The sequence below is a fragment of the Citrobacter sp. Cpo103 genome (assembly GCF_030332605.1).
Lineage (GTDB): Bacteria > Pseudomonadota > Gammaproteobacteria > Enterobacterales > Enterobacteriaceae > Citrobacter > Citrobacter portucalensis.
The window spans coordinates 261369-492054 of record NZ_JAOWHO010000035.1 but is presented as its reverse complement, the minus strand read 5'-3'; the positions used below and the strand labels follow the sequence as shown (position 1 = coordinate 492054).

Sequence of the window (230686 nt, the reverse complement as noted above, 5' to 3'; positions counted from 1 at the left end):
TTGGTACTCGTGGCTAAAAGAACAGCAGGACATACAATGAACAACAAGATTCATTCACTGGCCTTATTGGTCAATTTAGGGATTTACGGGGTAGCCCTGCCAGCAATGGCAGAAGATCAAACCGATAGCGTCGCTGTCTCTCATGAAGACACCATCGTCGTTACCGCCGCCCAGCAGAACCTGCAGGCGCCGGGTGTTTCAACCATTACCGCTGATGAAATTCGTAAGAACCCTCCCGCTCGCGATGTGTCGGAAATCATCCGTACCATGCCTGGCGTTAACCTGACCGGCAACTCAACCAGCGGTCAGCGCGGCAACAACCGCCAGATCGATATTCGCGGCATGGGGCCAGAAAACACCCTAATTTTGATCGACGGTAAACCGGTTACCAGCCGTAACTCCGTACGCCAGGGCTGGCGCGGCGAGCGTGATACCCGCGGCGATACCGCCTGGGTTGCTCCGGAAATGATTGAACGTATTGAAGTGCTGCGCGGTCCTGCCGCAGCACGCTATGGCAATGGCGCAGCTGGCGGTGTGGTGAATATCATCACCAAGAAAGGCGGCGATGAGTGGCATGGTTCCTGGAATACCTATTTCAACGCCCCGGAACACAAAGAGGAAGGTTCAACCAAGCGTACCAACTTTAGTCTGAATGGACCGCTGGGCGGAGATTTCAGCTTCCGCCTGAACGGTAACCTCGACAAAACCCAGGCCGATGCCTGGGACATTAACGACGGTCACCAGTCAGCACGTACAGGGTCATATGCCGATACGATGCCTGCGGGTCGTGAAGGGGTAAAAAACAAAGATATCAACGGCCTGCTGCGTTGGGATTTTGCCCCAATGCAATCGCTGGAGTTTGAAGCTGGCTACAGCCGTCAGGGCAACCTGTATGCGGGTGACACTCAAAACACCAACAACGATAACAAAACTAACGGGCTGGTAAAAAAATACTACGGTAAAGAAACCAACCGTATGTACCGCCAGAACTATGCGCTGACGTGGAACGGCGGCTGGGACAACGGCATTACCACCAGCAACTGGGCGCAATACGAACACACCCGTAACTCCCGTTTGGGTGAAGGTCTGGCAGGTGGCCTTGAAGGGTTATTTAACAGTAATCAATTTACCGACACTGACCTGGCGGATGTCACCCTGCACAGCGAAATTAGCATTCCATTCGACCTGTTAGTTAACCAGAACCTGACGCTCGGTACCGAATGGAACCAGCAGCGTATGAAAGACATGAGTTCCAATACCCAGACCTTTATGGGCGGGAACATACCTGGTGCCAGCAGCACCGATCGTAGCCCATATTCACAGGCTGAAATTTTCTCCCTGTTTGCTGAAAATAACATGGAGCTGACCGACAGCACCATGTTGACGCCGGGTCTGCGCTTCGACCACCACAGCGTCGTTGGCGACAACTGGAGCCCGTCCCTGAACCTGTCCCAAGGTCTGGGCGACGACTTTACGCTGAAAATGGGTATCGCACGGGCCTATAAAGCACCTAGCCTGTACCAGACTAACCCGAACTATATTCTGTACAGCAAAGGCCAGGGATGCTATGCCACCGGATCTGCGACGGGCATTGGTTGCTACATGATGGGCAACGATGACCTGAAGGCCGAAACCAGTATCAACAAAGAGATTGGTCTGGAGTTCAAACGTGACGGTTGGCTGGCCGGCGTCACCTGGTTCCGCAACGATTACCGTAACAAGATCGAAGCGGGGACTGTACCGCTAAGCAGAACGTCAATTACCCAGAAAAACCCGACTACGGGTAAAGAAACAACAACCTACACCGATATCTATCAGTGGGAAAACGTACCTAAAGCGGTGGTGGAAGGCCTGGAAGGGACGTTGAACGTACCGGTTAGCGAAACCGTTACCTGGACCAACAACATCACTTACATGCTGCAAAGTAAGAATAAAGAGACCGGCGAACGCTTGTCGATTATTCCTGAATACACGCTGAACTCAACGCTGAGCTGGCAGGCGCGTGAGGATTTGTCACTGCAATCCACCTTTACCTGGTACGGCAAACAGCAGCCGAAGAAATATGATTACCAGGGTAAGCCAGTGACCGGCAGTTCAGCCCAGGAAGTGAGTCCGTACAGCATCGTCGGCCTGAGCGCGACCTGGGATGTGACGAAAAACGTCAGCCTGACCGGCGGCGTGGATAACGTCTTCGACAAACGTCTGTGGCGTGAAGGTAATGCCCAAACCACCAGCGATATCAAAACTGGCGACTATATGGCGGGCGCTGGCGCGTACACCTATAACGAACCGGGTCGTACGTGGTATATGAGCGTTAACACCCACTTCTGATAGCGTTGTTCCCTCTCCTCGCGACGGGGAGAGGGAAACGATACACAACCATGCGTACAACACACACATCGCTTCCCTTCGCCGACCACGCGCTGCATTTTGTCGAGTTTGATCCCGCCAGCTGCCATGACCACGATCTGCTCTGGCTCCCCCACCACGCCCAGCTTCTGTCCAGCGGACGCAAGCGTAAAGCTGAACACTTAGCAGGGCGGATCGCCGCAGTACACGCTTTGCGCGAATTTGGCCTTAAAACGGTACCCGGCATCGGTACACAACGCCAACCGGTATGGCCGCAGGGGCTGTTTGGCAGTATCAGCCATAGCGCATCAACTGCGCTGGCGGTGGTATCAAGACAGCCGGTGGGTATTGACATAGAAGCCATTTTTACGCCACAAACGGCAACCGAACTGGCAAGTAGCATTGTCACTCATGCTGAGAAAGAATTGTTGGCAAACAGCGGCTTGTCTATTGAACAGGCGCTCACCCTGGCGTTTTCCGCCAAAGAGAGCGCTTTTAAAGCAACCCGGACATCAAGACAAGCAGACGCCGGGTTTACGCAATATCAAATCGTGGTGTTACAGCATAACCAGATGATCCTCCGCGCGCACCACCAAACGTATCGTGTGCAATGGCGTTTTTCGGACAACGCTGTAATCACACTGGCAACAGTATAGAATTCAAAGCAGTTCGCGGGCCAGAGCCGCGATGGCTGCGGCGTCAAAGCCATGGTGCTGGCGTAACCAGCCTCGATCCGCCGCCGCCGCGTACTCCCCATCCGGGATGCCTAAACGCTTCAAAATTGCCCCCATTCCGGCCTCTGCCAGCACTTCGGCCACCAGGCTTCCCAACCCGCCATTAATATTATGCTCTTCCACGGTAATCACCGCTTTACAGCCTTGTAACGCAGATAACAGGGCTTTGGTATCGCAGGGGCGAATTGAAGGCACACTGACCACCTTCGCCTGAATTCCCGCGTCAGCCAACAGCGCGGCGGCATCAACAATTTCATGAACTGTCGAGCCCGTTGCCACCAGCGCCACATGCTCCCCCTCACGCAGCGTCAACACCGCCCCCGGAACAAAACGGTAACTCTCGTCATGAAGTTCCGGCAGAGCTTTTCCATCAAGACGAATATATACCGGTCCCTGATAGCCAATCGCATAATCGATAATCTGTCGGCACTCTCGTGGCGAAGATGGGGCGAAAATCTGGATATTGCCGAAGCCTCGCATAATGGCAATATCATCGATCGAATGGTGAGTGCTCGCCAGCGGGCCATAGCTGGCACCAGCATTAAGACCGAATAGCTTCACATTGGTATTGTTGTAGCAAACATCGACTTTAATTTGCTCATTGGCACGGGAGATAAGAAATGGCGCAGCGTTACAGGTGACGGCGACCTTACCGCCAAGTGCAAGTCCTGCCGCCGTTCCAACCATGCTTTGTTCGGCAATACCTACGTTGACCAGGCGACCGGGAAACTGCTTTATAAAAGGAGCAATTTTCGCGGTTGATGTCGAGTCCGCTACGACCGGCACCAGGTCAACACCTTGTTCCACTGCATCAATGAACGCCTGAACCATGACGTTCGCGAGGTGTTCTGCATTACTCATCTTTTAATTCCTCCAGAGCCAGTTCGATCTCTTCACCTTTTGGCACCCGATGGTGCCATTCAGGGCGCCCCTGGATAAAAGATATACCCGCGCCTTTCGTGGTATTGGCAATGATGACGTTAGGTTTGCCATCCTGCTTAAGTCCTTCCAGCGTGGCGACAACCGACGCCATATCATTCCCCTGACACTCAGTCACCGTCATACCAAATGCCTGCCATTTTGCGGCAAGCGGATCGGTATTCATGATTTCGCGAGTCGGTCCGGCTAATTGAAGATTGTTCTTGTCATTAATAATGATCAGGTTATCGAGGCCATAATGAGCAGCAGCCAGCGCCGCTTCCCAGTTACTTCCTTCGGCCAGTTCGCCATCGCCTGTGATTAAAAAGATGCGGCGTGAACTGTTACTTTTCTTCGCAGCCAGAGCCAGTCCCACCGCAACAGGTAAACCGTGGCCCAGAGCACCGGTATTCAGCTCAATACCCGGCGTTTTCTGGCGCACCGGGTGTCCGGGAAGATGGGAATTGGCATGTTGATAGGTTTCCAGCCAGTCAACGGGAAAAAAACCCGCCTCCGCCAGAACGCAGTAGTAACAGCCTACCGCGTGACCTTTAGACTGGATGTAGATATCCCGAGCCTCATCAGCGATACGCTCCGGAGCGACATTGAGTATACGAAAATAGAGTGCCGTCAACAGCTCAACTTGAGACAAGTCCGCACCAGTATGCCCACCCGCAGGGCTGTTAGCATTTAATCTAACAATGTGACGGCGAACCGCCCGCGCTTTGCGCTCAAGAGTCTGGATATCATAGTTCCAGGGATTCATTTAGCACCTCTGAATTTATTTTCAATATGGAATATTTATTCTGCATGGGACTAAAAAAACCAGAATTTCCCATACGTCACATCTTCAGGCTTACGCCGTTGTATCATACTCAGGAACATTCTGCCTCCTTACCGCGACCACACTGACGCTGGTAATAATAAGTTGACCTGTAACCACCATGAATATATATTCACAAATGATTCTTTATTCAATTATGCAACCTAATTTTCGTATTTGTCCATAGCTGTTTTGGAGGATTGGTTAAAGTTAGAGCTTTATCACACTTACCTGTCTTCAATTTTCGCGTATGATAAAACGCATTAAGATAATGGCGGTACGTAAATGATTTTCGAGGAAATATATGGCTAAGCAGGACGAACAACGGCTATTGGTTAAAATCGCTACCCTTTACTATCTTGAAGGACGCAAACAGTCCGATATTGCTCAACTTCTCTCGCTTTCTCAGTCGTTTATCTCCCGCGCCATCACCCGCTGTCAGAAAGAAGGAGTGGTGAAAATCAGCGTTGTCCAGCCCTCAAATATCTTCCTGAATCTTGAAAAAGGGATCGAGGAACGTTACGGCATTAAGCAGGCCATTGTGGTTGATACCGAAGAGGATGCCAGCGACCACACCATCAAACGCGCCATCGGTTCTGCCGCAGCCCACTATCTGGAAACCAGGCTGCGCCCCAAAGATCTGGTGGGCGTTTCCTCATGGAGTTCGACTATCCGAGCGATGGTGGATGAAGTCCATACGCAGAACCTGAAGGCCGGCGGCGTAATTCAATTGTTGGGCGGCGTGGGTCCCAACGGCAACGTACAGGCCACAATTCTGACGCAGACGCTGGCACAACATCTGAATTGTGAAGCCTGGCTGCTTCCTTCGCAGAGTATCGAAGGCTCGGTTGAAGAGAAAAACCGTCTCGTTGCCAGCAAAGATGTCGCCGATGTGATTTCACGCTTTGATAATGTAGACATCGCCATTGTTGGCGTCGGGATCCTCGAACCGTCCCAATTGCTGAAAACATCAGGCAACTACTACCACGAAGATATGTTGCAGGTACTGGCAGATCGCGGCGCAGTCGGAGACATTTGCCTGCATTACTACGACAACAAGGGCCAGCCGGTATTGCAAGATGACGAAGATCCAGTGATTGGCATGGCCCTGGACAAGGTAAAAAAATGCCCGAATGTCGTGGCGCTTGCTGGCGGTACAGACAAAGTCGCGGCAATTAAAGGGGCGTTGAACGGAGGTTATATCGACGTGCTCATTACCGACTATCCTACGGCCCGCATGCTGGTCACCTCCTGATCCTCAATTCGCTGATAGCCTTTGCACGAAAGATAAAAAGCAAAGGCTGTGACTAAAATCCATATATTTCAATAGACTGAATGGTTTCACCTCGCCTTAATTTACTCTTCTTTCTGTTATTGTCCCGTCTGTGTAAGTGTGATTCTCAGCACAATTGATGATTTTTTCTGTAGCCCAACGGAAAGATTGTGGCTAAGGTATTAAATAAATAATCACTATCGAATATATATTCAATAATTGAAAAACGATGTCACAGCCAGGCCTGATGTAGTAATGACGCGACAATGAGGGGGCTTTATCCTCCAAACCGGGACGCAATGTGACTCAGGAGATAATCTATGTGTGCAGCGAAGAAAGAGTTCATCATTGCGCTGGATGAAGGCACAACTAACGCCAAAGCGGTTGCGCTTGATGCACAGGGCAATGTGGTGGCAAAGTTTTCTCAGCCACTGGCGATTCAGACCCCTCGGGATGGCTGGGTTGAACAATCTGGCGAGGTGTTGATTGATGCTTCTATTGGTGTCATTGCCAAAGCTGTGAATCATGTTGGTGCTGAAAACGTCGCAGCACTGGCTATCAGTAATCAGCGTGAAACCGCCATAGGCTGGTATCGCCAGACTGGCAGACCGCTAAATTCCGCAATCACCTGGCAATGTACGCGCAGTGCGGCTTACTGCGAGGAACTGCGGCATGAAAATAAAGAACAACTAATAAAATCAACCACTGGTCTGCCAATCGCACCACTTTTCTCCGCATCAAAAATGCGCTGGCTACTGGAATCCGTGACCGATGGCCCACAGCTGGCTGCGCAGGGACAAATTTGCCTGGGAACGATCGACAGTTGGTTGCTATGGAATTTAACCGCTGGTGAAGCCTTCTGCTGTGACTATTCCAATGCCGCCCGCACACAGTTGCTAAACCTGCACTCTGGAGAGTGGGATGAAGCCATGCTGGCACTCTTCCACATTCCGCGCGCCGCCTTACCGGAAATAAAACCCTCCAGTGGATTATTTGGTCATACTCGTGGACTCAATGGCATCCCAGACGGCATTCCTGTGATGTCGATGGTGGGTGACTCACATGCCGCTCTGTTTGGCCATGCTCTTGGCGAAATGGGATGCGTTAAAGCAACTTACGGTACCGGTTCATCGGTGATGGCGCCGGTCAAATCAGCCCAATGCGATATTGACGCACTGGCTACAACCATCGCCTGGCACGATGGAAATAGCATCATATACGGTCTGGAAGGCAATATCCCGCACACGGGTGATGCGGTGGCATGGATGGCGGACAGTACTGGTCTGAGCGAACTTTCGGATGCCGAACTGGCCTACGAACTCAACACCCTTCCCGCCTCCGTTGATTCGACCCTCGGCGTTTATTTTGTGCCAGCACTGACCGGGCTTGGCGCACCATGGTGGGATGATAGTGCCCGTGGAGTCATCTGCGGACTCAGTCGGGGAGTTAAACGAGCACATCTCATTCGTGCCGCACTTGAGTCGATTACCTATCAAATCGCCGATGTTGTAGTTGCCATGCAGCAGCACGATGATTTCAAGTTAACTGCATTAATGGTTGACGGTGGCCCCACCCAAAACGACTGGCTAATGCAATATCAGGCAGACTTGCTTGGTTATCCGGTTATGCGTAGCGATGTGCCAGAACTTTCCGCCATTGGCGCGGCATTACTGGCGCGTAAAGCGCTTTACCCTGGCTCACTGACTGATTTAAAAGCTTTTTTAACCGTACATAGCACATTTCAACCCGACATGGATCGCCACCATCGGTTGCAAAAAAGATGGCAGGAATGGCGCCATGCGGTAAACAGAACATTATGGAAACCGGCCCCGTCCGCCTGATGCCTCACCTGGGAAAACGCGCGACGTTATTTACCACATATACAGGAGGACACCGGACCATAAGAAATTCAAGCTTTACGTTGTTTCACCGTACCCGACAATAACAACACAGAGAGAACATTGTCATGAAATTACGTTTAACGCTGTTAACTGCTGCAACCCTGACTGCTTTGTCTTTTACTGCTCATGCAGCGGAAAAAGGGACAATCATGATTATGGTGAATTCACTGGATAACCCGTATTACGCCTCAGAAGCAAAAGGTGCCAGTGAAAAAGCCAAGGAACTGGGCTACAAAACCACAATTTTGTCGCACAGTGAAGATGTGAAAAAACAGAATGAATTGATTGATACGGCAATCGGCAAAAAAGTCCAGGGTATCGTTCTGGATAATGCAGATTCAACGGCCAGCGTCGCGGCAATTGAAAAAGCGAAAAAAGCTGGAATTCCCGTCATATTAATCAACCGTGAAATTCCCGTTGATGATGTTGCACTGGTGCAAATTACCCACAATAACTTCCAGGCGGGTTCCGAAGTTGCAAATATTTTCGTCGAGAAGATGGGCGAAAAAGGTAAATATGCTGAACTGACGTGTAACCTTGCGGATAATAATTGTGTTACGCGCTCCAAATCCTTCCACCAGGTTATTGATCAGTTCCCGGATATGGTTAGTGTCGCCAGACAGGATGCCAAAGGTACGCTTATCGACGGTAAACGTATTATGGACAGCATCCTACAGGCCCACCCGGACGTGAAAGGTATCATCTGCGGTAACGGTCCTGTTGCACTGGGCGCTATTGCTGCATTAAAAGCGGCGAACCGCAGCGACGTGGTAGTGGTCGGTATCGACGGCAGCAACGACGAACGTGATGCGGTGAAAGCAGGCACTCTACAGGCAACCGTCATGCTCCAGGCTCAGGCTATCGCAGCACAAGGGGTTACCGATCTGGATAACTACCTGCAAAAAGGCATAAAACCCGAAAAGCAACGCGTCATGTTCCGCGGAATTCTTATCACTAAAGAAAACGCAGATAAAGTGCAGGATTTCAATATCAAGTCCTGATCCCGGGTTGTTGCGCCTCTCAGGAGGCGCAGAGGAGAACATTATGTCTAAAAAAGCCTGGCTTGCGCTGGCCTTGTTGACCGTGGGCGGATGCCGCATCGTCTCGCAGCAGGAACTTGCGGACCTCAAGTCGCCACCGAATCCACACATGGCCAATATTGATCAAACGTGGCAAAACAAAATTGTTCCGCAAATTGTCGGGCAGGCTCGTCCGGTGGCCGATTTATTAATGGCCTTGCATGCTGAAAAAGATTTTGATAGCGCCTGTAAAAATCTCGGCTACCGTTCTCAGGAAGAGAATCCCTGCATCTTTTACGTACAAGTAGAAGGAAAAATTAGCAATCTTGATACCGCCTCTCGTAGTGGAAAAATGACTATCGCCGATAAAAGCGGCAACAGCATTATTGTGCAGATTGGTCCGACGCTGCGCGGCACACAATTACGCGATGCCTTTAAAGGCACAAGTTATAGTGATTTCAATGACCAGGTATTATTTGGTGAATATGGTCGAGGAATTAACGAACAAGCAATAAAGATGATCCAATCTGCGCAGCTTAAAACCGGAGAATCAGTACACGTTTATGGTGTTTTTTCTGAGTGGGAGATACCAAAATCCATCCCGGTTATTACACCAGCGAAAATTGAATCTGTAGGAGGACAATAACATGCAGCAGCAAGATATCGTCACTCCTCATTCCGTCGAATCTGAAGTTATTATCGAAACACACGATTTATCGCGTGTTTACCCTGGGGTAGTGGCATTAGATAGCGTCAACTACCGGGTATATCGGAATAAAGTAAACGTGCTGATCGGAGAAAATGGTGCGGGTAAGTCCACCATGATGAAAATGCTTGCTGGTGTCGAAAGTCCCTCTTCCGGACAAATTATTATGGATGGCATACCCGTCACATTAAATTCGACCCATCAGGCCGAAAAACTGGGTATCAGCATTATTTTTCAGGAGTTGAATTTATTCCCAAACATGAATGTCATGGATAATATTTTCATGGCTAACGAGTTCTTTCAAAAAGGGAAAATCAACGAAAAATACCAATACGCACTAGCAAAATCCTTACTGGAAAGACTCGAGCTGGATGTTGATCCGTATACACCTCTGGAGGAACTAGGGATCGGTCATCAGCAACTGGTCGAAATTGCTCGTGCGCTCTCCAAAGATACCCGCGTTTTAATCATGGATGAACCAACCTCCGCACTCAGCCAGTCTGAGGTGAAAGTGTTGTTTAACGTCATCGAGCAACTTAAACGGCGCGGTGTCACCATCATCTATATATCTCACCGTCTGGAAGAGTTGATGGAAATTGGTGATTACATCACGATTTTCCGCGACGGTCGTTTTATCAGCGAACGCCCAGTCAATGATGCCAGTATTCCGTGGATCATTGAACAAATGGTGGGTGACAAGAAAAAACATTTTGATTATCAACCCGCACCAAAAGGTGAAACGGTTCTATCCGTACAGGGTCTCACAGCCCTTCATCCGAGCGGCGGCTATAAGCTTAATGACGTGACGTTTAGCCTCAGTAAAGGCGAAGTCATCGGAATCTATGGTCTGCTGGGCGCTGGACGCACGGAACTGTTCAAAGGTCTGGTGGGACTTATGCCCTGCCAGAGTGGGAGCGTGCAGCTTAACGGCGAATGCATTGATAAAGCCCATTTTCAGTCACGTCTTAAAAAGGGGCTGGCGTTGGTGCCTGAAGACCGTCAGGGCGAAGGCGTTGTTCAGATGATGTCGATTCAGTCCAACATGACGCTGTCTGACTTCAGCCTGCAAGGCTTTCGCCGTGCCTGGAAATGGCTGAACCCGCACAAAGAGCAGTCCAGTGTGAAGGCAATGATCCAGCAACTGGCTATCAAAGTGAGCGATCCCGAACTGCCTATCACCTCATTAAGCGGCGGTAATCAGCAAAAAGTGGTGCTGGGTAAGGCATTGATGACGCAACCGCAGGTGGTTTTCCTTGATGAGCCCACCCGAGGCATTGATGTGGGTGCGAAAACCGACGTGTATCACCTTATTGGCAAAATGGCGCAGCAAGGGCTGGCGGTGATGTTCTCTTCATCAGAGCTGGACGAAGTGATGGCGCTGGCGGACCGCATTCTGGTGATGGCCGATGGCCGAATCACCGCTGATGTCCCCCGTCATGCGGTTACCCGCGAGACATTAATCGCGGCTTCTACACCTCAAGATTAATCAGGCTGGAATCCATCATGAACCAGAAATATATGATTTATATGTACCTCCTGAAGGCCAGAACGTTTATCGCACTGCTGCTGGTTATCGCATTCTTTAGCGTGATGGTACCTAATTTCCTGACCACCTCTAACCTGTTGATCATGACCCAGCACGTCGCCATCACGGGCTTACTGGCAATTGGTATGACGCTGGTGATACTCACTGGCGGTATCGATCTGTCCGTCGGGGCGGTAGCGGGTATTTGCGGCATGGTTGCAGGCGCCTTGCTTACCAACGGTCTGCCCATCTGGGGTGGCAACATCATCTTCTTCAACGTACCAGAGGTCATAATCTGTGTTGCCCTCTTCGGCGTTGTCGTTGGTTTTGTCAACGGTGCCGTCATCACGCGTTTCGGCGTTGCGCCGTTTATCTGTACGCTCGGCATGATGTACGTTGCCAGAGGATCTGCTCTTCTGTTTAACGACGGCAGCACTTACCCAAATCTTAACGGCATGGACGCGCTGGGCAATACCGGTTTTGCCACGCTGGGTTCAGGTACTTTGTTGGGGATTTATCTCCCTATCTGGCTGATGATTGCCTTCCTGCTGCTGGGCTACTGGGTAACCACCAAAACCCCACTTGGCCGCTATATCTACGCGATTGGAGGGAACGAGTCCGCCGCACGTCTGGCGGGTGTCCCTATCGTAAAAGCGAAGATCTTTGTGTACGCCTTTTCCGGCCTGTGTGCCGCTTTTGTTGGGCTGATTGTGGCTTCACAACTGCAAACCGCACATCCGATGACCGGCAATATGTTTGAGATGGATGCCATTGGCGCAACTGTGCTGGGCGGAACTGCGCTCGCGGGAGGACGCGGACGCGTCTCCGGCTCCATTATCGGTGCCTTCGTAATTGTCTTCCTCGCCGATGGCATGGTGATGATGGGCGTCAGCGACTTCTGGCAGATGGTTATCAAAGGTGTGGTTATCGTCACCGCCGTTGTTGTCGATCAGTTTCAGCAAAAGCTGCAGAACAAAGTCATTCTTATGCGTCGCCATGAAGAAAAGTTGGCGGCAGCACCTTCAGTAAATACCGTATCCAGTTAAGTAGCAACATTCCGCCGGGCATCTTTTGCCCGGCCTATACAGGGGATAAAAATATGCAACGTGATTTTCATGGTAAGACAATTGTCATCACTGGTGCTTGTCGAGGGATTGGCGCAGGTATCGCCGAACGTTTTGCCCGCGACGGCGCAAACCTGGTGATGGTATCTAATGCAGAGCGCGTCCACGAAACAGCGGAACAGCTTCGTCAGCGCTATCAGGCAGATATTTTATCTTTGCAGGTGGATGTCACCAATGAGGCGCAGGTGCAATCTCTGTACGAGCAGGCCGCAGCGCGCTTCGGCACCATTGATGTCTCGATTCAAAACGCGGGTGTTATCACCATCGACTATTTCGACCGCATGCCGAAAGCCGATTTCGAAAAAGTCCTCGCCGTAAATACCACTGGCGTATGGCTCTGCTGTCGGGAAGCAGCAAAATATATGGTTAAGCAAAACCAGGGCTGTCTGATTAATACCTCTTCCGGTCAGGGACGCCAGGGTTTCATCTATACCCCACACTACGCCGCCAGCAAGATGGGCGTAATTGGTATTACGCAAAGCCTGGCGCATGAGTTGGCACCGTGGAATATCACCGTCAACGCCTTTTGCCCAGGGATAATCGAAAGCGAAATGTGGGATTACAACGATCGTGTCTGGGGCGAAATTCTCAGCACAGATGAAAAACGCTATGGCAAAGGTGAACTGATGGCGGAATGGGTTAAAGGCATCCCCATGAAACGCGCGGGCAAACCTGAGGATGTCGCCGGACTGGTCGCTTTTCTCGCCTCTGACGATGCGCGTTATCTCACCGGACAAACCATCAATATCGATGGCGGCCTGATTATGTCTTAATGCCCACCAGGGTATCTGTTAAGAGAGTCATCACTATGATTACAAAAGATTTTGCTCAACAACTGTTTAATCTTGAGGGGCGCGTCGCTTTCGTTACTGGCGCAGGTAGCGGCATCGGTCAGACTATCGCCTGCGCACTTGCCAGCGCGGGCGCGCACGTGATCTGTTTTGATTTGCGCGAAGACGGCGGGCTGAACGCGACCGTTGATGCTATCACCGCTATTGGCGCCCAGGCTGCGCTCTATACGGGCGATGTCCGCCAGCTTAGCGACCTTCGCGCCGCGGTAGCCCTGGCGAAGGAACGCTTTGGTCGTCTGGATATTGCGGTCAATGCCGCAGGCATTGCCAACGCCAACCCTGCGCTGGAAATGGAAAGCGAGCAGTGGCAGCGCGTTATCGACATTAACCTCACTGGCGTGTGGAATTCCTGTAAAGCCGAAGCCGAGCTGATGCTGGAATCCGGTGGTGGCTCGATTATTAACATCGCATCCATGTCCGGGATTATTGTTAACCGAGGCCTTGAACAAGCCCATTACAATAGCGCTAAGGCGGGGGTGATTCATCTGTCGAAAAGCCTGGCGATGGAGTGGATTGGAAAAGGAATACGCGTGAACTCCATCAGCCCGGGATATACCGCCACGCCGATGAATACTCGACCGGAAATGGTTCATCAGACGCGGGAGTTTGAAAGCCAGACGCCAATTCAGCGCATGGCAAAAGTGGAAGAGATGGCGGGCCCGGCACTCTTTCTGGCCAGCGATGCCGCTTCATTTTGCACCGGTGTAGACCTGGTTGTAGATGGCGGATTTATCTGTTGGTAAACAGCAATACGCCCGCAGCCATTGTTAGCTGCGGGCGTTAATTTATTCGCGGCTACAGGCAGCCAGCGTTTTTCGTTGCCGCCCGTGTTCATCAAAGTTCTCTGCGGCCAGCCAGCGCTGTAACACGGCGTCACACTGGGGCCATTCGCTATCAATCATTGATAACCAGTCGCTGTCGCGATTACGCCCCTTGCGCACAATCTTCTGGCGAAAGCGACCTTCGAAGATAAACCCAAGGCGTTCCGCTGCCCGTCGAGAAGCGGTGTTCAGAGAATCGCATTTCCACTCCACGCGACGATAGCCCAACGCAAATGCCTGGCGCAGCAGCAGCCAGATGCTTTCGGTGCCAAGAACCGTATTTTTCATACGCGGTGACCAGGTCACATGACCAATTTCGACCGAACCGTGCTCTCGTTCAATCGCCATAAAACACACCAGTCCGACAGCTCGTCCTGAACGCTGTTCAATGACGGCATAGGGAACCAGAGATGCATCAGTAACTTTCCCCTGCACCCAGCAAGCTGCGGCCTCAACGCTTGTGGGGCGAGAGCTTGCAAGCCAGGTCCAGTCGCGATCGTCCAGCGCCTGCGCGTAGGCATCAAACAGATCGGCAGCATGGCTGTCGGCATCCAGGGGAACCAGTCGACAATATTGCCCTATCAGCGTTTCCCGTGGCAGTACGGCAGCGCCATTCCAGTCCGGCACGACATCGCCGACGGTCTGCCCATAAAGATTTATTTCCGGCACGATTCAACCCCAGTAGCGAAGTAAAAAATAGTTATAACACCGGCCATTACACCTTCAAAGCGTCGCAAGGGTGATTTTGACGACGAACAGAAAATCAGCAGTCCTTCTATACTGATTAAAAATCAACGCGGAAGAGAGCCTTATGCCACTACCCGATTTTCATGTTTCCGACCCTTTTACGTTAGGCATTGAACTGGAAATGCAGGTGGTCAATCCGCCAGGTTACGACCTGAGTCAGGACTCCTCCCGGCTGATTGATGCCGTCACACCGCAGCTCTCCGCCGGAGAAGTGAAGCACGATATCACCGAAAGTATGCTGGAGATGGCGACCGGAGTTTGCCGAAATATCGACCATGCTGATGCTGAATTGTCCGCTATGCAGCAGATAATTATGCGAGTTGCTGCAGAGCATCACCTCGCTATTTGTGGCGGTGGCACACATCCATTTCAAAAATGGCAACGTCAGGAAGTCTGCGATAACGAACGCTATCGGCGCAACCTGGAAAATTTTGGCTATCTTATCCAGCAAGCGACGGTATTCGGCCAACATGTGCATATCGGCTGCGCAAACGGCGATGATGCCATTTACCTGCTACACGGCCTGTCGCGATTTGTCCCCCATTTTATTGCGCTCTCGGCCGCCTCACCTTATATGCAGACGTCCGACACGCGGTTTGCCTGCGCGCGCCTGAATATTTTCTCCGGATTTCCCGATAATGGCCCGATGCCATGGGTGAATAACTGGCAGGAATTCGAGGGGCTATTCCGTCGACTGGCTTACACCAGCATGATTGATAGCATTAAAGATTTACACTGGGATATCCGCCCCAGCCCGCACTTTGGCACGGTAGAGGTTCGGGTAATGGATACGCCGCTGACCCTTGATCATGCGGTCAATATGGCGGGACTTATTCAGGCTACCGCCCACTGGTTACTCACCAAACGCCCGTTCAAACACCATGAGCGTGATTACCTGTTGTATAAATTCAATCGTTTTCAGGCCTGTCGCTTTGGTATGGCGGGAATCGTCACCGACGTCAATACCGGCGACGGCTGCCGCCTGTCAGAAGACACATTGCGATTACTGGAGAATATCGCTACCTCTGCGGGTAAAGTGGGCGCAACCAGCGCGATTGAAGCTATACATCTGCAGGTTAAAAATGGTCATGATGAAGCACAAAACATGCGTGACTTTGTCGCCGAAGGCGGGTCACTGAGTGGCCTGGTGAAAAAGCATTGTGAGATTTGGGCGGGGTTGTAAGCGTGGGTATTTGCGTTGCCCGCTGAGATCCCGGACAATAGCTTTTTAACTCAAGTTTAACAATGTCATGAAACACCCGCTTGAATCACTGATGACTGTCGCAGGGATCCTGCTACTGGCTTTTTTGTCTTGCCTGCTGCTGCCCGCCCCCTCGCTTGGCCTGGTGCTGGCGCAAAAACTCGTCGCCATTTTTCATCTGATGGATCTCAATCAGTTTTATACTTTGCTGTTTTGTCTGTGGTTTTTACTGCTGGGCGTGATTGAATATTTGGTGCTGCGCTTCATCTGGCGGCGCTGGTTCTCGCTGGCGGATTAGGCCCGCGAGAACCCCTCTGCTGTTAATGCGTTCGGCTATGATTTTCTTTGCGATAAGCTCCCGGCGGCTGGCTGAACGTACGGGTGAAAATACGCGTAAAGGTCTGCTGCGAATCGAATCCGTATTTCAAACAGATGTCGTACACTTTCTGGTCGGTATCGCGTAGATCGCGCGCCGCCAGCAGCAGCTTGCGCTCGCGGATGTAACGCCCAAGACTTTCGCCTTTGTACTGCATAAAAAGACGCTGCAGGTGCCATTTGGAATATCCCGCATGGCGTGCAATATCATCAATGCGCAATGGCTGATTCAAATTATCATCAATCCATTCAACAATCGTATCAATTACCTGAGCAGAAATCGTCATCATGCTCTCCCCTGTATTCATTGAGTCACCTGTTGCCACCAGGCCGTAAACGGTTGGTCCGGTTCGGACAGTATTACCGGTTCACCCAGCATTGGCGTCAGCAGTCGGTAATCCTGATGACGGCTGGCAAGCGCCAGTCGTTTGTATGGATCATCCCAGGTATGTTTCGCCAGAACGAAACGGCCGGCATGCCCTGGCAACACAGCCTTCGCATGTAGATCTGCCGCAGCCTGCGCCGTCTCTTCCGGCATCATGTGAATAAACTTCCAGTCCTGGTCATACTGACCGTTCTCCATAATCGCCAAATCGACAGAGCCAAACTGCTCGCCGATGGCTTTAAAATGCGGTCCATAGCCGGAATCGCCGCTGTAATAAACGTTCTGCTCCGGCGTTTCGAACATGAAGCTCGCCCATAGCGTTTGGTTGCGTTTGATACCGCGTCCCGAGAAATGACGAGCAGGCAGCACATGAACGATCAGCGAATCCGTCACTCTGACGGACTGATTCCAGTCCCGTTCTTCGATTATCTCGCTGCGCATCCCCCAATAACGCAGATGCGATCCCACGCCAAGCGGCGTAATCACCCGCTTAATTTTCGGCATTAACGCCTTAAGGGTGGCAAGATCCAGATGGTCATAGTGATCGTGCGAGATAATGAGCAGGTCTATCTCCGGCATCGTCTGTGCGGTCCACGGATAATCACCGGCAAAGGCCTTGTTCAGGAACGAGAACGGTGCGGCATAATTACTGAACACCGGATCAATCAGGATTCGTTGACCTGCCAGCTGTAAATACCACGAAGAATGGCCCAGCCAGACCAGGGTATCCTGCTGCGGCGAAAGCCCGGCGAGATCGGTCGCGACCATAGGTAACGGTTGTGCTGGTCGTGCATTTTCACGCTTAGCGACCAGAAACTCCCACCAGGCCGCCAACATGCCTTTGTTGCCGGTATAGCCCGGTGTCGGCACCTGGTTATGAAACTGTCCATCACGATAGTGCGGTGACTGTTCAACCTGACTCAGTTGTGCCCCTTGCGGTGCCTGACCAAACCCGGCATTGAGTACAAACGGTAAACTTGCAGCTGCGGCAATAAGCATAATAACAACCACACAAACTGTGAGACGCTTCATATCCTGACCTTAAACGCGCCCCTTTCCGCTGGTTTGCGCGACTGACTCTTGATTATGAGTGAGTAAGCACTCATTATAGAAATCGAAAGTTCTCCGTCAAGATGATTTTCAATCTTTGACATTCGCCGTTGCGGCGCAGCAAACGCCGTGATTCAATCATGTTTTTTACAGAATTAAGGGTAAAGTGTAGTGGCTCGTCCGAAGAGTGAAGACAAAAAACTGGCATTACTGGAAGCTGCAACCACAGCATTTGCACAATCAGGTGTTGCGGCTTCGACCGCCGTGATAGCCCGTAATGCAGGGGTTGCGGAGGGAACGTTGTTTCGCTATTTCGCGACCAAAGATGATTTGATCAACGAGCTTTACCTCTTTTTGAAGCAAGACCTTTGTCAGTCGATGATGGCAAATCTCGATCGCTCAGTGACCGATGCCAAAACCATGACTCACTACATCTGGAACAGCTACATTAGCTGGGGCCTGAACCACACCTGCGGGCATCGCACGATTCGTCAGTTGGCGGTCAGCGAGAAAATAAGCAAGGAAACCGAACAACAGGTTGACGATATGTTCCCGGAACTGCGCGATCTTTGTCATCGTTCCGTACGACCCGAGTTTATGTCTGACGAATATCGCGCCTTTGGCGACGCGCTGTTTCTTTCTCTGGCAGAAACCACCATGGAGTTCGCCGCCCGCGACGCTGCCCGCGCAAATGACTATATTTCGATGGGATTTGAAGCCATGTGGCGCGCACTGACCCGCGAGGAACAATAATGGACGGCCAGACCCTACCTGCCTGTGCGAAACGCCTTGCGCTTGAACTGCCTTTTACCGAACACTGCTGGCCGTTTGGCCCGGAATACGATGTCTTCAAGGTTGGCGGTAAAATTTTTATGCTGGTCACGGAGCTTCGCGGACGGCCGCTTATTAACCTGAAATCCGATCCGCAAAAATCACTGTTAAACCAGCAGATCTATCCCAGCATTAAGCCCGGCTATCACATGAATAAAAAGCACTGGATCTCGGTCTATCCTGGTGACGATATTACCGAGTCATTACTGGCAGAGCTGGTGAATGATTCCTGGCACCGCGTCGTCGACGGCTTGCCGAAGCGGGATCAAAAACGCCTGCGTCCAGGTTGATTTATCGCTAACCCCGATAAGTGTTTTTGCATTTTCCTGTCTTATCTTTTTCCTGCTAACCCTGTACCCTGCTGAAACAAAACGCACCCGCAGGGTATGGAAAATCACCAGGAGTAGTTATGGATATTGTTTCTGTCGCCTTAAAACGTTACTCCACTAAGGCATTCGATCCGAATAAAAAACTGACCGCTGAGCAGGCCGAAAAATTAAAAACGCTGCTGCAGTTTAGCCCGTCCAGCACCAACTCTCAGCCATGGCACTTTATTGTCGCCAGCACTGACGAAGGTAAGGCGCGTGTGGCTAAATCCGCAGCCGGCGGCTTTGTATTCAACGAACGTAAAATGCTGGATGCTTCCCACGTCGTGGTGTTCTGCGCCAAAACGGCGATGGACGATGCGTGGCTGGAACGCGTGGTGGATCAAGAAGAAAGCGATGGTCGTTTCGCCACGCCTGAAGCGAAAGCCGCAAACCACAAAGGCCGCACTTTCTTTGCCGACATGCATCGCAAAGAACTGAAAGATGACAACCACTGGATGGCAAAACAGGTGTACCTGAACGTCGGTAACTTCCTGCTGGGCGTTGCGGCGATGGGCCTGGATGCTGTGCCGATCGAAGGCTTTGATTCAGCAGTCATGGATGCAGAATTTGGCCTGAAAGAAAAAGGTTTCACCAGCGTAGTGGTGGTTCCGGTGGGTCATCACAGCGTAGAAGATTTCAACGCCGCGCTGCCGAAATCTCGTCTGCCGCTGGAAACGACGCTGACGGAAGTCTAATCCTCCGCATTTGCATAAGCTCCGCACAGCGGTCATCATAGACCGCTGTTTATTAAGGAGACATTATGCAGGAATTGATATCTCAGGTAGAAGAACTCGGCATTGAAATAAATCACACCACCTCGCTGGTGATGATTTTTGGCATTATTTTTATCACCGCCATTATTGTTCACGTTATTTTGCACTGGGTGGTACTACGCGCATTTGAAAAGCGCGCCAACGCCAGCTCCCGCCTGTGGCTACAAATCATCACGCAGAACAAGTTATTTCACCGGCTGGCATTCACCCTGCAGGGTATCATTGTCAATATACAGGCCGCACTCTGGCTACAGAAAGGCAGCGAAGCCGCAGAAATATTAGTAACCTGCGCACAGCTGTGGATCATGATGTACGCCCTGCTGTCACTGTTTTCTCTGCTGGACGTTATTCTCAATCTGTCACAAAAACTCCCTGCTGCGTCGCAACTGCCGCTAAAAGGCATATTCCAGGGCATCAAGCTAATCAGCGCAATCCTCGTCGGAATATTGATGATTTCCCTGCTGATTGGCCAGTCACCGGCAATACTGATAAGCGGTTTGGGTGCAATGGCCGCCGTGCTAATGCTGGTATTTAAAGACCCTATTCTCGGTCTGGTGGCCGGAATACAGCTCTCCGCCAACGATATGTTAAAGCTTGGCGACTGGCTGGAAATGCCGAAATACGGCGCAGACGGTGCTGTTATCGATATTGGCTTAACCACCGTCAAAGTGCGCAACTGGGATAACACCATCACCACGATCCCAACCTGGTCGCTGGTATCAGACTCTTTTAAAAACTGGAGCGGAATGTCGGCTTCGGGTGGTCGGCGAATTAAACGCAGCATCAGCATTGATGCCACCAGTATCCATTTTCTTGATGAGGATGAGCGTCAGCGGTTGCATAAAGCCCACCTGCTGAAACCGTATTTAACCACACGTCACCAGGAAATCAGCGAGTGGAATCAGCAATTAGATGCGCCTGAATCGGTATTGAATCACCGCCGGATGACGAACATTGGCACCTTTCGCGCTTATCTGAACGAGTATTTGCGTCATCATCCGCGTATTCGCAAAGATATGACATTAATGGTGCGCCAGCTTGCGCCAGACGATCATGGTTTACCGATTGAAATTTATGCCTTTACCAATACGGTGGTCTGGCTGGAATATGAAAGTATTCAGGCTGATATCTTCGACCATATATTTGCCGTAGTCGAAGAGTTTGGCTTGCGCATTCATCAGTCGCCTACCGGAAACGATATTCGCGCGCTGTCTGGCGCGTTTCAGCGATAAAGCTCAGGTACTGGCGCGTGAAATATAGCGCCAGTCCATCATCACCCTTTCCGTCTGCGCGTCAGGATTTTCTATTTTATTCAGCAACAATCCTACCGCTTTGCGGCCTATATCCCGTGAGGGCTGCTCAATGGTTGAAAGCTGTGGAGAAACCATTTCTGCCAGTTCCGTACCGTCGAAACCAACAACGGCGATATCCTGCGGGATCAGTAATCCGGCATCGAAAATAGCGCGCATCGCACCAGCGGCTAGCGTGTCCGATACGGCAAACACCGCGTCGGGTTTCACCTTTGCGGCAAGTAGTTTTTTCATCGCCGCAATTCCTGCACTGGAACTTAATTCACTAGCATATTCCACAGCCTGATATTCAAGCGATAATGCATGCAGCGCCGCTTTATAGCCGCGTTCGCGCAAACGAGCATATTTATAACTCAGGTCATGATTGATTAAGGCAATTCGTCGGTAGCCCTTATCCACCAGGTGAGATATCACCGACTGTGCGGCGTCAACATCGTTAATCCCCACGCAGGAAACCGCGCCTTTGTCAGCATATTCCGCGCACTGAACCCAGGGCGCATCGCCAATCAGCGTAGTCAGTTCCGGTAATTTTGAGAATGCATCCATGGTGATAATGCCATCGACGATTTTCCCCGACAGGAGCTTCAACGCCGATTTTGAGCGGGCTGTATCCGAGCCGGAATTACACAGCAAAATGCGATAGCCATTCTTCTCCGCCTCCTCTTCAATGCCTTTAACAACCTCTGCACAAAAAGGGTTGGCAATGTTGGAAACCATCACCAAAATCATCGAACTACGTGCCGTACGCAGCTGACGCGCCAGCAGGTTGGGCTGATAATTGCTTTCTTTAATAGCCTGTAGCACGCGCTCGCGATTTTTGGCTTTGACGGTATCACTGTGATTCAGCACACGGGATACCGTCGCCACCGACACACCGGCAAGCTGGGCGATTTTTTGAATAGACATAACGACGACACATCCTGCGGTTTACGCTTTGCGTTGAGGCTACCATAAAATCGCCGACTGGCGAACCGGATGCGTGTTTAGCGCTGTACTGATATCCAACGCTGCTGCTGATGGCTTTTTATAATTGCATCAATGATATACATCACATCCGCACCATCAGAAAAAGACGCAAATCGACGCTCTGCCGTCGCGGGCATTTTGCCTGCCAACACAGCCTGATAAAACTGCTGCATCATATTCTTGAACGCATCCGGCCAGCCCTCAATATGCCCGCCCGGAAAGTGCGCACTGGCAGCTACATCAGCATTCATCAATCCAGGGTCGTCCGTCAGGATCTGGTTCGCCTGCTGACGGTGCCCGACCCAAAGCTGTTGCGGCGTTTCCTGATCCCAGTGCAGTGAACAGTGGCTACCGTTAATTTCAAAGCTCAGGTGATTCTTGCGCCCTGCACTCACCTGCGAAACGCTAAAGCAGCCTTTGCTGCCATCATCAAAACGTACTAGCACCGATCCACGATCTTCCGTCGTAACCGCTTTATCCTCAAATTGCACATCAGCCGTTTGCTGGCCAAACGTAGCGTTACTGGCAATGCTGGCTTTACGTACCGGCCAGACGATAGCCAAATCGGCCATCACCTCGACAATACGTTTTCCAGTCACGAATTGCACCGTATCACACCAGTGCGAACCGATATCCGCTACCGCCCGCGAATCCCCACCCTGTGCGGCATCGACCCGCCAGTTGTAGTCAGTCTCCAGCAGCATCCAGTCCTGCAAATAGCTCCCCTGAACGGCAAACAGACGGCCCACGCTGCCGCTTCTGACCATACTGGCCGCCTGCTGCACCATTGCAAACTGGCGATAGACAAAGCTCACGCCGTGCACCACTCCCGCCTGCTGTGCCAGCGTTTCCAGTTCACGAGCCTCATCCGGCGTCATACACAGCGGCTTTTCTGAAAACACGTGCAGGCCCGCGCGTAAAATCTGCCGATTGATGTCGGCATGCAGATGATTCGGTGTACAGTTATGCACTACCCGCAGTCCGGGATGCGCCAGCAGCGCCTCAACGCTGCCGTACGCATGAGGAATATGAAGAGCATCTGCGCGTTCCTGGGCAACCGCCAGCGAGCTATCACAGAGCGCCACCACGTTCACACCGCCGAGTCGACGCAATGCCTCAATATGTGCAGGCCCAATAAATCCGCTGCCAATAATGCCAACCTGTATCATTTGCGTACCTCATCGCCAGCGGCGAAATCATCAAATGCGCGTGCAGAAACCGGAATAATATGGCGGCGTATAAAATCGCTCCCTTCACTCGCCCCGGTTTGCGCGTCTTTCAGGCAACACTCCCATTCCAGCACCGCCCAGCCAGGGAAATCATATTGTGTGAGCTTGCTGAAGATCGTTTTAAAATCAACCTGCCCGTCCCCAAGGGAACGGAAACGCCCGGCGCGATCGAGCCACGGCTGATAACCGCCATAGACACCGCTGCGGCTACTGGCGTGGTACTCAGCGTCCTTGACGTGGAAAGCTTTAATACGCGAGTGGTAGACATCGATAAACCCAAGGTAATCCATCTGCTGCAATAACAGATGGCTCGGGTCATAGAGAATGTTGCAGCGAGGATGATTATCAACCAGTGCCAGAAAACGCTCGAACGTCACGCCATCGTGCAGATCTTCGCCGGGATGGATCTCGAAGCAAACATCCACCCCATGATGATCAAAGCGATTGAGAATCGGTCTCCAGCGACGCGCCAGCTCCAGAAAAGCCTCTTCAAAGCGCTGACGATTATGCGGTGGCCACGGGTAAAAGAAAGGCCATGCGAGCGAACCTGAAAACGTGGCATGTGCCGTCAGCCCCAGTCTTTGTGAAGCCGCAGCGGCCTGGTGTAAGGTTTCGATGGCCCACGCCTGTCTGGCCTGCGGATTAGCGCGTACAGACGGCGGAGCAAATCCGTCAAAAGCGTCATCATAAGCCGGATGGACGGCAACCAGTTGACCTTCAAGATGGGTAGATAATTCGCTAATCACTAACCCATGCCCGGCCAGCATTCCGCGAATATCATCACAATAGACCTGACTTACAGCAGCTTGTTCGACATCAAACAGCGACTTGTGATTACACGGGATTTGTAATGCCTTATAGCCCAGCTCCGCCGCCCATTTTGCCACGCCCTCCAGGGTGTTAAATGGCGAGCGATCCCCGATAAATTGCGCCAGAAAAATGCCAGGTCCCTTGATGGTTTTCATAACCCCTCCTGAAAATTACGCCTGCTCTTTGTCGTCATACTTGAAAGAGAAAAGAAAAATCACAGCAATCACTACGGCAGCGACTGCCGGGATCCACCAGAATGTAGTCCACGCCTGAGGCACGGTTTGCCCCGCCACCAGCCGGTTGTAAAGTGCGCCTGAAATTTGCGAGCCAAGCAGCATACCGATCCCATAGGTAAACATGACGATCATGCTTTGCGCCTGACCTTTTACTTTTTCCCCGGCGATACGATCGGTGTAAATAAAGCCGACCACGAAGAAGAAGTCGTAGCACACGCCGTGCAGCAGAATGCCGAGATACAGCAGGAATCGGCCCTCTTCGCTGATGCCGAGGGCAAAGAAGGCATAACGCACGAACCAGGCGCACATCCCGATTAACAGCATGTATTTCACGCCCAAACGTCTGAACAGTAACGGGATCACCAGCATGAAGAATATTTCAGACATCTGACCAAACGACATCGCCGTACTGACGTCGCCGACGCCCGCATCAGCAAGAAACGACGCGGTATACGCGTAATAGGTTCCCAACGGTACAGAGATAAGCGTCGCGCAGAGCGAGAAGACAAAAAAGTGACGGACCTTGAGTAAGGCAAAAGCATCCGCACAAAACAGATCACGAACTTTAACCGGCAGTCCTTTCGCCGGTGCAGGCGTGTTGGGCAGCGTCAGGCTGTAGAGCGCCAGAATCACAGAGATAATCGCCGCCAGCGTAAAGATGCCGGTGGTGTCCGAAATTCCGGTTACACCGATAAAGATCCCCGCGACAATCCAGCCAATGGTGCCAAACACCCGTACCACAGGGAAGGTTTTGTCCTTATCCGACAGGCTATGAAAAGCAATATTGTTGGTAAGCGCCAGCGTTGGCATGTAGCACAACGTGTAGCCAAACAGCAGACCAATCAACAGTGCACCGTTTTGCGCCATCAATGCCTGCGGAACAAACCACAGGATTGCCGCGCCAGCAAGGTGCATCACCGCCATCACCTTTTGCGAGGCAAAAAAGCGGTCTACCAGCATCCCTAAGACGAATGGCGACAGAATAGAGGCAATGGGCCCGGCTGAAAACGCATCGCCAATCAACAGCGACATGTTGTGCTGGCTCATCACCAGCCCCAGCGTGACGGACCAACTTCCCCAGATAAAGAACTGTAAGAACATCATTAGCGACAGCCGGGGCACCAGCAGCCGGTACTGTACGCTCTGTTTTCCACTACTTTCGGTTGTTGACACCATTTTTTGCCCCACCCTTAAAAAGTAATCGATTACAAAATAGATTCAATAGAAAAGTAATCGATTACAAAATAAAGATCCTGTCAGCAGCAACAAAATTGCGAGAACGGTCACGATAAACGTTGAGTGAGGATCCGATCCCATCCTGACGATGGGATCGGTAATAACAAGATCGGTAGAAACTTAGCGGGACTTACGACGCAGCAGTTTGAAGGCAACAAACAGGAACAGGATCCACACTGGCAGCAGGATAGCTGACAGGCGCATCTCATCCATCGTACACATCAGCACCAGAATCATGCCAAGGAAAGCAATACACAGGTAGTTCCCTGCCGGATATAGCAGCGCTTTAAACTGCGTGTCACGTCCCTTACGACGCATCGCCGCGCGGAATCGCAGATGTGCCAGGCAGATCATAATCCAGTTCAGCAGCAGCGTCGCCACCACCAGCGCCATCAGTAGGCTAAAGGCCTTTTGCGGCAGCACATAGTTGATGAGTACCACCAGCGACGTAATAGCACCGGAAAGGATCAGTGAGTTCACCGGTACGCCGCGACGGCTGACGCGGGTTAAGAACTTCGGCGCGTTCCCCTGAACCGAGAGACCAAATAGCATACGGCTGTTAGAGTAGACGCCACTGTTATACACCGACAGCGAAGCCACCAGGATGACAAAGTTCAGCGCAGAAGCCACCACGTTGCTGTCAAGATTATGGAAAATCATCACGAACGGGCTGCTATTGGATTTCACTTCCACCCACGGGTACAGCGCCAACAGCACCACCAGAGAACCGATGTAAAACAGCAGAATACGGTACACCACCTGGTTTACCGCTTTCGGAATGCTTTTTTGCGGATCCTGCGCTTCTGCGGCAGTAATTCCGATAAGCTCCAGCCCGCCAAAGGAGAACATAATCACCGCCAGCGACAGAATTAATCCGTTCCAGCCGGTAGCAAAAAAGCCGTTGTAACGCCACAGGTTATCGATGCTTGCATGTTCCCCGCCGTTACCGGAAAACAGCATCCACACACCAAAACCAATCATGCCGATAATAGCCAGCACTTTAATCAGCGCGAACCAGAATTCCGTTTCGCCATACAGGCGTACGTTGACCAGATTGACGGCGTTGATGATCACGAAGAATGCCGCGGCCCAAATCCAGGTCGGGACATCGGGCAGCCAGTACTGCATATAGATCCCGGCCGCTGTCAGTTCCGCCATGCCGACCAGCACAAACATCACCCAGTAGTTCCAGCCGGAGAGAAAACCCGCGAACGGTCCCCAGTATTTATAGGCAAAATGGGCAAAGGATCCGGAAACGGGTTCTTCCACTACCATTTCGCCCAGTTGACGCATAATCAAAAAAGCGATGATCCCGGCAACACCGTAACCCAGTAACACCGCAGGTCCCGCCATCTGAATCGCCGGGCCAATGCCCAAAAACAGGCCGGTACCAATTGCACCGCCCAGTGCAATTAACTGAATATGGCGGTTTTGCAACCCCCGCTGAAGCGTCGGCTCATTCGTTGACGCGGCATCAGACACGCTGGTGTCAGATGCAGTTGACGCGTTTTTCACGCCCTTCCCCTGTGTCGTTTTTATTGAAGGGGCTTCTTTTAACATTTCAACCTGGTTGTCGCAAGGCGCAATAATCGATTGGATGCGCCGGGCTTCCTTGCCCAACGCACCGAGGCTCGGGAGAAAAATCAGAAGTCGTAACTGACGGAAACCTTCAGCGTGCGCGGCTCCCCCTGGAACAGATAAGTCCCGGTATCATCAATACCTGACCAATAATTCTCGTTGGTGACGTTATCAACCCCTGCACGCAAAATCATCTGATTCTGGTTTTGATTGAGTGACATACGGTAACGCACACCTAAATCCAGTGTGGTAAAACTGTCGAGTTTCTTGGTATTTGCCGCGTTGGCATATTGAGCACCAGAATGGTTCAGCCGCGCCGTCGCGGTGAGTCCTTCAACAGGTTTAATATCATATTCAGCACCCAGCACCGCATAGAAGTCCGGTACGCCGATTGCCGTCTTACCGTCGTTGACACCGTTTTGATTTTTACTGAGTGTCGCATCCAGCCACGTTGCACTGGCATTCAGCCGCAGTCCTAACATCGGCTCACCAAAAACATTCAGCTCCACACCACGGTTACGCTGCTCGCCGTTGATTGCGTAATAGCGGGTCTGGCTATCCAACTGGGCGACCGGCATTTTGATTTCAAACAGCGCCAGTGAACCGCCTACACGTCCAAAGTCTGTTTTGACCCCAACCTCATTCTGTTTTGCATGGATGATTCCGGTGCTTTGACCGTAGTTCACTGCACTGCTTGGCGCGGTGCTGCCTGGCTGTAACGATTCGGTATGGTTCGCGTATAGGGAGAGTTCCTGCCACGGCTTGTATACAACACCGTACGTCGGCATCCAGCGGCTGTCGTCAAAACTGTTCTTAACGTTTTCAGCGCCAGTTTCTTTGTTGTAATCACGCACCACGACCTTTTGGTGGCGCGCGCCGACGGTAAACAGAAGCTGATCATCAAGCACACCCAACGTATCGCTGAGTAGCCACCCCTGACTACGCGTACGCCCGCTGGTTAGCGGATCGCTATAGTTGCCTCCCGTCGCCGTCACCGCCGGTTTTGGTACATTCTGCGTATCGTAGATATTGACGTCCGGGCGCGCGGCACGTGACCCCATGCGCCAGGCGATTTTGTCTTCTTTAGTGACGGCGGAATAACCTACATTAACCTTATGCGACACAAAACCCGTATCAAAATTCCCGCGCAGTCCTGCCATCCCGCTGAACGCATCAATAATACGATTGGTATCTAAGCGTCCGGCTTTCGCATCACCGGCCTGGTTGTATATTTCCGGAGCGCTGTACAAGCCAATCTCATGCGCGTGCTGCGCACCTAAACCGGCATAAGCGGTCCAGTTCTCGGTCAGATCATATTCCGTGCGCGCCATACCGAACTCATTTTCAATATCGCTATAACCCCATCTCTGGCTATAGTTGTGCGTATTTTTCGGCAGATCGGGGACAAATGGCACATAGTAGACATTGATCCCCATGTTGCCACCGTGAAACGTCTTTTTCTGGTACCCGACGTCTAATGAACTGCGGAAACGGTCGCCACGGTAATCCAGTCCCAGTGATGCCAGCGTGGTACGACGTTTATCGTCGTCAACCGCCCCCACCCCTTCACGATGCAACAGGTTCACACGGGCACCGAACTGGTTATTGTCACCAAAACGGCGTCCGGCATCGAGCGACGTTCCCACCTGTGAGTCACTGGTGTAATCCATACCGAGGCGTGTGATCGGCGTATCGTCTGCATGCTTGGGTTCAAGATTAATCATTCCGCCAACGCCGCTACCGGCAGCGCCATTGAGTAATCCATTCGCGCCTTTAAAGATTTCAACACGATCGATCATCTGCGTATCCACCACCTGACGCGGCAGCACACCAGATAATCCACCAAAGGTCATATCATCGCCGTCAAGTTTCAGACCGCGAATACGGTATGTCTCTGCATAGTTACCGTAGCCTTGTACCGCCTGCACGCTCGCGTCATTGGCGACAACATCGGCAACGGTCTTAGCTTGCTGATCTTCGACCAGTTTTGAGGTGTAGCTTATAACGTTAAATGGTACATCCATGGCATTTTGCTGACCAAGCATCCCCAGCCTGCCGCCATTAGCAACCTGACCGTCGAGAAAAGCGGGCAGTAACGTATCTCCACCGGGTTTAAAATCACTTCTCTCTGCGGCCTGCACCACAATGGTCTCTTCCGCTTCCGTGGGGGTCTCAGCAGCATTCACCGTGCCGGAAAGCGCGCCAATAGTTGCGGCCAGCACAGTTTTTCTCATTAAGAGTGCGTATGTTTTAGTGTTGTCCATAGCCATGCCATTAAAAGTCTGACGACGTTGCCGGAGAGCCCCCGGCAACATGTTGTTATTATTTATTCAGATCGATACGCACCACGTTATCTGGCGCAGAGGTGGAGTGGTCTTTATTAAATTTCTGTTTCACGGTAACAAACAGGGTTTGCCCATCCGCCGAGAGCAGCAGGCTGTTAGGGTTAGGCGGTAAGTCCCAGCTTTTCTTCACGCTGTAATCGGTCGCATTCAGGCTGAGTAATTTCCCTGAATCACGCTGGGTAATATAGATTTCGTTGCGTTTTGCGTTGAATTTCACCGCCAGCGAATCACCCACATCCAATTTTTTCAGCAGCTTACCGGTATGGATATCCAGCACCAGGGTGGTCTTCGCTTTCGAGTTGTCGGTGACAAACAGGCGGCCAGTTTGTGCGTCCTCTGCCATATTCAGCAACAGCGCAGGTTGTTCCCCCAGCGGTTGCCAGCGTTTTTCTACGCGCTGATTACGCGGGTTGATAACAAGAATTTCACCGCCGCCGTTAGCTGCATAAATTCGCTGCGTCACCTCGGAATAATGCAGTCCGGTCATCCATTTACCTGTATTTTTAATGCGGGTTTTTAGCTTCAGGGTTTCAGCGTCAACCACCCAAATCACCGCCGGATCCGCCACGGCACCAATATAGAGCAAACCGTTATGCAGCAGCACCTGGCGCGCACCATACGGGAAACCTTCTGGGTTACGTTCCGGGAACAGTACGCGATTTTTCACTTTGCCGTCAGCGGTATTCAGCGCGCTCAGGCCACCATCCAGTGAGTTGGTGACATACACTGTTTTACCGTCAGGCGAGATAGCCATACCAAAGTTTTTCATATCGGTATGACTCAAGCCGAGCGTTTTAAGCGTTTTTGGATCCAGCTTGTAAACCACGCCGCCCTGCACATCTTTAAATCCTTCGGCGCTGGCAACGTACAACGCATCCCCTGCCGGGCTAAGCGCCATTTCATATAACCCATCCGCCAGCGCGCGTTGTTGCACATCACTGACGGCAGGTTGCGCTGTTTTTTCCGTAACGCTAGCGTTGCTGGCTGGCGTGGTATGCGCCGCACAACCGCTTAACGCCGCAGCAATCAGCAATGCCAGCGCGGATGTTGTTTTTTTCATTGTCGGGATCCTTACCAGAAGTAATACAGGGAGTTAATAATAAAAGAGAATGAGAACTATACGCATTATCTTTACTGAATCAAGAATTATTACCCGAGAGTAAAAAACATGAAACAGAGGTTTGAATATGCAGACAGGTGCGCGCGACTTCCGGTTTTTCATAATTACAGTGAATTATTCTGGACGAAAAGGCATCGCAGGCCACAGAATGCGCTTTACTGTTTTTCTAACATTTTCAAACGGGTGAACCTGTTGTACTTCAGCCACTCGTTTTTTAGCCAGGCCAGGCAATGACTGTCATGAATAAGATCATCAAACGACTGGAAATCGTCAAAAGCGCTATTGAACTGGAAGATGAGGAGATTATTTTTCAGCAGGTGGCGCATCTTAAAAATGAGCCTTTGTCAGTCGTACCTGACACTATTGTGCAGGCGATCGAAGAACGACGCTTTAGCGATGCCCTGCGTGAGATCTCGGCCTGGCTGCAATCTCAACGGGCAGTCTCTACGTGGCAGGATCCCGCCATTGCCGCCAGTAAGCTGGAACTCAAAGCGCTCGAAACACAGCTGCGTGACCTGATCGATAAGCGCAACACGCGCATTCAAATCCTCGATGATTTCAACGATCTGTATCACCTTCGTCTTGGACCGCTGATGAGCCGCATTCTCGAACTGCGTAAACAGCTCGCCGCCAGCGCCCAGCGCAAACAGGAAGCAGAGCGAAAACGCCGGGAAAAAGACTATCAATCCTGTCAGCACTATATTTCCCAGGCTGTTGATCAACTGTCCAGGCTCAAGCAGCACTGGATGAACCAGAATTCAGATTCGCGCGAATCGGTGGAAACACGCCAACGTATTCAGCAGCAAACTGAACTGATTACCGCCCTGCTGGCGGAGATTCGTGAGCTGGAAAACGACTTTTCTCGCCAGGACGACAGCGCAACCCGTCGGGCACAGGAAGAGGCCAGCCATGAATATGATGAATATCAGGAGCAGCAGCAGGATGCACAGCATCGTTTTAGCCGTGACCAGCGGCTTTCCTCTGATGAACGTAATGAGTTAAAACGCCTGTGGCGTCAGGCCAGCCGTCTTTGCCACCCGGACGTGGTAGCCGATGATCTGAAAGAGAAGGCGCATCAGATGATGGTGCAGCTTAACCTGGCGCGCCAAAATGCCGATCTTGCCACCGTCCGGGCGCTACTGACTCAATTGCAAAGCGGCCTCGAACCGATGATGGCGAGTGACCGATTGAACGATTTGCAGCATTTACGCAGCAAAATACAGCAGCTCAGAGAACAAATTAACGCGCTGCTCAAAGAGATTACCGAACTGGAAGCCGAGAACGCCTGGCGGCTTGCCACCTCCGTGACAGATAAAGAAGCCTACTTCTCCGATCAACAACGGGCGCTTACGGAAATCCGCAATACGCTGGAACAGCAGGTGCATCAGGTAGAACAGGAACTGTTGGCGGGCTAAGCCCTATCAGCAATAGCAATCAGAAAAAATAACCTCTTCAAGTGAGCTTTTAAAATTAAGCACAAAAAGACAAAAATAGGATAATTCCCCTAAAAAAATCACAACACTAAGAATTATCAACCTGAATACTCGAGTTTCAGGTCGATAACTGCAAATTTAGCGATACTTCTCTCTTCCCCTCGACGCCCCTTCTCTTTGTCCTGGTCTTGATTAAGAATTCTCCTACTCACCAGTCATCCCATTAAGAAAAACGGGTATCCATCTGAAATATAATGTTTTTCATGTAAATCCCATCCCAAATGGATAGGAATACCCTGCCTTTATAGAAATCACTCAATCATTATTCACGCGATTCATAAGCGAAATCTATCAATCATTTACGCAGAGCTGAAATAAACGATTTATCTTAAATTTTAACAAAGTGTAATATCTACTTTAAGAATAGTTAATGATTCTAATAAATACAGAGAATATCTGTTTAATCTGGAATTAATAAGGATACGTTCACAGCACAGAACGTTATACGAGATTTAATTAACATTTCACGCGTCGCAAGAAACTCTTTTTTAACCTACAAAAAGAGGCGGCTGCTTGCACCAAAATTTCAAGGAGATCGTTATGTCAAAGGCTATTTTTTTGGGTGACTCAATTTACCCTTGGCTAGGCATGCGAGAAATCCTACGTGGCTCATCATTATATATTGATATCGCGTATTACTCCTCCCAGACGCTCTCTGCTGTCAAAATGCTTCCTTATGAAACGGATTGCATCATCATTAATCCTGACAAATCAGATTTTTTAAAATATGCCAGGATTATCCGCAACATGGCTTTACGACCTGTCACCAAAATTATTGTTTTGGCAGATGAAGCTACTTTTACTCTTTTTCAAACCGTTTGTGGGAAGAACATGCTGTTTCTTGATCAAGATACCAGTCTTGATCGGCTACACCATACCGTTACACGTATCACAAAGAACAATAACCAACACAATATCAAAGCATTACAAAATAAGATCACAGCAAACGAATTCAACGTAATGATGATGCTTGCCCGAGGATGGTCACTGACACAAATCGCCGGGGCATCACAAAAAAGTGAAAAAACCATCGGGGCGTACAAAAGCAATATTGCCAGAAAACTCGGCAAAAATAACACCCGGCTCAAGTACACCATTTCCCACTATAGCCAGCCGTAACTGACTTATTTAAGGACAATTATCACGGTTATTATTTAAAAAGGTTTTCTTTCGACTCGCTTTTTAATTCCGCATCGCACGGAAGGAAACCCTATTCCCAAAAATCTATTACCGGGTAGCACATCCGCGTGCCAACCATAGCCAACAACTCAATGTATTAACACATGCATAACAGGAATGTAGACGAGGGTTATATATGAACAAAGTTTACAGCATTATTTGGAACGCGGCGCTCGGTATCTGGGTAGTCGTTTCTGAATTAACAAAAGGAAAGAAAAAAAGCAGCTCGCGTAAAACGGTTGCAGTATTGGCAGCAACGGCATTACTCAGCACCTCTCCGCTTGTTATGGCGGATGAAACTGGCGATCATGATATTTCCGTTGATTATAACAATATTGTTATTCAACCGGGCACGAACGACGACATCCACAATGATGGCTTCCTCTACAAGAACGCCACTAACGGTGCAGTGTTAAACGTCACTGGCGCATTGCCGAAAATTGAACAAGGCCAAACCGGGCTGGTCGAATCAGCGACTATTGAGCAGTTGCTAGATCAAAAGAAGATTACGCTCACAGCGAACATTGGGGGCGTTAGCACCCCGATTACCGAAGTTGAAGATCTGAAAAAGTATTACTTCAACCAGCCAACAACGACACCTACGCAAGATAAAGAAATTCCCATTATCGATCCTGCATTAGAAACCCCGGCGGCTATGCAGGTCTACAACACCGATGAACTGGTTCGTTATCTGACCGAAACTCCGTTAGATGGCATAACGTTAAATACCTATGACTCAACCCTTTCTAAAATCTACAACAACTTTGGCATTGCGCAGGCCAGCAACGGTTCGACGGCCAATCTGAACATTGGTAACGATCAGAAAAATGCCCGCGATGCAGAAAACACCATCAAACTCCTTGCCAAAAATAGCGCCTTGCTTGAAGCCAGCGGTACAGGCAGCAAGGTTAACTGGATTTCCGATAACTACATCTCTTTTGGCGCCGCTCCCGTCGTCCCGAACGAAACCTTTAACGGTTCTCAGACAATGGACCAGTTCGGCAAAGTATTGACTATCGATACCTACGGATTCGATAGCAACGGTGATGCAGTGAAAACCGGCACTCAGGAGTTTGATATCACCAATACTCAGGAACTGGGCGATCTTAACGACTGGCTGCTGGGCGAAAGTGATGCAACGGTTTTAAATTCGCAGGGGCAAAAGGTCAGTCAACTTCAGCTGATGCTGGATGCCAATCGCGGCACGATGTCGCTCAAAGACGTTGAAGATTGGTATGCGGATCTGATTAGCAGCGTTTTGCAATCCGATACCGTAACCGGCTCGGTTGACTGGCAATACCAGGTCTGGAAGGATGGTAAAAGCCATACCAATAACGCCACGATCGGTAATACCGAGCTGCACGCCGTTTACGCGCATGGCGCGGGCGCGACCGGCACTGTGACCAAAGATTCTGTGCTGGCGGTAGATGGCAGCATTAATGGCGTGATGAAAGGCGCAGATGGCGCTGTCATTACGAACCAGGGTTCCCTCAACGCACTGCGTACTTCCACAGGCCACAGTCTGGCGATTGGTATGCTGGCGGAAAACGCTACGGCAACCAACACCGGCACCATCAACTCCGGTTTGTTCATCGATAAAGATGGACGACAGTCTGTAAATAGCTACGGCGCTATCGGTATGCAGGGCAAAGGGACCAGTACTGTCACCAACGATGGCATCATAAACCAGGCCGTCACAACAGGTAACTATGGTACCGCCTCTGCGGCCAACCCCTGGGATACCAATACCACGGTAACAACGCCAATTACGCTGGCCATTGGGATGCTGTTGTCAGGAGACTCAACCGGGGTTAACAACAAAACGATCAATGTGGTGGACGGTAACGCCAACGGTGCCTCCTTCGGGAAAGGTACCGCTTATGGCGTTGAAGTGGCTGAAAATGCCAATTTCACTAACAGTACTGACGCCACGATTTATCTCGGTCGTGATGGTTCTAACACCGCACAGGATGTCGAATTGACTGGCGGCGCTAACCTCAGCGCAGGTATCCATGTGCGCGGCGCAGGGACTGTGACTAACGAAGGGAAAATTACCCTCGGAACCGGCGTACGTAACGCAGCTGGCTTACTGGTCGCTGGTGCGAGCGGGAATGTTATCAACTCCGGCGAAATCTCAGTTAATGGTGCGACATCCGGACTGTCAAACTACGGGATGTCGGTGCATAACAGCGGCGCAAATGCTGGTCAAACTATTCGTAATGACGGCCAGATTAATGTTAACGGCAGAAGTAATATTGGCATTCATGTTCGTGCAGACAGCTCGGATGCCAAAGTCACCACCAGCCAGGCCGGTCAAATTACAGTGAACGGTGAAGGTAGTACCAACGAGCGTAACTACGCTATTTGGGTTGAAGGCTCCGCTGGAAAGCAGGCGATTGCGGATATCTCTTCCGGTATTACGCTGAAGGGCACCGGGGACATCGGGGTGCACGTTCGTGGCAGTGCGACGGCGAATATCAATAACGACAGTAGCCCTGTATTTAACAGCACCGACCAGATAGGCTACTTTTTATACGGCTCCAATGCTGTCGCTAACATTGGCAAGACGGAGATGAATGATAATGGTCAGGTTAATACCACTATCTTCCGTGTTGCTGAGGGTGCCAAATTTGCCGGTAACAGTAAGGACCCCGTGAGCGGAGCTTACTCCGATCTTAAACTATCACTCAGCGGTAACAACTCTGTTGGCGTACTGGGTACTGGGAAAGGTACTGACGTTGTCACCGGTGAAGCGACATTCAACATTGGGGGGATGGGCGCAACTGCCATTGTGATTGAAGGCGGTGCAAGCGGTAATATTAGCGATAAAACCATCATCAATTTGACCGGTGTAGGAACCACTGCCGGGATTGTTGACGGCAAGGCGCATAATTTAAACGGCTCAGAACAGGGTGAATCGGTGGAGACAACCCTCACCTCTGATGCCAGCATTACCTCTGAAGCTAGCGGCAACAAGGTTATCGCCTATGTGGCGAGGAATCTGGGTAACCTGATCCTCAACACCAAATCGATTATCGATCTGGACAGCGTAAACAGCATCGGCGTTGATGTGCAAGAAGGCGGGAGCTTAACTAACAACTCTTCCAGAGCCCTGCATGTCAGCAACGGTATTGGCGTACTGGCTTCAGGTGCCAGCGCCCAGATAAAAAGACTGGGCCAGGTAGCCGTTGATGATGGAACCGCAGGGGTTCTGCTGACCAATGGAGCAAGCCTGAGTATTACCGGTACTACCGGCGATGCCATCACGACCAATGGTACGGCCGATGGTATTCGTCTCGATACGGGAGCCGGTAAGCTGTCTGCAAAAGGTGTGACTATCAGCGCGAAAGGGACTGGTGCTGGCATTCAAAACGATGCCAACAACACCGATATCACGCTCAACGACGTGACCATCAATGCCAACGATGGCCCAGGGATCCGCACCAGCGTGGCGCTGAATATGAAAGATGGGCTGAACAATATCCTCAACGTCAACGGGAAAGGTACCGGATTCGCTTTTGAGCAACGCGATGGCGGTTCGGTGACGGGCGATCTGACCATCGGCAAAGGCTATACCATTGAGGTACTAAACAGCGAAGGCAGCGGTATCCGCGCAAATACCAGCGGTCGTATCACCACCAATGCCGACATCAACGTGCATAGCAGCGCAGGCGGTTCGGCGATCATCGCGAAGAACGTCAGCGCGGTCACCAACACCGGCAAGATTATCTCTGCCAGCACCACCTCGCCGGTGATTGACGCCAGCGGCGACCGCAGTAAAACCGTTACCAACAGGGGAACCCTGCAGGCTACCAACGACACGGCCGTAGCCATTCAGTCCGGTAAAGGCAATGACACCATTGATATTAGCGGCGGTGTAACCAGCGGCGTAATCAATACCGGCGAAGGCCGGGACACCTTTATCTGGAGTAGCGGCACCTATGCTGGCGAATTGAATTTCGCCGGTACTGGCGGTAACAATAAAGCTAACATCGGCAATGTGACGCTGGATAAAACACGCCATATCACTACTGAAGCAGGTAGCGGCAACGCCCTCACCTTCACAGATACGAAAGGTGCGAAGATTGGTACGCTGGTGAGCGACAATCTGACCACTGGTACCAACATCGGCACCGGTTGGGATTCGCTGACCATCAGCGGCTCAAACGCAGATGTCCGCGTCGTAGAAAACCTGACGCTGGCAAGCAAAACCATTGCCGTAAACAATGGCGCAACCCTGAGCACCGGCGACCACGTCGAGCCGACCAGTACTGCCGCAAGCATTGGCGATTACAATGTTACGACCCAGGGCACAGGCAGCCGGGTTATCTTCGATACCCAGGGTGATGCTTCAGCGGCGCAAATTTATCGCGGTACCATCAGCGGTGACGGGAAGTTCGAACGTGCGGCGGGCGGTACCACGATCTTCACCGCTAACAATACCTACACCGGCTCTACCACTATCGCTCAAACCGGTACGCTGCAGTTGGGCGACGGCGGAAATACAGGCGAAGTCAGCGCCGTGTCAGACATTATCGACAACGGTATATTGGCGATTAATCGCGCCAACACCGTGCTGCTCAACGGCGTGATCTCCGGTATCGGCGCGCTACAGCAAATCGGCGGCGGCATTACCCGTCTGAACGGTAACAACATCTACACCGGCGACACCACCGTTACCAACGGCACGCTGCTGGTGAATGGCGATCAAAGCGCGGCGCGCGGTGCCACCACCGTTAGCGGCACGTCCACACTTGGCGGTAATGGCACTATCGGCGGCAACGTGCTGATGAACGATGCCACGACCCTCAGCGCCGGTGACGGTGGTGCGGGTACGTTATCCATTAACGGTAATCTGCAGCTTGGTAGCAAAACGACTTCCGCTTTCGAACTGGGTCAGGCCTATACGCCAGGCGGCGCGCTAAACGATCTGATTAACGTCGCAGGCGATCTGCAACTGGACGGGACTCTGGATGTCACCACTTCACAGGGCGGTAACTTCGGACCGGGTGTGTACCGTATCTATAACTACGGCGGCACGCTGGATAACCAGACGCTGGAATTAGGCGCAATACCGGACAGCCAGGATAAGAGCAATATTTTTGTCCAGACCTCTATCGACAAACAGGTCAACCTGGTGAACGCCAACGGCGTTACCCTGCAGTTCTGGGACGGCGCAACCGTCAATCAGAGCCACGGCGCGTCGGGCATTGAAGGCGACAACAAAATTGACGGTGGCGATGGCAAATGGATGGCAATCGGCAGCCAGGGTGATAACAACTGGACCACCGCAACCGGTGAAGGTAACGCCCCTTGGGCACAGAAGTCCTTCGCCGTCTTCACCACCAAAGGCGGTACAGTTACCGTGGACAACGCCGCGGGAGAAGTTAACTTCTCCGGGGCACAGTTTGATGCCGATGGCTATGTCGTTAAAGGCGATGCGCTTAACGCGTATGCCACCACGGAAAACGCGACCCACGCAGGCCAGACGCCGGGAACTGGCGAACTGCTGCTGCGCGTTGGCGCCGGTGGCGCGGGGCAAAACTATACCGCGACCATTGAGTCTGTTATCCGCGAAGCCAGTACTGCTGACAAGCTGACGCTGGTGAAAACCGACCTTGGCCGTCTGATCCTCAGCGGCGATAACGAGTATCGCGGCGGCACACGCATTGATGGCGGCACGTTGCAGATCTCCTCCGACAGCAATCTCGGCCAGAGCGGAACTGACCTGGCAATCAATAACGGTTCAACGCTGCAACTGGGCGCGGACCTGACCAGCAATCGCACCATTGAGCTGGGAGCGAATGAGAACGCAGCGGTGTTCGATCTCAATTCGCACCACTTCACGCCAACAGGTGAGATTACTGGCGACGGTAAACTGAAAGTCACCAGCAGCTCTAGCGATGCGGGCAGCACCTTGTCGCTCGACCGCGCAAACAGCTACAAAGGCGACACAGAAATTGCCGGTACCGGAAACGCCAACAATGTGACGGTCAACGTCAGCAAAACCGGAGCCTTTGGCAGTAACGAAAGCAGCACCGTGAACGTCAATAAGGGCGCGACGCTCAATGTCAGCGGGACAGATACCAGCCTGAAATCCCTGACTATGAACATCGCCGACAGCCTGTTAACGCTGGCAGATAACGTCACCGCAGCGAGCGCAATGCTGAACCTGACGGGTACGGCGAAAGCGGTGTTAACCAACAACACCACCGCGGGCAACGCGACGGTTAACGTGTCAAAAGACAGTACTCTGGCGCTGGAAGAAGACGCCAGCGGCGGCAATGCCACCGTGAACAACAGCGGACTGATGACCTTCGCTGACCAGGCGATGGCAGAAAATACCGTCGTTAAAAACCTGGCGGGCGGTAAGGTCGATATCAGCGCAGTCGACAGCGCAACATCGATCGGCTCGTTGTCCGGCGCAGGTAATGTCGAACTGGGCAATAAAGAGCTGTCGCTGGGTAATCTGCATCTTGATGACACCATCAGCGGCATTATCAGCGGCAACGACGGTAGCCTGGTGAAAATCGGTGACGGTACGTTAACGCTGACCGGCGACAATACTTACACCGGCACCACGGACGTCAATGAAGGCGTGCTGCTGGTCAACGGTAATCAGTCTGCGGCTACCGGCCAGGTGACAGTGAAATCCGGGGCAACGCTCGGCGGTAACGGGATTATTGGCGGCGCGGTTGATGTGCTGGACGACGCGCATATTACTGCGGGTGCAGCTATCAACAGCGTGGGTAAACTGACTACCGGTTCGCTGACGCTCAGTGATAACGCACAGCTGGATTATCAGTTTGGTCAGGCTTACACCCCGGGCGGTGCTTTCAACGACTTGATTGACGTAAATGGCGATCTGACGCTTGACGGTAAGCTCAACATTGAAACCTCACCAGGCGGCAGCTTTGATGTCGGCGTCTATCGCGTCATCAACTACACCGGCACATTGATCAACAATGTGATGGATATTGCTAACGCGCCGGAAGCGGCTGACAGCCTGTACGTGCAGACATCGGTGAAAAATCAGGTCAACCTGGTCAACCACGCAGGACTAACGCTGCGCTTCTGGGACGGCACCGGTGGTGAAAATGGCGAGCTGAAAAACAACGGCGTCATCAACGGCGGCGACGGTATCTGGCAATCCAGCAAGGGTAACGACAACTGGACTACCGATGAATCAACGCCGGAAGGCGCGCTGAACGCACCGTTTACCGATGCCGCGTTTGCCGTCTTCCAGGGTGAAGCAGGCAACGTGACCGTCGATAACAGCAAAGGCGACGTCATCATCAGCGGCGCGCAGTTCGCCACCGATGGTTATCGCGTGGGCGGCGAAGCCATTACCACCGATACGGCCAACACCCTGATTCGCGTTGGCGATGGCACAGTAGACGGCGCCAACTACACCGCGACTATCGACAGCGTTATCCGCGGTACCGGCGGCCTGAATAAAGGCGATCTCGGTACCCTCATCCTCACAGGCGACAACACCTACAGCGGTGGAACGACCATCACCTCCGGGACGCTGCAGGTAGCGGGCGATACCAACCTGGGTGCGGCAGATACGGGAATTACCTTTAATGGCGGTACGCTGAAGTATGGCGAAGCGTTTGATACTGCCCGTCAGGTGACGCTGGAATCCGGAGGCGGGACATTCGACACCAACGGGCATGACGTTTCTCTGCTGACTGAAGTCGAAGGTAACGGTCAACTGACCAAAACCGGTAAAGGCTCCCTCACCCTGACGCTGGATAACACCTACACCGGTGGCACCACCATCGAACAAGGCGTTTTACAGCTGGGTAACGGCGGTGATATCGGCAGCATTCAGGGGGATGTCGTTGATAACGGCGTACTCAACGTCAATCGTGGCGATACCCTGGCGCTGACCGGCAATATCAGTGGTAAAGGCCAGTTGCATCAAACCGGTAGCGGCATTACCGAGCTGCAAGGCGAAAACAGCTACAGCGGCGCGACGTTGATCGCCAACGGCGTGTTGCAAGCGGGTAATGCCAACACCCTGAGTAGCGCATCGCACCACTATGTGGTCGCAGACACCACGTTGAACACTCAGGGTTACAACCAAACGGTAGCGGGCCTGAGCAACGGTGGCGATGTCTCGCTCATCGGTCAGCAGACTGGCACAACCTTAACCGTCAAAGGGGATTACACCGGCGAAAAAGGGACTATCAACATGGCGGCTATCCAGAATGGTAGCGGCGCAGGCATTGCCGACCGTCTGATTATCGATGGCGGTAAAGCCAGCGGTAGCACGCTGCTGGATGTCGATGGTTCTGGTCTCGGCGCGCCGACCATTGGGGATGGTATCGAAGTGGTGACAGCGCTCAATGGCGCAACCACCACCGCACAAACGTCGCGGGATGCCTTCCATCTTGCCGCCGATCGTATGGCTGCAGGTGCGTTTGAGTACCAACTGCATGCGGGTAATGCTCAGGGCCAGGGTGAGAACTGGTATCTGAGAAGTGAATACCGTCCAGAAACCATGCTGTATTCTGGCCTCGCCAGCGTCGTACGTCAGGGTGATCTTAGCCTGTTGGGTAACATGCACCAACGTATGGGTGACGAGGTTAAACCGGGCATTGATGAAGACAATCGCGCGTGGGCAAGAATGATTGGCTACTCCGGTAAAACCAAACTGGATGACGCGGCCGGTACACAAACCAGCTCCCATACCATGGGCATTCAGGTCGGCGTTGATATGTATGCTAACGAAAGCTGGAAAGCCGGGATGTATACCAGCATCCTTGATATCGACAGCAACGTGAAAGGCACGAAGACAGGCAGCGATGGCAAAGGCGGTAACATCGACGACAACGCATTTTACGTCGGCGGCTATGCTACCTGGTTCTCGGGTGACGGTATGTATATTGATAACGTCCTGCAGTACGGTAACCATAAATCCCGCCTGGAGGCGACCGGTAACAACGGCTCGTATACGGTCAGAGGCAACACGCTGACGGCGTCGACAGAGGTAGGTAAATCGTTCCGTTTAGGTGCCAGCGCATGGAGTCTGGAACCTCAGGCTCAGTTGATCTACCAGTACAGCGACTTTGATAACAGCACGCTGGATGGTGTGACCCCAACGAAAGTGAAAATGGATACTGCGGATTCCTTTACCGCGCGTCTGGGCGTGCGTCTGGTCGCTGACTATGACACCAACCATGGCAAATTCCAGCCGTATGGCAGGGTAAACGTCTGGCAGGGTCTGGGTTCAAAAGACAAAACGCACTTTACCAATGCGGTAGCCACCACCACGCTGGAATCTTCACAGCAGTACTCCAGCACTGAAGTTGCAGCCGGCCTGTCATGGTCCATCGACAGAAACCTGCAGGTCTACGGTGAGCTGGGTACGCAATTCAGCAACGGCGGCAGTAAATCGCAGGTAGAAGCGCCGGTCAATGCCTCTATCGGGTTTAAGAAATCGTTCTAAGCTGACATAAACTCACCAGCCCTCTGTTCTGCAGGGGGCTTTTTTTTGCAGTTCAAAGCCGCCTGATGCGCTACGCTTATCAGGCCTACAGACTTAACAGCAACGCGGAACAATCAAGGGGTTGGGAAACGTGAAAAGGAGGGATTAACGATTATATTGTGCTAAGAGTGAAGGGATCTCTTCTGCCAGCACCGGGGGAGAAATGAAAAAGCCTTGAATTTTGTCACAACCAATCTGCATCAACCGCTCCAGCTGGGACTGGGTTTCCACCCCTTCGGCAAGAACTTCAATGCCAAAATTATGCGCCAGTGAAATAATACCCTCAACAATCTTTGTTGATCGGGTGTCGGGCTCAATACCGGTGACAAATTCCTTATCAATTTTTAAGGTGTCAAAGGGATATTTCAACAGGTAATTAAGATTAGCATGGCCGGTTCCAAAATCATCAAGTGCAAGCTTGACCCCTATCGCCTTTAATTCCGTCATATTTTTAGCCGCAATCTGGCTGTCACACAGCGGTGACGTTTCCGTGACCTCTATTTGGCATCGATGGACCGGCAATCCGGAAGTGGCAAGATTTTGTCTGACGCGTTGGGGTAACAGAGGATCGCAGAATTCAAGCGCGGAAATATTGACGGATAATACAATGGGGTCAGGCCAGGAAGTTGCAACATCCCACGGAGAGTGAGTAACCATATCTTCAATGGAAATAATATTGCCGCTATCTTCCAGTAAGGTAATAAAAACATCGGGAGAGATCATACCCATCTGAGGACTATTCCAACGCATTAATGCTTCAAATCCGCTTATACGCTGGGCATGCAAATTGAAAATAGGCTGATAAACCATATAAAGTTGACTGGTATTCAAAGCCTTTTCAAGCGCAGTTAGCACCTCATTGGAATTAAACATTCCCCTCTCCCTCTACAAATCATAAAATTAAAAACCAGTCAAAATCACTCCCGAATTGTATCTACTATTAGGTGTATTACATCAGAAAAGAATGGTCAGGTTAGGGTAAAAAAGACATACGATGGGTAAATCTGACAATTAACTTATTTAAATCAGAGGTATTGGTCAGGCCAAGCTTGGCGACGACTCTCATCTTATGTGCCTGAATCGTTTTATAGTTCAGGCTAACTAACTCAGAAATTTCTTTGGCTGTATAACCACTTACCAGTAAGTTCAGGATCTGCTGTTCTCTTTCGGTTAATCTCTTCTGCGAACGATACAGTCGGGGGTTCCATTTCCCGACTGATAATGTTGCCAATTGACCAAAATCACGCAGTGAAGATTTTTCAGTCAAAACTATTGTTTTTTCGACATATAATAACTCTACGCATAATTTCGCCACCAAACTATCAGCAACAATCACCACGACGTTATTATAAAATTTGAATCGATTTTTATTCAAAAACTGAACAATGTCTGAACACGCTTGTTCATTATCAATGATATTAAAAACCATGGTTTGATGCTGGCATAATGATGACTGATGCAACATATCCTCAAACTGGAATGTTTGTATCGGTACATGTTTGCTGGTCAGGTAGGCAAACATACCATTGCCCACAAAATTATCACTGCCACACATCAACATCCTGTTCACCGTTCCTTATAAGCTTCTAATCTTGTTACTCATTAAAAATTTAATAATGATTTTCTCGACTTCAGTCTCTTCACGACGATTTTTAAAGTCGAACTCACATGAAATCTGATGACAGGAATACAACTGATTATCCTCATCAAATTCATTGATCGGGACGACATCGATCACTTTTAAGTCCAGTTGTAAACTTCCAAAGGTATCGAAATCCAGAGATGCACTTTTAATTACCGCATCTTTATAAAGAAAACGGGCGTTTACATCTTTAACGATTAACGCACAACCACCCTGCGAGATATTTTTAATCTTGAGAGAGTAGTTTTCTCCATTTTTGTAACGACCAAAACAGAAAAAGTCATAACCCTTCAGGAATGAAAAACGCTGATTTTGTCTCTGCTGGGCAAAGAAAATCATATCCGGGATGAAGTAGGATAATCCTGCTTCCGCACCTGCTGACGAGGTTTGTTCGAACCTGGCACTAAATTTTACAATCCCGCTTTCACTGTGCAGGATAAAGTATTGGACCTTTTCAGGAACAATGTCTCCGTGTCCGGAGATGACAAACCGTTCGAAATCAATCTTCTCTAACTGCGTGATAACGCTACTGTCTCCACACAGGATTTCCAGTTTCGTTTTCTTATGAAGCTCTTCACGAAGGATAGCGATGATTTCAAACTTGTCTTCCTTTGCTAAGCCAAAGCTCATTCTAAAACCCTTATTTCCATATTTAAGATATGTCCCGCCTTTGGTTACTCACAAAACGCGAGATCAGCATCCACCCCTGGTGCTTAATTACCATAGTGGATTCCATGTCAAACAGTTGGTTAAAAATTAAGTTTTTAACTATCTTTAGTCAGTTATTGATACGTAAAAACATTTAATCAGGATTAATTCTAGCTCAAGCCAGGCCTAAAACCACGCGAACTTGCGTACTGGCTATAACAAAAGCGAATAACAAAATTTTTAAAATGAGGTTTTGAGATAACAGATAGCAAGAATTGTACAGAAAAAAATAAAGCAATCATGATGGAGGGGCTACGCAACATGCGGGTTGGCGTGCTATCGCGGGGGATAAGAGAAGATGTTTACTGCACTCTATCATTAACTAAAAATATAGCTCTGACTCGTTATGCTTCTAAATTGAATAATTGCAATTTATATATGCTTAATAAATTTACCTTAAGTCAGAAAAAAGCCAGCATCCTGCTGGCCCGGTAAGTACCGAATCGAACTATAGTGGCTTGCTATCTTACAGAGGGCACAACGTTAAAAATTCAATACCGCTGCTTAATTATTGATCGGGATGAATCTGCGATAATCATCACTGCTCCCGCCAACATTAACGTATCTTTTAACACCAACCGCCCGGCGCCTGACAAGTACGGAAATCCGTGGTGTAAATCACCCAGCGGCATTACCCATGCTTCTGGAGTGGTTATTAAAAATGATAAGGTAACAATTGGTGTGGCAAATGCCAGAACGCCGCCAATTAATCCCAACCAACGGCTAACAGGATTAGCCAGCACCAGCAAAGCGATAAGAACTTCGACTACGCCCAGGCCATTTGAGAACGTATACGTGTTATTCGCCGTCTGCCATTCACGAGCCTGCGGTTTGAATTCACCTTCGTGGGTTAAATGTTGTTTGTATTCTTCTGGATGCTCATAAAAAAATGACATTACCGGACTATTGGCGACAAACGGCGTAATGCTGTCGGCTTCGTAAGGTACAAATTTTAATAAACCAATCCAGATAAAAACAATCGCGATACTCAGGCGAATCAAGGTTAATCCAACCCTATCGCCTTTGCCCAATATACGAAGATACTTTTCCATCCCGGCTCTCCTCACTTGTACAAAATTGCCGTTGCGTGAGTGCTGCTATCAATGCGCATTGAGGTAATTTTCCAGGAAGTCGCATTCTTTTCCTGCGCCAGTTTCGTAATGGCATCTTCCACCACGGAAGGAGAGCCAGACACGGCTGATACGCTAATGTGGGCAACCTCTGTTTGCGCTAACGCGGAAAATGTCACCGGAGCAGTCAGTAATGCAGTCATTAGTAACGTAGATTTAAACATGTTCATTTCTATTTCCATTAACGAGTTATTTCAGTGGGAATATAATAAAACATGTCACTTTATTTTATTCCATCCGTAACGCCAGAATAACTGTCAATTAGTATCAGGAATATAAAAAACAAATAAAAAAAAGCCCCACACGGGTGGGGCAAATATGCAGACTACGTTATTATCATTTAATGAGAGAAAAGAGATCGTTTAGTGATTCGCTCATGCTTGGATGGGTAAATATTTGGTCACGCAATGTGGTATAAGGTAACCCTGCATCCATAACCGTCTTGATGATATTAATCATTTCATGAGAATCCACACACAACAGCGATACGCCTAATATTTGTTTCGTTTCACTATCCACCACCGCTTTAAGAACACCACGCGTATCATTCATCACCCGCGCTCGCGGGATAGCCGCTACCGGCAACGTCACGACTTGAACCGCCGCACCGCTGGCGCGAGCCTGTTCTTCAGTCATTCCGACGCGGGAAAGCGGCGGCGTCATAAAGACGGAATACGGTACGTTTTGACGATCGCCCGTGTTACGTAACCCCTCGCCTAGCAGGTTGTCACGCACAATACGGAAGTCATCCAGCGAGATATAGGTAAATTGTAATCCACCAGTGACATCGCCCATTGCCCAAATGTTATCTGCCGATGTACGCAAATATTTATTCACAACAATGGCACCACGATCGTTTACATCCACACCCGCTTTCTGCAATTGCAGGTTTTCTGTCGCCGGTTTGCGACCTGATGCTACCAACAGCGCATCCACCGTCTGGGCCCCCTCCGGCATGTGCAGCTGTACTGCACCATCATGAGAGGAGACCGACTGCACGTTGGCATTGAGGATCAGCTCGACGCCTTTGTCGCGTAAAATGTTGGCGATAGCGTCAGCAATATCCCGGTCTTCACGAGGCAAAAACTGCGGAGCTGCTTCATAAATAGTGACTTTGCTACCAAAGTTGGCAAACATTGATGCGAATTCAACGCCGATATACCCACCGCCCAAAATGCCCAGACGCTCTGGACGTTGCGTCAAATTCAACAGCCCGGTGCTGTCAAATACGCCAGGTGTCGTGGTTAATCCCTCAACGTTTGGAATCGTTGACTGGGCGCCAGTATTAATAAAGATTTTCTCGCCGCTCAGCTCAATCTCGCCTGTTGACTGCACGACTCGCACAGTATGGTTATCAACGAATTCAGCACGACCTTCAATCACATCCACGTTTTCCAGATCGGCAAGATTATGGAAATTTTTATCGCGCAGAAAACTGACAACAGAGGCCTTGCGTTGCATTGCTTCGGTAAAGTCATGCTGAAGTTCAGCATCATGTACCAGGGTTTTGGTTGGGATACAGCCGATATTGATGCATGTCCCGCCATACATGGTGTTTGACTGTTCAATAATCGCTACCCGCCAACCCGTTTTGGCCAGTGTTGCCGCCAGCGTTTTACCCGCTTTGCCAAATCCAATAATAATCGCCTGATACTGATTCATGCTGTCTCTCCGCCAAGTCACTGTTCGTTTGATGAACTGAAATATATCTCTAACTCTGCCTGAACAATGTATCCACAACTCGCCGATAACTGTCAGATCGTCTAAAATAGCCTTAAAGATGACTAACATTTCGAGAATGAATCATTACACTAACACTTTGAAGGTATTAATATAATAATGAAATAAAGAGATAATAGCGTTTCAATAAACGACAACAAAAAAATGTTCAGGAGTCTCCATGGATGCCCTTAGCCGATTACTGATGCTTAACGACCCACAAGGCTCAATTGACCAAAACTGCCTACTGAGCAGGGACTGGCAACTGCCGCACGCAGCAGGTGAATTGTCCATTATCCGCTGGCATACGGTCACACAAGGTGCAGCCCAACTGGACATGCCCGATGGGACATCTTTTACTCTGCGGCCCGGTACTATCGTGATTCTGCCGCAAAACTCCGCACATCGGCTCTGCCAGTCTGGCGATGAACAAACACACATTGTTTGTGGCAGCCTTCGAATGCACGCTTCCTCACGCTATTTTTTAACTGCGTTACCGGAAGTATTGGTTCTGGCACCTGATGAAAATAGCCCTGTCAGCCATTGGCTCAAGGCCATGATTGCTTTGATGCAACAGGAATCCATGAGTACTCTGCCAGGTTCCAGTGTAGTCTGCAGTCAACAATGCGCCACACTGTTCGCCTTAGCCGTTCGCGAATGGTTAACCAAGGCGACCCCCGTTCAAAACGTGTTGAATCTACTGCTTCATCCCAAACTAGGGGCTGTCGTCTTCATGATGCTGGAGTCCCCGGCATTTGCCTGGACCGTCGAAGAACTGGCGAAACGTGCGCATATGTCGCGGGCCAGCTTCGCGCAGCTATTTCGTGAAGTCTCAAACTCCACGCCGCTCGCAGTATTAACCACTTTACGCCTGCAATTCGCTGCCCAGATGCTGTCACGTGGGGCGCAGCCATTGGTTGTGGTGGCCGAGTCGGTGGGCTACGCCAGCGAATCGTCATTCCATAAAGTCTTTTTACGAGAATTTGGCTGTACGCCGGGCGAGTACCGCAAACGCGTGAAGGCACTGGAGGTATAACGCAGCGCCTGCTTCGGCGACCAAACCGACGCAGGCGAGCGTTTCAAAGCATTACTTTTGGCTACGGTGTCTGTGCAGCCACATCAGCTTATACGCAGCCGGAATAATGAATAGCGACAGCAATGGCGCGGTGATCATGCCGCCAATCATCGGCGCGGCGATGCGGCTCATGACTTCTGAGCCTGCTCCCGTCCCCCACAAGATAGGTAACAGACCCGCGATAATCACCGCCACGGTCATCGCTTTTGGCCGCACGCGCAGCACGGCACCGTGATATAACGCTTCATCCAGCTTATCCGCCGTAAAGGTTTGCGGATTTTCCAGCGCGGGTTCGGCTTCAATAGCGTGGCGCAAGTACATCAGCATCACCACGCCAAACTCCGCAGCAACACCTGCCAGGGCGATAAATCCGGTCCCTGTTGCGACCGACATATGGAAACCCATCCAGTAAAGGAACCAGATGCCGCCCACCAGCGCAAAAGGCACACTGGTGATAATCAGCAGCGCTTCGCCAAAGCGACGGAAGGCCAGATAAAGCAAGACGAAGATAATCATCAGCGTCATTGGCACCATCAACTTGAGCTTATGGCTGGCGCGCTCAAGCAGCTCGAATTGCCCCGAAAACGCCACGCTGGTCCCCGGCTTTAACTGGACCTTTTCAGCAATAGCCTTTTTCAGATCGTTCACCACTGAGACCATGTCACGATCTCGGGCGTCGATGTAAATCCAACTGGTTGGTCGCGCATCTTCGGTTTTCAGCATCGAAGGCCCCGAAACCACCGTCACATCGGCGACATCCGCCAGCGTAATTTGCTGTTTCATGGGCGTCAGAATCGGCAGATTACGCAATGCTTCCGGGCTATCACGATAGCTCTGCGCATAGCGCAGGTTGATAGGATAGCGTGCAATCCCTTCCACCGTTTCGCCCACCATTGCCCCTCCTACCGCTGAAGTGACAAACAGCTGCACAGCACCTACAGTCATGCCGTACCGGGCCGCTTTTTCACGATTGATATCTACGTTGAGATAGCGTCCGCCCACCAGACGCTCGGCCAGCGCCGAAGAGACACCCGGCACGGTTCTGGCCACCTCTTCAATTTGCTCCGCCGTGGCGTCGATATCTGCCAGAACATTACCCGACACCTTAATGCCAATTGGGCTTTTGATCCCCGTAGAGAGCATGTCGATACGGTTACGAATCGGCGGAACCCACAGATTCGCCAACCCCGGCAAGCGTACGGTTTTGTCCAGCTCGGCGATGATTTTGTCCATCGTCATCCCCGGACGCCACTGGTCCTGCGGCTTCAGTTGGATCGTCGTTTCAACCATTTCCAGCGGCGCGGAGTCTGTTGCGGTTTCTGCCTTACCGGTTTTACCAAACACGCGTGCCACTTCAGGAACGGTCATGATCAGCTTGTCGGTTTTTTGCAGCATGTCCGCTGCCTGCGCCGCTGAGATCCCCGGCAATGTCGAAGGCATATACAGCAGATCACCTTCGTTAATCTGCGGCAGGAATTCACCACCGACTTTATTCAGCGGGTAGACAACCGTCAGTATTGAAAGCACCGCCACCAGAATGGTGGTCTTGGGCCAGTGCAACACCTTCAGCAACAACGGATGGTAAATACGGATCAGGAAACGGTTAAGCGGGTTGCTGCTTTCGGCCGGTATTTTTCCACGGATCCAGAATCCCATCAGGATCGGAATAACCACAATCGCCAGAAATGCCGCGCCTGCCATGGCATACGTTTTGGTGAACGCCAGCGGGCCAAACAGTCGCCCTTCTTGCCCCTCAAGCGTGAAAATGGGGATAAACGACAACGTGATGATCAACAGGCTGATGAACAATGCCGGGCCGACTTCTACCGAGGCGTCAGTAATAACCTTCCAGCGCGTTGCGTTATCGAGCTTTTCATTCGGATGATGATGCCCCCACTCTTCCAGCCGCTTATGGGCGTTTTCAATCATCACGATTGCGGCATCAACCATCGCCCCGACGGCAATGGCAATTCCCCCTAGCGACATGATGTTGGCGTTCAACCCCTGGAAATGCATCACGATAAACGCGATACACAGCCCCAGCGGCAGGGAAATAATCGCCACCAGCGCCGAACGCAGATGCCACAGGAACAGCGCGCACACCAGCGCCACGACGATAAACTCTTCCAGCAGCTTGTAGCTGAGGTTATCAATCGCACGATCGATGAGCTGACTGCGATCGTATGTTGTAACTACCTCTACGCCTTCCGGCAGGCTGCTTTTCAGCGTATCAAGCTTGGCTTTAACGGCAGAGATCACCTCACGTGCATTTTTACCGGAACGCAGGATAACCACCCCGCCCGCGACTTCGCCTTCGCCATTCAGTTCGGCGATCCCACGGCGCATTTCCGGCCCAATCTGTACGCGCGCCACATCGCGCAGGTAAACAGGTACACCGTCGGCCCCTGTTTTCAGGACGATGTTATTAAAATCATCGAGCGTTTGCAGATATCCACTGGCGCGGACCATATATTCCGCTTCAGCCATCTCAACAGATGAGCCGCCCGCTTCCTGATTCGACGTATCCAGCGCCGATTTCACGTCCGCCAGGCTGATGCCATATTGCGTCAGCTTCATCGGATCGATAACGACCTGATACTGTTTAACCACGCCGCCTACCGAGGCGACCTCCGCCACGTTAGGAATCGTTTTTAACTCATACTTTAAAAACCAGTCCTGAAGAGAGCGTAATTCCGCCAGATCATGTTTCCCACTGCGATCCACCAGCGCGTACTCAAATATCCAGCCGACGCCCGTGGCGTCCGGTCCCATTTCCGCGCTAACGCCAGCCGGTAATTTTCCCTGAACCTGGTTGAGATACTCCAGTACGCGCGAGCGCGCCCAGTAAGGATCGGTACCATCTTCGAAAATGACGTACACGTAGGAATCACCAAACTGCGAGAAACCGCGCACGGTTTTCGCGCCGGGTACCGACAGCATGGTGGTGGTCAGCGGGTAGGTCACCTGATTTTCAACAATTTGCGGCGCCTGCCCCGGATAGCTGGTTTTGACGATCACCTGAACATCAGAGAGATCGGGCAGCGCATCAACCGGCGTATTGATGATGGTCCAGGTTCCCCAGACGCTAAGAAACAGCGCCCCCATCATCACCAGAAAACGGTTTGCCACCGAACGACGGATAATCCATTCAATCATTTATCATGTCCTCAGTGTGAATGGGTCGCCTGGGCTGGCATGGCGGCTGCGTCTTGCGCCTTACTGTTCTGGGCGCGCATACGGTCCAGTGCGCCAGAGATATTCGCTTCAGAATCAATCAGGAACAGGCCACTGGACACCACTTTTTCGCCTTCGGTCAGGCCGGAGCGGATAGCCGTCAGCCCCTGGGATTCATGGAATACCGCAACCTGTTTCGGCACAAATCGGCCTTCGTTATCAACGGTGATGACCCGCTGCTCGGTACCCGTATCAATCAGTGCTTTAGACGGGATCAGCAGCATTGGCTCGCTTTGTGTTTTCAGTTGCAGGTAAGCATTCATCCCAGGCTTGAGCGCCTCATCGGGGTTATCAACCTGCAAACGGATTTGCAACGTCCGCGTGGTCGCATCAACGCTTGGTAAGATACTCCACTTGCTGATGGTGAAAGGCTTATCCGGCCAGGCGGGCACGGTGATGGTAAATTGCGAGGCATCTTTAATCAGCCAGGCGATTGATTCCGGAACCGACGCGCTGACCCATACCGGGTCCATACCCTGAATTTTCGCGACCACATTGTCTTTAGAAATGTTCATACCGGTACGCAAATCGAATGCGGTGATCACCCCATCGATAGGGGCTTTCAGGGTAAAGCGGGTCTGAATTTTACGCGTCGATTTTAAGCGCTGAATATCCGCTTCAGGCATTCCAGCCAGACGTAATCTCTCCAGAATCCCTTCCACCTGCGTCGCGCTACCTCCCGTTTCCCGCAGCAATAAATATTCACTCTGCGCCTCAACCCAATCAGGAATAGTCAGGTCGATCAGCGGCGAACCCTGCTTAATTTTGTCCCCCACTGTCAGCGGGTAAACCTTCTCGATAAAGCCCGCAGAACGTGCCTGAACAATAACAAACTGGTATTCGTTATAACTAACGTTGGCCGGGAAAGTTTGCGCGTAGTGCAGTGGTCCACGACGCACTGGCTCTGTTTTCAGCCCCAGGTTCTGGGTCTGTGTAGGATCGATGCGCACGCCTGGTGATGACGCGTTCGCGGTCTCTTCATCGGCATATTTCGGGATCAGATCCATATCCATAAACGGCGATTTACCCGGTTTATCAAAGCGCGTGTTCGGATACATGGGGTCATACCAGAACAACACTTTTCTGGCTTCTTTTTGCTGAACTGGCCCGGCTACAGACAATATTTTTGCCGATGAATAATAAGTATAAACACCGACAGAAATAATCCCGCCGGCAATCATGCTACCGAGAATAAGTGCGGTATTTTTAATATTTAAAGACGCCATAGTGATTTCCATTGCGCGATAGTCTCGCCCGCGTTCGCAAAAACCCGGGCAAGAATAAAAGAGACCAGCGAGAACGTTATTTACTGATGTGAATATCGCGTAACACAGAGAGATTTCCCTGCTGAACAAACGTAAACGCGACCTTATCGCCAGGCTTAATATCATCAGCCTTCGTATCAGCAACCAGCGTAAAGCGCATCGTCATGGCCGGCCAGTTCACCGCTGGAATAGGGTCATGTTTGATCGTGATTTTTTTACTCTCCATATCAACAGCTTCAATCACCCCGGTAGCACTAATGAGTTGTTCCTGTTGAGCCGCTGGCTGCATATTCATCATCTCGCCATGCTGATTTTCATTGGCCTGGGCGTTAAACATAACCACAGAGAAAAGGCTAAACAGTACGGCTTTGGCGGTAGTATTCATACATCATGCTCCTGAAAAGTTAATATTAAGGATTACTCCACCCAACCGCCGCCTAAGGCAGCAAACAGTTTAATTTCATTAACCTGTTGGGCGTAATTAAGATCGAGCAGCGATTGCCGCGTAGCGAATAAAGAACGTTCTGCGTCTAATACTTCGATATAGCTAACTGCACCATTCTGATAAAGCGCTCTGGCGCGCTGTAGTGTGATTTGCAATGAATCCAGGTAACGCTGCTGCCCGCTAATTTGATCGGCAATGCTTTGGCGCAACACCAGTGCATCCGCCACTTCTTTAAACGCGTTCTGAATTTTTTGTTCGTAATTCACTACTGACTGTTGCTGGCGAATTTCTGCCAGGTCGAGATTGGACTGATTACGTCCGGCGTTGAAGATTGGAAGCTCTATTTTGGGGACAAAATTCCACATGCCGCTGGAGGCATTAAATAAATTGGAAAGATCGCTACTGCTACTGGACACGGAACTGGTCAACGTTATCGACGGAAAAAATGCCGCCCGCGCAGCACCGATATTGGCATTTGCCGCCAATAATCCGTGCTCAGCTTCCATAATATCCGGGCGCTGCAACAGTATTTGCGATGAAAGCGATGGCGGCAGCGTTACCGGTTTAAGATCCCCACGGCTGCGCGCCTGGTCATCGGGTAATTTCCCGTATGTACCCAGCAACAGTTGCAGCGCGTTATTGGCCTGTGCCAACTCACCTTTACGCTTGGCAATTTCGCTACGCGTACTTTCAATCACACCGCGCGCTTGTTCCAACGCCAGTACGTTGGTGCTACCGGTTATCAGTTGCTTCTCTACAAAAGCGTAAGAGCGCTGATAGTTTTGCAGCGTTTCTTCGGCAACTTGCAACTGCGCGTAAGCCAGGCGCTGGTTGAAATAACTTTGCGACACGTTGGAAATTAATAAGATATGCACCGCCCGACGCGCCTCTTCGCTGGCGAAGAAGTTCTGCCGTTCGGCTTCACTCATATTTTTAAGTCGCCCAAAGAAATCCAGGTCGAAACTAAGATTGAGTCCAGCTTCGAATTCACGATCGGTGCTGCTATCACCTTTTAATTTACCGCTGTAGGTACCGCTGGAGCCTGCCGTGATTTGCGGATAACGGTCAGCGTCCGTGACGCCATACTGCGCTCGCGCTTCCTGAACCTTCAGCGTCGCCATGCGTAAATCGCGGTTATTGATCAGCGCCTCACCAATCAACGCCTTCACCTGGTCGTCAACAAAAAAGGTTCGCCACCCCGTGTCCTGGTATTCGCCAGGCGCCGACACCAGGGAATTCTGGCTTAAAGAAAATTGCTGTGGCACCGGCAAAGCCGGGCGCTGATAGTCCGGCGCCAATGAACAACCAGCGAGCACGAATATAGCGCTGAGAGTAAGAAGCTTAAATTTGCTCATAGTTCTTCTCGTCCTGACCGGACTGATGTCCCTAAAATAAGTAGGAATTTATAGTCTTGTACTTTAACGAAGTGACTCTGTTTAACCGGTGACAGGAAAATGACAAAACTGTCATTTTCCTAATAACAGATTGCTATCCGATCCCGCTTCCCTAGAATTGAAAGTCCGCACAACCAGTGCGAGAAGGAGAATGCGATGAAGGTTTTGATAGTCGAAGATGAGAAAAAAACCGGTGAATACCTGACAAAAGGCCTGACGGAAGCGGGTTTTGTCGTGGATTTAGCGGATAACGGCCTGAACGGGTATCACCTGGCGATGACCGGCGATTACGACCTGCTCATACTCGACATCATGCTGCCGGATGTAAACGGCTGGGATATCGTGCGGATGCTGCGTTCCGCCAACAAAGGAATGCCCATTCTTCTCCTCACCGCACTGGGTACCATTGAGCATCGGGTTAAAGGTCTGGAATTGGGTGCTGATGATTACCTGGTTAAACCGTTTGCCTTCGCCGAACTGCTGGCACGGGTCAGAACGCTGCTGCGCCGGGGCGCTGCGGTGATTGTCGAAAGCCAATTTCAGGTCGCGGATTTAATGGTCGATCTGGTCAGCAGGAAAGTCACCCGCAGCGGTACGCGCATCACCCTGACCAGCAAAGAGTTTACGCTGCTTGAGTTTTTCCTGCGCCATCAGGGGGAAGTTTTACCCCGCTCACTGATCGCCTCCCAGGTCTGGGATATGAATTTTGACAGCGATACTAATGCTATCGACGTCGCTGTTAAGCGTCTGCGCGCCAAAATTGATAACGATTTTGAGCCGAAACTGATTCAGACCGTGCGCGGTGTGGGATATATGCTTGAGGTTCCTGATGACCAGTAAACGATGGCGGCGCCCTTTTTCACTGGCGACACGACTGACCTTTTTTATCAGTCTGGCGACAATTGCTTCATTTTTCGCCTTTGCATGGATAATGATCCACTCCGTGAAAGTCCACTTCGCCGAGCAGGACATCAACGATTTACAAGAGATTAGCGCCACGCTGGAGAGGATTATTAACCAACCCAACGAGCCAGAATCACGCCGCCTGGAAACGCTAAAAAATGTGGTGGCGGGTTATTCGAACGTCATTATTTCTCTGGAAGATAGCAACCAGAAGGCCATTTTCCATTCGCCCAATGCGCCGGATCTTCGGCAGTTTATCGCCAGTGCAAGGCCCGATAAAAATGCTCATGCCAGCGATGTTTTTATTATCTCAGGCCCCACACTGCAAACCTCCAAACATATCCACGGACAGAAAACATCGTCTAACTGGCGAATGATTCGCCTGCCGGTAGGACAACTTGCCGATGGAAAACCAGCGTATACGCTGTATCTGGCATTATCGATCGACTTTCATCTGCACTATATTAACGATCTGAAAAACAAGCTGATTATGACAGCATCGCTGATTAGCATGATGATTGTTTTTATCGTGTTGTTCGCCGTATACAAAGGTCATGAACCGATTCGTAACGTCAGTCGTCGCATCCAAAATATCACCTCGAAAGATCTCGATGTACGCCTCGATCCGCAAGCTGTTCCTATTGAACTGGAACAGCTGGTGAGTTCGTTTAATCACATGATCGAACGCATCGAGGACGTATTTAAACGCCAGTCGAACTTCTCGGCGGATATTGCCCATGAGATCCGCACGCCAATAACTAACCTCGTCACTCAAACGGAGATTGCGCTCAGCCAGACCCGCAGCCAAAAAGAGCTGGAAGATGTGCTGTATTCCAATCTCGAAGAGTTTGGCCGTATGTCGAAGATGGTGAGTGATATGCTGTTTCTGGCGCAGGCGGATAACAATCAGCTGATCCCAGAAAAAAAAGCGCTCAATCTGGCTGATGAGGTCGGTAAAGTGTTCGACTTTTTCGAAGCCTGGGCTGAAGAGCGTGAGGTTGGTTTACGGTTTGAAGGACGCGCATGCTGGGTTTCAGGCGACCCATTAATGTTACGCCGGGCAATGAGTAATCTGCTGTCAAATGCCATGCGCTATACGCCAAAAGGCGAGTCGGTAACCGTGCGGGTGAAAGAGGCGGATGGCCAGGTGCAGATAGTCGTTGAGAATCCCGGAAACCCCATTCCCCCGCAACATCTTCCGCGACTCTTTGACCGATTTTATCGGGTAGACCCTTCACGACAGCGTAAGGGCGAAGGCAGCGGCATTGGTCTGGCGATTGTGAAATCAATTGTGACTGCCCATCAAGGAAAAGTCTCGGTGACTTCCGACCCTCATGCCACTCGCTTTATTCTGACGCTGCCCAAGCACGCGATGTAATTTATGGTGATGACGCTTATACCCGTCATCACCTGTTGTCTGACACAACCGTCATAATCCTGTCACGCCACTGACAGCCCCTATTAATTATACTTTCTTCCGTAAACCCAAACAGGAGAAATATGATGAATAAGATGTCCTCTTTTTTAGCTATCGCGTTTTTTATTTCAGCTGGCGTTAATGCGGCAGAAACACCCAAAATGCATCAGCAGGCCGTAATGGCTCATGAAATGATGAATAACAGCGATGCCCCTGCACATCAACAAATGGCACAAGCACATGCCGCGCAAGCAAATAATTCATCGTCAACATCAACCAATGCGAAATCATTTTCACAAATGAATGAACATGAAAAAGCGATGGTTGTTCACCAATCGGTAAACAACGGCCATTCATTTGCTCATGAGGTACAGGCCGAGCAGCACCGCGCGCAGATCTCCACTCAGGGGTAAAGACGAACTATATTGACAACGACATCCATAAATACGCGAAGTTTGAATATTGTGGACTACTCTCCCCACGCGGGCCTGTTTATATACAAGCCCGCGTCCCACTTCATCGTTAATGTCAATATTAATAATTCATTAAATCCTTCTTCTAAAAGTAAATACATCTTAGCTCTCTACCCGGATTGTATAAAATAAGTAAATAAACAGCTTATTATGTTGCGTATTACAGCATTGATCACCCCACCCTAATTATAAATTAGGATTCCCCCTGGTATGCTTCATTAATATTTAATGGGAGACTGCCGTCGTCGTAAACATGACAATCCAAAAGTTCGCATTCCTATAAATAAATTTAATGATGATAGTGAGTAAAAAAATGAATAAACGTCTGTTAACCCTCCTGGTCCTTGGTCTGACAACTGCCACAACAGCATGTGCAATTACCCCGGCAATGCAGAAAAAGTATGAACGTTCAGGTTGTACGCAGATGAGTGAACTCAATGGCTGCGATGTGAATAAATCCTATCAGTGGAACCGCGATCATGGCTTTATTGAGAACAGCAACGGCCAGCAGAATCGTCATCATCATGGTGAAAAACAGCAAAATACCGCAGACCGGGATAACCACGATAATGCCGGTATTGATGGCAAATTCAGCGGAAATTACGTAGCCAAATTTGCCAATGGTCAACGCAGCGTTGATATTCACGTCGAAGATTCCGGCGTTTACGTCAATGGTAATGAAGTGCGTGACGTAAATACCTATAAGGATACGATGACCTTCCGTGTCGGCTATGCCACCTATACGATTAAAACAAATGGTCACGGTAGCTGGAATGACAGCGATGCAGGAAACGCAGGCAAAATTGTGCGTGAATGACGGATAACGTTAAAGAGCGCTGAGATCACAGCGCTCTCAAAACCGATGCATTACAATATGCCGTTTTAATACGGGAGTCAGGCATGGCTTTAACCCTCACGGTGCTGCTTGAAAACCGACATGCTGCTGGCGCTGGAAAAACATTACTGGCCAAGCCTGGATTAAGTCTGTTAGTTCAGGATGAAACAACCACAATATTGTTTGATACCGGGCCGGATGGCAGCTTCATGCATAACGCTGCACAAATGGGCGTAGACCTGACCCAATTAACCGCCGTAGTACTTTCGCACGGTCATTATGATCACTGCGGCGGCGTGCCGTGGCTTGCGGATAACAGCCGTATCATTTGCCATCCTCAACTGGCCTGCGAGCGTTACGCATCGATAACGGTTGCGGGAATACCACGAAAAATTAAAAAACTCTCGCGAGATAACAACTACTCTCGATTCATCATGGAATACACCCGCGAGCCGCTGGCTATCAGCGATCGCTTTTTGTGGTCCGGAGAAATTAGCGTCCGCACACCACAGTCCTATGGCGTGATTAGCGAGAAAACACTCCAGCCAGATTACATCAGTGACGAAGGTGTATTGATCTATAAATCTGCACGCGGGTTAGTCATCATTACTGGTTGCGGGCATCGGGGAATAGAGAACATCGTACGCCATTGCCAGAAAATCACCGGGGTTAACAAAATTTATGCCCTCGTCGGTGGGTTTCATTTACGTGCAGCCTCCCCCGCTAAGCTATGGCGGACCCGACAATTTATTCAGCAACAACACCCCGAAAAACTGCTCGGCTGTCATTGTACCGGTTCGTGGGGGCGATTGTGGCTACCGCGAACTGACGCCCCGGCAACGGGAGATGTGATAGTGCTGGCTGAGTAACAACAGTAAAACGTTGCCCAAACAGCATAAAAAAACGGGAGCCTTACGGCCCCCGTTTATCAGTCATCATTACATGGTGACAATTGCTGGTTCATCAAAGACGGTGAGTTTTGGCGCTTCACCGGTGTATTTTTCTGCATATACCAGGCTGGTATTCCCGGCACAACCATTCGCCAGTCTTGAAGTCGGGATATCCGCCGTCAGCACGTTCGCGCCGCCATTTTTACAGATACCGTTTTCAATATCCGGCCATGCACCTTCATGAATACAGATGATGCCCGGTTTGATGCCGTCGCTGACATGCGCCCCAACCAGAACCTGTCCGCGAGCATTCCATACGCGGACCAGATCGCCCTCGGCAATCCCTCTGGCTTTTGCGTCATCCGGATGAATCGTCACCGGTTCACGATTGGCAATCGCGTATTCTTTACGCAGCGACGCGTAGTTCAGCTGGCTATGCAGACGATGTGCCGGGTGCGCCGTCAGTAGCTGCAGCTGATCTTTATCCGCAGTTCCTTTCCATTCATCCGGTTCAATCCAGGACGCATGCGGCGGACAGTCTTTATACTGATAGCCTTCAATCGTTTTCGAGTAGATTTCTATCTTGCCGCTCGGCGTTCCGAGTGCGTTCATCACCGGATCGCTGCGGAAATCCGCGTAGCGCACATATTTGTTATTCTTTTCATTCTCACGCATTTCGATCAGTTTATTCTGCTGCCAGAACGCGTTGAACTGAGGCATGGCGACACGCTGGGCGCGGGCGGCTTTTTGCGCGACGTCATAGAACTGCTTCAGCCACGCCATTTCGTCTTTGCCTTCGGTGTAGACAGCTTTCCCCCCCGGCTTGAGCATCTCAGCCAGATCGGCAAAGACGTCAAAATCACTACGCGCTTCAAACTGCGGCGCGATGACCTGCTTCATCGGCACCAGGTGTTGGTTACTGTAATCACCGGTCATGGTCAGATCGTTACGCTCAAACGAGGTGGTGATTGGCAGAACAATATCGGCGTGTTTGGCCGCAGCGGTCCAGTAGCATTCAGAGATGACAACCAGTTCAGGCTTCTGCCAGGCTTTGATTAAGCGGTTGGTATCCTGATGATGGGTAAAGTTAGCGCCGCCCGCCCACCAGATCATTTTGATATCCGGGAAGGTTTGCTCTTTACCGTTATGTTGATATTTGCCGCCTGGGTTTTCCAGCGCCTCGACAATTCGCGCTACCGGCAGGCTGGTCACCGCATCGGAAACCGCCCAGTCATTACCTGCCGATGACCCACCCTCAATTTTGGCGGAGATCGCCGGTAAGACCCCACCGGTGCGCGTTGGGTTACCGCCGTTGGAATAGTGATAAGAGAACCCGAAGCCGCCGCCTTCGGTACCAATTTGCCCCAGCATCGCCGCCAGAGTCACCAGCATCCAGTGTTTTTGCTCACCGTATTGCTGGCGCTGAATCCCCCAACCTGCCATGAGCATGGTTTTGTTGCTGGAGAAAATTTCCGCCAGCTTTTCCAGTTGCTCAGCAGGCACGCCACACACGCCAGATGCCCACTCGGCGGTTTTCTCTACTTTATCGCTCTTGCCGAGCAGGTACTCTTCAAACTGCGGATATCCGGTGGTGTATTTTTCCAGGAAGGCTTTGTCGTGAAGGTTTTTCTTCACCAGCGTATGGGCTATCCCTAACATCATTGCCACATCGGTCCCCATATGTGGCGCAATCCAGGTCGCGTTATCACCAAAGAACTCGATAGTTTCAGAACGCATCGGATCGATGGCGATGACGCTTTTCCCTGATTTCTTCAGCAGATTAAAGTATTCAATCCCTTGTTCATCCGTGCTGCTCCAGGCAATCTTAAGGGTGTTGAGCGGATTCATCCCCCACAGCACCACGACCTGACTGTGCTCAAGCACCATCGGCCAGGTGGTTTGCTGCTCATAAACCTCAACCGATCCCACAACGTATGGCATGATCACCTGCGCGGCACCGGTTGAATAATCTCCGGTATGCCCGGCGTAGCCACCGGCCATGCTCATATAGCGTTGCAGTAAGGTTTGCGCCTTATGCAGAACGCCGCTGGATCGCCAGCCATAAGAACCGGCAAATATCGAAGCGGGACCATAGCTGCTGCGGATCCGGCTGTGCTGTTCATGAATGAGCTTCAGCGCTTGCTCCCAGCTAACCCGCACGAAAGGATCGTTACCGCGTTTGCCATCCGCTTTACCCGGGTTTTCCAGATAGCTTTTGCGCACCATCGGATACTTAACGCGGATATTGGTATGAACCTGATCTGGCGCGGTTTGCTGTAATGAGTTCGGCACCGTTTTCGGCAACGCACCTTTTGAGGAAACCACTTTTCCGTCTTTTACTTCCACGTATACCGCACCCCAACGTGCTGCCGTCAGGATTGCCCCGCCATTCTGGCCTTCGGCCCAGGCTGGCATTGGGATCACCGAAGAAATCGCCATTGTCCCGGTTGCCGCGCCAGCCGTCTTAATAAAGTCACGTCTTGTGAGTTTCATGATTTCTCCTGATTGATCGCTTATTTATTCATGTCTTTAGCGTTGTACTGGAAGTAACGGCTCAGGATATCCAGTTCGGTTTCACTGATATTGGTGCGAGCCCCCATCCCTTTGGCTACTGAAGGCCAGGCGTTGAGCGTGAAGTGATTCGCCGGAATTGGCGCATGACAGCCCGCGCAGTAAACATTGTCGAGTTTGCGCGCGTAATCCCACATAGGTTCACGGCTGGCGAGTGCGGAACCGCTCCATTCGCCCTGCAGCACGACATCTCGCCACGCATTGCCGTAGTCATCTTTTTTCCAGTCGGAGAGGATCTTCAGCGACTGTTGACCTTTTTCACTCAGGCTGGCAAGAATCAAACGCTGCCCTGCTGCGTAGTAAATAACCTGTTCACTTCCTTGCATCTGGCTACCGCGAATCTCGACCAGTCGCGCGTTGTCCGTTGTTTTCAGGACCTGCATTTTAGTTGCCGGGTAAACAGTTCCCAGATCGCCCAACGCGGTGTTGCTCACAGCATAAAGTTCAGTTGCTGAAGCTGGGGTGGAGGCTGACTGCGCTTCAAGCCCTTTAAGCGCACTGTCATCCATTTTTATTTCAGGTGGGAAATGGGCGACGCCTTTATGGCAATCAATACAGGTTTGCTTTTCCGCGATGCCCATTTTGTGCATCTTCTGAGCATCCGCGCTTTGTGCGGCAAGATCCATGGCGTCCATACTGTGGCAGCTACGGCAGGTCGCAGAATCATTAGCCTTGAGCTGTGCCCAAACGGTTTGCGCCATCTCCAGACGGTGTTCTTCAAATTTTTCCGGGGTATCGATTTTTTTGGTTATGAACTGATGATAAACATCTTTTGAGGCCCGCAGCTTAGCCACCAGAAAATCCAAACCGCCCTCCGGGATATGACAGTCCGCGCACTCTGCGCGAATGCCTTTCTGATTCTGGAAGTGAACCGAGCCTGTATATTCTTCGTAGGGCGCCTGCATCGTATGGCAAGACAAACAGAATTCTGTACTCGAGGTTTTATGTAATGTCCATTGCCCCGCCAAAACAATAACTGCACCAAGAACAATGCACAGCAGCATCGTCCATAGGATAGTTTTATTTATTTTTCTCATCTTTTAATTCCATCAGACGAATACCCTTTTAGAGGTAGACAATAAATATCCTAAAGCAGCTATTTATTGATATTCATCAAGCGCGGAGAGAAATGAGAATCAGCAAATGGGTAAGTTTGAAGAGGCTCGCATAATTAGTGAGAACGAAATGTAATTATTGTTTTTTCTTTAAAAACAGATTTTTAAACCACTTACCAAGTTTATACATCTGTAAAGCAAGATGATGTCAGAATAAAAAATTACGGAGTTCATGACGCTGTTGAAATTACCCCCTTAACGGCCATCGTTATATAATTAAATATACAATGAAGAATATAAAAAAGCACCCTTTTCTATTTCGAGATGGCAAGCATTAACGAGGGGACATCTCTTTTGGTTTTGCTCAGAAATACATTCAAGATAGGCTTACAGTACATACTGCTTAATGACGCGCACTGATGCACACATCCTTGATCTGGTCACTTATTATACAGAAACAACTTTCGCTACACTCTGGGATAGAGGTAAAACAAACAGGAGGTAGTGAATATGTATCGCTCAATTCTGGTGCCCATTGATATCTCTGAAGCCGATCTTACTCGTCATGTTGTGCCGCAGGTCCAGGCGCATGCCAAAACCGCGAAGGTCCACTTTTTAGCCGTTATTCCTACCGTTCCGTTCTATGCCTCGCTGGGGCTGGCCTACTCTACCGAATTTCCGGACAGAAGTGGTCTGCAGGCCAAGGCCAGCGAAAAACTCGAAGAGATTATTAAGCAGTTCAATATTCCTGCCGGCAGGACTCAGACCCACGTAGTTTACGGCCCACCGAAGGATCAGATCCTCAAGCTGGCGGAGGCGGTGGACGCCGAGCTTATTGTGATTGCCTCACATAAGCCCGGTTTTAGCACGTATTTGCTGGGGTCAACGGCGGCAGCCGTAGTCCGCCACGCGAAATGCCCGGTGCTGGTTGTGCGGTGATAGGGTTAAAACGGGAGCGAATGTGCTCCCGTTTTTCTGTGGCTCAGGCCATCACTCAGTTCTGATGATCCAGCCTGACAAATGCCAGCAGCAGCTGGCTCAACGCACCGTAGAAACCAAAGTCATCATATCTGCGGCATTTAGTGGTGAACTCCGGTAACCAGCGTAACAGCCCCGCCAGCGTTTCTCTGCGCAACGCATCAATACGCTGACGGCTAACCCCTGGCTCACCAAGAGAAAAATGCAGATGGCTCAGCAGTTCGATAAAAATCGCCAGATGATCGGCTGATTCGCTAAACGTATCGCTTACCTGCATGCCCGCATCAGATAACAGTTGTTTAATGATCCCGTAGTTTGGCCCTTCTTCAAGATGAGCCGACGCATAGGGTAACGCGGCGTGTTTATCCGACATCAGGAACAGGCCGCAAAAATCAGCCGCCAGTTCCAGGGTAGCGTCTTCACGTACCTTGAGCGCGGCAATTTTCGCTTCCAGAAAAAGAACATCCGCCTCAAGCAACGGCTCACCTTTGAGCACGGTAAACCACTCAGCCATTTCGCTGGACTGCAATTGCGCTAATCCCTCACCGTCGCGCTCCCGGGAAAACATTTGCGCCAACCATGCATAAACACAGGCCATCTGTTCTGTCGTCAGGGAGGTGTGTTTCATCATGACGTCACCTTCTCCACCGGGACATATTCACACTGCGCCACCATTTTTATCGGGCCGCTGAACGCCGTCACGTTATCCACCTTACCGGCATATTTCTCAATTTCCACCAGCGTAGTATGCGCACTGGTCGCCTGCGCCAGCTGAGACGTGCCGATATCCAGGGTTAACACGTTCGGATTGCCATATTTACACAGCGCTCCGATTTCTCCACCGTTATCAGGATCGTACCAGGCACCTTCATGGATGCGCGCCACGCCCGGCGAGTAGAGATCGGAGACAACCGCGCCGGCCAGCACTTGTCCACGCGCGTTAAATACACGAACTATATCGCCGTTGCGGATCCCCCTGGCGCTGGCATCCTGCGGATTAATAAACACCGGCTCTTTGCCACCTACCGCGTAATGCTTACGCAGCGCTTCGGACTCGCAGAGCTGTGAATGCAGACGGAAATCCGGGTGGACGGATTGCAGATGCAGCGGCCAACGTTGCGATCCAGGCCCACCGTGTGAACGTTCGATTTTCTCAAACCACATTGGATGCCCCTGGCAATCGTCATATTGCATATCGGCAATAGTTTTCGAATAGATCTCGATCAAACCGCTCGGCGTCCCCAGAGGTTCAAGGTCAGGATCTTCGCGGAAGGCCTGATGGCGGACAAACATCTGCGGATGTTCGAATTCAACGTACTCTTGCTGATTCCAGAAAACGTCGAAAGCCGGAAGATGAACACCGCGTCCCTTCCCTTGCTGGCTTCCTTCCTGCCAGATGCGCTTCAACCAGCCCATCTCATCCAGCCCTTCTGTGAACGCTTCTTCACGGTTAAAGCGGCGGCAAAGATCGCGGAAAATATCGAAATCATTACGCGCTTCAAACTGCGGCTGCACCAGCTGCTTCATAGCGATAATGCCGCGGTTGGAGTGGTTGCCATACTGGTCAAGATCGTTACGTTCAAACTGGGTCGTCGCCGGCAATACGATATCGGCGAATCGACAGGTCGACGTCCACTGATTGTCGATGGCGATAACGGTTTCCAGCTTACGCCAGCCCTCAATAATACGGTTGATCTGCTGGTGACGATGGAACGGGTTGGTCCCGGCAAAAACGCACATCTTCAACGGTGGCAGTTTGACGGTTTTACCGTTCCAGTTAATGCTCTTGCCCGGCTCCAGAATCGCATCGATAAAACGCGCGATCGGGATGGTACTGCTGTAGCCCTTATAATCGGTGCTGTCATGTACCGGTGGAACGGTGGTGGAACCAGAAAATCCGCTCAGGATAACGCCTTTACGCCCTGGGGTGCCCGCGCCGTTGTAGTGCCAGCCAAAGCCAAATCCCCCCCCGGGTAAGCCAATTTGCCCGAGCATTGAGGCCAGCACCACGATCATCCACGCCCACTGTTCCCCGTGCTGCATACGCTGCACGCACCAGCCGGCAATAATTTGCGTTCTGCCGCCCGCCATCTGCCGTGCCAGTTCACGGATTGTCTCAGCATCAATCCCGCAGATTTTTTCCGCCCACTGGGCATCTTTAGGCTGTCCGTCACTTTCTCCCAGCAGATAAGGCAGAAATTGCTCAAACCCAACGCAGTAGTTCTCGAGGAAATGCTTATCGTAGAGCTTCTCGGTATACAGCGTGTGTGCCAGCGCCAGCTGTAGCGGTACATCAGCCTGCGGATTCACGGCGATGTGCTTAACCTTGTCGCGGCCCAGGTAGTCATGAGTCGAGGTGACGACCGGGTCAACGCTGATGACCGAAATCTCGCCCCGTGCCACTTTTTCCTTCAGTTGCTCGTAGTATTCGTAGACATCATGATCCGGACACCACCAGTTCGCCTGCTGGTTTTTGATGAGATCAGAACCCCACAGCACAATGGTTTTGCTGTTTTCGAGTACCAGTGGCCAGGAGGTCTGCTGCTCATAGACCTCCATTGATCCCACCACACGCGGCAGAATGACCTGAGCGGCACCGGTGGAATAGTCGCCCCCCGTACTCACGCTGTTGCCATGCAGCGCAATGGCACGCGCCAGCATCCCGGAAGCATTGTGGAACATCCCGGTCGATTGCCAGCCGCTGGCCGTTAGCAGCGCGCTCGGACCATAAGTCTTCTGAATGCGCTCCAGCTCCTGATAGAAGAAATCCAGCGCTTCATCCCACGAAACGCGCACAAAGCGGTTATCTCCACGTTGCGAGGTATCGCTCTGATGGCGTTTACGCAACCAGTCCACGCGGACCATCGGGTAGCGAATACGCGCTCCACCGTGTACGTGATCCGGGAGTCCGGCGATCATTTTTGACGGGTATTTATCGCGCTCGAACGGCCTGGCTTCAATGAAACGACCGTCAACCACGGTGGCACGAATGGCACCCCAGTGAGAACCGGTCAGAATCCCCTCTTTGACGCCTGCCCCCTGCACCTCTGCGGCATTAGCGCTACGCGGCGTGAGCAGCGAAGGCCCTAACATACCTGCTACGGTCAAGCCGCCCAGTTGCAGCAAAAAACGTCGGCGCGATGCCTGAAAGAGATCGTTATTTTTCATTGCTTTCTCCCTTATCGCCATGCGGCTTATCCGTAGTGTCAGAGGCATTCATTTGCAGATATTTCAGCAAGGTACGTTCTTCACGTTTATCCAGACTGGTAAATCCAATCATGCCGTTCAACGTGCCAATCCAACCGTTAGCATCAAAGTGTTCTTTCTCTGGTGCGCCGTGGCATTGGTTACAGGTTCCGTTATAGAGTGAGTCGGCATAAGCCCAGATCGGTTTGATGTCGTTGACCATATCGCCCTTCTGCATCCAGGCAGTGGCCTGCAATTTACTCCATGGCGTATTCGTTTCCGCAACGGTGGTTTGCTCCAGCGTCTTCACGTGCTGCTGGATGTCGCCACGAATGGAAGCCACAAAAATGCGCTTGCCCGGCAGTTGCGCCAACACGCGCTGACGCCCATTACTCTCGGTCCAGCCGACAATTTCAATTTGCAGCCAGTCACCATCACGCTTTAACACTTTCACTTCAGAAGCGGGCAGCAGTGAGCCTGCAGGTTCTTTATCACCTTTGGCGGCATAAATAGGTTTGATGTCCAGAGAGTAGAGCGTCTCACCATCGTCGTTCGCCCTGGCGCGTAACTCATCAAACTGCTTGCGGAAACCGCTGCTCATATCGGGAAGCTGGTGTGCAATACCTTTATGGCAGTCGATACAGGATTGGTTGTCCTTGGCCGCAATCTTCATCTGGCGCGCAGCTTCTGGATGTTGTTTAGCGTGGTCCATCGCATCATAGTCATGACAAGAACGACAGGTCGCGGAGTTGTTCTCCTTCATTCGCGCCCATTCGCGCTCCGCCAGCTCAGCGCGTTTGGCTTCGAATTTCTCTGGAGTATCAATAGAGTGGGCAACAAAGGTTTGGTAAATATCGTTGCTGGCCTCCAGCTTACGTTTCACCATGCCTGGAATATCGGATGGAATGTGGCAGTCATGACATTCTGCGCGTACCCCGGAGGCATTCTGAAAATGTGCAAACTGTTTATATTCTTCGTAAACCGGCTGCATACTGTGGCAGCTCACGCAAAACTCGGTAGAACTGGTTAATTTAATACCAACGTGCGGCAAGACGATCAGCGCAATACCGACCACAATCCCGATAACGACCAGCGCCAACACTGACCAACGTGCGCTCGGTCTGAGCAGCGCCCTCCATAGTTTCCGCATAATAGCCCCTGTAATCTTATGGTTTAGTTACAGAGGATCTTATTTCTCAAATGTGAACAGTAACACTGGTCAGGATGAATGGCTTACGGCACAATGTGAACAGATATGAACAGAAAGAGAACGCCATCAGGATGCCGCATCACATTGTCATTGTTGAAGATGAACCGGTCACCCAGGCACGGTTACAGGCTTATTTTGAACAGGAAGGTTATCATGTCTCTGTTACCGCCAGCGGAGCTGGTCTGCGTGAAATCATGTCACAACATCCTGTCGATCTCATTCTGTTGGATATCAACCTCCCGGACGAAAATGGCTTAATGCTGACCCGCGCCCTGCGCGAACGCTCAACGGTGGGGATCATTCTGGTGACAGGTCGTAGCGATCAAATTGACCGGATCGTTGGCCTGGAAATGGGCGCTGATGATTATGTCACCAAGCCGCTGGAGCTACGTGAACTGGTGGTTCGGGTTAAAAATTTGCTCTGGCGTATCGATCTTGCCCGCCAGGCACAGCCGGAGACCAAAGATAACTGCTATCAGTTTGCCGGATACTGTCTGAATGTCTCCCGGCATACCCTGGAGCTGGGCGATGAGACGATCAAACTCACCCGCGCCGAGTATGAAATGCTGGTCGCCTTTGTCACCAATCCGGGGGAAATTCTCAGCCGCGAACGTTTACTGCGTATGCTTTCGGCACGACGGGTAGACAATCCAGACTTACGCACCGTGGATGTATTGATCCGCCGTTTGCGCCACAAGCTACGGGCTGATTTACTGGTGACACAGCACGGCGAAGGTTATTTTTTAGCGGCCGACGTGTACTGATACAGATAAATCGGACGGAACCCGCCAGGAGACAGCGAGCGCTGAACATGCTGGCTGTCGGCATTTTTCGGGGTGAGCACCAGGATCGGCGGACTGATATTTTCCGGTACCGGTTGCCCTTGTAGCACCCTGATCGCCTGTTGAATCGCCAGTTCACCTTGCCAGACCATCTGATCGCTAGCAGCCATAATGATTCTTTCGCGTTTAAGTCCGCGATATACCTGATGCGACAGGTAAAAAGAGACCACGGTTAGCGGCGTCCCCGGATTCCGCTTCTCTCCCATCGCCGCTTCCGCAGCAATTGCCGTACCGGCAACCACATCGACCTCCGGGTGACGCTCAAGCATCTCCTGCAACAGGTTGCGCTGAACTTCAATATCATTATCCCCCAACGCCACATCCACGATGTGCACCTGACTACCGGCAATCGCCTGACGGAATCCTGCCACCATTTCGCGACTGCCTCCGGCGTCATCAGGTCCTGGCAATAGCAGAACCTTTAACGGTTTGCCGCCGCTCCACTTGACCAGATAGCGGCCCGGCTGATACCCCATCTGGAACCACGGAACGCCAACCCGTGCTTTCACCGTCGGATCGTGTATCGCATTCACTACCTCAATGACCGGCAACGCGCCTACCTGCGCGGAAAGATCCGGGAAGGTCGTCGTGCTACTACCCAGCAATATGGCATCTGCTCCCCATTGCTGGCACTGGGCGATTTGTGTTTTTTGCGTGGAGAACTGACGATACCCTCCCGCCTCTAACACCTTCAGACTTACTCCGTATTTTCTCGCCGCCTCAAGCATGCCGTAATTCACTGAAAGCCAATAGGAGTCTTTCAGGCTGGGATACAGCGCGCACAGTTTCCAGACTTTGTTTGCAGTAACGTCCGATTGCAGTTCCGGGACTGCCTGCTGCGTATCCTGCCAGCGCAGCAATGCGGCTCCAGCCGCATGACTCAAACCGGGAAAAATCGTGATTAACAGGAAAACCAATACGCGCATGATAGCCTCAACATTGATAAGGCTTTATCCTAGTTGCTTTCCTCTTTTGGACTCAACCTTTTTAAACTGTGGCGACCAGACAGTGAATTTATCTCTGACTAAACGACTGTGGATAGGCTTTGCGCTGATGGCGGCACTGACTCTCATCAGTACGCTGACAGGCTGGTATAACCTGCGTTTTGTCAGCAAGGTTGAGCAGGCCAATACCCAGGCGCTAATTCCAACCATGGATATGGCGCGCCAGCTCAGCGAAGCCAGCGCCTGGGAACTGTTTTCCGCACAAAATCTGACCACCGCAGACAATGAAAATATGTGGCTGGCTCAGGGGAGAATGTTAACCGCCCAGAGCCTGAAAATAACCACATTACTCAAAACCCTTCGTGAACAGGGCTTTGATACTTCTGCTATTGAACAGCAGGAGAAAGAAATCGCCCGATCGTTAAGCCACCAGGGGGAGATGGTTGGCGAACGCCTGAAATTACGCGCTCAACAGCAACAACTCAGCCAGCAAATTATTGAGGCCACCGCTGACGTTGCCGAAATGGCACGCGGACAGGCCAGTAATGCCGCCACGTCGGCAGGTGCGACACAGGCCAGCATTTACGATTTGATTGAGAGCCATCAGGGGCAGGCCGCTGAACACGCGCTGGACAGGCTCATCGATATCGATCTGGAATATTATAACCAGATGAATGAACTGCGCCTGAGTGCGCTACGCGTGCAGCAAATGGTCATGAACCTGGGGAATAACCAGGCGCAGAATAACCTGGCTGCGCTGGAAAACCAGCTGAATGCCGCCGTCAGAGTACTTCAGCGCCGACAAATACGTATTGAAGATCCCGTGGTGCGCACTCAGGTGGCCAACACCGTCAATACGATTAGCCGTTATGTTGAGCTGCTGTCCCTGTATCGCCAGGATAATGACATCACGACCCAATTGCAGATCTTATCGCAGAATAATATCGAGCAATTTACCCGTTTCAGTAGCGAAGTCAGCCAGTTGGTGGAAACCATCGGCCAGCGTAATCAAAGTGGACTGGCGCATCTCAAACAGACCAGCCAGCGCGGGCAACACTTGCTGCTGCTGTTAGGTGGCGTGTCATTATGTTTGCTGATTCTTATACTTTGGCGTGTGGTTTATCGCTCAGTCACTCGACCACTGGCACAGCAAACCCAGGCGTTACAGCGTCTGCTGGAGGGGGATATTGACTCCCCATTCCCGGAAACCGCAGGCGTTCGTGAACTGGATACTATCGGGCGGTTGATGGATGCCTTTCGCGGCAGCGTTCACGCCCTCAATAGCCATCGCGAACATCTGGCCGCACAGGTTAAAGCTCGCACCGCCGAGCTGCGTTCTATGGTATCTGAACACCGACAGGCCCGTGCAGAAGCTGAAAAAGCTAACCAGGCAAAATCGGCGTTTCTTGCCGCCATGAGCCATGAAATACGCACCCCGCTGTATGGTATCCTCGGCACTGCGCAGTTGCTCTCAGACAATCCCGTCCTGGCACAACATCGGGAAAATCTACGCGCAATCACCGACTCGGGCGAGTCTTTGCTGACCATCCTCAACGATATCCTGGACTATTCCGCCATCGAAGCCGGTGGAAAAAATGTGGCAATAGGCGATGAGCCTTTTGAACCCAAACCCTTGCTGGAAAGTACGATTCAACTCATGAACAGCCGCGTTGCTGGTCGCCCGGTCGTGCTGGTTGCGGATTTTGCCGATGACGTTCCCGCTTCCCTGCGTGGCGATCCGCGCCGCATCCGACAAATCATTACTAATTTATTAAACAACGCACTACGCTTTACCGATCGGGGACACATCATCCTGCATAGCCGATGTGAGGGCAAAAACTGGTACATCGAGGTTGAAGATACGGGATGTGGAATTGACCCTGCCCGCCAGCACGATATTTTTCAGCCGTTTGTTCAGGTAAGCAGTAAACGAGGTGGAACCGGGCTCGGACTAACCATCAGCGCCAGTCTCGCCCAGGCAATGCAGGGAGAGCTGAGCGTCACCAGCACGCCCGGCGTCGGGAGCTGTTTCCAACTGCGTCTGCCATTGCGGGCAACCACGATGCCCATCATGAAACCCGCACAACGTTCCATATCGTTACAGGGCTTACGCTTATTGCTTATCGAGGATAATCCTCTTACACAACGTATCAGTACTGAAATGCTCATCCTCAATGGCGCACAGGTTACTGCTGCCAGCAGTGCCGCTGAGGCGCTAAAAATATTGCAGGAAGATACACGCTACGATGCTGCTCTGGTTGATTTCGATCTTCCTGATATCGACGGGATCACGCTGGCACAGCAGTTAGCCCACGACTATCCGGCACTTAGCCTGATCGGCTTTAGCGCGCACGTCATCGACGAAACGCTAAGCCAAAGAACCAGCACCCTGTTCCTTGGCATTATTCAAAAACCAGTCCCCCGGGATGAACTCAGTCGACTTATTACGCATTATCTGCATGGTAGTGCGACTCCCCCGCTTGCATCAGAAAATGACAATAAACGGTTAGATTTTCAGCAGTTGGCTGGAGATATCCAGGTTATGGGATGGCAAAAGGTGCACGAATGGTTAGCGCTCTTTAAGCAACACACTCTTCCTGTATTAGATGAGATTGACGCTGCCCGCGCAGCACATGACGATGAGCGGATAAAACGTCTGACGCATCAGCTAAAAAGCAGCTGCGCCAGCATGGGAATGCGCTCAGCCAGCACGATGTGTGCAGCACTTGAACAGCAGCCGTTGGGTGATTTTTCACTCAGAGAGGAGATCCAACAAAGTCTTTATGAGGTAGAACGTTGGCTGGAAAAAGGAAAATTGTCCCGCGCGTAACGGTACGTTGAAGCTGAGCATAGGGACTGATTTTGAATGGTACGCCCTGTAGGATTCGAACCTACGACCTACGGCTTAGAAGGCCGTTGCTCTATCCAACTGAGCTAAGGGCGCATTGCGAAGTGATTACTTCATGCAGATGAAACGCGTGAATTATACGGTCAGCGCCTGCTGAGTCAATGCCTTTTGTTTCAGTTGCTGGCGAAGTGAACGAATGTTGATTTTTTCTGCTTGTTCAAGGGTATCCAGGAAATCGCCTGGTAACAACTCAGCCCACGAAACGCCAGATTTAGGGATACATGTATTTAGAATATTTATGATTTTGCTTAACATTCCCTTACCCCTCCAGCGGTTCAGGAACTCTTTAATGTTAAGTATCGCCATCAAGGAAGAAAACAGTCACTTCGAACATGGACTAAAAATTATCATCTCCCATTTGGCAAATCAGTGGCATCAGGAGATTTGCTTTTTGCCTGTCGAGGATATCGATCGCGCTGACATCGCGTTTATTTCCCTGGATGAAGATTGGCTCAGCGCCGATTGCTATCAGATTCCGGTCCATACCCGCCGCCAACACCGGGTTGTCATCTGCAACAGAAACGATAAAGATAAGCTGATGTTCCGGCCCTGCCTGTACATGTTGCCACTGATCTATCGGGAAGATGACGTTGAGGAAATGACTAAAAAATTAGTCCTCATCCTGCAAAAACGTGCGCTGCGCAACAACGTGCCCGCAACTATCTGCCATTACTGCACCACTCGCAACTTTTCTATCGAAGAACGTCAGTTCTTAATGTTTCTCGCCAGCGGCTATACCTTAGCCGAAACGGCTCACCTGCTCTCGGTAAGCGAAATTCAGGCCAAAGCCACCCGTCGCAGCATTATGAAAAAGCTGCATGTGAAAAACGATCAGCAATTCTTAAGATACATCCGGGCGCATCTGAACTTTCTACAAAATTAGGTGGCATCTTTCTGCCTGATTTTTTATTGAGAAAAATCTCATCACCAATTAAGTATCGACACCTACTGTACCTGGCTTCAGGCTGCCAGAATAATCCTGGCTTACTATTTCCGGGGTAACAGAAAGACACACCCGGTAATATTTTATCTAATCCCATAGAGAGGTTGAACTGGATAAAACGACTTTTTGGGCATTGAGTAAGACATCAGAAAACTTCCGGCAGATTATTCTGATGGGATACGCAATTGCCAGTCTGATGATTGCTGAAGCATTGAAACCCAACAGCACAAGGAAACTCGCCTTTACGCTGGAGAAAACTTGGGTCAGGGATGTTTATAGTCGGCAATTTATCCAGACCTGCCGCAACAGAAATGGAATGGAAAAGGATGCACAGCGCAAAACGCCGGGATCGACATCGCCGAATACGAAACACTAACTGTACCTGGCAATATCCTCACTACACATCACAGGTATTTGACCAACTTGAGTATCTGACGCAAAAACTCGAATACGCATTACCGAGTGACACTATATCTCAGGCGATTATTACGACAGATTACTATCTGGCCTATGCGCTGGGTCGACATTTATTTTCAGGAGCACGTACCGCGATCTTCCAGACCATTGAATCGGCCAAAGTCAGCCTGCGAGAGTCGGTAATTAGTCAGTTAGTGGTTGATATGGAAGGTTTAACAATCTCTTATTTTGATGTTCTGGAGTATCTGCGCCAGCTAATTAAACCGCGGAATAACATCCAAATCTTCATATTGCTTTCCCGCCACGATGAAGACCTAATCCCTTTTATTTCTCTGTCCGGTCCATTTTATATCTTGTCACGTAGCCTGCGCCTCCCGGAGATGCGCCGCGCTTTCTTGTCGCCAGTCCTTAACTATATTCACTCCAGGCACATAAACCAGCTCGATTGGGAGATGGTGGAATTACTTTTACAAGGTAACTCCTTAAAAGAGATTGCTTTGTTACAAGCTCGCCCCTACCACCGTATCATCTATCGCCTGAACCAGCTGATTGCGCGTCTGGGCTTAGCAAACCGGCAGCGTTTTTTGCACCTGATACATCGCCTCAGCGTTACCTCTGCTCATTTAATTTAACACCCTAACCCTATGTGCCATAAGATTTTTTAGGAAATTACTTATTTTTATATGAGATAAAAGATCTAAATTTCACAACTATTTAATATTTACAACTATTCCTGGTATTATGCTAACTTCCACCACCCCAGTAAACCATACTGATTCTGTGCATATCAGCACAAATAGCGTCATTCCCACCTTAACAAATCCTAAACAATTAGTTTATTGTATTGTTTTTACCATTTAAAAATTTTTTTCAGTCTGCCATAATTCAAACAGCAGTAAAATAATGCCAATAGTCATTAACACATCTGGATCTTTTAGAACATCCTAACTGACATTAACAACCTGAATGTTGTAAGCCTTTTCCGAAAGAACAGAGCAGGTATAATCCCCATAGTTTTCTGATTAATTGTTAGTTTTCCCAGTGTGAAATGGATTTTCCACAAATTCATTGTTCTGTAGAAGAGCAACCGAATAAACAAGGATGAAATAATATTTATTCGACTCTCCCTCAGAACAACCCTTGGCTATTTGACAATATTATAACGCCTGATGTTTTATAAAATTATCAAGATACGCATACAGTTTGAGGCATACAACAATGAAACCAGCATCCGTTATCATTATGGACGAACACCCTATTGTCAGAATGTCGATAGAAGTACTACTTGAAAAAAACAGTAATATCCAGGTTGTGTTGAAGACCGATGACAGCCGTACGGCAATAGAGCACCTGCGCACTTACCCTGTCGATCTTGTCATTCTGGATATTGAACTACCTGGTTCAGATGGATTTACATTACTCAAGAGAATAAAGTCTCTGCAGGAGAATACTCGGGTGCTGTTTCTCTCCTCCAAATCGGAGTCCTTTTATGCCGGGCGTGCTATCCGGGCCGGTGCAAATGGTTTTGTCAGTAAACGAAAGGATTTGAATGATATCTACAATGCGGTAAAAATGATTTTATCGGGATATTCTTTTTTCCCTTCAGACACCCTAAACTTCATTAACAATATAAATATGAAAAAAGGTGTATTGAATGACATGCCTCTCTCTAATCGCGAAGTTACGGTTTTGCGTTATCTGGCAAATGGCCTCTCTAATAAGGAAATTGCTGAGCAGCTGTTACTCAGCAATAAAACGATTAGTGCTCACAAAGCTAACATCTACGCCAAACTCGGCTTACATACTATCGTTGAGCTGATCGATTACGCAAAAATGCATGAATTAATGTAATAGCACTCCCGGCGAGACTTCGTTCGGGAGCATTTTATCCGCGCATTGATTAGTTATAGTTAATCATAAATGTGGCATCGGCCCTGGCGAGGCCTGGCTGAACCCCGTCTGCTAACGCGATATAGTTGGCGAAAAAGGTCAGCGTGGCATTGCCGTTCTCATCAATCCCCACGGTTTGGCTGGCCTGCTCGAGCGGTAATCGCGTACGGTCGCTGTCATGCAGTTCGATCGCCACCTTTTGCGCCATCACTGCGTCATCAAGCGCCAACAACGTCGTACCGGGGGCCGGAGTACCAGAAAACGTTATTGACGCGGATCCCGGCGGGCAGCCTTCCAGCTTCAGCGTAAACGCGACTGGTTGGGTAGTATCCCCGCTGGTCTGTAACTGCTTTGTTGGCCAGGTGCCCAATTCAACCGACTTATTGCTGTCACTGGCAATCACCGCACAGGTAAAGTCCACCACGTTTCCGCGCAGTTCAATATTGATTTCGCCCAGCGATGAGGCCGCATGGCACAACGAGCTGAATATCAGTATGGGCAGCATCACCAAAAGCGCCCATGAAGTTGGCGTTTGCTTGTTAGTCATAATCTACTCGCAGATAGCCACGGGCAGTAAAAGGCCCTTCGGTAGGTTTATTCCCTGTCACGCTGACCGGCCATGTCCGAATACTCACGTTTGCCACGGCGTTATCATCCAGTTGAAATGGGATCGTGCTGGACAGATTATTGGGCGTCAGCGGTCTACCGGTTTTGTCGGCGACAATGAACCCTAAGTCAGGATTGTCCGATACCATCATTTGCCCGGAGGCTTTCTCGGCCTCTACCCGCATGGTTAAGTAGGCTTGTGCAGCGACGTTGGTGCATTTTATCGCCACCGTTTTGGTCTGCGGATTAATGCCTTCGGGACGGTTTCCTGCCCCCGCCTTGCTGAACAACGATGCGCCAATATCGCCAAAATCAAACTCGACAATCTGCCCTGCGTTCACCTCACAGTTTTGTGGAACCTCCACCTTACCGCTGTAGCTGATGGTATAAACCGGCGTGCTTAGCGCATCTCCAGTACTGGTCGTGACATAGACTCTGAACATGGTCTGGCGCGGGATCGGCACCATGTTAATAAACGAGCGAATCACTTTGAGTTTAAACACCAGCTTTGAATCCATTACGCCAAAAGGCTGCTGCTTAGGTACGTTGGGATGAGTTCCCATACGGATATAATTACGCGGGGGATAAAACAACCCAGCAGAGCTATCGGTGATGCTCATAGCCCCCAGCAGGTAGTCATTGAGTTTCAGGTACTGAAAACCATTTTCTGTACTTTGCACAGGGAGTTCCGTAACGTAGCTTCGATAGGTGTAATTCACCGTCGTCCCGGCCGGACAGGTAGCATTAACGCCAATCCAGCCCGATTTTTCCGGTAACGTCACCACCTGTCCCGGCCGGTTATTGCTGCTGTTAAAGACGTTCGACAGATCGTAAAAAACATCCGTTGGTGTGCCATTCGAGTTTTGGCAGACTGTCGCCCATGACGAATGGGCCATCAGCAGTAAAGCGCATCCCAGTAACAAACCCGTTTGTCGTTTCATCGTATTATTCCTGTCGTGCTGTTGGAGATTCGCACGTCACGTTCGTGAGCGTCACCGCCTGTTTCAGACTCTCCTCAGGCAAGGCATAGTGCGCCACGCAGCGAGCGTTAGCGCTTTCCCCCCATTGGATCAGTAATTCACCTTTTAGCGGCAAGCCGCTCAGGTAGATTTGCCCGTCTTCGCCCACCATACTGGTCACGCCGCTGGTGTTTTCACGCACAACGGAGCCAAATGGCACAGGTTTACCTGCATATTTCGCGGTTATCAGCGCCCGCACACCGATACGTGTATCAAACGCCGCTCGCACTAATGCCCCTTGCGTTGGCACGACGCTGCTAACGTTATTTTCCACATCGGTATTGTTGTTCATTGAATTGGTATCTAATGCGACGCGGTTATAGCGATAAACGGTGGCATACGGCATCACCGCGTATCCACGCCAGTCGGTTTGCACGCCGGTCTGGTTTTCTACTCGTACGCCCTGCGCGCCAGGCGCTTTAACCAGCACGTTGGTGTCCCCCAGCGGCTGACTGAGCGTAATACCGTCCGCATGCCCCACCACGCCGCCGGAGAGCTGCCAGTTGTAGTCATGCTGATCGCGATCGTAGTTGTATCCCACGCCCAGCGTGCCATAGGCCGCCTGCCAGTTGGCGCTGGCGTTTCCGCTGTAGCCGTTGGTGCTGCTGTGCCCCTGATTCACGCTGTAGCTCAGGTTGCGCCCATCCAGTAACGTCCCGCCGATCCCGCTCTGCCAGCTGTTTTGTCCGTTGCTGTTGCGGTTGGCATTAAAGGTGGCGTAGGTGCGATCGAGCGCGTTATCACGCGAGTAGCGCCGTCCGCTTAGCAGGCTGAACGGCACTGACATATTGAATGCCAGAATACGGTCGGTGTCGGAGATGCCTACCGATTCATTCCACGACCAGGAGAGTGAATAGCTAATCCCCTGCCAGCCGCTGGCATAGCCCACCTGATACCAGGTATTGGTGTCTGAGGTATTCCAGTACGTTTGCTGACTCCCCGAAACATACAGCGAGCCGTAGTCTCCCAGGTTCTGCGAAATGTTAATCTGAAAGCGGCCCTTTTTGCTGTAACTCAGATTGTGATAGCTCTTCACATCGGGCACGTCGTGGCGATTACCTTCGCTGTCGTATTCATACTCATAGCCTTCCATGCTGCGATACGCGACGTCATCAAGGGTATAGAAGCCGCGCGTTGAGTAGCGATATCCCAACAGCTGGAAGTTTGTGCCAAAGTTGTTCAGCGATTTTGCATACAGAAAACGCAAAGACTGCCCCTGATGCGTACTGTCATCCGCCAGCTGACTGCGCGCATGGGTTAAATCCACAGAAACCGCCCCCCAGTCCCCCAGGTTTCGGCCAGTGCCTAAAACTACCGCGGTGTAACGTGAGGCCAGCTGCGTACCGCCATAAGCGGTGTAGCCTTCTGGTAACCCGGCAATTAATGTTCCCTGGAAAAAGAACGGTGAAGATTGCTGGCTATTGCCGCTGCGAAAATCCCCGGCAACCACGTCGTATTTGAAACGCCCTTCTCGTTGTAACAAGGGAACCGTGGAGTACGGCACCGTATAGCGCTGCTGGCTGCCGTCCTTTTCGTCCACTGTCACCTCAAGGTCACCGCTGGATGACGTCGGGTTGAGATCGGTTATCGAAAAAGCGCCCGGTGAAACATAGCTTTGATAAATCACATAGCCATTCTGACGAATGGTCAGTTTCGCTGCGGTACGCGCAATGCCGCGAACGGTAGGCGCGTAGCCCTGTAAGCTGTCGGGATACATACTGTCTGAGGAATAGAGCCGCGCCCCGCGAAACCCGACGCTGTCAAAAACGTCGTTGCCGGTGTTGCTGTCGCCCATCACCAGTTCACCCTTCAGCGGGATAATCGCGCGCTGAAGCCATGTACCGATATTTTTCCAGCTTTGTGAGTGGTATCCGTCACCTTTGGAATAGCTCCATGCGCCGTTATTTCTCAAGCGCCAGGGGCCATAGTTCAGGCCACTGAGCATACTTAAGAAGTAGCTGTCAGTGTCACTGCCGCGGCTGCCGGTAAAGCTGTAGTTGACCAGCGCAGCCGGGATCCCTTCATCCCACTCTTCCGGCGGAATATAGCCACGCGCGCTGTTTAACATTGACGCCTGAGGCAGGCTGACGTTTAAGCGCAGGGTAGAAAAATCAAATGCAATCTCGCTGCCTGGAATCGCCTCAGGTAGATTGATACAGGTATCGTTCGCATCCTTACTGAGTGCCGGAAATGCGGTGATATTGACACCAAGGCGCTTCACCCAGTCGAGTCCAAAACATGGCATCAGCCCACCGGACTTCTCCCCGGCTTTTCCCGCGCTGGTCGTAAAACGTATATCCTGAGTGGCAACAAACTCATCGTTGCGCCAGATATCCACACGATAAACACCTTCAGGCTGATGATTGCCTTTTTCAAAACGTGATAAATCCGCCACGGTTGCCGTATCCGCAGATAAAAAGGCCGGATTAAAATAGCTTTCCCCATGGCTTAAAGAGGGAAAGAGCGCCGCCATCGTGGACAACGCCACCCCCGCCAGCGGTGGCGTAACCCCCGGTAACAGGCCAGGAAAATACGTTGTCTTATTCATCGTTATCTCAACGCACGCTAACCGTTTGGGCCGGGGTCACGGCGCCATAATCATTGACCGTCTGGAACGTGACGTTGCCCTGAACGCCCGTTGGTAGCAGGACCTGCACATCACTTTTCGGCGCGACCATCACGTTATCAACCTTCGTTTTCCCCACGTTGAGATTGACCAAGGTGACGTAATACGCTGAAGGATTGTTGATTTTCAGGTGGTTGCCGGTACGGGAGAATTTCAGCATCCCGGGCGCATCTTCCGGAATTTGCTGCAGATTATTCGGACGTACAAAAAGCTTGATGCGGGACAGAATCGCCAGTTGCAGAACGTTTTTACCCTCGAGGCTGTTTTTATTGACTGACGGAATGGCTTTCACGTTCATCCAGAACAGCGACTCACGATCTTTAGGCAGCGGAACACCTGCATAGATGATACGCAGCGTGTTTTCGCTTTTGGGCTCGCTGACAAACAACGGAGGCGTAACCACGAACGATTTTTCTTTAACGCCTGCGCTATTCTCGATCCATGAATTGACCAGGTAACGTTCTTTGGTATCACTATTGCTAATAGACAGGGACGTTTGTTTGGCATCGGCTGGATAAATAACGCGAGTAGCGCCTAATGCAATACCGCCTGCAGCCTGAACACTGGCAGCAGAAAATAAGGCCAGTAAAAGGATAAAACCTGATTTTAGATAATTAAACATAGCTACAAATACCTTTGATGCGATTATCGTTGGAAAATAAATCAGGGATAAACCAACGTAAACCACACGTCTGAACGAAGCGCTCCCGGCGTTATATTTTCCGAGACAGCCCGATAGCGGGCAGTGAAATGAAACGTCATCTCTTGCGTTATAATCGGCGCATAATGAAGCGGCAGCGCATTCGGAATAATTTGCCGTTGGCGCTCATCAAATAACGCCAGACCGATCCCTGAAGCCGCAGACGCATCGCCACTGGCAAGAAAAACCTGCGGATCTTCCGCTGGCGTCACACCTGCAAACGCAATCCCAACATGGTCATAAACATCGGAGCTGCATGACGTTAAGCGCAGTGAAAACGGCACGCTGGTAGAGGCAAAGCTTCCCGTCCCGGAGAAAGCATTGGTGCGATACTGCCCCATTTGCACCCGCAAATTTTGGCTGTCGGTAGCGACCGTACAGGCACCATTGACGAGCTGCCCTCGTAAGTGAAGGCGGCCACTTTCCAGTATTACCGTATGTGCAAACACAGGCAGTACGCACAGCATTCCCGCCAGCGCCACGCCTTTCCCTATCATCTGCCGCATCCTTCATCATCCCCGGAAATTGCCTCATCCAGTGAGGCGAACGTCATCCTTGCGCAAATCAGAACGGCTTATTCGTACTTCATGATGAACGTCGCGTCGGCATTTGCCTGACCCGGCGTAGCGCTGGTGGCTGTGGCTTTGTAACGCGCAGAGAAACGCAGGGTGTTGGTCCCTTCTACCAGCGCCTGAGCGGTAGAGAAGGTGGCTCCATCCGGCTTCAGCGCGGTGGACGTATTGTCCAGAATTTCAATCCCGACACCGCTGGCAGTGGTACCGTTGTCTGCAGAAGTGACGGCCAGCAGGTTGTTGTTGGTGATGTCGGATTGACCAGAGAAAGCCACGGCTGCGGTTGCGGCAACTTTCGGATCACAGTCGTTCAGCACGATTGAGAACGGAATTTGCGCCGTTGTATCGCCAACTGCGGTAAAACTGGCGGTACGATACTGGCCTAAGGTGACAACCTGATCGGATGACTGAGTACTGACTGCACAGGCTGCATTGACCAGTTCACCTTCAAAATGCACAGTACCGCCGCTAACGCTTACCGGATCGGCTGCAACCGCTGCACCTGCAACTAACATCAGGCTGGCAATAACAGAAGAGGTCATTAATTTACGTTTCATGGATTTCCCTTGAATTACACACATCCGGCTCCGGCGTCCTGCGGGATCCGTTTGAATCATTATCGACATTAAATGTCAGGCTAATTATCTCTGCATCCTGTAAAGATATATATCGCAAGAGAATTAGCTAACCTTTTACCCCAACTCTCCTGAGTATTTGATTCACTAATTAATCTTCGCGAATATGACTATTCGTCACAGGGTTAAATTAAACATTTCAATTAATGAAAAATACCTGCAAATCCTTTTATTGACCCTGGCCAATTCTTATTGGGACCTAAGAAAAATCTGGGTGAATATTACTTAAATCCTTCCATAAAGGTACGTAACAGACTGGTTTATGGCGCATTACCCCTGAAAACACCAGGGTGATGAATTGTTTCATTCACGTTAATTTTAATTCGCATGCTCATTAATTATCCGGGGGACTTCAGCCTCTGAACTGACCCCGTACGCGGACCGCGGTGATCCCTATCGCACGTAAAAACGCAAACGAAAACTGACAGCACGCCCCGCTTCTGACAAAATAGTGGCATCCCCTTCGGTTTAACGTAACAGACGGAATTCTCTCTCTGATGGCAGCAAAGATTATTGACGGTAAAACGATTGCGCAGCAGGTGCGCTCTGAGGTTGCTCAAAAAGTTCAGGCGCGTTTAGCGGCTGGATTACGCGCCCCAGGCCTGGCTGTTGTGCTGGTAGGTAGCAACCCGGCTTCGCAGATTTATGTTGCGAGTAAACGCAAAGCCTGTGACGAAGTGGGGTTTGTCTCCCGCTCCTATGACCTGCCTGAAACCACCAGCGAGGCGGAGCTTCTTGAGCTGATCGATACGCTCAATGCAGATACCACCATCGACGGTATCCTGGTACAGCTGCCGTTGCCGGCGGGTATCGACAACGTGAAAGTGCTGGAACGTATTGCACCAGATAAAGACGTTGACGGTTTCCACCCGTATAACGTCGGTCGTCTGTGCCAGCGCGCGCCGCGCCTGCGCCCATGTACTCCGCGCGGTATTGTTACCCTGCTTGAGCGTTACAACATCGATACCTACGGTCTGAATGCCGTGGTCATTGGCGCCTCGAATATTGTCGGTCGCCCAATGAGTATGGAGCTACTGCTGGCTGGCTGCACCACCACCGTCACCCACCGATTCACCAAAGATCTGCGCCGCCACGTAGAAAATGCTGACCTGCTGATTGTTGCCGTCGGTAAACCGGGCTTTATTCCTGGTGAGTGGATCAAAGAAGGTGCGATTGTGATTGATGTCGGCATCAACCGTCTGGAGAATGGTAAGGTTGTTGGCGATGTGGTCTTTGACGATGCGGCCGCACGAGCGTCATATATCACGCCGGTCCCCGGCGGCGTAGGCCCAATGACGGTCGCCACACTTATCGAAAACACGCTGCAGGCGTGTGTTGAATATCATGATGTAAAGGACGTTTAAGATGGCCACATTTTCACTGGGTAAACACCCACACGTTGAACTCTGCGATTTGCTGAAGCTGGAAGGCTGGAGCGAAAGCGGCGCCCAGGCAAAAATTGCTATTGGCGAAGGGTTAGTGAAGGTCGATGGCGTTGTTGAAACGCGTAAACGCTGCAAAATCGTTGCCGGACAGACAGTCAGCTTTGAAGGCCACAGCATTAACGTCGTGGCGTGACCCTAAGTGCCGGATGAGGTTAACACCGTATCCGGCCACTTCCCCCTCTCGTTTTCAGATAATGACTTCATCCCCGCTTCACAGTGAACTGTTAGCATGTTGTTTTTCAACACGAAGCGATCATCATGCCCACTATCGTTACTCACGCGGCCGTTCCGCTCTGTTTAGGCTTAGGTCTCGGACTTAAAGTCATCCCCCCACGATTACTGTTTGCTGGCGTCGTTCTGGCCATGCTGCCAGATGCCGACGTGTTGTCATTTAAGTTCGGCGTCGCCTACGGCAATGTGTTTGGCCACCGGGGATTTACCCACTCACTGCTGTTCGCCTTCGTGGTACCGCTGCTCTGCGTCATGATTGGCCGACGATGGTTTAAGGCGGGATTGATTCGCTGCTGGCTATTCCTGACAGTTTCACTGCTGTCCCACAGTCTGCTGGATTCTGTCACCACCGGCGGCAAAGGCGTCGGCTGGCTGTGGCCGTGGTCGGATGAACGCTTCTTCGCGCCATGGCAGGTGATTAAAGTCGCCCCGTTTGCGTTATCACGCTACGCCACGCCGTACGGGCACCAGGTGATCATGTCGGAGTTGATGTGGGTATGGCTGCCGGGAATCGTAATGATGGGTGTGCTGTGGTGGTATCGGAAACATTAATCTGCCGGATGCGACGCGATGCGTCTTATCCGGCCTACACGGCCCGGTAAGCGTAAGCGCCACCGGGCATTACAGAGTTACTTACGACGCCAGGTGGTACCCTGCGGGCCGTCTTCCAGCACGATGCCCATCTCGTTGAGACGGTCACGCGCGGCGTCAGCTGCCGCCCAGTCTTTCGCCTTACGTGCATCCAGACGCTGTTGGATTAACGCTTCAATTTCAGCAACTTCACCATCATCCGCCTGAGCACCGCTTTGCAGGAATGCCTCTGGATCCTGTTCCAGCAGGCCCAGTACGCTGGAAAGCTTACGCAGATGCGCAGCCATGCCGTTAGCCGCCGCCATATCTTCACCCTTCAGACGGTTAACCTCACGCGCCATATCAAACAGCACGGAGTAGGCTTCCGGGGTGTTGAAGTCATCGTCCATCGCTTCAATAAAGCGCGCTTCAAAGGCTTCGCCACCGGCTGGCGCAACGGATTTGTCGGTGCCACGCAGCGCGGTATACAGACGCTCCAGCGCAGAACGCGCCTGCTTGAGGTTCTCTTCGCTGTAGTTTAACTGACTACGGTAATGACCGGACATCAGGAAGTAACGGATGGTTTCGGCATCGTAGTATTTCAGCACATCGCGAACGGTAAAGAAGTTGCCCAGCGATTTGGACATTTTCTCGCGGTCAACCATCACCATCCCTGAGTGCATCCAGTAATTAACGTACTCACCGTCATGTGCACAGGTGGACTGAGCGATTTCGTTTTCATGGTGCGGGAACATCAGGTCCGAACCGCCGCCGTGAATATCGAAATGGTTGCCCAACTGTTTGCAGTTCATCGCCGAACATTCGATGTGCCAGCCCGGACGGCCCGCTCCCCACGGAGACGGCCAGCTCGGCTCGCCTTCTTTGGACATTTTCCACAGCACGAAGTCCATCGGGTTGCGCTTCACATCAACCACGTCAACGCGTGCGCCTGCCTGCAGCTGATCCAGATCCTGGCGCGACAGCTGGCCGTAGTTCGGGTCAGTCGGCACGTCGAACATCACGTCGCCGTTATCAGCAACGTAAGCGTGACCTTTGGCAATCAGCTGTTCAGTGATTTCGATAATTTCAGCAATATGGTGCGTAGCACGCGGCTCCAGATCCGGGCGCAGAATATTCAGCGCATCGAAATCGCTGTGCATTTCCGCGATCATTCTGTCGACCAACGCCACAAAGCTTTCGCCGTTTTCATTCGCGCGCTTGATGATTTTGTCATCGATATCGGTAATGTTGCGCACATACTTCAGCTTATAGCCGAGGAAGCGCAGATAACGCGCAACGACGTCGAAAGAAACGAAGGTACGTCCGTGGCCAATATGACAGAGATCGTAAACGGTAATACCACACACGTACATGCCGACTTCCCCGGCATGAATAGGTTTGAATTCCTCTTTTTGGCGCGTCAGTGTATTAAAGATTTTTAACATCGAAGATTCCGTGTAGACGTGTGTGGATAGTAAAGTCTGTATAATACCCATAATTTAGACCGGAAGCAGCACACTTTGCGAGGTGATCGCAGCTTGCGGTTATGCTATAACACACCCCTAACTCTGACCCTTGACGGGGTCGAAGCACCAATCTATCGGAACAGGATGCAAAAATGGTTACTTTCCACACTAATCACGGCGATATCGTAATCAAAACGTTTGATGATAAAGCGCCTGAAACAGTTAAAAACTTCCTGGACTACTGCCGCGAAGGTTTTTACAACAACACCATTTTCCACCGTGTTATTAACGGTTTCATGATCCAGGGCGGCGGTTTCGAGCCAGGCATGAAGCAAAAAGCCACGAAAGAAGCGATCAAAAACGAAGCGAACAACGGTCTGAAAAACACCCGTGGTACGCTGGCGATGGCGCGTACTCAGGCTCCGCACTCCGCAACCGCACAGTTCTTCATCAACGTTGCAGACAACGACTTCCTGAACTTCTCCGGCGAAAGCATGCAGGGTTGGGGTTACTGCGTGTTCGCTGAAGTTGTTGAAGGCATGGACGTGGTTGATAAAATCAAAGGCGTTTCCACTGGTCGCAGCGGTATGCATCAGGATGTGCCAAAAGAAGACGTTATCATCGAAAACGTGACCGTCAGCGAGTAATCGTGGCGACACTGTTTATTGCAGATCTTCACCTCTGCACAGAAGAACCGGCGATTACCGCCGGTTTTCTGCGTTTTTTAGCCGGTGATGCGCGAAAGGCCGATGCGCTATACATTCTTGGCGACCTGTTTGAAGCCTGGATTGGCGACGACGATCCTAATCCGCTGCATCGTGAAATGGCCGCGGCGATAAAATCACTGACTGATTCCGGCGTTCCCTGCTTTTTTATTCACGGCAACCGTGATTTTCTGCTCGGTAAACGTTTTGCCCGTGCGAGCGGCATGACCTTGCTTCCCGAAGAAAAAGTGCTCGACCTGTATGGCCGCAAGGTGCTGATCATGCATGGCGACACCTTATGCACCGACGACGCAGGCTATCAGGCATTTCGCGCCAAAGTGCATCAACCCTGGTTACAGAAGCTGTTCCTCGCTCTGCCGCTGTTCGTTCGCCAGCGAATCGCTGCGAAAATGCGTGCCAACAGCAAAGCAGCCAACGACACCAAATCGCTGGAAATCATGGATGTGAATCAGCAGGCCGTGATTAGCGAGATGGAAAAACATCAGGTTCAGTGGTTAATTCACGGCCATACCCACCGCCCTGCCGTCCACGAGCTTACGGCCAATGAGCAACCCGCTTTCCGCGTGGTTTTAGGCGCATGGCACACCGAAGGTTCGATGATCAAAGTCACCCCTGACGACGTTGAACTGATCGCATTTCCGTTTTAATTCTGCAGATACCCAGTTCCTCTTTACACAAAACTATTCGAGTTGCATCGAGGCGGCAAATCTGTGAGTCCCCTGAAGCTTACAAAAGTAAGTGACTGGGGTGAGCAGATGTAGCCAACAAAGAGGCCGCTTGAAGAGTGAAGTGCAAAGTGCGCAATCGTTTTCCTTGGCGGTGAATTATGCTATTCTCTGTGGCCTCAAAAGTCGAGTGTAGTGCACCACAGGAGTTTTCAGACGCATGTCTTCCCGCAATAATCCGGCGCGTGTCGCCATCGTGATGGGGTCCAAAAGCGACTGGGCTACCATGCAGTTCGCCGCCGAAATCTTCGAAATCCTGGACGTTCCGCATCATGTTGAAGTCGTCTCCGCCCACCGCACCCCAGACAAACTGTTTAGCTTCGCCGAAAGCGCTGAAGAGAACGGTTATCAGGTGATTATTGCCGGGGCCGGTGGCGCAGCGCATTTGCCTGGCATGATTGCGGCGAAAACGCTGGTGCCTGTCCTCGGTGTTCCGGTGCAAAGCGCAGCGCTGAGCGGCGTAGATAGCCTCTACTCTATCGTTCAAATGCCGCGCGGTATTCCGGTCGGCACGCTGGCGATCGGCAAAGCGGGTGCGGCAAATGCGGCCCTGCTGGCAGCACAAATTCTGGCAACACACGACAAAGCCTTACACCAGCGTCTGAACGACTGGCGCAAAGCGCAAACCGATGAGGTGCTGGAGAACCCGGACCCGCGAGGTGTCGCATGAAGCAGGTCTGCGTACTTGGCAACGGACAGCTAGGGCGCATGCTGCGCCAGGCCGGTGAGCCACTGGGCATAGCCGTCTGGCCCGTCGGGCTGGACGCTGAACCGGCTGCGGTCCCTTTTCAGCAAAGCGTGATCACCGCTGAGATTGAGCGCTGGCCGGAAACGGCACTCACCCGCGAACTGGCACGCCACCCGGCGTTTGTTAACCGCGACGTCTTCCCGATTATTGCCGACCGTCTGACGCAAAAGCAGCTTTTTGACAAACTCGGTCTGGCGACCGCGCCGTGGCAACTGCTGGCAGATAAAAGCGAATGGTCTGCTGTATTCGACAAACTTGGCGAGCTGGCGATCGTGAAACGTCGCGTCGGCGGCTACGACGGACGTGGACAGTGGCGCTTGCGCGCAAATGAAACCGAGCAACTGCCGGACGACTGCTACGGCGAGTGCATCGTCGAGCGGGGAATCAACTTCTCCGGTGAAGTCTCACTGGTTGGCGCTCGTGCGCACGACGGCAGCACCGTTTTCTATCCGCTGACCCATAACCTGCATCAGGATGGCATTCTGCGCACCAGCGTGGTGTTCCCGCAGGCTAACGCCAGACAGCAGGAACAGGCTGAAGCAATGCTCTCTGCCATCATGCAGGAGCTGGGCTATGTCGGCGTGATGGCGATGGAGTGTTTCATCACCCCGGAAGGTCTGCTGATTAACGAACTGGCTCCGCGCGTGCACAACAGTGGCCACTGGACGCAAAACGGCGCCAGCATCAGCCAGTTTGAATTGCATCTACGTGCCATTACCAACCTGCCATTACCGACGCCGGTGGTGAACCACCCTTCGGTGATGGTAAACCTGATTGGTAGCGACCTGAACTACGACTGGCTGAAGCTGCCGCTGGTGCATCTGCACTGGTATGACAAAGAGGTGCGTGAAGGGCGTAAGGTGGGTCATCTGAACCTGAGCGACAGCGATACCGCGCGCCTTAGCGCAACGCTGGAAGCGCTTATCCCCCTGCTGCCGCCGGAATATGCCAGCGGTATTATCTGGGCGCAGTCAAAACTGAAATAAGAAGACATGGGGCGTGCATACACACGCCCCTTTTTTTACAGACGGATACAGGTTCCGGCTTTGCCTGCCAGCGTATCTTCAATGCGTGACAGCGCGCCAATCCATGCTGGTTTTCCCCGTCGTTTCACGTATCCGCTTACGGCTGTGACCTTAGGCCCCATCGAACCATCAGCTTTAGCAAACGGCGCCAGTTCATCAGGAGAGGCCTGACGGATCGCGCGTTGCTCCGGCGTCCCCCAGTTTTCATAAACCGCATCGGCATCGGTCAGAATGACCAGACCATCGGCATCGATCTGTTCAGCCAGCAACGCCGCCGCCAGGTCCTTATCAATGACCGCTTCAGACCCTAATCCTTCGCCAGTGACGGGCACGCCGCCGCCCCCGCTACAAATCACCACATGCCCTTCTTTGAGTAAGAGCTTAATAGCATCGCTTTCTACGATCTGGCGAGGTTCTGGCGAAGCGACAACACGCCGCAGGTATTTGCCGTCACGCTTCATATGCCAACCGTATGTCGCTTCCAGTTGCGTTTGTTCTTCGGGCGAATACACCGGGCCGATAAATTTTTCCGGTGCCATAAATGCAGGATCGTCCTCGGATACCACAATCCGCGTTAACACCGTGGTCACCGGCGGCATTTCCGGTTCTGCGGTCAGGCTCTGCGCCAACATATAACCGATCATGCCCTGCGTCTCAGCCACCAGCACATCTAATGGATAAGGCTCGACCTCCTTCCAGGCAAGGTTCTGTAACGACAGCAGGCCAACCTGCGGTCCGTTGCCATGTACGATTGCCAGGCGATACGAACGCGCCAGACGCGCCAGGGCGGGTACGGCGCTGGCAATATTACGATATTGATTTTCTGCCGTTAGCGCCTCGCCGCGCTGCAATAATGCGTTGCCACCAAGAGCAACAACCAGCGTTTTCATTCCCTATCCTTCTATGATTTGTTGTCCAAGCCAGAACCCCAACAAGGTGTCTGCGCCGGAGGTATGCCCAAGCGCCAGCAGCGAATTTATCGCCGCATCCAGCCTTTCCTGGCGATGCAGAGCATGGGTGAAGTGGAGTAAAGGTGAAGCGAAGTACCCTAGCGCCGCGTAGCGCAAGTAGCTCACGCTAACCACGGTCGTCGCTTGTTCAAGGTTGCCGGAATAATCAAAGAAACGGTGACCGGAGTCCTTATTCAGCGCACCAAAATACCAGGCGGCCAACAGCATGCCAGTCAACGTGTCATCATGGCTGGGCGTTAAACCTGGTCCCTTGCCCAACCACTGCCGCCAGTCTGTCGACAAACCGGCAAGTGCCGAGAAGAAGCAGTGGCGGAACTGACGCAGCTCGGGGCACAAAGGCAGGCTTGTGGCCAGCATTAACGGTCCGAATAATCCCGTTTCCTCGCCGCGCTCCATCCAGCCAGGAGCAAGGCGCGCGGCATGAGGGCGATAGGTTATTTGCAATGAACAGCAGCGCTGAGGTTGACGTAAAAGATACTGTCCCAACACAATCCCCTCGGGGACAGCCAGAGGGGTTTCACTACCACTTAACGACGTACGCAGCGCATCAAAGTCATGTGCGCGGATCACCCATCCTCCTGGGCTAAAGCCGCTTCCCTGGCGGTGCAGCGTTAACAGTGCGCCCCCTTCGGCTACAAGGTTAATCGAGCGTCGCCAGACACCAGACAATTGCCATGACTGGCGAAAATCCGCAGACTGCTGGCTGCCCATCAGAGGATGGATGATCATCATGCGCACCTCAGTTAGCTAATGCCCATGCTTTCAGCCAGCGCTTCCAGTGCCAGCTCAAAGCAAGCGAGCGGCGCACGGACTGTACCTGCACCGATCTGGCCAATACCGGCCTCTTTATGGGCAATACCAGTATTGATCAGCGGCGTGATCCCCGTTTCGACCACGCGACGGATATCGAGTCCCAGACAGGCCCCCTGGAAATCCCAGCCGGGGATCTGTAGCTGCATATTGCGCTCCAGATAGATTTCCGCCATCTCTTCGGAGACGGATTTTGCGGCTTCCATTCCTCCGGCACCGACAAAACGCGTTACGCCAGGCGCGGCAATCATCGCCGCACCGCCAATACCAAAGGTTTCAGTGATGGCGCTATCACCCATATCCGGGTTAGCCTGTTCCTGCGAAAAACCGGTAAAGAACAGTCCCTGCGGCGTGTTAACAGGTGCGGTAAACCAGCGATCGCCAAGTCCGCTCACGCGAATACCGAACATGTCGCCATTACGGGTCATTGCCGTCACAATACTGCCAGAACGCACCTGCGCCCCGGCGTCCATTGCCGCTTTGCAGTAAGCCATCGCCAGGTTGAGGAAGAACTGGTCGGTTACACTCAGGAAATCCATCACCTCAGCAATCTGCTGCTTATCATGTTCCAGACGGGCAATTTGTGGTGCCAGCGTACGCATCAACAGAGCTGAAGAGGCAATATTGCGCTGATGGAACTCATCGCCCATCGTAATGCCCTGTGCCATCATGGCGGTCAGGTCAATACCCTGCTCCAGTGTGCCCAGCGCTGCGCTTAAGACCGGCATCAGAACATCACGCATCCAACGTAAACGCTGCTGGACATCCTCACCGTACGCGCCGAAGCGCATCACTTTGCCGATGCCTTCATTGAGATTGCAGTAAGCCCTGTTCCCTTCGGTGATATTTTCCACCACCAGCATCGGCATGCTGGCAGAGGTGATTCCGCCCATTGGCCCCACGGCATTAACATGATGGCAAGGTACAAAATTGACTTTCCCCTGCTCCAGTAATGCCAGCGCACTTATCTCATCATCAGCCCACCCTTCAAACAGGCATGCACCAATGCAGGCCCCTTTCATCGGGCCGGTCATCTCTTGCCAACGCATTGGCGGTCCTGCATGAAGCAGTGTTTTCCCCTCATTGAGTTCGCTGATTAACGAGGACGCGGGTTGCACATCCAGCCAGTGTGGACGCGCACGACGAATTTGTTCGATTACTGCAGCATTGGCTTGCGCCACTGATGTAAACATTGGAACCCCTTATTGCAAACGTTCTAATAAACGAGCCAGTTTTTTATTACCGCCAGCGACAGGCGCCCACTGGTAATGCACCACAGGTTTTTCTGCCGCCTGTAAATCCAGTGCAAAACTGCGTAACCCGGCATTAATGACCGCCACTTTTTCCAGTAGCGCAGGTGCGGATTGATGAGATAACGGTTGAACTGTTCGAATCAGTTCAGCGGCAAGTAGTGTTGCCTCAGGCAGTGAATTCACCACGGCGATACCGGCATCTTCCAGCGTGGCAATTTGCAGTGAACGGCACTGCGGATCGCGCTCGGTGCCGGTGACCGTCGCAATGGCAAACAGCGGTTGATCGCTATCTCGAGCAGCACACGCTTTCTGCCAGGCCTGAGCCAGTGATGCAGCCGGGTCGGCTGTCGCACCGTAGCCAATCACAACATCCACCAGCAGCACCCTAACCTGCGGCTGCGAACCCAGATCCGTAATAAGCTGATTACGTAATGCGGGATCGATCATCGGATGCGGACGCCCGACGGTGTAAAAATCATCACCCAGATCGATAATCTGATGCCCGGCGGCATCCAGCATCATCCCGTGGTGGTGTTCTGCATCCGCCGGGACATTCAGGTGACCGGCCAGCAGCCCCGCCGCTTCAGCAGCCAGCGTACCTCCGGTATACAGCCCCCTGATTACGCCATCTCCTGTAGCGAAAAGCGCACTGCGTCGCGCAGTCACTCGCGCCAGTAAACAGGCAAGACGGGCTGCATCATCCAGCGTCGCTGCAAACCAGACGTTCTCGTCTCTGGCAACCGCAGAGACATAACCTAAAAACAGGGCGACAACAGGTTTGCCCGTGGCTTTCATCGCCGTAACCATACGCTGGCGAACAGCCTCCGCTGGTGGTTTAGAGACAAATGCCAACACCTGGCTTTTATCATCTGCACCGAGCATTTCCAGTGCGGTAAGTGCGCTAATTCCGCCCACCTCGGCACTTAGGTCTCGTCCCCCCAGACCAATGGCGTGAGTAATACCTTCACCAGCCAGTGCTATCTGTGAACAGAGCTCCTGAATCCCTGTACCGGATGCACCTATCACACCGATGTTGCCTTCCGGCATCACGTTGGCAAAAGCCAGCGGCGTACCGGCGATCATGGCGGTTCCGCAGTCCGGTCCCATCACCAGCAGACCTTTATCTTGTGCGCGGCGCTTGAGATTGATTTCATCTTCCAGCGTGACGTTGTCGGAGAACATCATGACGTTCAGGTTACGATCCAGCGCCTGGTTCGCCAGTTCTGCCGCATATTCGCCCGCAACAGAAATTAACGTCATATTCGCCTCAGGCAGTTTCTGACACGCGCTTTCCCAGCGTCTGACCTGCAGGAGCGCTTGACTCCCCCCGGTGGCCTGCGCCAACTGCTGCAACGACTCATCCAGTTGCTGCAAAATAGCCTGCGTAATACTTTCATCAGCCGTTTCAGTACGAATAGCCACGCAAATATCATTCGGCGTTGCCTGATTAAAATCGTCATGCCAAAACCCGGTCGTTTCCAGCAACGATTTATTCGCCGGCGTACCCATCATGACCGATACATCGTCTACATTTTCGGACTCACTCAGCTTGCGTGAAATAATCATTAAACTGACAGAGTCCTGAAAACACCCTTTTTTAATAAAGGCGTGAATCATAACAACCCCTTAATAATTGCACCCATGGCAATTGCACGAGTAGTGTTAATGTGGAACTCAAGGTATATATCCGGCATCACAAATAGAGTGACTGATATCACATACAATTTATTAGCAAAAGAATTTTAACAACCACCAGAGGATTACATGTTATTTTCTAACGGCATTATTTATTTAAAAAGAAATGGCAAATCAGCGCTGATTATCAAATAAATTCTAACTATATTTTTTTGTGTGTCTGGATCACATAATCTGTTTATATTCCCGGTATGTTAACGACAGTCATGCTTCACACCGTCGTTAAAAAGGAAGACAGATGAAAATCAGTCGGGAAACACTCCACCAGCTTATCGAGAATAAGCTTTGCAAGGCCGGACTAAAACGTGAGCACGCAGCAACGGTTGCCGAGGTATTGGTTTATGCCGATGCCAGAGGCATTCACTCTCATGGTGCCGTACGCGTTGAATACTATGCCGAGCGCATTTCAAAAGGCGGCACCAACCGCGAACCCACATTTCGTTTTGAAGATACCGGTCCCTGTACAGCGATTTTGCACGCCGATAATGCCGCCGGGCAAGTCGCAGCAAAGATGGGCATGGAGCATGCAATTGAAATTGCTAAAAAAAATGGTGTCGCCGTTGTCGGAATTAGCCGAATGGGACACAGCGGAGCCATTTCTTACTTTGTGCAGCAAGCTGCCCGGGCAGGCCTGATTGGCCTCTCCATTTGCCAGTCCGACCCGATGGTTGTACCTTTCGGCGGCGCGGATATTTACTACGGAACCAACCCATTAGCCTTCGCGGCACCTGGAGAAGGTGACGATGTCATAACCTTTGATATGGCCACAACGGTGCAAGCCTGGGGTAAAGTTCTCGATGCCCGCTCGCGTAACGAACCGATTCCCGATACCTGGGCTGTCGATAAAAATGGTGCACCTACCACCGACCCTTTTGCAGTCAATGCGTTATTACCCGCAGCTGGGCCAAAAGGCTATGGTCTGATGATGATGATCGATGTGCTATCTGGCATTCTGCTGGGATTACCATTTGGTCGTCAGGTCAGTTCCATGTATGAAGATTTGCATGCGGGGCGTAATTTAGGCCAACTGCATATAGTGATTAATCCCGATTTTTTCTCCTCCAGCCAATTATTCCGTCAGCATCTCAGCCAAACCATGCAAGAGTTAAATGCCGTTACGCCTGCACCTGGTTTTAAACAAGTTTATTACCCTGGACAAGATCAAGATATTAATCAACGTAATGCCGCGGCCCATGGCGTCGACATTGTTGACGATATTTATCAATACCTGATTTCCGATGCTCTCTATATCAAGTCATACGAAACAAAGAATCCCTTTGCACAATAATTATTGAAACAGGAATTTCATATGATCAACCATTTTCGTCACGCAATAGAAGAAACCCTTCCCTGGCTCTCTTCCTTTGGCGCAGATCCTACTGGTGGGATGACGCGCTTGCTGTATTCGCCAGAATGGCTTGAAACACAACAGCAATTCAAAAAGCGTATGGATGCCAGTGGCCTGGAAACGCGCTTCGATGAAGTGGGCAATTTGTACGGTCGCCTGCGCGGAAGCGCATCACCGGAACAGGTAATTTTGAGCGGATCGCATATTGATACCGTCGTCAACGGCGGCAATCTTGACGGCCAGTTTGGCGCACTGGCTGCGTGGCTAGCGATTGACTGGCTTAAGACCACCTACGGCGCGCCGCTGAAAACGGTCGAAGTAGTTTCTATGGCAGAAGAAGAAGGCAGTCGATTCCCGTATGTATTCTGGGGCAGTAAGAACATCTTTGGGCTGGCAAATCCCGATGACGTTCGCAACATCCAGGATGCCAAAGGCACACGTTTTGTTGATGCGATGAACGCCTGCGGCTTTACCCTTCCTGCCAAGCCGCTTCACGCTCGCAGTGACATCAACGCCTTTGTTGAATTACACATCGAGCAAGGGTGCGTGCTTGAAAGCAATGGTCAGTCCATCGGCGTCGTCAGCGCGATTGTCGGGCAGCGCCGCTATACGGTAACGCTGAACGGCGAATCCAACCATGCGGGGACAACGCCGCTGAGCTACCGTCGCGACACCGTTTACGCCTTCAGCCGTATCTGTAGCCAGTCGATTGAGAAAGCCAAAAAACATGGCGATCCTCTGGTACTAACCTTTGGCAAAGTTGAGCCGCAGCCAAACACCGTCAACGTGGTGCCAGGAAAAACGACTTTCACGATCGATTGCCGTCATACCGACGCCGAAGTGCTGCGTGATTTTACTCAGCAACTGGAAAATGACATGCGTGCCATCTGTGATGAAATGGACATTGGCATTGATATCGATTTGTGGATGGACGAAACGCCGGTCCCGATGGACACAAAACTGGTCGCCACCCTCACCGAACTGTGTGAAAAGGAACAGCTGAACTACCGGGTGATGCACAGTGGTGCGGGCCACGATGCGCAGATTTTCGCTCCCCGTGTGCCGACCTGCATGATTTTCATGCCCAGCATTAACGGTATCAGCCACAACCCCGCTGAACGCACAAATATTAACGACCTTGCCGAAGGGGTCAAAACTCTGGCATTAATGCTTCATCAACTTGCCTGGCAGAAATAAGGAGTCAACAATGGGATATCTGAATAACGTCACGGGTTACCGCGATGATTTACTGGCTAACCGCGCAATTGTAAAACACGGTAACTTCGCCCTCTTAACCCCCGATGGACTGGTTAAAAATATCATTCCGGGTTTTGAAAACTGTGACGTCACCATCCTGTCAACGCCAAAACTGGGCGCATCGTTTGTTGATTATCTGGTGACGCTGCACCAGAACGGTGGCAACCAGAGTGGTTTCGGCGGTGAAGGCATTGAAACGTTCGTTTATGTTATTTCCGGAAAAATTGAGGCAAAAGCAGAGGGTAAAACGTTCGCTTTGACTCAGGGTGGATACCTTTATTGCCCGCCTGGCGAGCTGCTCACCTTTAGCAATGCCCAGACAGAAGACAGCCAGCTGTTTTTATACAAACGTCGTTATACGCCAGTAGCAGGTCATTCGCCGTGGCTGGTTTCCGGTAACGCCAACCAGTTAGAACGTATTCATTATGAAGGCATGGATGACGTGATCCTGCTGGATTTCCTGCCTAAAGAATTGGGCTTCGATATGAATATGCACATTCTGTCGTTCGAGCCGGGCGCCAGCCACGGTTATATAGAAACGCACGTACAGGAACACGGTGCCTATATTCTCTCAGGCCAGGGGGTTTATAACCTCGATAATCAGTGGATACCTGTGAAAAAAGGCGACTACATCTTTATGGGCGCTTATTCCCTGCAGGCCGGATACGGCGTGGGTCGTGGTGAAGCATTCAGCTATATCTATTCCAAAGATTGCAACCGGGATGTTGAGATCTAACGGCGTACAGCCCGCCTGATAATTTTTTATTTAGCTATGTTGGGTTTTGCCACGGTTAATACCGTGGCTTTTTTTATGCTTAACGCTGATTCACAACCTGGCCCAGTTTCATCGCGCATGCAATATTACGCGCGCAGTGATAGAGATTGGTTTCGCCGCTCGCCAGTACTTCTGCTAACGGTGCGAGGCGCGGCAAAATACTGAATACCGCATCAATACCGTGATCGTGAACCACCTCCACGCCTTCCCCCAGCACCCCTGCAATGCCAATTACGGGAACATGATGCTGCATGGCCACCGACGCTACACCAATGGGCGCTTTACCGCCGACCGTTTGTGAATCAATACGCCCTTCGCCGGTGATAACCAGCGCCGCGTCTTTGATGGATTGCTCCAGCTGTACTGCCTGCAACACAATCTCAATACCTGGCTTCATGCTGGCCTGCAGGAAGATAACCGCTGCAATCCCCATTCCTCCGGCCGCCCCACCGCCCGCAACCTGAGCAACATTCTCACCGGTCAGTGTTTGCAGCACACGGGCATAGTTGAGTAACCCTTCTTCCAGTATCTCAACCATCTCAGGCGTTGCCCCTTTCTGCGGGCCGAATACCCTTGCGGCGCCGCGCGGGCCAACCAACGGGTTATCCACGTCACAGGCAACGTCAATGCGACATGCTTTCAGTCGCGGATCGCACTGTTGCAGGTCGATGCTCGCCAGACGAGACAAGCTACCGCCTCCTGCATTTAATGACACACCCTGCGCATCAAGAAAACGCACGCCAAGCGCCTGAACCATCCCCATACCGCCATCAACCGTGGCACTCCCGCCAATACCAAGAATAATATGACGAATACCTGCATCCAGCGCATGCCGAATCAGCTCACCGGTACCGTAACTTGAGGCCAGGAGAGGATTACGTGCCTGCGGTTCGACCAACATCAGCCCACTCGCCGCCGCCATTTCAATAATTGCGGTCTTTCCGTCACCGGTCAGGCCATAAAACCCCATGACCTTTTCCCCCATCGGCCCGCAGACTTCCACAGAGATAACTTTTCCCCCTGTTGCCGCCACCATTGCATCCACGGTTCCCTCTCCACCGTCAGCAACCGGCAAACAAATATATTCTGCATCAGGGAATATGGCTGAAAATCCGGCTTTAATTGCCTGGCAGCATTGGTCGGCGCTTAAGCTCTCTTTAAATGAATCTGGCGCAATTACAATTTTCATCATCAATCCTTTTCATCATGTTATTTAATGCGTTCCCATGGAATGAGATTTTCCATAAGCACTGCCAGTAAAATCCCCACCAGCAAGCCATTGCTCAGTAATGGCCGAATAGTCAGCGGAAGATCTTGTAAATAAACCGGAGGCAGCCCCATCAAAAAAATGCCGACAAACAGGGGGAGCGCCAGTCGATAAATATTTCGCGCGGTAAATGTGATTTGCTGGCTAAATACCAGACCGGAATAAAGCAACGGAAGATAAGAAACCAGCATCACAGCGCTGCTGATCGCCAGCGGAATCGCGCAAAATAAGCGGGTTAGCGGCGTCACTATCGCCACGAATAAACATAATACGCTGCCGCAAATAAATGATTTTCGCGAGCTGTCGCCAGTCTGTGTTAACAGGCCGATAGAAGAGACAAAAGGTGAAAATGGAATCACGGCAAAAGGTACTGTCACCAGCGTTATAAAGCCGGAAATGATAAAACTGCGACGATAACGCGAGCTGCTGGAGCCTTGCTGCGCATAAAAAACATCGGTGCCACGCACCGCTCCATAGGTATTACTGATATTCACCAGACCGGTGATAACCGCAGTCAGAATAATGCCCGGTAACAGTCTGCCATGGCTGCCTAACGGGAACCACTGCCAGATTAATTCGCTGGACGGCAGGGATGTCGATGGAAAGCACAATCGCCAAAGCCCCCACCCTACGACTGCGCCCACCAACAGGGCATAGCGTGAGATCCGCTGCGGTAAAAAGATGATCATCGCAAGGATGAAGCACATCACGGCAACTGCCAGGCTAAAGGGAGCCAGTTGAATTTTGACGCTGGTATCAGCAATGCCAAAGGGTAAACCCAGCATGCCCTTAAAAAAGATGGTGGTCAGCTGCGCGCCGAGCAGCAGCATAAAAAAAACCATAACCGTTGGGGTAAAAAGCCGTGCTAATCGATGCCCTAAGCCACTAAAGCCGATAATCATCGTCAGAACAGCGGAAATCACAATCCCAACGGACAGACTGGTGGCGATATCATTGAGCGGTGTTCCTCGTGACGCCTCAGCCAGAGTAATCGTCAGAATGGTTCCCCACCATAAACCGGTTGGCCCTTCCATAATGGCACGGCGATGGCCACAAATTACCTGAGCAAGACAGGCCAGCGACGTCGTTAAAAAAGCGTACTGCGTAAGCATTAGCAGATGGTTCGCGGGGAGATGAAAAGCAGAAACCAGCGTTGGCGGGACCACGACCGTATTACAAAAAATAAAGAAAAACCACTGAAAGCCGGATAACAAACTTTCACGGTTAATAACAGGAAGCATATTCATACCTTAAAATAGAGAATGCCCGCCAGCATGACGGGCATTAATTCACATCACATTATTGTTGATGTTTAAGGATAAATTGACCTTTTGGCGATACCGGGAAACCCTGCTCGATGTCATAAATAACATCACCACGCAGAATGGTTTTCGTAATGCGCGCGCCAATTGTACGGCCAACATACGGGCTGACTTTATGGCGATATTCCAGATCTTCATTTTTCAGAATGTATTTGCTGTCCGGCTGAATAAAGACGAAGTCAGCATCTTTACCGGGTGCGATACGCCCTTTCTGCTTCAGACCAAAAATATCTGCAGCATTGGTTGCCATCAATTTTGCAAACAGCGGCAGTGACATACCGCGTTTTTGCACTGCTTCATCAAACATAACGTCCATGCAGCTTTGCAGTCCGGCAATACCGCCCCACGCCTGCATGATATTTCCGGCCTTCATTTCTGGAGGACATGGAGAGTGGTCGGATACCAGGCAGTCAATCTCACCGTTAAACAATTTTTCCCACATACCCTGCTGGTTCTGCTGATCGCGGATCGGCGGAGAGCATTTTGCCAGGGTACCAATCTCTTCAAACTGATCGGTATCCAGCACGAAATAATGTGGACAAGATTCGCAGGTCACATCCTGACCTCCCTGACGAGCGCGGGTCACTTCTTCCACACCTTCTGGGCTGCTGATATGGCAGACGTGCAAGCGACAACCGGCGACTTTTGCCAGATACAATACGCGACGAATAGCTTCCACCTCGGTAAATACCGGACGTGAGGCCACATAATCATGCGCCGTCACACGGCCTTCGCGTTTAGCTTCCTCGCCAAGCTCATCGCAGATGAGCGCGTTTTCGCAATGCACCAGTACCGTTTGGCCCATTTCTGCCAACTTCTGCGCGCCTTTGTAGAACTGCCAGTCGTTAACATCACGGAAATCATTATCGATACCGCGGTCACCGCAGGTGGCAACAAAGCATTTGAAGCCGACAACACCGACCTCATCCAGCTCGTGCAGGCGATCGAGGTTATAAGAGACCAGACCGCCAAGCTGTGCAGCATCGATAGTCAACTTGCCTTTAGCCGCATCAAATTTCAGTTCGATGGTTTCACGATCCACCGTCGCTGGCAGCTGGTTGAGAGGCATTTCGATCATCGTGGTGATACCGCCTTTTGCCGCGGCGCGCGTTCCGGTCTCATAGCCTTCCCAATGCGTACGGCCCGGCTCAGAGATATGGGTATGCGCATCAACCATGCCAGGTGAAACCACCAGACCCGTCGCATCCATGACCTGTTTTGCCTCACCCAGGTTCTCGCCAATGGCGGCGATTTTTCCTGCCTGGACGGCAATATCAACAATACGAGCTTCATTTTCTAAAATAACAGTACCGTTCTTAATAATTAAATCAAAAGACATAACGAACTCCTTGTATGGATACAGATAGTTTTTATAAATAACGCACTTTTAATAAAATGCGCGTACTGATTTCATCACATCTGACCTGTAACTTTTTGTACGCCGGCTGACTGCACACCCGTTCTTTTTTTCAGTAAGGCATATGCCACGAAAGCGACAATAACCCCAACAAACCACGACACTCGCGATAAAGGCTCAAGGAATGGAATAAACTTGCCACCCAGTGAAAGAATTACGGCAACTAACGTTACGGAGAATGCAGTCAGGTTAAACCCATTATCATAATATTGGTAATCACCGCTCGCGGTATATAATTCATCAAGATTGATTTGGCCACGCATAACCACAAAGTAGTGAGCTAACATAACTCCAATAACAGGGCCAAGCATCCCACCAATGATATCCAGAAACAAATAAATACTGTTCTGATTTTCCATTAACTTCCACGGGCAAATCAGCAAACTAATAATACTTGCGATCAATACACCGTTTTTATACGTTAATTTAGTCGGTGCAATAGCGGCAATCTGATAACCGGCCGGGATAATATTACCCGTAGCGTTTGTTGAGATAGTTGTCATCAGAATAACCAGTACCGCAAAGAACGAGGCAAACAGACTGTCCCAACGCTGAACGATATCCAGCACATTCCACGTATCCATTCCGTAATGAATACTGGCACCGGCGATAATGCACACGCTGGCAATGGCAAATAGCACGTATGCGACAATAAGCCCCAGCGTCTGACCCAATGCCTGTTCACGGAATGAGTGGGCATTTTGCGTGAAGTCGGATGCGCTCACCGCCGGTGCGGCCCATACCGCGACAACCGCGTTGATAACAACCAGGAACAGGAATCCGCTGTTACCCGCTTTTTGCACACCGCCAGGAATGTAGTCCAAAATCGGTCCAATTCCTACCAGGGATATTGCCCAAATAGCCATCCCACCGAATACGATATAAATACAGGGGTTGAGGATAGCAGTAAATTTATTTAATACCTTACCACCGCCAAAACCAATACCGACGTTGATGAGCCAAAAAATAAGAAATGTAATTAATCCCGGCAGAGATAGCCCTAATAACGTAAAGTCACCGCCCAGCGTTAAAAAACCTGGCCATATCTTGCCAATGAGAATAAGAAATGCCAGCGATCCGGCATAACATTGCAGACCGAACCACATAATTGCTGCAATCCCCCCTCTCAATAGTCCCGGAAAGAGTGCTCCACGTACGCCATACGAGCCACGCAGAATCATTGCAAAAGGTACACCGTATTTACTTCCAGCGGCACCATTCATTACCATGACTAACGCAATAAACAATGCACTGATAATAATAGCCAGCATGATGCTAAATGTGGAAAGTCCAAGTATAAAGAACCCTCCGACCATAACGTAATTAGGTACGTTATGCACAGAACCCATCCATAATGTAAAATAATTGAATGTTTTCCAGTTTCGTTGTTCGGCCGTTTTTGGTAATAAGTCGTCACTATAACCACGTTGTTGGTATAGATCTCTTTGATGTTCCATAAATCCCTCTTGTCACGTATCGGATAACGTTGTAATGGGTTTAGCTATGCGGAACAAAAACAATAAAGAAAATAATGCAAATAATTTTTATAATATTTTATGCAGCAGTAATAATATGTGTTGCTTTCTTTTTATATAACGTAACACCAGCAAAAATCAGCGTTCCGGTTACCACCAGACAAGCTGAGATGACAAAGCTTATTTCTTTTGACCCAGTTAAATCAGAAATAAATCCGGTTAATGTTGGCGCAATAACTGCTGAACTCATGCCAAAGAAGTTAAACAGGCTGAATGCTCTGCCCAGCGTTTTTGACGACGCCTGTTCAGAGACAAAGGAGATCAGAATCGGATCCACCGCCATTTTGCCGAGTAAACCGTACAGAGTCAGGCTGACCATCAGCATCGTGGTATTTGGTGATAACACTGTAAATACCAGCATGGCTGCGGCCATAATTTCCAGACCAAGAATGACTTTGACTTTGCTGTTGCGAAACTTATCGGACAGATGGCTAAAGAACAATGCGCCAGGGACACCCACTACGGCAACCAGCGCCGAAGCCACTCCAATTGCACCGCCGTCAAATCCCCTCTCAGTCTGCAGATAAGACGGAAGCCAGGTCACAATCAGGTAATAACCATAACAGGTACAGAAGTAGAGGAAGTAGACGCTGCACAACAGACCCGAAAACAACGGCGGATTCTTCTCTTCTGTCGTCGTAGCCGTCTGTGCTTTCTGGTCTGACGCAGGCGTTTCGCTTTTTGCCTTGCCACGGATTACCAATGTAAATACACACAGCATCACAACCAGCACAGCGGCAACAAGGAACAGAACGTTTTGCCAGGCCATACTCATGCTTTTTACCAGCACGCTGGAACCAATCAAACCAATCCCCATCCCAATTGCTGAACCGCTATTAATAATAGCGTTTGCCAGTGCTCGACGAGCCTGCGGGACATTTGCCGAAGAGAGTGAATACGCTGAACTAAAGAAAGAGGCACAGCCCGCTCCCGCCATTAGCGAACCAGCATAGATCATCACCAGTCCCGTGGCTTTTGCAATACTGAGCGTACCAATAATAAAAAGCGTAAACCCACACATCAGCATAATTTTCTGGCCAAGTTTATCGACCAAAATTCCGCAGGGAATTTGCATACTGCAATAGGCGAAGAAATAAAAACTGGCAATGGCGCCAATTTCAGCATTGCTGACATTCCCCAACGATGCCTGAATCTCAGGGTAAATAGGAGTCAATACGGTGCGATAAATCCATATCGCCACCCAACCCAGACTCATTACAACAACGATCTTCTTCCAGTATTCAATACCGGATTTGTTCTTTTCACTCATGACATGCACCTTTCCAAAGTGTGTCTGATTAAAATATATCGCTGCAAAGAGTGCAGCGATACCTACGATCATGACAATTTATGATTTGCCATTAATTCCAGTGCCTGAACCATTGCCGAGTGATCCAACTGGCTACCGCCATTCGCGGCACAGGTATTAAATAATTCCTGACAAGTTGCCGTATTAGGCAAATTCAATGAGAGCGCCTTTGCACTTTGTAATGCAAGATTGAGATCTTTTTGATGCAATGCAATTTTGAAACCGGGATCAAAGGTGCGTTTGATCATGCGTTCACCATGAACTTCCAGAATACGAGAAGAGGCAAACCCGCCCATAAGGGCCTGGCGCACGCGAACCGGATCTGCCCCCGCTTTTGAGGCAAATACCAGCGCTTCAGAAACAGCTTCAATATTTAAGGCAACGATAATTTGGTTAGCCACTTTGCAGGTTTGGCCATCACCATTACCACCTACCAGAGTGATATTCTTACCCAGAATATCAAACAGCGGTTTGACCCGTTCAAATACCTCTGGCTCACCACCAACCATAATAGACAAGGTACCTTCGCGAGCGCCAATTTCCCCACCAGAGACTGGCGCATCCAGATAGTCACCGCCCAGCTCATTAACCTGCTTAGCAAAACGTTTGGTTTCGATAGGAGAAATAGAACTCATATCGACAATTGTTTTTCCCTGCAATGAGGTTTTAGCGCAGCCGTGCTCGCCAAAAAGCACTTCTTCAACCTGCGGCGTATCCGGAACCATTATGAAGATAATATCTGCAAAATCAGTTACCTGACGTGCGGTTTCAACATTTACTGCGCCTAATGACAGCAGTTCTTCCGCTACCGGACCAATGGTCGTCACATGCAGCTGATGTCCGGCGCGAGCCAGATTAATCGCCATTGGCGATCCCATAATACCCAGGCCAATAAATCCCAGTTTCATTTTTAACCTCTTATATATCTGCCGGTTTTCCCGAATTCAGGCAACACGCCCCCCTTCCAACAAAGTGGAAAAAATAGCGATGCCTGAAATCCTTACAAATTATCGATATTGATTAATCCACGTTAATCCCGCTTCGGTGGTGGTTAACGGTTTATATTCACAACCAACCCAGCCGTCATAACCTGATTTATCGATAAACTTAAAAATAAAGTCATAATTAATTTCCCCGGTCCCTGGTTCTCCGCGACGAGGATTATCTGCAATTTGCAAATGACCTATTTTATTTGCCCATGTGGTCATGGTTTGGGTTAACTCTCCCTCCATGCGCTGCATGTGATAAATGTCATACTGAATCTTGATATTATTGCAGCCGACGCTGTCAATTAGCGCCAGAGCCTGATGAGTTCCGGTGAGATGAAAACCCGGTATATCAAAATGGTTGATCGGCTCAATCAGCAATAAAATATCTTCTTTTGCTAACATATTTGCCGCATAGCGCAGGTTTTCCACCAGCGTCTGTTGGATCTGTTCGGCAGAAAACCCCGTAGGCGTTTTACCCACCAGGCAATTGATCTTCTTATTGCCAAGCCCCTTCGCATAACGAATAGCCGCTGCCACACCGTCACGAAACTCTTCTTCGCGGCCCGGAATACAGGCGATACCACGTTCACCCGCAGCCCAGTCTCCGGCAGGAAGATTATGCAGAGTATGTTCCAGTTGGTTGTTTTGCAGCTTTTCTTTTAATACATCAATGTCGTAATCGTAGGGAAACATAAACTCTACGCCACGAAAGCCCGATTGTGCCGCTTTATCAAAGCGCTCAAGGAAACTGTATTCCAGAAACAGCATGGAAAGATTGGCTGAGAAACGTAACATTTGTCACTCCCTCTATTCGTATTTCATAAAACAGGTTTCGGTTGGCGCATCGGTAGCACCGTCTGCAATCTCTTCAAACTCGGTAACATTATCCAGTTCGCTGCCCATGGAGATATTCGTCACACGTTCAAGGATCACTTCGACAACAACCGGAACGCGATACTGCGCCATCAGAGCTTTGGCTTGTTCAAACGCCGGAGCAAGCTCTTCAGGTTTAAATACGCGAATGGCTTTACAGCCTAACCCCTCAGCCACTTTGACGTGATCGACGCCGTAGCCGTTTACTTCGCTGGAGTTGATGTTTTCGAACGCCAGTTGCACGCAGTAATCCATATCAAACGCGCGCTGCGACTGGCGAATCAACCCCAGGTAGGCGTTGTTAACCAGTACATGGATGTAAGGAATGTTGAATTGCGCACCCACTGCCAGTTCTTCAATCAGGAATTGGAAGTCAAAATCCCCTGAAATCCCGACGACATTGCGCGAAGGATCAGCCACACAAACCCCTAATGCCGCCGGTAGCGTCCAGCCAAGAGGGCCAGCCTGACCGCAGTTGATCCAGTGACGGTCTTTAAATACATGCAGCATTTGCGCAGCGGCAATTTGCGATAACCCGATGGTGGTGACGTAGCAAACATCACGACCAAAGGCTTTATTCATCTCTTCATACACACGCTGCGGTTTAACCGGAACATTGTCGAAGTGGGTTTTACGCAGTAGCGTCCGCTTACGCTGCTGGCATTCATCAACCCAGCTATTCCGGCAAGGCAAACGTCCGGCTTTCTGCATCTCCTGAGCAACGTCAATCAGCAAAGTCAGCGCGGCTTTGGCGTCGGAAACGATACCTAAATCCGGGCAAAGAACGCGGCCAATTTGCGTCGGCTCAATATCGATATGAATGATTTTTCGCCCTTCAGTATATTTCGTGACGGAGCCGGTGTGTCGGTTAGCAAAGCGGTTACCAATACCGAACACCATATCGGAAGCCAGCAACGTGGCGTTTCCGTAACGATGCGCCGTTTGTAATCCCACCATTCCGGCCATTAACTCATGATCGTCCGGGATACATCCCCAGCCCATCAGCGTAGGAATTACCGGTACGTGGGTTAGTTCAGCAAAGCGTTGCAGCAGTTCGCAAGCATCCGCATTAATCACCCCACCTCCAGCTACGATGACCGGACGCTCAGACTGAATCAGCATTTCCAGCGCTTTCTCAATCTGTTTGCGGCTGGCAGCAGGTTTGTACACCGGTAGAGGCTCATACATTTCTGGATCGAATTCGATTTCTTCAACCTGAATATCAAAAGGTAAATCGATCAACACCGGACCAGGACGACCAGAGCGCATAACATGGAATGCCTGCTGTAAAACCCGAGGAAGCAGCGCCGCTTCACGCACCGTTACCGCCATTTTGCTAACCGGTTTGGCAATAGACTCAATATCAACAGCCTGGAAATCTTCCTTATGCAAGCGGGCGCGAGGGGCCTGGCCTGTGATGCATAAAATAGGAATAGAATCGGCAGAAGCGGAATACAGCGCGGTGATCATGTCAGTACCTGCCGGGCCGGAAGTGCCAAGGCAGACACCAATATTTCCTGCCGTTGCACGCGTATAGCCTTCCGCCATATGGGAAGCACCTTCAACATGACGAGCCAGAATGTGACGGATACCTCCGTGCTTACGCATCGCGGAGTAGAACGGGTTAATTGCCGCTCCTGGAACCCCAAATGCGGTGGTGATGCCTTCTTTTTCCAGCACATACATTGCCGCGTCAACGGCTCTCATTTTTGCCATTTTCTTTCTACCTCTATTTATTGGAAAAATTTTCCAACTTTGAAAAAATCCAAAAAAGTCCCGCTCCTCTGAGCGGGCTGCGACTTACGCTACGGGTGCTTTTAAACCAAGCGCCGTACTGATATCTCGTGCAGTATCCCGTACCAGCTCCCCCTGACTGATAAAACGATCTTCCGTCAGTCTGGATGCGGGCCCCGAAATAGAGATGGCAGCGACGACACTGCCTGCATCGTCATAGATAGCAGAAGCGATGCAATTCAATCCAATAACATGCTCTTCGTGATCGACGATATAGCCATTCTCACGCGCCAATTCCAGATTGCGCAGCAGAGTCGGAAAGTCTACCAACGTGGTCGGCGTAAATTGCTGCAAACCCGTTTTCACGACGATGTCCATTAGCTCTTCTTCCATCAACGGATAAAGCAGTGCTTTTCCCGCACCAGAAGCATGTAGCGGCATACGACTGCCCAAAGGTGCGCACATTCTGACCATCGATTTGCACTCCTTCTGACCAATCAACACCGCTTCGGTGCCATTGCGAATCGCGACATTAACCGTTTCGCCCGACAGCAGCATTAATCGGTGCATAAACGGTCCGGCTACTGACAGAACATCGCGATTATGAATATACGCGGAGCCTACGTTGAATACGCCTAACCCGATGTGCCACCAGCCTAATTGGCTGTCCTGATAAACAAAATCAGCAGCCTGTAAAACCTTTAACAGGCGAAAAGTCGTGGAGAGCGGTAAATCCAGACTGCCGGAAATATCGCTCACTGACGAACTGCCTCCACTTCTTTCGAGATACTGCAAAATTGCAATGCCTCTCTCAAGCGCCTGAGCGCCCTTTTGCGCGACCGGCTCCGCCTGTCCTGGCCTGCCACGCCGTCTTACTTCCGTCACCACTGCATTTACTCCGGCCCAAAATATGAGCATAAACAATGAACAATATGTTCATATTAAGCAAGAAGGCCGATAGCGTCACGCAAAACAGAGTTCATGAGCAGGGATACTTTCAACATCACAATTATCGCTACCACCACGATCCACGGTCAGAAAATCGGTCACGGTTTGCCAGGCGAACAGCGGGTGATGCCAGACGTTTCGGTGGTAATTCACACCCTGTTGGCCATTGGTGATAAAAGCTTTTAAGGTGGAAAGATCGGGTTTGTCCTCGCCGAGCGCGACAATCACCACAAACGCCTCACCCTTCATGGGCATAAATGCCTGGGTGCCTAGCGGGTGGCGCTCCAGTTCATGCACAACAATCGGCATAGCCGCTGGTTGCGCGCGATTAATACTGATGAGCGTACGATCCTGCTCCAGGACCTCGACATTGGCCAGGTCGTGATAACGTTCAACGAGCCCATCATTGATATGAAAAAAATCACGTTTATGAGTTTCTATGACATCGCCATAGGCGCTGAACGTGTGCTGATTTAACGGTAATACCTCAAGTTTCATCATCATTTCCTCGTAACTGAATTCCGCTGAACCGCAGTCAGAACACGTGGCGGTTTCAATACCATGCAATCTAAAACCTTCGTGATTTAACATCAACACAAAAATTGGAAAATTTTTCCAAAACTAGATTTAGACCACAATTTAAACAAGGCCATTATGCAAAAATACTTATAAATCAGAGAACAAGAAATCAGGCTTGTAGAAGATCATTGAGGGAGTAGCTGACGATGTTTGACCCGGAAACACTGCGTACCTTTATCGGCGTCGCCGAAACGGGAAGTTTCTCCAGGGCGGCGGACCGCTTGTGTAAAACCACAGCCACCATCAGCTACCGTATTAAACTTCTGGAAGAAAATACCGGCGTCGCGCTGTTCTTTCGCACCACCCGAAGCGTGACGTTAACCGCCGCCGGTTCTCATCTCCTTTCTCAGGCAAAAGACTGGCTCGCCTGGCTGGACAGCATGCCCAGCGAGTTGCAACAAGTGAACGACGGAGTAGAGCGCCAGGTGAATATTGTGGTCAACAATCTGCTGTACAGCCCTGAAGCCGTCGCTCGCCTGTTATCCTGGCTTAACGCACGCTACCCCTTTACTCAGTTTCACTTTTCCCGGCAGATTTATATGGGCGTGTGGGATTCTCTGCTGTACGAAGGATTTTCACTGGCTATCGGCGTCACCGGCACTGAACCAATGGCAAACACCTTTACCCTCGATCCTTTGGGTTCTGTTCAGTGGCGATTTGTTATGTCGGCGGATCATCCGCTGGCAAACATCAGCGGTCCATTAACGGAAGCGCAACTGCGCCGTTTCCCGGCTATCAACATTGAAGACAGTGCGCGGACCCTGACCAAACGGGTCGCATGGCGTCTTCCAGGTCAAAAAGAGATAATCGTCCCCGACATGGAAACCAAGCTTGCAGCGCATCTTGCGGGGGTGGGTATCGGCTTCGTTCCGCAGCCGCTCTGCCAGCCGCTGCTGGATAGCGGGCAACTGGTTAGTAGCATCATCCCGACCATGCGTCCCCCCTCTCCCTTAAGCCTCGCATGGCATAAGTTTGGCGCAGGTAAAGCAGTTGACGATATTGTGACGCTGTTTACCCAGCGAAAACCGGAAATTGCCGGATTTTTGGCAATTTTCAACAATGCACGCGATTGAAAATCAAGTCATCCTCTCATTTGGCGCGTAAAATAGTACGCAGGATGATTTGAGGTTTCGTTTTTTACTATGCAAGACACACAAACAACACAAGACTACCGCGCAATTTTGCTCGCCGGTACGCCTTTAATCGATGTACGCGCCCCCGTGGAATTTCAGCAGGGCGCAATGCCGGGCGCAATCAACCTTCCCTTAATGAACGATGACGAACGTGCCGCCGTTGGGACCTGTTATAAACGTCAGGGACCCGAAGCCGCCCTCGCGCTCGGCCATCAACTGGTCTCGGGTGAAACCCGCCAACAGCGTATGCATGCCTGGCTGGATGCCTGTCGTCAAAATCCTGCAGGCTATTTATGCTGCGCGCGCGGCGGTCAGCGTTCACATATTGTGCAGCAGTGGCTGCATGAGTCCGGCATTGACTATCCGTTGATTAAAGGCGGTTACAAAGCCCTGCGCCAGGCAGTGATACAGCTGACTGAAGAATTAGTGCAAAAGCCGATTGTCTTAATTGGCGGCTGTACCGGGAACGGTAAAACGCAACTGGTGCAACAGCAGCCAAACGGTGTGGATCTCGAAGGTCTGGCGCACCATCGCGGCTCCTCGTTTGGGCGCACCGTTGAACCTCAATTAAGTCAGGCGAGTTTTGAAAACCTGCTGGCGGTTGAAATGCTCAAAACCGATAGCCGTCAGGATTTACGTCTGTGGGTACTGGAAGATGAAGGCCGCATGATCGGGGCTAATCATCTGCCCGAATGCCTGCGCGAGCGCATGACCCAGGCATCAATTGCGGTGGTGGACGATCCTTTTGAGCGTCGTCTGGAGCGACTACGCGAAGAGTATTTCGTGAAGATGCACCACGATTTTACCCACGCTTATGGCGAGAGCCAGGGCTGGCAGGAGTACAGCGAGTATCTGCACCACGGCCTGTTTGCTATCCGCCGTCGTCTGGGTTTACAACGTTTTGCCGAGCTGACCACCCTGCTCGACGAGGCTCTGCGCGAACAGCAGGCAACGGGCAGCACCGACGCCCATATGGGCTGGCTGGTGCCGTTGCTCAATGAGTATTACGACCCGATGTATCGTTATCAGCTGGAAAAGAAAGCCGCGAAAATCGTTTTTCGCGGCACATGGCACGACGTTGCCGAGTGGCTTAACGCACAGTGATCAGTGTCTGTCGCGCTTATCTGCGCGTTTTGCCAGCCAGTCACCCAGCACCTGAACGACCTGCACCAAAATAATCAGCGCCACCACGGTGACGATCATGACCTGGGTTTCGTAGCGGTAATAACCAAAGCGAATCGCCAGGTCGCCGACTCCACCGCCGCCAACGATCCCGGCCATCGCGGAGTATCCGATCAGACTCACCAGCGTTATCGTCAACCCACGCAGCAGACCCGCGCTCGCTTCAGGTAACAGAACGGTGCAGATGATGCGCATCGGGCTGGCACCAAACGCTTCCGCCGCTTCAATAATGCCTTTATCGACTTCACGTAACGCGCTATCAACCAGACGGGCATAGAAAGCGATTGCCGCCACCGAGAGCGGGACCGACGCCGCAATAGGGCCAATGGTATTCCCGAGCAAAAACTGGGTTAGCGGCAGCAGCAGAACCAGCAGGATCACAAACGGTACCGAACGAATAATATTCACCAGCACGGAGCTGAGCAGATACACAAAACGGTTTTGCCAGAATAAATGCCGGTCGGTGACGAAAATCAGAAAACCGAGCGGCAGACCACCAATAATTGCCAGCACCGTAGAGATGCTCAGCATCTGGAAGGTTTCATTAAACGCCAGCGTCAAATCCGGCAATAAATCATCCACGAATCACCTCCACCTGTGCAGTACGTTGACGAATATGTTCCACGGCGACTTCCACCGCTGAAGGGTTATGCGGCGCGGTCAGTTGCACGACCAGAATCCCCAGCGCACGTTCGCCAATATATTCAATTTTGCCGTGCAGAATGTTCACCGCCACGCCAAATTTAACCGCGACTTCTGACAACACCGGCTGTTCCGCCGAATCGCCGATGAACAGAATTTTTAGCAACTGACCAGGCAGATGCTGGCGCAGACGCTCGGGCAGCGTCAAATTGAGGGTATGCGACACCAGCTGCTGCGTGAACGCGTGCTGCGGGTGAGCAAAAACGTCAAACACCTCACCAGACTCCACCACCTTGCCACCGGACATTACCGCCACGCGATCGCAAATCGATTTGATCACGTTCATCTCGTGAGTGATCAGCACGATCGTGATCCCCAACTGTTGGTTGATCTGCTTAAGCAGCGCCAGAATCGTGGCCGAGGTTTCGAGGTCCAGCGCCGAGGTAGGTTCATCACACAACAGCACATCCGGGTGATTGGCAATCGCGCGGGCAATACCCACACGCTGCTTTTGCCCACCGCTTAGCTGAACCGGAAAGCGGTTCGCCTTGTCTGACAGCCCCACCAGCGCCAGGATTTCGCTCACGCGCGGGCCAATTTTACTGCGCTCCCATCCGGCAGCCTTCAGGCTAAAGGCGACGTTTTGCGCCACGGTACGGGTATGCATCAGGTTAAAATGTTGAAAAATCATCCCGATACGCTGACGGGCTTTACGTAGATGCCCCCCTTCAAGCGCGGAAATTTCTACGCCGTTCACCTTCACGCTTCCCTGGCTCGGACGCGTTAAGGCGTTCAGGGTGCGCAGCAGCGTACTTTTCCCCGCGCCGCTGGTCCCGACAATGCCAAATATCTCACCTGCGCCGATGCGCAAGCTGACGTCATCAACCGCCCGGGTTGATGGTCCACGGCCTGCGCTAAAATCCACGCAAACTTTCTCTATCTCAATCATAGCCACCTCAGAAATGCGAAAAGGGCAGTCGTCGCTGCCCCTGTTAACCCTTGTGCGCAGCGATTATTGGGCTGCCGACATCCATTCCGGTTTCTGGAAGGCGCTGTAGATATTTTGCGGATCGTCGATCACCGCGCGATACGCCGGAGATTTCACCGCCTCAACAATATCTTTGGCGAACGGTTTATCCGCATCTTCAGTGCGTACCGCGATGATATTTTTTAGATTTTCGTCCAGGTGTTCCTGCTTGATGGCGCTGGCGAGATCCATTTTTGCCGCCACGGCAAAGTTACCGTTGACCAGCGCACCGGTCACACCGTCCAGCGTACGCGGCAGCTGTGCCGCTTCCAGCGGTTTAAACACCAGCCCTTTCGGATTGCTGGCGATATCGCGCTCGGAGGCTTTAGTTGGATCAATATTGTCTTTGATGGTGATAAGGCCAATAGACTGCAGGAAACGCAGACCGCGAGCCAGGTTGGTGGGATCGTTGGAGAGCGTGATCACATCTCCTTTTTTCAACTCATCCAGGCTTTTGATTTTATGTGAGTAAAACCCCATCCCTGCCGTCGGGACCACAATCAGCTTGCTCAGCTTCAGGCCTTTATCTGCGGTGAATTTGTCAAAATAGAGCGAATGCTGGAACAGGTTAGCATCAATGCTGCCGTTGGAGAGCGCCATGTTTGGCTGCACGTAATCGCTGAATTCGCGCACCACTACCTTATAGCCTTTCTCTTTCAGCGTGGGGGCAATGGCCTGTTTCACCATATCACCGTATGGCCCAGGCGCGACGCCAAACACGATTGTGTGCGGGTCACTGTTCGCATGAGCAAACTGTAATCCACAGGCCAGTAACAGCGCCCCGGTCGCGACGCGTAAACTCTGACGCAATCCCATATTCTCTCCATTTTAACGTTGTGGTGTCATGTCTCACGCCGTTCTTGCGGCGTTGTTCTTGTTGGCCTGTTAACAGGCTGATTGTTAACATGACACAGATCACAACCTGCTGTCCTTGAAATTATTTCATGATGTTGCAGAGTATGTTTTTAAATGAAAGAAGGTATGAAAAAGCCGGATGTCGGCACAAGTGCCTTATCCGGCCTACAACAGCTTTCTTAGGCCCGATAAGCGCAAGCGCATCGGGCGGCAGGCGTCGATTAGAAGTCGTAACGCAGACGAACCAGGTTCATGTCACCCAGATTGTCGGTGCTGGAGGTAAAGACGTGTTCGTAGTCAACACGGAAACCGTAATCCAGCTGGAAGCTGATCCCCACGCCGTTGTCGGTACGCAGGTAGTTACGGCCATTCACGTACTCAATACGGTCGCCCATAAAGTAAGGCTGAACGGATTTCAGCGCATACTGACCAACCGGGAAGGTGTATCCCGCGAAGTATTCCAGACCCCAGGCATCACCGGCAAAGTAGTCGTTAACAGAGACTTTTTTGGTGGTCATAAAGTTTTGATACCAACCGCCGCCCAGCGAGAAGGTCCAGTTGTCCGGTTTCCAGCTCAGCGCAGTACCGACGATGTTTTGATCGTAGGTTTTGCTGGTGTTACCACGCATTTCCGCGCGGGTGTAGTTCCACGCCGTACCCCAGGTCAGGTCATCGGTAATGTGATAATCCACACCCAGCGAGCCGCCGCCTTTACGCTTGTAGCGCAGACCGTTGTTCGGGTTGTAATCATCACTGAACAGATAAGAGGCGTAGAGATCCACATCACCAACGGTATTCTTATACTTCAGAGATTTGCGCGTACGATAGGAACCATCATAGTCGCCATTAATACCGTTACCTGGCGCCTGACCGATCATGTCATAGTCCCAGATATCCGTTTTCGCACCGACTACATCATAGTAAATGCTGTTCTGTTGACCGAAGGTCAGCGTACCCCAGGTTGCACTCTTCAGACCGGTGTACAACATACGACGCGTGGTATCGTTGGCACCGTCAGCGTAGTGGTTATCCCAGTTGAACATCGCCGGGAAGTTAACGCCCAGCTCGTAGTAGCTCACCCAACTGATATCATCAAACAGATAGTAGTCAGCGGCGAAGCGGAAACGTGTACCGCCATCGAAGCCATTACGTTTGTAGCCATTCTTACCATCGTCACCGGCCATATTCTGGAACTGCGGACGAATACTGCCGCCGACGGTGAAGTTAAGACGGCTCAGCGGGTTGCCCGCCTGCGGATCTTGTTTCAGGACCGTGATTTCCGCCTGTGAAGCGAAAGTCGTTAATGCCACTGCTGCGCCGATCGATACCGCCAGCGCTGTTTTTTTTATAGTCATTATTTATACCTTGATAGATAGCCTGCCAATTATTCAGAACACAAATATTAACGTTTATTAATACTCTCGTGTTGTTGGTTTTTTATTGTTCTGTGCTGTTAAATATCAAGGAGTTATCATTTTGTGCTACATAGAAAAAAAGACGCACCGATTTAAAAACCGGTGCGTAATCATCACGAATATGAATTAACTACTGAACTGACGGAATAGCGCTTTACCTTTTAGCAGACGTGAACCGAGCCATCCGCCGCATAAAGAGAGCAGCAGTGCTCCACTAAATGGTAATACTACCCACAGTCGCCAGTCTGGTTCCCACGGGAAATCAAACACTCTGGTTTGCAGTACCGCCAGCGCCGTTTCTGCGCCGATAGTTGCCACCAGTCCGGCAACCATCCCGAGCATGGCGAACTCGCACCACAGCGTGGTACGCAGCAGCTTCTTACCCGCACCCAGCGTGCGCCAGACCACCAACTCCTGATGACGCTGACGCATCCCGACCTGGACCTGCGCCAATAGCAGCAGCATGCCACAGGCGGTGACCAGTACCACCATCACCTCCAGTGCACGGCTCACCTGATCCAGCACCTGGCTCACCTGTTTGAGGATGGCGCCAATATCCAGCAGGCTGATGGTCGGGAATTCGCGGTTAAGCTGCGTTAGCATGCCGTTGCCGTTCTCCCAGCGAAAGCTGGTTAACCAGCTTTGCGGCTGAGCATCCAGCGCGCCGGAGGGGAAGATAAAGAAGAAGTTGGGCCGCAGGCTTTCCCAGTCCACTTTGCGCAGACTGCTGACCGTGGCGCTGAAATCCTGGGTGTCGCCCATAAAGGTCACTCGATCGCCGAGTTTGACGTTCAGCCGTTTCGCTAACCCCTCTTCCATCGACACTTCGCCCGCTTTTGGCGGCCAGCTTCCGGCGGTTATCGGGTTATGATCCGGTCGGGTATCCTGCCAGGTAAGATTAAGCTCGCGGTTCAGCGCCTCATCCTGATTGCCTTCGGTTGGCTTCTCATTGATCGCCGTCAGACGCGCCCGCACAATCGGATAGAACGATTCCGGGATCACCTGATGCTCGGACAGGAAAGCCTTCAGCGGAACCAACTGCTCGGTGGCAATGTTGATCAGAAAATAGTTCGGACTTTCCGGCGGCATTTGCTGCTGCCAGCGGTCGAGCAGATCGCCGCGCAGCACCAGTAACAACGCCAGCAGCATAAAGGAAAGCGAAAATGCCGATAGCTGGCTGAGCGTTGACCACGGCTGGCGTAACAGTCGACTGACCGCCAAACGCAGCGGCAGTGAGGAGAGCGTCAGACCACGCAGAACGTTGAGCAGCATCCAGCCGAGCACCCCGCACAACAGCGCCAGTACCACCGCACCAGCCAGTACCGCCCACAGCAGCGGACTTCCGCCCATCAGTCCAGCAAGCAGTGCAATCACTACTATCACGACCACCGGCAAATAAAACTTCAGCGGCCAGACGTTTGCCACCACGTCACGGCGTAGCACCCGCAGCGGCTGCGTCGCCAGCAGTAGGCGGTAAGGGCGTAACCCCACCAAGAGCGAAATCACCGTCATGGTGCCTAGTGCCCATAGCCACGGCCAGGGGCTGGCAGGCGGTAGTTCTCCGGGCAGAACCGGCTTGAGCAGCAGCACCAGCACGCGCTCAAATAACAGCCCGAATAGTCCTCCGGTCACGCCAGACAGCGCCAGCACCATCAGCCATTGACCAACAATCAGCCTACGCAGTTGCGCTCTGCCCGCACCGAGCGTTTTCAGAATAGCCACCAGATCGTAACGGCTGCGGCAATAATGGCTCATCGCCACGGCAACCGCGGCGACCGCCAGTAACAGCGTTAACAGCGCCGACAGCAGCAAGAACTGTTGCGAACGCTCAAGTGATTTCCCCAGCGCCCCTTCATCCTGCTCCAGCCCATACCAGCGCTGTTCAGGCTTTAACTGTGGCAGCAGCCACTTTTCATAGGCTTCCAGTTGCGACGGCGTCCCGCCAAATTTATAGCGCCAGGTCACGCGACTTCCCGGCTGGACCGCCGCCGTTTTTTCGACATCCGCCATGTTCATCATCAGACGCGGTGCTATCTGGAACGGATTAAAACCAGAGTCCGGCTCCTGCACCACCTCCCCGGCAATACGCAGCGTGGCATCGCCAACGTCGATGGAATCACCGACTTTTAAGTTGAGTAGCGCCATCAGACGTGGGGCCAGCAGCACCGAGCCCGGCTGCGGTTTCAGTCCCGGCGGGTTAGTTTGCAGCGTGCCGTACATCGGATACACATCATCCACCGCTTTAACGTTCGCCAGTTGCGGCGTATCGCGGGCAAAAGTCATGGTAGCAAAGGTCAGCTGTTCTCCCACCTTCAGACCACGCTGTCGCGCCTCGTCAATCCACGCTTTCGGCACGGTACGCGAACTTTGTAGCGACCGATCGCCCGCCATAAACTCACGGCTTTGCTGGCTCAGCCCTTTTTCCATACGATCGCTGATATTGCCCAGCGCCAGCACACAAGCTACCGCCAGGCTCAGCGCCAGCCAGACAATCAGTAATGAAGGCGAGCGCCATTCGCGCCAGAACCAGCGTGCAATCATGCCTCCTCCTGCAACTGTCCGTTCACCAGGCGTAAACGCCGATCGCAACGCGCCGCCAGCTGCGGGTCATGGGTCACCAGAATCAGGGTGGTACCGTGTTCCCGGTTCAGAGAAAACAGCAGGTCGGCGATTTTGTCTCCGGTCTGGCGGTCCAGATTGCCCGTTGGTTCATCGGCAAACAGCACGTCAGGGCGACCGTTAAAGGCCCGCGCCAACGCCACGCGCTGCTGCTCCCCGCCGGAAAGCTGGGCCGGAAGATGATCAAGACGTTTTCCCAACCCCAGTTGCTCCAGCAGCGTTTTTGCCCCGTCACGACTTTTTCCGCTGTTTTCGCCGCGCAACAACGCGGGTAGTTCGACGTTTTCCAGCGCGTTGAGGGTCGGAATTAACATGAATGACTGGAAGACAAAACCCACGTGCTGCGCCCGCAGCTGCGCCCGGGCTTCTTCGTCCATAGTGTGCAGCGCCTGCCCCACCAGACTGACTTCACCGCTGGTGCCATCGTCCAGCCCGGCGAGAATCGCCAGCAGCGTGGATTTCCCCGATCCCGACTCGCCAATCAACGCAATGGTCTCGGCGCGTTTGACAACCAGTTCAACTCCGGTAAGGATGGATAGCTCATGATCACCCTGACCGACGGATTTCTTAAGATGATGAACTTCAACAATGTTTTCCGCTGGCATTGGCCTTTCCTGTTCCTGGTCCTGTTAACTTTCCGCGCCGCCGCTGCGGACACGTTATTAATTCTGGGTGACAGCCTGAGCGCCGGATACCGTATGTCCGCCAGCGCCGCGTGGCCTGCGCTACTTAATGATAAATGGCAAACCAAAACGCCGGTGGTGAATGCCAGTATTAGCGGCGACACCTCGCAGCAAGGTCTGGCCCGTCTGCCTGCATTGCTCAAGCAGCACCAGCCGCGCTGGGTGCTGGTCGAACTTGGCGGCAACGACGGCCTGCGCGGCTTTGCGCCTGCGCAAACCGAACAAACCCTGCGAACAATTTTGCAGGACGTGAAAGCGGCAAATGCCGAACCACTGCTGATGCAAATTCGTCTGCCGGCAAACTACGGTCGCCGTTATAATGAAACCTTTAGCGCGATTTATCCAAAGCTCGCCAAAGAGTTTGATGTTCCTCTGCTGCCATTTTTCATGGAAGAGGTTTATCTGAAACCCCAGTGGATGCAGGATGATGGTATTCATCCTAACCGTGATGCCCAGCCGTTTATCGCCGACTGGATGGCGCAACATCTCACACCTTTTCTATCCTAAATAATTCGAGTTGTATGAAGGCGGCAAGTGAGAGAGTTCCCAGGAGCATAGATAACTATGTGACTGGGGGAGCGAGCGTAGCCAACGCACAGACAACTTGAAGTATGACGGATATAGTAAATCACGACTCATAAAACAACGGAGATCCTGACAGGTAAAGTTATGCAAAAATCGGTCTTAATAACAGGATGTTCCAGCGGAATCGGCCTGGAAAGTGCGCTTGAGCTAAAGCGCCAGGGTTTTCAAATTCTGGCAGGCTGTCGCAAACCTGACGATGTCGCGCGTATGAACAGCATGGGATTCACTGGCGTGATGCTGGATCTGGATTCACCCGAAAGCGTGGATCGTGCCGCCGATGAAGTGATCGCCCTGACCGATAATCGTTTATATGGGATCTTTAACAACGCCGGATACGGTGTCTATGGTCCACTGCCCACCATCAGCCGTGAACAGATGGAACAGCAGTTTTCCGCCAACTTTTTTGGCGCACATCAGCTTACCATGCGCCTGTTACCTGCCATGTTACCCCACGGCGAAGGGCGCATTGTGATGACCTCATCGGTGATGGGATTGATCTCAACGCCGGGACGCGGCGCCTATGCCGCCAGCAAATATGCACTGGAAGCCTGGTCCGACGCACTGCGTATGGAACTGCGCCATAGCGGGATTAAGGTCAGTCTGATTGAACCCGGCCCCATCCGTACCCGCTTTACCGAAAACGTCAACCAGACCCAGAGCGATGCTCCCGTTGAAAATCCCGGCATTGCCGCGCGTTTTACGCTGGGACCAGAAGCGGTTGTCGCCAAAGTGCGTCATGCGTTTGAGAGCGATAAACCAAAGCTACGTTATCCGGTTACGCTGGTGACCTGGGCAGTGATGCTGCTTAAACGCCTGTTACCAGGCCGCATAATGGACAAAATTTTACAGGGTTGAGTTGAAGCTCGCGCGTCAGCCCCCATGTAACAAGAAATCGACAAAAGAGAGTAACTCCATGTCCACACAGAATATTGTTAACATTAACGAATCGAACCTACAGCAGACCCTCGAACAGTCGATGACCACGCCGGTCCTGTTCTATTTTTGGTCTGAGCGCAGCCAGCATTGTCTGCAATTAACGCCGGTACTGGAGAGCCTTGCCGCCCAGTATAACGGTCAGTTTATTCTCGCTAAGCTGGACTGCGATGCCGAGCAGATGATCGCCTCCCAGTTTGGTCTGCGCGCGATCCCTACGGTTTATCTGTTCCAGAACGGCCAGCCGGTAGATGGATTCCAGGGCCCGCAGCCGGAAGAGGTTATTCGCGCGCTGCTGGAGAAAGTGCTGCCGAGCGAAGAAGAGCTGAAAGCACGCCAGGCTATCGAATTCATCGAAGCCGGTAATCACGCGGATGCACTGCCGTTGCTGAAAGAAGCCTGGCAGATCTCCAACCAGAGCAGCGAAATTGGTCTGCTGCTGGCGGAAACACAAATCGCCCTGAACCGTTCTGATGAAGCCGAAGCGGTACTGAAAACCATTCCGTTGCAGGATCAGGACACCCGCTATCAGGGGCTGATCGCGCAGATTGAACTGCTGAAACAGGCAGCTGATACGCCGGAAATCCAACAGTTGCAGCAGCAGGTCGCCAACAATCCGCAGGATGCGGCACTGGCAACGCAGTTGGCTATTCAGTTACACCAGGTCGGACGTAACGAAGAATCACTGGAATTACTGTTCAGCCACCTGAAGAAAGATCTTACGGCTGCCGATGGTCAGGCACGTAAGACCTTCCAGGAGATCCTTGCCGCACTGGGTACGGGCGATGCGCTGGCCTCGAAGTACCGCCGCCAGCTGTACGCGCTGCTGTACTAATCCATTTGATTTTGCCCGATAGCGCCTGCGCGCTTATCGGGCCTGTAAATTCGACAAATACCGATCCCTCCGGCATCACATCACGTCTTCTTCAAATGCGTTACCACTAATTGGTGGCGCGAATTATAGAACTTCCGATAGGTTAAATAGCAGGCAATAATGGTCGACAGGCTGGCGGTTGATAGCAGCATAAACGTCACCATAATCTGATACTTAATCGCTTTTACCGGGTCAATACCTGCAAAGATCAATCCCGACATCATCCCCGGTAAACTCACCAGCCCCACGGTCTTCGCTGAATCGATAGTCGGAATCAGCGAGGCGCGAATGCTGTCGCGAATCAGCGGCGCAGAAGCCACCTTCGGCGTTGCGCCGAGGCTGAGTTTTTCCTGAATTTGCTGCTGCTCGCTGTTAAACCGCTGCCCCAGATTGTTGTAACACAGCCCTACCGCCACCATCGCATTACCTGCAATCATGCCGGAGATCGGGATGACCTGCATCGGCGTGAACTCGATAGAGCCTGACAGAACCAGCACCGAAAGCGTTAGCCCCGCCCCCGCCGTAATGGCAATAAACGACGAGAGAAAAGCTTTATCAATATATTTACTGCGTTTTTGCGCGTTATAGGCCGCGTTAAAGCAGATAAACAGCACCATCAATAAGGTCAGAATGCTATGGTTGACGCCAAAAATATATTTCAGCACGTAGCCCACGATAATAAGCTGAACCACTGCCCGGCAAACGCTCCAGAGAATATCTTTTTCCAGCGCCAGCTTTTCTTTGTTGCTGATCAGTATCGCGACCACCACCAGCATCATCGCTAACGCCAGGGATTCATTGGTAATATTATGCTCGTTCATTGCTGACTTCCTGCATTTCTCCGGCGTGCGGTTGAAGAGTTATGACATTATCCGCGTGATTAATCTCATCTTTATCGTGCGTCACCCACAGCACGGCAATATTCTTGTCGCAAACATAGTGGTGAATTAATTCGTTCACGTTACGTTTGTTGGACTCATCCAGTGCGCTGGTGATTTCATCAAGCAGCAGGATTTTCGGCAGAAACTGCAAATTACGAATTAACGAGACGCGCTGCTTTTCGCCGCCGGATAGCTCATTGATATTTTTTTTGAGGATCGTCTCGGGTAACTCAAAGCGGGCCAGATCGGCCAGAAACACATCTGGATCCGGACTTTTGTTGCGGATTTGCCAGGGGAAAATGAGATTGTCGTAAACGGTGTCACCAAACAAAGCGGGCGTTTGCGCGCAATAAGAGACCTGCTGGCGATAAGCTTCAGGCTTAAGCGTTGATATCTCCTTACCCTCAAAAAGGATTTCACCAGAACTCGGGCTAATTAACGACGCGACTATCTTGAGTAACGTACTTTTACCGCAGCCGGACTGGCCGGTAATCAGCTTAAATTCTCCGGCGCGGAGATCAAAACAGATGTTATTAAGAACCTGCGTCGCCCCTGCCTGCCATGCGACATTTTTTAACTGAAGCAGAATGCTGCTTTCTTCCATTACCAATCCCTTTTTACATCTTTCGTGCAGATAGTCTATCCCTGTAATTTATTATAGGGGAGCCCACCTTGATAAATCGGGTATAATTTGACTAATGAGGCAGTAAAGGACAGCACAACAGGAGGTTTCATCAATGCTCATTTTTATTCCTATTCTTATTTTTGTCGCGCTGGTGATCGTCGGCGCAGGCGTCAAAATCGTCCCGCAGGGATATCAGTGGACGGTAGAGCGTTTTGGCCGTTACACCAAAACCCTGCAACCGGGTTTAAGCCTTGTTGTACCGTTCATGGACCGCATTGGTCGTAAGATCAATATGATGGAACAGGTGCTTGATATCCCCTCTCAGGAAGTCATCTCCAAAGATAACGCCAACGTCTCGATTGATGCTGTGTGCTTTATTCAGGTGATCGACGCGCCGAAAGCCGCGTATGAAGTCAGCAACCTGGAACTGGCGATCATCAACCTGACCATGACCAACATTCGTACTGTTCTCGGCTCGATGGAACTCGATGAAATGCTCTCCCAGCGCGACAACATCAACACGCGCCTGCTGCATATCGTTGATGAGGCCACCAATCCCTGGGGAATAAAAATCACCCGTATTGAGATCCGCGACGTGCGTCCTCCTGCAGAACTTATCGACGCCATGAACGCGCAAATGAAAGCCGAACGTACCAAGCGCGCCTACATTCTTGAAGCCGAAGGGATCCGTCAGGCAGAAATCGTTAAGGCCGAAGGTGAGAAGCAATCGAAAATCCTCATTGCGGAAGGTGAACGTCAGTCCGCATTTTTACAGGCTGAAGCGCGTGAACGTTCCGCAGAAGCAGAAGCCCGCGCCACGCAGATGGTGTCTGAGGCCATTGCCGCCGGGGATATTCAGGCCGTGAACTACTTCGTGGCGCAGAAATACACCGAAGCGCTGCAGCATATCGGTTCGTCGAATAACAGCAAAGTGGTGATGATGCCGCTGGATGCCAGTAGCCTGATGGGCTCCATTGCCGGGATCGCCGAACTGGTTAAGGACAGCGCCAGCGAGCGGAAAAAATCATGATAGCGATGATTCTGGTGCACCCGCACATCTTCTGGCTCAGCCTCGGCGGTTTGCTACTCGCCGCCGAGATGCTGGGCGGCAACGGCTATCTGCTGTGGAGCGGCGTGGCTGCGGTGATTACCGGTCTTGTCGTCTGGCTCGTTCCGCTAGACTGGGCGTGGCAGGGGGCAATGTTCGCTGTCCTCACTCTGCTGGCGGCCTGGCTGTGGTGGAAGTGGCTGGCAAGGCGCGTTCAGGAGCAAAAGCCAGCCGACAGCCATCTTAACCAGCGCGGACAACAGCTGGTTGGCCGTCGATTTATTCTGGAAACCACCCTGGTCAATGGTCGCGGACATATGCGCGTCGGCGACAGCTCCTGGCCCGTTAGCGCCCGTGACGATTTGAGCGCCGGAACGCAGGTTGAAGTCATTGCCGTTGAGGGAATCACCCTGATTATAAAAGCGGTATCACACTAAAGAGACAGGAAATAAGACTATGGTCAGGAAGACACCCCTTGCCTTTGCCCTTTGCATATTGCTGACCGCCGCCCCGCAGGCATTCGCTTCGTTCGATATGGAAGACTGCAAATGGAGCGACGACAGCTGTCTACTAAAGGGAACGCCGACCTTTAACCCTGAAAACGACAGCCGTGACAACCTGCTGCGGCTGCTGAGCCAGGAAAAATCATTTGCTCTGCCGGTGCAATCAATGCCCGCAGACATCACCCGCTCCCGTGATTTCTATTTTGCCTATCACCCGCAGTGGGATGAGGCTGCCCCGCAGCCAGCCGCTGCTCCGGCATCCGCCGCAGACAGCCCTCTCTCCCAACAGATGGCCGAGCTGAACATTAGCGCCGACGAAATAAACATCAACGACGCTGAGCTTGAGAACCGCCATGTTTCGAATAACACCGAGAGCGTCAGCGCGTTTTTTGCCGCGCTGTTGGCCGATTCCACGTTAACGGCGGAACAGCGTCAGGCCTTAGCCCAGGCGCGTACAGGACTGCTTTCCGGAGCAACCCGCGAGCAAATTGAGTCTTCTCTTGCTACCTTCCCGGCAGATTCTCCTGCTCTGCCCTATAAAAGCTATCTGGCAGCAGCCGCCAGTTTCTATGCCGGTGATTATGCCAGTGCCGAACGGGATTTCGCTCAGCTTGCCAAAAGCGATCGTCCGTGGCTGGCAGAGACCGCGCAATACATGCTGATGCGCACGGCGTTGAACAAGAGCAGTCAGAACAGCGTGGGCGAGTACGGCGATTTTGATATTGCGAAAATTAACCGCGAGGACGCTACTCAGGCTCAGACGCTGGCGCAGGCCTATTTGCAGCGTTTTCCTCAAGGACTCTACGCTGACTCTTCACGCGGTATGTTGCGTCGCATCAACTGGTATTTACAGGCGTGGCCGCAGTTAGCCGGGTTGTATGAACAGACGCTTCAGCAGTCGGTTGACGCACAGCAACTGCGCGAAAATGTCATCGAATACGATAATGTCTATGGCATGGCGTTCTACGACCAGTCCGTCGTTGAAGCCTTCCCCAACGCGCCGCGAGTCAGCTATATCGAACTGCTACGCGCGCTGCGCCTGGATAACAATAACAAACCCACGCTGACGCAGGCACAGCTCGACGCCAGCAAACCGGTGTTTGAACAGAGCCAAAAACTGCCGCTATGGCGCGATCTACAACTGAATCTGTGGCTGGCAACGGGCAACTACGCGGCAATTATTCAGGCAGTTACGCCAGCGCAGAAACTTGCCGCTCACGATACCCTCGCCTTCAGCGAACAGGTGCTGTACGGCGAAGCGTTGATGGGCCAGAAGAAATGGGCCGAGGCGCGCGATTTCTGGCAGCAGTTGTTAAAACTCAGCCAGGATAACGAACAGCAGCAATATGTGCAGGCTAAGCTTGCCGCCACGCTGGTGTATAGCGGCGACGTGGCAGCAATCTTCGCACCGAATAGCACTGTGACCAACCTGCGCTTTCGCGCGCAGGTGCTGAAAACACAGGCCACGCCAGAACTGCTACGCCAGCAGGCCGTCCACGGTCCTAATAACGAAGAGCGTACCATTGCGCTGCATACGCTGCTGGTGCGAGATCTTACAGAGAATCGTTTTGGCGATTGGCTGAATGACAGAAAACTGGCCAGCGCGATTACGCCTCCGGTCATTGGCGAAGCGTTTGCTGACGTTAACCTGAGCATATTCGACTGGAATGGCGACACGGCGCAGGCGGGTTATACGTGCCGCAGCCTCAATGAAACGGTAACGGTATTGAGCAAAAAAGCGGATGATGCTCACGCGCTGAACTGCCTGGGCGAATTCTTCCGCACCACGCAAACACATGTTGATCTGTGGAAAAACAGCGCTGGCAACGACGTGCTTGAATCAGCTATTTCGCGCAAGAAACCTTTCGGCCAGTTCGACAGGCAAAGCTACTATCAGCAGGTAATCACCTCACCCACCGCGGAAGTCGAAGATAAGAGCTTCGCGCTGTATCGCGCCATCATGTGCTATGCGCCATCAGGCGCTAACGAATGCGGCGGTGAAGACGTGGATAAACTGCAGCGTAAGGGCTGGTTCACCCAACTGAAAACGCAGTATCCGGGAAGCCCGTGGGCGCAAAAACTCAAATATTACTGGTAACCGCGCTGCTGATAGGTCAGGCACAGGCGGCGAATATCGTCGCCGCCCGTGAACATTCGGCCTTCTGGCTGTGGTCTGGGGTGAAGGCCAGTGACGAGCTGAAAGACGCGCAAACGGTTTATCTGCACCAGGGCGAGGTACTGGTTCGTTCCGGTAACGTGGTGTTCCAGCGCCTCGGACTGCCGGTCAGTCATCTGTCTTTTCCCTCAATCTGGCTGACCGTACGCTTTACCACCCTCGACGTACCGGAAGAGATCCCAGCGCGTATCATACGGTTGATGCAGCGCTGGCAGACCGCCGGGAATCACGTCATCGGCCTGCAGGTTGATTTTGACGCAGCGACCCATCAACTGACCGACTACGCCCGCTTTCTGCAGCAACTGCGCCAACAGCTCCCGGCCGAGTTTGCGCTAGGTGTAACCGGACTACTGGATTGGGCAAAAACGGGCGACGTCGCTACGCTGAACGCGTTGGCGGTCGATGAACTGGTGGTGCAAAGCTATCAGGGGCGTCGCACGGTGACGAATTATCAGGCGTATCTACCCGCGCTGAGCCGCCTGCGCATTCCATTTAAGCTGGGACTGGTGCAAAACGGTAACCGTGATCCACAGGCTGAAGCGCAGCTTGAGAAATCCCCGTGGTATCGCGGCGCGGTGGTGTTTATGCTCAATCCCTCTCGCCGTTAAGCCTTGGCTTTGTGATGGCAGCAGCCTGAGAGATTATCAATGATTGGGCATTCGGCGCTATCATCGCCGGGGCAACTGTCTGCCAGCGCCAGCAAATGCAAGCGCATGGCCTGCAATTCTCTGATATGCCGCTCAATATCCGCCACTTTTTCTAACGTGCGCTTTTTCACATCCGCGCTGTGACGCGCCGGATCGTTAAACAGGTTTACCAGCTCGCCGCACTCTTCCAAGTTAAAACCAACCTGGCGCGCCTGGCGCAGCAGAGTCAGTTCATTCAGATGTTGTTGGTTGTAAGTGCGATAGCCATTGTCACTACGCAGCGGCGGCGTCACCAGTCCTTTCTCTTCATAAAAGCGAATGGCTTTGCTGGTTAAACCGGTTTTTTTCGCAACATCACTAATATTCACATTTCCCCCGCGGTGCTTGTTGGTGCTGAGCCACATTATAGCCCAGATTGCCGTAATCGTTTACCCGAGAACCCGGCACATTTCCCACCAACACCGCAATGCACAAGTCCTTTTAATTCACATTGTTATATCCGGTTCAGATCACATTTCTGCATTTATTGACCGCACAAAATTGACTCAAATCAAAAGGTGTATTGGTTCTGCACCTTTCGTCTTGAACAAAAGGAAACAATTTTATATATAAACGCGAATGATAATGATGATCATTTACATTCAATAAAGGTTCTCTTATGTTGCCACGGATTAACCAAAGGCCATTTATTCTTTCAGCCCTGACATTATGCATGTCCGGCGCTGCTTCTGCAGCTACCTCTACAACACACGCTTCAACGCCCGACGATGATACGGTGATCGTCACGGCTAACCGCTCTGAAAGTAGTCTCTGGGATAGCCCGGCAACTATTCAGGTTATCGATCGCCAGACGCTGCAAAACTCCACCAGCGTTTCTATTGCTGATGATTTACAAGATATTCCCGGCGTCGAAGTCACCGATAACGCCCTCGCTGGCCGGAAACAAATTCGTATCCGTGGCGAAGCCTCTTCGCGGGTGCTGATTTTGATCGACGGCCAGGTCGTCAGCTACCAACGTGCCGGGCAAAACTACGGGGCCGGTTTGCTGATTGACGAATCCGCGCTGGAGCGTATTGAAGTGGTCAAAGGCCCCTACTCTGTCCTCTACGGTTCGCAGGCGATTGGCGGCGTCGTGAATTTTATTACGAAAAAAGGCGGCGATAAGCCTCTCGGCGGCAGCATTAAGGCCGTTTATAACTCCGCAACGGCAGGATGGGAAGAATCAGCGGCAGCCTGGGGCAGCATCGGAAACTTTGACTACCGCATCAATGGCAGCTACTCCGACCAGGGGGACCGCGATACGCCTGACGGGAGATTGCCCGACACCAATTTCCGTAATAACGGCCAGGGCGTGTGGCTTGGCTACAATTTCGATCGCCATAAAATCGGACTCTCCCTCGATCGTTACAAACTGTCTACTCAAACCTGGTTTGACGATCCAGAGGGCCAGTTCGACGACTTTAGCGTCAAAATACCTAAGCTGGAACGCGAGAAAATCGGTCTTTTCTACGACTACGCGGCTGGCGGGGATTACCTGAAGAAAATCCATGTTGACGCATACACCCAGACAATAGAGCGCAAATTTGAAAACCGGGTCAAAACGACTCAGGTAATCCCCAGCCCGGCGATTAAAGCGCTGACGATAAACAATCAAACCAATACCAACGACAAACAGTATACCCAGGGGGTAACGCTGCAGGGCAATTTCTCCCTTCCCGCGAACAACGAGCTGGTGATTGGCACTCAATATCAGCATGACAAAATCAAACAGGACACAGACGGCAGTACGCGCCAGACCGCAGCTACCGGCTTCTTCGATACGCAAACCCGCACCCTGTCATACAACGAAGCGGAGCAAAGCAACACCTCATTGTTCGCGCAAAACGACTGGCGCTTTGCCGATGACTGGACCTGGACCGTAGGCGCACGCCAGTACTGGCTGTCTTCGAAGCTCAATCGCAACGATACGCAAACCCTGCAAAGCAGCGGCAGCACCTGGCATTCCACCGGGGGAAATTCAGTACACGATGATGAACTGGTGACCTCAACCAGCCTACGCTATTCCGGTTTTAAAGATCTTGAACTCCGGGCAGCATATGCCCAGGGCTATGTTTTCCCCACGCTGACTCAGCTGTTTATGCAGACGTCCGCAGGCGGAAGCGTGACCTACGGCAACCCAAACCTGAAGGCGGAACACTCGAATAACTATGAGCTGGGCGCACGGTATAAAGGGAATATGTGGCTGATTGACGGCGCCATTTATTACTCCGAAGCCAAAGACTATATCGCCAGCCTGGCCTGTTCAGGCCAACCCGTTTGCAGCGGTAATACCACCTCTTCACGGGGCGGCTATTACTACTACGAAAACATCGATCGGGCCAAAACCTGGGGCATGGAACTCACCGCAGAATACAACGGCTGGGCGGTTTCACCTTACCTGAGCGGTAATCTCATTCGCCGTCAGTACGAAGGCAATACCCTAAAAACCTGGGATACCGGCGAGCCCACGCTGACCGGGCGCGTCGGCCTGAAACATACCTGGTTGATGAATGTCGCTAACGTGACGTCTGATGCCTTTATCCGCGCGGCGTCCAGCGCTAAAGATAATACCGGCACCACGGAAATCAACTACCCTGGCTGGGCCACACTTAACCTCGCATTCAACACCGAGTTCGGTCCGCAGGACCAGTATCAGGTCAACCTCGCGCTCAACAACCTAACCGATAAGCGTTACAGAACCGCACATGAATCTATTCCAGATGCTGGTTTCAATGCCGCCGTTGGCTTTGCGTGGAATTTCTGACGATGAAAAAACTCATGATTGGCTTACTGAGCCTCGCCTGCGTTTTCAGTGCCCAGTCCGCCGACCGCCTGGTGGTGGCGGGCGGCTCGCTTAGCGAACTGGTATACGCCATGGGCGTCGGCAACCGGGTGGTCGGCGTTGATGAAACCACCTCATATCCGCCCGAAACTGCCGCACTCCCGCATATCGGCTACTGGAAGCAGTTAAACAGCGAGGGCATTTTGTCGCTCCATCCGGACAGCTTTATCACCTGGCAGGATGCAGGACCCCAAATCGTGTTGGATCAGTTGCGGGCGCAAAAGGTTAACGTCGTGACGTTGCCGCGCGTACCGGCCACCGTAGAACAGATGTACGCCAACATTCGAGAACTGGCTACAACACTGCACATTCCTGACCAAGGTGAGGCGTTAGTCAATCGCCTGCAGCAACGTCTGGAGCGTATTAAGCGCAGCGTGGCGGCGAAAAACGCGCCGGTCAAAGCGATGTTCATTCTCTCTGCTGGCGGCAGCGCACCTCAGATCGCCGGAAAAGGCAGCGTTGCCGATGCCATTATGACCCTCGCAGGCGCACAAAATGTCGCCACCCATGCGCAGTATAAAAGCTACAGCGCGGAGTCACTGATCGCCGCCAACCCGGAGGTGATCGTGGTGACGTCGCAAATGGTCGATGGCGGTCTGGCACGCCTGAGCGCGATTGCCGGTATTACCCACACTGCGGCCTGGAAAAATCAGCGCATTGTGGCAGTAGACCAGGCGCTGATTCTGGGGATGGGACCTCGCGTCACCGATGCGGTTGAAGCCCTGCACCAGCAATTCTGGCCTCACTAACTGGATTTATTAAGAAGAATGAAAACTGAACACTCGCTGGATCTCACCGCGCATTTTGCGCTCGAGGGAAGTCAGCCATTTAAGGATCGCCGCGCCACGATGCCCTGGCGTGGGGCGATCCCGGTTGCCAAAGAGCTTTTGTCACAAACCTGGCAGGAGGTCATCAGCCAGCCAACCCCGCCACGTAAACGGCTGGTGTACTTGCATATCCCTTTTTGTGCAACACATTGTACTTTCTGCGGTTTTTATCAAAACCGGTTTGAAGAAGACAACTGCGCCCGCTACACCAACGCGCTGTTGCGCGAAATAGAGATGGAAGCTGATAGCGCATTACACCAGTCAGCCCCCATTCACGCCGTCTATTTTGGCGGCGGTACGCCTTCTGCACTGTCTGCACAGGACCTGGCCAGAATCATCACCGCGCTGCGTGACAAGCTACCGCTGGCGCCGGACTGCGAAATCACCATTGAGGGGCGAGTGCTCAATTTTGACGATGCGCGAATCGATGCCTGCCTTGACGCTGGCGCCAATCGATTTTCGATCGGTATTCAGTCTTTTAACAGCCGGATCCGCAAGAAAATGGCGCGTACTTCGGACGGCCCGACCGCAACGGCCTTTATGCAGGGACTGGTAAAACGGGATCGTGCCGCCGTGGTGTGCGATCTGCTATTTGGTCTGCCTGGACAAGACGCAAAACTGTGGGGCGAGGATCTGGCGATTGCCCGCGACATTGGCCTCGACGGCGTAGATCTTTATGCGCTGAATCTGATCCCTAATACACCGCTTGGCAAAGCAGTTGAAACCGGGCGCACAACCGTTCCCTCTCCCGCCGAACGCCGCGATCTCTATCTTCAGGGCTGCGATTTCATGGACAGCGCGGGCTGGCGCTGCATCAGCAACAGCCACTGGGCGCGTACCACACGGGAACGCAATCTGTACAACCTGCTGATTAAACAGGGTGCAGACTGTCTGGCATTCGGCTCTGGCGCAGGAGGGTCAGTCAATGGCTATTCCTGGATGGTCGAGCGCAACCTGAATACATGGCATGAATCTATCGCCGCCGGAAAAAAACCGCTAATGATGATAATGCGCACCGCCGAGCGTGGTTTCCAGTGGCGACACACTCTCCAGGCCGGTATTGAGACGGCCCGCGTTCCGCTGGATGAGCTGACGCCTCATGCACAAAAACTGGCCCCGCTACTGACCCAATGGCATCACGCAGGACTGACGCGAGATGCCAGCACCTGTGTACGCCTGACCAATGAAGGGCGTTTTTGGGCGAGCAATATTTTGCAGTCTCTTGATGAACTGATTCAGGCACTTAACGCGCCGCGCATTGCGGTAGAGCAACCATAAAAGGAGTGAATAATGAGCCATGTCTCTTTACAGGATTTTTTGAAAACGGAGCCGGACGGTACGCTGGAAGCTATCGCAGCCCAGTACAACACTACATTGCTGGAGGTGGTGAAAAACCTCCCTTCCCCAACGCTGGTTTCCGGCAGTCAATTTGATACCGTCTGGGAAACCGTCTGCGAATGGGGCAAAGTCACCACCCTGGTCCATACTGCTGATGTCATTCTGGAATTCACCGGTGAATTACCTTCCGGATTCCACCGCCACGGTTACTTCAACCTGCGCGGCAAAAAAGGCATGACCGGGCATATCAAGGCAGAAAACTGCACGCATATTGCTCTGATTGAACGCAAATTTATGGGAATGGACACCGCGTCCATTCTCTTCTTCAACCAGGCGGGTAGCGCTATGTTCAAAATTTTCCTCGGTCGCGATGAGCATCGACAGCTACTGGCCGAACAGGTCAGCGCCTTTCACGCGTTGTCTTCATCTTTAAAGGAACATGCCTGATGGCTCCATGGCTTATTTTTGGTGCAGGTGGAAGCGGCGTCGGCGCGAAAACGCTGGAGCTCGCACTGGCGGAGCATCGTCCGGTGATTGCTGTCGTTCGCAATCCCCAGGTTGCTGCCGGGCTGCAGGAAAAAGGTGTGCAGGTCTTTATTGGCGACGCCTGCGACAGCCAGGTCACCGCCTGCGCCTGTCGCGCAGCGGGTCAGCATGCCACGGTGATCTCCTCCATGGGCGGTGCCCAGGATTATCTGGCGCACAGAACCGTCATTGATGAAGCAGAAAAAGCTGAGATCAAACGCATGATTCTGGTTACCTCTCTGGGCTGTGGCGACAGTTGGCCCTTTTTGTCCCCACGCGCCAGGGCCGCATTTGGCCAGGCCGTACGGGAAAAATCATTGGCTGAAAGCTGGCTACAAACCAGTCTACTGGACTACGCCATTCTCCGCCCCGGCGGTTTGCTGAACGGTGAAGCCACAGGCCTGGCGCAACGAATACAGGCCGAGGAGTGTCATGGCTTTGTGATGCGCGCAGATGTTGCCAGGCACATTCACGAACTGGCCACGGCACCGGCACTCAAAAACCAGATTTACAGTTTGGTTGAGCCGGGACTGAAACCCGCGTAAACCCCTCGCGGCGCGGAAACTTCGCGCCGCAAAGACGTTATGGAGCGTTGCGTGCTTAAGGACTCGCTTTCTTCCGTCAGCATTCTGACGGGCCTTTCTCTCTTGCTGGTCGCTCTGATGCTGTTCGGTGCCAGCCAGGGGGCGTTGAACATTAGCTTCAGCGCCCTGTTCAACGACGAATACCGAGATATCTGGTTGAACATTCGCCTGCCCCGCGTGCTGCTGGCCGTTTTGGTCGGTGCTGCGCTGGCTACGGCAGGGGTCATTATGCAGGGACTTTTTCGCAATCCGATGGCCGATCCCGGCCTGCTTGGCGTCAGCAGCGGCTCCGCGCTGATGGTTGGCATCGCGATAGTTATCCCATTTTCATTCCCCGTAGTGCTGGTGTTGTATGAGCAGATGATTTTTGCCGTCGCGGGCAGCATGGTGGTCTGCACGATTATTTTCCTGATAAGTCAGCGTCATAACCACGGCGGAATGATGCAACTACTGTTAGCAGGTATCGCCATCAATGCTCTGTGTGGTTCGGCTATTGGCGTGCTGAGCTATGTGGGCGACGAACAGCAGCTACGCCAACTTACGCTGTGGATGATGGGGAATCTCGGCCAGGCCCAGTGGCCAACGCTGCTGGTTGCCAGCACGTTTGTTCTTCCAGCCATTGCTGTCACCGTCTGTATGGCGGGAACGCTTAATTTGCTGCAGTTGGGTGATGAAGAGGCGCATTACCTCGGCGTAAACGTCAAACGTAAGCGCCAGCAATTACTGTTGCTCAGCTCGCTCCTGGTTGGCGCTTCCGTTTCCGTCAGCGGCGTGATTGGCTTTATTGGCCTTGTGATCCCGCATCTGATCAGAATGACTACCGGCGCCGATCATCGCTGGTTGATTCCTTGCTCTACGTTGGCCGGTGCCTGTTTACTGCTGATTGCCGACACGCTGGCCCGCACACTTGTTCAACCTGCCGAAATGCCCGTTGGCCTGTTAACCAGCCTGATCGGTGGACCGTATTTCCTGTGGTTAATACTGCGTAGCCGGAGGGTGTCATGATCGTCGCTGAAAATCTGGTCTACCACATTCAGGGCAGACGACTGACCGATGACGTTTCCCTGACGCTACCTGATGGAGAAATCATCGCGATTCTTGGCCCGAATGGGGCAGGAAAATCGACGCTTCTCCGCCAGCTTACGGGCTATCTGCAACCCCACAGCGGGCGTTGTAGCTTGTTTGACAAGCCGCTGAACGAGTGGTCAATCACCGAGCTGGCAAAAACCCGTGCCGTGATGCGCCAGAACAGTCATATGGCCTTCCCGTTTAGCGTGCAGGAGGTCATCCGCATGGGCAGGCATCCGTATCGTACGCGCAATACGGGCGATGAAACGGAGCACATCATGACGTTGTGTGACTGTCAGGCGCTGGCCACGCGCGATTACCGACATCTGTCGGGAGGAGAACAACAGCGGGTACAGCTGGCGCGCCTGCTGGTTCAGCTTTGGGAGCCCGAACCCAGGCCAAAATGGCTGTTTCTCGATGAACCCACCTCCGCCCTGGATATTCACCACCAACAGCATCTTTTTCGTCTGCTGCGTCGTCTGGTAGGTGAACGACAGTTCAGCGTCTGCTGCGTCCTGCACGATCTCAACCTTGCGGCGCGCTATGCTGACCGCGTTGTATTGATGGAACGCGGCAGGATAGTTGATAACGGTCGTCCGCAGGATGTTCTGCAGCAATCGTCACTAAATGCACTGTACGGCGCCGATCTCACGGTGATGAATGAACCGGAGCATCGAACGCCGCTTATTGTTCTCAATCAATAATTGACCGGGAGCGTCCTGTTCTGACGTTCCCGTTTTTCTTCCTTTTCGCCCTTTTTGCACCTTTTCAAAAAACTCCCTTGACCTTCCCCTAGATGGAAGGTTTAACCTTTATCACAGTCAGTTAATCCTGCAATAAAGGAGTTGGTTATGTCTCAAACAATCGATCTAACCCTGGACGGCTTGTCCTGTGGTCACTGTGTAAAACGCGTTAAAGAGAGTCTGGAGCAACGCCCGGACGTTGAGCAAGCGGATGTCACTGTGACTGAAGCGCACATCACCGGGAGCGCCAGTGTTGAAGCGCTGATTGAAACCATCAAACAAGCCGGTTACGGCGCGGAGTTAAGCCACCCAAAGGCTAAACCGCTGACGGAGTCATCAATCCCGTCGGAAGCACTGGCAGCGGTCCCTTCCGAGCTTCCGGCAGCTACGGCTGATGATGACAGCCAACAGTTGCTGTTAAACGGCATGAGCTGCGCCAGCTGTGTTATCCGCGTACAAGATGCTCTGCAAAGCGTACCGGGTGTCACGCAGGCACGGGTAAACCTGGCGGAACGTACTGCGCTGGTAATGGGCAGTGCGTCCGCCGACCAGTTAGTGAAAGCGGTGGAAAAAGCGGGCTACGGCGCAGAAGCCATTGAAGATGATGTTAAGCGCCGCGAGCGTCAGCAAGAAACCGCCGTGGCAACCATGAAACGTTTTCGCTGGCAGGCGGCCGTCGCGCTGCTGTTGGGTATCCCTGTCATGGTATGGGGAATGATTGGCGAAAACATGATGGTCACTGCCGACAACCGTAGCCTATGGCTGACGATTGGTCTGGCAACGCTTGCCGTGATGGTTTTCGCGGGCGGTCATTTTTACCGCAACGCGTGGAAAAGCCTGATGAACGGCACCGCGACCATGGATACGCTGGTGGCGCTGGGTACGGGGGTGGCATGGCTTTATTCCATGAGCGTCAACCTCTGGCCGCAATGGTTCCCGATGGAAGCACGACACCTCTATTATGAAGCCAGTGCGATGATTATCGGTCTGATTAACCTCGGGCACATGCTGGAAGCGCGGGCTCGTCAGCGCTCGTCCAAAGCACTGGAAAAATTACTCGATCTGACACCGCCGACCGCGCGTGTTGTTACCGACGAAGGTGAAAAGAACGTGCCGCTGGCAGACGTTCAGGCGGGAATGTTACTGCGCCTGACCACCGGTGACCGCGTTCCGGTAGATGGCGAAATCACTCAGGGCGAAGCCTGGCTTGATGAAGCCATGCTGACCGGAGAGCCTATTCCGCAACAAAAAGGCGAAGGTGATAGCGTCCACGCCGGTACGGTCGTACAAGACGGCAGCGTGCTGTTTCGCGCCAGCGCCGTTGGCAGCCACACCACGCTGTCACGTATTATTCGTATGGTGCGCCAGGCGCAAAGCAGTAAACCGGAGATTGGCAAACTGGCTGACCGTATCTCCTCAGTGTTCGTTCCGGTCGTCGTAGTCATTGCGCTGGTAAGTGCAGCAATCTGGTATTTCTTCGGGCCGGCACCACAAATTGTTTATACGCTGGTGATTGCCACTACCGTACTGATTATTGCCTGCCCTTGTGCGCTGGGCCTGGCAACACCAATGTCGATTATTTCCGGTGTGGGTCGTGCCGCTGAGTTTGGGGTTCTGGTACGTGATGCCGATGCGCTGCAGCGCGCCAGTACGCTTGATACCGTCGTATTTGATAAAACCGGGACATTGACTGAAGGTAAACCGCAGGTTGTCGCCATCAAAACGTTTGGCAACACCGATGAAGCACTGGCAATTCGTCTGGCAGCAGCCCTTGAACAGGGGTCCAGCCACCCGCTGGCCAGAGCGATACTGGACAAAGCCGGTGATGTTACGCTGCCACAGGTCAATGGTTTCCGTACGCTGCGCGGTTTAGGCGTCAGTGGTGAAACGGAAGGTCATACGCTGCTGCTGGGCAACCAGGCGCTGCTTAATGAACAGCAGGTAGATACCACTGAAATGGAAGCTGAAATCACTGCTCAGGCATCCCAGGGTTCAACCCCGGTCCTGTTGGCGATTGATGGTAAAGCGGCGGCGCTGTTAGCGGTGCGTGATCCACTGCGTAGCGACAGCGTGGCAGCACTTCAGCGTCTGCACCGCAACGGGTATCGTCTGGTGATGCTTACCGGTGACAACCCGACCACGGCTAACGCTATTGCCAAAGAAGCCGGTATTGATGAGGTGATTGCCGGTGTTCTGCCGGACGGTAAAGCCGAGGCGATTAAACGTCTGCAAAGCCAGGGGCGTCAGGTTGCCATGGTGGGTGACGGTATCAACGATGCACCTGCGCTGGCTCAGGCCGATGTAGGGATTGCCATGGGTGGCGGCAGCGATGTGGCGATTGAAACCGCCGCGATTACGCTGATGCGTCATAGCTTGATGGGCGTTGCGGATGCACTGTCTATCTCCCGGGCAACGTTGCGTAATATGAAGCAGAACCTGGTCGGCGCGTTTATTTATAACAGCATCGGTATTCCCGTTGCCGCGGGGATCCTGTGGCCGTTCACCGGAACACTGCTGAATCCGGTCGTTGCCGGGGCGGCGATGGCACTCTCCTCCATTACTGTGGTGAGCAACGCTAACCGACTGCTGCGCTTCAAACCGAAAGAGTAACCCTCTGCCGCATGGCGCACACGCTTATCCGGCCTACAAAGTGCAGGTAACATTGTGGGCCGGATAAGACGATTTCGCGTCGCCATCCGGCGATTCTCGCATTGCACCTTCCTGGACCACGCGCTAGCATGAAAGTCTACTTAGGGAGGTCGTATGGATCTGTTATACCGGGTAAAAACATTTTTCACCGCGCTACGCGGCAACCACTATACCTGGCCTGCCATCGACATTTCATTGCCCGGCAACCGCCATTTTCATCTGATTGGCAGTATTCACATGGGCAGTCGCGATATGGCACCTCTGCCTGCCAAATTACTCAAAAAACTCAACCATGCCGATGCGCTGATTGTCGAAGCGGATGTTTCCGGTGACGACGCGCCGTTTGCTAACCTTCCTACATTTGCCGCACTCGAAGAACGAATCAGCCCGGAGCAGTTAGAAAACCTGCGTAAAGTCACCAACGAACTGGGCATTTCCCCATCGCTGTTATCTACTCAGCCGTTGTGGCAAATCGCCATGGTATTACAGGCGACACAGGCACAGCAGTTGGGTCTACGGGCAGAATACGGGATTGATTACCAATTGCTGAAAGCGGCAAAACAAGCGCATAAACCCGTTATCGAGCTGGAAGGCGCATCCAGTCAAATCGAGCTGTTATGTCAGTTGCCTGATAACGGACTGGCCCTGTTGGACGATACTCTGACGCACTGGCATACCAATGCCAGATTGTTGCAACAAATGATGGGCTGGTGGCTTAAAACACCGCCACGCAATAGCGAACTGACGCTTCCCAATACCTTTAGCCAGTCGTTGTATGACGTATTGATGCATCAACGTAACACAGCCTGGCGCGATCGGCTCAGAGCGATGCCTGCTGGTCATTACGTCGTGGCCGTTGGCGCGTTGCATCTGTACGGAGAAGGAAATTTGCCGGAGATGTTACGGTAAAAAAATGGCCAATATTTCTATTGGCCCGTCAAAGAGGAATTTCATCATTATTATGATCCCAATGCTTAAAGCATCGGTGTAGTTCGATTGTCGCTCAAAGTCATCATCCTGCCAATACTATTGCGCAAGATGGTACTATTTTTTAGACAGACATCAGGCGTATGCTTGAGTCGTATTTTGTCTGGTCCAGGAAAATTGCTATGACACCCGCCGTTAAATTACTCGAAAAAAACAAAATTTCTTTCCAGATCCATACCTACGATCACGATCCGTCCGAGACGAACTTTGGTGATGAAGTGGTGCGCAAGTTAGGTTTGAATGCGGACCAGGTCTACAAAACGCTGCTGGTTGCCGTGAATGGCGATATGAAGCATCTGGCAGTTGCGGTCACGCCTGTAGCCGGTCAACTGGATCTCAAAAAGGTCGCTAAGGCGCTGGGGGCTAAAAAGGTTGATATGGCCGATCCAATGGTTGCGCAACGAACCACCGGTTATCTGGTGGGGGGGATCAGCCCATTAGGACAGAAAAAGAGATTGCCAACGCTCATTGATGCCCCTGCCCAGACGTTTGACACCATTTATGTTTCCGGCGGCAAACGCGGGCTGGATATCGAACTGGCAGCAGGCGATCTGGCGAAAATTCTGGATGCGAAATTCGCCGACATCGCACGCCGTGATTAAGCGATTTTAGAATGATTGCCTGATGGCGCGCAGCTTTAAGGCCTACAAATCACACTGACTTGTAGGCCGAATAAGGTGCAAGCACCGCCATCCGGCGCTCCGCCCTGTTACTGCCAGGTAACTTCACCCTTCGGCTCATACATACTGGCATCCAGCGGTGAGTTCTTCTGCACGTACTCTTTCAGCACTTCAGCATCAATAAACCCGGTATTCACATAGCCTGGTTTGTTATCAATTCGCGGATAGCCATCGCCGCCGGTCGCATTGAAGCTCAGGGTCGCCATGCGATAGGTTTTGGCTGAGTCAACGGGTTCGCCTTTGATTTTCAAATCGTTAAGCTTGCCATCTTTCGCCACAAAGCTGACATTAGCAAACTGCGGATAGGCCCCGGAGTCCGGCTTCATTTGTGCTACAGCGGTCAGATAGTCAATCACTTCTTTCCCACTCATGTCTGCATACACCACGATGTTTCCGAACGGCTGTACTTTCAGCACGCTCTTATAAGTGATATCGCCACCTTCGATGGAATCACGGATGCCGCCGCCGCTCATCACGCCAAAATCAGCGCTGGTTCGCGCCATTTGCGCAGCCAGCAGTAAATGTCCCATGTTGGTCTGCACGAAACGGACTTTGCTTCGGTCGCCTTCGAGGCGCGCATTGACGCTACCGATTTTCACGTCGAGCTGCGCTTTACCTTTATTCTGGAACGGCGTCAGCAGCGAAAGCATTTGCTGATTTTCAGCTATTTCCGGGGTGTAGAGTACGCGCTCACTTTTACCGTTGTCCCAGGTCACTTTTTTCTTCAGGTTGACGGGGATGAGCTGGTAGTTAACCATTTTCATTTCGCCGTTACGGAACTCAAAGTCAGCCCGGCCCACATATTTCCCCCACTCGTGCGCCTGCACAATCCAGATCCCATTTTGCTTGTCTGGCGCACACGGCGTACCCGGTACGTAATCAACCTGCTTCTTGTTCTCTGAAGCCATACACACCGGATCCTGCGAGTGACCACCGACAATCATCGCCAACGATCCCGCCGGCAGGCTACGCGCCATTTCGACATCGCCAGGGGCGTTCGAGCCGTGGTTGCCGTTGTCATAATGTCCCATATGGGTGGTTGCGATAATGATGTCTGGCTTTTCACCCATATTCAGTTCCTGAATAACCAGTTTGGCTTCATCAGCAGGTTTACGGAACTCAATATCGGTAAAGAACTCGGGGTTGCCTATTTTCGCCGTATCGTCAGTAGTCAAACCGAGTACGGCAATTTTTAAATCCTGGCGCTTAAAGATAGCCCACGGCTTAAACAAACGCTCGCCGGTGCTTTTCTGATAGATATTGGCCGAGAGAAACGGGAATTTGGACCATTTTTCCTGCTGGCGCAGTACGGTCATGGGATTATCAAACTCGTGGTTTCCGACCGCCATCGCGTCATAGCCAATCAGGTTCATCCCACGAAAATCAGGTTCCGCATCCTGCAGATCGGACTCCGGTACGCCGGTATTAATATCGCCACCGGAAAGCAGCAGTACGCTGCCCCCTTCCTCTGCCACCTCTTTACGAATACCGTCCACCAGCGTTTTTTGTGCCGCCAGTCCGTATTCTCCGTATTCGCTGCGCCAGAAGTGACCGTGATGATCGTTGGTATGCAAAATGGTAATTTTATAGGTTTTATCTTTTTCGTACGCTTGTGCAGGCTGACCTGCCAGCGTAAATGCGGCTAATAACGCCAGCGCCACGCCCCGTTTTAAAAACTTCATATTTCTCTCCCTGAGCCAAAATCAACGACTGAAATTACAATGATATGAAATAATAGTCGAAAATGTTTTCAGAAATGAGACTTCCTTCAAACACCTTCCGCAGGTATGTTAGTCAGGTAATAATAACAAAATAGATTACCCTCATAATCGCAACCCAAACAGAAGTGACTTTCTATGGCAATAAGTGAACCAACCCAGCCTGTGGCTGGCGCGTCAGCGTCGGTTGCTAAAGCACGCACCTCATTTGGCATTTTAGGAGCGATCAGCCTCTCCCATTTGCTAAACGATATGATTCAGTCGCTGATTCTGGCGATTTATCCGCTATTGCAGTCAGAGTTCTCGCTAACGTTCATGCAGATCGGGATGATCACCCTAACCTTCCAGCTTGCTTCTTCGCTGCTGCAACCGGTGGTGGGTTACTGGACGGACAAATACCCGATGCCGTGGTCGCTGCCCATTGGGATGTGCTTCACGCTGAGCGGACTTGTTTTGCTAGCCATGGCCGGCAGCTTCCATATGGTGCTGCTCGCCGCGGCGCTGGTTGGCACCGGCTCTTCGGTATTTCATCCGGAATCGTCCCGCGTGGCACGCATGGCCTCCGGCGGTCGTCACGGCCTGGCACAGTCAATTTTCCAGGTTGGCGGCAACTTCGGTAGCTCTTTGGGACCCTTGCTGGCAGCTGTCATCATCGCGCCATATGGTAAGGGTAATGTGGCCTGGTTTGTTCTGGCTGCGTTATTAGCGATTGTCGTCCTGGCACAAATCAGCCGTTGGTACGCTGCGCAGCATCGGATGAGTAAAGGAAAACCGAAAGTCGCCATCGTAAATCCGTTACCGCGCAATAAAGTGGTGCTGGCGGTAAGCATCCTGCTGGTGCTGATTTTCTCCAAATACTTCTATATGGCGAGCATCAGCAGCTATTACACCTTTTATCTGATGCAAAAATTCGGATTATCGGTACAAAACGCCCAGTTTCACCTGTTTGCCTTCCTGTTTGCCGTCGCGGCCGGGACGGTGATTGGCGGACCATTGGGCGATAAAATTGGCAGAAAATATGTTATTTGGGGGTCTATCCTCGGCGTTGCGCCATTTACCCTCGTTTTACCCTACGCAACGCTGGAATGGACCGGGATTTTAACCGTGATCATTGGTTTTATCCTCGCATCGGCGTTTTCTGCTATTTTGGTCTACGCGCAGGAACTGCTTCCTGGGCGTATCGGCATGGTTTCTGGACTATTTTTCGGTTTTGCCTTCGGCATGGGCGGCTTGGGAGCCGCGGTGTTAGGGCTGATAGCCGACCATACCAGCATCGATTTGGTCTACAAAATATGTGCTTTCCTGCCACTTCTGGGGATACTGACCATATTCTTACCTGATAACCGACACAAAGCCTGATTTTCTGACGGCCAAAAGTAAATTTTGGCCGTCATTACTTGCAGTAGCCATCAGCCTTTACCTCTCACATATCACCGTACTTTTCCGATCCGTGCTTTTTTGCGCGTAAAATCCCGTTTTCTTCAAAATTCAATAATTATTCATAAACATAAACATTAAAATTGTCATAAACTATTACTCGTAGTTTGGGTTTTTAGGATCATCACAGCAACCAAAGGAGACGGAATGCATCACGCCACCCCGCTTATCACCACCATTGTCGGCGGCCTTGTGCTCGCTTTTATATTAGGCATGATTGCCAATAAACTGCGTATTTCTCCTCTGGTGGGATATCTGTTAGCGGGCGTTCTGGCCGGTCCATTTACACCTGGTTTTGTTGCTGATACTAAGCTCGCGCCTGAGCTGGCTGAGCTTGGCGTTATTCTGCTGATGTTCGGCGTGGGGCTACACTTTTCGTTGAAGGATTTGATGGCGGTAAAGTCTATCGCCATTCCCGGCGCGATTGCCCAGATAGCGGTGGCAACGCTGCTGGGTATGGCGCTTTCAGCCGTATTAGGCTGGTCGCTGATGGTGGGGATCGTGTTTGGTCTGTGTCTTTCAACCGCCAGTACCGTGGTGCTACTGCGCGCGCTTGAAGAACGACAGCTCATTGACAGCCAGCGAGGGCAAATTGCCATTGGCTGGCTGATTGTCGAAGATCTGATGATGGTGCTGACGCTGGTTCTCCTGCCAGCCGTCGCCGGGATGCTGGAAAAAGAAGATGTCGGCTTCGCTTCGCTGGCCGTCGATATGGGCATTACCATCGGTAAGGTGGTGGCGTTTATCGCGATTATGATGCTGGTGGGTCGTCGCCTGGTACCGTGGATTATGGCCCGCAGCGCCGCAACCGGTTCACGCGAACTGTTTACCCTCTCAGTCCTCGCCCTCGCCTTAGGCATTGCCTTTGGCGCAGTAGAGCTGTTCGATGTCTCCTTTGCGCTGGGCGCGTTCTTCGCTGGTATGGTGCTGAATGAATCTGAACTAAGCCACCGTGCGGCGCATGATACTCTGCCGCTGCGCGATGCGTTCGCCGTGCTGTTCTTCGTCTCCGTCGGGATGCTGTTCGATCCGTTAGTTCTGATCCAGCAGCCGTTAGCGGTACTGGGCACGCTGGCGATTATCATCTTTGGTAAATCCCTTGCCGCCTATTTCCTGGTGCGCCTGTTTGGTCACTCCCAACGCACGGCGCTCACTATTGCCACCAGCCTGGCGCAGATTGGTGAATTTGCCTTTATCCTGGCGGGTCTGGGAATGGCGTTAAATCTGCTGCCGCAGGCCGGACAGAATCTGGTACTGGCGGGGGCAATCCTGTCCATCATGCTCAACCCGGTGCTGTTCGCTGTGTTAGAAAAATATCTCGCCAAAACAGAAACGCTGGAAGAGCAGACGCTGGAAGAGGCCATAGAAGAAGAGAAGCAAATTCCGGTGGATATCTGCAATCACGCCCTGCTGGTTGGCTTTGGTCGTGTCGGTAGCCTGCTGGGTGAGAAATTGATGGCTGCGGGGATCCCGCTGGTGGTGATCGAAACCTCGCGTACCCGGGTAGATGAACTGCGCGAGCGCGGGATCCGTGCGGTACTGGGAAATGCCGCCAACGAAGAGATTATGAATCTGGCGCATCTGGATTGCGCGCGCTGGCTGCTGCTGACCATTCCCAATGGTTATGAAGCGGGTGAAATTGTCGCTTCTGCACGTGAGAAATGCCCGTCGATTGAGATTATCGCCCGCGCGCATTATGACGATGAGGTGGAATATATTACCGAACGCGGCGCCAACCAGGTCGTCATGGGTGAGCGCGAAATCGCCCGTACCATGCTGGAGCTGATTGAAACGCCGCCTGCAGGTGAAGTTGCTACGGCCAGTTAGTGTCCGTGCCGGATAGCGTTATCGCTTATCCGGCCTATGCAAGATTTAACGGTCCCAGTACGACTCTTCCAGACTGTCTTCACGTTCCGGCAAACCGCGCGTCAGGCGCGGTGAATGCTGGTTCAGCACCTGATAACTCACGCGATTAGCATATTTACACACCTGGGCTAACGACGAATAGGTCAGCCAGGTGAACTTGTGCTTGCTGGAGTTAGGCACGTTGCTGCGGTGATAGCTGTTGGCGGTAATATCATGCAGCAATGCCGCCAGCGCGCCATCACCTGCGCCGTTGGTGTTCATTATCTTTTCAGGCCCGCCCATATACGGTGCGATGTGCGAATACACGCGCAGCGGATTGGTACAGTCTTTATGGCGCATGGCGCGGCTGAATTCGTACTGGTTAAATTCGGCAATAGCACCGGGCAGCAGCGGATGCTGGGTTTTACGTTTGACTTCTTCTTCCGTAAAGCCCGCCATATACAGACCCGCCGGACCCGCCGTGCACAGCACCAGATCCACCCAATCCAGCGCCTTATCAGACGCCAGCAGCGGGTCGTTCTCGCCGGTCAGCGCTTCAGCCTCTTCTTCATTCATCGCCAGAATAGAGACATGCTCTTTCAGGAATGCCTGCCACCACTGCGGGTTATCGGCAATGACGAATTTGGTGCCCAGGGTCAGAACCACCGGCACATTGTGCTTTTTGGCGTATTCAATCGCCTTCATGGTCGCTTCCGGCATCGGCTCACCCGGTTCGCAGCGCACCAGATAAGACGTCAGCACCAGCGCGGACGCTCCGGCAATCACTGATTCAGGGATGCTATCCGCTCGTAGCTTATTCATATGCCCAGGGCTGATTGCGAAGGTACGCTCACCTGACTCGCCAATCAGCGTAAAGCAGCGGCCAATCGGTCCGTTAACGCCTTGCAGGTAATTCAGGTCGGTACGGCTGGAGGTATTGCATAAATAGCGGTAAGCATAGCTGCCAATCTCGATATTGCTGCACATCACGCCCAGCAGCACCGAGCGGTCATCCGCCAGCACAGAGTAGTTGTGCATCGTGTTACCGATAGTACCGCCCGCAAACTGATGGGTGATCAAATTTTCACGCACCAGTTCCTGGTAGAGCGCTTCTGCGACATCATCGGCAATCACCAGAGAATGCCCGGCGCTTAATCCATAACGTTTTACAAAGTCATCATCCACTTTGGCTTCAATATCCACCAGCGTCTGGTCGATACCTACCACCCAGGCTGCGCTGGTTTCATTTTCTGGCTGAATTTGTTGCAGCAACGGATCGCGCGCGCTGACGGGAAAATAGTGTTTGGATTTGCGTTTACCGGGAAATTTCATGGTCGATTTTACGGGTGGTTAACTGAGCGATGCATGGTAGCACATTCCCTGCCACGCATGCGATGCGGCGCTAAGTTTCAATATCAGACGGTGAGATCGCAGTTTAAACGGGATTAATTTCTACAATAACTCACCTTCACAAGGAGCGTTTTATGAAGCCGGAAAACAAGATCCCCGTACTCGACAGAATTTCGGATGAAATGAAAAGCGTGGTGAATTTTCATCGCGACGATCTGCCGCCGTGGCCCGCTGCAGATGACTTCGTGGCCCAGCGCCAGCACTACATTCATGAACGGCAGCTGTGGAATGCTGATGCCCCAGAGATGAATACCCGCGAATGCGTTATTTCTACCGCATGCGGCCCCGTGGCCACACGTATTTACTCACCGCAGCCCCATAGCCTGGCAACGTTGTATTATCTGCACGGCGGCGGTTTTATTCTCGGTAATCTGGATACCCACGACCGTATTATGCGCTTGCTGGCGCGCTATACGCAGTGCACGGTAATTGGTATCGACTATTCGCTTGCGCCAGAAGCCCGTTTCCCGCAAGCCATCGAAGAGATTGCCGCCGTCTGCCAGTATTTTCATCAGCACGCTGGCGACTATTCTCTTAATGTGAATCATATCGGTTTTGCGGGCGATTCCGCCGGAGCCATGCTGGCGCTTGCCAGCGCGCTGTGGCTACGGGATAAACGCATTGTCTGCGGCAAGGTGGCTGGGGTGCTGTTGTGGTATGGGCTTTACGGCCTGCAGGATTCACTGAGCCGACGGCTGATGGGCGGAGAGTGGGATGGGTTAACCCGCGAGGACTTGCAGATGTACGAAAACGCGTACCTGCGTAGCGCTGACGATCGCGAGTCACCGTATTATTGCCTGTTTAATAACGATCTGACGCGTGACGTGCCGCCGTGTTTTATCGCCGGCGCTGAGTTTGATCCGCTGATTGACGATAGCCGCTTACTATTCCAGACGTTGCAGGCGCATCAGCAGCCCTGCCAGTACAAAATGTACCCCGGCACGCTACACGCCTTCCTGCACTATTCGCGAATGATGAAAACCGCCGACGATGCGTTGCGGGAAGGCGCTCGTTACTTCAGAGCCCAGCTTTAACGGTAAGCGTCGGTCAGTTTAACCATCATTTCGATATGTTCCGGTGCGGCATTAAGCGCCGGAATATACTCATATTGCTTACCGCCAGCCTCAAGGAAAATTTCCCGGTTTTGTACCGCTATCTCTTCCAGCGTTTCGAGGCAATCTGCCGAGAAGCCCGGACACATAACCTGGATATGTTGTGTCCCTTTCTCCGCCAGCATTTTTAACGTTTCGTCGGTATATGGCGTCAGCCATGGTTCGCGACCAAAGCGAGACTGGAAGGTCATCATTACTTTTTCTGGCGGCAGGCCAAGCGCTGAAACCAACTCTCGGGTGGTATCACGACAGCGCTGCGGGTAGTCATCTCCTTCATCGGCGTACCGCTGCGGAATGCCGTGGTAGGAGAGCAGCAGCAAATCAGGTTCACCGTGTTGAGCAAATGAATCCCGGGCACTCTTCGCCAGCGCATCGATGTAGCTGCTGTCATCGGCGTAATCACGAATAAATGAAACGCCAGGAATACCGCGTTTACGCGCTAAGATACGCGCCAGTTCGTCCCAGACGGCCGCCACCGTCGAACAGGAATATTGCGGGTACAGCGGTAACACCACCATGTGTTCAACCCCGCTTGCCAACAGTTCATCGACCGCGCTTTCAAGCGACGGCGAACCGTAGCTCATTCCCAGCGCGACAGGGGTATTTGGTAGGCGTTCTGCCAGGGCCCGCTGTTGTGCCTTACTATAAACCATCAGCGGGGAACCGTCTTCCATCCAGATTGACTGGTACAGCTTGGCTACGCGTGGCGCACGCAACGGTAAAATCACCCCACGCAGCAGCGGCCACCACAGTGCAGGTGACGTATCAACTACGCGTGGATCGCTTAAAAACTGGCGCAGGTAGCGCTTAACGGCTTCGGGGGTTGGGGCATCGGGAGTGCCGAGGTTTGCCAGCAGGATACCGGTTTTCGTCTGACGCATTACCGCCTCTTATCGATTCAAATTGTTGATAATTGTAGCGGAAAAGCGATAAAGAAGAACTAATTGCTGTGAGAGGTAAGACGAGAATTTGCCTGATGGCGCTACGCTTATCAGGCCTACGCGATAATGGCAGGCCTGATAAGAGGTTTATTACGCGAAAAATTAGCCGAGGATTTTTTCCAGCGCTGCGCGCACGTCAGCAACGGCCTGAGTGCCATCAACTTTCGCGTATTTGGTGTTACCCGCCTGCGCTTCTTTAGAGTAGTAGCCGATCAGCGGAGCTGTCATCTGATGGTATTCCACCAGGCGCTTACGTACAGTTTCTTCCTGATCGTCTTTACGGGTGGTCAGCTCTTCGCCGGTAACATCGTCTTTACCTTCAACCTTAGGCGGGTTGAATTTGATGTGGTAAACGCGGCCAGAAGCAGCGTGTACGCGACGACCTACAATACGGTCAACGATCAGTTCGTCAGGAACATCGAACTCCAGAACGTAGTCCACGTTGATGCCCGCTTCTTTCATGGCGTCTGCCTGCGGAATAGTACGCGGGAAGCCATCCAGCAGGAAACCATTACGGCAGTCTTCCTGAGCAATACGCTCTTTTACCAGCGCGATCACCAGCTCATCAGTCACCAGCTTACCGGCGTCCATGATGTCTTTCGCTTGTTTGCCCAGCTCGGAGCCAGATTTCACGGCGGCACGCAGCATATCACCGGTGGAGATTTGCGGAATACCATACTTCTCCATGATGAACTGAGCCTGAGTTCCTTTACCCGCGCCCGGAGCGCCAAGCAGAATGATACGCATTACGAAAATCCCCTTAAAGGTTGTCGATATTTTTTAAAAAGCGCTAAACGATACCACCATCACGCAATTGGCTCAAGAAAGACGCCCGACGCTGAAACGGTTAACGGTGGGAAAATTAAAAATAAGGCGAGAAAATGCCGGATGGCGGTGGAAACACCGTATCCGGCATACTATTACGAGATGCTGTAGGCCGGATAAGCGTTAGCGCCATCCGGCATTACATTACGGGTATCAGGACACCAGCAACTGGTTCATACGACGGATGAACTGGTTAGGGTCTTCCAGCGTGCCGCGCTCAGCAAACAGCGCCTGATCCAGCAGCAGTTCGACCCACTCTTTAAACTGCGCTTCATCCTGGGTATCCGCCGTGCGTTTTACCAGCACGTGGTCCGGGTTGAGTTCAAAGATATATTTCACTTCCGGTACGGCCTGGCCCGCAGCGGCAAACAGTTTCGCCATCTGGGTGCTCATTTCATCCGCATCGGTGGTGACGATGGCTGGCGTGTCGGTCAGACGGTGAGTCAGACGCACTTCTTTCACGCGGTCGCCCAGCAGGGTTTTCACGCGCTCAACGAACGGCGTCAGCGCTTTTTCCGCTTCTTTTGCCGATTCATCAACTTCATCCGCCAGCTTGTCGATGGACTCGTCAGCTTTAGCAACAGACTGGAATGCCTTACCGTCGAACTCGGTCAGGTAGTTCATCATCCACTCATCGATGCGGTCAGAAAGCAGCAGGACTTCAATGCCTTTCTTACGCAGCAGTTCCAGGTGCGGGCTGCTCTTCGCTGCCGCATAGCTGTCTGCGGTGATGTAGTAGATTTTCTCCTGCCCTTCTTTCATACGCGACACGTAGTCTTCCAGCGACACGGTCTGTGCGGAGGAGTCAGTGTGCGTAGACGCGAAGCGCATCAGCTTAGCGATCGTTTCCTGGTTGGCGTGATCTTCCGCCGGGCCTTCTTTCAGTACCAGGCCGAACTGTTTCCAGAAGGTTTGGTATTTTTCCGCGTCGTCTTTCGCCAGTTTTTCCAGCATCTGCAGTACGCGTTTGGTCAGCGCGCTGCGCAGGTTACGGGTGACTGTGCTGTCCTGCAGGATCTCACGGGAAACGTTCAGCGGCAGATCGTTGGAATCTATCAGACCGCGCACAAAGCGCAGGTAGTTCGGCATGAACTGCTCGGCGTCGTCCATAATAAACACACGCTGGACGTACAGTTTCAGGCCATGCTTGTGATCGCGGTTCCACATATCCCACGGAGCCTGGGACGGGATGTACAGCAGGCTGGTGTACTCCTGCTTACCTTCCACACGGTTGTGGCTCCAGGTCAGCGGGTCAGTGAAGTCGTGGGCGATGTGCTTGTAGAATTCGTTGTACTCGTCGTCTTTGATTTCCGACTTGTTACGGGTCCACAGCGCCTGCGCCTTGTTGATCTTTTCCCAGGAAACCACGGTCTCGCCGTCTTTCTCTTCGGATTTTTCGATCTCTACCGGCAACGCGATATGGTCGGAATATTTGCTGATGATGGAACGTACGCGCCAGTCATCAAGGAACTCATCTTCGCCTTCACGCAGATGCAGGGTGATTTCGGTGCCGCGATCGTCTTTGGTGATGTCGGCAACGGTGTACTCACCTTCGCCCGCAGATTCCCAGAACACGCCGTTTTCCGGCTTATCGCCCGCAGCACGGGTACGCACGGTGACTTTGTCCGCCACGATGAACGCAGAGTAGAAGCCCACCCCGAACTGGCCGATCAACTGGCTGTCTTTCGCCTGATCGGAACCCATGGATTCGAGGAAAGATTTAGTACCGGATTTCGCAATGGTCCCCAGATGATCGATAACGTCATCACGGTTCATCCCCACGCCGTTATCGGCAATGGTCAACGTACGCTTATCTTTATCGAAGGAAACACGTACACGCAGCTCACCGTCGCCTTCATACAGGTCCGGGTTAGACAGGGCGCGGAAACGCAGCTTGTCTGCCGCATCCGAGGCGTTAGAGATAAGCTCACGCAGGAAGATTTCTTTATTGGAATACAGAGAATGGATCATCAGGTGCAGAAGCTGTTTTACTTCTGACTGAAAACCACGAGTTTCTTGTCCTTTCATGTAGATCTACCTCAACAAAGCCATTTTCAATGGTAAAAACACGTTGAGGGTGAAATGGGGACAAGCGGGAAGGATTTCAAGCGGAAGCCGCCGTCGCGGCCTCCGTTTGTTCAGAATTTAATCTTGTGTCGTCCTGCCAGAGAGTGCGACAGCGTAGTGCCATCGACCATTTCCAGCTCGCCGCCTACCGGAACGCCATGGGCGATACGGCTGGCTTCAACGCCATATTGCATGCAAAGCTCAGCAATATAGTTGGCGGTCGCCTCTCCTTCGACCGTGGGATTGGTCGCCAGGATCAGTTCGTTGATTTGCTCAGACTCCAGTCGCTGTTCGAGACGATCCAGCCCGATATCATCAGGGCCAATACCGTCCAGCGGCGACAGGTGTCCCATCAGCACGAAGTAACGTCCGGAAAACTGCCCGGTTTGCTCAATGGCGTAGATGTCCGCCGGACTCTCCACCACACAAATCTGACCGTTTTCCTGGCGACGCGGGTTCGAGCAAATGTTGCAGACGTCTTGTTCTGTGAAGGTGCGGCAATCGGCACAGTGGCCTATTTCCGACATTGCCTTCGTTAACGCCTGTGCCAGACGCATCCCGCCGCTGCGATCGCGCTGAAGTAGCGTGAACGCCATGCGCTGCGCCGACTTCGGGCCAACGCCGGGCAGACAGCGCAGTGCTTCCATAAGCTGAGTTAACAGCGGGCTGGTTTGCATCAGAACGGCATCTTAAAGCCAGGCGGCAGCTGCATTCCGGAGGAAACAGAGGCCATCTTCTCTTTCTGCGTCTCTTCAATGCGACGCGCCGCGTCGTTAAATGCCGCAGCAACCAGATCTTCCAGCATCTCTTTGTCGTCTTCCAGCAGGCTTGGATCGATCTCCACGCGACGGCAGTTGTGCGCGCCGTTAATGGTCACTTTTACCAGACCCGCGCCAGATTCGCCGGTCACTTCCAGCTTGGCGACTTCTTCCTGCATCTGCTGCATTTTTTCTTGCATCTGCTGGGCCTGTTTCATCAGGTTACCCAGACCGCCTTTACCAAACATAGGCTTCTCTCTCAATCACGTTAAGGGATGACGACCGTCAAACCATTAGGCTGACGATCAAATGGGGCGAATACTCTCTTCGTCCAGCTCCGCATCGAAAAAACGACGCAGCGTCTGGATGTTATTATCCGCAATAATCGACTCACGCGCCTGCGCGAGCTTCTCTTCATAAATGGCCTGACGCCACTCCAGCGGCGTACGCACCGCTGGATTATCATCTTCAACGATGGTCAATTCAACCGTTGACCCCGTTAAGGAACTCAGAGCTTCGGCCAGTTTTTGCTGCGCACCGCTGGAATTTAGGTGTCGCTGCGTGGAACGCAGATGCAGGCAAACTACGTTGCCATTCTCTTCTTTCCAGGCATTAAGCGCCACCTGCTCCACCAGTTTAGGCAGCGAGAGCTGACTCACCTGGGCGGCCCACGGGTCGCGTTCAATGGCTTCAGCCGCAAGCTTTGCCGCCAGTTCCGGCGTTTTTTCATGCTCAAGCGCTTTTTTCAGCGCTTTCGGCGTGGCAACGACTTCTTTAACTTCTGCAACAGGATTGGTCGCTTTCCAGCGATACGCTTCTTTCTTCGCCGGTGCTTTTTCCAGCGCAGAGACCGCCGGACGCGCCTGAACACGTTCCGACACCGAAGCCAGTCTTTCCAGCGCAGCATTATTCACCGGCCGCGCGCGGGAAGCGGCTGCCGGTTCACTCTTTTTTGCTTTGGTTGCTCCCTGAGCGCGTTGCAACTGGCTACGCGCCGCCAACACCTGACTGGTGGCATCGGAGAGCGGCACATTCTGTTGCTGTTGTGCAGGTGCAGGCTGCTGCTGCACCTGCGTCGGGGTCATCACCGCAGTGGGTGCGACCGGGGCAAACGACTGTCGTGGAACTTCAGGTTCCGGGAGCGGCATGCGCGGATGAAAAGCCAGCGCACGCAGCAGCGTCATTTCGACGCCCATTCGCCTGTCCGGCGCATATGGCAGTTCCTTGCGCCCGATTAACAAAGTTTGGTAGTAAAGCTGCACATCGGTTGGCGGAACAATTCGCGCCAGTTCACGCATACGCTGTTCAATGGCGGCCATATCGCTGCCGAGCGCGGCAGGCGAAAGCTGAACCATGGCAATACGATGCAGCAAAGCCGACATCTCAACCAGCAGCGCTTCCCATTCGATACCGCGCGCGGCGGCGTCGTTTACCAGCGCCATCACGCGTTCGCCGTCCGCAGCCACAACCGCTTCAACGAGCGAGAGCGCCTGGTCGTCGTCCAGCGTGCCGAGCATAGTGCTGACCGCCTCGGTCGAGACCTGGCCATCGCCGCTGGCGATCGCCTGATCGGTCAGGCTCAGCGCATCACGCAGGCTGCCGTCCGCGGCGCGAGCCAGCAGTTGCAGTGCACGTGGTTCATGGGCGATATGCTCTTCTTTGAGGATATGCTCAAGCTGATGACGAATCTGTTCGACATCCAACGCTTTAAGATGGAATTGCAGACAGCGCGACAGGATAGTCACCGGCAGCTTCTGCGGATCGGTAGTCGCCAGCAGGAACTTAACGTGCGCGGGCGGCTCTTCGAGCGTTTTCAGCAAGGCATTAAAACTGTGGCGCGACAGCATGTGCACTTCGTCGATCAAGTAGACCTTAAAGCGACCGCGCGCAGGCGCATACTGGACGTTATCCAGCAGGTCACGGGTGTCTTCGACTTTGGTGCGTGAGGCGGCGTCGATTTCAATCAGATCGACAAAACGCCCCTGCTCGATTTCCCGGCAATTATCGCACACGCCGCACGGCGTAGCGGTGATGCCGGTTTCACAGTTTAATCCCTTCGCCAGCAAGCGGGCGATAGAGGTTTTCCCGACGCCACGGGTGCCGGAAAACAAATAAGCATGATGAATACGCCCTAACGACAAGCCGTTCGCCAGTGCCGTCAGCACATGTTCCTGGCCGACGACGTCAGCAAAGGTTTGTGGGCGCCATTTTCGGGCTAAGACCTGATAACTCATTGGCAGGCTCTGAAAGGCTGGAGGGTGGATTCACAGGGGGATAATGCTAACACAACCTCGCAGCGACGGCGAGGCTGTGTGTCTCGGTATTCGTCTACCGAGATAAGATAGCCCGACTTAGTGGCCCGGGAATGGAACCAGGCTATAACAGGTCAGCCCCTGTTTTTCCAGACGCTGTTCGCCGCCCAGATCAAACAGGTTAATGATAAAAGCAGCATCGGTAACTTCACCACCCAGACGGCGGATCAGCTTCACAGTCGCTTCAATCGTGCCGCCAGTTGCCAGCAGGTCGTCCACAACCAGCACTTTATCGCCAGGTTTGATGGCATCAACGTGGATTTCCAGCTGATCGGTGCCGTATTCCAGCTCATAGGTCTCAGCAATAACTTCACGCGGAAGCTTACGGGGTTTGCGTACCGGAACAAAGCCGACGCCCAGACCCAACGCTACCGGCGCGCCAAACAGGAAGCCACGCGCTTCGGTGCCAACCACTTTAGTGATACCCGCATTTTTGTAGCGTTCAACCAGCAATTCAATGCTGAGGGCGTAGGCTTTCGGGTCTTCCAGTAAACTGGTGACATCACGAAAGAGAATGCCCGGTTTTGGGTAGTCGTGGATGCTTTTGATGCTATTTTTGAGAAACTCAAGCTGCTGTGCTGTCGCGGTCATAAGTTTGTGCCTGATTAATACAGTATTACTTCACGGCGCACTAAACACGTCATCCTCGACGTATCTTGAATGATTTTGTGTCTATATAAGAGCCAAGGTTACACTTGCTTAACCTTTGACCACCTGCGCCTGTGCTCGAAAACGGTCGAATTTACTGGCTGTGAGAGACAATTGCAACAGCGATTATTGCGCTTTACTGCTTTTGTTGTTTTTCATCAATCACCGGGATCCGCCACATAAAAATCAGTAAACAGGCAAGAATAACCAGCAGCAGGCCGCGCACCCACATCATATTGACCAGCCACAGTGAAATACCAAACGTCACCAGGATCAACAAAACAGCGCGCGGTTTTGCTCCCGGCGGCATCGCACGGTGTTTTTGCCAGTGGCGCAAATACCCGCCGAACCACGAACGGTAAAGCAACCAGTCGTGAAAACGCGGCGATGAGCGGGCAAAACACCAGGCTGCCAGCAGTATAAACGGCGTCGTCGGCAACAGAGGCAATACAACGCCCAGCGTACCTAGCACTACCGCTATCCAGCCAATGATGATTAGAATAATGCGTTGCATAATATGAGTACTTAACACAGAGAATCGCTACTTTAGCATAACGGTTCTCATTTTCATCGGAGTGTTGTTGTGAAAACCGCCATGCTGTTACAGACGCTCGAAAACCAGCTTAACCGCCTGCGACAGCGTTGTGCTCCGCTGGCGCATCACACAACGCTTAGCGCCCGCTTTGACAGGCATCTGTTTCACACGCGCAGCACGTTGCTGCAGGCTTGTCTGGATGAGGCTGACGATAATCTTACTGCCCTGCGTCGTGCCGTTGAGCAGCAGCAACTCCCGCAAATCACCTGGCTTGCGGAACACCTTGCTTCACAGTTAGAGGCGATTTCACGTGAAACCGCCAGTTGGTCCCTTCGAGAGTGGGACAGCGCTTCTCCAGGTCTGGCGCGCTGGCAGCGCAAGCGGGTCCAACATCAGGAATTTGAACGCCGCCTGGTTGAAATGACGCGTGAACGCAAAGAGCGTCTGGCTCAGGCTACCGGCTTTGAAGAACAGCAAAAACTGCATCGTGAAGTAGAAGCATTCGAGGCGCGACTGGCGCGCTGTCGCCATGCTCTGGCAAGAATAGAAAACGTGCTGTCGCGTTTAACCCGTTAATCCCCGGAGAATTTATGTCATTAGAGAACGCCCCGGATGAGGTCAAACTGGCCGTCGATTTGATTGTTTTACTTGAGGAAAATCAGCTACCAGCACGAACAGTGCTACGCGCGCTGGAGATCGTCATGCGTGATTATGAAAACAAACTTAAAACTGCGGAAGGCACCTCGCAAACTGATTAATTGCCCTCTGGTCTGCCATTGGCTTCGGTGTCAGAGTCGTCGCAACATCACGACGATAACGGACAGATCATGGAACGACTCCCCACCACACCCCACGACGCGGTCTTTCGGCAAATGCTGACGCAAAAGGAGGTTGCCCGAGATTTTTTGCAGATCCATTTGCCTGAAGCATTTCTCAATATATGCGATATGGATACATTAACGCTGGAATCAGGCAGCTTTATTGAGGACGATTTACATACCAGCTATTCAGATATCCTCTATTCCCTGCAAACAACACATGGACCCAGCTACGTTTACGCACTGATTGAACATCAGAGTAAGCCCGATAAATTCATGGCCTTTCGCCTGATGCGCTACGCAATTGCCGCCATGCAACACCATCTTAACGCCGGGCATAAGACATTACCTCTGGTCGTTCCTATCCTGTTTTACCATGGTATGGAAAGTCCGTGGCCTTATACCCTTAACTGGCATCACCTGTTTAGCGAACCAAAGCTTGCGAAAGCGCTTTACGGCAATGAATTTACACTGGTAGACCTGACCGTAATGCCAGATAATCAGATCTTGCAGCATCAACGGGTAGCGATGCTGGAACTCCTGCAAAAACATATTCGTCGACGGGATCTGAGTGAGCTATTGGATCAACTGGTCACACTCTTAACACAAGAGCATCTGACAGAATATCAAATCGACGTTTTGATTAATTACATGCTTAAAGCAGGAAATACCACGGAACCCGGCGTACTTGTCCGCCATCTGGCGCAGAGTGCGCCACAGTACAAGGAACAGCTGATGACGATTGCCGAATGGTTGGAAGAAAAAGGCAGAGTGGAAGGCATACAACAAGGGCTGGAAAAAGGGTTAGAAGAAGGTCGGCAGGTTGAAGCGCGTAATATCGCACAAAAAATGCTCGCCCGCGGCCTGGAACTGGAGCTGATTACGCACCTTACAGGCCTGACGCAGGAAGAACTGGTCGCGCTGGCGCACTAAATGCAATCAGGGCGGCAAATATGCCGCCCTGATTGCAACTTAACCTACCGAAGGCGTCGGATCATCACCTTTAATGATGTCACGCTTAACCTCGGTCACGGTATCACCTTTCGCGTTATGCAGGTGCACTTCGAGCTGGTTAAAGGCGATATCAATGTCGTTTTCACGGCACAAACGATCGACCGCACGGTTCAGTTCATCAACCGTGTGGCTACGATCGCGCAGTTCACGCACGTATAAACGCAGTTCATGATCCAACGTGCTGGCGCCGAAGGCGGTAAAGAACACTGCAGGCTCTGGATCGTGCATCACTTTCGGGTGTTCCATCGCCGCCTGCAGCAGCACTTTCTTCACTTTATCCAGATCCGAACCGTAGGCCACGCCGATGCGGATCACCAGACGCGTGGTGGTATCGGAAAGCGACCAGTTGATCAAACGCTCCGTCACAAATGCTTTGTTCGGGATGATCACCTCTTTGCGATCGAAGTCGGTAATAGTGGTGGCACGGATACGGATCTTGCTGACCGTTCCTGAGAACGTACCGATAGTCACGGTATCGCCGATGCGGACCGGGCGTTCAAACAGAATAATCAGACCCGAAACAAAGTTACCGAAGATTTCCTGCAAGCCAAAACCAAGACCAACCGACAGGGCTGCTGCCAGCCACTGTAGCTTATCCCATGAAACACCGAGCGATCCGAAGACCGTCATCGCACCGATGGCGATGATCGCGTAGTTAAGGATCGTGGTGATCGCATACGAAGCACCCTGACGCATCTTCAGTCGCGACAGCACCAGCACTTCCAGCAGGCCGGGTAAGTTACGGATCAGCGCCCACGCGACCATTGAGGCAATAACCGCAAACAGCAGACTGCCCATGGTGACGTCTTTCACCACCGCAGCTCCCGCTTCGGTGCCGTTGTAATGCCAGAGCGTAATGCTATCGAGATAACTGAACACGGTGATTAGATCGGACCAAATTGCCCAGAACAGAATACCAAACAGGGCAACCATCACCAGCATTGTTATACGCAGCGTTTGCTGGTTAACCTGCTCAAGCGCAATGGTCGGTTCTTCCTGCGGCTCGGCTCCTTCCGCCCCTTCTTTCACCAGGTTCTGACGACGCGCTAAGGCACGGCGCCAGGCGATACGACGTGCCGCCACACTCAATCCACGCAGTACCGTCTGATACAGCAGGTTCCAAAGGATAACCAGATAGACCGTTTCAATCCAACGGCCGGCCAGGCGCAACGTGGTGTAGAAATACCCTGTCGCCGTCAGCACCATTAATGCAATCGGGATAATTGAGAGGACGGTAATAGTGACCAGACGCAGGCCATGTGACTCTTTGTCACGCCAGCTTTCGCGGCACATTGGCCATACCAGGAAGGCGATCAGCAGCAGGTTGAGGAAAATAACTACCTGACCCAGCACATCGTCCATCAAATTAAGCGGCGACAGTTCAGCAATGACCGACCAGAAGTTAAGCGGCAACAGCGCCAGGCTAATACGCACGATCTGGCGGCGCCAGTGGCTGGTCTGCTGCGCTGGCATGCCAAAATGACGTATCGCCACGCCATCTTTTTCCAGCACCTTCCAGCACAGACCAAACACCAGCCAGAAGACTGTCATCTTCTTACTGAACGCCCACAGCAGGTCGCTGATATTCAACTGCATGGTAAGCAGAATCAGGCCCACGGCGAGGATAATCAGGCACGCCGGCAACGCTCTGATCAGATCGATCAGTATCGCTTTTGGCGTATTGAGCTGACTGTCATTACGCAGATTCCCTACTGCGGCGGCTAATTTCGCCTGATACTCTTTCAGCCATTTCAAACGCCAGCGGATTAACCCGGCAATAAGCAGCAGCGGCAGGCCCGCCAGGAACGCAATAAAGACCGCTGGCCAGGCTTTTTCCCAGTTCACTGTGATTTTCATCGACTTAAACTGGTCTTTGAGCGTTTGCGGGAAGGCTTTGATCCAGTCCCAGTCCATCGGACGGTTACTATTAACCCAGAAGATTTGCTGCGTGAGGATCCCTTTCAGGTTCTTCGACACGCTCATTAGCTGCTGTTGATTGATTTGCAGGTTAATCGCCATCATCAACTGGTTGCCCAGCTGCTTGTTCAGCTGATCCAACAGTTCACGGCGCATATCCACAACCTGCAGCAGGGCATCATGGACTTCACCATTCACTTCGTTGCTGTGCCCTTCTTCCAGTTTGGCGACAAACGCATCGTTCTGGAATAGCGCATCGCGCTGCTGGTTAATCTCAAACTGTTCCAGACGCAAATCAGCGATCCGGTTAGTCATATCGGCAAGTTCATCCGCCGACGGCAGTGTTTGTTGTTGCTGATACAGAATACGCGACAGCAGCAGACTGCCTTTCAGGACAGCGATCTGTTCTTTAATATTGCGTTCGGATTGCAGCGCGCGGTCAAGCCAGTTTTTGACTTTGATATTCTGCTGCATTAGGTTGTTGCCGTTTTCGGTCGCGGCAATCAGGCGCTGACTTAGCTGATGGTTAACATCCAGTTCCTGCTTCACTAACGGATTTGACTGAATACGCTCGGCTTCATCCGGCGTTACCGCTTCCTGAGCCGTCTTTTCGGTTAACGTCAGTCGTTTGCTGTTCACCGCTTCTTGCAGGAGCTGGAGCTGATGTTCAAGCCGGTTACTGTTAGCTGTTACGTAATCACGTTGTTTTTGCAAGGTATCCTGCAAAACAGTATTGCCTTCCAGGCTCTTACGCTGTTGGTCGATCTGCGCATTCAGCAGCGCCTGCTGCGCCTGCAGCAACACCTGCTGGCTGGGGCGTAACGCCGCCTCTCCCACATTGGTGCCATCGAGTCGATTGCGGATTTGCTGCATTTGCTGCGACGCGGTGTACATCGCATTCTGCACACGCTCTGGCTGCGTCTGGAGCGACACCAGTTGGCTGTTGTAAGCGGCAAGATCGTTTTGCGCACTTTGCAGGTCATCCAAAACCTGTGCCACGCGCGACTCAAGCTGTCGCAAGGAGAGTGTACTCAGCGTCTTTCGCGTTTCATCGTCGTTATCGACATCGCTGAGCGAATTTAACGCATCCGTCGCCTGACGCATTTTCTCCGGTGCCTGGGCAACTTTCTGGCGAAGCTGTACGGTCTCATCTTTCACGCGATCGATTTTATCCAACGTGGCGATGGTATCGATGAGATCCTGTTGGACCAGCTTATCCTGCGCGGAGAGATCTTTTTGTTTACTCAGTGCGTCCAGTTGGCTCTGAATATCCGCTTTCGTCGGCAGTTCACCACTCTGTTGCGCCCGCGCAAAAGCAGACGACTGGCAAGATAGCAAGAGAATGAAGAAAAGAATGGTAATAGCAATAAGATGCTGTGAACGTTTATAGAGCTGCAACATAGTCATGAGAATGAACGTTTCTGAACCGGAAAAGTGACCGAAAATAGTCAAGCGGCAAGAATATCACGGCTGTGACCGGCAGAATAGCAGCAGGCAAAACGACCAGGAGAATTCCTGGTACAGGCCCAAAACGTTTAGTGTATTTCCGCCACGCCAAGCCGCAGAGTTGGGCACATAAGGCACATCTCCAGCAGCACAGCCACGTATTCCCGAGCTTCTTTTTTCAGATCAAACGATTCGGGGGCAAATAACCAGTTTTCTATGATTCCGGTAATGTAGCTACGCAACAGGACCGCCACGCGACGGGTGTTCAGGTTTTCCGGCAGCATATTGGCATCCATACAGTGCCGCAATGTTTGTTCGATACGATCGTAATTTTCAATACAAAGATGGCGTTGAGCTAACTGAACAGAGGCCATTTCCCCGACAAATTCGCATTTGTGGAATATAATTTCCAGCAACAAACGTCGGCGTTCTTCTGTCACGGTAGCTTCAAGAACGTAAATTAAAATTTCTCTTAATACTGATAGTGGATCGTCGGGGAATTTTGCCTGATACTCAGTCTCTAACTCATCAATGTTAGGTTTTGCTAGCTCCCAGATTTCACTGAATAAATCCGACTTGTTTTTGAAATGCCAATAAATCGCGCCGCGCGTGACACCAGCGGCTTTTGCGATCTCCGCAAGCGAGGTGGATGATACCCCTTGTTGCGAAAACAAATGCAGAGCAACATCGAGAATATGCTGTCGTGTTTCCTGTGCTTGTTGTTTGGTTTTTCGTGCCATATGTCAGTGAATTTACAGGCGTTAGATTTACATACATTTGTGAATGTATGTACCATAGCACGACGATAATATAAACGCAGCAATGGGTTTATGGGCTTTAAGCCATTGATCAATTTGAAATCGGACACTCGAGGTTTACATATGAACAAAAACAGAGGGTTAACGCCTCTGGCAGTCGTTCTGATGCTCTCAGGCAGCTTAGCGCTAACAGGATGTGACGACAAACAGGCCCAACAAGGGGGCCAGCAGATGCCAGAGGTTGGAGTTGTTACACTCAAAACTGAACCTCTACAGATAACAACCGAGCTTCCGGGTCGCACCAGTGCGTTTCGCATCGCAGAAGTTCGCCCTCAGGTTAGCGGTATTATCCTGAAGCGTAATTTCACCGAAGGTGGTGACATCGAAGCGGGTGTATCTCTCTATCAGATTGATCCTGCGACTTACCAGGCCGCTTACGAAAGCGCAAAAGGCGATCTGGCCAAAGCACAAGCCGCAGCAAATATCGCTCAACTGACGGTTAAACGTTATCAGAAACTGCTGGGTACTAAGTACATCAGTCAACAGGATTACGATAGCGCGCTGGCAGACGCACAGCAGGCAAACGCCGCCGTTGTTGCCGCGAAAGCCGCGGTAGAAACAGCACGCATCAATCTGGCCTATACCAAAGTGACGTCGCCGATCAGCGGCCGCATTGGTAAATCATCCGTTACGGAAGGGGCTCTGGTGCAAAACGGTCAAGCGACCGCACTGGCGACCGTTCAGCAGCTGGACCCGATCTACGTGGACGTAACGCAGTCAAGCAACGACTTCCTGCGCCTGAAACAAGAGCTGGCCAACGGCACGCTGAAGCAAGAGAACGGCAAAGCGAAAGTCGAACTGGTAACCAATGACGGCATTAAATTCCCGCAGTCCGGCACGCTGGAATTTTCTGATGTGACGGTTGATCAAACCACCGGGTCGATTACGTTACGCGCCATCTTCCCTAACCCGGATCACACCTTACTGCCGGGTATGTTCGTCCGTGCACGTCTGGAAGAAGGGATTAACCCAACTGCATTACTGGTTCCACAGCAAGGCGTTACCCGTACACCGCGTGGCGATGCCAGTGCATTGGTTATCGGAGCAGACAACAAAGTTGAAACTCGTCAAATTGTCGCCGCACAAGCGATTGGCGACAAATGGTTAGTCACTGATGGACTTAAGCCGGGCGACCGCGTGATTGTTACTGGGCTGCAGAAAGTACGTCCTGGCGCGCAGGTAAAAGCGCAGGAAATCACCGCTGATAACAACCAGCAAGGCCAAAGCGGTAGCCAGCCTGAACAGTCCAAGTCTTAACTTAAACAGGAGCCGTTAAGACATGCCTAATTTCTTTATCGATCGCCCAATATTTGCGTGGGTGATCGCCATTATCATCATGTTGGCAGGGGGGCTCGCGATCCTCAAATTGCCGGTAGCGCAATATCCGACTATTGCACCGCCAGCAGTGACGATCTCCGCGACCTACCCTGGCGCTGATGCCAAAACAGTACAGGATACTGTTACGCAGGTTATCGAACAGAACATGAACGGTATCGATAACCTGATGTACATGTCCTCTAACAGTGACTCCACGGGTACCGTGCAGATCACCCTAACCTTCCAGTCTGGTACTGATGCGGATATCGCGCAGGTTCAGGTGCAGAACAAACTGCAGCTGGCCATGCCGTTGCTGCCGCAGGAAGTACAGCAGCAAGGGGTTAGCGTTGAGAAGTCATCCAGTAGCTTCCTGATGGTTGTCGGTGTTATCAACACCAACGGCACCATGACGCAGGAGGATATTTCCGACTACGTTGGCGCCAACATGAAGGACGCTATTAGCCGTACTTCAGGCGTGGGTGATGTTCAGCTGTTTGGTTCTCAGTACGCGATGCGTATCTGGATGGATCCGAACAAACTGAACAACTTCCAGCTGACGCCGGTTGATGTAATCAGCGCCATCAAGGCGCAGAACGCCCAGGTTGCAGCCGGTCAGTTAGGTGGTACGCCACCGGTTAAAGGCCAGCAGCTTAACGCGTCAATCATCGCGCAAACCCGTCTGACCTCCGCTGATGAGTTCAGCAAAATTCTGCTGAAAGTGAATCAGGATGGTTCCCAGGTTCGTCTGCGTGACGTGGCGAAAGTGGAACTGGGCGGTGAGAACTACGACATCATTGCGAAGTTCAACGGTAAACCGGCATCCGGTCTGGGTATCAAGCTGGCGACAGGTGCTAACGCCCTGGATACAGCAAACGCTATCCGCGAAGAACTGAAGAAGATGGAGCCGTTCTTCCCGTCAGGTCTGAAGATCGTTTACCCATATGACACCACGCCGTTCGTGAAAATCTCTATTCACGAAGTAGTAAAAACGCTGGCGGAAGCAATCATCCTCGTGTTCCTGGTAATGTATCTGTTCCTGCAGAACTTCCGCGCGACGCTGATTCCGACTATCGCCGTGCCGGTGGTGCTCTTAGGTACGTTTGCCGTCCTTGCGATTTTCGGCTTCTCGATAAACACCCTGACGATGTTCGGGATGGTACTCGCCATCGGCCTGCTGGTGGATGACGCCATCGTTGTGGTCGAGAACGTTGAACGTGTAATGGCTGAGGAAGGACTACCGCCGAAGGAAGCAACGCGTAAATCGATGGGCCAGATTCAGGGCGCACTGGTCGGTATCGCGATGGTACTGTCAGCGGTATTTATCCCAATGGCGTTCTTCGGTGGTTCTACCGGTGCAATTTACCGTCAGTTCTCCATCACCATTGTTTCTGCGATGGCGTTGTCTGTACTGGTGGCATTGATTCTGACCCCTGCCCTGTGTGCGACCATGCTCAAACCGATTGCTAAAGGCGATCACGGAGAAGGCAAAAAAGGCTTCTTCGGCTGGTTTAACCGCATGTTCGATAAGAGCACGCATCATTACACCGATAGCGTGGGCGGTATTCTGCGCAGCACCGGTCGTTATCTGGCGCTGTATCTGATCATCGTCGTGGGCATGGCCTATCTGTTCGTTCGTCTGCCAAGTTCGTTCCTGCCAGATGAAGACCAGGGGGTATTCCTTTCTATGGCTCAGCTGCCAGCGGGTGCAACGCAAGAGCGTACCCAGAAGGTGCTGGACGAAATGACGGATTACTACCTGACCAAGGAAAAAGCGAACGTTGAATCGGTGTTTGCCGTTAACGGTTTCGGTTTTGCTGGTCGTGGTCAGAACACCGGTATCGCGTTCGTTTCTCTGAAAGACTGGAGTGAACGTCCAGGCGAAGAGAACAAGGTTGAGGCGATTACTCAACGTGCGATGGGCGCATTCTCGCAGATTAAAGACGCTATGGTCTTTGCCTTTAACCTGCCAGCGATTGTGGAGTTAGGGACCGCGACCGGTTTCGACTTCCAGTTGATTGACCAGGCAGGTCTGGGCCATGAGAAGCTGACTCAGGCGCGTAACCAACTGTTTGGTGAAGTTGCGAAGCATCCTGATCTGTTAGTCGGTGTTCGTCCTAACGGTCTGGAAGATACGCCGCAGTTCAAGATCGATATCGATCAGGAAAAAGCGCAGGCTCTGGGCGTTTCCATTAGTGATATTAATACAACGCTGGGTGCAGCATGGGGCGGAAGCTACGTGAATGACTTCATCGACCGTGGTCGTGTGAAGAAAGTTTACGTCATGTCTGAAGCGAAATACCGTATGTTGCCGGAAGATATTGGAAACTGGTACGTCCGCGGCAGCGATGGACAGATGGTACCGTTCTCCGCCTTCTCTACCTCACGTTGGGAATACGGTTCACCGCGTCTGGAACGCTATAACGGTCTGCCGTCCATGGAAATCTTAGGCCAGGCCGCTCCGGGTAAAAGTACCGGTGAAGCCATGGCCATGATGGAGCAACTGGCCAGCAAACTGCCATCCGGTATCGGTTATGACTGGACCGGTATGTCCTACCAGGAACGACTGTCCGGCAACCAGGCCCCTGCCCTGTATGCCATTTCACTGATCGTCGTGTTCTTGTGTCTGGCAGCGCTGTACGAGAGCTGGTCAATTCCGTTCTCCGTAATGCTGGTGGTACCGCTGGGTGTTATCGGTGCATTGCTGGCAGCAACGTTCCGCGGCCTGACCAACGACGTTTACTTCCAGGTAGGCCTGCTCACAACCATTGGGTTGTCGGCGAAGAACGCGATACTTATCGTCGAATTCGCCAAAGACTTGATGGATAAAGAGGGTAAAGGTCTGATAGAGGCGACGCTGGACGCAGTACGCATGCGTTTACGTCCAATCCTGATGACGTCACTGGCCTTTATTCTGGGCGTAATGCCGCTGGTCATCAGTTCCGGCGCAGGTTCCGGTGCACAGAACGCCGTTGGTACTGGCGTAATGGGCGGGATGGTGACGGCAACCGTGTTGGCGATCTTCTTTGTTCCGGTGTTCTTTGTGGTGGTACGCCGCCGCTTTAGCCGCAAAAATGAAGATATTGAGCATAGCCACTCAGTAGAGCATCATTGATACATCTCTAAAGATAAGGCCGCGCAAGCGGCCTTTTTTCTGGAAAAATCATAAAAATCACTTATTGCCATTCCGTTTATTTTCTATCGGATAAATAAGCGATATAATCCTTGCAGCCTTAAAGGCTATTCTTAAAAAAACAGCGAGAGTTCTTATTTACTTTAATAAATATTAAGATTAATCCTATCCACTGGTTCACATTGTCGGTTGTTGCCTTTCGTTGCTAAACCTAAACAAGATAACCCGATGATTGCCCGAAGAATAAAGAAATTGTCCCATTTCGAATAGCGGCATTTATCTGTTAAAATGTAAAAATGACGTAGCATCATAATTTTACATAATTGTAATTTTTCGTGATATGACGATGAAATCTTTTTTAGAGTAGATTATAGTTAAATCATCAGGAGTCGCGGGCAAGTTCCAGGTAGTTGTTGTATCCATCCCGAAAGGTGTTCGGTTAGTTTAAGCCACTAAGAAGGGGATGCGTTATGGATGAATACTCACCCAAAAGACATGATATCGCGCAGCTTAAATTTCTCTGCGAAACTCTGTATCATGACTGTCTTGCAAACCTTGAACAAAGTAACCATGGCTGGGTTAATGACCCTACCTCTGCAACCAGCTTGCAGCTCAATGAACTGATAGAGCATATTGCAACCTTCGCACTTAATTATAAAATTAAGTACAATGAGGACAATAAGCTGATCGCGCAGATAGATGAATACCTGGATGACACTTTTATGTTGTTCAGCAGTTATGGTATTAATACGCAGGATCTGCAGAAATGGCGGAAGTCAGGTAATCGACTGTTTCGCTGTTTTGTCAATGCCACCAGGGCTAATCCTGTAAGTTTGTCTTGTTAAAAATTATTACAATCATAGGTAAGAGTTATGTCCGATAAACCATTAACTAAAACAGATTATTTGATGCGCCTGCGACGTTGCCAGACAATTGATACGCTAGAGCGCGTTATTGAAAAAAATAAATATGAATTGTCCGACAACGAACTGGCTGTATTTTACTCAGCAGCAGATCATCGCCTTGCTGAATTGACCATGAATAAGCTTTACGACAAGATTCCAACTTCTGTTTGGAAATTCATTCGCTAATTGCACTCAAGGTTAAGTCAGGTATAGCGGTACCGTTGTCTGGCTGACCATTTTCGTATTTACAATGGTTATTTAATTCAAATCGCGTGACTATGATCACAGCAAAGAAGCGGGAACGTTCCCCTTTTCTGCATTACGTTTTACTGTGCTGAAATAACCTTCAGTACACAGGGAATTCGTAATGCGTAATGAAAAGCAAAAAATGATCGCCGGCGAATACTATCGCCCGGCAGATGAAACGCTGCGCAGTGACCGACTACGCGCTCGTCAGTTGATCCATCGCTACAATCTCACCGCACCCGATGAAAAAAATGAGCGTCAGGCAATCCTGCACGATCTGTTAGGTCAGAGTGAGGGAGCCTATATTGAACCCTCTTTCCGTTGTGATTACGGTTATAACATCTATCTTGGTAAAGACTTTTACGCTAATTTCGACTGCGTTATGCTCGACGTCTGTCCAATTCATATTGGCGACAACTGCATGCTGGCACCAGGCGTTCATATCTATACCGCGACCCATCCGCTGGATGCTACCGAGCGCAACAGTGGCCTGGAGTTCGGGAAGCCCGTGACTATCGGCAATAATGTCTGGATAGGTGGCCGTGCAGTGATCAATCCCGGCGTCACGCTGGGCGATAACGTGGTTGTGTCATCAGGCGCAGTGGTCACTAAAAGCGTTCCGGCAAACACCGTGGTTGGGGGCAATCCCGCAAGGATCATCAAAACGCTGTGATCTTAAATGTAACTGTTATGCTAAATTGCGGTTAATCTGTTACTTTCTTCAAAGGGTATCCCCTTTTAAAATAGGGCGATCCCTCCTGAATTTTGCAGATATCACGAAGGCAAGAGATGACAGAAATACAGCGCCTGCTTACTGAAACAATCGACGACTTAAATATTCGCGAGAAGCGCGACAACAAACCGCGCTTTAGCATCAGCTTTATTCGCAAACACCCAGGGCTGTTTATCGGCATGTATGTTGCGTGGTTTGCCACGCTGGCGGTGATGCTACAGTCAGAAACGTTAGTCGATTCGGTATGGCTGCTGGTGGTACTGTTCGTTGTACTCAACGGCTTTTTCTTTTTCGACGTTGCGCCACGATACCGCTTTGAAGATATCGACGTTCTGGATTTTAGAGTTTGCTATAACGGAGAATGGTACAACACGCGCTTTGTCCCCTCCTCGCTCATCGATACTATCCTGCACTCACCGTCCGTGGATAGCGAACATAAAGCACAGTTGCAAAAGATGATATCGCGCAAAGGCGAACTCTCGTTTTACGATGTCTTTACGCTTACCCGCGCCCAGAACAGCCAGTAACGGCATCTCAGCACAGATAAAAAAAGTGCGTTCCTGCGAAGGTAACGCACTTTAATCCCTGAAATGCTGGCAAAGAAACTAACGTCTTTTTTTACGCCCCTGTACTGCTTTAAAGCGCGGATTCGTTTTGCAGATAACGTACAAACGCCCTTTACGTTTCACTATCTGGCAGTCAGGATGACGCTGTTTTGCGCTGCGAAGTGAATTGAGTACCTGCATTTTAACCCCGCTTAACGCCAATAAAATGACCAAAACGTTTTTGGAAACGTGCTGCACTACCTTCATTATCAAAGGTTTTTTGTTTCCCGGTATAGTACGGATGTGATTTAGAAGAGATATCGAGGGTCACGTACGGGTACATTTTCCCCTCAAACTCAATCTCACGCTCAGTCTTGATGGTCGAGCCGACCTTAAAGAATTCATTGGCACTGGTATCGTGAAACACCACGGTACGATAAAAAGGATGAATATCCGGTTTCATGGCAACCTCAATTTGATATGTTATAACATAACCATCAAAATACACCACTCTTGTACAAACCACAACCTGATTTACGCTACAGGGAGTCAAACGGGATGATAAATGGCCGTAAATATATGATGCCAATCGAATAGCTTTTTGGGGTTTCGGATATACTTTCCCTACGCTGTGTAAATAAGGATATCACTGTGACAACACGACATCTGATAAGCCTGGTGACTGGGGTACTGTTCCTTTCTATCCTCGCGCCGGTAGGTTTAAGCCTGTGGCTGGCACATCGACAGGTCGAAACGAAATTTATCGATGAGCTCGACATGTTCTCAACGCGGGTCGCATTACGTACGGAACGCGTAGGCGAGCAGGCGAAAAAAGCATTGCGCCATATTGAAGCATTTCAGGGGGTGCCTTGTAGTGAAGAGCATCTGCTGGAAATGCGTCGTTTGTCATATAGCTATCGCTATATTCAGGAAGTGCTGTACCTCAAAGATAACGTTCCGCAATGCTCATCTCTGGAAAAAAGAAGCCAGGCTGACGCATTTCCACCCGCAATGAAAGTCACGCCTGATGGATATCGCGCATGGCTTACCACGCAAAATGATTTGGGCATCAAGCGTTTTATGGCAGCATTAGGGAGCGAACATTATGTTGTGATGGTCGATCCGGGTTCTTTCATTGACGTCATCCCGTTTGGCTCATGGCCGATTGAAGTGACTATCATCGGCACCGTGCGCAACGTCGTGGTTGCCAGTAGCGCCGATTTGCCATCGGACGTTTTACAGCATGTACAGCAAGAACGATCGATTACTCATTTTAAAAAAGATGGCAGCATTTATAACGCCCGCCCCTTTCCTGAGTTGGGTATCACGATCGTAACCTGGGCATCTACCCTGCCGTTACAAAAAACCTGGCACCGGCAGGCACTGATCTGGCTCCCGGCAGGCATTCTTATCGGCTTGCTCACCGCCGCCTTTGTTTTGCGTATTTTGCGCCGCTTACAGTCGCCCCATCACCAGTTGCAGGACGCTATCCAGCATCGGGACATCAAAGTCCACTACCAACCAATTATCTCGCTCAAAACGGGGAAAGTGGTTGGGGCAGAGGCGCTGGCTCGCTGGCAGCAGGCCGACGGAAGCTATCTGTCGCCGGAAGTCTTCGTCGCGCTGGCGCATGAAACCGGGCTGACAGAGTCCCTCACCCGGTTGATTATTGAAAGCGTATTTGAAGATTTAGGCAAATGGCTGCGTCAGCATCCGGAGCAGCATATATCCATCAACCTAGAGTCAGCCGATCTGTCCTCCGAAACGCTTCCTGCCCTGTTAAGCCAGAAGGTGAACCGCTGGCAGCTTAAGCCTGCGCAAATCGCGCTGGAGCTAACTGAACGCGAATTTGCCGACCCGAAAAACAGCGCGCCGTTTATTGCCAAATACCGTCAGGCGGGTCATTCAATCTATATTGATGACTTTGGTACCGGCTATTCCAGCCTGAGCTATTTGCAGGATCTGGATGTAGACATCCTGAAGATAGACAAATCGTTCGTTGATGCATTGGAGTACAACAACGTCACGCCGCATATCATCGAGATAGCGAAAACGCTGAAACTTGAGATGGTGGCGGAAGGTATCGAAACCGAGAATCAGGAAACCTGGCTACGCAAGCACGGCGTGCAATACGGTCAGGGTTGGCTTTACAGCAAAGCGCTGCCGAAAGCGGAATTTATTCTGTGGGCAGAAAAACGGCTTTAACATGGCTGTTGATGTTGAGATGGCTGGCGGCACGCCGCACAGCCAGTCACATCACTCTTCCATAATGGGTGCAAATCCACCGTAGATCATTCGCTTGCCATCAAATGGCATAGATTCACCGAATTCCTTCATACGGGGATCGGACATCATCTTCTGATTCGCCGCATCGCGGACCTCTTTGGATGGATATTCAATCCAGCTGAATACCACTTCTTCATGATCCTGCGCTTTCACAGCCATGCGAAAATCGGTCAATTTGCCGTCGGGGACATCATCTGCCCAGCACTCCACCACGCGCAATGCACCGAACTCCTTGAAAAGCGGAGCTGCTTTTGCCGCCATCGCAATGTACGCCTCCTTGTTTTCAGCGGGTACGGCAACCACAAAGCCATCAACATACTTCATGAGAAAAACCTCCGAAGTGTACTGCGCGGCAAGCCGATTCCGGCCGCGTCAGTCGAGGTTAAGTTTAGTCGCCACCAGGCGATCGCGCCCCAGGCGCATTCCTGATACGTGTACGCGACTGCGGCTGATGCCGAAACCACGGCAGGCAAAGCTGAATCAACGGTCCGATAGCCAAGGCATACAGCACCGTACCAACTCCCACGGTTCCACCCAGCAGCCACCCGATAAGCAGCACCGACACTTCGATTGCGGTTCGAATTCGTCGTACTGGCCAGCCGGTACGCGCGTGGATACCGGTCATCAGACCATCACGCGGACCGGCGCCAAAACCGGCGCCAATGTACAGGCTGGTTGCTAACGCATTCAATATTACCGCTGACACCAGCAGCCCGCTGCGCGCCAGCAGAGATTCAAATCCAGGAATCACCAGCAGCGCGGCATCTGCCGCCAGCCCGATCATAATCACGTTACTCAACGTGCCAAAGCCAGGACGCTGGCGCAGCGGTATCCACGCCAGCAGCACCAACACGCCCACGGCAATAATCACCACGCCGATATTCATTGACAATAAATTGGCTACACCCAGGTGAAACACGTTCCACGGATCGGCCCCTAAATCAGCACGGACAAACATCGCCGTCGACACACCGTACAGCACCAGCCCGATAAACAGCTGAAGTAAACGACGCAGCATGCTTTTCCCCTCTCACTCTCAGATAACTTTCATCTTCATCGCAATTGGCACTATGATTAATGTCCAGTTTTCAAAAAGTGGACTGCTATGTCATCTCGCCGTTATGGAAGTCAGTCTTTGCAACGCCTGCTCGGACACTGGCTGGAAAGCCCCTCGCGAACGCCCATCTGGCGACAGCTGGCAGAAGCGTTACGTCTGCTTATTCTCGATGGTCGACTGGCGCTGGATAGCCGTTTACCGGGTGAACGCGAGCTCGCCGTCGTTCTGCAAGTAAGTCGAACTACCGTCGCCAGCGCTATGGCGCAACTGCGTGAAGAGGGATATCTGGAAAGCCGTCATGGTAGCGGCTCACGGGTGATCCTGCCGGAACATATTCGCCATGTGCCAACCCGGACTAGTACCGGCACAGCACTTGATTTGTCCACGGCGGCGCTAAGTGCCGGACCCGAAATTCATCAGGCTTACCAACAGGCGCTGTTCGCCATGCCACAGCATCTGTTGAGTTCCGGGTATCTGCCACAGGGACTGTCGGTATTGCGTGAATCCATCGCTCAGCATTATTGCGAACGCGGGCTCCCGACGCAGCCCGATGAAATCATGGTCGTGAATGGTGCTGTCAGCGGCCTGGCGCTGATCCTACGTTTGCTCACCGGCCCCGGCGATCGCGTAGTGGTAGATCACCCTACTTATCCGCTGGCGATTGCCGCGATTCAAGGCGCATCCTGTCGCCCCGTCGGCGTGTCGCTACCCGAGCACGGTTGGGATACCGCGGGTCTGGTCGCCACCCTCGCGCAAACCGCACCGAGAATGGCCTACCTGATGCCGGACTTTCACAACCCGACCGGGCGTTGCATGGACGCTGCAACTCGCCAGGTCGTGGCGGATATTGCCGAACGAACCCGCACTACCCTGGTGGTCGATGAGACGATGGTGAACCTGTGGTATGACGCCCCGCCGCCGCCGCCACTTGCCGCATTCAATCGCGACGCGCCGATCATTCTATTGGGTTCGGCCGGGAAAAGCTTTTGGGGGGGATTACGTCTGGGCTGGATCCGGGCGTCGGCACGAACCATTGCGGCGCTGGTACAAACCCGCGACACCTTCGATTTAGGCTCCCCGGTGCTTGAACAACTCGCCACCAGTTGGCTGCTGGATAACGCCCCTAACTTTCTTCCTGACAGAAGACGCCTGCTCACATCGCGGCGAGATCTGTGCTCGGACCTGATGAACTCACATTTCCCGGAATGGCAGTTTACCCAGCCACAGGGAGGACTCTCTTTCTGGGTTGAACTGCCCGATACGCTGGCGACGCTCTTTGCCACACGCGCCGAAAGTGCAGGCATTCAGCTGGGTACCGGTACGCGGTTTGGCCTTGATGGCGCATTCGATCGCTTTTTGCGTATGCCCTTCACGTTACCGGATGACACAGCGCGTGCTGCTTTCAGAGTGTTGCAACCCATTTGGGATAACCTGCGATTGCAGGCCAGCAGCGGAAAAATGCGCAAAATAATCTAAGCGACGAGTCAAAAGACCCGCCGTTGAATACCGTGATGGACAAGGAAGTCCCAGCAATATTACTGTTGAGGAGGAACCGGGAATCCCTTCAGGGAAATTACGAAATTCTCACCGTCTTTCTTAATTTTTGCCCCGGCATCACACCAGTCGGAGGCAATACGGAAGAACTCATCGCTGCCGACATTCCAGCTCAGACGAACATGTTTCACATAACCGGAACGCAGCATTTCACAAGCTTCGCCGTAATTACAGGCGGTTGAGAGCGGTTGTTGTTTCATTTTTTCTTCTTCAGTAGTCTGCGCAACGCTTTGATTTCTTTAGGAGTCAGTGCTTCAACTACGGACTCTTCCGTATGCTGGCTATCGATATCCTCAGCGGAGACTCCCGCCTCTTCAACGGCGGTAAACGCAATCAGCAGCAGTTTTTCCGTCGCAACACTTAAATTTTCGTTATGCACTTCAGCGTAATGGCGAAGCTTTTCTTTTAGCGCCTCATCAATTTTGACATTCAATACAGCGGTCGACATCGTAGAAAATCCTTGTGGTCAGCCAAAACACACCGAATGTAAGACCCTGTCGTTACAGCGCGATGGCGGCGGCAAAAGCATCAAATAACATCCCCGAAACACATTGACAGCATTTGATGACAATAAAATGACAATACGATGACAAAGAAAAGAAGATAAGCAGAAGGGAAATTGCCGGACGGCAGAATTGGGTGGGGGCCCTGCCAGCTACATCCCGGCACACACGTCATCTGCCTTGGCTGCTTCCTTCCGGACCTGACCTGGTAAACAGAGTAGTGTTGCGGGAGAACCAACAGAGCCCCCATTGAGAGCGTTGTTAACCAACGCGCAGGCGCATTATCACTGCTGCACCCTGTAATTGCAACCCATCCAGCATCGGATGCTGTTTTCTTGTGCAATGCAGCTTCACTCCTTCGCCATTCAGCATTATGCTGGAGGATTAGCGCAGGAATAAATAATGGATATACAAGACTCTTTCCCCCAACGCGTCTGGCAAATCGTCGCGTCAATCCCCGAAGGTTTCGTCACCACGTATGGCGATGTTGCCAGGCTTGCCGGTTCGCCGCGTGCTGCGCGCCAGGTAGGCGGCGTGCTTAAGCGTCTCCCCGAAGGCAGCACTCTGCCCTGGCATCGGGTGGTCAATCGCCATGGTACCATTTCGCTGACCGGCCCCGACCTGCAACGGCAGCGTCAGGCGTTACTGGCAGAGGGAATTGTGGTTTCTGGAAGCGGACAGATCGATTTACAGCGTTATCGCTGGGTGTACTAACCCTCTCCAGGCGGAGAGGGTTACGACTACCTTAGTACTGCGTGGGGGCAGGAAGGGCAGAAGACGGATTCACCTGGGTTGGTGACGTTGACGGCACCGTGGTGGCAGCCCCACCGCTCGCCTGAACCGGTACTGCCGTTTGCTGTACAGGGACCAGCGTCAGGTCAGCTTTTGTACCACCCTGATTAATGACCGTCTGAACGGTATCAGTAATAAAGACCAGTTTGTCATTAACCGTAATTGCCGCACTCAGCAGAATACGAGCGTTAGGCTGAATATCTGCTGGATTAAACGGTAATACGAAGCTGAATGGCGCCTGCTTGCCTTCAGTACGGACCGCTTTTTGCGACAGCACTTTTGACGGCGCATCGGCCAGCGACGCATCTGACAGCGTGACGGTCAGCACCGCATCGGGTGGCAAGGCCACTTTCTGGCGGATCCATACCGTACCAGAAACATTTGGCTGTTGAATTTTAGACTGTGTGTCAGCAATTGACGTATTAGGGCTTGGCGCAGGTGTCTGAATATCTGCACTTTTATCAGCACAGGCCGCCAGAGCGACCGCAACCGCTAAACCACTTACCATGTGCACGAGTTTCATTAAATTCTCCTTATCATCTATGCACCAGCGAGAACTTTCCTCGCCAGAAGAGTGGTTAACAAAAACATAACGTGACTAAGTGTGGCACAAGACAGCTGTTTTTGCCTGTAATAGGCCTTTAATTCAGACAATTGCACCCATCGGACCACTTTCAAAATTGCGTTATACTCTGCCTACCTCGCTGCGAGAACGATATAACCTGGAGAGCACGTATGAGTCTGGCGCTGAAAAATTTGCTGACATTGTTAAATCTGGAAAAAATTGAAGAAGGACTCTTTCGGGGCCAAAGTGAAGACTTAGGGTTGCGTCAGGTTTTTGGGGGACAGGTTGTCGGTCAGGCGCTGTATGCCGCCAAAGAAACCGTACCGGAAGAGCGTCTGGTCCACTCTTTTCACAGCTATTTTTTACGCCCCGGCGATAGCCAAAAGCCCATCATCTATGATGTTGAAGTCTTGCGTGATGGTAACAGCTTCAGCGCGCGCCGCGTTGCCGCAATTCAGAATGGTAAACCCATTTTTTACATGACCGCCTCTTTCCAGGCACCCGAAGACGGATTTGAACATCAGAAAACCATGCCGGATGCGCCGGGTCCCGATGAGCTGAAATCAGAAACGGAAATTGCCCGTTCAGTGGCGCATTTACTGCCGCCGCTGTTGAAAGAAAAATTTATCAACGATCGTCCGTTGGAAGTGCGCCCGGTTGAATTTCATAACCCCTTAAAAGGTCACGTCGCACCTCCGGCGCGCCAGGTATGGATCCGCGCAAACGGTGAGCTGCAGGACGATCTGCGCGTCCATCAATATCTGCTGGGTTATGCCTCAGACCTGAACTTCCTGCCTGTTGCGCTGCAGCCGTACGGGATTGGTTTTCTGGAGAAAGGGATTCAGATCGCCACCATTGACCATTCAATGTGGTTCCACCGTCCGTTCAATATTAATGAGTGGCTGTTGTATAACGTCGAGAGCACTTCGGCCTCCGGTGCCCGGGGTTTTGTACGCGGGGAGTTTTATACCCAGGACGGTGTACTGGTCGCCTCTACCGTGCAGGAAGGGGTAATGCGTAATCGCAATTGAAAATTACCGGATGGTGGCGCAAAAGCGTTGCCATCCGGCAGATTGAAACATCAAGCGTTGTAGGCGTTTTCGCCGTGACTGTTCACATCCAGACCTTCGCGTTCCTGCTCTTCCGGTACGCGCAGACCCACCGTCATATCTGCCAGCTTATAGCCAATGAAGGCCACCACGCCGGACCAGACGATGGTGATCGCCACGCTTTCCAGTTGCACCAGCAGCTGATGCCCCATGGTCACGCCCTCGGCAAAGCCCACGCCGCCCAGAGAGCTCGCAGCGAAAACGCCGGTCAGGATGCAGCCAACAATACCGCACACGCCGTGCACGCCAAACACATCACACGGATCGTCCACGCGCAGAAAACGCTTCAGCATGGTCACACCCCACAGGCCAGCCAGCCCCGCAACGACACCGATAATCAGCGCTCCTCCGACACCAATGTAGCCACATGCAGGTGTTACGCCCACCAGACCTGCAATAGCACCAGAACAAGCGCCCAGCAGAGACGGTTTGCCACGCAGCGCCCATTCACCGAAGATCCATCCGAGGATGGCGGCAGCGGTGGCGACCACGGTATTGACGAAGGCCAGTGCGGCAATTTCATTCGCCGTTCCCGCTGAACCGGCGTTAAAGCCAAACCAACCAATGTAGAGAATAGCGGTACCGGTGAAGACCATCGGCAGGTTATGCGGTTTAAAGGCTTCTTTGCCAAAACCGACGCGTTTGCCAATCAGATACGCACCAACCAGACCAGCAATCGCTGCGTTGATGTGCACGACCGTCCCGCCGGCAAAATCCAGTGCGCCGTGAGAAGCCAGTAAGCCGCCGCCCCAGACCATATGGGCAATGGGGATGTACGACAACGTTAACCACACCACCACAAAAATCAGCACTGCAGAGAAACGAATACGCTCAGCAAGAGCCCCGACAATCAGCCCAACGGTGATGCAGGCAAAAGATCCCTGAAAAGCAACGTGAATGTATTGGTAGAAGCTCCCCGTGACCGCCGTCAGCTCGATGTTCTTCAGCAATACCCAGTTGAAGTTGCCGAAGAAATTATTCCCTTCGCCAAAGGCCAGTGAGTAGCCATAAACCACCCATAGAATACAAACCAGAGCGAATGTCACCGTCACCTGAGTCAGCATCGACAGCACGTTCTTACCGCGAATCAAACCGCCGTAGAACAACGCAATGCCAGGGATAGTCATAAACAGCACCAGCGCGGTACAGATCATCATAAAAGCGTTATCTGCTTTATCCGCAACCGCCGGTGCCGCCATCGCCAGTCCCGGCAGTAGCGCCAGTGAAGCAATACCTGTTTTCATCGTTGCTATCTTCATTTTTTGGTTTCCTATCACTGTGTGCCAGAAGTTACAGTGCGGCTTCGTCGGCTTCGCCGGTACGAATACGAATCACACGTTGCAGCTCGGCGACGAAGATTTTGCCGTCGCCAATTTTTCCGGTGTATGCCGCCTTACTGATGACATCAATCACGCCATCCAGTTGGTCGTCGGCAATCGCCACATCAATCTTCACCTTTGGCAGAAAATTGACGCTATATTCAGCCCCACGGTACAGCTCAGCATGACCTTTCTGTCGGCCAAACCCCTTCACTTCGGTGACGGTCAGCCCCTGAATACCAATAGACGACAGTGCTTCACGGACGTCTTCCAGTTTGAACGGTTTGATTACCACGGTAACCAGCTTCATAGATCCCCTCCAGTCAGAATTCAGTAGTGGCTGCAGATACACGAGAGGAATATTGCAAGGGATGTGCCAGGAATGAAAAACGCGGAATGATTCAGGTTCGCAGGGTACAGCCAGGAGAGAAAAAGAAAAAACGCACTATAACGGTGCATAGTGCGTTACATTTTTGCACCAGATTGTTGATTGCCGGATGGCGGCGTAAACGCCTTACCCGACCTACGACTCCGCGTGGCCGGATAAGCGCTGCGCCGTCAGGCGATAACAGAATCCTCTTGCGTACTGGCTGCCAGCTCTTCGCCCGCCAGCTGCAACTGATACATCTGCCAGTAACGGCCTTGCGCCGCCAGTAATTGCTGGTGCGTACCACGCTCAACCGCCTGACCGCGATGTAACACCAGAATGGTATCCGCATCGACAATCGTCGATAACCGATGCGCAATCACCACCAGCGTAGTGTGTTCACGGACCGCCGCCAGCGCGTGCTGAATGGCCTGCTCAGTACCGGAATCAATACTGGCAGTGGCTTCATCGAGGATCAGCACCTGCGGCGTTTCAACCAATACCCGCGCCAGCGCCAGCAGTTGTTTCTGCCCAACGGAGAGATTATTGCCCTGCTCGCCCAGCCGGGTATGAATCCCCTCGCTCAAACCCCGAGCCAGTTCTGCCAGTTGCACAGTCTCCAGCGCCTGCCAGACCCGCTCTTCTGAGATATCGCGACCCAGCGTGACGTTTGCCAGGAAGGTATCCGCCATCACCACCGGATCCTGCTGCACCATCGCGATGCCCTGACGTAACGCACCGTGGCTCAGAGAAGACAACGGACGTCCGTCAAGGCGGATTTCCCCCTGCGTCAGCGGGTAATATCCCATCAGCAGGCTGGCCAGCGTGCTTTTGCCGCTGCCTGTGTGTCCGACCAAAGCCACAAAGCTGCGCGAAGGCACGGACAGACTGATGTTTTGCAGCACCAGATTGTCGTCGCGATAGGCAAATGAAACGTTATCCACCTCAATGTCTCCGCTTTTGAGCGGGCGATCGTCTTCACCATAGCGCTGACGAGGCCCGTCCATCAGTTCGAACACTCGCTCACCAGCGACAACCGCCTGCTGCAGCATTGATTGCTGGGTGGTCAGCTCGATCAGCGGTTCGTTCAAACGGCCGAGGTAGCTGATGAACGCGTACAGCACGCCAACCTCAATGGAGGTGCCAGAGGTAAAACTGAACAGCATCAGCAAGCCGCAGAGGATCAGCGCCGAGAAAAGGCTCAGCAGCGGACGCAGCAAAAAACCATCCAGTCGCAGGGTTTGCATGCGCGCCATATAGTGCGAGCGGCTGGCCTCGCCCATTCTCTCGCCAAACCTTGCCTGCTGGCGGAACTGCTGGATAACGCTCATGCCGTTGATGACTTCGTTAAAGCCATCGTTAATATCCGCCAGATAAGCGCGCACCCGACGCACAATCGGGGTGCTGTAGCGTTGGTAAATAACCATCACCACCAGCACGGCCGGGAAAATGGCCATCGCCACCAGCGCCATACGCCACTCGAGGCTGAACATCGCGACCAGCATGGCGCCAATTAAGGCCGCGCTGCGCAGAACCGTTGCGACCACCGTCACGTACAGGTCACGAATCACTTCGGTGTCATTGGTCACGCGGGAGATAAGCTGCCCGACGGGCTGAGTATCAAAGGCGCTGAGCGGCTGGCGCAGCGCAGCGTCCATTACGTCGGTACGTAACTGTTGTACTACGCCAACCGCCGCCTGGTTAAACAGTAACGACTGCGCGTAATGCAGCCCTGCCGCCAGCAGTTGCAGACCGACATAGGCGGCAACCAGCCCGGCAACCATCGCCAGCGGCAGATTGTTCTTCGCCACCATGTTATCGATAAAATAGCTAATCAGCAGCGGGCCGCTGACTTCCGCCGCAGCCGCCACCCACAACATGACGACCGCAATCGCCAGCTGTTTTCGCCATGGTGAACCGTATGCCAGTAACCTTTTCAGAGTTGGCCATAATTGCCCAAAACTACGCATTAGCCACCTCCTCGTTTATCTCTGGCGCATCAGACAGTGCCGCTTCCAGTTGCTGATAGCGGTACATATCACGATACCAGCCAGGCTGCTGCACTAAAGAATCATGCTCACCGCGCTGGGCAATATGCCCATGCTGCATCACGATAATCTCGCTGGCTTCCGTCAGGGCCGATAAACGGTGAGCGCTAATAATTACGGTTCGGCCTTCGCCCCACTGGCGCAGGTTATGCAGGATCTGATGTTCGGTACGACCATCTACCGCCGACAACGCATCATCCAGAATCAGGATTTCAGCGTTCAGCAGTAACGCTCGAGCGATAGAAATACGCTGTTTTTGCCCGCCAGACAGCATCACCCCGCGTTCGCCCACTTCGGTGTCGTAGCCCTGCGGAAGACGTAAAATATCCTCATGAACGCTGGCAAGACGCGCCACATGCTCGATCTCTTCCTGCGTGGCCTGCGGACGTCCTAAGGCGATGTTATTACCGACGGTATCGGAAAACAGGAATGGCGTCTGGCTGACAACCGCCAGTCGGCTGCGCCAGCTATCCAGCTGTAAGCGCGTTAATGGGATATCATGAAAGCGCACATCGCCCTGGGTGATATCAAAATGACGCTGGATCAGCGACAGCACCGTACTTTTTCCCGAGCCGGTCGGACCACAGATGCCCAGCATCTGTCCAGGTTTGAGCTGGAAATTCACATTTTCCAGCGCCGGGTGGGTGGTTTGCGGGTAACAAAATTCGCGAATCGCCACCGCCAGCTCGCCGCGTCCTTCCGGCACCGGTTCAGTACCGTCATCCACTACCGGCGCTTCTGCCAGCATGGCGCGAATTCGGCTATACGCGGCGCTGCCGCGTTCGACGATGTTAAACATCCAGGCCAGCGCCAGCATCGGCCAAATCATCAGACCGAGATACATCATAAAGCTGGTGAGCTGCCCGAGCGTCAGCGAGCCGTGTACCACCATCCAGCTTCCCCCGGCAATCGCCAGCAGGTTAGCCATACCAATGGCGATATAAATCGTGGGATCAAAGCGGGCGTCAATGCGCGCCACGCGCAGGTTTTTCTTACCGGTATCTTCAGCATCAGCGGCAAATAATGCCGACTGTCGATCCTCCAGACCAAAGGCCTTGATCATACGAATACTGGTCAGGCTTTCCTGAGTACGATCGTTGAGACTGGAAAACGCCGCCTGCGCCAGCTTAAAACGGTTATGGAGTCGATCGCCGTAACGTTTGATCATCAACGCCATCACCGGCATCGGCAGCAGCGCAATCAACGTCAGTTGCCAGCTTATCTGCGTTGACATCACGATCAGCACCGCACACCCCATGACCAGCGAATCCACCAGCGTCAGCACCCCTTCTCCGGCGGCAAATACGACGCGATCGACATCGTTGGTTGCCCGCGCCATCAGATCGCCCGTACGGTGCCGCAGATAAAATTCTGGATGCTGGCGACTCAACTGACGGTAATAATCTTCCCGCAGCTCAACCGCCAGTTGGTAGGATGCGCCAAACAGCAGCACGCGCCAGACATAGCGCAGCAAATAAACCACCACGGCAATCAGGGCAATTGTCCCCACCCACATCAGCAGCCGCTCGGTGGAGAAACGTTGAGTCGTCACGCCATCCACAATGATCCCGACCACTTTCGGCGGAATAAGCTGAAGGATAGCGATGATGATAAGCAAGGCCACTGCCCCGAGGTAGCGACGCCACTCCCGGCGGAAGTACCAGCTTAATTGAGCAAATAATCGCACGCGTTATGTCCTGACAAGATTTCCGGCAATAAGCGCCGGGAGAATTATTCAATAGGTAGAGCAGTTGTGTATTTAATCTGTTCCATGGCAAAGCTGGAGGTGACGTCAGACAGGCCCGGTACGCTATTCACCAGGCGCTTATAGAATTCATCATAGCTTTTCATATCAGCAACCTGCACTCGCATCAGGTAGTCATACTCCCCTGCCATACGCCAGAACCCCAGAACCTCGGGCATTCCGGTCACTTCAGTGACAAAGCGGCAATACCATTCGCTGCTGTGATGCTGAGTTTTGATCAGCACAAACGCGGTGAGTCCCAGCCCCAGTTTTTCTGGATCCAACAGGGCGACTCTGCCCAGCAGGATACCGTCATCCTCAAGTCGTTTGAGACGTTTCCAGCAGGGGGTGGTAGTCAGATTAACGGCATCTGCTAATGCCTGCAAAGAAAGGGTGCAGTCCTGTTGCAGCAAGCCGAGTAGCTTGCGGTCAATTTTGTCTAACATATCCACTCCACAGAGAAGAATTTTCTCCTTACATTCTATTTTAAAGGCTAAATGGCAACAATTTTTTCCGTGCTTTTCGCTATTCTGGGCACAAAATGACAAATGGATATCTATTAATGATGAATAGCTCCTGGGTTAAAAACGCCATCAATGAAATCAACGCGGATTATCAGCGTTCTGCGGATACGCATCTCATTCGCCTGTCGCTACCGGCGTTCCCGGGCATTCAGCTCTATTTAAAAGATGAGAGCACGCATCCGACCGGGAGTCTGAAGCATCGTCTGGCGCGCTCACTGTTTCTGTACGGATTGTGCAATGGCTGGATCAAAGAAGGCACCACCATCATTGAATCATCGTCCGGTTCAACGGCGGTCTCTGAGGCTTATTTCGCTCGACTGTTAGGGTTGCCATTTATTGCCGTCATGCCTTCCTGTACGGCAAAACGTAAGGTTGAACAGATTGAATTTTACGGCGGTCGCTGTCATTTCGTGGAAAGCGCCTGCGAAATCTATGCGGCCTCTGAGCAACTGGCGCGTGAGCTGAACGGTCATTACATGGACCAGTTCACTTACGCTGAGCGCGCCACCGACTGGCGCGGGAATAATAATATCGCCGACAGCATCTTTCGTCAGATGCAGTGCGAGCCCAACCCCGTTCCCCGCCATATTGTGATGAGCGCCGGAACCGGTGGCACCTCAGCAACCATTGGCCGCTATATCCGCTGTCAGGGCTACGACACTCAACTGATGGTAGTGGACCCGGAAAACTCGGTCTTTCTGCCCTTCTGGCAGGATCGCGATGCCACGTTACGCAGTCCGGTAGGAAGTAAAATTGAAGGCATTGGCCGCCCGCGTGTCGAACCGTCTTTCATTCCTGACGTGGTCGATGAAATGCTGCGCGTGCCGGATGCCGCAAGCGTGGCCACCGCACACTGGCTGGAAACGCAGTTGGGCCGTAAAGTCGGCGCCTCTACGGGTACCAATATGTGGGGAACGCTGCAACTTGCCGCCCGTATGCGCGATGCCGGAGAAAGCGGCTCACTGGTGACGCTGTTGTGTGACAGCGGCGAACGCTATCTGGAAACCTACTACAACCCACAGTGGGTCGACGCGCACATCGGTGATTTAACGCCGTGGAAAGCGGAGCTCGCCCGACTACTGAACACCCATTAATGGGATAAAAAAAAGCCAGACGCGAAGTCTGGCTTGCTGGAAGGGATCTCTCATTCGGGGGAATAAGGTAGATGTGGATTGTCCAGCCAATGCGTCAAAAAGTGTGACACTGCCTGATTACGGCAATGCCCAATCACCGATAAATGAGGCAGTTCAGCAATCAGTTGCGGCATCGCGTTACCCATAATCAGGCCGCGCCCAACGCTGCCTAACATTTCGCGATCGTTCATGGCATCGCCAAACGCCATACACTCGGCCATTGAATAACCTAAATGGTCGCTCAACACCGCCAATGCCGATCCTTTATTACAGCCCAGCGGCAGCACCTCAAGGCAATCAAACGCGGAAAAACAGAGATTCGCCTGTTCACCCAGCGCTTCATTCAGTTGAATTCGCAATTGGATCAAAGAGTCATGATCGCCGCAGAAACAGACTTTCGTGACCTGATGCGCCGGAATACGTTTCACATCGACGATCTGGTAGCGAAATCCGCTATACACATGCGCCTGCAGCAGCGAGGGGATCTCTTGTCCGGTGAACCAACCGTTGTCATTAAAGACATGCATGCTGGCGGTAGTGTCCCACTTCTGATGCAACACAATATCCGCGACATTCGGATCCAGATCCTGACGGTGTAACACATCGCCCTCAAGAGAGTGAATACGCGTGCCATTACCCGTGATCAAAAAGGCGTCCAGTGAGATCGAGCCTAAAATATGGCGCATCTCAAGCACATGTCGGCCGGTAGCAAATGTCAGAGTAATATCGCGTTCACGCAGGCGCGACAGCGTTGAAAGCGTTTCGTCACCTAAATGGTGATTCGGCATCAAAAGGGTGCCATCCATATCAAATGCAGCCAGACGAGCCATTTCTTTCTCCACACTGTGACGCGGTTAACTTGTGATCCAGTATCACCTGAGATATACGGAAGTAATAGTGAATAGATAAAATGAATTGTTCCGGGTTTCTCTACGCATAAACCGTTAACGGACATCCTGAAGGAAAAAGTATCAATGCGTCTGCTTAATCGCCTGAACCAGTACCAACGCCTGTGGCTGCCCTCGAACGGCGAACCGCAGTCGGTGACCGTCGGGGAACTGGCCGAACGCTGTTTTTGTAGCGAACGCCATGTGCGTACCCTGCTAAAGCAAGCGCAGGATGCGGGCTGGCTGGAGTGGCATGCCCAGTCGGGGCGCGGGAAACGCGGGCAACTGCGGTTTTTAGTGACGCCAGATTCACTGCGCAACACCATGATGGAACAGGCGCTGCAAAAGGGAGAGCAGCTTAGCGTACTGGAACTGGCTCAGTTGGCTCCGGGCGAATTAAGAACACTGCTACAACCGTTTATGGGCGGTCAGTGGCAAAACGACACGCCAACCCTACGTATCCCCTATTACCGCCCGCTCGACCCCTTGCACCCCGGTTTTCTCCCTGGTCGCGCGGAGCAACACCTCGCCGGACAAGTTTTCTCTGGCCTGACCCGGTTTGACAGCACTACGCAACGTCCTTGTGGAGACTTAGCCCACCACTGGAATATTTCCGCTGACGGCCTGCGCTGGGATTTCTATATTCGTTCCACCCTGCATTGGCATAACGGTGATACGGTAAGCAGCTCACAGCTACATCAGCAGTTGCTGAAGCTGTTAGAACTCCCCGCGCTGAATAAGCTGTTTATCAGCGTAAAGCGCATTGAGGTGACGCATCCCCAGTGTCTGACCTTTATTCTGCATCGTCCCGACTTCTGGCTGGCGCACCGTCTGGCAAGCTACAGCAGTCACCTGGCGCATCCTGAGTACCCGTTTGTGGGTACCGGCCCGTTCCGGTTGACGCTGTTTACTCCTGAGCTGGTGCGTATCGAGAGCCATGATCACTACCATCTGAGTCATCCGTTGCTAAAAGCCATTGAATACTGGATAACCCCACAGCTCTTCTCCCAGGATCTGGGCACCAGCTGTCGCCATCCGGTGCAAATTGCGATTGGTAAACCCGAAGAGTTGCCTATGCTAAGCCAGGTAAGCAGCGGGATCAGTCTTGGTTTTTGTTATCTCACGCTCAGAAAAAGCGCGCACCTGAATACGCAGCAGGCCCGTAGACTGATCAATATCATCCACCGTTCTTCCCTGCTACAAACGCTTGAAGTGGATGAAAATCTGATCACGCCAAGCAATGCACTGCTCCCCGGATGGACTATCCCACAATGGGATGAACTCGATGAGGTGGCATTACCGGAAAAGCTGACGCTGGCTTATCACCTGCCGGTAGAACTTCACGCTATGGCTGAACAGCTTCGCCAGGCGCTGGCGCTGCTCGGCTGTGAATTAACGCTTATTTTTCATAATGCTAAAAACTGGGATGGCGATCATCCCTTAGCCCAGGCCGACCTGATGATGGGCGACAGGCTGATTGGTGAGGCACCTGAATATACTCTCGAACAGTGGTTGCGCTGCGATCAGCTCTGGTCACATGTATTGAATGCGCCAGCATACACGCATTTGCAAACGACCCTGGATGCCCTTCAAATCCAGGCCGATGAGGACGATCGCCACGCTGCTTTACAACAAGTTTTCGCCACGCTAATGCATGACGCTACCCTGACCCCACTGTTCAATTATCACTATCGCATCAGCGCGCCACCGGGCGTGAACGGCGTACGCCTGAATCCTCGTGGCTGGTTCGAGTTTACCGAAGCCTGGCTGCCACCTCCTTCAGCGTGAAGAAGCTGGTCGACGGCACGTCCAGGCGCTACCATAAGGGCTTCGTTATTTTGTCAGGAAAAGCCATGAAACGTGCCGTTGTTGTATTCAGTGGAGGTCAGGACTCCACGACTTGTCTGGCGCAAGCGCTGCATCAGTATGATGAAGTGCACTGCGTGACCTTTGATTATGGTCAGCGCCATCGCGCTGAGATTGATGTCGCACGTGACCTGGCCTTAAAACTTGGCGCGCGGGCGCACAAAGTACTTGATGTCACATTGCTCAGTGAACTGGCTGTCAGCAGCCTGACCCGCGATAACATTCCGGTACCCGATTACGAACCGGATGCGAACGGCATTCCCAATACCTTTGTGCCAGGACGCAATATTCTGTTCTTAACGCTGGCAGCAATTTACGCGTACCAGGTGCAGGCAGAAGCGGTCATTACCGGCGTTTGTGAGACCGATTTCTCCGGCTATCCGGACTGTCGCGATGAGTTCGTTAAAGCCCTGAACCATGCTGTAAGCCTGGGGATGGCGAAAGATATTCGCTTTGAAACCCCACTGATGTGGATCGATAAAGCCGAAACCTGGGCACTGGCCGATTATTGGGGCAAGCTGGACCTGGTACGCGAAGAAACGCTGACCTGCTATAACGGAATCAAAGGTGACGGTTGCGGTCAATGTGCGGCGTGTAATCTGCGTGCCAACGGCCTGAACCATTATCTGGCGGATAAACCGGCAGTGATGGCGGCAATGAAACAGAAAACCGGGTTAAAGTGATTGTATTGCCGGATTGCGCTTTGCTTATCCGGCCTACAGACAGTTGCAGCAACTCATGTAGGCCGGATAAGACGCTTGAGCGTCACCTTCCGGCAATCGCAGCCACTACTGCACCATCTGCTCCAGTTTTTCGCGCAACTCCCCTTCCAGCGGCAACGCTTTTTGCGTTTTCAAATCAATACAGACGAACGTAATCAGCGCGTCTGCCACCACCTGCCCTTCCGGCTCCAGGGTAATGGTCTGGTTTAACACGCCACTTTTGCCATTTAACTGTTGAACCTGACTGGTGATGGTCAGCAGGTCGCTCAGCACCGCAGGTCGCCGGTAGTTGATATTAATATTCACGACCACAAAAGCGATGTTGTGTGCGGTCATCCACTGAAAGCTGTCGCTGTTTTCCAGACCATCCCAGCGGGCCTCTTCCAGAAACTCCAGATAGCGGGCATTGTTAACGTGCTGATAGACATCAAGATGAAAACCACGGACTTTGATTTGTGTTTGCATAGCGCAGGAGCCTTACGTTGTTTTTATATGAACAGACTTTTGAGTAAAGAGGTCATAACTGGTATGACCTCTACAGTCTGGCAAACTTTCAGCGCTCTGCAAGTTATTAAAGTGTTAAAACTGCCAAGTTACGCTCAACCAGTGAACTGCCCATGCCCGGCACCTGTTTTAAATCATCCACCGTTTTAAACGGCCCGTACTCCTCACGATAGCTCACAATCGCCTGCGCTTTCTTTAGACCCACGCCATTCATAACTCGCGCTAAATCCTCCGCAGAAGCGCTGTTGATGCTTACCCTGGTGCCCTCATCGTCGCTTGCTTTAGCGGGCAGTGTGGCTTTGCTTTGTGCCGCCCCTGGGTTTTCCGCTTTGGTTTGAGTCGCCTGGCTTTTGGCGACAGGCTCAGCCGCCAATGCGGTTTGGGCCATACCAGCGCAGGTCAATGAAAGAGTGATAAGCAGAGCTTTGATTCCATGTTTCATACTGTTTTCTCCTTGTTTGTTAACAGTGGAATCACGATAGCGAGGTGCAGAACGGCAGACAAACGGCAAATATCAGAAATGGAAAAGGCCGCGAAAGCGGCCTTTGGTAGATACAACTTTTTGCAATTTTTTGCGAACTGCCTCGGTTATTGCTGCTGTTCCAGCGCATCACCGATTTTAATTTTTGCGGCTTTACGCAGGTTGCTCATCAGCGCTTCGAAGACAATCTGCGCGTTGTTCTGAGTGATCCCCTGAACCATCGCTTTCTTCTGCGCTTCAGGCATAGAACCAGCTTTCACCTCGTCCAACGCCAACAGAACAACGTTACCCTGCATGTCGTTCGCGACGCCGTAGCTCGGTTTGTCTTTCGCCGGCAGGCTCAGACCAAAGGCAGCCTGGCTCAGCGGATCCTGACCCGTACGGCTCAGCGTTTTCGCCTCGCCGAAGCTCAGACCCGCCGCTTTCATCGCTTCATCGCCTTTACCGGCTTTCAGATCCGCCAGCAGTTTATCGGCATCAAGCTTCGCCTGCTGCTCTGCTTTATTGTGCTTAACGAGCGCAGTTACCTGCTCTTTCACTTCAGCCAGTGGCTTCACGGCTTCGGCTTTGTGCTCTGCAATACGCAGCACAAACGCACGATCGCCGTCCACAGTGATGATATCGGAGTTACTGCCAGGCGTACCGTTCTCACCAACCAGACCACCATTGAAAATGATGTCAGCGACTGGTTTGAAATTCAGTTCTTCCGGCAGGCTGTCACGGCTAAACCAGCCCGTTTCAACCGCTTTCATACCCGCAGCCTGCTCTGCACCCGCCAGAGATTCGTTATCGTTGCTGGCCGCGTCGCTGACTTTCTGCTGCAGCGCATAGTAGGCATCCAGCGCTTTTTCCTGCTTCACTTTTGCCGCAATCTCGTCACGGGCTTCGCTCAGCGGTTTAACTTGCGCAGGCTGTACGTCGTCAAGACGCGCAACGAGGAAACCAACAGAAGACTTAATTACGCCAGACAGTTGGCCTTTTTCTTTCAGACCAGCATTTTTCAGCTCATCCGGGGTAGTGGAATCTTCCAGCCATCCCATATCACCGCCTTTACGAGCAGAGATGATATCGGCAGATTTTTCTTTCGCCAGCGCAGCGAAGTCACCGCCTTTGTTCAGCTCATCCAGTACCGCTTTGGCTTCATCTTCCGTTTTGGTCTGAATGATGCTGTAGCGGTTACGCTGCGGCTGAGTGAACTGATCCTGATGCTGGTCATAGTAAGACTGAATATCAGCATCGCTGGCCGTCTCCTGCATAGCAGCAGCGTCCAGCTTGATGTAGCTCACGCGGAACTGTTCCGGCGTCATAAAGTTGTTTTTATTCTGCTCGTAGTAGCTGGCAACTTCCTGCTCGGTAACAGACTGCTTCGCGGCCAGTGCGTTAACGTCAATCGTCGCCTCGCGCACGATACGCTGCTGTGCGACCAGCGCCGCCAGTTCGTCCGTTTCGCCTTTCAGCATGAAGTCCGTACCGGCAACGCCGTTAATCAGCTGCTGTGTCGTGAGCTGATTACGTAATGCCTGAGCGTACTGGTCTGCAGTCATTCCCATTTGATTGACAATCGCGTTGTAGCGGTTGTTATCAAACTTGCCGTCCACCAGGAACGCAGGCGTGGCGAAAATGGCCTGTTTAACCTGATCGTCGCTGATGTTGAGCTTAAGCTCGCGGGAATACTGATCCAGCAGCGCTTCGTCAACAAGACGATTCAGCACCTGCTGACGCAGCGTTTTCATATAACCTTCGTTCGCGGCCAGCTCGGAGTATTGATCGCCCAGCTGTTGCTGCATGCGGTTACGTTCGCTGTTGAACGCATTCTCGAACTGCCCGCGGCTGATCTCCTGGCCATTCACTTTGGCGGCGAAGTTATTGCCCCCGCCAATCAGGTAACCACTCACGCCGGTCAAAATGAACGACACGATAATGATACCGAAAATAATCTTGAGCACGAGACTGTTAGCAGCCGTGCGTAAGCTGTCCATCATGGTGTAACCACACTCCGCTGTAGATGACTATACGCGTTATCCTCTCTGCTGCCCCCGCGTTGATGATAACAACGGCAACAAGGATTTTGAGTATATATGCTTCACGCAGCATAGCGTTTCCTGAACGCTGCGCACAAAGGTCTATTGTGACAAGAAACAGGGGCAATTGTCAGCCCACAACGCGTAGAAAGTACCGGAATTACAAATAAAAAAGGCACATCAGTCGATGCGCCCTTGTACTTCGTCACATCCCCAAAGGGGAAATCACTTAGTTTACCGCGTCTTTCAGTGCTTTACCTGCACGGAAGCCCGGTACTTTAGCCGCGGCGATGGTGATCTCTTTACCTGTTTGCGGGTTGCGACCAGTACGGGCAGCACGCTCTTTAACGGCAAAAGTACCAAAACCTACCAGCGCTACGTCATCACCTTCTTTCAGAGATTCGGTAACAGAAGCAATAATTGCATCTAACGCACGTCCAGCCGCAGCTTTAGAGATATCAGCCCCTGCAGCAATTTTGTCGATCAGTTGAGATTTATTCACTCTTCTCTTCCTCTTTATAATTTATATCGCACCTGAATCCTTCAAAGTGCGACCGCGCAGCAGTTATATCAGGCCTGCCATGCCCTTACAACACCCGTTAATGATGGCAAGCCTAATCCGTTATCTAAATTAGCTATACAAAAAAAGGCTGGCAAGCCCGAAATGGCCTGCCAGCCCTGTTTTTATTAATGCTCTTTGCGCGAGGTCACTATTTTGCCGTCACAACCTGCATTCCAGAGGGTTCATTTTGCAACGCAAGAGTCAGAACTTCCTCAATACGTTTCACCGGGTGAATATTAAGATCGGCAATTACGTTGTCCGGAATCTCTTCCAGGTCACGTTTGTTCTCATCGGGAATTAAGACCGTCTTAATGCCGCCACGGTGTGCCGCCAGCAGTTTTTCTTTCAAACCACCGATAGGCAGAACCTGACCACGCAGGGTGATCTCACCCGTCATCGCTACGTCGGCGCGAACTGGGTTACCGGTAAGACAAGACACCAGCGCAGTACACATAGCAATACCCGCACTTGGACCGTCTTTCGGCGTCGCCCCTTCAGGTACGTGAACGTGGATGTCGCGTTTTTCGTAAAAGTCCGGGTTAATACCCAGTTTTTCCGCACGCGCGCGCACCACGGTCAGCGCAGCCTGAATCGACTCCTGCATGACTTCACCCAGAGAACCGGTGTAGGTCAACTTACCTTTACCCGGTACGCAGGCGGTTTCGATAGTCAGCAGATCGCCGCCAACTTCCGTCCACGCCAGACCCGTCACCTGACCAACGCGGTTTTCGTTATCCGCGCGGCCATAGTCAAAGCGCTGTACACCCAGATAGTCGTGCAGGTTGTCGCCATTGATCTCAATATGTTTCAGCGATTTATCCAGCAGCAGCTGTTTCACCGCTTTACGGCACAGTTTAGAGATTTCACGTTCCAGACTACGCACGCCTGCTTCACGAGTGTAGTAACGAATAATGCCCACAATGGCGCTATCGTCGACCGTTAGCTCACCTTTTTTCAGCGCATTACGCTCAATCTGTTTCGGCAACAGGTGACGTTTGGCAATGTTCAGCTTTTCGTCTTCGGTATAACCGGACAGACGGATCACTTCCATACGATCCAGCAACGGTGCCGGAATATTCATGGAGTTAGAGGTCGCAACAAACATCACATCGCTGAGATCGTAGTCCACTTCCAGGTAGTGATCGCTGAACGCCACGTTCTGCTCTGGATCCAGCACTTCGAGCAGTGCGGAAGCCGGATCGCCACGCATGTCGGAAGACATTTTGTCGATCTCATCAAGCAGGAACAGCGGGTTTTTAACGCCCACTTTGGCCATTTTCTGGATCAGTTTACCCGGCATAGAACCGATATAGGTCCGGCGGTGACCGCGAATTTCGGCTTCATCACGCACGCCGCCCAGCGCCATACGGATGTATTTACGCCCAGTTGCCTTAGCGATGGACTGCCCCAGAGAGGTTTTACCTACCCCCGGCGGTCCAACCAGACACAGGATCGGCCCCTTGATTTTATTTACACGGCTTTGAACCGCGAGATACTCAAGAATACGGTCTTTGACGCGCTCCAGACCATAATGGTCGGTATCGAGGATTTCCTGCGCCTGACGTAGGTCTTTTTTGACCTTGCTACGCGCATTCCACGGCACCTGTACCATCCAGTCGATGTAGCCACGCACCACGGTCGCTTCCGCCGACATAGGAGACATCATTTTCAGCTTCTGCAGTTCTGCTTCCGCTTTCTCTTTTGCTTCTTTCGGCATTTTCGCCGCGTCGATTTTACGCTTCAACGCTTCGTTTTCGTCCGGTGCATCGTCCATCTCACCGAGTTCTTTCTGAATAGCTTTCATCTGCTCGTTCAGATAGTACTCGCGCTGAGATTTTTCCATCTGCTTTTTCACGCGGTTGCGAATGCGTTTCTCAACCTGCAGCAGATCGATTTCAGACTCCATCATCGCCATCAGATATTCCAGACGTTCGTTAACGTCGGACATCTCCAGCACGGACTGCTTGTCAGCCAGCTTCAGCGGCATGTGTGCAGCGATGGTATCCGCCAGACGTGCAGGATCGTCAATGCTGTTCAGCGACGTCAGCACTTCTGGTGGAATTTTCTTGTTCAGCTTGATATAGCCTTCGAACTGGCTGATAGCGGTACGCACCAGCACTTCCTGTTCGCGCTCATCAATAGCAGGCGAGTCAAGGTACTCTGCTTTCGCAGAGAAATGCTCGCCGTTGTCAGACAGCGCAGAAATACGCGCACGCTGTAACCCCTCGACCAGCACTTTTACGGTGCCGTCAGGCAGTTTCAGCATCTGCAAAATAGAGGCCACGGTCCCGACGGTGAAAAGATCGTTTACACCCGGCTCATCCGTTGACGCTTCTTTCTGTGCGACCAGCATGATTTTTTTATCATGGTCCATAGCCGCTTCCAGACAACGGATAGATTTTTCCCGCCCTACAAATAAGGGTATGACCATGTGCGGATAAACCACCACATCGCGCAACGGCAATACGGGGATTTCAATGCGTTCAGAACGCTCAGGATTCATAGAGCTCTCTCTTAGTTTAGTTTCCGCCAGGTAATCAGGTGGTACGACTGTGCTTCACACCACCTTTAACATGTATGTCAGTATATGGGGATGTTTCCCACACATTCAACGCCATGTTTACGGAAAAATAAAAGGGGAGATAAAATCCCCCCTTTTTAATTAAATGTCTGTATGAATTGATGAATTATTCGCCAGATGCCTGCTGCGCTTCCGGCTTACCGTAAATCAGCAATGGCTTGCTCTGACCGCCAATCACCGACTCATCGATCACCACTTTTTCGACGTCTTCCATAGAAGGCAGATCGTACATGGTGTCGAGCAGCGCGGCTTCGACGATAGAACGCAGACCACGAGCACCGGTTTTACGCGCCATCGCTTTCTTAGCGATCGCATCCAGCGCTTCCTCACGGAATTCCAGATCGACACCTTCAAGATTGAACAGCGCCTGGTACTGCTTGGTCAGGGCGTTTTTCGGCTCTTTGAGGATCTGGATCAACGCTTCTTCGCTCAGCTCGCTCAGCGTTGCCACAACCGGCAGACGACCGATGAACTCAGGGATCAGACCAAATTTGATCAGATCTTCCGGTTCGACCTGCGACAGCAGTTCACCTTCGCTGGCTTTATCAGACTGCGCTTTTACCGTTGCGCCAAAACCAATGCCGGAGCCGGTTTCAACACGGTTAGCAATCACTTTATCCAGGCCGGCAAAGGCACCACCGCAGATAAACAGGATCTTGGAGGTATCAACCTGTAGGAATTCCTGTTGAGGATGTTTACGACCACCCTGCGGCGGAACGGCAGCAACCGTCCCTTCGATCAGTTTCAACAGCGCCTGCTGTACGCCTTCGCCGGAAACGTCACGGGTAATAGATGGGTTATCAGACTTACGTGAAATCTTGTCGATCTCATCGATATAGACGATCCCACGCTGTGCTTTCTGCACGTCGTAATCGCACTTCTGCAACAGCTTCTGAATAATATTTTCAACATCTTCACCCACATAACCGGCTTCGGTCAGCGTGGTGGCATCAGCCATGGTGAACGGAACGTCCAGCAGGCGCGCCAGCGTTTCAGCCAGCAGCGTTTTACCGGAACCCGTCGGGCCAATCAGCAGGATGTTACTTTTGCCCAACTCGACGCCATTGCTGGTGTCGCCGTTGCGCAGACGTTTGTAATGGTTGTATACCGCGACCGCCAGCACTTTCTTCGCCTGCTCCTGACCGATAACGTAATCGTCCAGGTGGTTGCGAATTTCATGTGGCGTCGGCAGCGCACTGCGTTCACGGTGCGGTGCTACTTCCTTAATCTCTTCGCGAATGATGTCGTTACATAAATCAACACATTCGTCGCAGATATACACGGATGGACCGGCAATCAGCTTACGCACTTCATGCTGGCTTTTGCCGCAAAAAGAGCAGTACAACAATTTGCCCGAGCCATCTTTGCGTTTATCTGTCATGGGTCAAAACCTCTTCTTTGTTCTTTGTGCCGCACACGACGACGCAAATGCCATTCTCAGGCGCAAGACGCTAGTCAGCGTTGTGCCGCTCCAGGTAATTATAGCGGCACACCTGCGCACTGGGCATTAATTACGATGGGTCAAAATCGAGTCGACCAGACCGTACTCTACCGCTTCAGAAGCGGAGAGGAAGCGATCGCGCTCGGTATCACGTTCAATCTGCTCAAGAGATTGACCCGTATGATGCGCCATAAGTTCGTTCATGCGCCCTTTTACCTTCAGGATTTCACGGGCATGAATTTCAATATCCGTTGCCTGGCCCTGGTAACCGCCCAGAGGCTGGTGGATCATGACGCGAGAGTTAGGCAGGCAAAAACGTTTGCCTTTCGCCCCGGCGGTCAGCAGGAACGCACCCATTGAGGCCGCCTGGCCCATACAAATGGTGCTGACGTCCGGCTTAATAAACTGCATGGTGTCATAGATAGACATCCCGGCAGTGATCACTCCACCAGGGGAGTTGATGTACAGGTAGATATCTTTTTCTGGGTTTTCTGCTTCCAGGAACAGCATCTGCGCCACGATCAGGTTAGCCATATGGTCTTCGACCTGGCCGGTCAGAAAAATGACGCGTTCCTTAAGTAGACGAGAATAGATATCAAAAGAGCGCTCACCACGTGAGGTCTGTTCAATGACCATCGGCACCAGCGCCATATGGGGTGCAAAGTTATCTCGTTCGCCGCTGTATGACATTTCCGTCTCCTGGATAAAATTTGAAAAAACCTGCTGTGCTGATTGTAACCTTATGGACGGATTATCAGCTAGTCCCTCAGTAATGGGTACGACATCGCCATAATTCAAGCATAACAATCTTTTGTTGTAACGCTAACACTGAAACGCTGTTTTCGCACTCTTCCCATGCAAAATGCGTGACAAAAAAAAACCCGCCACCAAAAGGTGACGGGCTTGCGTACGAAATTCGAGCTAAAAAAGCGACGAATTACGCCTGCTGGTTCATCAGTTCGTTGAAGGAAGTGGCTTTTTCAGTCACTTTCGCTTTCGCCAGAACGGCTTCAACAGCCTGCTCTTCCAGAGCGACGTTACGCATGTTGTCCATCAGCTCTTTGTTTTTGCTGTAGAACTCAACAACTTCTTTCGGATCTTCGTAAGCAGAAGCCATCTCTTCGATCAGGCCTTTAACGCGATCTTCGTCAGCTTTCAGTTCGTTGGTACGAATCACTTCGCCCAGCAGCAGACCAACAACTACGCGACGCTTAGCCTGTTCTTCGAACAGTTCACGCGGCAGTTCCAGAGCTTGTTTCTCGTTGCCACCGAAACGCTGTGCAGCCTGACGACGCAGAACGTCGATTTCGCTGTCGATCAGTGCAGCCGGAACGTCGATGTCGTTAGCTTTTACCAGACCTTCGATCGCCTGAGACTTAACGCGGTTACGCACAGCGCCTTTCAGCTCGCGTTCCATGTTTTTACGGACTTCAGCGCGCAGACCTGCTACGGAACCATCTTCAACGCCGAAACGTTTGATGAATTCTTCAGTCAGTTCCGGCAGTTCGCGTTCTTCAACTTTCTTCAGGTTGATAACGAACTTCGCAGCTTTACCTTTCAGGTTTTCAGCGTGGTACTCTTCCGGGAAGGTCACGTCGATAGTGAACTCTTCGCCAGCTTTGTGGCCTTTAACGCCTTCTTCAAAGCCCGGGATCATACGACCCTGGCCCATCGCCAGTACGAAGTCAGACGCTTTGCCGCCTTCGAACTCTTCGCCGTCTACAGAACCGGTGAAGTCGATGGTTACACGGTCTTCTGCATCAGCAGCGCCGTCTTTGTCTTTCCAGGTAGCCTGCTGCTTGCGCAGGGTGTCCAGCATTACGTCAACGTCAGCGTCGGTTACTTCAACAACCGGTTTTTCAACTTCGATTGCTTCCAGGCCAGTCAGCTCAACTTCCGGGTAAACTTCGAACTCTACCGCGTAAGTAAAATCTTCACCCAGTTTGTATTCGCCCGGAACGTAGTTCGGTGCGCCAGCCGGATTGATTTTTTCTTTGATGATCGCGTCAACGAAGTTGCGGCTCATCAGGTCACCCAGAACGTCCTGGCGAACAGACGCGCCATAACGCTGAGCAACAACATTCATCGGTACTTTTCCTTTGCGGAAACCGTCAATACGCACTTTCTTCGCTACGTTGACCAGCTCGCTTTTCACAGCGGTCTCGATGCTGTCAGCAGCGATAGTAATCGTTACACGGCGGCCAAGGCCTTGAGTGGTTTCAACTGAAACTTGCATCTTGTTACCTCAAAAAATCACAGTGCTCGGTCAACTCTTCTCCGCAAGCACAGGTTGTTGGCTTCGCGGAACTGGAATGTTCTCATAAGCAATCACATTCCCTGTCGTCAGAATCATCCCGAAGACATTCCGAAAAATAAGACGCGCATTATAGCGGCATCACTTTTATGAGTCGAGAACGGTTATCGCGCGTTGCTGCGGCTTTTTTCACAATTCCCGGCTAATTTTTGTCTGAATACTGTACGACTGCCCCAGAATTCAGACAAAACAAAACGGCCCGCAGGCCGTTTTCACATAATCTGTAGCAACATACTGGAAAAGCGTCGGTTGTTGCAAATCCGTTTTTACGCGATGCTTCCCGCGCCACGACACGGAGGCGATGCAAAAATCGTATCCTGCAACGCTTCCCACTCCTTAATAGTGTAGGTATGCAGGGCAAGCGCATGAACGGTTGTGGAAAGTTCCGCCGTTAATGTGCTGTAAATCATCCGATGACGATTAAGAAAACGTTCACCTGTAAAGCGATCGCTAACCAGTACAACCTTAAAGTGGCTTTCAGAACCAGCCGGGACATTGTGACGATAGCTTTCATCCACAACTTCGAGGAACACGGGTTCGAACGCTGCCCTTAATTTTTCTTCTATTTGCTCACGAATCATCATGAAATTTTTCCTCCGACAACGCTGAGATGTCACCCATCCCTTTAAATACTAGCCGCTTTTACCGTTTTCATTACACCTTAGCAACAAAAAATTAGCGCTTGTCTGATTTTCTCATTCAAACGGATGAAGTTCACTGATTCCTCACTCCAATTTATTGCAAAAAGTCCGTTTATAGTCTCTACAAAGTCATAAAACGGACAACACAATGAATTTACATGCGTTACCCACTTCCCCTCATCGTTGGCGATGTTATGATGGCGGGAATTTTCTCTAACCATACAATTTAGATTCGCTGAGAGCCCTGGCATGTTTAAAAAAATCCTCGTCCCGTTTGTCGCACTGTTTATGTTAGCTGGATGCGCAACGCCGCCGACCACTATTGAAGTCTCCCCGAAAATTACCCTGCCGCAGCAGGACCCGAGCCTGATGGGTGTGACCGTTAGCATCAATGGTGCCGACCAGCGCCAGGATCAAGCGCTGGCAAAAGTCACCCGTGACAACCAACTGGTTACCCTGACCGCATCCCGCGATCTGCGTTTCCTGCTGCAAGAAGTGCTGGAAAAACAGATGACCGCGCGTGGTTATATGATTGGACCAAACGGTGCAGTCAACCTGCAAATCATTGTTAACCAGCTGTATGCTGACGTGTCTCAGGGTAGCGTGCGCTATAACATCGCTACCAAAGCAGACATCGCCATCATCGCGACCGCCGCCAACGGCAACAAGATGACCAAAAACTACCGTGCAAGCTATTCTGTTGAAGGTGCTCTGCAGGCCTCTAACAAAAATATCGCTAACGCCGTTAACAGCGTACTGACCGACACCATCGCTGATATGTCTCAGGACACCAGCGTTCACGATTTCATCAAGCAGAACGCTCGTTAATTTCTGCCCATATGGCCCGGCGTTCGTCGGGCCTATAGAAGCCCATGTCCAGTCATTACTTACGTATTTTTCAGCAGCCACGCTCAGCTATTCTGCTCATTCTGGGGTTCGCCTCCGGTTTACCGCTCGCGCTCACCTCCGGTACGCTCCAGGCGTGGATGACAGTCGAGAATATCGATCTTAAAACCATCGGTTTCTTTTCCCTGGTCGGTCAGGCCTACGTTTTTAAGTTTCTCTGGTCCCCGTTGATGGACCGTTACACGCCACCGTTTTTAGGTCGACGTCGCGGCTGGCTGCTGGCGACCCAGGTGCTGTTGTTAATTTCTATCGCCGCGATGGGCTTTCTGGAGCCTGGCACACAGTTACGCTGGATGGCCGCACTCGCAGTAGTGATCGCATTTTGCTCTGCATCGCAGGATATTGTCTTTGATGCCTGGAAAACCGACGTATTGCCCGCTGAAGACCGCGGCACCGGCGCGGCGATCAGCGTGCTGGGCTATCGATTAGGGATGCTGGTTTCAGGCGGACTGGCCCTGTGGATGGCCGATCGCTGGCTGGGCTGGCAAGGGATGTACTGGCTGATGGCTGCGCTGTTGATTCCTTGTATCATCGCCACCCTGTTAGCACCCGAACCGACTGACACCATTCCGGTGCCTAAAACGCTGGAACAGGCGGTTGCGGCTCCACTGCGAGACTTCTTTGGTCGTAATAACGCCTGGCTGATCCTGCTGCTTATTGTGCTGTATAAGCTCGGGGATGCCTTCGCCATGAGCCTGACCACCACCTTTTTAATCCGCGGCGTTGGGTTTGATGCGGGTGAAGTTGGCGTGGTGAATAAGACACTGGGGCTACTGGCCACCATTGTTGGCGCGCTGTACGGTGGGATCCTGATGCAGCGCCTTTCGCTGTTCCGCGCATTGCTTATTTTCGGCATCCTGCAAGGGGCGTCGAATGCGGGCTACTGGCTACTGTCCATCACGGACAAACACATGTTTAGCATGGCGGCCGCCGTCTTCTTTGAAAACCTGTGCGGTGGAATGGGCACGGCAGCATTTGTCGCCTTATTAATGACGCTGTGCAATAAGTCCTTCTCAGCGACCCAGTTCGCCCTCCTCTCCGCGCTTTCTGCCGTTGGCCGCGTTTACGTTGGCCCGGTAGCGGGTTGGTTTGTCGAAGCACACGGCTGGCCGACGTTTTATCTGTTCTCGGTGTTTGCCGCGATTCCTGGTCTGATACTGCTGCTGGTATGCCGCCAGACTCTGGAACATAGCTGGCAAAATGAAAGCTTTATTCCACGCACGGAATTTCGTGGGGCGTACAGTCTGGCATTAATGACGCTGGTTGCGGGCTGCTGCCTGCTGCTGGTTTGGCTGCTGCTGTTAACCATGAACGCGCTGGATTACACCAACTTCTCCTTCCTGCCAGAACTGCTTGAAGTCTCGGTGGTGGTCGCAGTCTGCGGGGTCGTTTTTGGTGGATTGCTGGATTATCTGGCACTGCGTAAAACCCGCCTGGCGTGATGTTGCGTATTTATGCTCTAAATAATTCGAGTTACGGGAAGGCGGCGACGCAGCAAATCCCCAGGAGCTTACATAAGTAAGTGACTGGGGTGAGCGAGGAAAGCCAACACACCCGTAGCTTGAAGTATGACGAGCATATTTGGTCGTTGTAATCACCCTGCGTAATTATAACGGCGAAATAAGCAACAACTGCTAAAAATAATATTTGTTATTTTGTGCGCCAAAAAATTTGGAAATTATTGACGCCTTTTATATATACTATTTTCCTTACTCGATTCAGCCTCGAAAGATTTATTTTTTGTTCCTCAATTGTCCCTTTATTGATAATCAATTGTTAAACAATTGTTTTATTTTCGTATTGGTTATACCAATTGCCCTCAGTATGCCACCCACCTGCCCGCTTTCGTTATAACGTGATGTTGCAACAGGTTCTTAAAGCCAAAGCGACATATATTGCAACATATGTGACATGCACGGCAGAACCCAGTAACACAGATCTAGAGATGTTTACAGTAATGTAACCTTCCCGTAAAATGCCCTCACACTTTAAACGCCACCCGGTCCCGTGGAATTGAGGTCGTTAAATGAGACTCAGGAAATACAATAAAAGTTTGGGATGGTTGTCATTAATTGCAGGCACTGCATTACTCAGTGGCTGTAATTCTGCGCTGCTTGACCCTAAAGGACAGATTGGACTGGAACAACGGTCATTGATACTGACGGCATTTGGCCTGATGTTGATTGTCGTTATTCCCGCCATCTTGATGGCTGTTGGTTTTGCCTGGAAGTATCGTGCAAGCAATAAAGATGCGAAGTACAGCCCGAACTGGTCACACTCCAATAAAGTGGAAGCTGTGGTCTGGACGGTGCCGATCTTAATCATCATTTTCCTTGCCGTCCTGACCTGGAAAACCACTCACGCTCTTGAGCCAAGCAAACCGCTGGCGCATGACGAGAAGCCCATTACCATCGAAGTGGTTTCCATGGACTGGAAATGGTTCTTCATCTATCCGGAACAGGGTATCGCTACCGTGAATGAAATCGCCTTCCCGGCGAATACTCCGGTTGAATTCAAAGTGACTTCCAACTCCGTGATGAACTCCTTCTTTATCCCGCGTCTGGGTAGCCAGATTTATGCCATGGCCGGTATGCAGACTCGACTGCATCTGATCGCCAACGAAGTCGGTACTTATGATGGTATCTCCGCAAGTTATAGCGGACCAGGCTTCTCCGGTATGAAGTTCAAGGCTATCGCAACAAAGGACCGCGCCGAATTCGACCAATGGGTTGCTAAAGCTAAACAGTCCACGAACACCATGAGCGACATGGCAGCGTTCGAGAAAGTGGCTGCGCCAAGCGAATACAACCAGGTGGAATACTTCTCCAACGTGAAACCGGATTTGTTTAAAGACGTTATTAACAAATTTATGGCTCACGGTAAGAGCATGGACATGTCCCAACCCGAAGGTGAGCACAGCGCACACGAAGGAATGGAAGGCATGGACATGAGCCACGCGGAATCCGCTCACTAAGGGGCCGAGGAAGAATACGATGTTCGGAAAATTGACGCTGGATGCAGTTCCGTTCCATGAACCTATTGTCATGGTTACGATTGCTGCCATTATCATCGGTGGTGCGGCCTTACTGGGCCTTATCACTTACTTCGGTAAGTGGACCTACCTGTGGAAAGAGTGGCTAACCTCGGTTGACCACAAACGCCTTGGCATCATGTATGTCATCGTCGCAATCGTCATGTTGATTCGTGGCTTTGCCGACGCCATCATGATGCGTAGTCAGCAAGCGCTGGCTTCTGCAGGTGAAGCGGGCTTCCTGCCTCCTCACCACTACGACCAGATCTTCACGGCTCACGGCGTGATTATGATCTTTTTCGTGGCAATGCCATTTGTTATCGGTCTGATGAACCTGGTGGTTCCGCTGCAGATCGGCGCACGTGACGTTGCATTCCCGTTCCTGAACAACCTGAGCTTCTGGTTCACCGTTGTCGGCGTAATCCTGGTTAACCTTTCTCTGGGCGTGGGTGAATTCGCGCAGACCGGTTGGCTGGCGTATCCGCCACTTTCGGGAATAGAGTACAGTCCAAGCGTCGGGGTCGACTATTGGATATGGGCAGTCCAGTTGTCCGGTATTGGTACAACCCTGACCGGTATCAACTTCTTTGTGACCATCATTAAGATGCGTGCACCAGGAATGACCATGTTCAAGATGCCGGTGTTTAGCTGGGCATCTCTGTGCGCGAACATCCTGATTATCGCCTCTTTCCCAATCCTGACGGTTACCGTCGCGTTGCTAACCCTGGATCGCTATCTGGGCACCCATTTCTTTACCAACGATATGGGCGGCAACATGATGATGTACATCAACCTGATTTGGGCCTGGGGCCATCCGGAAGTGTACATTCTGGTTCTGCCAGTCTTCGGTGTGTTCTCCGAAATCGCGGCAACCTTCTCGCGTAAACGTCTGTTTGGTTACACCTCGCTGGTGTGGGCAACCGTGTGTATCACCGTTCTGTCGTTCGTTGTTTGGCTGCACCACTTCTTCACCATGGGTGCAGGCGCTAACGTAAACGCCTTCTTCGGTATCACCACCATGATTATCGCCATCCCGACCGGGGTGAAGATCTTCAACTGGCTGTTCACCATGTATCAGGGCCGTATCGTATTCCACTCAGCAATGCTTTGGACGATTGGCTTTATCGTCACCTTCTCAGTCGGCGGCATGACCGGTGTACTGCTGGCGGTGCCGGGTGCGGACTTCGTTCTGCACAACAGTCTGTTCCTGATCGCGCACTTCCATAACGTTATCATCGGCGGTGTCGTATTTGGATGCTTCGCTGGTATGACCTACTGGTGGCCAAAAGCGTTTGGCTTCACGCTGAACGAAACCTGGGGTAAACGCGCATTCTGGTTCTGGATCATCGGCTTCTTCGTAGCATTTATGCCACTGTACGTGCTGGGCTTCATGGGTATGACCCGTCGCCTCAGCCAGCAGATTGATCCACAGTTCCATCCGATGCTGGTCGTTGCCGCCTGCGGCGCCGCGCTGATTGCACTGGGTATCCTGTGCCAGCTGATTCAGATCTTCGTTTCTATTCGCGACCGCGAGCAGAACCGTGACCTGACCGGTGACCCATGGGGTGGTCGTACGCTGGAGTGGGCAACCTCTTCCCCGCCTCCGTTCTATAACTTTGCCGTTGTGCCGCACGTTCACGAGCGTGATGCCTTCTGGGAAATGAAAGAAAAAGGTGAAGCGTACAAGCAGCCTGCGCACTATGAAGAAATTCATATGCCGAAGAACAGCGGTGCCGGTATCGTCATTACCGCCTTCGCAACACTGTTTGGTTTCGCCATGATCTGGCATATCTGGTGGCTGGCGATTGCAAGCTTCGCAGGCATGATCATCAGCTGGATTGTGAAAAGCTTTGATGAAGACGTGGATTACTACGTGCCGGTCCCGGAAGTCGAAAAACTGGAAAACCAGCATTTCGATGAGATTACTAAGGCAGGGCTGAAAAATGGCAACTGATACTTTAACGCACGCGACTGCCCACGCGCACGAACACGGGCACCACGATGCAGGCCAGACCAAGATCTTCGGATTCTGGGTCTACCTGATGAGCGACTGCATTCTGTTCTCTATTCTGTTTGCAACCTATGCCGTTCTGGTGAACGGCACCGCAGGTGGCCCGACAGGTAAGGACATTTTTGAACTGCCGTTCGTTCTGGTTGAAACATTCCTGCTGTTATTCAGCTCCATTACTTACGGCATGGCAGCGATTGCCATGTACAAGAACAACAAGAGCCAGGTTATCTCCTGGCTGGCGTTGACCTTCTTGTTCGGTGCCGGATTCATCGGGATGGAACTCTATGAATTCCATCACCTGATTGTTAACGGTATGGGCCCGGATCGCAGTGGCTTCCTGTCTGCGTTCTTCGCGCTGGTCGGCACGCACGGTCTGCACGTCACCTCCGGTCTTATCTGGATGGCAGTGCTGATGGTGCAAGTTGCTCGTCGCGGCCTGACCAGTACTAACCGTACCCGCATCATGTGCCTGAGCCTGTTCTGGCACTTCCTGGATGTGGTGTGGATCTGTGTGTTCACTGTTGTTTATCTGATGGGGGCGATGTAATGAGTCATTCTAACGAGAGCGGCGGCGCATCCCATGGCAGCGTAAAAACCTACATGACAGGTTTTATCCTGTCGATCATCCTGACGGTCATTCCGTTCTGGATGGTGATGACAGGTTCTGCCTCACCGGCCGTCATTCTGGGAACTATTCTGGCAATGGCAGTGGTACAGATTCTGGTGCACCTGGTGTGCTTCCTGCACATGAATAGCAAATCTGATGAAGGTTGGAACATGACGGCCTTTGTCTTTACTGTGCTAATCATCGCCATCCTGGTTGTGGGCTCCATCTGGATTATGTGGAACCTTAACTACAACATGATGATGCACTAAGAGCGGCGATTATGATGTTTAAGCAATACCTGCAAGTAACGAAACCAGGCATCATCTTTGGCAACCTGATCTCGGTGATTGGGGGATTCCTGCTGGCCTCGAAAGGCAGCATTGATTATCCCCTGTTTATCTACACGCTGGTTGGGGTGTCACTGGTTGTGGCGTCGGGTTGTGTATTTAACAACTACATCGACAGGGATATCGACAGGAAGATGGAGAGGACCAAAAACCGCGTGTTGGTTAAAGGTCTGATTTCCCCTGCGGTCTCGCTGGTATACGCCACCCTGCTGGGTATTGCTGGCTTTATGCTGCTGTGGTTTGGCGCGAACCCTCTGGCCTGCTGGCTGGGGGTAATGGGCTTCGTGGTCTATGTGGGCGTTTATAGCCTGTACATGAAGCGCCATTCCGTTTACGGCACGCTGATTGGCTCACTCTCCGGCGCTGCGCCGCCGGTGATTGGCTACTGTGCCGTAACCGGTGAGTTCGATAGCGGTGCGTTGATTCTGCTGGCTATTTTCAGCCTGTGGCAGATGCCGCACTCGTACGCGATTGCGATTTTCCGCTTCAAGGATTATCAGGCTGCCAACATCCCGGTACTGCCGGTGGTGAAAGGTATTTCGGTCGCGAAGAACCATATCACGCTGTACATCGTGGCGTTTGCTATCGCCACGCTGATGCTAACCCTGGGCGGCTATGCAGGTTATAAATACCTGATTGTTGCAGCGGCGGTGAGCGTCTGGTGGTTGGGCATGGCGCTGCGCGGTTATAAAGTGGAAGATGACAGAGTCTGGGCGCGCAAGCTGTTCGGTTTCTCCATCATCGCCATTACCGCGCTTTCCGTGATGATGTCCGTCGACTTTATGGTGCCAAACTCGCAGAACCTGCTGACTTACGTCTGGTAAGTTAATCGTCACACCTTCTATGCCGGATGGCGGCTGACGCCTTATCCGGCCTACAAAAAAGCACATAGCCTGTAGGCCGGATAAGTTACGTTCAGATCTCTATCCGGCATTTTCGTCTCCAGCCAACGCCCCTCACAACCCCAACATTTGTTAATAAAGCGCATATTTACCCAGCCTGCTTAGCGCTTTACACTAGGCGCGAAATTAATACAGAGGTGGGAATGAACGATTACAAAATGACGCCCGGTGAGTTGCGCGCCACCTGGGGTTTAGGGACCGTATTCTCGTTGCGCATGCTTGGCATGTTTATGGTCCTGCCGGTTCTGACCACATACGGTATGGCGCTACAGGGTGCCAGCGAAGCGCTGATAGGCCTTGCCATCGGCATATATGGTCTGGCGCAAGCCGTTTTCCAAATCCCCTTTGGCCTGCTCTCTGACCGCATCGGTCGTAAGCCACTTATCGTCGGCGGGTTGGCGGTTTTCGTTCTCGGCAGCATAATTGCTGCTCTCTCCGATTCAATCTGGGGAATTATTCTTGGCCGGGCTTTGCAAGGCTCTGGCGCGATTGCTGCTGCCGTAATGGCGCTACTTTCCGACTTAACCCGTGAGCAAAACCGTACCAAAGCGATGGCGTTTATCGGCGTCAGCTTCGGTATCACCTTCGCCATTGCGATGGTGCTGGGACCAATAGTTACCCATGCGCTGGGGCTACACGCGCTGTTCTGGATGATTGCAGCTCTTGCTACCACGGGTATTGTGCTAACCATTTGGGTCGTTCCCAATAGCACTACCCACGTGTTGAACCGCGAGTCGGGCATGGTAAAAGGCAGCTTCAGCAAAGTGCTGGCGGAGCCAAAACTGCTGAAGCTCAATTTTGGCATCATGTGCCTGCACATTTTGCTGATGTCCACATTCGTCGCCTTACCAGGCCAACTGGCGAAAGCGGGCTTCCCCGCCGCAGAGCACTGGAAAATTTATCTGGTGACGATGCTGCTGTCCTTTGTTTCCGTAGTGCCGTTCATCATTTACGCCGAAGTGAAGCGCAAGATGAAACGTGTGTTCCTCGCCTGCGTGTTACTGATACTTATTGCAGAGATTGTATTGTGGAGCGCTAACATTCGTTTCTGGGGGCTGATTGCGGGCGTGCAGATATTCTTCCTCGCCTTCAACCTGATGGAAGCCCTCCTCCCCTCACTTATCAGTAAAGAGTCTCCGGCTGGCTATAAAGGCACGGCGATGGGCGTTTACTCCACCAGCCAGTTTCTTGGCGTGGCGATTGGCGGTTCGCTCGGCGGTTGGGTGGTCGAAATGTTTGATGGTCAGGCCGTATTCCTGGCTGGCGCGCTTCTGGCAGCAGTTTGGTTATTGGTGGCAAGTACAATGAAAGAGCCGCCGTACGTCAGCAGCCTGCGTGTAGAAATCCCACCTGAAATTGCCGCGGATGACACGTTGAAGAAGCGTCTGCTGGCAAAAGAAGGAATAAGCGAAGTGTTAATTGTGGCGAAAGAGCATTCGGCCTACGTGAAAATCGACAGCAAAGTCACCAATCGATTTGAGGTTGAGCAGGCCATCAGTCAGGCGTGATGATTGCCTGATGGCGGCTATCGTCTTATCCGGCCTACCAATAGCGTGTGCTACCTGTAGGCCTGATAAGCGTCGCACCATCAGGCATTACGACTTAATCGCGGAAGTTCTTGAACTGGAACGGTTGACCGAGATCGCCGCCGCGAACCAGTGCCATGACGGATTGCAGGTCGTCACGCGCCTTGCCGGTTACACGGATTTCTTCGCCCTGAATCTGCGCCTGCACCTTCAGTTTGCTGTCTTTGATCAGCTTAACGATCTTCTTTTGCACTGCGCTTTCAATGCCTTGTTTCAGCTTAGCTTCAACAAACCAGGTTTTACCGCTGTGCACGAAGGTTTCTGGTACGTCCAGCGACGTGCCTTCAATACCGCGTTTGAGCAGCTTGGCACGCAGAATATCCAGCAACTGATTGACCTGAAAATCAGACTCGCTCAGCACCTTAATCGTCTTATTTGACTCATTCAGCTCAAAAGTCGCTTCAACGCCACGAAAATCAAAGCGTGACTCCACTTCGCGGCTGGCGTTATCTACCGCGTTACGGGCTTCCTGAAGATCAACTTCAGAGACAATATCGAAAGATGGCATCTTTTCCTCTCCCTTCATTTTTGATGCGAAGCATAATACCTGCAAAGTTACCCAACAGACAGCGCTATACTAGGCTGTATCCTTTAATTGTACGTGGTACTGATACCTGCGAACAATAATGGGGTACGGCCGATATGGATTAACACCTGGTGCTGTTGCAGGTGAGGAGGAAGAATGAAAATTACCGTACTGGGATGTGGAGCGCTAGGACAGCTTTGGCTTACCACGCTATGCAAACATGGACATGAGGTGCAAGGGTGGCTACGCGTACCGCAACCCTATTGCAGCGTAAACCTGATCGACACGGATGGGTCAGTTTTTAATGAATCCCTGACGGCAAACGACCCCGACTTTTTGGCAAAAAGCGACCTGCTGCTGGTCACCCTTAAAGCCTGGCAGGTTTCTGATGCGGTAAAAGGCCTGGCCGCAATTCTGCCTGAAACCACCCCGATTCTGCTGATTCACAACGGTATGGGGACGATTGAAGAGCTGCATAGCATTAAGCAACCTCTGCTGATGGGCACCACCACCCACGCGGCACGCCGTGACGGCAACGTCATCATTCATGTCGCTCAGGGAACAACGCGCATTGGTCCGGCGCGTGAACAAGACGGTGATTTCAGTTATCTGGCTGAAGTCCTGCAAGAGGTGCTACCGGACGTCGCCTGGCACGACACTATTCGCGCCGAGCTGTGGCGCAAACTGGCCGTCAACTGTGTCATTAACCCGCTGACCGCATTATGGGATTGCCCAAACGGCGAGTTACGCCATCATCCTGAAAAAATAGCACTCATCTGCGAGGAAGTGGCCGCGGTCATTGAACGCGAAGGCCACCACACATCTGTGGATGATTTACGCTATTATGTCGAGCAAGTGATTGACAGTACGGCGGAAAATATCTCATCGATGCTGCAAGACATACGTGCCCTGCGCCATACTGAGATCGACTACATTACCGGTTATTTGTTAAAACGCGCCCGCGCGCACGGCATCGCCGTTCCGGAAAATGCCCACCTGTTTGAAATGGTTAAGAGAAAGGAAAGTGAGTATGAGCGCTCAAGCACTGGTATGTCTCGCCCCTGGTAGTGAAGAGACCGAAGCGGTCACCACTATCGATCTGCTGGTTCGCGGCGGAATTAAGGTCACAACCGCCAGCGTCGCCAGCGATGGCGGCCTGACTATTGTGTGCTCACGCGGAGTAAAGCTGCTGGCGGATGCACCATTAGTCGAAGTTGCTGACGGCGATTTCGACATTATCGTGCTACCGGGCGGTATTAAAGGCGCCGAGTGTTTTCGCGACAGCCCGCTGCTTATCGAAACCGTGAAACAGTTTCATCGTTCCGGGCGCATTGTCGCGGCAATTTGCGCCACGGCCGCCACCGTACTCGTCCCACACGATATTTTCCCCATCGGTAACATGACCGGTTTTCCGGCGCTGAAAGACCAAATTCCCGCTGACCAGTGGCAGGACAAGCGCGTCGTATGGGATCCGCGCGTCAATCTGTTAACCAGCCAGGGACCGGGAACCTCAATCGATTTCGGTTTAAAAATCATTGATCTGCTGGTGAGTCGCGAAAAAGCTCACGAGGTGGCGTCACAGCTGGTGATGGCCGCGGGAATCTATAACTACTACGAGTAAATCTTCGAGCCACTCCCTTATAAGGAATCATAATGAAAGGATATCTGAGTGGAGTGGCTTTACTGCTCCTTTCCGGTTATGCCACAGCGACGCAACTCGAAATAAAGAGTATTGAATATCGCTATCCCGGAAGCACTGAAATGCAGTATCGCGTGCCATGGTTTTCCTCGACGGATAACCCCAAAGTTGCAAAACGCATTAACGATTATATTTTCGCAAACTTTATCAATCAGCTACCGGGCAATACTCCACAGGCCACAGTAAATCAGTTTGCGAAATCAGCCATGAATCCCACCGCAAACCTTGACTACACGGTTGAGTATCGCGACGCAAAAATCCTGACGCTCAACATGTTTATCGAAGGTTGCGGGGCGTATTGCGAGTCGTACAATGTGCCGATCAGCTTCGATTTAGCCAGCGGTGCGGCAATTACCCTTAACGATCTCTTTTCCCGGGCTACAATCGCCGAATTAAACACCCGCATCAGAAAAAATATCCGCGGCCAAATCGATACCTTTGTTACGGCACATAATTCGCAAACACCAGAACAAATAAAAGAAGAGAAAGGTGAAGATTTTAACTATGCCGAATTCTACGCATCGTGCGCAACCTACACCGACGGTTTGTACTACATCGACAAATTCTCCCTGCAAAAAGACCATCTGGCTTTCCTGAACGGACGCTGTAGCAACCACGCCAGCCGTGCGCTCGACGAGTTGGGTGATTTCACAACGAAAATCCCAACCGCGGAACTGCAAAATCGACTCACACCGTACGGCCAATATCTGACTACCGCAAAGAGTACAACACCAGTTTCGCCAGCGCCCGGCATTGACGGCAAAGTCATGTACGGCACGCTGGGAAAAAGCATGCGTATTGTGTTGAAGGTGGACTGCAAATACGGTGATTTTTTTGAAGGGGCTTACTTTTACCAAAAATTTGGCGCACCGATTGAATTGACCGGCAAATGCGACACAGCCGACAATCAACATTATGAACTGAAGACATCTGCGGCTGAACAAACGCAAGAGAAGATAACGCTAGAGTTAAAAGACGGTGTCTATCAGGGGGTCTGGGAGTCGAACGGGAAGACGCTTCCCGTGCGGTTTGAATAATATCGTTATATTGCCGGATGGCGGCGTAACCGCCTTATCCGGCCTACAACACGGTGTTTAGTCAATTACGGGCGATACACCTTCACGTTCTCAAAGCCCTGCTCGCGCAGATAAAGCGCCTGCAGACGGCTCATCACTCCGCGTTCACACCACAGCAGCCAGGTTTTACTCTGGTCCAGATCGCCGAATTTAGTGCTCAGCTTGTAGAATGGCAGAGAAACGACGTCCACACCTTCAATCTTCAGCGGTTTATCATCCTGTTCATCCACAGAACGGATATCAAGGATTACGTCATTCGGGCCGAAACCGCTCACGGTTTCCACTTCTACCACGGTCTGCTGCGTCTGCTGGGCGATATCGCGAATATCGATATTGTTCGCTTCTTCAACCACTTTATCGAGGATAGAGAAATCGAAGTTTTCTTCTTCGGCCTCAATCTTCGCTTTGATCGCTTTCACCGTCGGGCTTTTTGAAATCACACCGCAGTATTCCGGCATGGTACGGGCAAAGTCCTCGGTACCAATTTCACGCGCCAGATTGATGATGTGCTCTTTATCATGGGAGATAAGCGGGCGCAGGATCAGGGTGTCGGATACGTTATCGATCAGACGCAGGTTGGTCAGCGTCTGGCTGGACACCTGGCCCAGTGCTTCACCGGTTACCAGCGCCTGTACGCCGTAGCGCTCAGCGACTTTCGACGCCGCGCGAACCATCATACGTTTGAGAACCACGCCCATCTGGCCGTCATCAACTTTCTCCAGGATCTCACCGACCACCGGTTCAAAGTTGATAGCAACAAAACGCACGCGATGCGAACTACCGAAGCGATTCCACAGATAATGCGCCACCTGGCGAACGCCGATTTCATGCGCTGCGCCGCCAAGGTTAAAGAAACAATAGTGCACACGGCAGCCGCGACGCATCAGCATATAGCTGGACACACCGGAGTCGAAACCGCCGGAAATCAGCGACAGTACGTCTTCCTGCGTCCCAATCGGGAAACCACCAATACCTTCATAGCGGCCTTTAACCAGCAGCAGACGGTCGTTTTCGATTTCAAGATTAACGGTCACATCCGGCTTCGTCAGCTTCACGCGTGCAGATTCAATATGTTGGTTCAGTCCACCGCCAACATAACGTTCCACCTCAATGGAGCTAAACTCATGCTTCCCACGACGCTTCACGCGTACACAGAAGGTTTTACCTTCCAGTTGATCGCGATACTGCACCAGTGCCTTCTCAAAAATATCGTGCATATCGGTAAACGGCACGTCTTCTACTTCGAGAATGTGGTGGATACCCGGAATACGGGTCAGCGCGTCGCGAATATCCAGGCGCTGGCTTTCATCTTTAGCGCGAACCTCAACGTGATCCCAGTGACGGACAACGGCAAGGTCTTCATCATAGTGCTTTAAAACGTTACGAATGTTCCCTGTCAGAATTTTTATAAAGCGCAAACGCACAGATTGGCTTTTGATGGTGATTTCTGGGAACAATTTAATGATAAACTTCATGGCGGCAATGGTTCTTAGGCAAGTCTGAATGACTTGTAATGGAAAAAAATACAGCAGCCCATACCCGCGACTGCATCCAGGCGCGCAAGTATATCACCATCACGCGGCTACTGTGCACATTGCGCGTTATTTGCTTATCAGTGCGAGTCCGTTACCATAGTCTTGTGCTGCCAATACAGAGAGTCAGACATTCATTATGCCGAAGAAAAATGAAGCGCCCGCCAGTTTTGAAACCGCGCTGAGCGAGCTGGAACAAATTGTTACCCGTCTGGAAGGCGGCGACCTGCCGTTAGAAGAAGCGTTGAACGAATTCGAACGTGGCGTACAGTTGGCGCGTCAGGGACAGGTCAAATTACAACAGGCTGAACAGCGCGTACAAATCCTGCTGTCAGATACTGAAGACGCCGCCCTTACGCCTTTTACACCGGATAATGAGTAAATGGATTTTACGCAGCAGCTACAGGCTTGCGTTGAGCAGGCAAACCAGGCACTGAGCCGTTTTATCGCGCCACTGCCCTTTCAGAACACTCCCGTGGTAGAAACCATGCAATATGGCGCATTATTAGGCGGTAAACGTCTGCGCCCGTTCCTGGTGTATGCGACCGGTCAGATGTTTGGTGTCAGCCTGAGTACGCTTGATGCTCCCGCTGCCGCCGTCGAATGCATTCATGCCTATTCGCTGATGCACGATGATTTGCCCGCGATGGATGACGATGACCTGCGACGCGGTCTGCCGACCTGCCACGTAAAATTTGGCGAGGCAAACGCGATCCTGGCCGGAGATGCGCTGCAAACGCTGGCGTTCTCAATTATCAGCGATGCCCCAATGCCGGAAGTCACTGACCGTGACCGCATCGCGATGATCTCTGAACTGGCTCAGGCCAGCGGCATTGCCGGTATGTGCGGCGGCCAGGCACTGGATCTGGAAGCTGAAGGTCATCAGGTTGAGCTGGATGCACTGGAGCGGATTCACCGCCATAAAACCGGAGCATTGATTCGCGCCGCCGTGCGTTTGGGGGCGTTAAGTGCTGGCGATAAAGGGCGAGAATGCCTGCCAATACTCGACAAATACGCAGAAAGCATCGGTCTGGCTTTCCAGGTTCAGGATGACATCCTGGATGTGGTAGGCGATACTGCAACATTGGGTAAACGTCAGGGTGCTGACCAGCAGCTTGGCAAAAGTACCTATCCTGCACTTCTGGGTCTTGAGCAAGCCCAGAATAAAGCCCGGGATTTAATCGAGGACGCCCGCCAGTCGCTAAGTCTGCTGGCCGCACAGTCACTCGATACCTCGGCACTGGAAGCGCTAGCGGACTACATAATCCAGCGTGATAAATAAACCAACATATCCCATGAGCTTGCGATGAGTTTTGATATAGCCAAATACCCGACCCTGGCGCTGGTCGACTCCACCCAGGAGTTACGTCTGCTGCCAAAAGAGAGCCTGCCAAAGCTTTGCGACGAACTGCGCCGCTATTTGCTCGACAGCGTAAGCCGTTCCAGCGGGCACTTCGCCTCTGGTCTGGGCACGGTGGAACTCACCGTCGCGCTGCACTATGTCTACAACACCCCGTTTGACCAGTTAATCTGGGATGTGGGACATCAGGCTTATCCGCACAAAATTCTGACTGGTCGCCGCGATAAAATCGGCACCATTCGTCAGAAAGGCGGCCTGCATCCGTTCCCATGGCGCGGTGAAAGCGAGTATGACGTACTGAGCGTTGGGCACTCTTCAACCTCCATCAGCGCAGGTATCGGTATTGCCGTTGCCGCCGAGAAAGAAGGTAAAGAGCGCCGTACCGTGTGTGTGATTGGTGATGGAGCCATCACCGCAGGGATGGCGTTTGAAGCGATGAACCACGCGGGCGATATTAGGCCCGACATGCTGGTTATCCTCAACGACAACGAAATGTCGATTTCAGAGAACGTTGGCGCGCTGAACAATCATCTGGCACAGCTGCTCTCTGGCAAACTCTACTCCTCGCTGCGCGAAGGCGGGAAGAAAGTCTTCTCCGGCGTGCCGCCGATTAAAGAACTGCTCAAACGTACTGAAGAACACATTAAAGGTATGGTTGTGCCGGGGACTCTGTTTGAAGAACTGGGCTTTAACTATATCGGTCCGGTGGACGGTCACGACGTGCTGGGGCTTATTACTACGCTCAAAAACATGCGCGATCTGAAAGGCCCGCAGTTCCTGCATATCATGACCAAAAAGGGTCGTGGCTACGAGCCTGCGGAAAAAGATCCGATAACCTTCCACGCGGTACCCAAATTCGATCCGTCCAGCGGATGCCTGCCGAAAAGCAGTGGCGGCCTGCCGAGCTATTCAAAAATTTTCGGTGACTGGCTGTGCGAGACCGCAGCGAAAGACAATAAGCTGATGGCAATCACCCCGGCGATGCGCGAAGGTTCCGGAATGGTGGAGTTTTCACGTAAGTTCCCGGACCGCTATTTCGATGTGGCGATTGCCGAGCAGCACGCTGTGACGTTTGCTGCCGGTCTGGCGATTGGCGGCTACAAGCCGGTGGTAGCCATTTACTCGACTTTCCTGCAACGCGCCTACGATCAGGTGCTGCACGATGTAGCCATCCAGAAACTGCCGGTCCTGTTCGCCGTTGACCGGGCAGGGATTGTTGGCGCAGATGGACAAACCCATCAGGGGGCTTTCGATCTCTCCTTCCTGCGCTGCATCCCGGAAATGGTCATCATGACCCCGAGTGATGAAAACGAATGCCGCCAGATGCTGTTCACCGGCTATCACTACAATGACGGTCCAACGGTCGTGCGCTACCCACGCGGCAACGCGGTAGGCGTTGAGCTGACCCCGCTGGAACAACTGCCAATTGGTAAAGGCATCGTGAAACGTCACGGGGAAAAAGTGGCGATTCTCAACTTCGGTACCCTGATGCCGGAAGCCGCTCAGGTAGCAGAGTCGCTGAACGCCACGCTGGTCGATATGCGTTTTGTAAAACCACTGGATGAAACGTTGATCCTTGAAATGGCTGCCCAACACGAGGTGCTGGTTACCATTGAAGAGAACGCCATTATGGGTGGTGCTGGCAGCGGCGTAAACGAAGTGCTGATGGCCCATCGTAAGCCCGTCCCGGTGCTGAACATTGGCCTACCAGACTTCTTCATCCCGCAGGGAACTCAGGATGAAGCTCGTGCCGATCTGGGTCTGAATGCCGCCGGAATTGAGGCCAAAATCAAGGCCTGGCTGGCATAATCCCCTCCCCGCTCCTGCTATGCTTAATTCATCACGAGCTAAGCAGGAGTGGATTGATGAAATACAACATCTTAGGAAAAACCGACCTACGGGTCTCCCGCCTTTGCCTGGGTTGCATGACGTTTGGCGAACCCAATCGCGGCAATCACGCCTGGACGCTACCTGAAGAAAGCAGCCGCCCAATAATCAAACACGCCCTTGAGGGCGGCATTAACTTTTTCGATACCGCCAACAGCTACTCCGCTGGCAGTAGCGAAGAGATTGTCGGTCGCGCGCTGCGTGATTTCGCCCGCCGCGAAGATGTCGTGGTCGCTACCAAGGTTTTTCATCAGGTTGATGATTTAGCGGAAGGATTATCCCGCGCACAAATCCTGCGCTCGATTGATGACAGTCTCCGACGCCTGGGTATGGACTATGTGGACATCCTGCAAATTCACCGCTGGGATTACAACACGCCAATCGAAGAAACGCTGGAGGCTCTAAACGACGTCGTGAAAGCCGGTAAAGCTCGCTATATTGGCGCCTCATCCATGCACGCCTCGCAGTTTGCCCAGGCTCTGGCCTTACAGAAGCAACACGGCTGGGCGCAGTTCGTCAGCATGCAGGATCACTACAACCTAATCTACCGCGAAGAAGAACGCGAAATGCTGCCGCTTTGCTATCAGGAAGGCGTGGCCGTCATCCCATGGAGCCCGCTGGCGCGCGGTCGCCTGACGCGTCCCTGGGGAGAAACGACCGCACGTCTGGTTTCCGATGAAGTCGGTAAAAATTTGTACAACGAGAGCGATGAAAACGACGCGCAAATCGCCGCACGACTGACCGGTGTCAGTGAGGAGTTGGGTGTAACGCGGGCACAGGTTGCGCTGGCCTGGCTGCTGAGCAAACCCGGCGTGGCAGCGCCAATTATTGGCTCTTCACGCGAGGAACAGCTGGATGAGTTGCTCAACGCTGTAGATTTAACGTTGAAACCGGAGCAGATTGCCGAGCTGGAAACGCCGTACAAACAGCATCCGGTAGTGGGATTTAAGTAAGCGCGGATGTAAATTGTAGACCGGATAAGCATAGCGCATCCGGCACTGATCGCCCGATGTTGCGGCGCTTATCGGGCCTACAATAGCCCCTGAAAAGGGTTAAATGATACCTACCGGCCAGTGATGGCCGATAAAATACAAAATTCCGGCAGAGAGTATTCCGGCCACAATATCGTCGATCATAATCCCCGTGCCGCCATGCACGTTGCGATCGAACCAACGAATCGGCCACGGCTTCCACATATCCAGAATACGGAAAATCACAAATCCGGCGGCAACCCACTGCCAGTCGTTGGTCGGCAGCGCCATCAGGGTAATCCACATCCCGACAAACTCATCCCAGACTATGCTACCGTGATCGTGCACGCCCATATCTTTCGCCGTTTGATGGCACAGATAAACGCCGATACAGATAGATAACATCACCACCAGCGAATACAGCTGCCACGGCAGAAAGGTCATTAAATACCAAAAAGGGATCGCCGCCAGCGATCCCATCGTGCCAGGAACAATTGGGCTCAGCCCGCTGCCAAAACCGGTGGCTAACAGGTGCCACGGATTGCGCATACTCAGGCGGCTTTTGGCGACATCTTTTTTAAGGCGCGGCAAAATGGTCATATCCTTTCCAGTCAAACGTGACGGGTTTTCCATCGCGCGTAAAGTGAATGCCTTCCACGTCCGCGCTCATCTGCCCAATGCAGGTAAACGCTGCGCCGAGATTTCCCAGCGCCACGTCCAGCGCACCACGATTAATTTCCGGTACGGTAAAGCATAACTCATAATCTTCACCGCCCGAGAGCGCCCAGCGCAGGGCCTGTTCCGGCTCAACGTGCTGTGACAATGCCGTGGAGTATGGCAGCACATCAACGTTAACCCGTGCGCCACAGCCGCTGGCATTAACGATGTGTCCCAAATCGGAAATCAGGCCATCGGAGAGATCGATAGCCGCACTAGCCAGATCGCGCAGGGCTTGTCCCTGCAAAATACGCGGCGTGGGACGCAGATGGCGTTGCAGCAGATAGTCCGCGTCTGTTGCATCTGCAACCTGCAATCGGTTCTGCAAAATCGCCAGCCCGGCCGCACTGTCACCCGGCGTGCCGGTAACATAAATCCAGTCACCCGGTTTCGCGCCAGAGCGTTTTAAGGCCCGCCCAACGGGGACGTAGCCATGGATACCCAGCGTCATCGACAGCGGCCCACGCGTGGTGTCACCGCCAATCAGCTGCATATCATAGTAATTGAGGAGTTCAAACAGGCCATCGCTGAAGGCTTCCAGCCAGGCTTCATCGACGTCAGGTAACGTGAGCGCCAGCGTCAGCCACGCAGGATCCGCCCCCATCGCCGCCAGATCGCTCAAATTCACCGCCAGCGCTTTCCAGGCGAGATCGGTCGGATCAATGTCGGGGAGGAAGTGGTTACCTGCCACCAGCGTATCGGTACTGATCGCCAGCGTTTGTTTTTCAGGGATGTTCAGAAGTGCGCAGTCGTCACCAATACCGGTTTCGACATCAAGACGAGAAGTTCTTACGCGGTCAAAATAACGGGCAATCAGGGAAAACTCGCCACATGCCATACGTTATGCCTCAGCAGAAAAAAAAGAAAAAGCCGGGGACAGCGGAAACAGGTTCCACCATCCAGCCGGCCTCGGGATTACTTTTTGTTGGGGCGAATCACAGGTGCTGCTTTATCCAGTACGCCGTTCACGAATTTGTGGCTATCTTCGGCGCCGAAGGTTTTTGCCAGTTCAATCGCTTCGTTGATGGCCACTTTGTACGGCACATCACTACGTTTAGACAATTCAAACAGCGCAATACGCAGTACAGCTTTTTCTACCTGACCCAGCTCTTCCAACAGACGAGACAGATAAGGCTTCATTAATCCATCCAGGTACGCGCTGTTAGTCGCCACCCCGGACAGCAGTTCACGGAAATACAGAACGTCGACATCTTTAACGTCCTGTTCCGCCAGGAACTGGTATTCAACATCAGCGATGTCGTTCTGGGACAACTGCCAGGAGTAGAGCGCCTGGACGGCACACTCACGGGCGCGGCGACGAGCAGCAGGTTTCACGGATTTCCCCTTACAAAAATCAGGCCTTGATGGCTTTCAATACATTAATCATTTCAAGCGCAGTCAGTGCAGCTTCTGCGCCTTTGTTACCGGCTTTAGTGCCAGCACGTTCGATGGCTTGTTCAATACTTTCGGTGGTCAGAACACCGAAGGCTACCGGAATGCCACTGTCCTGAGCGACATGCGCCAGGCCATTGCTTGCACCGCCAGCCACATATTCGAAGTGCGCGGTACCGCCACGGATCACCGTACCGAGCGCAATCACCGCGTCGTATTTACCGGTTTTTGCCAGTGCGTCGGCCGCCAGTGGCAGCTCATATGCACCTGGAACCCAAACAACGGTAATGTTTTCATCTTTAACCTGGCCAATACGTTTCAGGGCGTCGATAGCACCTTCCAGCAGGCTGTCATTGATAAAGTTGTTGAAACGCGCAATGGTGATGGCGACGCGAGCGTCCGGGGTAGCAACGTTAGCTTCAATAATGTTCATATTCTTCCTTCGGGTTCGATTTATGGCCCCGTAAGGGGGGCGGATTTTATCATAATATTCTGTGCGCTGCTTCCTCTAAATCAGAAAGCCTCACGCAGTCGTTAAATGCAGGCAAACGTCCGGGCCCACCTGGCGTATCTCATTGAATTTGAAATGGGGTGCGTCAGCCAGTTTCTCAAGGCCTGGAAGCACACATAATCCTCTCGCATCGCTGCCTAACAGTTTAGGCGCAACATAAACGATTAGCTCATCGACCAAACCGGCCTGTAATAATGCCCCTGCGAGCGTTGGGCCTGCTTCAACCCAAATGCTGTTAATTTGCTGTTTGCCCAGTTGCATCATTAGCACCACCAGATCCAGATGCCCGTTATGTTCCGGCACCTTCAGGCTGCGCACCGTCTCCGGCCAGCTACGAGGGTCGTCTTCAGTCCGGACAATCCAGGTTTCTCCTGGCTGTTGCGCAATTTGGTGCTCCGGTGTGACCTGATTCTGGCTATCAAGAACAATGCGGATTGGCTGGCGCAGCTCTTCCTGCGGGTAACTCGCCTGAGTTGACTCCCCTAGCTCCGACCAACGCACGGTAAGCTGAGGGTCGTCTGCCAGCACCGTAGAACTGCTGGTTAAAATGGCATGGCTTTGCGCGCGCAAGCGTTGCACATCGCGGCGCGCCTGTGGCGAGGTAATCCACTGGCTTTCACCGCTGGCCATCGCCGTACGGCCATCAAGCGACGCGCCAAGCTTAAGCTGAAGATACGGGAATCCCGTACGCATGCGCTTGAGGAAGCCTTTATTCAGTTGCTCAACTTCGCTCATCATCAGCCCGTGGCTGACGTCGATGCCCGCCTGCTGTAAACGGTAGAGCCCACGTCCTGCGACCTGCGGATTGGGATCCTGCATCGCCGCAACCACACGCGACACCCCCGCCGCAATCAGCGCATCGCAACACGGCGGCGTGCGACCATGATGACTGCAGGGTTCGAGCGTCACGTAGGCAGTTGCCCCCTGCGCTTTTTCTCCGGCCATCCGCAGAGCATGAACTTCGGCATGCGGTTCGCCCGCACGGTGATGATATCCTTCACCGACGATCTCCCCATCTTTCACAATCACGCAGCCCACGTTGGGGTTGGGGTGAGTGGTAAAACGTCCGCGCGCAGCAAGCTTCAGCGCGCGCGCCATGTACAATTCATCCTGCATGGCTTAGTCCTGTAGGCGAGCAATCTCTTCGCCAAATTCTTTGATATCTTCGAAACTCCGGTAGACAGAGGCAAAGCGGATGTAGGCGACTTTATCGAGCTTTTTCAACTGCTCCATCACCAGGTTGCCAATCATCTTACTCGGCACCTCACGCTCGCCCGTCGCACGCAGCTGTGATTTGATATGGTTTAACGCCATTTCGACGTCATCTGCGCTGACAGGCCGTTTCTCAAGCGCTCTGAGCATGCCGCTGCGCAGCTTTTCTTCATTAAAGGGTTCACGCACATCGTTGCTTTTCACAACGCGCGGCATGACAAGTTCAGCCACTTCAAAAGTGGTGAAACGTTCGTTACAAACCAGACACTGCCGACGGCGGCGTACCGAGGAGCCCTCGCCTACAAGACGAGAGTCAATTACCTTAGTGTCTACGGCGAAACAGAATGGGCAATGCATACGGCGTCCTGTACCTCAGTGGTTAACAGAATCTATTTTACCCTGAACTGCCGTGACAACAAAGGCGCTGCGCTTTTGAGACAAAGGATCGATGCCTTCGTGCTCAGTCCACACTACCATTATGCTATCGCGACAATGAAGGAAGTAATCACAATGACAAGACGTTACCTAAGAATTCTCCTGGTGGGAAGTCTCTTTAGTCTTAGTGCCTGCGCACAGCAAAGCGAAGTACGCCAGATGCATCAAAGCGTTAGCACGTTGAATAAAGAGATGACGCAGCTTAATCAGGAAACAGTAAAAATTACGCAACAAAATATGTTGAATGCAAAATCAACCAGCGGCGTCTATCTGCTACCGGGTTCCAAAACCCCGGCACGACTGGACAGCCAGATTGGCACCTTACGCATGTCGCTGGTGAACATTGCACCGAACGCCGATGGTACGCGCCTGACGCTACGGATTCAGGGTGAATCCAACACGCCTTTACCCGCTTTTAGCGCCACCGTTGAGTACGGGCAAATTCAGGGCACCACGGACAATTATCAGGAAGTGAACGTTCACAACCAGTTGGTCAACGCTCCGGCGAGTATTCTTGCTCCCAGCGACGTAGACATTCCGTTGCAGATAAATGGCCTCACTCCAGATCAGTTAGGATTTGTTCGCATCCACGACGTCCAGCCTGTTAGCCAATAAACTTTTTTGCGGAACGTTTTGTGCGTTCCGCAACATCATCCCAGTCCATTTTGTTACTCCTCTGACATCACCGATATTTCTGGTAAAACTTGGCAACATTCATGGGAGCCAGTACAATTCGCCGCCTAAAGTACGCAAACGTGAACGCAATCGATTACGTAAATGATAGAACTGTGAAACAAGACATATTTTTGTGAACAATGATTTTTATAATAGGCTCCGAAGAATTACGAAATATTTAGAAACGCAAATTGCGCATTTTTCACTCCCGAAAGGGATTTCAAACAGTGGCATACATATGAAAAAAACATTACTTGCAGCCGGTGCAGTGCTGGCGCTCTCCTCGTCTTTTACTGCCAACGCAGCAGAAAATGACAAACCGCAATATCTGTCCGACTGGTGGCACCAGAGCGTTAACGTGGTGGGTAGCTATCACACCCGTTTCTCCCCGAAACTGAACAACGACGTGTATCTGGAATACGAAGCGTTTGCTAAAAAAGACTGGTTTGACTTCTATGGCTACATCGATATTCCGAAAACCTTCGACTGGGGTAACGGCAACGATAAAGGTATCTGGTCTGACGGTTCCCCGCTGTTTATGGAAATCGAACCGCGTTTCTCCATCGACAAACTGACCGGTGCTGACCTGAGCTTTGGTCCGTTCAAAGAATGGTATTTCGCCAACAACTACATCTACGATATGGGTGATAACAAAGCCAGCCGCCAGAGCACCTGGTATATGGGTCTGGGTACCGATATCGATACCGGTCTGCCGATGGGTCTGTCTTTGAACGTGTATGCTAAATACCAGTGGCAGAACTATGGCGCATCCAACGAAAACGAGTGGGATGGCTACCGTTTCAAAGTGAAATACTTTGTGCCGATCACCCAGGTTTGGGGCGGCCAGTTGACCTACATCGGCTTCACCAACTTCGACTGGGGCTCAGATTTGGGTGATGATCCGAACCGCACCAGCAACTCTATCGCGTCCAGCCACGTCCTGGCGCTGAACTACGATCACTGGCATTACTCCGTCGTAGCGCGTTACTTCCATAACGGCGGCCAGTGGAAAGGTGGAGATACCCTGAACTGGGGCGAAGGCGATTTCAGCGCGAAATCTACCGGTTGGGGTGGTTACCTGGTCGTAGGTTACAACTTCTAATCCAGATAATGTTTCGCAGACAAGCCAGCTTAACCGCTGGCTTTTTTATGGCTGGTCTTCACAGCGTACTTTACGCAAAAAGTCACTTAGCGAGCGATCTGTCGATTCGCGAAAATGCCTGTCGAGTGGCGTAATCTTCAGACATCGATCAACGCGAAAGCAACGATAATCGTCACGCTTCTCGCACCAGCCAACCAGCAGCCAGTGCTCGCCCCAGAAAAATAATCCCAGCGGCTGAACGTCGCGCCAGGAGAGGTTCCCGGACTCATCGCGATAATGCAGCGCCAGCACCTGCTGTGCTGAAACCGCGCGATGTATGAGATCGAAGGCACTACGTGAATGCGGCTGATTACCAAAATCTGGCGCGAAAATCCGCGTTTGCTCGGCTCTGCGCCGACTCTCTGGCGGCAATATCGCCAACACTTTTTCCTGCGCGGATTCCAACGCCTGTGAGAGTGAATCCCCACCCCATGTTTTCAGCAATCGAATCGCTACCATCAATGCTTCTGATTCGTGATGCGTTAACATCAACGGCGGTAGATCAAACCCGGCCATTAAGCGGTATCCGCTGCCCACTTCGCCTTCAATAGGCACACCGGATAAAGAGAGATCGCGGATATCGCGATAAATCGTCCGTTCAGAAACCTCAAGACGCTCTGCCAGCAGCGCCGCCGTTGTCACTCGCCTGCCACGCAGGATTTGCACAATCTGAAACAAGCGGTCGGCGCGTCTGCTCATTTTAATCCTCAGTGCTGAAAATAATACGCGGGTTGATGTAAACCAACACGATTGCCTTCGCTGTCAGTAAATAGCGCAATCGTACCAATGTCCTGCCCCAGTTCGAGTGGGCCAAACACACACTGACCGCCAGCAGTGGCGACGCGTTCAAGCGTTGCAGCCAAATCGTCCGTATGCAGATAAATAATAGCGCCCTGCGCTGAAGGCGTAATACCATCAAATTTAGCCAGCGCCCCGCCGGGAGCGGGATCCTGATGCGGAAATACGGCGAGCTCAGCGCAGTCCATGTTCTCCCTACGCAAAGAAACCTGCATCACTGGCTCATAAAAAGCGATGGCGCGATCCATTTGTGCCACGGGGATTTCAAACCAATTAATTACGTTGCTCATACTTCCTCCTGCCTGTGTGGGTAATCTCAGGAGGACTATAAGACAGGGCTACTGACAGCATACTGTCAGTAGTGTGGCGACAGGAAAAGATAATTACCTGTCGCTAATTCACAGGCAAAAAAAATCCCGACCTTGCGATCGGGATTCCAGTATCTTCACTCCTGGATGGGTTAAGGCAGAATCGACGGTTGATCCGCCCCTTCTTTCTCGACCTTCTGCTGCAGCATGTGCTCACGCTTCATACCCAGCTTCAGCGCCAGCGCCGAAGCCACGTAGATAGAAGACGCAGTACCGATGGAAACACCGATCAGCATCGTCAGTGAGAATCCTTCCAGTACCGGACCACCGAACAGGAACAGCATCAGAATAACCATCAACGTTGTACCGGACGTAATCAACGTACGGTGCAGCGTTTGAGTCAGTGACACGTTAAAGATTTCGTAAGGCGTACCGCGACGAATTTTGCGGAAGTTTTCACGAATACGGTCAGATACAACGATACTGTCGTTCAGCGAGTAACCGATTACCGACATCAGTGATGCGACGATAGTCAGGTCAATCTCGATATGGAACAACGACAGGATCCCAAGTGTGATAATCACGTCGTGCGCCAGCGCGATAACTACCCCTGCCGCCAGTCGCCACTCAAAACGGAAACCGACGTACACCAGGATGGAGATCAACGCAGCCATCAGCGCCATCGCACCGGTTTGTGCCAGGTCTGCACCCACGCTCGGACCCACGAATTCAATTCGCTTCACCGCGGCGTTTTGGTTGGTGGATTCGTTAATCACACTCAACACTTTACTACCCAGCACCTGACCGCCGTCTGCACCTTCAGTTGGCGGCATACGTACCATAATGTCGTGGCTGCTGCCGAAGTTCTGCAGAAGCGGATCAACGAAGCCCGCTTTCTCCAGCGCATCGCGCATCACGTCCATATCGGCCGGTTTTTCCAGCGTGATTTCAATAACCGTACCACCGGTGAAATCGAGACCCCAGTTAAACCCACGTACGCCCATCACCACGATGGCCGCAATCAGCAGGAAACCTGAAATGCCGAAAGCCCAGTAGTCCCAGCGCATAAAGTCCCAGACTTTACGGCCGTGGTTCAATTGTTCAACAGTATATTCCTGTGCCACTTCGCACTCCTCAGATTGACAGCTTTTTGACGCGCTTGCCGCCATACAGCAGGTTTACGATGGCACGTGTACCGACAATCGCGGTAAACATCGACGTCGCCACACCAATACCGGTAGTAATCGCGAACCCTTTAATTGCCCCGGTGCCCACTGCGTACAGGATGATGACCTTGATCAGCGTCGTAATGTTCGCATCAAAGATGGAGCTAAATGCGCCCGCATAACCTTCATTGATGGCCTGCTGCACCGAACGCCCGTTACTCAACTCTTCTTTGATACGTTCGTTGATCAGTACGTTCGCATCGACCGCGACAGCAAGGGTTAAGACGATCCCCGCAATCCCCGGCATACTCAGCGTAGCACCCGGCAGCAACGACATAATACCGACAATCAGCACCAGGTTAGCAATCAGCGCACTGGTCGCAATCAGACCGAACTTCTTATAGAAGAAGATCATGAACAGGATAGACACCACCAGACCGGCCAGACATGCTTCCAGACCCTGTTTAATGTTCTGCATACCCAGGGTTGGGCCGATGGTACGTTCTTCAACAATCTGAATTGGCGCAATCAACGCACCGGCACGTAACAGCAGGGAAAGCTGGCGTGCTTCGTTCGGGTTGTTGATACCGGTGATACGGAAGCTGTTACCCAGACGAGACTGGATATTGGCGATGTTAATCACCTCTTCCTGTTTCACCAGTACTGCACGACCGTTAGCATCTTTCTTACCGCTGTCTTTGTACTCCACAAACAGGGTCGCCATCGGCTTACCGATGTTGTCCTTAGTGAAGTTGGACATGATGTTACCACCTGCGCTATCCAGCGAGATGTTAACCTGCGGCTGATTGTATTCGTCCTGGCTGGAAGTAGAGTCGGTGATATGGTCACCGGTCAGAATCACGCGTTTGTACAGCACAACCGGCTGGCCTTCACGAGACTGTTTCACTTCCGAATCACCCGGAACACGACCCGATGCCGCAGCGGACTGGTCAACGTTGGTGTTTACCAGACGGAACTCCAGCGTCGCGGTTGCGCCCAGAATTTCTTTCGCACGCGCGGTATCCTGAATACCCGGCAGTTCGACCACAATGCGGTCAGCCCCCTGGCGTTGTACCACCGGCTCAGCAACACCCAGTTGGTTAACACGATTACGCAGAATGTTGATGTTCTGCTGTACCGCGTATTCACGGGCTTCGCTCAGGCGCGCATCGGTCATTACCGCACGCAGAGCATTGCTGCCCTGGCTGGAAATAACCAGATCCTGGTGACGTTTGCTCAGGTAAGAGATAGCTTCATCACGGGCGCTGCTATCACGGAAAGTGATGCTCAGACCGTAGTTATCTTCTTTGCGAACAGTAGTATAAGGAATGCCTTTTTCACGCAGATCGCTGCGCAGGCTATCGATATTTTGTTCCTGCAACTTACTCAGCGCGGTGTCCATATCCACTTCCATCAGGAAGTGAACGCCGCCACGCAGGTCAAGACCGAGTTTCATCGGTTCGGCGTGAATGGCAGCCAGCCAGCGCGGGGTTGCCGGAGCTAGGTTAAGCGCCACGACGTACTGATCGCCCAGTACGCCCATTAATACTTCACGTGCGCGCAGTTGGGTATCAGTGGAGTCGAAGCGCGCGAGAATAGCACCCTCTTCCAGAGCCACAGACTTAGGTGTGATTTTATCTTCTTGTAACGTTTTCTGGACCTGGATCAGCGTTTGCTCACTGGCGGCGGCACCGCGCACGCCAGTGATTTGAACAGCCGGATCCTCACCATACAGGTTGGGAAGCGCATAGAGCAGACCGACGACAATAACGACGATCAGCATGACATACTTCCACAAAGGATAACGGTTTAACACGGTAGTTCCCTTTGGGAAAACAATAAATTACAGCGCCTTCATGGTGCCTTTCGGCAGAACGGCAGCTACGAAATCACGTTTGATAACCACTTCAGTGGTGTCGTTCAGCGCGATAGCGATGTAGCCAGATTCTGCTACTTTAGTCACGCGACCCACCAGACCACCGTTAGTCAGTACTTCATCGCCTTTCGCAATGGAGTTCATCAGGTTCTTGTGTTCTTTGGTACGCTTTTGCTGTGGGCGCAGGATCATAAAATAGAAAATCAGACCAAACACCACCAGCATCAGAATCAGAGACATCGGGCTGCCCTGCGCCGGAGCACCTGTTGCCGCTACCGCATCAGAAATAAAAAAGCTCATTCAAATTCCCTCATTATTAAAATTAATCAACGTTCACAGGTGGAACTGGTCTACCCTGACGTTGGTAAAAATCGGTCACGAAGCTCTCTAATTTACCCTCTTCAATAGCCTTGCGTAAACCCGCCATCAAACGCTGGTAGTAGCGAAGGTTATGAATCGTGTTGAGTCGCGCGCCCAATATTTCGTTGCAACGGTCGAGATGATGCAAGTAAGCGCGCGAATAATTGCGACAGGTGTAACAATCACACTCAGCATCGAGCGGACTGGTGTCGCTTTTATGTTTCGCGTTACGAATTTTTACCACGCCATCAGTCACAAACAAATGACCATTACGGGCATTTCGCGTTGGCATCACGCAGTCAAACATATCGATACCGCGACGCACGCCTTCAACCAGATCTTCTGGTTTGCCGACGCCCATCAGGTAACGCGGTTTATCTGCCGGAATCTGCGGGCAAACATGTTCCAGAATGCGGTGCATATCTTCCTTCGGCTCACCGACAGCCAAACCGCCGACAGCGTAGCCATCAAAGCCTATATCTACCAGACCTTTGACGGAGATATCACGTAAATCTTCGTAAACACTGCCCTGAATGATGCCAAAAAGCGCATTTTTGTTGCCGAGACTATCAAAACGGTCACGGCTGCGCTTCGCCCAACGCAAAGACATCTCCATTGAGCGTTTAGCATAGTCCCAGTCGGCCGGATACGGTGTACATTCGTCGAAGATCATCACGATATCGGAACCGAGATCGTATTGAATCTCCATCGACTTCTCGGGATCGAGGAAAATCGGATCGCCGTTGATCGGGTTACGGAAATGCACGCCCTGCTCGGTTATCTTACGGATATCGCCCAGGCTGAACACCTGGAAGCCGCCGGAGTCGGTGAGGATCGGCCCTTTCCACTGCATGAAATCGTGCAGATCGCCGTGCAGTTTCATGATTTCCTGACCCGGGCGCAGCCACAGGTGGAAGGTGTTGCCGAGGATGATCTGTGCGCCGGTTGCTTCAACTTCTTCCGGCGTCATGCCTTTCACGGTGCCGTAAGTACCGACCGGCATAAAAGCAGGCGTTTCTACTACGCCACGTTCAAAAACCAGGCGGCCGCGGCGAGCGCGACCGTCTGTGGTATCCAGTTCAAATTTCATTTTTTCTCCTGCATCAGAGAGACAGTCTGATGATTAAACTTTCCCCACGGAATCACTCCACGGAGTAAAAATATATTAACCCACTGGCGAAGGCGCAATCGGCGCAGCCAGTTTGGGGGCGACCAGCGCACAGCCACCGGAGCGTACACGCAGTACGAGAGGATGGCGAGCACTGCCCGACATCAAAATGGCAAGTGAGATAGCCTTCTCACGGTCGCTCAGAAATAGCCTGCGGATTGTACGTGATAAACATGGCATCCCCGTAACTAAAAAAGCGATATTCCGCTTTTACCGCTTCATGATAGGCGTGCATGGTGTTTTTATAACCAGCAAATGCGGAAACCAGCATAATCAGCGTCGATTCCGGCAGGTGGAAGTTGGTTACCAGGGCATCAATCACCTGATATTTATAGCCTGGATAAATAAAGATTTGTGTATCGCCGAAGAACGGCTCGATGAGATCGTTTTTGGCCGCCTGCGCCGCACTTTCCAGCGAACGCACGGAGGTGGTACCTACCGCAATCACGCGATTACCGCGCGCTTTCGCCGCCAGCACCGCGTCCACCACATCCTGCGGCACTTCCGCATATTCGGAATGCATAATGTGGTCTTCGATGGTGTCTACGCGCACCGGCTGGAAAGTACCCGCGCCAACGTGCAGGGTGACGAACGCCATTTCAATGCCTTTATCGCGCAGTTTAGCCAGCAGCGGATCGTCAAAATGCAGACCCGCGGTCGGTGCAGCGACGGCACCCGGTTTTTCGCTGTATACGGTCTGGTACAGCTCGCGGTCGGCGTCTTCATCCGGACGGTCGATATACGGCGGCAACGGCATATGGCCGATGGCGTTGAGGATATCCAGCACGCTGCGTTCGTCGTTAAACTCAACTTCAAACAGCGCGTCATGGCGGGCGACCATCGTCGCCTTAATACTTTCGTCGTCGCCCAGCAGCAGCTCGGCACCCGGTTTCGGCGCTTTCGAGGCACGAATATGCGCCAGAATACGTTTGTCATCCAGCATACGTTCGACCAGCACTTCAATCTTGCCGCCGCTAGCTTTACGACCAAACAGACGCGCAGGAATGACGCGGGTGTTGTTAAAGACCAGCAAATCTCCAGGGTTGAGCTTATCGAGCAAATCGGTGAAAGTACCGTGCGTCAGCGCGCCCGTCGGCCCGTCCAAAGACAGCAAGCGGCAGCTACTGCGCTCAGCTTGCGGATAGTGGGCAATCAGGGATTCGGGTAATTCAAAGGTGAAATCGGTAACGCGCATGACACTGACTCAGACTAAAATAAGAGGCGGGTAGTCTAGTGCCGGGGCGTTCTCCCTGCAACCTTTACCCCTCTGGATAAACGTTTAACTATGAATTTTCTTGCACATTTGCATCTCGCTCACCTTGCCGATAGCTCGCTTTCCGGCAATCTGCTGGCCGATTTTGTCCGGGGTAATCCGGAAACGCACTACTCGCCTGATGTGGTAGCAGGCATCTTTATGCATCGTCGTATCGATGTGATGACCGATAACTTACCGCAGGTGCGTGAAGCCAAAGAGTGGTTTCGTAGCGAAACGCGCCGCGTCGCGCCGATTACGCTGGACGTTATGTGGGATCATTTTCTGTCGCGCCATTGGTCGGAAATCTCACCTGACTTCCCGCTGACGGACTTTGTGCGCTATGCCCGTACTCAGGTAACCACTATTTTGCCGGAATCGCCGCCGCGCTTTATCAATCTGAACAACTATATATGGTCAGAGAAATGGCTTGAGCGCTACCGGGACATGGATTTTATCCAGAACGTCCTGAACGGCATGGCCAGCCGCCGTCCACGGCTCGATGCCCTACGCGACTCATGGTATGACCTCGATACGCATTACGATGCGTTAGAAGAACGATTCTGGCAGTTTTATCCGCAAATGATGGAACAGGCGCGGTGCAAAACCCTTTGATCGCAGCCCGTATTCCCCGCCGGATAAGCAGTAGCCACCGTCCGGCAAAAGATTGATAGACAAAACCTGTCTCATTGATTGCCAGCGCCTCTTTGTCTTATTCCCGAACACTCTCTATACTGGCCCGCGTTGCGTTCCAAAAACCCCTTAACTTTGCAGGAGAATTATATGGTACTGGTAACTCGTCAGGCTCCGGATTTCACAGCAGCTGCGGTACTGGGTAGCGGTGAGATCGTTGAAAACTTCAACTTCAAACAGCATACCAACGGTAAAACCACCGTTCTGTTCTTCTGGCCGATGGACTTCACCTTCGTTTGCCCGTCTGAACTGATCGCATTCGACAAACGTTACGAAGAATTCCAGAAGCGCGGCGTTGAAGTTGTTGGTGTTTCCTTCGACTCTGAATTTGTCCACAACGCATGGCGTAACACCCCTGTCGACAAAGGCGGCATCGGTGCAGTGAAATACGCAATGGTTGCTGACATCAAACGCGAAATCCAGAAAGCCTACGGCATCGAGCACCCGGAAGCGGGCGTTGCGCTGCGCGGTTCTTTCCTGATCGACGCTAACGGCGTTGTTCGCCACCAGGTGGTTAACGATCTGCCGCTGGGTCGTAACATCGACGAAATGCTGCGCATGGTTGACGCGCTGCAGTTCCACGAAGAGCACGGCGACGTTTGCCCGGCACAGTGGGAAAAAGGTAAAGAAGGTATGAACGCGTCTCCGGACGGCGTGGCAAAATACCTGACCGAGAACGTTTCCAGCCTGTAATTGGCATGAATCGACGAAAGGCCCGCAAATGCGGGCCTTTTTTATTGTTCGCAGATCAGATAAGCGATTGCGTCACTTTCCGTTAGTATCGCCAGTGACGATACGCTTATCCAAACCACAATTAAAACGCGAAGCAGGAGCAGCCAAGCGCGCCCCAGAAAGCCCGGTCATCTGACACCGGAATCCCCGATTTCCGCGC

The 230686-nt window shown here is 52.0% G+C and carries 207 protein-coding genes, 1 tRNA gene, 1 other RNA gene and 1 other annotated feature (1 of these 210 running past the window's edge); of the genes, 98 read left to right on the top strand and 111 right to left on the bottom strand.

Features of this window, described 5'->3' with window-relative positions:
• Window positions 1-36: 36 nt before the first annotated feature.
• Together OGX89_RS18845 and entD are read left to right on the top strand one after the other, a co-directional pair.
• Window positions 37-2331: a TonB-dependent siderophore receptor gene (locus OGX89_RS18845; RefSeq protein ID WP_003831180.1), complete on the top strand. Its 2295-nt coding sequence runs from the start codon at window positions 37-39 to the stop codon at window positions 2329-2331.
• Window positions 2332-2381: 50 nt separating this feature from the next.
• On the top strand, window positions 2382-3005 hold the full coding sequence (gene entD / locus OGX89_RS18840) for an enterobactin synthase subunit EntD (protein WP_126955872.1): 624 nt from the start codon (window positions 2382-2384) through the stop codon (window positions 3003-3005).
• Between the two features lie 3 nt (window positions 3006-3008).
• On the opposite strand, the gene OGX89_RS18835 is transcribed toward entD, so the two are convergent.
• Both OGX89_RS18835 and OGX89_RS18830 read right to left on the bottom strand, forming a co-directional pair.
• The gene (locus OGX89_RS18835) at window positions 3009-3944 is read right to left on the bottom strand and encodes a transketolase family protein (RefSeq protein ID WP_003831178.1); all 936 of its coding nucleotides are present in this window, start codon (window positions 3942-3944) and stop codon (window positions 3009-3011) included.
• A complete protein-coding gene (locus OGX89_RS18830) occupies window positions 3937-4767 on the bottom strand; it encodes a transketolase (protein ID WP_003831177.1) in 831 nt (276 codons plus the stop codon). Before OGX89_RS18830 ends, OGX89_RS18835 begins: the two co-directional genes overlap by 8 nt.
• 361 nt (window positions 4768-5128) lie before the next feature.
• Between OGX89_RS18830 and OGX89_RS18825 the strand changes: the two genes are divergently transcribed.
• The 8 genes from OGX89_RS18825 (at window position 5129) to OGX89_RS18790 (ending at window position 13966) form a co-directional block, all read left to right on the top strand.
• Window positions 5129-6079 (top strand): sugar-binding transcriptional regulator, encoded by a 951-nt coding sequence (locus tag OGX89_RS18825; protein WP_003831176.1) that lies wholly within the window; start codon window positions 5129-5131, stop codon window positions 6077-6079.
• 338 nt (window positions 6080-6417) lie between these two features.
• Complete coding sequence (locus OGX89_RS18820; RefSeq protein WP_126955873.1) at window positions 6418-7938, top strand: FGGY family carbohydrate kinase; 1521 nt, start codon at window positions 6418-6420, stop codon at window positions 7936-7938.
• 125 nt (window positions 7939-8063) lie between these two features.
• Window positions 8064-8999, top strand: a complete 936-nt coding sequence (locus OGX89_RS18815; RefSeq protein ID WP_003831174.1) for a D-ribose ABC transporter substrate-binding protein — start codon at window positions 8064-8066, stop codon at window positions 8997-8999.
• Between the two features lie 43 nt (window positions 9000-9042).
• Window positions 9043-9663: a DUF2291 family protein gene (locus tag OGX89_RS18810; RefSeq protein ID WP_100272793.1), complete on the top strand. Its 621-nt coding sequence runs from the start codon at window positions 9043-9045 to the stop codon at window positions 9661-9663.
• A gap of 1 nt (window position 9664) precedes the next feature.
• Window positions 9665-11209, top strand: coding sequence for a sugar ABC transporter ATP-binding protein (locus OGX89_RS18805; protein WP_057066476.1), 1545 nt, complete (start codon window positions 9665-9667; stop codon window positions 11207-11209).
• Between the two features lie 17 nt (window positions 11210-11226).
• Window positions 11227-12294, top strand: a complete 1068-nt coding sequence (locus tag OGX89_RS18800; RefSeq protein WP_003831171.1) for an ABC transporter permease — start codon at window positions 11227-11229, stop codon at window positions 12292-12294.
• 53 nt (window positions 12295-12347) lie between these two features.
• Complete coding sequence (locus OGX89_RS18795; protein WP_003831170.1) at window positions 12348-13145, top strand: SDR family oxidoreductase; 798 nt, start codon at window positions 12348-12350, stop codon at window positions 13143-13145.
• Between the two features lie 35 nt (window positions 13146-13180).
• On the top strand, window positions 13181-13966 hold the full coding sequence (locus OGX89_RS18790) for an SDR family oxidoreductase (RefSeq protein WP_003831169.1): 786 nt from the start codon (window positions 13181-13183) through the stop codon (window positions 13964-13966).
• Window positions 13967-14008: 42 nt separating this feature from the next.
• Here the strand turns inward: OGX89_RS18790 and OGX89_RS18785 are convergent, their stop codons facing one another.
• Window positions 14009-14713 carry a GNAT family N-acetyltransferase gene (locus tag OGX89_RS18785; protein ID WP_003831168.1) on the bottom strand — a complete coding sequence of 235 codons (705 nt, stop codon included), beginning with the start codon at window positions 14711-14713 and terminating at the stop codon, window positions 14009-14011.
• A gap of 142 nt (window positions 14714-14855) precedes the next feature.
• Between OGX89_RS18785 and OGX89_RS18780 the strand changes: the two genes are divergently transcribed.
• Window positions 14856-15974, top strand: coding sequence for a YbdK family carboxylate-amine ligase (locus OGX89_RS18780; protein ID WP_126955874.1), 1119 nt, complete (start codon window positions 14856-14858; stop codon window positions 15972-15974).
• 67 nt (window positions 15975-16041) lie between these two features.
• The gene (locus OGX89_RS18775; protein ID WP_008784044.1) at window positions 16042-16290 is read left to right on the top strand and encodes a DUF1158 domain-containing protein; all 249 of its coding nucleotides are present in this window, start codon (window positions 16042-16044) and stop codon (window positions 16288-16290) included.
• Between the two features lie 22 nt (window positions 16291-16312).
• Here the strand turns inward: OGX89_RS18775 and OGX89_RS18770 are convergent, their stop codons facing one another.
• Window positions 16313-16654, bottom strand: a complete 342-nt coding sequence (locus OGX89_RS18770; protein WP_003021996.1) for a RamA family antibiotic efflux transcriptional regulator — start codon at window positions 16652-16654, stop codon at window positions 16313-16315.
• A 17-nt stretch (window positions 16655-16671) separates the two neighbouring features.
• Window positions 16672-17784: an MBL fold metallo-hydrolase gene (locus OGX89_RS18765; protein WP_003831165.1), complete on the bottom strand. Its 1113-nt coding sequence runs from the start codon at window positions 17782-17784 to the stop codon at window positions 16672-16674.
• Window positions 17785-17973: 189 nt separating this feature from the next.
• Here OGX89_RS18765 and OGX89_RS18760 point away from each other — a divergent pair, with 189 nt between their 5' ends.
• The 4 genes from OGX89_RS18760 (at window position 17974) to OGX89_RS18745 (ending at window position 21006) form a co-directional block, all read left to right on the top strand.
• Window positions 17974-18555, top strand: coding sequence for a TetR/AcrR family transcriptional regulator (locus OGX89_RS18760; protein ID WP_286560941.1), 582 nt, complete (start codon window positions 17974-17976; stop codon window positions 18553-18555).
• The gene (locus OGX89_RS18755; RefSeq protein WP_008784040.1) at window positions 18555-18923 is read left to right on the top strand and encodes an MmcQ/YjbR family DNA-binding protein; all 369 of its coding nucleotides are present in this window, start codon (window positions 18555-18557) and stop codon (window positions 18921-18923) included. The genes OGX89_RS18760 and OGX89_RS18755 overlap by 1 nt, the downstream gene beginning before the upstream one ends.
• Before the next feature lie 119 nt (window positions 18924-19042).
• Window positions 19043-19696 carry an oxygen-insensitive NAD(P)H nitroreductase gene (nfsB, locus tag OGX89_RS18750; protein WP_003831162.1) on the top strand — a complete coding sequence of 218 codons (654 nt, stop codon included), beginning with the start codon at window positions 19043-19045 and terminating at the stop codon, window positions 19694-19696.
• A gap of 65 nt (window positions 19697-19761) precedes the next feature.
• Entirely contained in the window at window positions 19762-21006 is a 1245-nt protein-coding gene (locus tag OGX89_RS18745; RefSeq protein ID WP_003831160.1) for a mechanosensitive ion channel family protein, read from the top strand.
• 3 nt (window positions 21007-21009) lie between these two features.
• Here the strand turns inward: OGX89_RS18745 and OGX89_RS18740 are convergent, their stop codons facing one another.
• From OGX89_RS18740 to OGX89_RS18710, 7 genes are all read right to left on the bottom strand, one after another.
• Window positions 21010-21990, bottom strand: a complete 981-nt coding sequence (locus OGX89_RS18740) for a LacI family DNA-binding transcriptional regulator (protein WP_126955875.1) — start codon at window positions 21988-21990, stop codon at window positions 21010-21012.
• A 77-nt stretch (window positions 21991-22067) separates the two neighbouring features.
• On the bottom strand, window positions 22068-23219 hold the full coding sequence (locus tag OGX89_RS18735; protein ID WP_126955876.1) for a Gfo/Idh/MocA family protein: 1152 nt from the start codon (window positions 23217-23219) through the stop codon (window positions 22068-22070).
• Window positions 23216-24244, bottom strand: a complete 1029-nt coding sequence (locus OGX89_RS18730; RefSeq protein WP_126955877.1) for a sugar phosphate isomerase/epimerase family protein — start codon at window positions 24242-24244, stop codon at window positions 23216-23218. The genes OGX89_RS18735 and OGX89_RS18730 overlap by 4 nt, the downstream gene beginning before the upstream one ends.
• A 15-nt stretch (window positions 24245-24259) precedes the next feature.
• Window positions 24260-25501 (bottom strand): MFS transporter, encoded by a 1242-nt coding sequence (locus OGX89_RS18725; protein ID WP_126955878.1) that lies wholly within the window; start codon window positions 25499-25501, stop codon window positions 24260-24262.
• A gap of 180 nt (window positions 25502-25681) precedes the next feature.
• Window positions 25682-27076 (bottom strand): phenylalanine transporter, encoded by a 1395-nt coding sequence (pheP, locus tag OGX89_RS18720; RefSeq protein ID WP_008784036.1) that lies wholly within the window; start codon window positions 27074-27076, stop codon window positions 25682-25684.
• 128 nt (window positions 27077-27204) lie between these two features.
• Window positions 27205-29403, bottom strand: a complete 2199-nt coding sequence (locus OGX89_RS18715; RefSeq protein WP_126955879.1) for a TonB-dependent receptor — start codon at window positions 29401-29403, stop codon at window positions 27205-27207.
• 58 nt (window positions 29404-29461) lie between these two features.
• Entirely contained in the window at window positions 29462-30544 is a 1083-nt protein-coding gene (locus OGX89_RS18710) for a YncE family protein (RefSeq protein ID WP_003831153.1), read from the bottom strand.
• Window positions 30545-30843: 299 nt separating this feature from the next.
• Here OGX89_RS18710 and OGX89_RS18705 point away from each other — a divergent pair, with 299 nt between their 5' ends.
• The 3 genes from OGX89_RS18705 (at window position 30844) to OGX89_RS18695 (ending at window position 42733) form a co-directional block, all read left to right on the top strand.
• Window positions 30844-32019 carry a coiled-coil domain-containing protein gene (locus OGX89_RS18705; protein ID WP_126955880.1) on the top strand — a complete coding sequence of 392 codons (1176 nt, stop codon included), beginning with the start codon at window positions 30844-30846 and terminating at the stop codon, window positions 32017-32019.
• A 618-nt stretch (window positions 32020-32637) separates the two neighbouring features.
• Window positions 32638-33216 carry a LuxR C-terminal-related transcriptional regulator gene (locus OGX89_RS18700; protein ID WP_003831151.1) on the top strand — a complete coding sequence of 193 codons (579 nt, stop codon included), beginning with the start codon at window positions 32638-32640 and terminating at the stop codon, window positions 33214-33216.
• Between the two features lie 196 nt (window positions 33217-33412).
• Window positions 33413-42733: an autotransporter outer membrane beta-barrel domain-containing protein gene (locus OGX89_RS18695; RefSeq protein WP_279891123.1), complete on the top strand. Its 9321-nt coding sequence runs from the start codon at window positions 33413-33415 to the stop codon at window positions 42731-42733.
• A 144-nt stretch (window positions 42734-42877) separates the two neighbouring features.
• Here OGX89_RS18695 and OGX89_RS18690 read toward each other — a convergent pair whose 3' ends face one another.
• From OGX89_RS18690 to rclA, 6 genes are all read right to left on the bottom strand, one after another.
• Complete coding sequence (locus OGX89_RS18690; RefSeq protein WP_003831149.1) at window positions 42878-43645, bottom strand: putative bifunctional diguanylate cyclase/phosphodiesterase; 768 nt, start codon at window positions 43643-43645, stop codon at window positions 42878-42880.
• 100 nt (window positions 43646-43745) lie between these two features.
• Window positions 43746-44327, bottom strand: coding sequence for a helix-turn-helix transcriptional regulator (locus OGX89_RS18685; protein WP_185879271.1), 582 nt, complete (start codon window positions 44325-44327; stop codon window positions 43746-43748).
• Between the two features lie 21 nt (window positions 44328-44348).
• A complete protein-coding gene (locus tag OGX89_RS18680) occupies window positions 44349-45044 on the bottom strand; it encodes a flagellar brake protein (RefSeq protein ID WP_003831147.1) in 696 nt (231 codons plus the stop codon).
• Between the two features lie 569 nt (window positions 45045-45613).
• Window positions 45614-46174, bottom strand: a complete 561-nt coding sequence (rclC, locus tag OGX89_RS18675; protein ID WP_008784029.1) for a reactive chlorine resistance membrane protein RclC — start codon at window positions 46172-46174, stop codon at window positions 45614-45616.
• Window positions 46175-46185: 11 nt separating this feature from the next.
• Entirely contained in the window at window positions 46186-46416 is a 231-nt protein-coding gene (gene rclB, locus OGX89_RS18670) for a reactive chlorine resistance periplasmic protein RclB (RefSeq protein ID WP_185879272.1), read from the bottom strand.
• Between the two features lie 172 nt (window positions 46417-46588).
• Complete coding sequence (gene rclA / locus OGX89_RS18665) at window positions 46589-47914, bottom strand: reactive chlorine resistance oxidoreductase RclA (RefSeq protein WP_003831143.1); 1326 nt, start codon at window positions 47912-47914, stop codon at window positions 46589-46591.
• Between the two features lie 238 nt (window positions 47915-48152).
• Here rclA and rclR point away from each other — a divergent pair, with 238 nt between their 5' ends.
• The gene (gene rclR / locus OGX89_RS18660) at window positions 48153-49007 is read left to right on the top strand and encodes a reactive chlorine-specific transcriptional regulator RclR (RefSeq protein WP_286560931.1); all 855 of its coding nucleotides are present in this window, start codon (window positions 48153-48155) and stop codon (window positions 49005-49007) included.
• A 51-nt stretch (window positions 49008-49058) separates the two neighbouring features.
• On the opposite strand, the gene OGX89_RS18655 is transcribed toward rclR, so the two are convergent.
• The 4 genes from OGX89_RS18655 to OGX89_RS18640 form a co-directional block, all read right to left on the bottom strand.
• A complete protein-coding gene (locus OGX89_RS18655) occupies window positions 49059-52202 on the bottom strand; it encodes a CusA/CzcA family heavy metal efflux RND transporter (RefSeq protein WP_003831141.1) in 3144 nt (1047 codons plus the stop codon).
• Window positions 52203-52213: 11 nt separating this feature from the next.
• Window positions 52214-53506, bottom strand: coding sequence for an efflux RND transporter periplasmic adaptor subunit (locus tag OGX89_RS18650; protein WP_126955884.1), 1293 nt, complete (start codon window positions 53504-53506; stop codon window positions 52214-52216).
• 76 nt (window positions 53507-53582) lie between these two features.
• The gene (gene cusF, locus OGX89_RS18645; RefSeq protein ID WP_008784023.1) at window positions 53583-53930 is read right to left on the bottom strand and encodes a cation efflux system protein CusF; all 348 of its coding nucleotides are present in this window, start codon (window positions 53928-53930) and stop codon (window positions 53583-53585) included.
• Window positions 53931-53962: 32 nt separating this feature from the next.
• Window positions 53963-55345: an efflux transporter outer membrane subunit gene (locus OGX89_RS18640; protein WP_126955885.1), complete on the bottom strand. Its 1383-nt coding sequence runs from the start codon at window positions 55343-55345 to the stop codon at window positions 53963-53965.
• A gap of 195 nt (window positions 55346-55540) precedes the next feature.
• Here OGX89_RS18640 and cusR point away from each other — a divergent pair, with 195 nt between their 5' ends.
• From cusR to OGX89_RS18615, 5 genes are all read left to right on the top strand, one after another.
• Entirely contained in the window at window positions 55541-56224 is a 684-nt protein-coding gene (gene cusR, locus OGX89_RS18635; RefSeq protein WP_003831137.1) for a copper response regulator transcription factor CusR, read from the top strand.
• Window positions 56214-57665 carry a Cu(+)/Ag(+) sensor histidine kinase gene (locus tag OGX89_RS18630; RefSeq protein ID WP_063941362.1) on the top strand — a complete coding sequence of 484 codons (1452 nt, stop codon included), beginning with the start codon at window positions 56214-56216 and terminating at the stop codon, window positions 57663-57665. Before cusR ends, OGX89_RS18630 begins: the two co-directional genes overlap by 11 nt.
• Before the next feature lie 125 nt (window positions 57666-57790).
• A complete protein-coding gene (locus OGX89_RS18625; protein WP_003831135.1) occupies window positions 57791-58117 on the top strand; it encodes a PcoE/SilE family metal-binding protein in 327 nt (108 codons plus the stop codon).
• A gap of 373 nt (window positions 58118-58490) precedes the next feature.
• On the top strand, window positions 58491-58994 hold the full coding sequence (locus OGX89_RS18620) for a hypothetical protein (RefSeq protein ID WP_003831134.1): 504 nt from the start codon (window positions 58491-58493) through the stop codon (window positions 58992-58994).
• Window positions 58995-59077: 83 nt separating this feature from the next.
• The gene (locus tag OGX89_RS18615; protein WP_126955886.1) at window positions 59078-59881 is read left to right on the top strand and encodes an MBL fold metallo-hydrolase; all 804 of its coding nucleotides are present in this window, start codon (window positions 59078-59080) and stop codon (window positions 59879-59881) included.
• Between the two features lie 69 nt (window positions 59882-59950).
• On the opposite strand, the gene OGX89_RS18610 is transcribed toward OGX89_RS18615, so the two are convergent.
• Together OGX89_RS18610 and OGX89_RS18605 are read right to left on the bottom strand one after the other, a co-directional pair.
• Window positions 59951-62395 carry a trimethylamine-N-oxide reductase 2 gene (locus OGX89_RS18610; RefSeq protein WP_063941359.1) on the bottom strand — a complete coding sequence of 815 codons (2445 nt, stop codon included), beginning with the start codon at window positions 62393-62395 and terminating at the stop codon, window positions 59951-59953.
• Between the two features lie 20 nt (window positions 62396-62415).
• Entirely contained in the window at window positions 62416-63510 is a 1095-nt protein-coding gene (locus OGX89_RS18605) for a NapC/NirT family cytochrome c (protein ID WP_048235934.1), read from the bottom strand.
• Window positions 63511-64038: 528 nt separating this feature from the next.
• On the opposite strand from OGX89_RS18605, the gene uspF reads away from it, so the two are divergent.
• Entirely contained in the window at window positions 64039-64467 is a 429-nt protein-coding gene (gene uspF / locus OGX89_RS18600) for a universal stress protein UspF (protein WP_003831130.1), read from the top strand.
• Between the two features lie 55 nt (window positions 64468-64522).
• On the opposite strand, the gene torD is transcribed toward uspF, so the two are convergent.
• The 3 genes from torD to torC are packed head-to-tail and all read right to left on the bottom strand — an operon-like array spanning window position 64523 to window position 68842.
• Window positions 64523-65137: a molecular chaperone TorD gene (torD, locus tag OGX89_RS18595; RefSeq protein ID WP_126955887.1), complete on the bottom strand. Its 615-nt coding sequence runs from the start codon at window positions 65135-65137 to the stop codon at window positions 64523-64525.
• Entirely contained in the window at window positions 65134-67674 is a 2541-nt protein-coding gene (gene torA, locus OGX89_RS18590) for a trimethylamine-N-oxide reductase TorA (RefSeq protein ID WP_063941357.1), read from the bottom strand. Before torA ends, torD begins: the two co-directional genes overlap by 4 nt.
• Window positions 67664-68842 carry a pentaheme c-type cytochrome TorC gene (gene torC, locus OGX89_RS18585; RefSeq protein WP_286560926.1) on the bottom strand — a complete coding sequence of 393 codons (1179 nt, stop codon included), beginning with the start codon at window positions 68840-68842 and terminating at the stop codon, window positions 67664-67666. Before torC ends, torA begins: the two co-directional genes overlap by 11 nt.
• A 131-nt stretch (window positions 68843-68973) precedes the next feature.
• Between torC and torR the strand changes: the two genes are divergently transcribed.
• A complete protein-coding gene (torR, locus tag OGX89_RS18580) occupies window positions 68974-69666 on the top strand; it encodes a two-component system response regulator TorR (RefSeq protein ID WP_020996565.1) in 693 nt (230 codons plus the stop codon).
• Here torR and torT read toward each other — a convergent pair.
• A complete protein-coding gene (gene torT / locus OGX89_RS18575) occupies window positions 69639-70670 on the bottom strand; it encodes a TMAO reductase system periplasmic protein TorT (RefSeq protein ID WP_126955888.1) in 1032 nt (343 codons plus the stop codon). The two genes, torR and torT, sit on opposite strands and share 28 nt — an antisense overlap.
• A gap of 82 nt (window positions 70671-70752) precedes the next feature.
• On the opposite strand from torT, the gene torS reads away from it, so the two are divergent.
• On the top strand, window positions 70753-73518 hold the full coding sequence (gene torS, locus OGX89_RS18570) for a TMAO reductase system sensor histidine kinase/response regulator TorS (protein ID WP_126955889.1): 2766 nt from the start codon (window positions 70753-70755) through the stop codon (window positions 73516-73518).
• Between the two features lie 37 nt (window positions 73519-73555).
• Here torS and OGX89_RS18565 read toward each other — a convergent pair.
• Together OGX89_RS18565 and OGX89_RS18560 are read right to left on the bottom strand one after the other, a co-directional pair.
• Window positions 73556-73632, bottom strand: a tRNA-Arg gene (locus OGX89_RS18565).
• Between the two features lie 39 nt (window positions 73633-73671).
• Window positions 73672-73851, bottom strand: coding sequence for a hypothetical protein (locus tag OGX89_RS18560; protein WP_003831122.1), 180 nt, complete (start codon window positions 73849-73851; stop codon window positions 73672-73674).
• 34 nt (window positions 73852-73885) lie between these two features.
• Here OGX89_RS18560 and fimW point away from each other — a divergent pair, with 34 nt between their 5' ends.
• From fimW to fimZ, 3 genes are all read left to right on the top strand, one after another.
• Complete coding sequence (gene fimW / locus OGX89_RS18555) at window positions 73886-74479, top strand: fimbria biosynthesis transcriptional regulator FimW (RefSeq protein ID WP_008784010.1); 594 nt, start codon at window positions 73886-73888, stop codon at window positions 74477-74479.
• 386 nt (window positions 74480-74865) lie between these two features.
• Entirely contained in the window at window positions 74866-75588 is a 723-nt protein-coding gene (gene fimY / locus OGX89_RS18550; RefSeq protein WP_126955890.1) for a fimbria biosynthesis regulator FimY, read from the top strand.
• 586 nt (window positions 75589-76174) lie between these two features.
• Window positions 76175-76807: a fimbria biosynthesis transcriptional regulator FimZ gene (gene fimZ / locus OGX89_RS18545; RefSeq protein ID WP_003831119.1), complete on the top strand. Its 633-nt coding sequence runs from the start codon at window positions 76175-76177 to the stop codon at window positions 76805-76807.
• Window positions 76808-76856: 49 nt separating this feature from the next.
• Here fimZ and sfmF read toward each other — a convergent pair whose 3' ends face one another.
• The 6 genes from sfmF to fimA all read right to left on the bottom strand — a co-directional run bounded on the left by sfmF (window position 76857) and on the right by fimA (window position 82926).
• The gene (sfmF, locus tag OGX89_RS18540) at window positions 76857-77351 is read right to left on the bottom strand and encodes a fimbria assembly protein (RefSeq protein WP_174785122.1); all 495 of its coding nucleotides are present in this window, start codon (window positions 77349-77351) and stop codon (window positions 76857-76859) included.
• A gap of 34 nt (window positions 77352-77385) precedes the next feature.
• Window positions 77386-78393 (bottom strand): type 1 fimbria D-mannose specific adhesin FimH, encoded by a 1008-nt coding sequence (fimH, locus tag OGX89_RS18535; RefSeq protein WP_003831117.1) that lies wholly within the window; start codon window positions 78391-78393, stop codon window positions 77386-77388.
• Between the two features lie 4 nt (window positions 78394-78397).
• The gene (locus tag OGX89_RS18530) at window positions 78398-81019 is read right to left on the bottom strand and encodes a fimbrial biogenesis usher protein (protein ID WP_126955891.1); all 2622 of its coding nucleotides are present in this window, start codon (window positions 81017-81019) and stop codon (window positions 78398-78400) included.
• 7 nt (window positions 81020-81026) lie between these two features.
• Window positions 81027-81719, bottom strand: coding sequence for a type 1 fimbria chaperone FimC (gene fimC, locus OGX89_RS18525; RefSeq protein ID WP_063941353.1), 693 nt, complete (start codon window positions 81717-81719; stop codon window positions 81027-81029).
• Between the two features lie 41 nt (window positions 81720-81760).
• Complete coding sequence (gene fimI, locus OGX89_RS18520) at window positions 81761-82294, bottom strand: type 1 fimbrial protein subunit FimI (RefSeq protein ID WP_003831114.1); 534 nt, start codon at window positions 82292-82294, stop codon at window positions 81761-81763.
• A gap of 77 nt (window positions 82295-82371) precedes the next feature.
• Window positions 82372-82926, bottom strand: coding sequence for a type 1 fimbrial major subunit FimA (gene fimA / locus OGX89_RS18515; protein WP_032934356.1), 555 nt, complete (start codon window positions 82924-82926; stop codon window positions 82372-82374).
• A gap of 575 nt (window positions 82927-83501) precedes the next feature.
• Here fimA and folD point away from each other — a divergent pair.
• The 3 genes from folD to OGX89_RS18500 all read left to right on the top strand — a co-directional run bounded on the left by folD (window position 83502) and on the right by OGX89_RS18500 (window position 85232).
• Complete coding sequence (gene folD, locus OGX89_RS18510; RefSeq protein ID WP_003831112.1) at window positions 83502-84368, top strand: bifunctional methylenetetrahydrofolate dehydrogenase/methenyltetrahydrofolate cyclohydrolase FolD; 867 nt, start codon at window positions 83502-83504, stop codon at window positions 84366-84368.
• A 1-nt stretch (window position 84369) separates the two neighbouring features.
• Window positions 84370-84582, top strand: coding sequence for a ribosome-associated protein YbcJ (ybcJ, locus tag OGX89_RS18505; protein WP_003831111.1), 213 nt, complete (start codon window positions 84370-84372; stop codon window positions 84580-84582).
• Window positions 84583-84707: 125 nt separating this feature from the next.
• Window positions 84708-85232: a metal-dependent hydrolase gene (locus tag OGX89_RS18500; RefSeq protein WP_063941352.1), complete on the top strand. Its 525-nt coding sequence runs from the start codon at window positions 84708-84710 to the stop codon at window positions 85230-85232.
• 77 nt (window positions 85233-85309) lie between these two features.
• On the opposite strand, the gene cysS is transcribed toward OGX89_RS18500, so the two are convergent.
• Window positions 85310-86695, bottom strand: a complete 1386-nt coding sequence (gene cysS / locus OGX89_RS18495; protein ID WP_003831109.1) for a cysteine--tRNA ligase — start codon at window positions 86693-86695, stop codon at window positions 85310-85312.
• A gap of 173 nt (window positions 86696-86868) precedes the next feature.
• On the opposite strand from cysS, the gene ppiB reads away from it, so the two are divergent.
• From ppiB to purK, 4 genes are all read left to right on the top strand, one after another.
• Window positions 86869-87363 (top strand): peptidylprolyl isomerase B, encoded by a 495-nt coding sequence (ppiB, locus tag OGX89_RS18490; protein ID WP_003021875.1) that lies wholly within the window; start codon window positions 86869-86871, stop codon window positions 87361-87363.
• A 2-nt stretch (window positions 87364-87365) separates the two neighbouring features.
• Window positions 87366-88088: a UDP-2,3-diacylglucosamine diphosphatase gene (lpxH, locus tag OGX89_RS18485; RefSeq protein ID WP_003831108.1), complete on the top strand. Its 723-nt coding sequence runs from the start codon at window positions 87366-87368 to the stop codon at window positions 88086-88088.
• Window positions 88089-88326: 238 nt separating this feature from the next.
• Window positions 88327-88836 carry a 5-(carboxyamino)imidazole ribonucleotide mutase gene (purE, locus tag OGX89_RS18480; RefSeq protein WP_003831107.1) on the top strand — a complete coding sequence of 170 codons (510 nt, stop codon included), beginning with the start codon at window positions 88327-88329 and terminating at the stop codon, window positions 88834-88836.
• Window positions 88833-89900, top strand: a complete 1068-nt coding sequence (gene purK, locus OGX89_RS18475; protein ID WP_008783999.1) for a 5-(carboxyamino)imidazole ribonucleotide synthase — start codon at window positions 88833-88835, stop codon at window positions 89898-89900. The genes purE and purK overlap by 4 nt, the downstream gene beginning before the upstream one ends.
• Before the next feature lie 35 nt (window positions 89901-89935).
• Here purK and OGX89_RS18470 read toward each other — a convergent pair whose 3' ends face one another.
• From OGX89_RS18470 to OGX89_RS18455, 4 genes are read right to left on the bottom strand one after another with little or no spacing between them, the layout of a single operon-like run.
• Window positions 89936-90829, bottom strand: a complete 894-nt coding sequence (locus OGX89_RS18470) for a carbamate kinase (protein WP_126955892.1) — start codon at window positions 90827-90829, stop codon at window positions 89936-89938.
• Window positions 90830-90832: 3 nt separating this feature from the next.
• Entirely contained in the window at window positions 90833-91642 is an 810-nt protein-coding gene (locus OGX89_RS18465; RefSeq protein WP_032934355.1) for an oxamate carbamoyltransferase subunit AllH family protein, read from the bottom strand.
• A gap of 11 nt (window positions 91643-91653) precedes the next feature.
• Window positions 91654-92913: a YlbE family protein gene (locus tag OGX89_RS18460; protein ID WP_003831103.1), complete on the bottom strand. Its 1260-nt coding sequence runs from the start codon at window positions 92911-92913 to the stop codon at window positions 91654-91656.
• Between the two features lie 9 nt (window positions 92914-92922).
• Window positions 92923-94590, bottom strand: a complete 1668-nt coding sequence (locus OGX89_RS18455) for an acyl-CoA synthetase FdrA (protein ID WP_126955893.1) — start codon at window positions 94588-94590, stop codon at window positions 92923-92925.
• A gap of 316 nt (window positions 94591-94906) precedes the next feature.
• Between OGX89_RS18455 and allD the strand changes: the two genes are divergently transcribed.
• Genes allD through allE form a run of 3 tightly spaced genes read left to right on the top strand, consistent with a single transcriptional unit; the run spans window position 94907 to window position 98009 of the window.
• The gene (gene allD, locus OGX89_RS18450) at window positions 94907-95956 is read left to right on the top strand and encodes an ureidoglycolate dehydrogenase (RefSeq protein WP_126955894.1); all 1050 of its coding nucleotides are present in this window, start codon (window positions 94907-94909) and stop codon (window positions 95954-95956) included.
• 21 nt (window positions 95957-95977) lie between these two features.
• On the top strand, window positions 95978-97213 hold the full coding sequence (allC, locus tag OGX89_RS18445) for an allantoate deiminase (RefSeq protein ID WP_003831100.1): 1236 nt from the start codon (window positions 95978-95980) through the stop codon (window positions 97211-97213).
• Between the two features lie 10 nt (window positions 97214-97223).
• Window positions 97224-98009: a (S)-ureidoglycine aminohydrolase gene (gene allE / locus OGX89_RS18440; RefSeq protein WP_048226232.1), complete on the top strand. Its 786-nt coding sequence runs from the start codon at window positions 97224-97226 to the stop codon at window positions 98007-98009.
• A 79-nt stretch (window positions 98010-98088) separates the two neighbouring features.
• On the opposite strand, the gene glxK is transcribed toward allE, so the two are convergent.
• The 10 genes from glxK to allA form a co-directional block, all read right to left on the bottom strand.
• A complete protein-coding gene (gene glxK / locus OGX89_RS18435) occupies window positions 98089-99237 on the bottom strand; it encodes a glycerate 3-kinase (protein ID WP_193135123.1) in 1149 nt (382 codons plus the stop codon).
• 20 nt (window positions 99238-99257) lie between these two features.
• On the bottom strand, window positions 99258-100556 hold the full coding sequence (locus OGX89_RS18430; protein ID WP_126955896.1) for a uracil/xanthine transporter: 1299 nt from the start codon (window positions 100554-100556) through the stop codon (window positions 99258-99260).
• A gap of 58 nt (window positions 100557-100614) precedes the next feature.
• Window positions 100615-101976, bottom strand: a complete 1362-nt coding sequence (allB, locus tag OGX89_RS18425; protein WP_063941344.1) for an allantoinase AllB — start codon at window positions 101974-101976, stop codon at window positions 100615-100617.
• A gap of 74 nt (window positions 101977-102050) precedes the next feature.
• A complete protein-coding gene (locus OGX89_RS18420; RefSeq protein ID WP_003831095.1) occupies window positions 102051-103511 on the bottom strand; it encodes an allantoin transporter in 1461 nt (486 codons plus the stop codon).
• Window positions 103512-103608: 97 nt separating this feature from the next.
• Window positions 103609-104931 carry an MFS transporter gene (locus OGX89_RS18415; RefSeq protein WP_126955897.1) on the bottom strand — a complete coding sequence of 441 codons (1323 nt, stop codon included), beginning with the start codon at window positions 104929-104931 and terminating at the stop codon, window positions 103609-103611.
• Entirely contained in the window at window positions 104928-105806 is an 879-nt protein-coding gene (glxR, locus tag OGX89_RS18410; RefSeq protein WP_126955898.1) for a 2-hydroxy-3-oxopropionate reductase, read from the bottom strand. Before glxR ends, OGX89_RS18415 begins: the two co-directional genes overlap by 4 nt.
• Window positions 105807-105905: 99 nt before the next feature.
• A complete protein-coding gene (gene hyi / locus OGX89_RS18405) occupies window positions 105906-106682 on the bottom strand; it encodes a hydroxypyruvate isomerase (protein WP_003831092.1) in 777 nt (258 codons plus the stop codon).
• A gap of 12 nt (window positions 106683-106694) precedes the next feature.
• On the bottom strand, window positions 106695-108476 hold the full coding sequence (gene gcl / locus OGX89_RS18400; RefSeq protein WP_063941341.1) for a glyoxylate carboligase: 1782 nt from the start codon (window positions 108474-108476) through the stop codon (window positions 106695-106697).
• A gap of 84 nt (window positions 108477-108560) precedes the next feature.
• On the bottom strand, window positions 108561-109379 hold the full coding sequence (allR, locus tag OGX89_RS18395; protein WP_032934542.1) for an HTH-type transcriptional repressor AllR: 819 nt from the start codon (window positions 109377-109379) through the stop codon (window positions 108561-108563).
• Between the two features lie 78 nt (window positions 109380-109457).
• Window positions 109458-109940 (bottom strand): ureidoglycolate lyase, encoded by a 483-nt coding sequence (gene allA, locus OGX89_RS18390; RefSeq protein WP_032934541.1) that lies wholly within the window; start codon window positions 109938-109940, stop codon window positions 109458-109460.
• Between the two features lie 227 nt (window positions 109941-110167).
• Between allA and allS the strand changes: the two genes are divergently transcribed.
• Window positions 110168-111094, top strand: a complete 927-nt coding sequence (gene allS, locus OGX89_RS18385; protein WP_003831088.1) for an HTH-type transcriptional activator AllS — start codon at window positions 110168-110170, stop codon at window positions 111092-111094.
• A gap of 69 nt (window positions 111095-111163) precedes the next feature.
• A complete protein-coding gene (mnmH, locus tag OGX89_RS18380; protein ID WP_126955899.1) occupies window positions 111164-112258 on the top strand; it encodes a tRNA 2-selenouridine(34) synthase MnmH in 1095 nt (364 codons plus the stop codon).
• Here mnmH and OGX89_RS18375 read toward each other — a convergent pair whose 3' ends face one another.
• The 6 genes from OGX89_RS18375 to ybbA form a co-directional block, all read right to left on the bottom strand.
• Complete coding sequence (locus tag OGX89_RS18375; RefSeq protein ID WP_003831085.1) at window positions 112259-112918, bottom strand: methionine ABC transporter permease; 660 nt, start codon at window positions 112916-112918, stop codon at window positions 112259-112261.
• The gene (sfbB, locus tag OGX89_RS18370) at window positions 112911-113927 is read right to left on the bottom strand and encodes a virulence-associated ABC transporter ATP-binding protein SfbB (protein WP_032942581.1); all 1017 of its coding nucleotides are present in this window, start codon (window positions 113925-113927) and stop codon (window positions 112911-112913) included. Before sfbB ends, OGX89_RS18375 begins: the two co-directional genes overlap by 8 nt.
• Window positions 113928-113990: 63 nt before the next feature.
• Complete coding sequence (locus tag OGX89_RS18365; RefSeq protein WP_063941337.1) at window positions 113991-114821, bottom strand: MetQ/NlpA family ABC transporter substrate-binding protein; 831 nt, start codon at window positions 114819-114821, stop codon at window positions 113991-113993.
• Between the two features lie 260 nt (window positions 114822-115081).
• Window positions 115082-116215, bottom strand: coding sequence for a porin (locus OGX89_RS18360; protein WP_123268429.1), 1134 nt, complete (start codon window positions 116213-116215; stop codon window positions 115082-115084).
• A 186-nt stretch (window positions 116216-116401) separates the two neighbouring features.
• Complete coding sequence (gene ybbP, locus OGX89_RS18355; RefSeq protein WP_126955900.1) at window positions 116402-118816, bottom strand: putative ABC transporter permease subunit YbbP; 2415 nt, start codon at window positions 118814-118816, stop codon at window positions 116402-116404.
• Window positions 118813-119499: a putative ABC transporter ATP-binding protein YbbA gene (ybbA, locus tag OGX89_RS18350; RefSeq protein WP_126955901.1), complete on the bottom strand. Its 687-nt coding sequence runs from the start codon at window positions 119497-119499 to the stop codon at window positions 118813-118815. The genes ybbP and ybbA overlap by 4 nt, the downstream gene beginning before the upstream one ends.
• On the opposite strand from ybbA, the gene tesA reads away from it, so the two are divergent.
• The 3 genes from tesA to OGX89_RS18335 all read left to right on the top strand — a co-directional run bounded on the left by tesA (window position 119470) and on the right by OGX89_RS18335 (window position 121930).
• Window positions 119470-120084: a multifunctional acyl-CoA thioesterase I/protease I/lysophospholipase L1 gene (gene tesA, locus OGX89_RS18345; RefSeq protein WP_032934351.1), complete on the top strand. Its 615-nt coding sequence runs from the start codon at window positions 119470-119472 to the stop codon at window positions 120082-120084. The two genes, ybbA and tesA, sit on opposite strands and share 30 nt — an antisense overlap.
• Before the next feature lie 162 nt (window positions 120085-120246).
• Complete coding sequence (locus OGX89_RS18340) at window positions 120247-121017, top strand: SDR family oxidoreductase (protein WP_126955902.1); 771 nt, start codon at window positions 120247-120249, stop codon at window positions 121015-121017.
• A gap of 58 nt (window positions 121018-121075) precedes the next feature.
• Window positions 121076-121930 (top strand): co-chaperone YbbN, encoded by an 855-nt coding sequence (locus OGX89_RS18335; RefSeq protein ID WP_003831076.1) that lies wholly within the window; start codon window positions 121076-121078, stop codon window positions 121928-121930.
• A gap of 80 nt (window positions 121931-122010) precedes the next feature.
• On the opposite strand, the gene fetB is transcribed toward OGX89_RS18335, so the two are convergent.
• A complete protein-coding gene (gene fetB, locus OGX89_RS18330) occupies window positions 122011-122790 on the bottom strand; it encodes an iron efflux ABC transporter permease subunit FetB (protein WP_126955903.1) in 780 nt (259 codons plus the stop codon).
• Complete coding sequence (gene fetA, locus OGX89_RS18325; protein ID WP_126955904.1) at window positions 122777-123454, bottom strand: iron efflux ABC transporter ATP-binding subunit FetA; 678 nt, start codon at window positions 123452-123454, stop codon at window positions 122777-122779. The genes fetB and fetA overlap by 14 nt, the downstream gene beginning before the upstream one ends.
• Window positions 123455-123587: 133 nt before the next feature.
• Between fetA and OGX89_RS18320 the strand changes: the two genes are divergently transcribed.
• The 4 genes from OGX89_RS18320 to OGX89_RS18305 are packed head-to-tail and all read left to right on the top strand — an operon-like array spanning window position 123588 to window position 127810.
• The gene (locus OGX89_RS18320; RefSeq protein ID WP_003831073.1) at window positions 123588-124505 is read left to right on the top strand and encodes an SPFH domain-containing protein; all 918 of its coding nucleotides are present in this window, start codon (window positions 123588-123590) and stop codon (window positions 124503-124505) included.
• Window positions 124502-124960, top strand: coding sequence for an NfeD family protein (locus OGX89_RS18315; RefSeq protein WP_126955905.1), 459 nt, complete (start codon window positions 124502-124504; stop codon window positions 124958-124960). The genes OGX89_RS18320 and OGX89_RS18315 overlap by 4 nt, the downstream gene beginning before the upstream one ends.
• A gap of 19 nt (window positions 124961-124979) precedes the next feature.
• A complete protein-coding gene (locus OGX89_RS18310; protein ID WP_126955906.1) occupies window positions 124980-127124 on the top strand; it encodes a PA5441 family protein in 2145 nt (714 codons plus the stop codon).
• On the top strand, window positions 127094-127810 hold the full coding sequence (locus OGX89_RS18305) for a DUF3142 domain-containing protein (protein ID WP_126955907.1): 717 nt from the start codon (window positions 127094-127096) through the stop codon (window positions 127808-127810). The genes OGX89_RS18310 and OGX89_RS18305 overlap by 31 nt, the downstream gene beginning before the upstream one ends.
• Here OGX89_RS18305 and cueR read toward each other — a convergent pair.
• Window positions 127807-128217, bottom strand: coding sequence for a Cu(I)-responsive transcriptional regulator (gene cueR, locus OGX89_RS18300; protein WP_079938421.1), 411 nt, complete (start codon window positions 128215-128217; stop codon window positions 127807-127809). The two genes, OGX89_RS18305 and cueR, sit on opposite strands and share 4 nt — an antisense overlap.
• A 290-nt stretch (window positions 128218-128507) precedes the next feature.
• Here cueR and OGX89_RS18295 point away from each other — a divergent pair, with 290 nt between their 5' ends.
• From OGX89_RS18295 to ybaK, 10 genes are all read left to right on the top strand, one after another.
• Complete coding sequence (locus tag OGX89_RS18295) at window positions 128508-130652, top strand: TonB-dependent receptor plug domain-containing protein (protein WP_126955908.1); 2145 nt, start codon at window positions 128508-128510, stop codon at window positions 130650-130652.
• A gap of 2 nt (window positions 130653-130654) precedes the next feature.
• Window positions 130655-131479: a heme/hemin ABC transporter substrate-binding protein gene (locus tag OGX89_RS18290; RefSeq protein ID WP_126955909.1), complete on the top strand. Its 825-nt coding sequence runs from the start codon at window positions 130655-130657 to the stop codon at window positions 131477-131479.
• Between the two features lie 18 nt (window positions 131480-131497).
• Window positions 131498-132835 (top strand): heme anaerobic degradation radical SAM methyltransferase ChuW/HutW, encoded by a 1338-nt coding sequence (hutW, locus tag OGX89_RS18285; RefSeq protein WP_003831065.1) that lies wholly within the window; start codon window positions 131498-131500, stop codon window positions 132833-132835.
• A 12-nt stretch (window positions 132836-132847) separates the two neighbouring features.
• Complete coding sequence (gene hutX / locus OGX89_RS18280; protein ID WP_079938344.1) at window positions 132848-133342, top strand: heme utilization cystosolic carrier protein HutX; 495 nt, start codon at window positions 132848-132850, stop codon at window positions 133340-133342.
• On the top strand, window positions 133342-133965 hold the full coding sequence (gene chuY / locus OGX89_RS18275; protein ID WP_126955910.1) for an anaerobilin reductase: 624 nt from the start codon (window positions 133342-133344) through the stop codon (window positions 133963-133965). Before hutX ends, chuY begins: the two co-directional genes overlap by 1 nt.
• A gap of 51 nt (window positions 133966-134016) precedes the next feature.
• Window positions 134017-135009, top strand: coding sequence for a FecCD family ABC transporter permease (locus OGX89_RS18270; RefSeq protein WP_221885931.1), 993 nt, complete (start codon window positions 134017-134019; stop codon window positions 135007-135009).
• A complete protein-coding gene (locus tag OGX89_RS18265) occupies window positions 135006-135776 on the top strand; it encodes a heme ABC transporter ATP-binding protein (RefSeq protein WP_003831061.1) in 771 nt (256 codons plus the stop codon). The genes OGX89_RS18270 and OGX89_RS18265 overlap by 4 nt, the downstream gene beginning before the upstream one ends.
• Window positions 135777-135923: 147 nt before the next feature.
• A complete protein-coding gene (copA, locus tag OGX89_RS18260) occupies window positions 135924-138425 on the top strand; it encodes a copper-exporting P-type ATPase CopA (protein ID WP_126955912.1) in 2502 nt (833 codons plus the stop codon).
• A gap of 153 nt (window positions 138426-138578) precedes the next feature.
• Window positions 138579-139373 (top strand): TraB/GumN family protein, encoded by a 795-nt coding sequence (locus OGX89_RS18255; RefSeq protein ID WP_003831057.1) that lies wholly within the window; start codon window positions 138579-138581, stop codon window positions 139371-139373.
• 200 nt (window positions 139374-139573) lie between these two features.
• Entirely contained in the window at window positions 139574-140053 is a 480-nt protein-coding gene (gene ybaK / locus OGX89_RS18250) for a Cys-tRNA(Pro)/Cys-tRNA(Cys) deacylase YbaK (protein WP_003831056.1), read from the top strand.
• 107 nt (window positions 140054-140160) lie between these two features.
• On the opposite strand, the gene ushA is transcribed toward ybaK, so the two are convergent.
• Window positions 140161-141813 (bottom strand): bifunctional UDP-sugar hydrolase/5'-nucleotidase UshA, encoded by a 1653-nt coding sequence (gene ushA, locus OGX89_RS18245; protein WP_003831055.1) that lies wholly within the window; start codon window positions 141811-141813, stop codon window positions 140161-140163.
• A 174-nt stretch (window positions 141814-141987) separates the two neighbouring features.
• Here ushA and fsr point away from each other — a divergent pair, with 174 nt between their 5' ends.
• Window positions 141988-143208 carry a fosmidomycin MFS transporter gene (gene fsr, locus OGX89_RS18240; protein WP_003021788.1) on the top strand — a complete coding sequence of 407 codons (1221 nt, stop codon included), beginning with the start codon at window positions 141988-141990 and terminating at the stop codon, window positions 143206-143208.
• A 225-nt stretch (window positions 143209-143433) separates the two neighbouring features.
• A complete protein-coding gene (ybaL, locus tag OGX89_RS18235; RefSeq protein ID WP_003021783.1) occupies window positions 143434-145113 on the top strand; it encodes a YbaL family putative K(+) efflux transporter in 1680 nt (559 codons plus the stop codon).
• Between the two features lie 45 nt (window positions 145114-145158).
• Here the strand turns inward: ybaL and gsk are convergent, their stop codons facing one another.
• The gene (gene gsk / locus OGX89_RS18230; protein ID WP_003021781.1) at window positions 145159-146463 is read right to left on the bottom strand and encodes an inosine/guanosine kinase; all 1305 of its coding nucleotides are present in this window, start codon (window positions 146461-146463) and stop codon (window positions 145159-145161) included.
• A gap of 152 nt (window positions 146464-146615) precedes the next feature.
• Here gsk and aes point away from each other — a divergent pair, with 152 nt between their 5' ends.
• A complete protein-coding gene (gene aes, locus OGX89_RS18225; protein ID WP_126955913.1) occupies window positions 146616-147575 on the top strand; it encodes an acetyl esterase in 960 nt (319 codons plus the stop codon).
• Here the strand turns inward: aes and hemH are convergent.
• The 8 genes from hemH to OGX89_RS18185 all read right to left on the bottom strand — a co-directional run bounded on the left by hemH (window position 147572) and on the right by OGX89_RS18185 (window position 155718).
• Window positions 147572-148534 (bottom strand): ferrochelatase, encoded by a 963-nt coding sequence (hemH, locus tag OGX89_RS18220; protein WP_003831052.1) that lies wholly within the window; start codon window positions 148532-148534, stop codon window positions 147572-147574. The genes aes and hemH overlap by 4 nt on opposite strands.
• A 162-nt stretch (window positions 148535-148696) precedes the next feature.
• Window positions 148697-149341 carry an adenylate kinase gene (gene adk, locus OGX89_RS18215; protein WP_003021773.1) on the bottom strand — a complete coding sequence of 215 codons (645 nt, stop codon included), beginning with the start codon at window positions 149339-149341 and terminating at the stop codon, window positions 148697-148699.
• A 231-nt stretch (window positions 149342-149572) separates the two neighbouring features.
• A complete protein-coding gene (gene htpG, locus OGX89_RS18210) occupies window positions 149573-151447 on the bottom strand; it encodes a molecular chaperone HtpG (protein WP_032942554.1) in 1875 nt (624 codons plus the stop codon).
• Between the two features lie 110 nt (window positions 151448-151557).
• The gene (gene recR, locus OGX89_RS18205; RefSeq protein WP_003831050.1) at window positions 151558-152163 is read right to left on the bottom strand and encodes a recombination mediator RecR; all 606 of its coding nucleotides are present in this window, start codon (window positions 152161-152163) and stop codon (window positions 151558-151560) included.
• Complete coding sequence (locus OGX89_RS18200) at window positions 152163-152492, bottom strand: YbaB/EbfC family nucleoid-associated protein (RefSeq protein WP_003021764.1); 330 nt, start codon at window positions 152490-152492, stop codon at window positions 152163-152165. The genes recR and OGX89_RS18200 overlap by 1 nt, the downstream gene beginning before the upstream one ends.
• Window positions 152493-152549: 57 nt before the next feature.
• Complete coding sequence (dnaX, locus tag OGX89_RS18195; RefSeq protein WP_003831049.1) at window positions 152550-154478, bottom strand: DNA polymerase III subunit gamma/tau; 1929 nt, start codon at window positions 154476-154478, stop codon at window positions 152550-152552.
• Window positions 153153-153217: a sequence feature (DnaX frameshifting element), on the bottom strand. Its footprint overlaps the gene before it by 65 nt.
• A gap of 117 nt (window positions 154479-154595) precedes the next feature.
• Window positions 154596-155147, bottom strand: coding sequence for an adenine phosphoribosyltransferase (gene apt / locus OGX89_RS18190; protein WP_003021759.1), 552 nt, complete (start codon window positions 155145-155147; stop codon window positions 154596-154598).
• 193 nt (window positions 155148-155340) lie between these two features.
• Window positions 155341-155718 (bottom strand): DUF454 family protein, encoded by a 378-nt coding sequence (locus OGX89_RS18185; protein ID WP_032934350.1) that lies wholly within the window; start codon window positions 155716-155718, stop codon window positions 155341-155343.
• A 69-nt stretch (window positions 155719-155787) separates the two neighbouring features.
• Here OGX89_RS18185 and priC point away from each other — a divergent pair, with 69 nt between their 5' ends.
• The 3 genes from priC to OGX89_RS18170 all read left to right on the top strand — a co-directional run bounded on the left by priC (window position 155788) and on the right by OGX89_RS18170 (window position 157490).
• Window positions 155788-156315: a primosomal replication protein N'' gene (priC, locus tag OGX89_RS18180; protein WP_063941321.1), complete on the top strand. Its 528-nt coding sequence runs from the start codon at window positions 155788-155790 to the stop codon at window positions 156313-156315.
• A 14-nt stretch (window positions 156316-156329) separates the two neighbouring features.
• Window positions 156330-156497, top strand: coding sequence for a pleiotropic regulatory protein RsmS (gene rsmS, locus OGX89_RS18175; RefSeq protein WP_065772037.1), 168 nt, complete (start codon window positions 156330-156332; stop codon window positions 156495-156497).
• A 69-nt stretch (window positions 156498-156566) separates the two neighbouring features.
• On the top strand, window positions 156567-157490 hold the full coding sequence (locus OGX89_RS18170) for an Rpn family recombination-promoting nuclease/putative transposase (RefSeq protein WP_048214781.1): 924 nt from the start codon (window positions 156567-156569) through the stop codon (window positions 157488-157490).
• 39 nt (window positions 157491-157529) lie between these two features.
• Here the strand turns inward: OGX89_RS18170 and mscK are convergent, their stop codons facing one another.
• Both mscK and acrR read right to left on the bottom strand, forming a co-directional pair.
• The gene (mscK, locus tag OGX89_RS18165; protein ID WP_003831046.1) at window positions 157530-160895 is read right to left on the bottom strand and encodes a mechanosensitive channel MscK; all 3366 of its coding nucleotides are present in this window, start codon (window positions 160893-160895) and stop codon (window positions 157530-157532) included.
• A gap of 128 nt (window positions 160896-161023) precedes the next feature.
• Entirely contained in the window at window positions 161024-161674 is a 651-nt protein-coding gene (acrR, locus tag OGX89_RS18160; RefSeq protein WP_003831045.1) for a multidrug efflux transporter transcriptional repressor AcrR, read from the bottom strand.
• Between the two features lie 141 nt (window positions 161675-161815).
• On the opposite strand from acrR, the gene acrA reads away from it, so the two are divergent.
• The 6 genes from acrA to OGX89_RS18130 all read left to right on the top strand — a co-directional run bounded on the left by acrA (window position 161816) and on the right by OGX89_RS18130 (window position 168610).
• Window positions 161816-163009, top strand: coding sequence for a multidrug efflux RND transporter periplasmic adaptor subunit AcrA (gene acrA, locus OGX89_RS18155; protein WP_003831044.1), 1194 nt, complete (start codon window positions 161816-161818; stop codon window positions 163007-163009).
• Window positions 163010-163031: 22 nt separating this feature from the next.
• Window positions 163032-166181 carry an efflux RND transporter permease AcrB gene (gene acrB / locus OGX89_RS18150; RefSeq protein WP_063941319.1) on the top strand — a complete coding sequence of 1050 codons (3150 nt, stop codon included), beginning with the start codon at window positions 163032-163034 and terminating at the stop codon, window positions 166179-166181.
• Between the two features lie 488 nt (window positions 166182-166669).
• Window positions 166670-167044, top strand: a complete 375-nt coding sequence (tomB, locus tag OGX89_RS18145; RefSeq protein ID WP_003021733.1) for an Hha toxicity modulator TomB — start codon at window positions 166670-166672, stop codon at window positions 167042-167044.
• A gap of 27 nt (window positions 167045-167071) precedes the next feature.
• Complete coding sequence (gene hha / locus OGX89_RS18140) at window positions 167072-167290, top strand: hemolysin expression-modulating protein Hha (protein WP_002892050.1); 219 nt, start codon at window positions 167072-167074, stop codon at window positions 167288-167290.
• A 181-nt stretch (window positions 167291-167471) separates the two neighbouring features.
• Window positions 167472-168023 (top strand): maltose O-acetyltransferase, encoded by a 552-nt coding sequence (gene maa / locus OGX89_RS18135; protein WP_126955914.1) that lies wholly within the window; start codon window positions 167472-167474, stop codon window positions 168021-168023.
• 116 nt (window positions 168024-168139) lie between these two features.
• The gene (locus OGX89_RS18130; RefSeq protein ID WP_063941318.1) at window positions 168140-168610 is read left to right on the top strand and encodes a YlaC family protein; all 471 of its coding nucleotides are present in this window, start codon (window positions 168140-168142) and stop codon (window positions 168608-168610) included.
• A gap of 78 nt (window positions 168611-168688) precedes the next feature.
• Here OGX89_RS18130 and ykgO read toward each other — a convergent pair whose 3' ends face one another.
• The gene (ykgO, locus tag OGX89_RS18125; RefSeq protein WP_005125190.1) at window positions 168689-168829 is read right to left on the bottom strand and encodes a type B 50S ribosomal protein L36; all 141 of its coding nucleotides are present in this window, start codon (window positions 168827-168829) and stop codon (window positions 168689-168691) included.
• A 1-nt stretch (window position 168830) separates the two neighbouring features.
• Window positions 168831-169091: a type B 50S ribosomal protein L31 gene (locus OGX89_RS18120; protein ID WP_008783961.1), complete on the bottom strand. Its 261-nt coding sequence runs from the start codon at window positions 169089-169091 to the stop codon at window positions 168831-168833.
• Between the two features lie 188 nt (window positions 169092-169279).
• On the opposite strand from OGX89_RS18120, the gene pdeB reads away from it, so the two are divergent.
• Complete coding sequence (gene pdeB / locus OGX89_RS18115; RefSeq protein WP_003831035.1) at window positions 169280-170833, top strand: cyclic di-3',5'-guanosine monophosphate phosphodiesterase PdeB; 1554 nt, start codon at window positions 169280-169282, stop codon at window positions 170831-170833.
• A gap of 51 nt (window positions 170834-170884) precedes the next feature.
• Here the strand turns inward: pdeB and OGX89_RS18110 are convergent, their stop codons facing one another.
• Both OGX89_RS18110 and yczE read right to left on the bottom strand, forming a co-directional pair.
• Window positions 170885-171238: a DUF1428 domain-containing protein gene (locus tag OGX89_RS18110; protein ID WP_003831033.1), complete on the bottom strand. Its 354-nt coding sequence runs from the start codon at window positions 171236-171238 to the stop codon at window positions 170885-170887.
• 64 nt (window positions 171239-171302) lie between these two features.
• Window positions 171303-171932 carry a membrane protein YczE gene (gene yczE, locus OGX89_RS18105; RefSeq protein WP_003831032.1) on the bottom strand — a complete coding sequence of 210 codons (630 nt, stop codon included), beginning with the start codon at window positions 171930-171932 and terminating at the stop codon, window positions 171303-171305.
• Window positions 171933-172019: 87 nt separating this feature from the next.
• On the opposite strand from yczE, the gene yczR reads away from it, so the two are divergent.
• Window positions 172020-173447, top strand: a complete 1428-nt coding sequence (yczR, locus tag OGX89_RS18100) for a MocR-like transcription factor YczR (protein ID WP_191221760.1) — start codon at window positions 172020-172022, stop codon at window positions 173445-173447.
• A 59-nt stretch (window positions 173448-173506) separates the two neighbouring features.
• Here yczR and OGX89_RS18095 read toward each other — a convergent pair whose 3' ends face one another.
• The 3 genes from OGX89_RS18095 to ffs form a co-directional block, all read right to left on the bottom strand.
• Window positions 173507-173725, bottom strand: coding sequence for a hypothetical protein (locus OGX89_RS18095; RefSeq protein ID WP_003831030.1), 219 nt, complete (start codon window positions 173723-173725; stop codon window positions 173507-173509).
• Window positions 173722-173973, bottom strand: coding sequence for a hypothetical protein (locus OGX89_RS18090; RefSeq protein ID WP_003831029.1), 252 nt, complete (start codon window positions 173971-173973; stop codon window positions 173722-173724). The genes OGX89_RS18095 and OGX89_RS18090 overlap by 4 nt, the downstream gene beginning before the upstream one ends.
• 198 nt (window positions 173974-174171) lie before the next feature.
• Window positions 174172-174268: signal recognition particle sRNA small type (gene ffs / locus OGX89_RS18085), an RNA gene on the bottom strand.
• Between the two features lie 162 nt (window positions 174269-174430).
• Here ffs and OGX89_RS18080 point away from each other — a divergent pair.
• A complete protein-coding gene (locus OGX89_RS18080) occupies window positions 174431-174742 on the top strand; it encodes an MGMT family protein (RefSeq protein WP_003831028.1) in 312 nt (103 codons plus the stop codon).
• 31 nt (window positions 174743-174773) lie between these two features.
• On the opposite strand, the gene OGX89_RS18075 is transcribed toward OGX89_RS18080, so the two are convergent.
• Window positions 174774-175343, bottom strand: a complete 570-nt coding sequence (locus OGX89_RS18075) for a YbaY family lipoprotein (RefSeq protein WP_126955916.1) — start codon at window positions 175341-175343, stop codon at window positions 174774-174776.
• A 212-nt stretch (window positions 175344-175555) separates the two neighbouring features.
• Here OGX89_RS18075 and tesB point away from each other — a divergent pair, with 212 nt between their 5' ends.
• Entirely contained in the window at window positions 175556-176416 is an 861-nt protein-coding gene (gene tesB, locus OGX89_RS18070) for an acyl-CoA thioesterase II (protein ID WP_003831027.1), read from the top strand.
• A gap of 50 nt (window positions 176417-176466) precedes the next feature.
• Here the strand turns inward: tesB and amtB are convergent, their stop codons facing one another.
• The 5 genes from amtB to decR form a co-directional block, all read right to left on the bottom strand.
• Entirely contained in the window at window positions 176467-177753 is a 1287-nt protein-coding gene (amtB, locus tag OGX89_RS18065; RefSeq protein WP_126319016.1) for an ammonium transporter AmtB, read from the bottom strand.
• Window positions 177754-177784: 31 nt separating this feature from the next.
• The gene (gene glnK, locus OGX89_RS18060) at window positions 177785-178123 is read right to left on the bottom strand and encodes a P-II family nitrogen regulator (protein ID WP_003021657.1); all 339 of its coding nucleotides are present in this window, start codon (window positions 178121-178123) and stop codon (window positions 177785-177787) included.
• Window positions 178124-178371: 248 nt separating this feature from the next.
• Complete coding sequence (locus OGX89_RS18055) at window positions 178372-180150, bottom strand: SmdB family multidrug efflux ABC transporter permease/ATP-binding protein (protein WP_008783952.1); 1779 nt, start codon at window positions 180148-180150, stop codon at window positions 178372-178374.
• Window positions 180143-181915 (bottom strand): SmdA family multidrug ABC transporter permease/ATP-binding protein, encoded by a 1773-nt coding sequence (locus OGX89_RS18050; RefSeq protein ID WP_126955918.1) that lies wholly within the window; start codon window positions 181913-181915, stop codon window positions 180143-180145. The genes OGX89_RS18055 and OGX89_RS18050 overlap by 8 nt, the downstream gene beginning before the upstream one ends.
• A gap of 44 nt (window positions 181916-181959) precedes the next feature.
• Window positions 181960-182418, bottom strand: coding sequence for a DNA-binding transcriptional regulator DecR (gene decR, locus OGX89_RS18045; RefSeq protein WP_003831023.1), 459 nt, complete (start codon window positions 182416-182418; stop codon window positions 181960-181962).
• Window positions 182419-182534: 116 nt separating this feature from the next.
• Between decR and OGX89_RS18040 the strand changes: the two genes are divergently transcribed.
• Complete coding sequence (locus OGX89_RS18040; protein WP_122984023.1) at window positions 182535-183590, top strand: PLP-dependent cysteine synthase family protein; 1056 nt, start codon at window positions 182535-182537, stop codon at window positions 183588-183590.
• Between the two features lie 50 nt (window positions 183591-183640).
• Here OGX89_RS18040 and cof read toward each other — a convergent pair whose 3' ends face one another.
• Window positions 183641-184459 (bottom strand): HMP-PP phosphatase, encoded by an 819-nt coding sequence (gene cof / locus OGX89_RS18035; protein ID WP_048235970.1) that lies wholly within the window; start codon window positions 184457-184459, stop codon window positions 183641-183643.
• A gap of 144 nt (window positions 184460-184603) precedes the next feature.
• Between cof and OGX89_RS18030 the strand changes: the two genes are divergently transcribed.
• Both OGX89_RS18030 and queC read left to right on the top strand, forming a co-directional pair.
• Window positions 184604-186304, top strand: a complete 1701-nt coding sequence (locus OGX89_RS18030) for an SgrR family transcriptional regulator (RefSeq protein ID WP_126955919.1) — start codon at window positions 184604-184606, stop codon at window positions 186302-186304.
• A gap of 65 nt (window positions 186305-186369) precedes the next feature.
• Entirely contained in the window at window positions 186370-187065 is a 696-nt protein-coding gene (queC, locus tag OGX89_RS18025; RefSeq protein ID WP_126955920.1) for a 7-cyano-7-deazaguanine synthase QueC, read from the top strand.
• 105 nt (window positions 187066-187170) lie between these two features.
• On the opposite strand, the gene fadM is transcribed toward queC, so the two are convergent.
• The 9 genes from fadM to bolA all read right to left on the bottom strand — a co-directional run bounded on the left by fadM (window position 187171) and on the right by bolA (window position 197592).
• Entirely contained in the window at window positions 187171-187569 is a 399-nt protein-coding gene (gene fadM, locus OGX89_RS18020; RefSeq protein ID WP_003021636.1) for a long-chain acyl-CoA thioesterase FadM, read from the bottom strand.
• 106 nt (window positions 187570-187675) lie between these two features.
• A complete protein-coding gene (locus OGX89_RS18015) occupies window positions 187676-188050 on the bottom strand; it encodes a helix-hairpin-helix domain-containing protein (protein ID WP_003831017.1) in 375 nt (124 codons plus the stop codon).
• Between the two features lie 146 nt (window positions 188051-188196).
• Window positions 188197-190071, bottom strand: a complete 1875-nt coding sequence (gene ppiD / locus OGX89_RS18010; protein ID WP_126955921.1) for a peptidylprolyl isomerase — start codon at window positions 190069-190071, stop codon at window positions 188197-188199.
• Window positions 190072-190339: 268 nt separating this feature from the next.
• Window positions 190340-190630, bottom strand: coding sequence for a nucleoid-associated protein HU-beta (hupB, locus tag OGX89_RS18005; protein ID WP_219352570.1), 291 nt, complete (start codon window positions 190628-190630; stop codon window positions 190340-190342).
• A 190-nt stretch (window positions 190631-190820) separates the two neighbouring features.
• Window positions 190821-193175 (bottom strand): endopeptidase La, encoded by a 2355-nt coding sequence (gene lon / locus OGX89_RS18000; protein ID WP_003831014.1) that lies wholly within the window; start codon window positions 193173-193175, stop codon window positions 190821-190823.
• Between the two features lie 184 nt (window positions 193176-193359).
• Window positions 193360-194634, bottom strand: coding sequence for an ATP-dependent protease ATP-binding subunit ClpX (clpX, locus tag OGX89_RS17995; RefSeq protein ID WP_003831013.1), 1275 nt, complete (start codon window positions 194632-194634; stop codon window positions 193360-193362).
• A 126-nt stretch (window positions 194635-194760) separates the two neighbouring features.
• A complete protein-coding gene (clpP, locus tag OGX89_RS17990; protein WP_003021624.1) occupies window positions 194761-195384 on the bottom strand; it encodes an ATP-dependent Clp endopeptidase proteolytic subunit ClpP in 624 nt (207 codons plus the stop codon).
• Between the two features lie 247 nt (window positions 195385-195631).
• Window positions 195632-196930: a trigger factor gene (tig, locus tag OGX89_RS17985; RefSeq protein WP_003021622.1), complete on the bottom strand. Its 1299-nt coding sequence runs from the start codon at window positions 196928-196930 to the stop codon at window positions 195632-195634.
• A gap of 344 nt (window positions 196931-197274) precedes the next feature.
• The gene (bolA, locus tag OGX89_RS17980) at window positions 197275-197592 is read right to left on the bottom strand and encodes a transcriptional regulator BolA (protein ID WP_003021619.1); all 318 of its coding nucleotides are present in this window, start codon (window positions 197590-197592) and stop codon (window positions 197275-197277) included.
• A gap of 306 nt (window positions 197593-197898) precedes the next feature.
• On the opposite strand from bolA, the gene OGX89_RS17975 reads away from it, so the two are divergent.
• From OGX89_RS17975 to OGX89_RS17940, 8 genes are all read left to right on the top strand, one after another.
• Window positions 197899-198477 carry a lipoprotein gene (locus tag OGX89_RS17975; RefSeq protein WP_032941838.1) on the top strand — a complete coding sequence of 193 codons (579 nt, stop codon included), beginning with the start codon at window positions 197899-197901 and terminating at the stop codon, window positions 198475-198477.
• A gap of 44 nt (window positions 198478-198521) precedes the next feature.
• Window positions 198522-199997: a muropeptide MFS transporter AmpG gene (gene ampG / locus OGX89_RS17970; RefSeq protein ID WP_063941308.1), complete on the top strand. Its 1476-nt coding sequence runs from the start codon at window positions 198522-198524 to the stop codon at window positions 199995-199997.
• 584 nt (window positions 199998-200581) lie between these two features.
• Entirely contained in the window at window positions 200582-201529 is a 948-nt protein-coding gene (gene cyoA, locus OGX89_RS17965; RefSeq protein WP_003831009.1) for a cytochrome o ubiquinol oxidase subunit II, read from the top strand.
• A gap of 19 nt (window positions 201530-201548) precedes the next feature.
• The gene (cyoB, locus tag OGX89_RS17960) at window positions 201549-203540 is read left to right on the top strand and encodes a cytochrome o ubiquinol oxidase subunit I (RefSeq protein ID WP_003831008.1); all 1992 of its coding nucleotides are present in this window, start codon (window positions 201549-201551) and stop codon (window positions 203538-203540) included.
• On the top strand, window positions 203530-204144 hold the full coding sequence (locus OGX89_RS17955) for a cytochrome o ubiquinol oxidase subunit III (RefSeq protein ID WP_003831007.1): 615 nt from the start codon (window positions 203530-203532) through the stop codon (window positions 204142-204144). The genes cyoB and OGX89_RS17955 overlap by 11 nt, the downstream gene beginning before the upstream one ends.
• Window positions 204144-204473, top strand: coding sequence for a cytochrome o ubiquinol oxidase subunit IV (locus OGX89_RS17950; RefSeq protein WP_003831006.1), 330 nt, complete (start codon window positions 204144-204146; stop codon window positions 204471-204473). Before OGX89_RS17955 ends, OGX89_RS17950 begins: the two co-directional genes overlap by 1 nt.
• Before the next feature lie 11 nt (window positions 204474-204484).
• A complete protein-coding gene (gene cyoE / locus OGX89_RS17945; RefSeq protein WP_003831005.1) occupies window positions 204485-205375 on the top strand; it encodes a heme o synthase in 891 nt (296 codons plus the stop codon).
• A gap of 221 nt (window positions 205376-205596) precedes the next feature.
• Window positions 205597-206961 (top strand): MFS transporter, encoded by a 1365-nt coding sequence (locus tag OGX89_RS17940; RefSeq protein ID WP_126955922.1) that lies wholly within the window; start codon window positions 205597-205599, stop codon window positions 206959-206961.
• Between the two features lie 94 nt (window positions 206962-207055).
• Here OGX89_RS17940 and OGX89_RS17935 read toward each other — a convergent pair whose 3' ends face one another.
• Complete coding sequence (locus OGX89_RS17935; protein WP_003831002.1) at window positions 207056-207547, bottom strand: YajQ family cyclic di-GMP-binding protein; 492 nt, start codon at window positions 207545-207547, stop codon at window positions 207056-207058.
• Window positions 207548-207721: 174 nt separating this feature from the next.
• On the opposite strand from OGX89_RS17935, the gene panE reads away from it, so the two are divergent.
• The 3 genes from panE to OGX89_RS17920 are packed head-to-tail and all read left to right on the top strand — an operon-like array spanning window position 207722 to window position 210301.
• Window positions 207722-208633 carry a 2-dehydropantoate 2-reductase gene (panE, locus tag OGX89_RS17930; RefSeq protein WP_003831001.1) on the top strand — a complete coding sequence of 304 codons (912 nt, stop codon included), beginning with the start codon at window positions 207722-207724 and terminating at the stop codon, window positions 208631-208633.
• Window positions 208596-209186 carry a protein deglycase YajL gene (gene yajL / locus OGX89_RS17925; RefSeq protein WP_126955923.1) on the top strand — a complete coding sequence of 197 codons (591 nt, stop codon included), beginning with the start codon at window positions 208596-208598 and terminating at the stop codon, window positions 209184-209186. The genes panE and yajL overlap by 38 nt, the downstream gene beginning before the upstream one ends.
• A gap of 32 nt (window positions 209187-209218) precedes the next feature.
• The gene (locus OGX89_RS17920) at window positions 209219-210301 is read left to right on the top strand and encodes a hypothetical protein (RefSeq protein WP_126955924.1); all 1083 of its coding nucleotides are present in this window, start codon (window positions 209219-209221) and stop codon (window positions 210299-210301) included.
• A 65-nt stretch (window positions 210302-210366) separates the two neighbouring features.
• Here the strand turns inward: OGX89_RS17920 and thiI are convergent, their stop codons facing one another.
• A complete protein-coding gene (gene thiI, locus OGX89_RS17915) occupies window positions 210367-211815 on the bottom strand; it encodes a tRNA uracil 4-sulfurtransferase ThiI (protein WP_003830998.1) in 1449 nt (482 codons plus the stop codon).
• Between the two features lie 196 nt (window positions 211816-212011).
• Between thiI and xseB the strand changes: the two genes are divergently transcribed.
• Genes xseB through yajO form a run of 4 tightly spaced genes read left to right on the top strand, consistent with a single transcriptional unit; the run spans window position 212012 to window position 216072 of the window.
• On the top strand, window positions 212012-212254 hold the full coding sequence (xseB, locus tag OGX89_RS17910) for an exodeoxyribonuclease VII small subunit (protein WP_003021586.1): 243 nt from the start codon (window positions 212012-212014) through the stop codon (window positions 212252-212254).
• Window positions 212255-213154 (top strand): (2E,6E)-farnesyl diphosphate synthase, encoded by a 900-nt coding sequence (gene ispA / locus OGX89_RS17905; protein ID WP_008783932.1) that lies wholly within the window; start codon window positions 212255-212257, stop codon window positions 213152-213154. It abuts the gene before it with no gap.
• Between the two features lie 24 nt (window positions 213155-213178).
• Window positions 213179-215041, top strand: a complete 1863-nt coding sequence (gene dxs, locus OGX89_RS17900; protein ID WP_126955925.1) for a 1-deoxy-D-xylulose-5-phosphate synthase — start codon at window positions 213179-213181, stop codon at window positions 215039-215041.
• A 56-nt stretch (window positions 215042-215097) separates the two neighbouring features.
• Window positions 215098-216072: a 1-deoxyxylulose-5-phosphate synthase YajO gene (gene yajO, locus OGX89_RS17895; protein ID WP_008783931.1), complete on the top strand. Its 975-nt coding sequence runs from the start codon at window positions 215098-215100 to the stop codon at window positions 216070-216072.
• Window positions 216073-216171: 99 nt separating this feature from the next.
• Here the strand turns inward: yajO and pgpA are convergent, their stop codons facing one another.
• The 6 genes from pgpA to nrdR form a co-directional block, all read right to left on the bottom strand.
• Window positions 216172-216690, bottom strand: a complete 519-nt coding sequence (gene pgpA / locus OGX89_RS17890; protein WP_003021578.1) for a phosphatidylglycerophosphatase A — start codon at window positions 216688-216690, stop codon at window positions 216172-216174.
• The gene (gene thiL / locus OGX89_RS17885) at window positions 216668-217645 is read right to left on the bottom strand and encodes a thiamine-phosphate kinase (protein WP_060682662.1); all 978 of its coding nucleotides are present in this window, start codon (window positions 217643-217645) and stop codon (window positions 216668-216670) included. The genes pgpA and thiL overlap by 23 nt, the downstream gene beginning before the upstream one ends.
• 77 nt (window positions 217646-217722) lie before the next feature.
• On the bottom strand, window positions 217723-218142 hold the full coding sequence (nusB, locus tag OGX89_RS17880; RefSeq protein WP_000801129.1) for a transcription antitermination factor NusB: 420 nt from the start codon (window positions 218140-218142) through the stop codon (window positions 217723-217725).
• Between the two features lie 19 nt (window positions 218143-218161).
• A complete protein-coding gene (gene ribH, locus OGX89_RS17875; RefSeq protein WP_003021575.1) occupies window positions 218162-218632 on the bottom strand; it encodes a 6,7-dimethyl-8-ribityllumazine synthase in 471 nt (156 codons plus the stop codon).
• 90 nt (window positions 218633-218722) lie between these two features.
• Window positions 218723-219826 (bottom strand): bifunctional diaminohydroxyphosphoribosylaminopyrimidine deaminase/5-amino-6-(5-phosphoribosylamino)uracil reductase RibD, encoded by a 1104-nt coding sequence (ribD, locus tag OGX89_RS17870; RefSeq protein ID WP_126955926.1) that lies wholly within the window; start codon window positions 219824-219826, stop codon window positions 218723-218725.
• Between the two features lie 3 nt (window positions 219827-219829).
• A complete protein-coding gene (nrdR, locus tag OGX89_RS17865) occupies window positions 219830-220279 on the bottom strand; it encodes a transcriptional regulator NrdR (protein ID WP_003021571.1) in 450 nt (149 codons plus the stop codon).
• Between the two features lie 153 nt (window positions 220280-220432).
• Here nrdR and OGX89_RS17860 point away from each other — a divergent pair, with 153 nt between their 5' ends.
• Both OGX89_RS17860 and OGX89_RS17855 read left to right on the top strand, forming a co-directional pair.
• The gene (locus OGX89_RS17860; RefSeq protein ID WP_003830983.1) at window positions 220433-220972 is read left to right on the top strand and encodes a SadB/YajI family lipoprotein; all 540 of its coding nucleotides are present in this window, start codon (window positions 220433-220435) and stop codon (window positions 220970-220972) included.
• A gap of 298 nt (window positions 220973-221270) precedes the next feature.
• Entirely contained in the window at window positions 221271-222134 is an 864-nt protein-coding gene (locus OGX89_RS17855) for a nucleoside-specific channel-forming protein Tsx (RefSeq protein ID WP_003021561.1), read from the top strand.
• 45 nt (window positions 222135-222179) lie between these two features.
• Here the strand turns inward: OGX89_RS17855 and OGX89_RS17850 are convergent, their stop codons facing one another.
• From OGX89_RS17850 to queA, 7 genes are all read right to left on the bottom strand, one after another.
• Entirely contained in the window at window positions 222180-222872 is a 693-nt protein-coding gene (locus OGX89_RS17850; protein ID WP_126955927.1) for a helix-turn-helix transcriptional regulator, read from the bottom strand.
• Window positions 222873-222880: 8 nt separating this feature from the next.
• A complete protein-coding gene (locus tag OGX89_RS17845) occupies window positions 222881-223261 on the bottom strand; it encodes a VOC family protein (protein ID WP_126955928.1) in 381 nt (126 codons plus the stop codon).
• Window positions 223262-223431: 170 nt separating this feature from the next.
• Window positions 223432-224403 carry a protein translocase subunit SecF gene (secF, locus tag OGX89_RS17840; RefSeq protein ID WP_003021550.1) on the bottom strand — a complete coding sequence of 324 codons (972 nt, stop codon included), beginning with the start codon at window positions 224401-224403 and terminating at the stop codon, window positions 223432-223434.
• Window positions 224404-224413: 10 nt separating this feature from the next.
• Complete coding sequence (secD, locus tag OGX89_RS17835; RefSeq protein WP_003021547.1) at window positions 224414-226261, bottom strand: protein translocase subunit SecD; 1848 nt, start codon at window positions 226259-226261, stop codon at window positions 224414-224416.
• A gap of 27 nt (window positions 226262-226288) precedes the next feature.
• Window positions 226289-226621 carry a preprotein translocase subunit YajC gene (yajC, locus tag OGX89_RS17830; RefSeq protein ID WP_003021544.1) on the bottom strand — a complete coding sequence of 111 codons (333 nt, stop codon included), beginning with the start codon at window positions 226619-226621 and terminating at the stop codon, window positions 226289-226291.
• 22 nt (window positions 226622-226643) lie between these two features.
• Window positions 226644-227771 (bottom strand): tRNA guanosine(34) transglycosylase Tgt, encoded by a 1128-nt coding sequence (gene tgt / locus OGX89_RS17825; protein WP_126955929.1) that lies wholly within the window; start codon window positions 227769-227771, stop codon window positions 226644-226646.
• A 208-nt stretch (window positions 227772-227979) separates the two neighbouring features.
• Complete coding sequence (queA, locus tag OGX89_RS17820) at window positions 227980-229044, bottom strand: tRNA preQ1(34) S-adenosylmethionine ribosyltransferase-isomerase QueA (protein WP_032942525.1); 1065 nt, start codon at window positions 229042-229044, stop codon at window positions 227980-227982.
• Window positions 229045-229134: 90 nt separating this feature from the next.
• Here queA and acpH point away from each other — a divergent pair, with 90 nt between their 5' ends.
• Window positions 229135-229716, top strand: coding sequence for an ACP phosphodiesterase (gene acpH, locus OGX89_RS17815; protein ID WP_003830978.1), 582 nt, complete (start codon window positions 229135-229137; stop codon window positions 229714-229716).
• Window positions 229717-229884: 168 nt separating this feature from the next.
• On the top strand, window positions 229885-230487 hold the full coding sequence (locus tag OGX89_RS17810) for a peroxiredoxin (protein ID WP_003021524.1): 603 nt from the start codon (window positions 229885-229887) through the stop codon (window positions 230485-230487).
• 121 nt (window positions 230488-230608) lie between these two features.
• Here the strand turns inward: OGX89_RS17810 and OGX89_RS17805 are convergent, their stop codons facing one another.
• A protein-coding gene (locus tag OGX89_RS17805; protein WP_126955930.1) for an amidohydrolase crosses the window boundary here: on the bottom strand, window positions 230609-230686 show its end. The gene runs 1791 nt beyond the window's last position; the window shows 78 of its 1869 coding nt (coding positions 1792-1869); its start codon lies beyond the right edge, outside the window; it ends in the stop codon at window positions 230609-230611.

What these genes read in the sequence shown, in the direction of transcription:
- fsr (WP_003021788.1), top strand. Translation starts at nt 141,988, where the DNA reads ATGGCAATAAGTGAACCAACCCAGCCTGTGGCTGGCGCGTCAGCGTCG.
- OGX89_RS18710 (WP_003831153.1), bottom strand. Translation starts at nt 30,544, where the DNA reads ATGAAAAAAACAACATCCGCGCTGGCATTGCTGATTGCTGCGGCGTTA.
- OGX89_RS18825 (WP_003831176.1), top strand. Translation starts at nt 5,129, where the DNA reads ATGGCTAAGCAGGACGAACAACGGCTATTGGTTAAAATCGCTACCCTT.
- OGX89_RS18790 (WP_003831169.1), top strand. Translation starts at nt 13,181, where the DNA reads ATGATTACAAAAGATTTTGCTCAACAACTGTTTAATCTTGAGGGGCGC.
- purE (WP_003831107.1), top strand. Translation starts at nt 88,327, where the DNA reads ATGTCTTCCCGCAATAATCCGGCGCGTGTCGCCATCGTGATGGGGTCC.
- OGX89_RS18845 (WP_003831180.1), top strand. Translation starts at nt 37, where the DNA reads ATGAACAACAAGATTCATTCACTGGCCTTATTGGTCAATTTAGGGATT.
- torA (WP_063941357.1), bottom strand. Translation starts at nt 67,674, where the DNA reads ATGAAAAATAACGATCTCTTTCAGGCATCGCGCCGACGTTTTTTGCTG.
- clpX (WP_003831013.1), bottom strand. Translation starts at nt 194,634, where the DNA reads ATGACAGATAAACGCAAAGATGGCTCGGGCAAATTGTTGTACTGCTCT.
- OGX89_RS18265 (WP_003831061.1), top strand. Translation starts at nt 135,006, where the DNA reads ATGATCGTCGCTGAAAATCTGGTCTACCACATTCAGGGCAGACGACTG.
- acrB (WP_063941319.1), top strand. Translation starts at nt 163,032, where the DNA reads ATGCCTAATTTCTTTATCGATCGCCCAATATTTGCGTGGGTGATCGCC.
- cyoA (WP_003831009.1), top strand. Translation starts at nt 200,582, where the DNA reads ATGAGACTCAGGAAATACAATAAAAGTTTGGGATGGTTGTCATTAATT.
- OGX89_RS18080 (WP_003831028.1), top strand. Translation starts at nt 174,431, where the DNA reads ATGGATATACAAGACTCTTTCCCCCAACGCGTCTGGCAAATCGTCGCG.
- torC (WP_286560926.1), bottom strand. Translation starts at nt 68,842, where the DNA reads ATGCGGAAACTATGGAGGGCGCTGCTCAGACCGAGCGCACGTTGGTCA.
- cusF (WP_008784023.1), bottom strand. Translation starts at nt 53,930, where the DNA reads ATGAATACTACCGCCAAAGCCGTACTGTTTAGCCTTTTCTCTGTGGTT.
- thiL (WP_060682662.1), bottom strand. Translation starts at nt 217,645, where the DNA reads ATGGCATGTGGCGAGTTTTCCCTGATTGCCCGTTATTTTGACCGCGTA.
- OGX89_RS18500 (WP_063941352.1), top strand. Translation starts at nt 84,708, where the DNA reads ATGCCCACTATCGTTACTCACGCGGCCGTTCCGCTCTGTTTAGGCTTA.
- OGX89_RS18610 (WP_063941359.1), bottom strand. Translation starts at nt 62,395, where the DNA reads ATGAAACTCACAAGACGTGACTTTATTAAGACGGCTGGCGCGGCAACC.
- copA (WP_126955912.1), top strand. Translation starts at nt 135,924, where the DNA reads ATGTCTCAAACAATCGATCTAACCCTGGACGGCTTGTCCTGTGGTCAC.
- ybbA (WP_126955901.1), bottom strand. Translation starts at nt 119,499, where the DNA reads ATGCCAGCGGAAAACATTGTTGAAGTTCATCATCTTAAGAAATCCGTC.
- fimA (WP_032934356.1), bottom strand. Translation starts at nt 82,926, where the DNA reads ATGAAACGTAAATTAATGACCTCTTCTGTTATTGCCAGCCTGATGTTA.
- tesB (WP_003831027.1), top strand. Translation starts at nt 175,556, where the DNA reads ATGAGTCTGGCGCTGAAAAATTTGCTGACATTGTTAAATCTGGAAAAA.
- fimH (WP_003831117.1), bottom strand. Translation starts at nt 78,393, where the DNA reads ATGAAACGACAAACGGGTTTGTTACTGGGATGCGCTTTACTGCTGATG.
- chuY (WP_126955910.1), top strand. Translation starts at nt 133,342, where the DNA reads ATGGCTCCATGGCTTATTTTTGGTGCAGGTGGAAGCGGCGTCGGCGCG.
- OGX89_RS18725 (WP_126955878.1), bottom strand. Translation starts at nt 25,501, where the DNA reads ATGGTGTCAACAACCGAAAGTAGTGGAAAACAGAGCGTACAGTACCGG.
- gcl (WP_063941341.1), bottom strand. Translation starts at nt 108,476, where the DNA reads ATGGCAAAAATGAGAGCCGTTGACGCGGCAATGTATGTGCTGGAAAAA.
- nfsB (WP_003831162.1), top strand. Translation starts at nt 19,043, where the DNA reads ATGGATATTGTTTCTGTCGCCTTAAAACGTTACTCCACTAAGGCATTC.
- cyoE (WP_003831005.1), top strand. Translation starts at nt 204,485, where the DNA reads ATGATGTTTAAGCAATACCTGCAAGTAACGAAACCAGGCATCATCTTT.
- OGX89_RS18095 (WP_003831030.1), bottom strand. Translation starts at nt 173,725, where the DNA reads ATGAAACAACAACCGCTCTCAACCGCCTGTAATTACGGCGAAGCTTGT.
- queA (WP_032942525.1), bottom strand. Translation starts at nt 229,044, where the DNA reads ATGCGCGTTACCGATTTCACCTTTGAATTACCCGAATCCCTGATTGCC.
- maa (WP_126955914.1), top strand. Translation starts at nt 167,472, where the DNA reads ATGCGTAATGAAAAGCAAAAAATGATCGCCGGCGAATACTATCGCCCG.
- OGX89_RS18740 (WP_126955875.1), bottom strand. Translation starts at nt 21,990, where the DNA reads ATGTCTATTCAAAAAATCGCCCAGCTTGCCGGTGTGTCGGTGGCGACG.
- clpP (WP_003021624.1), bottom strand. Translation starts at nt 195,384, where the DNA reads ATGTCATACAGCGGCGAACGAGATAACTTTGCACCCCATATGGCGCTG.
- OGX89_RS18310 (WP_126955906.1), top strand. Translation starts at nt 124,980, where the DNA reads ATGGTCAGGAAGACACCCCTTGCCTTTGCCCTTTGCATATTGCTGACC.
- rclC (WP_008784029.1), bottom strand. Translation starts at nt 46,174, where the DNA reads ATGGAAAAGTATCTTCGTATATTGGGCAAAGGCGATAGGGTTGGATTA.
- OGX89_RS18560 (WP_003831122.1), bottom strand. Translation starts at nt 73,851, where the DNA reads ATGTTAAGCAAAATCATAAATATTCTAAATACATGTATCCCTAAATCT.
- ybcJ (WP_003831111.1), top strand. Translation starts at nt 84,370, where the DNA reads ATGGCCACATTTTCACTGGGTAAACACCCACACGTTGAACTCTGCGAT.
- ushA (WP_003831055.1), bottom strand. Translation starts at nt 141,813, where the DNA reads ATGAAGTTTTTAAAACGGGGCGTGGCGCTGGCGTTATTAGCCGCATTT.
- OGX89_RS18820 (WP_126955873.1), top strand. Translation starts at nt 6,418, where the DNA reads ATGTGTGCAGCGAAGAAAGAGTTCATCATTGCGCTGGATGAAGGCACA.
- recR (WP_003831050.1), bottom strand. Translation starts at nt 152,163, where the DNA reads ATGCAAACCAGCCCGCTGTTAACTCAGCTTATGGAAGCACTGCGCTGT.
- cof (WP_048235970.1), bottom strand. Translation starts at nt 184,459, where the DNA reads ATGGCTCGTCTGGCTGCATTTGATATGGATGGCACCCTTTTGATGCCG.
- OGX89_RS18295 (WP_126955908.1), top strand. Translation starts at nt 128,508, where the DNA reads ATGTTGCCACGGATTAACCAAAGGCCATTTATTCTTTCAGCCCTGACA.
- OGX89_RS18340 (WP_126955902.1), top strand. Translation starts at nt 120,247, where the DNA reads ATGCAAAAATCGGTCTTAATAACAGGATGTTCCAGCGGAATCGGCCTG.
- OGX89_RS18120 (WP_008783961.1), bottom strand. Translation starts at nt 169,091, where the DNA reads ATGAAACCGGATATTCATCCTTTTTATCGTACCGTGGTGTTTCACGAT.
- OGX89_RS18800 (WP_003831171.1), top strand. Translation starts at nt 11,227, where the DNA reads ATGAACCAGAAATATATGATTTATATGTACCTCCTGAAGGCCAGAACG.
- OGX89_RS18460 (WP_003831103.1), bottom strand. Translation starts at nt 92,913, where the DNA reads ATGTTTACATCAGTGGCGCAAGCCAATGCTGCAGTAATCGAACAAATT.
- allA (WP_032934541.1), bottom strand. Translation starts at nt 109,940, where the DNA reads ATGAAACTTGAGGTATTACCGTTAAATCAGCACACGTTCAGCGCCTAT.
- hyi (WP_003831092.1), bottom strand. Translation starts at nt 106,682, where the DNA reads ATGTTACGTTTCTCAGCCAATCTTTCCATGCTGTTTCTGGAATACAGT.
- glxK (WP_193135123.1), bottom strand. Translation starts at nt 99,237, where the DNA reads ATGAAAATTGTAATTGCGCCAGATTCATTTAAAGAGAGCTTAAGCGCC.
- OGX89_RS18650 (WP_126955884.1), bottom strand. Translation starts at nt 53,506, where the DNA reads ATGGCGTCTTTAAATATTAAAAATACCGCACTTATTCTCGGTAGCATG.
- rsmS (WP_065772037.1), top strand. Translation starts at nt 156,330, where the DNA reads ATGTCATTAGAGAACGCCCCGGATGAGGTCAAACTGGCCGTCGATTTG.
- OGX89_RS18830 (WP_003831177.1), bottom strand. Translation starts at nt 4,767, where the DNA reads ATGAATCCCTGGAACTATGATATCCAGACTCTTGAGCGCAAAGCGCGG.
- sfbB (WP_032942581.1), bottom strand. Translation starts at nt 113,927, where the DNA reads ATGATTGAGATAGAGAAAGTTTGCGTGGATTTTAGCGCAGGCCGTGGA.
- OGX89_RS18415 (WP_126955897.1), bottom strand. Translation starts at nt 104,931, where the DNA reads ATGATCGTAGGTATCGCTGCACTCTTTGCAGCGATATATTTTAATCAG.
- OGX89_RS18255 (WP_003831057.1), top strand. Translation starts at nt 138,579, where the DNA reads ATGGATCTGTTATACCGGGTAAAAACATTTTTCACCGCGCTACGCGGC.
- OGX89_RS18770 (WP_003021996.1), bottom strand. Translation starts at nt 16,654, where the DNA reads ATGACGATTTCTGCTCAGGTAATTGATACGATTGTTGAATGGATTGAT.
- acpH (WP_003830978.1), top strand. Translation starts at nt 229,135, where the DNA reads ATGAATTTTCTTGCACATTTGCATCTCGCTCACCTTGCCGATAGCTCG.
- cysS (WP_003831109.1), bottom strand. Translation starts at nt 86,695, where the DNA reads ATGTTAAAAATCTTTAATACACTGACGCGCCAAAAAGAGGAATTCAAA.
- OGX89_RS17935 (WP_003831002.1), bottom strand. Translation starts at nt 207,547, where the DNA reads ATGCCATCTTTCGATATTGTCTCTGAAGTTGATCTTCAGGAAGCCCGT.
- yczE (WP_003831032.1), bottom strand. Translation starts at nt 171,932, where the DNA reads ATGCTGCGTCGTTTACTTCAGCTGTTTATCGGGCTGGTGCTGTACGGT.
- OGX89_RS18715 (WP_126955879.1), bottom strand. Translation starts at nt 29,403, where the DNA reads ATGGACAACACTAAAACATACGCACTCTTAATGAGAAAAACTGTGCTG.
- tig (WP_003021622.1), bottom strand. Translation starts at nt 196,930, where the DNA reads ATGCAAGTTTCAGTTGAAACCACTCAAGGCCTTGGCCGCCGTGTAACG.
- tesA (WP_032934351.1), top strand. Translation starts at nt 119,470, where the DNA reads ATGAACTTCAACAATGTTTTCCGCTGGCATTGGCCTTTCCTGTTCCTG.
- sfmF (WP_174785122.1), bottom strand. Translation starts at nt 77,351, where the DNA reads ATGCTGCCCATACTGATATTCAGCTCGTTGTGCCATGCGGCCTCATCG.
- OGX89_RS18420 (WP_003831095.1), bottom strand. Translation starts at nt 103,511, where the DNA reads ATGGAACATCAAAGAGATCTATACCAACAACGTGGTTATAGTGACGAC.
- glxR (WP_126955898.1), bottom strand. Translation starts at nt 105,806, where the DNA reads ATGAAACTGGGATTTATTGGCCTGGGTATTATGGGATCGCCAATGGCG.
- yajL (WP_126955923.1), top strand. Translation starts at nt 208,596, where the DNA reads ATGAGCGCTCAAGCACTGGTATGTCTCGCCCCTGGTAGTGAAGAGACC.
- OGX89_RS17940 (WP_126955922.1), top strand. Translation starts at nt 205,597, where the DNA reads ATGAACGATTACAAAATGACGCCCGGTGAGTTGCGCGCCACCTGGGGT.
- torR (WP_020996565.1), top strand. Translation starts at nt 68,974, where the DNA reads ATGCCGCATCACATTGTCATTGTTGAAGATGAACCGGTCACCCAGGCA.
- OGX89_RS18130 (WP_063941318.1), top strand. Translation starts at nt 168,140, where the DNA reads ATGACAGAAATACAGCGCCTGCTTACTGAAACAATCGACGACTTAAAT.
- OGX89_RS18700 (WP_003831151.1), top strand. Translation starts at nt 32,638, where the DNA reads ATGTCAAAGGCTATTTTTTTGGGTGACTCAATTTACCCTTGGCTAGGC.
- OGX89_RS17975 (WP_032941838.1), top strand. Translation starts at nt 197,899, where the DNA reads ATGTTTAAAAAAATCCTCGTCCCGTTTGTCGCACTGTTTATGTTAGCT.
- allC (WP_003831100.1), top strand. Translation starts at nt 95,978, where the DNA reads ATGATCAACCATTTTCGTCACGCAATAGAAGAAACCCTTCCCTGGCTC.
- acrA (WP_003831044.1), top strand. Translation starts at nt 161,816, where the DNA reads ATGAACAAAAACAGAGGGTTAACGCCTCTGGCAGTCGTTCTGATGCTC.
- OGX89_RS18705 (WP_126955880.1), top strand. Translation starts at nt 30,844, where the DNA reads ATGAATAAGATCATCAAACGACTGGAAATCGTCAAAAGCGCTATTGAA.
- fimY (WP_126955890.1), top strand. Translation starts at nt 74,866, where the DNA reads ATGCACAGCGCAAAACGCCGGGATCGACATCGCCGAATACGAAACACT.
- OGX89_RS18685 (WP_185879271.1), bottom strand. Translation starts at nt 44,327, where the DNA reads ATGTGTGGCAGTGATAATTTTGTGGGCAATGGTATGTTTGCCTACCTG.
- ampG (WP_063941308.1), top strand. Translation starts at nt 198,522, where the DNA reads ATGTCCAGTCATTACTTACGTATTTTTCAGCAGCCACGCTCAGCTATT.
- purK (WP_008783999.1), top strand. Translation starts at nt 88,833, where the DNA reads ATGAAGCAGGTCTGCGTACTTGGCAACGGACAGCTAGGGCGCATGCTG.
- OGX89_RS18805 (WP_057066476.1), top strand. Translation starts at nt 9,665, where the DNA reads ATGCAGCAGCAAGATATCGTCACTCCTCATTCCGTCGAATCTGAAGTT.
- OGX89_RS18360 (WP_123268429.1), bottom strand. Translation starts at nt 116,215, where the DNA reads ATGACTATAAAAAAAACAGCGCTGGCGGTATCGATCGGCGCAGCAGTG.
- OGX89_RS18780 (WP_126955874.1), top strand. Translation starts at nt 14,856, where the DNA reads ATGCCACTACCCGATTTTCATGTTTCCGACCCTTTTACGTTAGGCATT.
- OGX89_RS18320 (WP_003831073.1), top strand. Translation starts at nt 123,588, where the DNA reads ATGCTCATTTTTATTCCTATTCTTATTTTTGTCGCGCTGGTGATCGTC.
- OGX89_RS18040 (WP_122984023.1), top strand. Translation starts at nt 182,535, where the DNA reads ATGATGAATAGCTCCTGGGTTAAAAACGCCATCAATGAAATCAACGCG.
- fetA (WP_126955904.1), bottom strand. Translation starts at nt 123,454, where the DNA reads ATGGAAGAAAGCAGCATTCTGCTTCAGTTAAAAAATGTCGCATGGCAG.
- adk (WP_003021773.1), bottom strand. Translation starts at nt 149,341, where the DNA reads ATGCGTATCATTCTGCTTGGCGCTCCGGGCGCGGGTAAAGGAACTCAG.
- OGX89_RS17810 (WP_003021524.1), top strand. Translation starts at nt 229,885, where the DNA reads ATGGTACTGGTAACTCGTCAGGCTCCGGATTTCACAGCAGCTGCGGTA.
- panE (WP_003831001.1), top strand. Translation starts at nt 207,722, where the DNA reads ATGAAAATTACCGTACTGGGATGTGGAGCGCTAGGACAGCTTTGGCTT.
- allD (WP_126955894.1), top strand. Translation starts at nt 94,907, where the DNA reads ATGAAAATCAGTCGGGAAACACTCCACCAGCTTATCGAGAATAAGCTT.
- hha (WP_002892050.1), top strand. Translation starts at nt 167,072, where the DNA reads ATGTCCGATAAACCATTAACTAAAACAGATTATTTGATGCGCCTGCGA.
- ribD (WP_126955926.1), bottom strand. Translation starts at nt 219,826, where the DNA reads ATGCAGGATGAATTGTACATGGCGCGCGCGCTGAAGCTTGCTGCGCGC.
- allB (WP_063941344.1), bottom strand. Translation starts at nt 101,976, where the DNA reads ATGTCTTTTGATTTAATTATTAAGAACGGTACTGTTATTTTAGAAAAT.
- OGX89_RS18695 (WP_279891123.1), top strand. Translation starts at nt 33,413, where the DNA reads ATGAACAAAGTTTACAGCATTATTTGGAACGCGGCGCTCGGTATCTGG.
- fimZ (WP_003831119.1), top strand. Translation starts at nt 76,175, where the DNA reads ATGAAACCAGCATCCGTTATCATTATGGACGAACACCCTATTGTCAGA.
- OGX89_RS18815 (WP_003831174.1), top strand. Translation starts at nt 8,064, where the DNA reads ATGAAATTACGTTTAACGCTGTTAACTGCTGCAACCCTGACTGCTTTG.
- ybaK (WP_003831056.1), top strand. Translation starts at nt 139,574, where the DNA reads ATGACACCCGCCGTTAAATTACTCGAAAAAAACAAAATTTCTTTCCAG.
- decR (WP_003831023.1), bottom strand. Translation starts at nt 182,418, where the DNA reads ATGTTAGACAAAATTGACCGCAAGCTACTCGGCTTGCTGCAACAGGAC.
- OGX89_RS17955 (WP_003831007.1), top strand. Translation starts at nt 203,530, where the DNA reads ATGGCAACTGATACTTTAACGCACGCGACTGCCCACGCGCACGAACAC.
- yczR (WP_191221760.1), top strand. Translation starts at nt 172,020, where the DNA reads ATGTCATCTCGCCGTTATGGAAGTCAGTCTTTGCAACGCCTGCTCGGA.
- ybaL (WP_003021783.1), top strand. Translation starts at nt 143,434, where the DNA reads ATGCATCACGCCACCCCGCTTATCACCACCATTGTCGGCGGCCTTGTG.
- OGX89_RS18030 (WP_126955919.1), top strand. Translation starts at nt 184,604, where the DNA reads ATGCGTCTGCTTAATCGCCTGAACCAGTACCAACGCCTGTGGCTGCCC.
- queC (WP_126955920.1), top strand. Translation starts at nt 186,370, where the DNA reads ATGAAACGTGCCGTTGTTGTATTCAGTGGAGGTCAGGACTCCACGACT.
- OGX89_RS18090 (WP_003831029.1), bottom strand. Translation starts at nt 173,973, where the DNA reads ATGTCGACCGCTGTATTGAATGTCAAAATTGATGAGGCGCTAAAAGAA.
- OGX89_RS17850 (WP_126955927.1), bottom strand. Translation starts at nt 222,872, where the DNA reads ATGAGCAGACGCGCCGACCGCTTGTTTCAGATTGTGCAAATCCTGCGT.
- ybbP (WP_126955900.1), bottom strand. Translation starts at nt 118,816, where the DNA reads ATGATTGCACGCTGGTTCTGGCGCGAATGGCGCTCGCCTTCATTACTG.
- allE (WP_048226232.1), top strand. Translation starts at nt 97,224, where the DNA reads ATGGGATATCTGAATAACGTCACGGGTTACCGCGATGATTTACTGGCT.
- allS (WP_003831088.1), top strand. Translation starts at nt 110,168, where the DNA reads ATGTTTGACCCGGAAACACTGCGTACCTTTATCGGCGTCGCCGAAACG.
- tgt (WP_126955929.1), bottom strand. Translation starts at nt 227,771, where the DNA reads ATGAAATTTGAACTGGATACCACAGACGGTCGCGCTCGCCGCGGCCGC.
- OGX89_RS18690 (WP_003831149.1), bottom strand. Translation starts at nt 43,645, where the DNA reads ATGTTTAATTCCAATGAGGTGCTAACTGCGCTTGAAAAGGCTTTGAAT.
- rclA (WP_003831143.1), bottom strand. Translation starts at nt 47,914, where the DNA reads ATGAATCAGTATCAGGCGATTATTATTGGATTTGGCAAAGCGGGTAAA.
- OGX89_RS18170 (WP_048214781.1), top strand. Translation starts at nt 156,567, where the DNA reads ATGGAACGACTCCCCACCACACCCCACGACGCGGTCTTTCGGCAAATG.
- aes (WP_126955913.1), top strand. Translation starts at nt 146,616, where the DNA reads ATGAAGCCGGAAAACAAGATCCCCGTACTCGACAGAATTTCGGATGAA.
- lon (WP_003831014.1), bottom strand. Translation starts at nt 193,175, where the DNA reads ATGAATCCTGAGCGTTCTGAACGCATTGAAATCCCCGTATTGCCGTTG.
- OGX89_RS18730 (WP_126955877.1), bottom strand. Translation starts at nt 24,244, where the DNA reads ATGAAAACCATCAAGGGACCTGGCATTTTTCTGGCGCAATTTATCGGG.
- fimC (WP_063941353.1), bottom strand. Translation starts at nt 81,719, where the DNA reads ATGTTTAATTATCTAAAATCAGGTTTTATCCTTTTACTGGCCTTATTT.
- hemH (WP_003831052.1), bottom strand. Translation starts at nt 148,534, where the DNA reads ATGCGTCAGACGAAAACCGGTATCCTGCTGGCAAACCTCGGCACTCCC.
- glnK (WP_003021657.1), bottom strand. Translation starts at nt 178,123, where the DNA reads ATGAAGCTGGTTACCGTGGTAATCAAACCGTTCAAACTGGAAGACGTC.
- tomB (WP_003021733.1), top strand. Translation starts at nt 166,670, where the DNA reads ATGGATGAATACTCACCCAAAAGACATGATATCGCGCAGCTTAAATTT.
- OGX89_RS18465 (WP_032934355.1), bottom strand. Translation starts at nt 91,642, where the DNA reads ATGATGATCATCCATCCTCTGATGGGCAGCCAGCAGTCTGCGGATTTT.
- fadM (WP_003021636.1), bottom strand. Translation starts at nt 187,569, where the DNA reads ATGCAAACACAAATCAAAGTCCGTGGTTTTCATCTTGATGTCTATCAG.
- xseB (WP_003021586.1), top strand. Translation starts at nt 212,012, where the DNA reads ATGCCGAAGAAAAATGAAGCGCCCGCCAGTTTTGAAACCGCGCTGAGC.
- nrdR (WP_003021571.1), bottom strand. Translation starts at nt 220,279, where the DNA reads ATGCATTGCCCATTCTGTTTCGCCGTAGACACTAAGGTAATTGACTCT.
- cusR (WP_003831137.1), top strand. Translation starts at nt 55,541, where the DNA reads ATGAAGGTTTTGATAGTCGAAGATGAGAAAAAAACCGGTGAATACCTG.
- OGX89_RS17920 (WP_126955924.1), top strand. Translation starts at nt 209,219, where the DNA reads ATGAAAGGATATCTGAGTGGAGTGGCTTTACTGCTCCTTTCCGGTTAT.
- yajC (WP_003021544.1), bottom strand. Translation starts at nt 226,621, where the DNA reads ATGAGCTTTTTTATTTCTGATGCGGTAGCGGCAACAGGTGCTCCGGCG.
- OGX89_RS18110 (WP_003831033.1), bottom strand. Translation starts at nt 171,238, where the DNA reads ATGAAGTATGTTGATGGCTTTGTGGTTGCCGTACCCGCTGAAAACAAG.
- amtB (WP_126319016.1), bottom strand. Translation starts at nt 177,753, where the DNA reads ATGAAGATAGCAACGATGAAAACAGGTATTGCTTCACTGGCGCTACTG.
- dxs (WP_126955925.1), top strand. Translation starts at nt 213,179, where the DNA reads ATGAGTTTTGATATAGCCAAATACCCGACCCTGGCGCTGGTCGACTCC.
- yajO (WP_008783931.1), top strand. Translation starts at nt 215,098, where the DNA reads ATGAAATACAACATCTTAGGAAAAACCGACCTACGGGTCTCCCGCCTT.
- acrR (WP_003831045.1), bottom strand. Translation starts at nt 161,674, where the DNA reads ATGGCACGAAAAACCAAACAACAAGCACAGGAAACACGACAGCATATT.
- folD (WP_003831112.1), top strand. Translation starts at nt 83,502, where the DNA reads ATGGCAGCAAAGATTATTGACGGTAAAACGATTGCGCAGCAGGTGCGC.
- ispA (WP_008783932.1), top strand. Translation starts at nt 212,255, where the DNA reads ATGGATTTTACGCAGCAGCTACAGGCTTGCGTTGAGCAGGCAAACCAG.
- bolA (WP_003021619.1), bottom strand. Translation starts at nt 197,592, where the DNA reads ATGATGATTCGTGAGCAAATAGAAGAAAAATTAAGGGCAGCGTTCGAA.
- OGX89_RS18015 (WP_003831017.1), bottom strand. Translation starts at nt 188,050, where the DNA reads ATGAAACATGGAATCAAAGCTCTGCTTATCACTCTTTCATTGACCTGC.
- OGX89_RS18055 (WP_008783952.1), bottom strand. Translation starts at nt 180,150, where the DNA reads ATGCGTAGTTTTGGGCAATTATGGCCAACTCTGAAAAGGTTACTGGCA.
- pgpA (WP_003021578.1), bottom strand. Translation starts at nt 216,690, where the DNA reads ATGACCATTTTGCCGCGCCTTAAAAAAGATGTCGCCAAAAGCCGCCTG.
- torT (WP_126955888.1), bottom strand. Translation starts at nt 70,670, where the DNA reads ATGCGCGTATTGGTTTTCCTGTTAATCACGATTTTTCCCGGTTTGAGT.
- ppiB (WP_003021875.1), top strand. Translation starts at nt 86,869, where the DNA reads ATGGTTACTTTCCACACTAATCACGGCGATATCGTAATCAAAACGTTT.
- OGX89_RS18835 (WP_003831178.1), bottom strand. Translation starts at nt 3,944, where the DNA reads ATGAGTAATGCAGAACACCTCGCGAACGTCATGGTTCAGGCGTTCATT.
- OGX89_RS18290 (WP_126955909.1), top strand. Translation starts at nt 130,655, where the DNA reads ATGAAAAAACTCATGATTGGCTTACTGAGCCTCGCCTGCGTTTTCAGT.
- OGX89_RS18655 (WP_003831141.1), bottom strand. Translation starts at nt 52,202, where the DNA reads ATGATTGAATGGATTATCCGTCGTTCGGTGGCAAACCGTTTTCTGGTG.
- OGX89_RS18335 (WP_003831076.1), top strand. Translation starts at nt 121,076, where the DNA reads ATGTCCACACAGAATATTGTTAACATTAACGAATCGAACCTACAGCAG.
- mnmH (WP_126955899.1), top strand. Translation starts at nt 111,164, where the DNA reads ATGCAAGACACACAAACAACACAAGACTACCGCGCAATTTTGCTCGCC.
- OGX89_RS18315 (WP_126955905.1), top strand. Translation starts at nt 124,502, where the DNA reads ATGATAGCGATGATTCTGGTGCACCCGCACATCTTCTGGCTCAGCCTC.
- OGX89_RS18530 (WP_126955891.1), bottom strand. Translation starts at nt 81,019, where the DNA reads ATGAATAAGACAACGTATTTTCCTGGCCTGTTACCGGGGGTTACGCCA.
- fetB (WP_126955903.1), bottom strand. Translation starts at nt 122,790, where the DNA reads ATGAACGAGCATAATATTACCAATGAATCCCTGGCGTTAGCGATGATG.
- cyoB (WP_003831008.1), top strand. Translation starts at nt 201,549, where the DNA reads ATGTTCGGAAAATTGACGCTGGATGCAGTTCCGTTCCATGAACCTATT.
- OGX89_RS18365 (WP_063941337.1), bottom strand. Translation starts at nt 114,821, where the DNA reads ATGGGATTGCGTCAGAGTTTACGCGTCGCGACCGGGGCGCTGTTACTG.
- rclB (WP_185879272.1), bottom strand. Translation starts at nt 46,416, where the DNA reads ATGTTTAAATCTACGTTACTAATGACTGCATTACTGACTGCTCCGGTG.
- OGX89_RS17855 (WP_003021561.1), top strand. Translation starts at nt 221,271, where the DNA reads ATGAAAAAAACATTACTTGCAGCCGGTGCAGTGCTGGCGCTCTCCTCG.
- entD (WP_126955872.1), top strand. Translation starts at nt 2,382, where the DNA reads ATGCGTACAACACACACATCGCTTCCCTTCGCCGACCACGCGCTGCAT.
- OGX89_RS18185 (WP_032934350.1), bottom strand. Translation starts at nt 155,718, where the DNA reads ATGCAACGCATTATTCTAATCATCATTGGCTGGATAGCGGTAGTGCTA.
- apt (WP_003021759.1), bottom strand. Translation starts at nt 155,147, where the DNA reads ATGACCGCGACAGCACAGCAGCTTGAGTTTCTCAAAAATAGCATCAAA.
- torD (WP_126955887.1), bottom strand. Translation starts at nt 65,137, where the DNA reads ATGATGAAACACACCTCCCTGACGACAGAACAGATGGCCTGTGTTTAT.
- thiI (WP_003830998.1), bottom strand. Translation starts at nt 211,815, where the DNA reads ATGAAGTTTATCATTAAATTGTTCCCAGAAATCACCATCAAAAGCCAA.
- fimW (WP_008784010.1), top strand. Translation starts at nt 73,886, where the DNA reads ATGTTAAGTATCGCCATCAAGGAAGAAAACAGTCACTTCGAACATGGA.
- OGX89_RS18430 (WP_126955896.1), bottom strand. Translation starts at nt 100,556, where the DNA reads ATGCTTCCTGTTATTAACCGTGAAAGTTTGTTATCCGGCTTTCAGTGG.
- OGX89_RS18200 (WP_003021764.1), bottom strand. Translation starts at nt 152,492, where the DNA reads ATGTTTGGTAAAGGCGGTCTGGGTAACCTGATGAAACAGGCCCAGCAG.
- ykgO (WP_005125190.1), bottom strand. Translation starts at nt 168,829, where the DNA reads ATGCAGGTACTCAATTCACTTCGCAGCGCAAAACAGCGTCATCCTGAC.
- OGX89_RS17950 (WP_003831006.1), top strand. Translation starts at nt 204,144, where the DNA reads ATGAGTCATTCTAACGAGAGCGGCGGCGCATCCCATGGCAGCGTAAAA.
- OGX89_RS18605 (WP_048235934.1), bottom strand. Translation starts at nt 63,510, where the DNA reads ATGAGAAAAATAAATAAAACTATCCTATGGACGATGCTGCTGTGCATT.
- hutX (WP_079938344.1), top strand. Translation starts at nt 132,848, where the DNA reads ATGAGCCATGTCTCTTTACAGGATTTTTTGAAAACGGAGCCGGACGGT.
- OGX89_RS17845 (WP_126955928.1), bottom strand. Translation starts at nt 223,261, where the DNA reads ATGAGCAACGTAATTAATTGGTTTGAAATCCCCGTGGCACAAATGGAT.
- hutW (WP_003831065.1), top strand. Translation starts at nt 131,498, where the DNA reads ATGAAAACTGAACACTCGCTGGATCTCACCGCGCATTTTGCGCTCGAG.
- OGX89_RS18765 (WP_003831165.1), bottom strand. Translation starts at nt 17,784, where the DNA reads ATGAAGCGTCTCACAGTTTGTGTGGTTGTTATTATGCTTATTGCCGCA.
- OGX89_RS18640 (WP_126955885.1), bottom strand. Translation starts at nt 55,345, where the DNA reads ATGAGCAAATTTAAGCTTCTTACTCTCAGCGCTATATTCGTGCTCGCT.
- OGX89_RS18455 (WP_126955893.1), bottom strand. Translation starts at nt 94,590, where the DNA reads ATGATTCACGCCTTTATTAAAAAAGGGTGTTTTCAGGACTCTGTCAGT.
- mscK (WP_003831046.1), bottom strand. Translation starts at nt 160,895, where the DNA reads ATGACTATGTTGCAGCTCTATAAACGTTCACAGCATCTTATTGCTATT.
- OGX89_RS18615 (WP_126955886.1), top strand. Translation starts at nt 59,078, where the DNA reads ATGGCTTTAACCCTCACGGTGCTGCTTGAAAACCGACATGCTGCTGGC.
- OGX89_RS17860 (WP_003830983.1), top strand. Translation starts at nt 220,433, where the DNA reads ATGACAAGACGTTACCTAAGAATTCTCCTGGTGGGAAGTCTCTTTAGT.
- OGX89_RS18470 (WP_126955892.1), bottom strand. Translation starts at nt 90,829, where the DNA reads ATGAAAACGCTGGTTGTTGCTCTTGGTGGCAACGCATTATTGCAGCGC.
- dnaX (WP_003831049.1), bottom strand. Translation starts at nt 154,478, where the DNA reads ATGAGTTATCAGGTCTTAGCCCGAAAATGGCGCCCACAAACCTTTGCT.
- OGX89_RS18735 (WP_126955876.1), bottom strand. Translation starts at nt 23,219, where the DNA reads ATGATACAGGTTGGCATTATTGGCAGCGGATTTATTGGGCCTGCACAT.
- rclR (WP_286560931.1), top strand. Translation starts at nt 48,153, where the DNA reads ATGGATGCCCTTAGCCGATTACTGATGCTTAACGACCCACAAGGCTCA.
- fimI (WP_003831114.1), bottom strand. Translation starts at nt 82,294, where the DNA reads ATGATAGGGAAAGGCGTGGCGCTGGCGGGAATGCTGTGCGTACTGCCT.
- htpG (WP_032942554.1), bottom strand. Translation starts at nt 151,447, where the DNA reads ATGAAAGGACAAGAAACTCGTGGTTTTCAGTCAGAAGTAAAACAGCTT.
- OGX89_RS18755 (WP_008784040.1), top strand. Translation starts at nt 18,555, where the DNA reads ATGGACGGCCAGACCCTACCTGCCTGTGCGAAACGCCTTGCGCTTGAA.
- OGX89_RS18680 (WP_003831147.1), bottom strand. Translation starts at nt 45,044, where the DNA reads ATGAGCTTTGGCTTAGCAAAGGAAGACAAGTTTGAAATCATCGCTATC.
- OGX89_RS18630 (WP_063941362.1), top strand. Translation starts at nt 56,214, where the DNA reads ATGACCAGTAAACGATGGCGGCGCCCTTTTTCACTGGCGACACGACTG.
- OGX89_RS18745 (WP_003831160.1), top strand. Translation starts at nt 19,762, where the DNA reads ATGCAGGAATTGATATCTCAGGTAGAAGAACTCGGCATTGAAATAAAT.
- OGX89_RS18620 (WP_003831134.1), top strand. Translation starts at nt 58,491, where the DNA reads ATGAATAAACGTCTGTTAACCCTCCTGGTCCTTGGTCTGACAACTGCC.
- ppiD (WP_126955921.1), bottom strand. Translation starts at nt 190,071, where the DNA reads ATGATGGACAGCTTACGCACGGCTGCTAACAGTCTCGTGCTCAAGATT.
- OGX89_RS18075 (WP_126955916.1), bottom strand. Translation starts at nt 175,343, where the DNA reads ATGAAACTCGTGCACATGGTAAGTGGTTTAGCGGTTGCGGTCGCTCTG.
- ribH (WP_003021575.1), bottom strand. Translation starts at nt 218,632, where the DNA reads ATGAACATTATTGAAGCTAACGTTGCTACCCCGGACGCTCGCGTCGCC.
- OGX89_RS18775 (WP_008784044.1), top strand. Translation starts at nt 16,042, where the DNA reads ATGAAACACCCGCTTGAATCACTGATGACTGTCGCAGGGATCCTGCTA.
- uspF (WP_003831130.1), top strand. Translation starts at nt 64,039, where the DNA reads ATGTATCGCTCAATTCTGGTGCCCATTGATATCTCTGAAGCCGATCTT.
- OGX89_RS18625 (WP_003831135.1), top strand. Translation starts at nt 57,791, where the DNA reads ATGAATAAGATGTCCTCTTTTTTAGCTATCGCGTTTTTTATTTCAGCT.
- OGX89_RS18795 (WP_003831170.1), top strand. Translation starts at nt 12,348, where the DNA reads ATGCAACGTGATTTTCATGGTAAGACAATTGTCATCACTGGTGCTTGT.
- OGX89_RS18810 (WP_100272793.1), top strand. Translation starts at nt 9,043, where the DNA reads ATGTCTAAAAAAGCCTGGCTTGCGCTGGCCTTGTTGACCGTGGGCGGA.
- gsk (WP_003021781.1), bottom strand. Translation starts at nt 146,463, where the DNA reads ATGAAATTTCCCGGTAAACGCAAATCCAAACACTATTTTCCCGTCAGC.